Below are 222963 nucleotides of genomic sequence, written 5' to 3' on the forward strand. Positions count from 1 at the left end.
GCCGGCGCTCAGAAGGCCGATGCCCGCACGGAGGAATTCTTCGCCCAGCACCTGGGCTGACCGGAATGTGGCGTTACACCACACCGCTGCTCCTGGTGGTCCTGTGCGCGCTCTTCGCATGGGTTTGGCCCTGGGCGCTGATCCTCGTTGCGCCGGCAGCGGTGATCGCGATATGGGATTTCTTTCAGAACAATCATACACTTAGGCGGAACTATCCGCTGGTGTCGAGAATCCGCTGGATCATGGAGGACCTGCGGCCCTTCGCCCGCGCCTATATCGTCGAGGACGAGATGGAGGGCCGGCCCTTCTCCCACCAGGAACGCGGGCTGGTCTATGCCCGCGCGAAGGGCGATCTCGACGATCATCCCTTCGGCACCGAGCTGGACGTCTATTCCGAAGAATACGAGTGGATGAGCCACTCCATCGTGCCCCGCAGCGAACTGCCGGAATTCTGGCGGCTCGATATCGGCGGGCCGCAATGCGACAAGCCCTACAATTCCGCGCTGCTCAATATCTCCGCCATGAGCTTCGGCTCGCTGTCCGCCAATGCGATCGAGGCGCTCAACCTCGGCGCAAAGCAGGGCGATTTCGCGCACGACACCGGGGAAGGCTCGATCAGCCGCTATCACCGCAAGCATGGGGGCGACCTGATCTGGGAGCTGGGCAGCGGCTATTTCGGCTGCCGCCGCGAAGATGGCGGGTTCGACCCGGATCGCTTCGCCGAGCAGGCGAATACCGATCAGGTCAAGATGATCGAGATCAAACTGAGCCAGGGAGCCAAGCCCGGGCACGGCGGCGTGTTGCCGGGCGAAAAGGTGACCGAGGAAATCGCCGAGGCGCGGGGCGTGAAGGTCGGGGAAACCTGTGTCTCGCCCGCCGCGCATTCGACCTTCTCCACCCCGATCGAGATGCTCGAATGGGCTGCATCGCTGCGCGAGATGTCGGGCGGAAAGCCGGTGGGAATCAAGCTGTGTGTAGGCCAGCCGCACGAGGTGCTGGCAATCGCCAAGGCGATGCTGGAAACCGGCATCCTGCTCGACTTCATTAATGTCGATGGAGCGGAAGGTGGGACCGGGGCGGCACCGCTGGAGCTATCCAACAGCGTCGGCATGCCGCTGCGCGAAGGGCAGATCCTGGTGCGCAACGCGCTGGTCGGGACCGGCCTGAAGGACAAGATCAAGATCGCCAATGCGGGCAAGATCCACTCGGGCGCGCAGATGGCGAAATCCTTCGCGCTGGGCGCCGATTACTGCAACGCCGCCCGCCCCTTCATGTTTGCGCTCGGCTGCGTCCAGTCGCTGCGGTGCCATACGGGCCAGTGTCCGACCGGCGTCGCGACACAGGAGGAATGGCGCCAGCAAGGGCTGGTCATTTCCGACAAGGCACCGCGCGTGGCGCGCTTCCAGCGCGCCACGGTGAAGTCGCTGCGCGAGATCGTGGTTGCGATGGGGCTGGAATCCCCGTGGGACATCAACCAGTGCGACCTGCGCGAACGCCTCAACGCCGCCCGATCCGACGCGGTCGACCATATCTACGAGTTCGTCGAGGAAGGCGCGCTGATCGAGAACCCGCGCGCGACGACGCTCAACCGGATGTGGGAACTGGCGCGGGCCGACAGCTTCCGACGGGCGAGCTAGCCGCCCGCCATCGTCAAGAGAAAGTCGGCTCGCCCGGCGATATCGGTCAGTGGAAGATCGACAAGTTCGTAGCCGTACTCGCGCCATGCCGCACAGACGGCTGCATCGCTTGCGACCGCTTCGTCCCACGATTGAATGCGCTGATCGTCGCGCGTGTAGATATCGCGCCAGGGAGGGGCACGGAAAATAGGCCCCGAATAGCGAGAGTTCCTGGCAGCGCGAATTATCTCGTCGCCGACCTGACACCCTTCCAGCCGCAGGAAGCCGACGATATCGGCAAATCCGCGATCAAAGATGGTCGGGCTGTATTTCGCGGCAGCATGCGATGCGAGATCGGCCTCGAGCATTGCGTGGGCGAAGCCTTGCGGCTCCTTTTCCCTTAGCGCCATACCCGCCGGTTGTTGCAGGATGACCCGCGCGGCCTCCGGGACGGTCGCATAGCCCCGCCCCGCCAATTCTGTAAGGAGAGCCGATTTGCCCGCGCCCGGTGCGCCGGTAATGACCACGCGCACCGGTTCGGGCATCTCGGACATCCTACTGATTCATCGTCGCGAAGAAGTCTTCGTTGCTCTTGGAATCCTTCATCTTGTCGAGGAGGAATTCCATCGAGTCGATCGTGCCCATCTGCATCAGGATCCGGCGCAGGACCCACATCTTGGACAGGTTGTCCTTGTCGACCAGCAGCTCTTCCTTGCGGGTACCGGACTTGCCGACATCGAGCGCCGGGAAGATGCGCTTGTCCGCGACCTTGCGATCGAGCACGATTTCGCTGTTACCGGTGCCCTTGAACTCTTCGAAGATCACCTCGTCCATGCGGCTGCCGGTATCGATCAGCGCGGTGGCGATGATGGAGAGCGAGCCGCCCTCCTCGATATTGCGCGCGGCACCGAAGAAGCGCTTCGGCCGCTGGAGCGCATTGGCGTCGACACCGCCGGTCAGCACCTTGCCCGAGCTGGGCACCACGGTGTTGTAGGCCCGGCCGAGGCGGGTGATGGAGTCGAGAAGGATCACAACATCCTTCTTGTGTTCCACCAGCCGCTTCGCCTTCTCGATCACCATCTCGGCGACCTGGACATGCCGCTGCGCCGGTTCGTCGAAGGTCGAGGAAATGACCTCGCCATTGACCGAACGCTGCATGTCGGTGACTTCCTCGGGCCGCTCGTCGACCAGCAGCACCAGCAGGAACACTTCCGGATGGTTGTCGGTGATCGCCTTGGCGATATTCTGCAACAGCACGGTCTTACCGGTCCGCGGCGGCGCGACGATCAGCGCGCGCTGACCCTTGCCCTGGGGGCTGATGATGTCGATCACCCGTGCGCTCTTGTCCTTCACCGTCGGATCGACATTGTCGAGCGTCAGCTTTTCTTCGGGATAGAGCGGCGTGAGATTGTCGAAATTGGTCCGCATGCGCACCGCCTCAGGATCGTCGAAATTGACGCTCTTGAGGCTCGTGAGAGCGAAATAGCGCTCTCCCTCGCGCGGGGCGCGGATTTCGCCCTCGACCGTGTCGCCCGTGCGCAGGCCCCATTTGCGGACCTGATTGGGGGAGACGTAGATGTCGTCGGGACCGGCGAGATAGTTCGCCTCGGGGCTGCGGAGGAAGCCGAAGCCGTCCTGCAGCACCTCGATCGTGCCCACGCCCATGATCTTTTCGTCGTATTCCTCGTCCTCCGCCAGTTCGCGCAGGATGCAGAACATGAGGTCCTGCCGGCGCATGGTGGAGGCACCTTCGACGCCCAGTTCCTCGGCCATCGAGACGAGGTCGGCCGGGGCCTTCGCTTTGAGTTCCTTGAGATGCATTGTCTTTTAATTCCAGTAAGGGGAGGCCGACCGATCCGTTCGGGCCCCGCGAGAATTCGTAGGGCAGGCTTGGGGAAAGCTGGACCGCGCCGCGACCGGGAAGGGCGGCAAGGCCGGTTGGTAGGAGGTAAAATAGGCGCGAGCGCGAGGCCCGTCAATTCACCTCACATGCTTTTCGCAGGATCGTCAGAACGGTTTGACGACGACCAGGATCACCACCAGCGCCAGGATCACCGCGGGCACTTCGCCCCACAGGCGCAACGCGCGTTCGGTCAACGGACGCGCACCCTTCGCCATCTTCTTCGCATTCGCGCTCATCCAGCCATGATAGCCGGACAGGAGGACGACGAGCGCCAGCTTGCCATGGAACCAGCCCTGATCCCACGCCCCGATTGTCTGCGCGAGCAACAGGCCGAGCACCCACACGACAATGATCGAAGGGATCAGGATCACCTTGGACAGCATCCGCGTGCGCTTCGCCCACAGCGCCTCTTCCGCCGAACCGGGGGGCGCGGCGTGCATGTACAGCATCTGGCGCGGCAGGATGAACAATCCCGCCATCCAGAACACGATGAAGATGATGTGGCCGGCCTTGAGCCAGAGATACAGCAAGCCGAGAGTCTCCTGCATGAGCACAGCCCTTACCCGTTCAGATCAGCCCTGCCAATCGCGAACCGTCGCAACCAGCCGCTCGACATGCGCGATCGGCGTGCGCCGGTCGATCCCGTGGCCCAGATTGAACACATGCGGACGGTCGGCGAAGGCAGAGAGGATTTCCCGCGTCCGCTCCACCATGGCATCGCCGCCGGCGAGAATCAGCAGCGGATCGAGATTGCCCTGAACCGGCAGCTCGCGCGGCAGATTGGCCGCCGCCCAGTGCGGATCGATCGTCTCGTCCAGCCCCAGCGCATCGACCCCGGTTTCACGCGCATACAGCGGCAGTTTCTCGCCCGCGCCCTTCGGAAAGCCGATGATCGGGACACCGGGCCGCGTCGCACGCAATTGCTCGACGATCCAGGCATTGGGCGCGACCACCCAGCGTTCGAACTGATCGGGCGCGAGGCTGCCGGCCCAGCTGTCGAACAGTTGCACCCCTTCCGCCCCGGCATCGATCTGGCCGATCAGATATTCCACCGTCAGCCGTGCGATGGCATCGATGATCTCGCCAAGGCGCTCCGCATCACGATAGGCCATGGCGCGGGCGGCATGCTGGTCGCGGCTGCCCTCGCCCGCGATCATGTAGGTCGCGACGGTCCACGGGCTGCCCGCGAAGCCCAGCAGGGTCGTCCGGTCGTCCAGCGCGGCGCGTACCTGGCGCACGGTATCATAGATCGCGTCCAGCCGGGTGCGGTCGCCCGTCAGGGTATCGAGTGCGGTGTCCTCCAGCGGCGGCGAAAGCTGCGGGCCCTCGCCTGCCAGGAAGCGCAGGTCCTGTCCCATCGCGTAGGGCACGATCAGGATATCGGAAAACAGGATCGCCCCGTCGAAGCCGAAGCGCCGGATCGGCTGCAGCGTCACCTCGCACGCCGCCTCGCTGTCGTAGACGAGGTCGAGAAAACCACCCTTCTCAGCCCGCAGCTCGCGATATTCTGGCAGGTACCGACCGGCCTGCCGCATGAGCCAGAGCGGAACGGTGGAACCGCGCGTGCCGCGCAGCGTGTCGAGGAGAGGTCCGGGCATCGGGTCGGGAATCCAATAATATACTTATTTATAGATAGGATGATGGAGTCTGTTGGCCCTGTGGAAAGCGGGGATGGCGCATCCCTGCCCGAATTCTCCCGCACGAGCCACCCCTTTGCCACCATCCGACTCGCCCGCCGACGTGAGTCAAAGACTCGTTTTCCCGCTTATCCAGAGCCTGTCGATTATCGCGCGGCACGCGGACAAGCCCGCGGGCGAAACCCGGCATAGCGGGGGGTGGAATCGGTCCACCGCCTCATCCCCAGGCCTGTCCGCACGTTTATGCCTTGCGTTCTCCACACCCCCGCGTGCAGGCTCGCGCGCATCATGAGCCGCATGCATCTGCACCTCCTTTCGGATTCCACCGGCGAGACACTCGAAATGGTGGCGAAGGCCGCGCTGGCCCAGTTCGAGAATATCGACGTGATACGGCATTTCTGGCCGATGGTGCGATCGCGCCAGCATCTCGACCGGATCGCGCCCGAACTCGCCGAGAGCCCGGGGCTGGTGCTCTATACGCTGGTCAATCCCGATACCCGCGCCGCGTTGGAACATCATTGCCGGGAATTGTCGCTTCCTTCCGTGGATGCGCTCGAAAACGTTGTCGATTCGCTCGAACGGCAATTGGGGCAGGAGGCGCATGGCCGGCCCGGTCGCCAGCACCGCATGGACGAGGCGTACTTCGACCGTGTCGATGCGATCCAGTACACCATCGCGCACGACGACGGGGTGGGCTGGGAGGAGTGGGAGGAGGCGGATATCGTGCTCGCCGGCGTTTCGCGCAGTTCGAAGACGCCGACCAGCATCTATCTCGCCAATCGCGGCTTTAAGGTGGCGAATATTCCATTGGTGATGGAAAGCCCGCCTCCGCCCGCGCTGTTCGGATTGCGCCATCCGCTGGTCGTCGGCCTCACCACCGCACCCGACCGGCTGGTCCAGATCAGACGTAACCGGCTGCTTTCGCTGAACGAAGCGACTGAGACCGCCTATGTGGAGAAGGAGCGGGTGTCGGAAGAGGTGCGCTTCGCGCGGCGCCTGTTCGCGGACAACAACTGGCCGGTGATCGACGTCACGCGTCGGTCGATCGAGGAAACCGCGGCGGCGGTGATCAGTATCTTCACCGAACGCAAGGAACGCGTGAAGCCCGGGGAGAAGCCGATCTGACCGAATATCCCGCCCTGCTGCTCGCTTCGAAGAGCGAATCGCGCCGGGCCATGCTGGGCGCGGCGGGCATCCCGTTCGAATCATGGCCCGCCGATGTGGACGAGCGGGCACTCGAGGCGGCGATGGAGGATGCCGAACCGGCCGAAGTGGCGCAGGCGCTTGCTGCGGCCAAGGCGGCGGCGATCTCGCGCGATCATCCCGGACGGCTGGTGCTGGGCAGCGACAGCCTGGTCGAGGTCGACGGGCGTCGCTTCGACAAGCCCGCTTCGCGCATCGAGGCCGCGGAGCATCTGCGCTTCTTCTCCGGCAAGACGATGCGGCTGCACAGTGCCGCTGCGCTGGCGGTCGATGGCCGGATCGAATGGATCGGCGGTGATATGGCGAGCTTGCGGGTGCGTGCGCTGTCCGACGAATTCATCGAAGGCTATCTGCGTGCCGAATGGCCGGCGGTCGCCGGATGCGTCGGCGTGTTTCGGATCGAGGGGCGCGGGGTGCAATTGTTCGATGCGATCATCGGCGACCAGTTCACCGTGCTCGGAATGCCGTTGCTGCAAGTGCTGGCCGCGCTGCGCGATCGCGAGGCGATTGCTGCATGAGCGTTCCCTATGCCGAGGTTATCGGCGATCCCATCGCGCAGTCCAAGAGCCCGGCGATCCACGGCTTCTGGCTCGCCAAGCTCGGGATCGAGGCGGAATATCGGGCCACGCGCGTAACGCCCGACGACATCGGTGACTTTCTCGCCGAGCGCCGCGCGGATCCTGACTGGCGTGGCTGCAATGTCACCATGCCGCTCAAGCAAATGGTCCAGCCGAATCTCCATTCGATCGAGGAACCGGCCGCGTCGATCGGGGCGGTAAACACGATTTGTCCCGTCTCCGACCGGCTGCTGGCCGGGTACAATACCGATGCGCCGGGTTTCCTGGAGCCGCTCCGCGACAGGCTGGGCGAGACGCATTATTTCCGCATGGCGCGCATCCTTGGCACCGGGGGTGCGGCGCGTGCGATCGTTTCGGCGCTGGCGGCCGAGGGCTTCGTCATCGTCCTGGCGGGCCGCGATCCGGCCAAGGCGCGCGCGCTTCTCGACGAACTCGCTCCCGAAGGCGAGCACCACGCCGTCGATCTGGCGCATTTTGCAGACCCGACCGACTTCGCCTTCGATGATCGCGAGGGCTGCTGCGATCTCATCGTCAATGCCTCCCCTCTCGGTATGCGCGGACAGCCTCCGCTCGCCTTCGACTGGAGCCACGCCCCGCCCGGCGCGATCGCGTACGATATCGTGACCGACCCGGTCGACACCCCGTTCCTGCAGGGCGCGCGCGAAGCCGGGTTCGCCACGATCGATGGGCTTTCGATGTTGATCGGCCAAGCGGCCTTCGCCTTCGAACGGTTCTTCGGCGCAAAGCCACCGCGCGAACAAGACGCCGAACTGCGTGCGCTGCTCGTTCGATGACGGAGCCGATGATCGTCGGCCTCACCGGCTCGATCGGAATGGGCAAATCGACCGTCGCCGCCATGTTCGAGGCGGCCGGGGTGCCAGTGTTCGATGCAGATGCGGTGGTGCGGGCGCTGCAAGGGCCGGACGGCGAACTGGTTGCCGCGATCGAGGCTGTCTTCCCGGGATCGACCGGCGATGGGGGCGTTTCACGTGAAGCACTTGGCGCGCTGGTTTTCTCCAATCCGGTAGCGCTTCAGGAATTGGAGGGGATCGTCCACCCGGCCGTGGGCAAGAAGAGGGCGGAATTTCTCGCGCGCCATCGCGATGCGCCGCTGATCGTGTTCGATATTCCGCTATTGTTCGAAAAGCGCGGGCATGAGGCGGTCGATCGCGTGGTGGTGGTTTCCGCGCCGGAAGAGATACAACGCTGCCGAGTACTGGCCCGGCCGGGCATGACCGAGACGAAGTTTGCGCACATTCTGGCCCTTCAGGTGCCCGATGCCGAGAAACGCAAACGGGCGGATCACGTGATCGATACCGGCGTCTCCCTCGCACAGACCGAGGCGGCGATACGTGATCTGGTGGAGGAATTGCGCGCAATCCACGCCGCCGGGGACTGAGACCGCCCCACCCCCTTGCCCGACGCCGTTCGCAGTCCGATAATCACCCGCATGCGCGAAATCGTATTCGATACCGAAACCACCGGCCTCGATCCCCGAACCGGCGACCGCCTGGTCGAGATCGGCTGCGTCGAGCTGGTCAACCGCGTCGCCACCGGCGAAGTGTTCCACGCCTATTTCAATCCCGAACGCGACATGCCGGCGGAAGCGGAAGCGGTGCACGGCCTGTCGGCGATCTTCCTGTCGGACAAGCCGCTGTTTCGCGATGGCGTAACGGCGCTGCTCGACTTCATCGGCGAGGACCCCCTCGTCGCCCACAATGCGGGGTTCGATTTCGGTTTTCTGAATGCCGAACTGGCGCTGTGCGAATTGCCTGCCGTATCGATGGGGCGGATGGTCGACACGGTCGCGCTCGCACGGCGCAAGCATCCTGGCGCGAAGCTGTCGCTCGATGCGCTGTGCACCCGCTACGGGATCGATCGTAGCCACCGCGTGAAGCACGGGGCGTTGCTCGATGCCGAACTGCTCGCCCAGCTTTACGTGGAGCTGACCGGTGGGCGGCAGATCGGCCTGGGGCTCGACGCCGAACTGGAAAGCGAGGCCAGCACGATCGCGGTCGCCAGCGCGCGGGTCGAGCGCGGGCCACGACGCGAACCCCGCCCCCATGTAGCAAGCGAGGCGGAACTGGCCGCACACCGCGCATTTCTCGCTCGTCTCACCGATCCGTTGTGGAGCCGCTAGGCGGTTCGCGCGTTACAGGAGAGACCCGCCGGTAAACGGCCAACAACATTGAAGGAGTGACGATGGATATTCGCGTTTCGGGCCACCAGATCGATACCGGTTCAGCGCTTCAGGATCATGCGACGGATCGCCTGAACGCCATCGTCGAGAAATATTTCACCCAGGCGCTGTCGTCCCATGTCACTTTCGGCAAGGCTGGCAGCGCAATTTCCTGCGACATCGTGGCGCATGTGATGCACGGTCTCGTGATCAAGGCGCATGGCGAGGCCCATGACGCGCATCAGGCGCTGGATCAGGCCACGGCGAAGCTCGACAAGCAGCTACGCCGCTACAAGCGCCGGTTGCAGGACCGCCACACACAGGCATCGCATACCCAGGCGGAAGAGGAAGCGGCCTATCGCATCTTCGCGGCCAACGAAGCCGAGAATGACGACGAGGATGAAGCCGCCGATGCGCCGCTGGTGGTTGCGGAGACCAAGACCGACGTGCCCGAAGCGAGCGTTGCCGACGCGGTCATGATGCTGGACCTGCGCGACACGGCTGCGCTGTTTTTCAAAAATGCTGGCACCGGGCGACACAATATGGTCTATCGCCGCCGCGACGGTACGATCGGTTGGGTCGAACCGCACTAGGGCGGCCCGCGAACGTGCCGGTTGCCTCTTGTCCCGATGCCGCCCGAGAGCGAGGCGATCGGCGGACACTGTGAAACACCGAAGGAACTCGAGCAGAAATGTACCCCTCCGTGCGTTTCCATCCGGATGCCGTTATCGAAGCTGCTGCCGGGGACAAGCCTGCTGTCCTTGCGGCGGTCGCCGATGCTATGGCGGGCGTCTACGGGCTCGACCGGGAAGCCGTACTGGACTCCCTGGTCGAGCGCGAAGCATTGGGCAGCACCGGGTTCGGGAACGGGATTGCGATACCCCATTCGCGGATGGAAGGGCTAGAGCGCCCCCTCGCCGCCGTGATCCGGCTGGATGGCGCGGTGGATTTCGCGGCGGCCGACGCGATGCCGGTCGATCTCGTCTTCGGGCTGCTTTCTCCGGCGCAGGCGGGTGCGGAGCACCTGCACGCGCTTGCCGCCATTTCGCGCATGGTGCGGGGCGAGGATATGCGTCGCGCGCTGATCGAGGCACCCAGCACCGAGGCACTCTATGCCCTCATCACCAACGCCACGGACCGTGACGCCGCCTGACCCTTCCGCGGGCGCGGACGGCCACCATCGCGCGCTGGAGCGCCTCTATGCGGCTGCGCCGGTCAATGCGCTGTTCCCCTCATCGATAACCATCCCCGCCGCGGGGGAGGCCAGGCTTACCTTCTCCGTCGATGAAAGCGTGTATCATGCGGCGGGCGCGGCGCACGGCACGGTCTATTTCAAGATGCTGGACGATGCGGCCTTCTATGCCGCGAACACCCTGGTGACCGATCGTTTTCTGCTGACCACGTCCTTCAACCTGCATTTTACCAAGCCCGTTCGGGCCGGAGAAGTGGTGGCGGAAGGGCGCTGGATCAGCGGGCACAAGCGGATTCTCGTGGCGGAATCGCGACTGGTCGACGCCGATGGCGATGAGATCGGGAGGGGGACGGGTACCTTCATGAAATCGCGCATCCCGCTCTCCTCGCTGCCGGGCTATGCGACAAGCGCGAATTAGCCCGGACGCAGCCACGTGCTGCGCCGCCCGAATCGAGGTCGATCATGGATAGTCGCCTTCCCACTCACCTGGAGGTTGCCGCTATTCGGCGGCTGGCGGAGGCGCACGGCGGGACCGCAATGGTTATTGCCAAAGGTGACCGGGACGCCGGATCGATCCTTATATTAACCGTAAATCGTGGTGCCGATCCGCAATATCTGGAAAGGATGCCGCAGCTCGACGGAGGCCGGACCTGGACCGTAATTCCCGAGCAAACGATTGAAAAATATAATGATTATGGGTTGGAGCGGCATGCCCAGGACCCTGATCTCTGGGTAATCGAAGTGGATGTCGCAGACGGGCCACAGTTCGCCGCAATTCTGCCGCATTAAGTTGACTTGAAAGCCGTGGCGCCTATTTGGCCGCCCATCTTCCGAACGCGCAGGCTTATCCGCAACGGCAATACGGCCGTGGGCTGAGCACGCAGACGGGGGGCGGCCGGCAGGCCTGCAACGAACCCAACTCTACAATGCCAATAACGCAATCGGGTTCCAGCCTGTGTCTGGGCGTTCACCGCCGTGATCCGTGGGACAAATGGGTCAGAAGAAATTGAAGTTTGGCACCGCGGCGATCATCGCCACAGGTGTCGTCGGATTTTTCGGTGCCGAGGCAACCGGCGCCTTCGCCCAAGAGGGCGTACTGCAGACCGAAACTCTCTCGCTCGACACGGCGCAGGAACCCGCGCTGGTGGACGAGACCATGCCGGTCATGGTCTCGGAGCCCGTCGTGCAACCGCTGCCAGAGCCGGTGGCGACACCCAAGGCCGATGAGGACTCCGCATCCTCGCTGCGCGAGCTCGTATCCGACATGGATACGCCCAAGCGCCTGTCGCGGGAGATGGAGTGCCTGGCCGGGGCGATCTATTTCGAATCGCGCGGCGAACCGCTCGAAGGGCAGCTCGCCGTGGCGCGGGTAATCGTCAATCGAGCCGAATCGCATGTATTCCCCTCCGATTACTGCGGCGTCGTCTACCAGCGGTCCCAGTTCAGCTTCGTGCGGGGCGGCCGCATGCCGTCCATCCGCCGCGCTTCGGGCGCGTGGCAACGGGCGCGCAAGATCGCGCGCATCGCGCATGAGGACCTGTGGGACAGCAAGGCGCGCGATTCGCTCTATTTCCATGCCACGCGCGTCCGGCCGAGCTGGAGCAACCGCAAGATCGCGCGCGCCACGATCAGCAGCCACGTCTTCTATCGTTGATATGGGGCCGGGCGCGTCCGTGCCGGGCCGCCCGACGCTTCCCGCTCAGGTTCGATCGGCGATCTCGACCCACACGGGGGTGTGATCGCTGGCTTTCTCGCGCCCGCGATATTCCTTGTCCACGCCGGCCGCGACCAGCCGGTCGGCGAGTTCTGGCGAGAGCAGGCAATGGTCGATGCGAAAGCCATGATCGCGCTGCCAGGCACCGGCTTGGTAGTCCCAGAACGTCCAGATACCGCCCCGCGGATTGAGCGTTGCGATCGCATCGGTCCAGCCATCCGCCAACAGGCGCGCATAGGCATCGCGTGAGGCGGGCTGCATCAGCGCGTCGCTGGCCATGGCCCCGGGCGACCACACATCCTTGTCCTGCGGGATAACGTTGAAGTCGCCCAGTACGATCGCCGGGACCTCGCGCGCCCACAGCTGGGCCATGTGCGCGCGCAATCGCTCCATCCAGGCGAGCTTGTAGTCGAATTTCGGCCCCGGCTGCGGATTGCCGTTCGGCAGATAGAGGTTGCACACCGTCACCCCGCCAATCTCGGCCTCCAGATAGCGGGCCTGATCGTCGTTGGGATCACCGGGAAGGCCGCGCCGGGTTTCGACCGGCTTCTCGCCGTCCGCAAGGATCGCCACGCCGTTGAAGCTCTTCTGGCCGTGCCAGATGGCGTGATACCCGATCTTCTCGAATTCGTCGGCTGGGAAGCCCTCGTCCTGGCTCTTGATCTCTTGCAGACAGGCGACGGCTGGCCGTGTCTCTTCGAGCCATTCCAGCAAGCGGGGCAGGCGCGCCTTGACGCCGTTGATGTTGAAGGTCGCGATACGCATGGGCCGCTTCATGCCGCAGCCCAACGCGCGCGTCTAACTCAAATGCCGAAGCTGGAGCCGCAGCCGCAGCCTGCCGCCGCCTGCGGGTTTTCGACCCGGAATGCCGCGCCGCCGAGCGATTCGACGAAATCGATGCGGCTGCCGGCGACGAGGTCGAGGCTGACCGCATCGACCACCAGCTTCGCCGGACCGGTCTCGCTGACGCTGTCGTCCTCCTCGATACCCTCGGCCAGGCCGAACTTGTATTGGAAGCCGGAGCAGCCGCCACCTTCTACCGACAGGCGCAGCAGTGCGGGTGCGCCCTGTTTCGTCGCTATCGCGGCGACGCGCGCGGCGGCGGCCTCGGTCAGTTCGGGCACCTTGTGGGCGGTCAGCGTGGTTTCATCGGCCATGGGGGCAATGTAGGGTCACGCGCCCGCCTCCTCAAGCGCTCTGGATATAGACGCGCAACTGCTCCGCTTCTTCCTGGACGCGATCGAAGCGGGATTTGACGAGGTCGCCGATCGACACGAAGCCGACCATCTTGCCATTGTCGAGCGCGGGCAGGTGGCGGATCCGTCGCTTGGTCATCAACGCCAGCGCTTCGTCCACGCGCGTGGATGGCGCGACGGTTATGGCAGGCGAAGTCATCACTTCGGACACCTTGCGATCGAGACACAATGCCCCTTCGTTGGCGAGGCGATAGACCACGTCGCGTTCGGAAAAGATGCCCGTCACTTCGCCGTCCTGTACGATCGGCAGCGCGCCGATCCGCTTGCCCGCCAGCAGGCCGACCGCGTCGCGCACGGCCATGGCGCCGTCGCAGGTGAGGATGTCGGATGGGTCGCGTTCGGCGATGATTGCGGCTATGTCCATTGAGTCTCTCCCTTCCCATGCCCGAGCGGTCGCGACCCATGATGCCACGGCGCGACCGCGATGGCGAATCGCGAGCGAGGAAGCACGCGCGACCATGCAATCGAAGTCACCCCTCGACGATCCCGAGAACGCCGCTTTCGCCTGGGCGCGCTATCGCAGGCTGCTCCGCTTCATGTTCGCGGTGACGGTGGCGGTCGTCGGGATCGCGATGACCCTGATCTATCTGCGGGTGGAGAACCTCTCGATCCACCTGTTCATCGCGGTGGGCCTGGGCATCACCGCTTCGATGATGCTGACGGGCGCGCTGATGGGCCTGGTCTTTCTTTCCAACGGCACCGGACACGACGCATCGATCGACGACCGGCTGGAAGAAGAGCGCACCCGAGGCGACTAGGGGCCGGGCGCGTCAGTCGGTCGGAGCGCGGAGGCGAAATTCCTCGACCGGTTCGCCACCGATCAGGTGTTGCTGGATGATCGCCTCCAGCACCGGTTCGGTGCAGGAATGATACCAGACATTGCCGGGATGGACGACCGCGATCGGCCCCATGGCACAGACTTGCAGGCAGTCCGCCTTGGTCCGCTGCACCCCGCCGGTCCCATCGGCACGCTTAGGCCCGGCCAGGCCCAGCTCCTTCAGCCGCCCCTTCAGGTAGCACCACGCCGCCTTGCCGGTGTCGCGATCGCAACATTTCTGCTTCTCGGAAATCGAGCACAGGAAGATGTGCCGTTCGATCGCGTCCCCGCCGATCTTGGCAAAGGCGCGCTGCGCCTTGCGCATCTTCTTGTCGCTGCTCATTACCAGGGCAATGTAGGGCAGGGCATCGCACCCGCAAGCGCCGGGATCAATCTTCCTTGCGCGCAATCCGCGCGATTTCCTCGCGCACCAGCCGTTCGACCATCGGGGGCAAGTTCTCGTCCAGCCAATGCGCCAGCATCGGGCGCAGCATTTCGCGCGCGAGACCTTCAAGCGAGGTTTCGCCTGAGCGCACGATCTGCGGCTTCGCCCCCGGCTCTGCCAGCATGGCGAGTGCCGCCAGATTGTCGCGCATCGCATGGCGCGCCGATTCCGTGGTCAGGGGCGGCTCTTCCTCGTTGTCCGCGCCCGCGCCGATCTCTTCGTCCAGGACATCGCTCGCGCCGAGGTCGAGAACATCTTCCGCCTCTTCCTCGCCCGCGGGTTCGGGTGTCTCGGAGGCGGGGCGAGCCCCGCGGACCGGCGGGGCATCGCGCGCGATCACCCGCTTGATCGATTCGAGAATTTCCTCGACCGAGGCCTCTGAATGGTGAGGCATGCTCTAATCCCCCTGGACTGGGGCGGACTCCATCTCGGCCGCCGCATCCTCGGGAATTTCCGCAGTCTGCGCGGGAATGTCAACCGTTCGCGTCGACTGGGTCTGCGGATCGGAATCCCGGCTCCAGTCCCACCATTTGCCCTGGACCCGGTCGTAGTTCGTCACCGGGTCGTAAAGCACACCACCGTCGAGCCCGAGGTCGCGCGCCTCAGCCCGGCCCATCGCCGCCAGCAGCGAGAACCCGGCGACATAGGCGTTGCGCCGGGCGGTCACCAGCTGGGCGCGCGCGTTCAGCAATTCCTGCTCCGCATTGAGCACCTCCAGCACGGTACGGTTGCCGATGGAATTTTCCGCCCGCACCCCCTCCAGGCTCAAGTCGGCGGCATCGACCGCGACTTGCGAGCTTTCTATGATCTGTAGCGCCGCGCGATAGCTGGACCATGCCGCGCGCACCTGGCTGATGATGTCGCGTTCGGTCGCGACCACCTGTTCCAATGCCGCTCCGGCACGCGCCTGCGCCTGTCGCTGGCGCGCGGCGGGCAGCCCGCCCTGGAAGATCGGAATGGTGAACTGGACCCCGGCGGAGGCGGTGGTCTGCGCCTGGGTCACCACGGGAATGACCGGGCTTCCCGCGCTACCGAGATAGTTCGCATATCCGCCGCTGGTGAACACCGAAAGGCGCGGATAGCGGCCGGCCCCGGCGACATCGATATCGTAATCGGCGGCATCGGCGCGCTCGCGTGCGGCGATTAGGTCGGGATTGCTTTCGAGCGCGACGTCCACCGCTGTCTCGACCGAATCGGGCAGGTTGGGAAGAGGGGGCGGAGGCTGGAGATCGGTCGGTGCTTCGCCGACCAGCTGGATGTAGGTTTCGCGCGCGGCGATCAGATTGGCCTGGGCGTTGCGCAGATCCCCCTGCGCCAGCGCGAGGCGGGCTTGTGACTGCGCCACGTCGGTGCGCGTCAGCTCGCCGATTTCGAAACGGTCGCTGGTCGCCTGCAGATTGACGCTCAGCACCTCGACCTGATTGGTATTGAGCCCAACCAGCGCCTGGGCCCGCAACACGTCCATGTAAGCTGCCACGACCTGGCTGAAGATCGCGCTCTCCGTCGCGCGCAGGTCGGCGCGGCCCGCCTGCACGCGGGTTTCCGCCGCGCGGACCGAATTCTTCACCGCCCCGCCCGAATAGATCGGCACGGCCAGATCGACATTGGCGCCGAAGCTGCGGCTGGGAGAATTGAAGCTGTTGCTGCTCGTCTTGACGTATTCGACATATTGCCCGGTGCCCGACACGTTGGGCCGACCTTGCGCCTTCTGGATGGGCACGTTCTCGTCCTCGGCGCGTTGCTGCGCCCGCGCCGCTTCCAGCGTCGGATTGTCGAGATAGGCGGAAAGCAGCGCCTCGCGCAGCGTGTCGGCGTGCGCCGGGGTCGCCCAGATGGCGGCCCCCGCCAGCAACACGGCAATCCCCCTCCCACGCGACATGTTCAGAAGCTCCAGCCCTTCGGTTTGTCGAACGCCGGAAGCCGGGGCAGCGCGATGTCCTGGATCGGCAGCAGGGCCAGTTCCTTGCCGCTGCGGCGACCCAGCGCCAGGCGGGGAAGGCCGCGATCGACCAGGCCGGTCACGAGCCGTCCATCCTCCGCCACCAGCTTCGCCAGCGCGGCGGGCGCATGTTCGATCGCGCCGTCCACCAGCACCAGATCGAAGCTTTTGCGGCCCTTGTATTCGAAGGCCTCAGCTGCGGACATCGTCTCGACCGAGGCAACCAGTGGGCGCAGCAGGGCGGCGAGATAGGCGCTGCCATTGGTTACGACCAGGACGCTGTCGGTCTTCTTCGGCCGCGCTTCCTCCAGCATCATTCCATGGGCCGGAGGGGGGGCGAGCATCCCGCCGTCCTCGAGCGGAATGGCGCGGTCCATGTAGCAATAGCCGCGCGCGGCGGGCGGCACGAAATCCTCGCGCGGGACGGTGCCCATGCGGTCCAGCACGGCGGGATCGTTGATGCCGCTGGTGCGCAGCTGGCTATCGATCATCGCTCGGCGGGCGGCGGCGAAATCAAGGGTGCGGGCGGCGGAATCGATCATCTGGGTCTCTGACAGCGTGTGTTACACGTGCAATACAGCACGTCAATGGTCTCTAGCTTGCGGCGCATGGCAGGCCAAGCGAATTGGCCCGTCCGGGCCTCTTTGCCGCTGCTGGTGTAGCCGCTAAGGCACCCAGCATGATCACCATCACCGAAGAGCATCTAATCGAAAGCGTGGCCGACGCGCTCCAGTTCATCTCCTACTACCACCCGATGGATTACATCCGCGCGCTGGGCGATGCCTACGAGGCGGAGAAGGGCGAGGCGGCGAAGGACGCGATCGCCCAGATTCTGACCAACAGCCGCATGTGTGCCGAGGGGCACCGGCCGATCTGCCAGGATACCGGCATCGTCAACGTGTTCGTCAAATGGGGCCAGAACTGCCGCCTCGAATCGGATCGTTCCTTGCAGGAGGTGGTCGATGAGGGGGTGCGGCAGGCCTACACCCACCCCGACAACAAGCTGCGCGCCTCGATCCTGGCCGATCCGGCCTTCACCCGGCGCAATACGCGCGACAACACGCCGTGCGTGCTGTCGGTCGAGATGGTGCCGGGCGACACGGTTTCGATCGACGTCGCGGCAAAGGGCGGGGGCAGCGAGAACAAGTCCAAGTTCAAGATGATGAACCCCAGCGACAACATCGTCGACTGGGTGGTCGAACAGCTCCCCAGCATGGGCGCGGGGTGGTGTCCGCCGGGAATGCTGGGAATCGGCATCGGCGGCACGGCGGAGCATTGCGTGCGCCTCGCCAAGGAAAGCCTGATGGAGCCGATCGACATGGCCCAGCTGAAGGCGCGCGGGGCGCAAAGCGAGCTGGAGCAGCTGCGAATCGATATCTTCGATGCGGTCAACGCGGAAGGGATCGGCGCGCAGGGGCTGGGCGGCCTCGCTACGGTGCTCGACGTGAAGATCAGGGACTGGCCCTGCCACGCCGCGGGCAAGCCGGTGGCGATGATCCCCAATTGCGCCGCCACCCGTCATGCGCATTTCACGCTCGACGGTTCGGGGCCGAGCTTTCTCGAGAAGCCCGATCTGGCTGCCTGGCCCAAAGTGCAGTGGGCACCGGACTCCTCGGCGAAGCGAGTCGATCTCGACAATCTGACGAAGGAAGAGGTCGAGAGCTGGAACCATGGCGACCGCTTGCTGCTGTCGGGCAGGATGCTGACCGGGCGCGACGCGGCGCACAAACGGATCAAGGACATGCTCGACCGCGGTGAGGCGCTGCCGGTCGAATTCGCTGGCCGCGCGATCTATTACGTCGGCCCGGTCGATCCGGTGATGGGCGAGGTGGTCGGCCCGGCTGGCCCCACCACCGCCACCCGCATGGACAAGTTCACCGAAACCATGCTCGATCTCGGGCTCCTCGCCATGATCGGCAAGGCGGAGCGCGGGGCCGACGCGGTGGAGGTCATCAGCCGGTTCAAGGTCGCCTACCTGATGGCGACCGGCGGTGCGGCCTATCTCGTCGCCCGCGCGATCAAGGAAGCGAAGGTCGTCGCGTTCGAGGATCTGGGCATGGAGGCGATCTACGAATTCACCGTGCAGGACATGCCGGTGACGGTCGCGGTCGATGCAGCGGGGAACAACGTCCACAAGCTGGCACCGGCCCGGTGGAAGGAGAAGATCGCGCGAGAGAAGCTGCTCGCCTGATCGATCCAGCCGGGTGCTCTCGGCGTCGCGGCGGAACCTTTCCGGTCGGCGGCCATATCGATCTATCATGGCGATCGTCGCTATCTTCCTGCTCGGCATCGGAAATTTCGCGATGCACAAGGCGGTGCTGGAAAGCGGGCACCGCATGCTCAGCCAGGTTCCGGACTATGTCCACATGGTCGGCGGGAAGGCCACGCTGCTGACCGAATTCCTTGTCCTGCTCGCCGCCATGCTGCTGGCGAGTACCGGCTGGACATGGGTATTGTGGGCCTATTGCGCCTATTCGGCGCTGAACGGGTTCGCCGCATGGCTCATTCTGACGGATCGCTTATGATGGAAGAGATGCATTACACCGCGACGGGGCCTGCGAAGGTGCCGCGCAAACTTTGCCTGATCATCAACGACGCCAGCGGCAGCTACAGCGAAGATGCGGTGGACGCGCTGCGATCGGACCTAGCGGATGCCGGGCTTACCGTCGCGCGCTGCATCACCTGTCCGGACCAGGACCTGCCGGAGCCCGCCGAGCTCGATGCCGACGGTATCGATTGCGTCGCCGTGTTCGCAGGCGACGGCACGATCAGCGGCACGGTAAAGGCACTATCGGGCTGGGCTGGGGCGGTCCTGCCATTGCCGGGCGGGACGATGAACCTGCTGTGCCATCGCCTGCATGGCGAGGCGGAAGCCGGTGACATCGTCCGCACGCTGGCCGATGGAAAGGCCAAGCTGGTCTGTCCGCCGATTATTCGCTCGGACGAGGGGCAGTCCCTCGTCAGCATTTCGGCAGGACCTGGGGTCCAATGGTATCATGTCCGCGAAACCATGCGCGATGGCTCGCTGGGCGAACTGCTCAACGAATCGAGCGATGCGGTGGATCACACGCTGAACGGCCCGCAAGTGCTGTGCCGCGAGCCGCGTCTGGGGCGAAGCGAGGGGTATCCGCTGATCGAGCTCGTCCCGCTGGACCGGGAGGATGGCATCCGCATCGTCGGCTACACCGCCGACACGATCGGGGGCTACATCCGGCAGGGCTTCGCCATCGCCACGCGGCATTTCCGCGACGGGCCGCACGAAGTCCTCGGCCATGCCGAGCGGATCGTGCTGGCGAATGCGCAAGGCGAGCAATTGCAGCTTTCCTTCGATGGCGAACCCACCTGCGGGGCCGCCGAAGTCGAATTCGCGGTGGATCGCTGTCCGGTAAAGCTGATAGCGGTCAAGGCATGAGTCAAACACTGCTGTTTCACATTTCCGACATCCATTTCGGTTTGGAGGACAATCGCGCGCTCGACTGGCTGAAGGACGAGATCGCAGCGCAGCGGCCCAATGCGATCGCCATCACCGGCGACCTCACCATGCGGGCCCGCCACCACGAATTCGATGCCGCATGCGCCTGGATCCGCGGGCTGGACGTTCCGGTGACGGTGGAGATAGGCAATCACGACCTGCCCTATTTCAACCCGATCGAGCGCTTCCTTACCCCCTACAAGCGGTTCCGCGGAATCGAGGACAAGGTGGAGCAGGAACTCGACCTGCCCGGCATTGCGATCGTGCCGCTGAAGACGGTCCGCCGCTGGCAGCCGCGGTTCAACTGGTCGAAGGGCTGGATTACGCGCCCCGCACTGGAAAAATGCCTGCGCGCGATCGACACCCTGCCGAAGGGGATGCGCGCGATCGTCGCCTGCCATCACCCCTTGCGCGAAGTCGGGACCACGGGAACCGCGCTGACGAAGAACGGCGAAGAGGCCCTGCGCGAACTGGCGAAGCGCGACGTTGTCGGCGTGCTGTCCGGCCACGTCCACGACGCGTTCGACATCGTCGAGCAGACCAAAGCCGGTCCGGTCCGAATGATCGGCGCGGGCACGCTGTCGAAACGCACCCGCTCGACGCCCCCCGGCTTCAACGAACTGCATTGGGACGGGGAGCGGCTGGAGGTGATCGTCCGCAATCTGGAAGCGCTACCCACTCCGGACATGCAGATCGACGACGTTCCCGAAGACGCGATGCCGCCACGCGAGCCCGGCGAACCGGTGGCCCCGGCGGGACGGGTGCCGCTTACCGACCCGCCGGTTCACTAAGCCTTCGTCCTCGAAGTCAGTCGATCCCCAGCGCCGCGCGGATCGCGTCCCACCGTACCAGTTTGAAGTTCTGCGCCGCGGGTGCGTTATCGCCGTCCTGCGCCACGAACAGGCCGTCGGGATATTTCGGTCCGAAGCTGCCAGGCATCAGGCCGATGCCATCGGTTTCTTCGGTCGAACCGAAAGCGCCCGCGCCGATGCGGAAGCGACCCACCGGTTCCATGCCGGGCAGGGCGAAAACCGCATAGGCATTGTCGCCCTGGCTGGAGGCGACGAGCCAGCCACCATCCTCGCCCTCGGGGATCATGGCGAGTCCCTCGACATCGGCGACCAGCATGCGGTTGTCGGCCGGAGCGACCAGCGTACCTTCACGTGCGCCTCTGTCGAAACGCCAGATGCCGGCGTTCTCCTCGCCGACATACAGGGTGCCGTCGCGCGGGTCGTACACGCAACCTTCGGCCTGGGTCGGCACCTTGCGATCGATCGATTGCGTGCCGATGGGGGCGATGTTGCCTTTAAGGAAGCCGGTTTCCCGCTCCACAATGCGGCCATCCTTGATGATGGAGGCGACGCGCAACCGATCGCCCGCGCGCATCGCGCAGATGCCGTAGGCTTCGCCCGCACCGACTGCGCTGGAGCCGATCGGCGTCAGCGCGGCGGTCGCGGGGTCGAGCCGCCACATGCGGAATACCGCGTTCGCCGGGTCGGTGCGGTCGCTGGCCACGACCACGATGCCTGCGACCTCGCCCATATCGACCACATCGACATTGTTGACGCGCCCGGCGTCGGTGAAGCTGCGACGCTTGCCGTCGAGTTCGTAGACGTAGAGCCCGGCCTTCTTGTCGGTGGCGACGATCAGGCTGGCGGCCGGGTCGGCCGGATTGCGCCAGATCGCCGGATCGTCGGCCGCGTCCTCGTCGGCCGTGCCGACCGGCTCGGTCTCGCCGATCGCCTGCACCGTCACCGCAGGGTCGCCGGTGACGGGGTTCGTCGCGCAGCCCGCCAACGCGAATGCGCACGATGCCGCCAGATATATCGCCTTGCGCATCAGAAGTTCACCCTCACGCCGCCTTTCATGGTCCAGCCATACTGCTCGTACTGGTAGAGGTTCTGCGCGCCCCCCAGCCGGTTGTAGGCGAAATATTTCGCGTTGTTGATGTTCACCCATTCGTAGAACAGCTGGATGCCCTTGGTCACCCGCAGCTTGGCGCTGAGGTCGAGCTGGAAGTGATCGTCGACATAGCGATCGTAGTCCGGGCCATCGCCATTGATCTCGTCGAGATATTTGCTGCGATAGGTTCCGGCGAGCCGCACGCTGACCGGCCCCTTCTCGTAACCGAGCACCGCATTGAAGGTGTGCTTGGACGTCGTGGGCAGCGGGATGTCGCGATAGTTCGTGACCGAGCCGACATCGCTGATGTCGCCATCAACAATCGATCCGGTCGCGTCGGTGTAAGTGTAGTTCGCCTGGACGAGGAAGCCGGAGAGCAGGCCGGGCAGAAAATCGAGGCTCTGATAAAGGCCGAGTTCGAGGCCGTAGACCTCCGCGCTCGGCCCGTTGACCGTGTATTCGGCTTCCTCGAAGTTGATCCCCTGCAGCGTGCCCGGGCTGTCGATCACGACATCGACGGCGTAATCCTTGATATCCTTGTAGAACACCGCGGCGGTCAGCGCGCCGTTGGAGTTCATGTAGTATTCGAAACTCGCGTCGAAATTCCACGCCTTGTACGGCAGCAGGTCGGGATTGCCGATCACCGCCTCGTCGTCCTCGTCGATCTCGAACCGCGGGGCGAGGCGCGACAGCTTGGGCCGCACCAGGCTGCGATAGGCGGCCAGTCGAGTGACGAAATTGTCCGCCGCCTCGAACCGCAACGTGGCGCTGGGCAGCCATTGCCCGTAATCGCGATCAATGCGGCGCGGCGTTATGATGACCGTGTCGTCGGTCGCGGTGGTTCCATCCGGCAGGGTCTGGCCGTCCTCGAACAGGTTGACCTGATTGCCGTAGAGCTCGTTCGCCGTGTGCTCGTAGCGCACGCCGCCGATCAGCAGCAGACGATCGTTTTCGTAACGGGCGAGAGCGTAGCCCGCCTGGATCTCCTCGTCTGCGCGATAATCCTCGACCGCCGAATCATACTGCGAATCAATCGCCTGGAATTCGAAGTCGGAGAGATTGCCTTCGAAGAAATCGCGCGGCGCGTCGAAACCGGCGACCGGTTCGATGTTGGTGATGCGGTAGGTCTGGCTGCCCAGCACATCGGCCAGGGTGAAATCGCCCGGGCCGTCATACTCCCAGAAATTCACCTGCTTGTCGTAGGTCTTCTTGCGCCAGCGTCCCTTGTATCCGGCCTGGATCGTGAAGGTGCCGCTGGCGGTATAGAAATCCTGCCCGAGGTCGAACTTCGCCGCCCATTCCCGGTCCTGCGAATCGGACAGGGCGGTCTGTTCGATATCCTTCAGGCTGTATTCCGCAGGATCGGTCGCCAGCGCAGCACCACTCGTGAAGCTGTAGAGCGGTATGCGCGGATTGCTATAGTCGAAGGCGACGGTCACCCCGTCGCCATCGAAGTCGCGGTCGAACTGGACCGGATCGAGCGACCCCGTCTCCCGCTCCGACGATTTGGAATAGCTGACCGAGTAATTGCTGAACAACCCTTCCCAGCGGCTCTTGCCCCCCAGCACGACCGAGAGGATGCGCTGGCGTTCGAAGCGGTCCTTCAGGTCGCGCTCGATCGTGAACTCTTCGTCGTCGTCGCTGAAGGTCGCGCCGGTCGCGGTCTGGCTCGACGGGCCGCCGTCGAAATCGCCCAGGTCGAAGGTGGTGCGGCGGCGATATTCCTGGTCGTCGAACTGGCTGAAGGTGCCGCGGACATAGAGCTCGGTCGAATCGCCGAGCCGTCCGTCCGCGCCCAGCGTGCCGCTGATACGGGTGCGCTCGACATCGTAGTCGCGATACTGGACCTCGGTCGGGAACGGGCCGTCGCCTGCATCCTCCCAGTTATCGGCCTCGATATTGTCGGTCTCGAACTTGCGCCTGTAATACGAAATGCCGCCGGTGATCCCGAAATCGTCGCCGATCCGGGTGGAGAAGTCGACGCTGCCCTTGGGCGACAGGTAATCGGCGTAATCGTTGTAGCTGCCTTCGATCTTGGCCGTCAGGAGCCGCTTCTTGCGGTCGAAAGCGCTAGTGGTGTTGATCTCGATCGAGGCGCCGATGGTGTCGGCATCCATGTCGGGAGTGAGGGACTTCTTCACCTCGATCGATTCGATGATGTCGCTCGAAACTACGTCGAGCGCGACCGATCGGACATCCGATTCAGGCGAAGGAACCCGCACCCCGTTGAGCGAAGTCGCGTTCAAATCCGGGTCCAGACCCCGAATCGATACGAAGCGCCCTTCGCCCTGATCGTTGAGGACGTTGATGCCGGGCAGACGGCGCAGCGATTCGGCGACATTCTGATCGGGGAAGTTACCGATGGCGTCGCGCGTGAGGACATCGCTGACGCCGTCTGCCGCGCGTTTCCGGCTGAGGGCGCTAGCGAGGTTGGCGCTCTGTCCGATGACGAGAATTTCGTGATCGTCGGCCCCGAGGAGGACGTCGATCCGCACCGTGCCGGTTGCGGGCACGCTTACCGTGCGCTGCACCGCGGGTGCGCCGATATAGCTGATTTCCAGCGTATATTCGCCCGCCGGGACATCGGCGAAATAGAAGCTGCCGTCGCGCTGTGTGACCGCCGCCCGATCGAGCTCCAGCAGATGGACCTGCGCCGCCTGCAGCGCGACCGTTTCGCCTGCGTCATAGACGCTGCCGGCAATGTCGCCGGCAATCGCCGGCGAGGCGCAGGCGGCGAATGCCAGAGCGGCGGTGGAAGCGAGAAAGCGAGTGCGATATCCCATCGAGTGGCCCCTGTTTCTTGATTTCGGGGCCCGGCTACGACCGGCATATTACCGGTTTCCGGCGCTATCGTGACACTGTCGTGACGCGGTATTGCTATGGCTTTTTGGCAACAGGGCCAGAGACGTGAGGGCGTGTGACGAAGAGCGCGCACAAAAGAAAAGGGCGGCCCCGAAGGACCGCCCTCTCTTGGTGATAGGGTTGAGAAGCCTTTAGCGCTTCGAGAACTGGAAGCTGCGGCGCGCCTTGGCGCGGCCGTACTTCTTGCGCTCGACGACGCGGCTGTCGCGGGTGAGGAAGCCGGCGGCCTTCACCGTGCTGCGCAGCGCGGGCTCGTACTTCGCCAGCGCCTGGCTGATCCCGTGCTTCACCGCTCCGGCCTGGCCCGAAAGGCCACCGCCCTTGACGGTCGCGACGACATCGTACTGGCCCTGGCGATCGGTGATCGCGAAGGGCTGGTCGATGATCAGACGCAGCGTCGGACGCGCGAAATACGCTTCCTGGTCCTTGCCGTTGACGATGATCTGGCCCTTGCCCGGCTTCAGCCAGACACGCGCGGTCGCATCCTTGCGGCGGCCGGTCGCGTAGGCGCGGCCTTGCTTGTCGAGCTCCTGCTCGCGCAGCGGCGCGGTGCTCTGCGCAACCGCGGCGGCGTCGGCATCGGGGGTATCGCCGGCAATGTCCTTGAGGTCCGACAGGTCGCCGACGCTCTTCTTGGCGTTCGCACCTTCGTTGTCGGCGGAAGCGCCCTGCGTCGCCACCGTCTCGGCATTGTCCTCGACCGCGCTCTGCTCGACGGCCTGGTTCTTGTTTTCGGTCTGACCCTCGGTCTGCGGGGTCTCGTCCGTGTTCTTTTCGTCAGCCATTACGCGGAAACCTTGTTCTTGCGATTCATCGAAGCGACGTCGAGCACCTCGGGCTGCTGCCCGTCATGCGGATGCTCGGTGCCGGCATAAAGGTGCAGCGCCTTCATCTGCGCGCGGCCCAGCGGCCCCCGCGGGATCATGCGCTCGACCGCCTTTTCCAGCACGCGCTCGGGGAAACGGCCTTCCAGCACCTTGGCCGGGGTCGTTTCCTTGATGCCGCCGGCATAGCCGGTGTGCTTGTAATACTTCTTGTCGGTCAGCTTGTTGCCGGTGAACCGCACCTTGTCGGCGTTGAGCACGATCACGTGATCGCCGCAGTCGACATGGGGGGTGTAGCTCGGCTTGTGCTTGCCGCGCAGGATGTTGGCGACGATCGCGGCGAGGCGGCCGACGACCAGTCCCTCGGCATCCACGATGTGCCATTTCTTCTCGACTTCGGCCGGCTTGATCGACCGGGTCGTCTTGGTCAGTGCCTTCATGGCGATACTCTCGTCTTCGAATCGGAAACAGGGCCGAACCCGAAAGGGTCGGCAAGGCGGCGCATTTGTCGTGCCAAGGCCTGCAAGTCAAGCAAATCCGCACCTTAGCGGAGAGGTAAAATAATACCTCCAAGGTCGTTCCGCGTTATTGCGGCGGCATCTTCCCGATCGGCAGCGGCGTCATCGCAGCCAGCGTTCGCGCCCCTTGGCGTGCGCCGCCCAGGCGAAGGTCGCGACGAGCAGAGCGCCCACCAGCTGGTGCAGGACCGCTATCCATAGCGACACGCCGCTCACGACGGTCAGGATCCCGAGCACCACCTGCGTGCCCACCACGCCATTGAGCGCCGCCGCGGGCAGGCGCGCGAAGCCGCGGATCGAGCGCGCGAACCAGATCATCGCCATTAGCACCGCGATCGCCCACCAGCGATGCAGGAAATGCAGCAGGAACGGATCGTGCGTCAGCGTATAGAGCGTACCGTGCCCGCCGCTGTCGACTTCCGGGACCAGCCGGCCGTCCATCAGCGGCCAGCTTCGCGTCACATGGCCCGCATTGAGCCCCGCGACCCAGGCACCCAGCACCAGCTGGACCAGCAGCATCGCCCCCAGCAGCAGTGCGTCGAGCCTGAGATGGCGCGGCCGCGACGCAGGGTGCCGGTGGAGCGCGATCAGGTCGAGCGCAGTCCAGACGAGCCCCGCCAGCGTGAACAGCGCGGTGGTGAGATGGATAGAGAGCCAGAAATGGCTCACATCGGTCATCTGACCGGAAAGGCCCGAACGCACCATCAACCAGCCGAACGTGCCTTGCAGCCCGCCCAGCGCCAGCAGTGCGACCAGGCGCGGCTTGTAGCCCGTCGGAATCTGCCCCTTCACCCAGAACCAGGCCAGTGGCAGCGCGAAGGCCAGTCCGATCAGCCGCCCGATCAGGCGGTGGAACCACTCCCAGAAGAAGATGAACTTGAAATGCTCCAGCGTCATGCCGGCCGGCCCGGCCTCGAAGCGAAATTCGGGCGTGGCGCGATAGCGGGCGTATTCGGCCTGCCACTGCGCATCGGTCAATGGCGGCAGCGCGCCTGTGACCGGGTTCCACTGGGTGATCGACAGGCCGGATTCGGTCAGCCGCGTGATGCCGCCCACGACCAGAATCAGGACCACCATACCAGCGACCACCAACAGCCAGTTGGCGATCGCGCGTGGGCGTTTTGCCGTCAGTTGTGAGGATGCGACCATTGCGGCGGCGTGATGCGCGTTTGTGCGCTTTTGCGCAAGGCCGGCTGCCGCGGATCAGCGTCGGGCGGTGGCCAAAGCGGGAGGAAGTCCTTGCCTAATGTAACAACATTACATATCTGGTGCGCCATGCCATCGCGACTCAGCCCGGCCCGCAATCGCCTCGACAAGTTCGGGATCGTCTTGTCGAGCCTGTGCGCGGTGCATTGCGTTGCCAGCATCGTGGTCGTTTCCGCGCTAGGGATCGGGGGCGAATGGCTCCTTTCCCCGGCGATCCATCGCTGGGGCCTGGCCGTTGCGGTGGTCATCGCTGGGGCGGCCATCGGGTGGGGCGCACTACGCCATCGCCGCCGCGCACCTTTCGTAGTCGCCATGACCGGGCTCACCTTCATGGGCGGCGCGCTGGCCGCGCCGCACGGGATGGAGGAAGCGATACTGACCATCATCGGGGTGGCGCTGGTGTCGCTCGGCCACATCCTCAACTTGCGTCACGCGCATGGGGCTCTATCTCGCTCTTCATGAGCGAGACCGATACCCGCACCACCCGTTCCCTGACCGTCAATGGCGAGGTCCGGCGCACCGGCGCGCCGACGCTGGGCGCGTTCTTGACCGAAATCGAGCTCGATCCGGCGAAGGTCGCGGTGGAGCGCAACGGCGCGATCGTTGAGCGTTCCGGGCTGGCCGACGTCGCGCTGCACGATGGCGACACGCTGGAAATCGTGCATTTCGTCGGCGGCGGAGAAGCCGTGCCGCCGGCCGGACAGGACGACAGCTGGTCGGTCGCCGGCCATACCTTCCGTTCGCGCCTGATCGTGGGGACGGGCAAGTACAAGGATTTCGCGCAGAACGCCGCCGCGCTGGAGGCATCGGGGGCAGAAATCGTGACCGTCGCCGTTCGCCGCGTGAACGTGAGCGATCCCAAGGCACCGATGCTGACCGATTTCATCGATCCGAAGAAGGTCACCTACCTCCCCAACACCGCCGGCTGCTTCACCGCGGACGAGGCGATCCGCACGCTGCGCCTGGCGCGCGAGGCGGGGGGCTGGGATCTCGTCAAGCTGGAGGTGCTGGGCGAGGCGAAGACGCTTTATCCCGACATGCGCGAGACGCTGAAGGCGACCGAGGTGCTGGCCAGGGACGGCTTCCACCCGATGGTCTATTGCGCCGACGATCCGATCGCGGCGAAACAGCTCGAGGAAGCGGGCGCGGTGGCGATCATGCCGCTGGGCGCCCCGATCGGCAGCGGGCTGGGCATCCAGAACCGCGTGACCATTCGCCTGATCGTGGAAGGCGCGAGCGTGCCCGTCCTGGTCGATGCCGGCGTCGGCACCGCGTCGGATGCTGCGGTCGGGATGGAGCTCGGGTGCGATGGCATCCTGATGAACACTGCGATTGCGGAGGCAAAGGATCCGATCCGCATGGCCCGCGCGATGAAGTTGGCGGTGGAGGCGGGCCGCGAAGCCTATCGCGCAGGCCGCATGGCGACGCGCAAATATGCCGACCCTTCCAGCCCGCTTGCCGGGCTAATCTGAGCTCACCGATATCCGGACCGGCGATTTTCACCGTCATGCTTACCCCGTCTTAACCAAGTTCCGCGATAGCTCGCTGCCGCAACAAGAGCAGGGGCCACTCATGACGGTCAGCGGCACGACATCGCTGCTCATCAGCGAAATGCGCGAATTCGCGAGTTTCAAGCCGTGCACGCAGCGGTTCATCCGCCGCAGCCTGGACGTCGGGTTGGGGCGCTCGGACGCTTTCCGGCTATGGGCGCGCGACGCGGCGGAAAGCGCGGCGATCCGGCGGCAATACATCGCCTATCAGCCGCTGAAGAAGGTGCGTGGCACGGTGCCGGACCCGTGTGAGACGGCGGTGCCGACGGCATTTCTTGGCACCCTCGTGGGCATCGCGGCGGGCGATCTGGCGGAAGAGCGGATCGACGGCTTCCCCCCGTTCCGCTTCCTCTACGAAAGACTGCTTGGTGCCGAGGTCCGGCCATGGCTGCCCGGTATCTTCTGCGCCGCGGCGGCGCTGCCGCAGATCGACCCGCAGCAACGCAAGCGCCTGCTGCAAAGCCTGAGCGAAGCCGCCGCAACCGCGCCCGCGTGGTCTATCGCGCAGCCGGGCTTCTATCCCGAATTCATTAAGGACGCGGCCGCCTGAGCCGAGCCGCGGGATCGCGCTTGCCACACACGGCCCATCCGCTAGCCATAGCGCGATGACCACGCCGCGACCGCTCAACCTCTACACGCTGCCCAGCTGGTCGGTGGCCGCGCCCATCCTGGCGCTGGCAGGGCTGCTGCTCGGCAAGCCGTCCGGCATCGCGCTGGCGATCCCGATCGGCTTGCTGCTCGCCGCCGCGATCATGGCGGCGGTCTATCATGCCGAGGTACTGGCTCACTATGTCGGCGAGCCGTTCGGCACGCTGCTCCTCGCGCTTGCCGTTACGATCATCGAAGCGTCGCTGATCGTGTCGATCATGCTGGGCGAAGGGGCGGGATCGCAGACGCTGGCGCGCGATACGCTGATGGCGGCGCTGATGATCACGATCAACGGGATTATCGGCATCTGCCTGCTGGCGGGTGGCCAGCGGCATCACGAACAGAACTACACCCAGGCGGGCGTCAGTGCCGGGCTGGCGATGCTGGCGACCCTGTCGGTGCTGGTGCTGGTCCTGCCCAATTTCACCACCGCCGCGAGCGGCGCGTTCTACAGTCCTAAGCAGCTGGTGTTCGTGGCGGTGATCTCGCTGCTGGTCTACGCCACTTTCGTGGTCGCGCAGACGATCCGGCACAAGGATCACTTCGTCCACCATATCGAGGAAGCGGACGATCACGCGCATGAGGCCCCGGTGCCGCGGGCGAAGGCGATCGCCGCGTCCGGCATGCTGCTGGTCGCGCTGGTGGCGGTCGTGCTGCTGGCGAAGCTGCTGTCGCCCGTGATCGAGAGCGGAGTGCGTTCGGTCGGCGCGCCGCAGGCGCTGGTGGGGATCATCATCGCTGCCCTCGTCCTCGCCCCCGAAGGTTTCGCCGCCTATCGGGCGGCGCGTGCGGACCGGGTTCAGACCAGCCTCAATCTCGCGATCGGTTCCGCCCTGGCTGCCATCGGCCTCACCATCCCCGCCGTGGCGGGGGTGGCGCTGGTCTTCGGCCTCGATCTGGAGCTGGGCCTGTCGATGCGCTCGATCGTGTTGCTGGCGCTGACCCTGCTCGTCGCCACGCTGACGCTCAGTGGCGGTCGCACGACGATCGTGCAGGGCATCGTCCACCTCGTCATCTTCGCGACCTATCTGTTCACGACGATCGTGCCCTGACCATCCGTCAACTGCGATAGAGCCCCTCCAGACGGGGTCCGTACACCTCGCGGATCTTGTGGCGGCGGATTTTCATGCTGGGGGTCATCTGCTCGTTCTCGATCGAGAACGGCTCGTCGGCGAAGGTGAACTGGCGCACCTTTTCGATCACCGACAGGTCCTTGTTAACGCGGTCCACCGCGGCGCGGATCGCCTGGCGGAATTCGGGATCTTCCTGCAGCGCCGCCATTTCGAATTTGCGGTCGTGCGCCTTCGCCCATTCGGCCGCCCATTCGGGATCGGGGACGATCAGCCCCACGACGTAGGGGTGGCGGTCGCCGTGGACCATCGCCTGGCCGATCTCGCGCTGCAGGGTCAGCATCCCTTCGACCTTCTGCGGTGCGACGTTGTCGCCCTTGTCGTTGACGATCATGTCCTTCTTGCGATCGGTGATCTTGATCCGCCCGCGCTCGTCGAGATGACCGATATCGCCGGTGTGGAGCCAGCCGTCCTGCAATGCGCGGTTCGTTTCCGTCGCGTTCTGCCAGTATCCCTGCATCACCAGCTCGCCACGGCAGAGAATTTCGCCGTCGTCGGCGATGCGGATTTCGACCCCGTCCATCGGCGGGCCGACCGTGTCCATCGCGATGCCCGCGCGCGGTCGGTTGCAGGCGATCACCGGACCCGCCTCGGTCTGACCGTAGCCCTGCAGCATGGTCAGCCCCATCGCCTGGAAGAACACGCCGACATCGGGATTGAGCGGCGCTCCGCCCGAAACCATGGCCTTGATCCGCCCTCCGAACTTGGCGCGGATCTTGGGCCGCAGCAACCTTTCGAGCAGCAGGTTCAGTGTTTTGTCGCCCAGGCGATAGCGGCCATGCGCGCGCCGTTCACCCAAGCCGATCGCCATGTCCATCAGGCGCTGCGGCGCACCGCCCTGCTTTTCGACCTGGCGCATGATGCGGGTGCGCAGCACCTCGAACAGGCGCGGGACGACGACCATGATCGTCGGGCGCGTTTCCTCGATATTGCTCGCCAGCTTGTCGAGCCCCTCGGCGTAGTAGATCTGCGCGCCGACCCCGATCGGCAGGAATTGCCCGCCGGTATGTTCATAGGCGTGGCTGAGCGGCAGGAACGACAGGAACCGCTCGTCTTCATTGAGGCCGAAATCCTCCATCAGAATGCGCGCCGCGCCGGAAACATTGCACAGGATCGCGCCATGGTGCTGGATCACCCCGCGCGGCGCGCCGCCGGTGCCGCTGGTGTAGATCAGGCAGGCGGTATCCTCGCGCTGGATATGCGCGATCCGCTCGTCCACCGCCGCGCGCGCCGCCTTGGCGTTGCCGGCGGTGAGCGTGCTCCAGCCATGACAGGTCAGCTGGCCCGACTGGTAGGAACGCACGGTATCGATCGGGATGATATGTTCGGCGAGGCCGGTGCGCATGATGGCGGGAATCAGCGGCTGGGACAGCTTCTCGTTCGAGACGATGACGGCGCGCGCGCCCGAATCGGACAGGATGTGGACATGGTCGCGCTGGGTATTGGTGGTGTAGGCGGGCACGGTGATGCAGCCCGCGGCCATGATGCCGAGATCGGCGATGCACCATTCCGGGCGGTTTTCCGACACCAGCAGCACCCGGTCGCCCGTCGTGAGGCCCATTGCGCGCAGGTTTTCCGCGAGCAGACAAACCCGCTCCGCCGCCTCGCGCCAGCTGATCGTCTGCCATTCGCCGTCGCGCTTGGTCCCCAGGAACGGCTTGTCGCCCAGCACGTCCGCCCGGTGCAGGAACAGCTGGACCAGATTGTTGGCGGAATCGACCTCGTTCAGCTGCATGCCGGAAGGCTCCTGTCCCATGATCGTCTTGTCTGTCGTTATCCTTGCGCCCGATACGGTCCCCGCGCCGTAGCGGCAAGCGGCGGGCAAGCAGCTGTCGGTAGGGCGATCAGGGAAGGGACAGCTTGTCCTCGACCCGGGGATCGCGCGCGCCTTCCCATCCCTCGGGCGTGCGCAGGACCGCATTGGCCTTTACCGGCGCCGCGCGTGCCATGATATTTTCATGGCCGAGCGCGCGGAAGCGATCCATCGCCCGTTCCATCCAGGTGCCCTGTTCGACCATCACCGCGTCGTCATATTGCATGATGAAGGGCATGCCGAGCGCATCGTGCGCCGACAGGCCGAAATCGATCACGCCGATGATGCTGCGCGCGGTCTGCACCGGAATGGTCGCACCCCCCGCCGCGCCTATGGCCAGGAAGGGCCGGCCCTGCGGATCGTAGACCACTACGGGTGCCATGGAGCTGCGCGGGCGCTTGTTGCCTTCCACCCGGTTGGCGACCGGTCGGCCGTCCACGGTGGGCGAACGGCTGAAATCGGTCATTTCGTTGTTGAGGAAGAAACCGCCCGTCATCAGGCCAGAGCCGAAGGCGCTTTCGATGGTCGAGGTATAGCTGACCATCGTGTCCGACCCGTCGACCACCGCGAAATGCGACGTGCCGTGCTCCTCGGGCTCGTCGCCATCGGCGAGCGCGGTGTCGGCCCCGACCGGCGTTCCCGCGCGCACCGTCGCCATCGTGGAATTCGGCTGGATCAGCGCGCTGCGGCGGGCGAGGTAGGCCGGATCGATCAGCCCCGCGACCGGCACGCGCACGAAATCGCTGTCGGCCGCGTAAAGCTCGCGGTCGGCATAGGCGAGCCGCTGCGCCTCTAGGAAAAGATGCCAGGTTTCCGGGTTCTGGACGCCCAGCTTGGCAAGGTCGAACCGTTCCAGCTCGCCGAGGATTTGCAGGACCGCGATCCCGCCGGAGGTCGGCGGGCCCATGCCGCACACGCGGTATTTGCGGTAGGTGCCGCAGACGGCGTTGCGCTCCTTTGCCTCGTAATCGGCGAGATCGGCGGGGGTCATTGCCCCGGCATGGGGCGTGTGCGCATCGACCGTCTCGGCCAGCGCCGTGGCGCGCGGGCCGGTGTAGAACGCCTTCGGCCCCTGCGCCGCGATCGCTTCGAAGGTGCGCGCCAGCTCCTCGTTCACGATGGTATCGCCCACGGGGCGCGGCTGACCTTCGGCGGTGAAGTAGAGCGCGCGTCCTTCCGCGGTCCAGCCCGCACGGTCGGCGGTCTCGGCGATCGACTGGTTGAGGCGCGGATTGATCTCGAACCCGTCGCGGGCGAGCGCGATGGCCGGCGCGAACAGCTTCGCCCAGGGGAGCTTGCCGTGCTCCCTGTGTGCCAGCGCGGCGAGGGCGAGGTTGCCCGGCACACCGACGCTGAGGCCGCTCTTCCGCGATGCCTCGAACGGGGGCAGCTGGCCGTCGGGGGTCAGGAACCAATCGGGCGTCGCGCCCGCCGGGGCCTTCTCGCGCCCGTCATAGGTTTCGACCGTGCCATCCGCCGCGCCGCGCACGATGAAGCCGCCACCGCCGATGCCCGAGCTCTGTGGCTCCACCACGTTGAGCGCCAGCATGGTCGCGATCGCGGCGTCGGTGGCGTTGCCGCCTTCGCGCAGGATCGCCATCCCGGCGGCCTGGGCGCGGGGATCGGCGGCGCTGACGGTGCCGACACCGGCGGATTGCGCGGTTGGTGCATCGTTAGCGACGGTGGCGCAGGCGCCAAGAGTGGAAGCGAGGGCGAGGGGCGCGGCGAGCGCCAGCAGGGAACGGTTCAGCATGGCGCGCGACGCTATGCGGTGCCGACCGCCTCGGCAATCGAAGAAAAGCCCTCGGCCCGCATTCTCGCCTCCAGACCGTGTACGATGCGCCGTGCGAGACCCGGCCCATGATAGACCAGCGCGCTGTAGAGCTGGACCAGGCTCGCCCCGGCGCGGATACGCTCCCACGCCTCGTCGGCGCTGGCGATGCCGCCGACGCCGACCAGGGGGATCGCGCCCCCGGTCGCGCGGCGGAAATCGCGCAGCCGGGCGATTGCCAGGTCCTTCAGCGGCGCGCCCGACAGCCCGCCGGTCTCGTCGGCATGCGCCGATCGCAGGGCGGGACGGGCGATGGTGGTGTTGGAAACGATGAGCGCGCCCAGCTTCCGGTCCAGCGCGATCCGGGCGATCGCGTCCACGTCGGCGGGCTGGAGGTCGGGCGCGACTTTCAGGAACACGGGCGGCGCATGTTGCGGGCAGGCCTCGTCCCGCGCGGCGATCACCGCATCGAGCAGGGCACCCAGCGCGCCCTCGTCCTGCAAGGCGCGCAGGCCGGGCGTGTTGGGGCTGGAGACGTTGACCGCCAGATAGCTTGCCACCGGGGCCATCGCCCGCGCCATCAGGGCGTAGTCGGCCACGCGGTCGTCCGAATCCTTGTTCGCGCCGATGTTCACCCCGACGATGCCGGGCCGTCCCTGCCGCCGCGCGAGTCGTTCGCGGACGGCCAGCGCGCCGCCATTGTTGAACCCCATCCGGTTGATCACCGCCGCGTCCTCCACCAGCCGGAACAGGCGCGGCTTCGGGTTGCCGCCTTGCGGGAAGGGCGTGATGGAGCCCACCTCGGCGAACCCGAAGCCGAGTGACAGCAGCGCATCGGGCACCTGCGCATCCTTGTCGTATCCCGCGGCCAGCCCGACCGGGTTGGGGAAGGTGAGCCCTGCTACCTGCGTCGCCAGCGGCCAAGCGCTTTCGGCGCGCGCCCCGCGCCCGGGCAGCGCTTTCAGCGCGGCGATGGAAAGCCCGTGCGCGCGTTCGGGATCGAGCGCGAAGAGAGCGGGGCGAATCATCCGGAAAGCGTCCATGCCCGCTCGCTGCACGCCATTCGCATCGTCTGGCAAGCATGGCCGCGTGAATGCTAACGACTCGCAACAGGTGGTTTCGCGTTGAAACCGGTGCGCATGGTGCATAGGTGAAATCGGAACGAAACGCTCCGATTAGGATATCGCCCGCCTCATGCGCCTTTCCAACCTCGCCGACTATGCCGTCGTCACCATGGGCGCCGCCGCGCGCCATTGCGGTGCCGGGCGGGTGAGCGCGGCGGAGCTGGCGGCGGAAACCGGACTGCCTGCGCCCACCGTGCAGAAGATCGTCAGCAAGCTCGCCGCGGCGGGCCTGCTGCGCTCGATTCGCGGGGCGGGCGGCGGGCTGCAACTGGCGCGCCCGGCGGCGGCGATCACGCTGGCCGACATCGTGGAGGCGGTGGAGGGGCCGATCGCGCTGACCGCCTGCGTCGAAGGCATTGACTGCGCGATCGACCACGATTGCTCCGTCCGCCCGCACTGGCCGGTGGTGAACGAGGCGCTGCGCGGCGCGCTCGCAGGAATTTCGCTGACGCAGCTTTCGGCAAGAGCCGATGCGTCGGCTCACAGGGAAATGGCATGACCGATACCATCGACACTCTGGACCATGGGCACCCGGCGCTCGAGAAGCCGGAAATGGATCGCCCCGAAATGGATAGGGACGCCAAGGAGGCCGCGGCAAGGGCCGCCGAGTACGAATTCGGCTGGCATTCGGAAATCGACACGGAGTTCGCGCCCAAGGGCCTGAACGAAGACACCGTCCGCTTCATCTCGGCCAAGAAGAAAGAGCCCGAATGGATGCTCGACTGGCGGCTGAAGGCGTTCCGCCTGTGGCAGGACATGGAGGAGCCCGACTGGGCGAAGCTCGGCTATCCCGAGATCGATTACCAGGACGCGTATTACTACGCTGCGCCGAAGAAGAAGACCGAGCTGGAATCGCTCGACGAGCTCGATCCGGAGATCAAGTCGACCTACGACAAGCTCGGCATCCCGATCGCGGAGCAGGAAGTGCTCGCCGGGGTGAAGGGCGCGCGCAAGGTCGCGGTCGATGCGGTGTTCGATAGCGTCAGCGTCGCCACCACGTTCCGCGAGGAGCTGAAGAAGGCGGGCGTGATCTTCCTTTCCATTTCGGAGGCCATCCGCGAGCACCCCGAACTGGTGAAGAAATGGCTCGGCAAGGTGGTGCCGCAGCGCGACAACTATTTCGCCACGCTCAACTGCGCGGTCTTTTCGGACGGCACCTTCGTCTATGTGCCCGAGGGCGTACGCTGCCCGATGGAGCTCAGCACCTATTTCCGTATCAATGCGGAGAATACCGGCCAGTTCGAACGCACGCTGATCGTCGCCGAGAAGGGCAGCTATGTCAGCTATCTCGAAGGCTGCACCGCGCCGATGCGCGACGAGAACCAGCTCCACGCCGCGGTGGTGGAACTGGTCGCGATGGAAGACGCCGAGATCAAGTATTCGACCGTGCAGAACTGGTACCCCGGCAATGCCGAGGGCAAGGGCGGGATCTACAATTTCGTCACCAAGCGTGGCCTGTGCCAGGGCGACCGCTCGAAGATCGCGTGGACCCAGGTCGAAACCGGCAGCGCAGTGACGTGGAAATACCCCTCCTGCGTGCTCAACGGGAAGGATTCGGTCGGCGAATTCTACTCGGTTGCGGTGACCAACAATTACCAGCAGGCCGACACCGGCACCAAGATGGTGCACAACGGCGCGGGCAGCCGCTCGACCATCATCTCGAAGGGGATTTCGGCGGGCAAATCGAACAACACCTATCGCGGTCTGGTCCGCGTCGCCGCCAATGCCGACGGCGTGCGCAATTTCACCCAGTGCGATTCGCTGCTGCTGGGCGACCGCTGCGGCGCGCATACCGTGCCCTATATCGAGGTGAAGAACCCCTCTGCGCAGATCGAGCACGAGGCGACCACCAGCAAGATTTCCGACGACCAGCTGTTCTACGCCATGCAGCGCGGCCTGGGCGAGGAAGAGGCGGTGGCGCTGATCGTCAACGGCTTCGCGAAAGAGGTGCTGAAGGAGCTGCCGATGGAATTCGCGGTCGAGGCGCAGAAGCTGCTGGCGATTTCGCTCGAGGGGAGTGTGGGGTGAGCCGGTTTGGACTCCAAACTGGGTCTACAAGCGTGGCCGCGATGGTCATGTGTGGCTTCGGCCTCAGTGCCTGTTCCAGCGAGGCTTCTGCTCAGCCGAGCTTGATCGGCGCCCTTCAAGATACGCGCCCGGTTGTTCTCTGCCTTGAAGAGGCCTCGAACGACGATGCCATCAGGACATGTGGCGAGGCGTTGGGCATCGGAAGTGATTTCGAGTGGTCTCAACGGCCAAGAACGCTTGAAGAATTCACGCAGATTGCGGTCCTCGGTTGGTTCACTTTTACCCGCGGCGCGCCTACGTCGATCACCGATAATCAGTTCCAGAACGCGATCGATTACGCGAAGTGCGTCGAGCGTGAAACGCTGGCTCTTGGACGAATCGAGCCTACGGCCGATCCTCAGAACGCTATCGGCTTTGCGAAAGCAAACGTCGACAAAGCCTGTGCTGACCATCCCATGTCTCAAATGTCGTTTGCAGCGCGCAATCCTGGCGTTCTTACGGGCGACTTCGACCAGGTCGACGAGGCAGAATTCAGCCCTTACTTCCTAGCCGCATCGTTCGCGAGCGCGGCTTTCAACCATGCGATTGAGAGCGAAGGCTGGGTCAGTGAGGACATGCGACCGTGCTTCGTCACCGCCAAGGGCCAGTACTCGTCTGACTATTGCGCCAAAAAAGCGCGCAATTCGCCGCGTCCCGCCCCTCCGCCTCCGTCACTACAAGCACGAAAACCCAATGAACGACCGTAAAACCCTCCAACTTCGCGATCCCTCCGAGACCGCTGACACTGCCCCCGCGCTCAAGAAGAAGGGGCGCGGCTGGGAAATCTCGGACAAGCGGCTCGACGCGCTGCACGAGCGGGCGCGGCATTTGCGGCGGCATTCGTCGGAGGCGCACAAGGCGCTCGCGGCGCGTTTCGCCACGGCCGATCTCGGGCGCTACAAGTTCACCCGCCACGCGGTGGTCGGCAGCGCCATCGTGGATTTCAACTGCCACAATCTCGGCATGGCGATCCAGATCGACGAGCCGGACCAGGACGAGATGCTGGCCAAGCGCCGCGACAAGAGCCTCGAATCGGTCGGCATCCGCGTGATGCGCATCGCCGCGAGCGACATCCTCGAGAACATGGACGCCGTGCTCCAGCGCATCACCGCCGGGATGCGCATGCGCATCGCCGACAAGGGCGAGGCCCGCCGCCGCCACAATGCGGAGAATCCTCGGCAGTCCAAGCCGCGCTACGACCGCGACGGGAATGGCCCGGCGAGAGGGCATCGGGGAGGACGCAACTGATGAAGGAGCAACTTCCGGGAAGCGAAACGGACGATGGTCTTCTCATAGGCGCAATGGTGCTATGGGCCTTCGTCGCCGTACCATGGTTCTTGCTCGTTCTGGCTTGGAGCGGCCGAATTTTCCCGCGTGCTCGGGATTTTTCTGAGGTACCTGTTTATTCCCTTGCATTCGTCGCCGTCGTCTACGGCATTCCTGTGGGCTTTATGCTCTGGAAGATGCTCGTAGCAGGCTTTGGCCGCCGCGCCGCTCGCGTAACGCGCGACTCCCGCCGTTCCCCTCCCACGTCATCCCGGACCTGATCCGGGATGGTGCTTTTCTTCCTCGGCGCTGCATCGAAGGCAGCACCGGCCCCGGGTCAGGCCCGGGACGACGATCAAAGAGACGACTGAGAACATGCTGAAAATCGACAATCTTCACGCCGAAATCGACGGCAAGCCGATCCTCAAGGGCCTTTCGCTCGAAGTGAACGCGGGCGAGGTCCATGCGATCATGGGCCCCAACGGCGCGGGCAAGTCCACGCTGGCCTACGTGCTGGGCGGTCGCCCCGGCTACGAGGTGACACAAGGCAGCGTCAGCTTCCTGGGCCGGGACATGCTGGACATGGAACCGCACGAGCGCGCCGCGGCGGGGCTGTTCCTCGGCTTCCAGTACCCGGTCGAGATTCCCGGCGTCTCCAACGTGCAGTTCCTGCGCGAGGCGCTGAACGCGCAGCGCACCGCGCGCGGGGAAGAAGCGCTGACCGGCGGCGATTTCCTGAAGGTCGCAAAGGAAAAGGCCGCGCTGCTCAAGCTCGACATGGATATGCTGAAACGCAACGTGAATGTCGGCTTCTCCGGCGGCGAGAAGAAGCGCGCCGAGATGGTGCAGATGGGTATCCTCGATCCCAAGCTGGCGGTTCTGGACGAGACGGACTCCGGCCTCGACATCGATGCGCTGCGCGTGGTGGGCGACGGGATCAACGCGATCATGCGCGCACCCGACAAGGGGGTGCTGCTGATCACGCACTACCAGCGGCTGCTCGACGTGGTGAAGCCCGATTTCGTGCACATCCTGTCGAATGGCCGGATCGTGAAGACCGGCGGTCCCGATCTCGCCCTCCAGCTGGAGCAGGAGGGATATGACGAGGTGATGGCGGCATGAGCGTTCTCGCAGCTATCCTCCTCGCCCAGGCACCCGCCGCCGTACCTCAGCCCACGCAGCCGACCGAGATCACCGTCATCGGCAAGAAGCTCGCCAACTGGAAAGGCGGCGTGTTCAAGCGCGGCGGCAAGCTGATGTGCCGCACCGAAAGAAGCACCGGCGATACACAGCTCGACGCGATCCGCTGCGGCGCGATGCTCGCCTGCGTGCGCCCGGTGGAGGGGCATATCGACGCGATCATGGGATCGGACCTGAACAAGGCGACCAAGCGCAAGCGTTTCGACGCGCTGCTCGACGGCACCAAGCCGTGCCTGGAATCATACGAGGACGCGGCGGTGGCGAAAATGCTGGCGCGGCGCGCGGAAGGACCGGCGAGCCGATGAGCGAATCGATTCTTCTCCCCACCCGCAAGGACGAGGCGTGGCGCTATTCGGATGTCGAGGCGCTGCAGGGCATGGACCTCGCCCGGTTCGACGACTGGCGCGATATCGACGTGCCCGCCGGCGAGCGCTTCCATGACGTGCTGGTGATCGAGCCCGGCCCCGGTGCGAACGATGATACCGAACTGCGCCGCCTGCGCGTGAAGGTCGGCGCGGGCGCGCGGTGCGAGCTGTTCGGTGTGATCGCGGGCGGTCGGCTCGGGCGGATCGAGATCGTCGTGACGCTGGGCGAGGGGGCGCATTTCGAACTCGGCGGCGTGACGCTGGGCGGGCGCGAGACGACCCGCGAATTCGTTACCCGCGTCGCGCACGAGGCTCCCCATGCGACCAGCAACCAGGTCGTGCGCAGCGTTCATTGGGGCAAGGGCACGGGCAATTTCCTCGGCCGGATCGACGTGGTGCGCGACGCGCAGAAGACCGACGCGGCGCAAAGCTTTAAGGGTCTGCTGCTCGAACGCGGGGCCAGTGTGAATGCGGTGCCGCAGCTCGAAATCTTCGCCGACGACGTGAAGTGCGAACACGGCGCCAGCGTCGGGCAATTGGACGATGCGGCGCGCTATTACATGGCGACGCGCGGCCTCTCGCCCGAACAATCGCGCAAGCTGCTGGTCCAGGCCTTCATCGGCGATGCCTTCGTCGCGCTGGCGGACGAGGACGAGCGCGAGCGGCTGATGGCCCTGGCGCTCTCGCGGCTGGAACAGCAATTGTGAGCGACACCGCGCTCCTGACCCGCAAGGCGGATTTCCCCGGTATGGTGACCGCCGACGGCGCGCCGTGGCACTATCTCGACACCGCCGCGACGGCGCAGAAGCCAAGCGCGGTGATCGACGCGATGGCGCGCGCACTGGGGGAGGATTACGCGACCGTCCATCGCGGGGTCTATTCGCGCTCCGCCAACATGACGCTCGGCTACGAGGCCGCGCGGCGGCGCGTGGCGGAATTCATCGGCGCGAAGAGCGAGGACGAGGTCGTTTTCGTGCGCGGCGCGACCGAAGGGATCAACCTCGTCGCGCAAAGCTGGGGCGGGGCGAACATCGGCGCTGGCGACCGCATCATGCTGTCGATGCTGGAGCATCATTCCAACATCGTGCCCTGGCAACTGCTGGCCGAGCGGACCGGGGCGCAGATCGATGTCTGCCCGCTGACCGAAGACGGCCGGATCGATCTCGACGCGCTGGCCGACATGCTGACGGAGCGGCACAAGCTGGTCGCGCTGGCGCATGTCTCCAACGTGCTCGGCTCGAAACTCGACGCGCGCCGCGCTGCGGAGCTCGCGCATGGCGTGGGCGCGAAGCTGCTGCTCGACGGATGCCAGGCCGCGCCGCGCATGTCATTGGACTTGTCCGCACTTGGTTGCGACTTCTACGTCTTTTCGGGACACAAGCTCTACGGCCCGACGGGGATCGGCGTGCTGTGGGCGCGGGACGAAATTCTCGACGGCATGCCCCCGTGGCAGGGCGGCGGCGCGATGATCGATGCCGTCACTTTCGAAGGTTCTACCTATGCGAAGCCGCCGCAGCGCTTCGAGGCCGGGACCCCCATGATCACCGAAGCGATCGCGCTCCACGCCGCGATCGACTACATCGCGGCGGCCGATATCGCCGCGCTCGAACGCCATGAAACGGCGCTGGTGGCCGAGGCGCGCGATGCGCTGTCGCGGTTCAATTCGGTCCGCCTGTTCGGGCCGGAGGACAGCGCCGGGATCGTCTCCTTCGTGATGGAGGGGGTTCACCCGCACGATCTGGGCACCATATTGGACGAAGAGAATGTGGCGATCCGCGCGGGGCATCACTGCGCGCAGCCGCTGATGGCGCATCTGGGCGTACCGGCAACGGCGCGGGCCAGCTTCGGCCTCTACAGCGATGCCGACGACATCGTCGCGCTGGTGCGCGGGATCGAGCGCACGCAGAAGATTTTCGCCTAGGAAGGCACGGATATGAGCGAAGACCAGGACAGCAAGGATTTCATCGCCGCCCCCGCTCCCAACGAGCAGGTGCTGACGGATACGCCGCCCAAGCCGCCCCGCGCGCGGGTGCAGGACGCGGTCGAGCCAGAAGGCGAAACCCCGCGCGAGACTATGGAGCGCAAGCGCGACTATCTCGAGGGGTTCCTGCAGAAGAAGCCTGCCGAAGCGAAGGCGGGCGAGCCCGGCGGCCAGCTGTACGAGGCGGTGGTCGAGGCGCTGAAGGAAATCTACGACCCGGAGATACCGGTCAATATCTACGACCTCGGCCTGATCTACGGCGTCGAAGTGTCGGACGAGGCGGACGTGGTCGTGACCATGACGCTGACGACGCCGCACTGCCCCGTTGCCGAGACCATGCCGGGCGAGGTTGAACTGCGCGCCGCGTCCGTACCCGGCGTACGCGATGCCGAGGTCAACCTGGTCTGGGACCCGCCCTGGGGGCCCAACAAGATGACCGACGAGGCGCGCCTCGAATTGGGGATGCTGTGATGGCCGAGACAAAACTCCGCGAACGCCCCGCTGCGGTCACGCTGACCAAGGCTGCCGAGCAGCGCGTCGCCGATCTGATGGCGAAGGCACCCGAAGATGCGATCGGGGTCAAGCTGTCGACCCCCCGGCGCGGCTGCTCCGGTCTGGCCTACTCGGTCGATTACGTCACTGAAGAGGCGAAGTTCGACGAGAAGATCGAGACGCCCGGCGGCACCTTCTACATCGACGGTGCCAGCGTGCTGTACCTCGTCGGTAGCGTGATGGACTGGCAGGAAGACGATTTCACTGCCGGCTTCGTATTCGAGAACCCGAACGCCAAGGGCGCGTGCGGGTGCGGCGAAAGCTTCATGGTATGACGACCGCGATGCTGCGCACCGTGGGTCGCATCGCACTTGCGATCGCGCTGTTTCTGGCGATCGCCTGGCTCGCCGAGGTCCTGGGCTGGTTCGATCTGTTCGACGCACCGCTCAGCGGCGTGGTCGGGTTCGGCCTTGCCGGAATTGCCTGCCTCGTCATCGCCCGCCGTGCCGCGCGCGAGGGCGGAGAGGACCGGCCCTAGCGCCTGAGCGCCGCGACGCAGCTGGCGCGGTCGACGTCCAGCCCATCGCTCGCCCGGCGGGCATCGACATAGGTCGCGGTCGGCTCCGCCCCAGGGGAGAGCGGGTAAAGATAGATGTCGAGCACGCATGGTTCGCCCACGAATTGCAGCTTGCGCACGTCGCCTTCTATCACGTTGAGCCGCGCGGGGCCGAAGATGTTCTGCAATTGCGCGGACGTTTGCCCAATCACGCCCTCCAGTCCCGGCGCGCGCATGATACGCGGCGCACGAAACCCGTCCGGCGACGGGGGCGGTGGCTTGCTGGGGGGAACGGCCGTCGGTCGGCTCGGCCGGGTACCGCTGGTGGAGGAAGGCGAGGTCCCCTCGCTCCGCCCCGGAGGGATCGTGGCGCATCCGGCCAGCGCGAGGGAAGCGGCGGTGGCGAGAGCCCAGTTGCGTTTCATCTCGATCGTCCATGTACCAGGTGGGTGGCTGCGGCCGCGCCGATAACCGGTGCGAGCAGGTTGAGGAAGGGGACCGCGAGCAACGCCGCGATGGCGCCGCCCAGCAGGAAACGCGTAACAGCATCGACCGGTGCTGGATCTTCCCGGCTCGCCCGATGGGGCAACCAGGCGAGATCGAGCAGTTCACGGCCCAGCAGCCAGGCGTTGACGACCCAGAACAGCAGGATTGTGCCCACGCCGGTGACCAGCAGCACCAGCGCGACGGGGGCGATCAACAGATTGACCAGCACGGTGCGCCCCGCCCCCTTCGCGCCTTCCGCCAGCGATTCTGCGAAGGGAAGTTCGCGCGCCGACGCGGCCGCCTGCGGATAATGGCGCCGCTCCACCGCGCGCACCACGTCGTCGGCGAAGAACTGGATCACCGCCAGCGCGATGACGCGAAAAAGCAGCCACCCGCCCAGCGCCACCGCCAGCAGGGTCAGCACGCCCGCCAGCGTTTCGTCGTAGCTCGCGATCCATTGCGACAGCACGTGTTGCAACAGAGCATAGAGCCCCGCGCCCGCGAGGGCGAAGATACCCAGCGTCGCCAGAATCGACTTTCCCAGCACCCGGAGAATGCCCGGATCGCCGAGTTGCGCGACGGCGCGTGCGAGGGATGCGGGAAGCGACAGCATTGTGCGACTGGAGTTTTCCGGCCCGTCCGGGCGCAAGTCAATCGCATCGTCGCGCACGCGGACTTGGCCCTTGCCCGCTTTGTCGCTAGGCGCGGCCCTTTCCCACCAGATACGATCTTCAGCAAAGGCCGCCCATGACCAAGCCCACCCACGACGTGATCGCCATCGGCAACGCCATCGTCGACGTTCTCGCCCCGTGCGAGGATGCCGATATCGAACGGCTGGGGCTGGCAAAGGGCGGGATGTCGCTGGTGGATACCGACCGGGCGGAGGAGCTCTACAAAGCGATGGGCCCGGCGCGCGAGATTTCGGGCGGGTCGGCGGCGAACACGCTGGCAGGCTGCGCCGCGCTTGGCCTCAAATGCCAGTTCATCGGACAGGTCGCCGACGATCAGCTGGGCAAGGTCTTCCGCCACGATATCGAGGCGGTCGGCGTCACCTTCGCCACTCCGGCGCGCGACGCCGAGCCGCCGACCGCGCGCTGCCTGATCTTCGTGACGCCCGACGGCGAGCGCACGATGAACACCTTCCTCGGCGCGAGTCAGTTCCTGCCCGCCGCCGCGCTGGACGAAAGCGCGATCGCGGACGCCGCGATCCTTTATCTGGAAGGCTATCTGTGGGACCCCGAGGAACCGCGCAGCGCGATGCGCCGGGCGATCGAGGTCGCGCGCAACGCCGGGCGCAAGGTGGCCTTTACCGCCAGCGAGAGCTTCGTGATCGAGCGCCATGGCAACGATTTCCGGCAGCTTATGGCCGAAGGGCTGATCGACATCCTGTTCGTGAACGAGCACGAATTGGCGACGCTCACCGGAGAGAGCGATTTCGAAGCAGGTATTGCCGCCGTGAAGGACAAGCTGCAGGTGCTTGTCGCCACGCGCAGCGCGGCAGGAGCGGTGGCGGTCGCCGGCGACGAACGCGCTGAAGTGCCCGCCGAACCGGTCGAAAAGGTGGTCGATACCACCGGCGCGGGCGACCTGTTTGCCGCGGGCTTCCTCTCCGGCCACGCGCGCGGCGCCGGGCTGGAGGAATGCCTCACTCGTGGTGCCGTCGCCGCGGCAGAGATCATCAGCCACTGGGGCCCCCGGCCCGAGGCGGATCTGAAGAAGCTGGTGGCCGCGCGGCTGGGCTGAATCAGCCGCCCTTCTCCCGCGCCACTTCGCGCCAGCCGATGTCGCGGCGGCAGAAGCCCGAAGGGAAATCGATCGCATCGATCGCGGCGTAGGCGGCGGCCTGGGCTTCGGACACGCTGCCGCCCGTAGCGGTGACGTTGAGCACGCGGCCACCGCTCGCGACCAGCGCACCTTCGGCATCGCGCCGCGTCCCGGCGTGGAAGACCTTTGCCCCCTCGGCCTCCGCATTGCCCAGATCGATCGCGCCACCCTTTTCCGGCGTGCCGGGATAGCCCTTCGCCGCCATCACCACGGTCAGCGCGGTTTCGTCCGACAGCTTCGCTTCTTGGTGGTCGCCCAGCGTGCCGTTGGCGCAGGCGAGCATCAGTTCGCCGAGATCCTCCTCCAGCCGCATCATCAGCACCTGGCATTCGGGATCGCCGAAGCGGCAGTTGTACTCGATCAGCTGCGGGCCGTCGGCGGTGAGCATCAATCCGGCATAGAGCACGCCCGAATAGGGCATGCCCTCGGCGCGCAGCGTGTCGACCGTCGGGCGAAGGATCCGCTCCATCGCTTCGGCCTGCAAGCCCGGGGTCAGCACCGGAGCGGGGCTGTAGGCCCCCATGCCGCCGGTATTGGGCCCGGTGTCGCCCTCGCCCACCCGCTTGTGGTCCTGCGCGGTGCCGATCGGGAGGATCGCGGTGCCATCGGTCAGAGCGAAGAAGCTCGCCTCCTCGCCCGCGAGGAATTGCTCGATCACAACCTCGCTGCCGGCATCCCCGAACTTCCCGTCGAACATGGAGCGCAGCGCTTCCTGCGCCTCGGCCCGCGTTTCGGCGATCACCACGCCCTTGCCAGCGGCCAGCCCGTCGGCCTTGAGCACGAATGGCGCGTCGTATTGCTTCAGCGCGCCCCACGCCTCTTCCAGAGAGACGGCGCGGGTATAGCGCGCGGTGGGTATTCCGGCGCGTTCGCACAGGGCCTTGGTGAAACTCTTGCTGCCCTCAAGCTGTGCGGCGGCTTGCGAGGGGCCGAAAACGGCAACCCCAGCCGCGCGCAGATCGTCGGCCAGCCCCGCTACCAGCGGCGCTTCCGGGCCGACGACCACCAGTCCGATCGCGTTCTCGCGGCAGAAGGCCAGCACGGCGGGATGATCGCCAACGGCAAGCTCGACGCAGGCGGCGTGGTCTGCAATGCCCGGATTGCCCGGCGCGGCGTAGAGCGTATCGCCCTCGCCCGACAGCAGCCGGGATTGCGCCAGCTTCCACGCCAGCGCATGTTCGCGCCCGCCCGACCCGATCAGCAGGATATTCATGGCAGACCCCTACAACGATACCGAAGACTCCGGCCTCGTAGCGAAGGCGCGCGCGGGCGACAACGCCGAGCCGCTGACGGTGAGCGCGCTGTCCGCCGCCCTGAAGCGCACGGTGGAGGACCGCTTCGGCCATGTCCGCCTGCGCGGCGAGCTGTCGGGGGTGAAGCGCGCCGCATCGGGCCATCTCTATTGCTGCCTGAAGGACGAGAAGGCGGTGATCGACGGCGTCATGTGGCGCGGCAACGCTGCGGGCCTCGCCTTCCTGCCGGAGGACGGCCTGGAAGTCGTCGCGAGCGGCAAACTGACCACCTATCCCGGCCGTTCCAAATACCAGATCGTGGTCGACCGACTGGAGCTGGCGGGCGAGGGCGCTTTGCTGGCGCTGCTCGAGAAAACCAAGGCGCGGCTGGAGGCGGAGGGGCTGTTCGCGCCCGAGAAGAAACGCCCGCTGCCGTTCCTGCCGCGCACCATCGGCGTCGTCACCAGCCCTACCGGGGCGGTGATTCGCGATATACTCCACCGCTTGGCCGATCGCTTCCCCAGCCATGTCGTCGTCTGGCCGGTGCTCGTGCAGGGCCATGGCGCGGCGCAGCAGGTGGCGAGCGCGGTGCGCGGCTTCGGCGCGATCGAGCCGGGCGGCGGCGTGCCCCGGCCCGATCTGCTGATCGTCGCGCGCGGGGGCGGTTCGATTGAAGATTTGTGGAGCTTCAACGAGGAAGCGGTGGTGCGCGCGATCGCCGAATCGCCGATTCCCGTGATCAGCGCGGTCGGGCATGAGACCGACACCACGCTTTCCGATTACGCAGCCGACCGGCGCGCGCCGACGCCGACCGCCGCCGCCGAGATCGCGGTGCCGGTCCGCGCCGAGCTGGCCGCGACGCTGGCCGACTTCGGCGCGCGGAAGAAACGCGCGATCCTGCGCCCGGTCCAGTTGGGGCGTGAACGGCTGGCGGCGCGGGCGGATCGCCTGCCGAAGATCGAGGCGTTGCTTCAGCCGCAGGCGCAGCGGCTCGACGACGGGGCGGAGCGCTTGCGGCGCGCGCTTCGCGACCGTGCGCAGGGTGCGCGCGAGGCGTTACTGGCGGACAGCGTGCGGCTTTCCCCGGCCACCTTGCGCCACCGGATCGACCGCGCGCGCGACCGGCTCGGCGCGGCGCGGCTTTCGCCTGCGCTGCTGGCGGACCGGCTGGCGCGTGCGGGGGAGCGGCTCGAGGCGCGGGGCCGGGTGCTTGCCTCCCTTGATCCGCGTGCGCCGCTCTCGCGCGGTTATGCGCTGGTCTACGATGGCGAGGGCATGCTGGTGAAGTCGGCGAAGACCGCGGGTACCGCGACGTCGCTGGCGCTCGAATTCGCCGATGGACGGGTCGATGCGGTTCCCAATACAAGGTCCGCACCGCGGCAATCGAGAAAGCGCGGCACATCGGGACCTTCGGCGACACAGGATGATTTGTTCGACTGACTCGAGACTGGTAAGGGCCCGCCCATGCTGATGAACTCTTCCGACCAGCCCGCGCGGCTGCATTACGGCCCCAACGGATTTCGCGTCCTGCGCGCGGGCCGCTTCGTCAATTGCGCCGTGACCGGCGAGCCGATCGCGCTGGAGGACCTGCGCTATTGGAGCGTCGAGCGGCAGGAGCCCTATGCCCGCTGCGAAATCGCCACCCGCCGGATGACGGAGGGCGGTTGATGCGTAGTGCGGGCCTGACCGCTGCCGCGCTTGCGGCGGCGCTGGCGATTCTATGCGGCTGCAGCGGCGCTGACCGTGAGGAGACGGGCCCGGTCGAAACGGTGCAGCCACTCCGCGCGCCCGCGCCTTCGCCCACTCCTGTCCCCGCGCCAGCTGCGTCGGGCCCCTCGACCTTCGTTTACGAGGGCGAGCTGGAGCAGGGCGGCTGGATCATCGGGCAGGTCCCGGCCGGCACGGTTTCCGCTCGCCTCGACCTGCGCGACCTGACGCTAACGCAGGATGGACGGTTCTTGGCCGGCTTCGACCGCGATGCCCCGGGCGATGCGGTGCTGGTCGCAAAGCTGCGCGACGGACGCACGGTCACCAGCCCGCTGACGATTGAGCCACGCGCCTGGCGCATCGAGAACATCAATATTGCGCGCAATCCGACCGGGCCGAGCGAAGCCTTCATGAAGATTCGCCGCCCCGAGCTCGCCCGAATCAACGCGGCGCGGAGCCAGGACGCGCATAGCGATGGCTGGAGCCAGTCCTTCATCTGGCCGGTCAAGGGGCGCATTTCCGGCCTGTTCGGCTCGCAGCGCGTCTATCGCGGCGTGCCAGCCAGCTATCACACCGGTCTCGACATCGCACCGGGCGGCGGGGTCCCCTATGTCGCGCCCGCGGACGGCGTGGTGACGCTGGCGGCGAACGATCCCTTCAGCCTGGAGGGCAAGCTGCTCATCATCGATCACGGCATGGGCCTCAACAGCGCCTTCCTGCATTCGTCCTCGCTTGCGGTGAAGGAAGGGGACGTGGTCCGGCAGGGGCAGGTGCTCGGCACCGTAGGCATGACCGGGCGCGCGACCGGCCCGCACCTGCATTGGAGCATCAAGTGGCGCGATACGCGGCTCGACCCCTTGCTGTTCCTCCCGCCGCAATGAGGTGCCGTGGGGGCGGCGCATGATCGGTCGTCTCGCCCTCCTCGCACTGATCGCCATCGGGCTTTCGCCCGGCCTGTTCTGGCGCGACGATCCCCCGCCATACGACCAGACCTCTGGCGTGGTGGCAAAGCGGATCGCAGCCGGTATGCAGCGGCTTGGACCGTTCGCGGTGGAGGGGGTATGGCAGCTTCTCAGCGAGAACGACCGCTTCGGCGGTTATTCGGGGCTGGTAGCGCTGTCGCCGAACCGGCTGCTGTCGGTGAGCGATGCCGGCCGCATGATGACGATCACGCTGGAAGATGGCGCGCCAAAGCAATTCGCCATGACGAGCTTCGTGCGCGAAACGGAGGATTCGGCGAAGAACACCCGCGATGTGGAGGCGATCACGCGCGATCCCGCCAGCGGGAGGTTATGGGCCGCGTACGAGGATTCGAACGCGATCGAGCGGCGTTCACGCACCCTTGCTCCCGAGCGCAAGGTCCGCCCGCCGGAAATGCGCGGGTGGGGCAAGAATACGGGGCCGGAGGCATTCACCCGGTTGGCCGATGGCCGCTTTTTGGTCCTGTCCGAAGGGTCGCGCAGGATGTTCGGGGCGGTGCATCCCGCAGTGCTCTATCCCGATGACCCTACGACGGGCGTCGCGGGCCTGCGTTTCTCAATCCGCATGCCCGAAGGTTACGACCCGTCGGACATGGCGGCATTGCCCGATGGCCGGGTGTTGATCCTGGGGCGGAAGGTCAGGTTGATCCCGCCCGGCTTCCGAACCATGGTGATGGTGGCCGATCCGGCGGGGATCAGACGGGGCGCGGAATGGCGCGGCACCGTGTTGGCCCGCATCGATCCGCCGTTTCCGAGCGACAATTACGAAGGGCTGGCCGTCGTTCCGGCGGCCGATGGCGGCTATCCGGTCACGCTCTGGCTGATTTCCGATGACAACCGGATGCAAATCCAGCGCACGCTTCTTGCGAAGCTGCGCTGGGACGGCTCGTCGATGTAGCAAACCGGCGCGCGCGGCGCGCCGGGGAGAATCAGGCGGCTTCGGCCTGCTTCTCGGCTTTCTTCAGCTCGCGCTTCACCTTCAGCGCACGGGCCGAAAGCTTCTCGTTGCGAGTCTTGAGCAGCCAGTTGTCGAGACCGCCATTGTGCTCGACCGAGCGCAGGCCCTGCGTCGACACGCGGAACTTGAAGCTGCGATCCAGCTTCTCGCTCATCAGCGTGACGTTCTGCAGGTTAGGCAGGAAGACCTTCTTGGTCTTGTTGTTGGCGTGGCTCACATTGTGGCCGACCTGGCGGCCCTTGCCCGTCAGTTCGCAGATGCGCGACATGGTAGTTCTCTCGTTCCAAATGGAGCCGCGGGCGCATGCCCTGCGGCGTCAAAACACGACCGGTGGTATTCCGGGAAGCGGCGCGCTTAGCGGGCGAGGGGCGAATCGTCAAGTCGCAGCCGGACACAGCCGTGAGACCATGCGGGTCGGAACACCAGGCCTCGCGGTTCATTCCCCCCGTATCCGTAAAACGCAATATGGGGGAATTTCCATGCGCAATATCATCGCCACCGCCATCCTCGGCACCGCGGCCCTGGGCCTTGCAGCCTGCGACGTAGAGCAGACCGAGGAAGCCGAACTGCCGGAAATCGAGGCGTCCGGTGGGAACATGCCGGAATACGACGTCGATGCCGCCGAGGTCGATGTCGATGCCGGAACAGAAACCAAGGAAGTCGAAGTCCCGACCCTGGATGTGGACGTCGATCCGGCCGATGCGGACAGCGAATCGGCTGAACAATAACGGGCTGCACCGCTAGGGGGGGGCCGATGGCCGGCTTCCCCTCACCCTTCATGATTCGCGCGCTCGAACTCGCACGCGAAGCGAGCGCCGAGGGTGAGGTGCCGGTGGGCGCGGTCGTCGTTCGCGATGGAAAGATCGTAGGCGAGGGCCGCAATGCCCCCCGGCGCGATCACGATCCCACCGCCCATGCCGAGATGCTCGCCCTGCGCCAGGCGGCGCGGACCGTGGGCAGCGAACGTCTGAGCGGATGCGACCTGTGGGTGACGCTGGAACCGTGCGCCATGTGTGCGGGGGCGATAGTCCATGCGCGCATCCGCCGGCTCTATTACGCCGCCAGCGATCCGAAAGGCGGCGCGGTGGAGCATGGTGCCCGCGTGTTCGATCATCCGCAGGCTCACCATCGACCCGAGATATATGCAGGGCTGGGAGAGCGCGAAGCAGCTGCTCTGTTGCAGGACTTCTTCCGCGACCGCCGCTAGCGGCTACAGCCCCCGCCAGATTTTGATCGGTTCGGTATCCGGTGGGCCGAAGCGGCGGCTATCGCAGGGTTCGGGCCGGAAGTGCCTATCATAGCACAGCTGAAGTTCTTCCAGCCAACCGCTCTTGCTGGTGCGGATGCCCACCATGTTCGGCTCCCATCCGCCGTTCGGGTCGGCGAAGGCGCGGCGTACGTCGCCGACCGTCAGGCCGTCCTGCCGCGAAAGACGATCGAGATCGGGCAGGCGGTAGGAGTTCCACAGGATGCGAACCACCTTGTAATAGGTCTCGGGACGCCGCGTCATGCACGCGCCATGCTTCGCCCATTGCCGCGCCACCATGGCGGCGGAGGGGCTGAGGCAGAGCTGACGAGCGATCTCCAGACCTGTCGGGCGGATGTCGGTGGGGCACCATTGCGGCCAGGTGCGCCCGCTTTCGGGCCAGAAACCATGGACCACCAGGCCGAAGCGCCCGTTGCGCCCGCTGCATTGCAGCGCCCGTCCGCGCGCCCCCGTGCGGGGTGCGTGGCAGAATTCCGGGCTCCAGCTCAGCGCCATGATATAGCCGGTTATCGGCAAGCGGCGCACCGGCCCGTCGCGGGGCACCACCGGCGCAACCACTGCGCGCGGCATCCGGCACTGATAGGACTGCGCGGTAGCCGGTCCGGCAGTCAGCGTCGCGACCAGCGCGGCCCCGACAGCCAGAGCGCGTCTGTCAGCTACCCCGTTTCTCCGCGAACCACGCCTTCGCATCCGGCTTGAAGAGGAAAAAGATCGCGACGCCCTGAAGTATATAGGTGACGATGGTCAGCACGACCATCAGTCCGAAATCGCCCTGCAGCATGGTTGGAAGCGATACGAGGCCCCAGAGGAAGAACAGGATCAGGATCCACTTCACCAGTTCGATCCGCAGGCGTGAAATCAGCGCCCACAATCCGATGCTGATCGCCATTCCCACGACGAAGCTGCCGATAAGGAATGTGCCGGCATTCGCCATGTCGAGGCCGTTGGCGGCCATCTGCGCTTCCGCCTGTGCCGTCATCTCCCCGTAGCCGAGGAAGAAATTCACGATCGCGACCACGATCGAGGCCAGATAAAGCATGTCGAATTTACGAATGGATTCAGGCCGCATGGCGCGAATATCTCCCTCTCCCCGGCCCGCTCTCCTGGCCGCGAACCGGTGGATGCCGCAATTCTACAGCGCGGTAAAGTCGAGACCGATATCGGCGGCGGGCGCGCTCTGGGTCAGGCGACCGACCGAAACGTAATCGACGCCGGTCGCCGCCTTGGCGGCGATGGTCTCAAGCGTGATGCCGCCGCTGGCCTCGGTCGGTACCCGGCCGGCGACGAGCGCCACCGCCTCGCGCAGCGTCGGCGGCTCCATATTGTCGAGCAAGAGCCGGGTCGCGCCGGCAGCGAGGGCGGGCTCGATCTGGTCGATCCGGTCCACTTCGCAAATTATCTCGCGCACCCCGGCATCGACCGCCCGGCGCACCGCCTCGGCGACACTGCCCGCGACGAGGACGTGGTTGTCCTTGATCATCGCGGCATCCCACAGCCCCATGCGATGGTTGCTACCGCCGCCCATGCGCACGGCGTATTTCTCCAGCATGCGCAGGCCGGGGATGGTCTTGCGGGTGTCGAGCAGGGTGCAGGCGGAATTGTCCATCGCCCGGACATAGCTGCGCACCAGCGTCGCGATGCCAGAGAGGTGCTGCACGGTGTTGAGCGCTGCACGCTCTGCGGTCAGCATGGCGCGCGCATTACCCTCGATCCGCATCAGATCGGTTCCGGGTGCGACCTCGTCGCCGTCCTCGACCAGCCTCTCCAGCGCAATATCCGCATCGAGCGCGCGAAAGAACGCCTCCGCCACCGGGAGGCCCGCGACCACGATCGCATCGCGGCTGTCCATCACGCCGGAGAAGCGTGCGTCTGTGGGGATCACGCTCTCGCTGGTGACGTCGCGCCCACCGCCCGGTAGCCCCTCGCCCAGATCCTCCGCGAGAGTGTCGCGCACGAAGCGGTCGAGGTCGAAGCCGGGAAGTTCAAATACCATTTCCCGGTCCTAGCGGAAAAACGGGCTGCGACCAGTAGTCAGCAAGGCCGAACGGCTGCCCGCAGGCGGCGCGAAGCGAAGCGGAGCGAACAGCACCGAGGACGAGCGCACGGAGACGCGCTCGCAAAACCTCAATGCACGAAGCGCGCGACCACGTCGCGATAGGACCGGCTCACCTTCACCTCGGCCCCGGAATCGAGCACCAGGAAGCACTCGCCATTGGTGTGCGGCTTCACCTGCCGGACCTGGTCGAGATTGACGATGGTGGAGCGGTGCACGCGCTGGAACTTGCGCGGATCGAGCCGGCGTTCGAGATCCTTCATCGTTTCGCGCAGGATCAGCGAATTGTCGCCGGTGTAGATGCACATGTAGTCGCCGGCGGCCTCGATATGCTCGATCGAACCGACCTCGACGCGGAAGATCTGCCCCCGGTCCTTCACGTTGATCAGCTTCTCGAAGCGCTCGCTCGCCTCGCCTTCGCCTTCGGAGAATTCCTCCGCCGCTTCGGGCGCGACCTCGCTCAGGACGTTGAGCAGCTTCTCCGCCTCGTCGGCCGATTTCTTTTCGGCGAGGCGCAGGCGCACCCGTTCGATCGTGTCCGCCAGCGCATCCTCGTCCACCGGCTTCATCAGGTAATGCACCGCATTGGCTTCGAATGCCCGGACCGCATGCTCCTGATAGGCGGTGACGAACACGAACAGCGGCGGCTCGATCTCCATGACCCCCTTCACCACGGAGAACCCGTCGAACCCCGGCATCTGGATGTCGAGGAAGACGAGATCGGGTTTCTCCGTCTTGATCTTGCGGATCGCCTCACGCCCGTTGGAGCAGGTATCGATCACTTCCACGTCGTCGAACGGTTCGAGGCGGAGCTGGAGCCCCTGGATGGCGAGCTTCTCGTCGTCGACGAGGATGGTGCGGATAGTCATGGTCAAGTGGTTCCGGTTGCAGGACGGGTGAATGCCGGGTCAACGGCTGGGGGATCGGCGGGTTTCTGGGCGGGCGCGGCTTCCTGGCGCGCGGCTGGGCCGGCGGAAACGGGTCGGCTTTGGCCCGCCTCCTCGGCAGCGGTGCTGGTCTCGTAGGGGATTTCGATGATCACCGTGAACCCACCCCCGGCGGGCGCGCGGATTTCGAACAGGTGCTCGTCGCTATAGGCCTGGGCCAGCCGGTCGCGAATATTGGCGAGGCCAACCCCGGTCGATACGGTGTCGCCGGTCATCGCCGCGGGCAGCGTGCTGCGCGATTGGGGGTTCTGGATGCCCGGCCCCGTATCCGCCACCGCCACCCGCAGGCGCGGGCCGACGACATGGGCGGTGAGGGAGATGCGCGCGCCCTCCTCCTGCGCGGAGACAGCATATTTTATCGCATTCTCGACCAGCGGCTGGAGCAGCATGGAAGGAAGGCACGCCTTGGCGGCATCGTCGGTGATGTCGAATTCGGTCCGCAGCCGCTCCTCGAACCGCATCCGCTCGATTGCGAGATAGAGCTTCAGGGTCTCTACCTCCTGCGCCAGAGTAACCTTCGCGCCGGGCTGGGTCACCAGCGTGTGGCGCAGGAAGCCCGACAGGCGGGTCAGCATCGCGTTGGCAGGTTCGGTCTGTTTCAGCAGCACCAGTGTGCTGATCGAATTGAGCGTGTTGAACAGGAAATGCGGATTGAGCTGATACCGCAGCATGGCGAGCTGCGCGCTGGTCGCCTGCGCTTCCAGCCGTTCCAGCCGGTCGGCCTGCTCCTCCACCTGGAGGAAGAAATTGATCGCGTAGTAGAGACCGGTCCACGCGCCCAGCAGCAGGAAATCGAAGAACAGGTAGAGGAAGATGAGCTGTGCCAGCGTGGTGTCGCGGTCGGAATAGTACAGGCCGCCCACCCATGCCTCGACCAGCGCGTAGAGGATGACTCCGACGCCCAGCGAGAGCGCGGTCAGCCCCCAGGTGACGATCGGCCGCCGGTTGATGAGGCCGCGATAGATCACGGACAGGACGAGGCTGATCGAAAAGCCGGTGATCGCCACCACCAGCATAAGGACCATGTAACTGGCGTTCTGCCCGTTGGAGAGGCCCTGGATCGTGCGCAGGAGCAACGCGCCGATCCAGCCGGCGATCTGGAGATTCCAGAAGGCGCGGTTCTTGTTCTCGAAGAACGGCGTCGGGCGGATCGGCAGGACGGGCATGCGCGTGCGAACCTATCCTATTGCCGCGGCCATGTCAGATATTTTGCGCCCCTGCGTGCCGGTGCTACGGTTGCTCGCAAGAGGAGAAGGCCGATGACTGGCGAAGCCGATGTAGTGCACGCGATGGCCGAGCGCGCGGCCTTCCGCGAGATGAAGGACGGGACGGCGGAGGACTGGCAGATCATCGGGTCCGAATATCGTGCCTATGCCCGGGGACTGCCCGACCGCGTGCTGGATCATCTGCGGTTGCTCGACGGCGATTTCGGCGGCTTTCCAGTATGCCGTTTGGAGCATTCGCTGCAGACCGCGACCCGCGCCCACCGCGACGGGCGGGACGAGCCCTATGTGGTGATGGCGCTGCTGCACGATATCGGAGACACGCTGGGCAGCTACAACCATCCCGATGTCGCCGCCGCGATCATCAAGCCGTTCGTCAGCGAGGAGTTGCACTGGATTTGCAAGAACCACGGTGCGTTCCAGGGCTATTACTACTTCCATTTCCTCGGTCTCGATCGCGATGCCCGCGATGCCTTCGCCGATAGCGAGCATTTCGAAGCGTGCCGGGCGTTCTGCGAGAAATACGATCAGAAGGCGTTCGATCCCGACTATGACAGCAAGCCGTTGTCCTTCTTCGAACCGATGGTGCGCCGCGTGCTCGCCCGGCCGCTGAACTCGCTTTACGCCAAGGCGGCAACGGACGCTTAGCCGCCGTCGGCTGCCTCCGCCGGGGGCAAAGCGGTTGCTCGCGCCAGCTCTGCGGAGAAGCGGATGCGCCAGTCGGCCGCTCCGGTAATCTGCCAGGTCTGTGTGACCAGTTGCGCCTCGATCGCGAGATCGCGCGCGCGGTCTTTCCACCCGTCATGCGAACCGTCGCGAAAGATACCGCCGTCGTGGACCGGGCCGAACCGCTGCATGAAGCGCGCCGCGGCCATCGGATCGTACCCCCCATTGGCGAGCAGCCATGGCATCATCCGGTCCGCCTCTCGCTCGGTTTCGCGTTCATTGCGCATGCTGCGCCCTTCCCGCTCGAGCAGCGCCCGGTGGCGCAGGATGTTGTGCGCCAGTTCGTGCGCCAGCACGGCGGCGAATTCCTCCTCGGGATAGGCGAACCCGGCAAATTTCGGGCCGATCACGACGCGCGTACCCTCCGCCGCCGCCTTGCTACCGACCGGTGCGACTTCGAACCGCGTGGCACAGGCGGGCAAGGCACCGAGCTCGACCGTGCGGCGCTCTCCGTTCCGCGAAAGCGTGAGGCGCGCGACCCCATCCGCGCGCAACGCCGTCTCCAGCGCCGCCTCGATCGATTGCAGCCGGGCCCAGCTGCGGCGGGCGTCTAACGGAAAATCGCCGATCGATCTGTTTCCTATCGCCAGCACCGTATCGTCGAGCGCGATGCCTGCGCGCGCGGCGGGCGAACCGGGCACCACGCTCTCCACCCCGATCGGGCCGGCAAGGGCAAGTCCCGCTTGCAGCGCTCGCGCATCCTCTTCGCCGTAGGTGGCCAGATCGTGCAGGAGCAGCCCGGTTGCGGGCGCGGTTTGCGGGCACAGGGCGCCGTTCCCGTCGGCCAGGCGATAGCCCACCCGCTGTACCAGTGCGTCCTGCGCGCGAAGCTTCGCGAAGCCACGGGGCAAATCGGCGGCGCGAGCGGGTGTGGCGACGATCGCCAGCAAGGCGAACGCAGCGTATAGGGCGCGGGCTCTCATTCCCGGTCGGGGGCCAGCGCCTTGGCCAGCGCTTCCTGCCCCTGAGCGCCTTCCAGAATGGTGCCGTTCGCCACCCAGCTCGGCGTGCCGGAGAAGGCGAGCCGCTGCGCCAGTTCCCCGTTGCGCTCGATCTCTGCGGTGATGTCCGCGTCCACCGCATCCTTGCGCGCGCGCGCCAGGTCGAGACCGGACGCCTGCGCCGCCTTGGCTATCGCATCGGCGTCGCCCTGATGATCGAACAGCGCGCGGTGGAACGCGGCGAACTTGCCCTGCTTGGCGGCAGCGAGCGCGAGCCGCGCCAGTTCCTCGCTGCCGTCGAAGATCGGCCATTCGCGCACGACCACGCGGACCTGCGGGTCGGACCGGATCAGCGCCTCAACCTCCCGACTCGAGAGGCGGCAATAGCCGCAGTGATAGTCGGAGAATTCGACCAGCGTCTTGCTGCCTTGCGGGTTGCCCAGCACCGCGCCGGGAAAGGCGCGCGTGACGTCGGCTTCCACTCCGGACAACCGCCCTTCCGCCTGGCGTCGCTGGAGCTCCGCCACCATGCGTTCCAGGATCTGGGGGTGTTCTACGAGGTAGCTCTCGGTCCGCCGGTCGGCGAGTCCGCTTAGCGAGAACAGCCACGCGCCCAGAAATCCAGCGGCGAGCGCGGACAGGCCGAGTACGGCGATGAGCAACCAACGTTTCATGCGAAGCAGCGGCTATCGGCGGTCGCGGCTGCGTTCAAGCTCTGCCTCGGCCTGCATGCGGATATCCTGTGCGCGCAGCCAGTCGGGCGTATCCTTGGGCAGCGCGCTCTCGGCGGCGCGGGCACTCATCAGGGCGCGGGCGTATTCGCGCGACAATATCTGCTGTTCCGCGCTGGCGAGGCGGGCGCGCGGCTCGTCGCCCTGCGCCGCATAGACGACGCCGAGCTGATACCAGGCGAACGGATTGTCCCGGTCGCGCGCGACCGCAGCGCGCAGCACTTGCCGCGCCTCGTCGTAATGCGCCGGGTCCTCGGTCGCGATCAGGGCATGGCCGAAGATCGCCGCGATCAGCGGGCTGTTGCGCGTGAGCTCGTTGGCGCGGCGGAGCGATTCCAGCGCCTCGTCCGGGCGGCCCGACTCCAGCAGCACCTGGCCTTTCAGCTCCAGGAAATAGGGATTGTCCGGCTCGCGCGACAGAAGCGCGTCGGTTTCGGCGATCGCCTGATCCATACGCGCGTCCTTGTGATAGGCATAGGCGCGCGCGTAGAGCGCCGCCTCGTCGTCGCGCGACAGGGGGTAGTCGCGCAATGTCGCTTCCGGGGTGGCGAGATAGCCCTCCAGCTTCGCCTTCATCAGCACGAAGCGGGACTGCAATTGCGGGTCGACCGGCGTGTTCCAGGCCGGGTCCTTCGAATAGACGTCGCGTAGCCGCGACATCCGGTCGCCGGTCATGGGGTGGGTGCGCACGAACTGCTCGTCATCGTCCTGGCTGATGCCATGACGGATTTCCTCCCCCATCAGCTTGTCGAAAAACGCGAGCGAACCGCGCCCGGAAATCCCCGCATCGGACAGAAATTTCGCGCCGGCGGCATCGGCGCTGCTTTCCTGTACGCGGGTGAAGGCGAGAAACTTCCCCAGCGCCGCGCGCTGACCCGCCATGATCGCGCCCATTCCGGCCTCGGCCGATCCGGCGGCCACCGCCACCGCGCCCAGCAGCAATGACAGGATCGAGATGCGCGAGGCATCCGCCATGCCTTCGGAGGACCGGATCACGTGCCCGCCTGTGATGTGGCCCATTTCGTGCGCGATCACGCCCTGCACTTCGTTGGCGTTGTCGGCCGTTTCGATCAGGCCCGAATGAATATAGATCGCCTGTCCCCCGGCGACGAATGCATTGATCGACGGATCGTTGAGCAGGACGATATCGATCGCCCCCGGCTGGAAACCCGCGGCCTTTACGATCGGGGCCGCCATGTCCTGCAACAGCGCTTCGCTCTCGGTATCGCGCAGAATCTCCTGCGCCATGGTTGGGCGGGCCGCGAACGCGCAGACGGCAAGAGCGAGCAGGGCGTTGCGGAGGAAACGCATCGAGCGCGCTTAGCCTTCCCGGCGCTGAACCGCCGCTGAAGCGGCAACTGGCGGGGACGCACGCCTGGCGATAGCGACACCCAGCCTGCGGCGAGCCGGTATGCTAGGTTTCCTGACGTGATCCCTGTTCATAACTGCCCTCTTCGATCATCTTGACGATGTTCGCGGTCTCGTCGTCGACCGCCAGCCCCGCGGTGCGCAGGAAGGCGTTACCGGTGTCGTAATCGCTTCCCAGCCACAGCGGCACGCCGGCACCTTCGATCGTCGTCTTGGCTTCGATTTCCTCCGCCGACAAGGGCTGTCCTAGGCATCGGATGAACACCGCTGCGATCCGGCCGGGCGCGCGCTCGACCGTCTGGGCGAAGGCGGCGAGGTCCCCTTGCGTGTCGTCGCCGATCAGCGCGAAGCGCAAGTCCGGATAGAGGTCCAGAATCTTCGCGATCGAGCGGCTCTTGTGCGCGGCGTGGCCCGCGCTGCCCAGTGTCGCCCGGTCGAAGCTCCAGTCGCGCAGCATCATCGGGCCGAGCGGGAGCTCGCGACCCCGAAGGAAGGCCACCAGATAGGGAAAGAGGTTCCACGGACTGGACGAAACATAGAAGAACGGGCGGCGCGAAACGGTCAGGCGCGAGCCGATGGCCGCACCCTCCTGCCCGGGCTGTCGCCCCCCGCCGAGCTCCCCGTAGAAGCCGCCTGCACCCGCCACCTGCTTACGATCGTGGGGCAGCTGGATCAGCATCCGGCGCCAGTTGCGCACGACATTGCGCAGGCCGCCCGTTATGCCGGTTTCGATGATGGTATCGTCGATGTCGGAGATCACCGCCAGCCGGATATCCTGGCCCGGCACCATCACGTGGCCTTCGACCGATTGCGGACCTTTCGCGTTCTCCCAGCCCAGCTCGACCACTTCCCAGCCGGTGCGCGCGGGACGGGCCCAGTCGCCATCCAGGGCAATATCGAACCAGGCATAGCCTTCGCGATCGCTGGTCGCGCCATACCGGCGCTCGACCCCGTCCGGGCGGCGGACGGTCAGGGATACCCGCACCCCGGCGGCTTCGGCGCTGGCGAACTGGCCCCACATCGTGCGCAGGGCGCGCCACTGGCTCATGCGTTCGAACGCCACCGGATCGGAGCGCAGAGCCCGCGCCCCGATCAGCAGGCGCTCGGTGTTGCGATAGCCGAAAAACGGCTGGATGCGAACGGGCGACCGGGAGAAGAGGGACATGATCCGTCCCTAGCGTTCGTATGCCGGGGCCGAAACCCACAGCGACACATTATTTCCCGAACACGCGATAAAGTTTCCCTCTGATTAACCTTGATTAGTGATTCGCCGTGCTGCGCGTTCGATCATGGCGTGATCGGACGTAACCTCGCCCAACAACACGATCTCTCCAGTGGCCAGACGCCGGATCATCACCAGCCCGAACTCGTCCCCCTCTGTCGGGAGCGAAGTCAACGGGCGGCCCGGGTTCGACCGCAGGCTTCGGGGCAGACGTGGACGCGCATTCTCAGCTTTCGAGGCCGCCCCGCTCTCCAGCCTTCGCAGGCGGCGTTCTTCCTGTACCACAGCCTTCAACCCGCCGTCGACAGTGCGCAGATGGCGCGCCAGCATGCCCGGTGCCATCTCCTGGCGGTGGGCGAAGGACAGGGCGGCGGCATATTCGGTGAGCCGCGTCTTGTCGTAGCCCGAACCGAAAACCAGTTTCACGACCGGGGTCATCGGGGCGCGGGCCTGCACTTTCAGGCCATATTCGGTCAGCAGTCCGGCGAATGCATCGGGCTCCTGCGCCGCCGCCAGGCTGACGTCGTAGGCGCGACCGATCGCGTTGTAGAGCGCCAGTCGGCTGCGATCCTCGCAGCTTTCCGCGTGCGCCGCGAGCGCGCGAGCGGCGACGAGACAATCGTGCAGGCCGCCCGACAGCGCCTCGTCCGAATTGGCCGCCTCGGTATTGGGTCCGTCGGCCCATCGGCCCACCGGGGTTTGCGCACGGAGTGCGGGCCCGAGGGAATGGCCGGACAGCGCCTCGCGAACTTCCTGTTCCAGCGCCCGCGCGCGATCGGCGTCGAGCGCTTCCTTCCAGTTGATTACGCCGAGTATCGAATCGATTTCCTCGTCGTCGCGCGAAAACGGCATCAGGATGCCGCGATACATGATCTGTTCGCCCCGCGCGTTCACGAATTCCGCCTCGAAACCGATTGGCGCGCGGTTCGCCAGGATTTCCATGTAATGCCCGGTGATACGGCTGAGCAGCGAGCGGGCGGGTACGTCGTCCACCGTTTCGATTCGTGCGTCCGCACCGCATTCCTCGGCCAGCGCAGTACCGATATGGCGGATCGCCGGCTGGAGCGGATCGCCGGTGAAATCGAGGAGGACGCTGTTGGTGGCGAAATCCGCGACCGCGTTCAGATCGAGATCGTCGGTCGAAGGCAGCGAGCGCGAGCCCAGCAGGCTGGCCCAGTAGCTATAGGCGCGCACCTGCAACCGCCGGTCGTCCTGCCCCACGGGGGAAGGCGGCGGCTCGGGCGCGTAATCCGCCTCTGTCAGCGTCAGCTCGTCTTCTTCCGGGAGAGCATCCCAGTCGAAAGAATCGTAGTCGGGCGAGAGCCTGTCCATGATTGCGAAGTCCCCACTCGTGTTGCGTGGGCTCCTTCTGGCGCGACATGGTAAACAATCCCTTAAGTCGCGCCGACTAATCTGGCGCGACGTCCCGCTGGGTCAGAAGATGTATCGCATCCTGATCGTATGCTTCACAAGTGGGCCGTCCACCGCGAAGGCGGCGGAAGAGAACGACGGCGGGCCGAGCCGGAGCTTCGCATTGCGCGAGAAGCCGAAGCCTTCCTTGGGCACCATCAGGGCCTTGTCCGCCTTCCCGTTCGCGTTCTCGTCATGCAGCAGCGCGATCGCGTATTCGCCCTGCGGCACGTCGGAGAAGGTGAACTGCATGCCATCCTGCGCGGGTATCGCTCGCCTGCGCGCGGCGGGATCCTTGCTGCAGTCGGGAAAATCCTTCGCGTCGGCGGTCAGGCAGGCAAGCACCTGGCCATGGTCCGACCGCAGGCCGGTGACGGTAACCCGGACATCGCCCCTCGGCAGCGCGGCATTTCCGGCCAGAGCCAGACCGGCCATGCAGATTCCTATCGCCGAAAGGCGGCGGACAGTCCTCGGTCGGTTTTGCATAGTCGATCCCAAAATCTGAAATAGAGCCCGTAATTGCAGGCATAGCGCTCATGATGAAGCTGGTGGTGGCTGGCCGTTATCAGCCAGTTCCCTGCCCGAGAATGAACCAGCCGCCCCGGGAATATCTCCCAACCCATATGGTTGGTGACGCCCATCACGGTCATCACCAGCAAGACGCAGCCCAGCATCGCCACGTGGATCGGGACGAGGAACACCAGCGCGGGAATGACCACCGCACCGCTCAGCGCCTCGATCGGGTGGAAGCTCATGGCCGCCCACGCCGTCGGCGGCCGGCTGGCATGATGCACGGCATGCGCTACGCGGAAGATCCGCGGGCGATGCATCAGGCGGTGCGTCCAGTAGAACCAGGTATCGTGCGCGAAGAGATAGAGCAGGACCGACAGCGGCAGATACCACAGCGGATAGTCGGTCCACCCGCTGTAGATCTGTGTCAAACCATGCTCGCGCCAGCCCCATGCCGCGATCCCGGCCGGAATGCCGTAGATCGCCGCGGACGCCAGCGACCAGCGAATCTCGCGCCCGATCTGCGGCTTCAGCGGCGCGTGATAGCCGGGCCGCACGCGCCCGGTGAGCCAGGCGAAGAAGCCGCTGGTTGCGAGATAGCGCAGCGCGACGATCGCGGTCATGGCGAGGGCGGAAAGGGCGACGGCGACAAGCATCGCCCACCCCCTTACAGATATTCGCCCGAAGCGGGGAGGGGCAAGATTGCGGCGGGGCGGGGCGCCCCGTGCTAGATGCCCGAGCCGGCGCCCCACGGCGCGCATTCGGGATCGACCGCCACGCTCAACCGCCGCATCGCCGCCCGCGCGAGCTTCTCGATCTCGACCTTGCGCCGCGCGGCCGACAGCGGATGCGATGGGGCTGGGCGGACGATCTCCGCATCGTAACCGTCGGCCACGATCACGCCGCAGCAATCCGGGCGATAGCCCTCACTTTCGAGCGGAGAGCGATCGAGACCCGGTGGCAGGCCCCAGTAGAACCGGTCGCAATGATCCAGATAATCGGGCCATTTCGCATCGCCGAGCAAGTCCCCGCGCGCGACCTTGATTTCCACGATCACCACTCGACCCTTCGCATCGACCCCCATCAGGTCGGCACGCCGCCCGTTGCGCAGCGGCATCTCGGTGACGCACCAGATATCGTTGCGCGCGAACAGCCGCACGATCCCGCGCGCGACCGCTGCGGCATCGGTGGCAAGCGGATCGACGGCGGAGCGAAGGGGAGCGGTGGCGGGCATGGCCTTTCACTGGAACAGACCGGGAACCTCGTCAACCCGTCCGGTAACGCAAACCGATACATTTGCGGGTGGCGCAGGCCCCCACCCTTTGCTAATGCCCCGCGACGCCCACGCGGCGGCCCATATCGGCACCCGTAGCTCAGCTGGATAGAGCGCTGCCCTCCGAAGGCAGAGGCCACAGGTTCGAATCCTGTCGGGTGCGCCAGCTTTTCCGCCATTTTCTCATGCCGGCAGTTCGCGACCTCCGGCGAAAGTCCGGCTAATTTAATGAGAACGCGCCTGGTGCGGCGGCTTCGATGCGGTCGATGAGCTCCTCGATGAGTCGAAGTGCATCGACGAGATAAGCCTCATGATAAGGCGTTGCATATTTGTCTGAGACGTTTGGTCGGATGTGGCCAAGCATAAGCCGACCTTGTGGGTCCCAACTCTTCTCCTTTTCGAGTAAAGGCCGCAGTATATTAGAAACGCTGCGCCGGATAAGTTTCTCGCCACTTTGTCCATCACCCTCGATCGGAAAATCGAGTGTCTTGGCCATCTGGCGAAAAGCGGTCCTGATTGAGGCTGCCTTGACGAACTTGCCTTCATTGGCTTCGAGAAGCGCCACCATTTGTCTGGGCGCTCGGACAAGCGGCCGGTATTTGTTAGTCTGAGCTCGGCCTGCGGGATTGAGATTGATATAAGCGATGGCAGGATTCCACTGGCCTAGCTCCAGTTGGGTTGAAAAATCCATGAGAGCATCCGGCCGCGCCCACGTTGCCACTCCCAAGCGCATATATTGAAGCAGGTTGCGGCGTTCGCGCTTCCACTTTGCGATCTGCTTCTCGCTCGCTTCCGGCGGATTGATAACGAGCGCATATCGGAACATTTCAATTAGCTCTTCTTCGGAAACTCGAAACCACGGTGTGTTGCTGACCTCTTCGGCGGGTTTCACTTTGAAGGTTGCGCGATGAGGCAGCTTCCTCGCAATGAAGGCGCTGTTGATTGCAGTCCGTAGCATCGAAACGCTAGCCTCGATGGTTCCGGTCGATCGTTTTCTCTCTTTCCCGGCCGGCGAGATGATGGGGGCCTTTGCAGCCCACTTCCTAAATTTGCCAACCCATGCATCTCCGAGTTCGTCGCAACGCACATCCTCGAGGCCCTGGTTTTCGATATAGGACACCACATGGCCGAGACGCGCTCCGGCAGCTGCGTAGTCCGTCTCTTCGAGATATTCGGCAATCGCGGTTGCGACTAGCGGCAATGGTTCGCCGCTAAAGGCTTGGCCACAAGTGGGGCAGAACTTCAGCCCTCTTTCTCGCTCATCGTAGAATCGATCTAGCTCTTCCTTTGCGAGTTCAAGATCCGACGTGCCCGTTGAATGGCTGCGACCCCTTCCTCCTTCGCGGTCGTAATAGAAGATGTAGAGGTTTTTGGAGCGGGCCGTTCCATCTGGGTTCGTGTCGAATGCGAGGTAGTAGTCGCCGCGTTCGTAAATCTTCTTCTTTCGCATTCTTTTTTCCTTTCGGCTGCAATCTCCTCATCCAGCCTCGTTAGAAATCCGATTTCTACGAATACGAGCAGGTCGTCAGGCTGCAGTCGCAGCCCGTGTCCTCCATCGAATTTCTTGGTGAACCTCGAGCGCAAGTGCTCAAGTGCGGCGAGTTTCTGGGAATCATCGGAGGGAGGCATGGCGCCATCCTTCCCAGCTACGAATTGCGAGGCGACTTCGCTGCCCGTCCCCGTGGCATGCAATGGTCCACCGCGGGCTCAGCGCTTTTCTGTCGCTCGAGAAGATCTGGATCTGCATCTTTGAGCTTAAAGGATGCGGTTTCAGATTTCCCAAGCCTTTTTTGTGTTGGCTGAGATTTTTCTCGCGAGATTGCTCAAGTCGCACGTAAAAATGACCTGCCGACTTGTCGAACCAGCTTCTAGATTTCTCGACGCGAGCATCTCGGATGTGAGAACGACTAGCGGGGCCAGTCCCCAATAATCCCGAGCGGCATTATGTTCGGTCAGCGGCGGCCGGGGGCACTATCGCAAGTCGTCCCGGCGATCGATGCCCCACCTACTTGGCTGTTGAATCAGATCAGATTGGACAGGTGAAGCCTTCGGTTTCTTCTTCAGGGAACGGGACGTTCACACCACCTGTGCGAGCAATACTATTCGCGTCGGCGCGGGCGGCAGATATGCGCTCGCGTCTCTCGGTCGACAGGGCTTGGGGCCCTTCCTCACAAGCGTTGATAAGTAGGATCTCCGCCCGCATCACCGCACGCTCAAGATCGATAGCCGCCACCCTGCCGTCAGCCGCCGCTTCGCGCTCCTCCCTTACCATCGACTGCGTCGCACTAACGAGCTGGAAGGTCGCGATGAAAACGGCAACAAGACCTATGACGAGGACGACCAAAGCCACGCCCCCCACGTTTCTAAGCCTTTCGGCGGCGCCTCTCGCCTGCTCTGCAGCCGTTTTGGCTGCCGCTGCGTCCGTGCTCGCCTGTTCCGCGGCCGTCTGCGAAATGGCCATTCTCTCCGGGATCGAGTTAGCCGGAAAATCCGCGTCTTTGCCACCTGGCTGCGCCGACTTGGTCGCTTTGTTAATATACCAGGACATCTCATGGTCGGACTTCGCCTTGTCGAACGCGACGTAGTCGGAAAGTGGAGCAGACTCCCTGCTGACACCCTTCGGACCGGTCCATGCGGGCATCATCGAGGTCTTCGTGAACTCCGCCCAGATGAGGTCTTGGCCCGCTTCCATAGTGTAGGTGTTTCGAGTGAGGTTGTGCAGCGGAACGACCAAGTGTCCGATGAAACCGGGGTCGACGACCGGTCCGGTGCCGAGGAGTAGCCCTTTGTGGACGAGATCGATGTGGAGGTTGAATCGCGCCGCTAGATAGTCGGGAAGTTGAAAGCGCTCGAGAGTCTTGACGTATACCAATGAGTTGGGCGGAAGCTCGAAGGTCTCTCCTTCGTTGAGGGAGCGGTATGGATCGGCAGCTGTGTTTGCGGGATCATGGTATGCGATGTGGTGTCCGACCCGCATTGCGTAGGAAGCCGCCTTACGACGGGTCAGATCGTATGGCCACACCATCGCCACGGTCCGCAGGTAGTCCCCTACATGTGCAGAATTTAGCAGCGCCGACGGAACATGGGGAAGCGGGTCGCTGGACTTGAACTGCCTGAAGAGTTCCTCCGCGGCCTCGTCTGTCAATGCTTGAGAATCGGTGCCGATGTCCATCTTTCGCATCGATGCGCCAACCTTCCTCTTGCAGAGCCTAGAGATTGCCATCCCCACCTCGATTCCCTATTGCTGTTTAAGACAACCCGCCCGGTTTAGTCCCGTCACCGCGTGGACGTTAGTAGGAGGAGACCCAGCATGCCAGTGTCAATAGTGGTCGGCGGGCAATTCGGTTCTGAAGGTAAGGGAAAGATCGCCCTCGAGGTCGCGCGACGTTCACGGGAACCGGTGACTGCGGTGAGGGTCGGGGGATCCAACTCGGGCCACACGGCCTTCGACTCCCAAGGTCGACGTAGAGTTCTTAGACAAATACCGGCTGCGGCCATAGACGGCGCGAGAATCGTGCTCCCCGCAGCCTCCTATATCGATGCTGAGGTCTTGCTCGAAGAGATTGACCTTCTCGGCCTGGGTCCCGACCGGCTCACTATAGACAGGCGCGCGAAGCTCATCTGCAGGACCCATCGCGCCTGGGAGAACGACGCGGGCCTCTGCGCCGCCATCGGTTCCACGGGATCGGGAACCGGCGGGGCCGTCATGGCAAACGTCGCCCGATCAACCGATGCTTTGGATCTGCCGAGCCCGAGGGTCGACATCGTGCCCGAACTCGCATCGTTCATCGGCTCGGCCGACGAGGTCCTGACAAGCAGGCTAGCACGTCGCGAACGTGTCGTCGTGGAAGGGACACAGGGCTTCGGGCTATCACTCAACTTCGGCGACTGGCCGTTCGTGACGAGCCGTGACACGACAGCCGCCGCGTTCGCGACGGAGGCCGGGACGCCCGTAACCGAGGTCGACGACGTCACCATGGTCATACGCTGCCACCCCATCAGGGTCGGTGGTCGGTCAGGCGAACTGCCCAACGAGATCGACTGGTCTACCATCACCCGGGATAGTGGATCCGATAGAGAACTGTCGGAACGCACCACGGTGACGGGGAAGATACGCAGGGTCGGCGAATTTGACTCCGATATCGTCAGAAGGGCTATCGCGGCGAATGGTCCGACCCGCATCGTGCTGAACCATCTCGACTACGTGGACTGGACGGTCAGGTCAGGCGAACTCAGCGACGAAGCCCTGAGATTTGTGTCCGATCTAGAGCGCTCCATAGGTCGGAGAGTCGATTGGATCGGGACCGATGAGCGGACGGTTGTCGACCGACCCGCGACCGACAACGTGCACTTCCTGGCGACGAGCTGAGCCGAACGCTCGGGCGGGCAGGTGTCCGCAGCGGCGCGCATCGCCGTGCCAAAAGCTATTTTGACCCTTCCTCCCCGATGATCTCATCGACAAGCGCCGCGAGCCGGTCGGTCGTCTCGCCGGAATTCTCGAACAGGATGTCCGCATGGCCGGCGAGCGCGTTGACCTCGCTCTCGACTTCGTCGGCTTCCGCCTCGTCGAAGTCGCCGCCGCTCTCGCGACCCTCGAACCTCTGGCGGCGTAGGTCCGTTGGAGCGGTCAGATGCACGTGGACCATACGGGGCCCGAATCTCCTCCTGAAGAAAGCGACGTCCTCGTGCCATCTGGCGCCTTCGACGACGAAGCCCGCCTCGTGGTCGTCGACGAGCCGCAGGGTCTCCTCGCAAAGGACTTCCTGTCCGACCTCACGATGGAGCTTCAATCCCATCTCCCGATACCAATCTCGTGTCGGTCGCCCTCCTTCCGTCGATCCCCATCGTCTGCCGATGGCCTGGCTGACCCTGGCATACTGGAGTCCGCGCGCACGCAGCATCTCGCCCAAGGTCGTCTTCCCGGCGGCGACCTGGCCGCTGACCACGATTACCGGTTCGCGTCTCACAAGGTCGGGACCATCATTGGCTGCTCCCCGGGACCACAAAGGGCCTCGGTGCGACCAGCGATGTGGAACAGACCGACGAGGGAACAGGTGATGGCGTCGAGTTCGTCATGGGTCGGCAACACGTCGACGAACTGGCCTCGGACCCCGAACTCGGACAGGCCGAGTTGCAACCACTCGTGCCCGGCACCTTTGCGAGGAATCCCCATGATGTCCTGGGCAGCACCCGGATAGCATTCGATGACCGGGACGCCTCGTCGCCTGATGCGATCGGCCAGTGCGATCCCCCTCTCGGTCAACTTCTGCATGCTGGGGATCAGGCAGGGATACACGTTGATGCCGCGCTTCTTCAGTATCCGCTCGCTGATCCGCATGATGCCGGCCTCGATCCGCCTCGGGTCGTCGTCGGATACTCGCGTACGCCCGACGGGCAGGCACAACGGTGAATCAATCGAGACGAGGTCCGGCTCGGCCGCGAGGACGGCATCGACTATCGCGTCGTCGTCCGAAATCGTCCGCGTCTCGGCATCGCGGCCCCGCAGGACGCAGTATCCCGACGGACGCTCCGCCGAGCCGGTCAGGTCTAGGCCGACGACCGTTGCATCCTCGGCATTTGTGCCGGCGAAGAGGTCGGCGAAACCCACCGATGGGCGGAGGTGGACGGGTGGGGACGGTAAAATGGAGTCCTCGCAAGCGAGTCCGGTCTTGCGGAAGGATCGTCTGCAAAGTTCACGAAGACCGTCGGCCTTGCGGAAGAGGTCGGGAGACGCGTGCCAGGAGACGAGATGGTCGAGGATCCGACCCATCGCCTCGACGTCAGCGCGGTTGTATTCGATCAACTCCCTGAGCGCCGGGAAGTCCCCTCGCATGTAGCGATGCCAGAGCACGACTGCAGCGGCCCCGTCGACACCATCCAGGCCCTGCCGACAGTCGATCCCAAGGATCCTCTCGATTTCCTTCTGACCACCCGAAAGGCCGGCGGCGCGGCACGCGAAGCGCAGATCGACATGATGACGAGGCCAGGCCACATCGCCCAGCATATCCTCAAGGAAGGCAAGGTCGAATCCGGAGCCGTTGAAAGTGATCAGGCTGCGGGCACGTCCCAAGGCGTCTAGGAACGGCTTAGGATCTTGTCCGGCGAGGACGACCCCATACTCCCCGCCGATCGCGTATCCAATGAGCGTCACGTGATCGTAGTAGCGGCTCAGACCGGTCGTCTCGATGTCGAGGAAGAGGATGTCCGTTGGATGTTCGAAGAGTCGGCTTAGGTCGCGGCTGGAAGACGGGCGCGTCCTTTTTCGCGCGGGCTCTTCCATTATCACGGGAAGGTCTAAGTCGCATCCATCTGGAATTTTCAATTCTGGGAAGAGATCAAAAGACATCGTGCAGCTTCGCCGACGCGGTTCGGGCCGCAGCCGAAAAAATAAAGGATCACCGAGTCCAGATAGTAGCCGACGCGAACGTGGAGGCAAGTTAGGGCCGTGAGTTTTATGGGCATATCGACCCGTTTAGCCCTGTAGGCGAAGGAAGATGTCGATGTCTTTCGTCACGTAGGTATTTCTGCATGGGGGGCCCTGTCGAAGACGGTCGACAGTCTTCATCGAGCACCTCCCTCACATCTCAGCGATGAAGCCGCACCTTGTGATCTCGCCAATCATGGCAAAACCGCTCCGCTCGATCGCGGATGGTCGCGGTCGGGTTGACCACGAAGAAAGTGCGGCAGCTGTAGGCGTTCGCCCGCACCGCCATTGTCCCGGCGCCGAGATGTTCCGCCCAATGGTCGACCTCGAGATCGTGCCCGCCTTTGAAACGACTATTGTGATGATACACTACTGCGGTCCGACCTTCCGCCAAGGCGAGCGCCTCACCCAGCGGCAGGCGCTTCCCGAAGGAATATTGACGACGGCGCACGGGTTCGTCGTCGGTCAGCCCGTTGTCGGGGTCGGCGAAAACTAAGTCGCAACCGTCGAGCGCGCCCAGCACGTTCTCGAACCACCTGCCGCGCTCTTGTGATCGCCCGGCCGCCGGGGTCCGTCGCAAGTCGAGGTCCTCGTCCGAGAATACGGCGTCGAGCAGCCCCGTTTCCTGAATGGCGCGGACGCTGCGCCGCTTCGCGACCATGGCCCGGAGCCCGTCGAAGAGCGGGGCGTCCAAGTGTCGCCAGCGATCAGGATCCTGTAGATAGGCAACATGCCTCCCGTCGTCATTGTGACCCTCGTCCGGATATCGATACCAAGCCACTCCTAGACGTAGTCCGGGGGAGAGCGCACGGAGCAGCCCGATCTTCACGAAATCCCCGACGTCTCCCGCATACCGATCTTGCATAGTTCCTCTCGACATAACTATGTGACGGTATCGCTCAAGCCTAATCCTTCGACTCGAGCAACATCGCTCGGATTGCGCACCGAGCCGACCGGACCGAAGGAGTCGCGCGAGATCCCCCATACTAGTCGACTGTCACGCTCCGCCGCCCGACTTCGGGCTATGACGCCGGTCCAACCAGTCATGCGAGATTTCGTATGATCTACGTTGTCTGTTGCAGCTTCCTTGTCCAACCTGTCGCAGGCCCTATCGCTGCTGGCGCAGCGCGGTCGTAGTTCCGGATAATCGTTGATTGAAAGAAGGGTAGGAGCTGACAAAGTCTTCGTGATATTAGACGCTGATGCACGCCCTTCCGGCCCAGTTCTCGGACATTGATGATCTCTTGCGAGAGGCAGCGCATGGAAGGTTGCGGGGCCACGGTTCTATCCTGATTGAGAACTCGGGGCGCATCGGCCCACTCATTGAGTTGCTGGCAGGTGCTCGGCAATTCCCGAGTGAGTACGAATCTATTTCGTTCGCGGGGGCGTTCGCTTCCCAAGTTCGTGAGGCATGGGCGACGGGTAAGCCATTCGGCGGTGGCTTTAACGATCAGGCCGGAGCCTTCCCACTTCCTTTTCAAAACCCTGTAGAGACCGGTGATCCAGTCTGGCAGCAATGGCTGCTCCATGCGGAGAACACCGCGAAGTCTCGTGGTTTTCCCGCTGGGCTCGTTGCGTCGCTCATAGGGGCGATGGGAGAGATGCAGGACAATATCTACGAGCATAGCGGCGCGGCCCACACAGGGCTTGTTGCCTATGCAGTCACGGATCGCTCCTTCGAGTTTGTAGTGGCGGATCGGGGCATGGGTGTGCTGGAGACGCTACGGCAAAATCCCGATTACGCGCATCTGCCAGATGCGGGGGCGGCACTGGCCGAGGCCATCAAAACCGGTGTGTCGCGCTTCCCTTCGGCAAGTGGTCGTGGGCAGGGCTTCGTCCAGCTCTGCCGATCCATGGTGACTGACCGAGCGGAGCTTCGCTTCCGCTCCGGCGATCACGCGCTTATGCTTTGTCCGACGTATGATCCCCTCAATGGTGATCAGAGACTTAGTCATACGTCAGATCTTGCGGGCATGACGATCAGCGCAATCTGGCGCGCGAAAGCCCTCTGACATCGCTTCGCGCCGTTTCTCGGCGTGGCTGCGCGCCATGATAATATGGCTACTTTGAAGCGTCGCGACATTCTGCTGCAGCAACGCATCGATTGGCGCGCCAGGTGGGGTCGGATGCTTGCGCCAGACCAACTTCCCATCGGGACGGAAGTGGGCGGCCTGCCGATAGCATGTTTTGGCGAATGCATCGGTATCGATCATCGTCACCGATGCGAAGACTGCCCGCAGCGGTTCAAGCGCGCGGATGCCGCCGCGAACCACTAAACCCAGCGGTTGCGGGGCGCGCGCGGCAAGCGCAGTCAGCTGCGCCACATGCCAATCCAACCGTTCGCCACGGCCTGCGCCGGTCGCAAACTCGAAGGCTAAGTACTGGATCTCCGGGCGCTCGGCGATCAAGTCGCCCCAGCGCTCATAATCGCGTTCCGTGCGCGCGTTGGGATGCAAGGCAGTCGGCAGCCCCGCCTGCATCATCTCGACCGTCGCAATCAAGATGCGCTTCATAGCATGCAGGTTATCGGTGCGGGGCACATCGGTCAGCACGCTAAAATTGGGAGGTGTGATCAGCGCGATGTCGAGGGCTGCCAGCGCCTGAAGCATAGCGGGCCTGTTTTTTGCCGACCAGTAGCGCTCGATTTTCCTGTCCCGCGCCACCCCGGAAACCACCAGTCGGGCATTCGGGTCGATGCCGAACTTCTTGCTCAGCGCTGCGCGGTCGGAATAGCGTAGCGTGCCCGTTTCGATGTCCAAAAGCGCATAGAGCGGCAGCGCGACAATCGGAGAATTTAGCCTACCGACGCGCGCGGTAGCATGTTCGATCAACGGGACCATGGGCGGCAGTGCCGCGATGGGCACGACTTGAGCGCGGGGCACGTTCGCCAACTCCAGCCCATCAACTTCCCTCAGGCGAGCCACGAACTGCTTCGGCTTGCCCCGGCAGACGAGGTCACAGGTGGCCTTGTCCTCGCAGCGGCAGTAATCACTGCAATCGAAGACGCTGGCACCGTTATGAGCACCACCACAGATGGCGCGGTCAATACAGGTTACACAGCCCAGCGAACAGGACATGGTCGTAGCATCGTCCCACAGACTTTGCGCATTGCTCACGAGGCGGGGCAGCGAACGGTTGTTGACATTCTTCATTGCAACCGAAGCTCCGCGCTGTTGCCGAACAAACTGACCCGTTCAACGATCCCAAGGGCGACACCGCCGCATTCAACAATGGATGTGTGCATATCGGATGGCAGGCCGTTGACGGCACCGATGCGGCTTTGCCCCCGGCACACCATTGCGTTGCCGGACCCGCACTGCACCACGAGCTCGTCGCCAGCCTGCACGCTCATGCCTGGGTCTATGTCAGCCGTGATGGTGCGCTGTCGCGCCCCAAACCGCACATCGAAAAGACCCGGCTCCTTGAGCCTGTCCACACCATTCTTCCAGCGCTTACGCCAAGGCTGGCCGGACTGTTCGCGGATAAAATCGGCGCCCATCAGTTCGCCTCCATTACAGGGCTGAACAGCTTGGTCTTACCGTGTCGTATTTCCTTCAGCATGCCCTTGGCGGACAGTGTTGCCAGTCGGTTATTCCATGCGGTCGTGCCGATTTTGTCGTCGGGGCGGAGCTTGGCGAGGTCTGGCGCGGAAATCGGATAATGCGCGGCGATAAGTTGAATGGTGTTCATCTGCCCGGAATCCAGTTCGCCAAGGATGTGCGGGTCGTTGGTCGTGCCGTCCGTGTCGAGCGTGCATGCCCAAATGGCGTCGTTGCGACCGCGAAGGTAGGTCGCAAGCTCTTCCTCAATGGTCGCATTAGCATTGGCAACCACTGGGTAAATCATGCCCGCTGCGTTGCGGCAGAAATCGCGGAAGCCCATGACAGCCTCGCGGAGAAACGACCCCGTCGCAATGTCCACCTTAGCAAAATCGAGGAAGGCGAGGGTGGGTTCTGCCACCGGCGCCGTCTTCTCGATTAGCTGAGCAAGCATCTGCCGTCCCATGGCGCTGCCGGCCAGTGTTGTGCTGCCTGCTGGGTTAGCCAGCATCTGATGTCGAATCATTTCACAATCCTCACTAATAGAAGTGAGATAAGTGAGTGTGGGCTATCCGTCAAGAGTGTATCGGTTCGTTTACTCAGGCCGCCTCGCCCAATCTTATCAGTTCGACGCAGACACCATTGACCCTGCGCTTGATCGCTTTTCGCAATGATGCGAGCCGGGCTCGGTCTGTATTGGCGAATTCGGCGAGCGCACTTCCGCACAGGCCTTGGTCAATGCCGTCGACCACCCTTTCGATCTCCGGCGAACCTGCGACGACGTCGTCGAGAGCTTTCCGCCATGCATCGGAGCGTTCGGCGATTTCGCAGGCTTCGTCTGGTGCCAAAGGCGACACCACCATGTGGAGTTCGTTACAATACCAGGCCTCGTCCCTGTAGCGCTTCGCAATGATCGCGCTGGCGATCGAACGCATGACCCCCATCAAGAAATACTCCATCTTGAGTCCGGCAGGGCATCTGCGTGAGGTTAGCGTCCGTAGGATCGCTTCCTGCAGGATGTCTTCCGCGTCGATGCCGGCGGTGAGAGCGCGAAAGCGCGCCATTCGCATGAGCTTTGAATTTGCCCGAAAGTCGATCGTCGCAATTGCTGCGCGAACCTGCGGCTTCGTGAGATAAGAGCGTGTCGCGCTATTCGTTGATGTATGCGCGGCGCTGCCCGAATTCGGACAGGCGCTCCGCGATGTTTTGTTTTTATTGCTGTTGCCAGCAGTTGCCTTCGCCATGGTTTCCTCGCTGGGCGAGCGAGACCACGGTTGTGGACAGCAGTGTCGAACATGTCGTTTCGCGACCTCGAGCGCCAATCGAACGCGCACGGGTTTCATGCGGTTCACAGGGTTAGCGCGACTCGAATTAAGGTCTCCGGCTCGGGGTTCTGTCCCGGCACGCTGCATCGCGACACTGCTTTGCCATGGGACGGTTTAAGAAATGGTTACCGGCACCTGTGCGCATCAGCGGAAACTGGTTGCTCTTTGCGCCGGACCGGAGATGTCCGAATTTCTCCGGTCCGGCGCATATGTAGGGTGATGGCTCAAGCCGCATCGTCGAAAGCCTCGGCGATCTTGCTGTGCAGGCCAGCAACGAACGCCCGCAATTCGCCAGCCAGCCCGTGGTTTGGACGTCGTCGCAAGAACCCCTCGACCAGCGTCACGATGGCAGGTTCTAGCCGTAGGCCATTCGTGCCTTGGGCAACCAACCATCCGATCTTCGCGATGGCCAGCAGAAGACAGTCCAGCTCGACGTGATCGCGCAGGTTCCGCCATGCTCCATCGCTGACCGGCCGCGGAACGCTGGACTTCGCTGCGACAAGGTCGAAAGGCACGCCCATGCGAAGCAAAAGTTGGCTGAGGTGGGTCCACGTTTTACCGCCACCTTTCATCATCAAGCCGAGGTCGAGATGAGGGCGCTGACCTTTTCGCCCAGGCTGGTCGATGAGCTGCGGCGGCAGCCGCAGACCATGCGCTATGCTAGCGTGCAGCAGGATCGGCACGTCGGTCGCCAGTCCCCCATAGGTGATGACGGGCTTGTCGTCGTTCGCACGCAGATAATCGAAGACCTTGGTGACCACGCCAGCCTCGTCAACCCAGTCCCGTTCGCACCAGCTGCCAACTTCGCCTGTACTCACCCGACCTTCTTCGTCGATGGTAAACTGGAACGCAGCTGCAGCCATGACACGCTTCACCGCGACCGCGTGACGATTGGAATCAGGATCCATGGCCTGATGTAATTTGTAGAGGTGCTTGTCCCAGTAAAATTCCGCGTCGAGCGCGATATACGTTTTTGCCATTCTGCTTTTCCTTTCGCTTGGTGTTGGCATCCTCACGCTTCGTCAGAAGGGGAGTGGGCGCGCTCGCTCGATTGCTCGCCATGCCTGCCAGGCGGCAGCGAGCGATGTCCGCTGGTGCGGCGAACATTGCGACCACAAAAACGCTGTCCACAGGCACTGCGCTTCGTCCGGTGCCCTGCGCGATCGTGACAGGACATTCGAACCGGGGCCGGCGCGCTCAATCCGATATGCGGCAGCAATCTCTTCCAGCACGCTGTTCGCGCATTCGAGCGGGAGGATATCGAGGTCCGGGCGGTTCCGTTGCAGCAGTTGCAAGTCTGCTGGCGGCAACGGTCCACCAGCGGCGAATGCATGCCGCAGGTAATGCTGCGACGTGCGGGAAGCCCGCGCGATCAATGTCGCATTGGTCGGAATGCGTTTTGCCAGCCCTGCGAGAATATCGGCTCGGTTCTCTGTTCGATCGAACGCACGGTGATCGACAGCGAACCTTGCGCCACTCTTTCGTTCGCGGCGGACGGTAAAGATGGCGGTCGAACGAATAGCGGATCGCGGGCTGCTTTCGCCGGGATCGCGGATGATCGCGAGCGAGCACACCCGCCGGACTGCCTCTCCTTCTGGCGCTGTGCGCGGCCAGTCGTTCCGGTCACGGATTGGGCGAAGGATACGCTCATCTGCCGGGCATGCTTCGGTGCTGCCGGATACTTCCGGCTGCTGTTCGGAACTTTTCATGGACTTACCTCGTGTCGCGAAGCCGACCGAGGGAATTTTCCCCTCTCCAACCGACCTCGGACAGCCACGCTGGCCGGATGGAGTTTTCCCAGTGTGGTGGCACGAGGAAGCAAAGAAGGGGACAGTAGAAAACGGCGTCCGTTGCAGATGCAGATCCAAAAATCAGCTGGGCCTCGCTATAGATCCCGCCCTTGCTCGAACGGATTGAATGGTTCGCGATATGGCTTGCGCAATGGCGGATTGGCGTCAGCCGGAGTTGTCGATGTAGGTTTCTCAGCCGCATCGGCCGCATTAGCGCCTTCGCCAACCGGAGCCGCCGGCGCTATCGCAGCATCGTTGTGGGGCCCGGCGCAGTTATTGGAACTGATTTCATTGATTTGTTTGGCGCCAGACGATGCCGTCCGATTGGCTAATCGGTCGAGCAGGCTTCCGGCTTCCGGATCCCTGAACATGAGCATGAAAAACGCCTTTTTGTGTTCGTCGCGAGCCTGAGCATCCGTTTCGTCCAAGACCGGCAGCATCTTCACTTTGTCTACTGCTCGACGGAAGTCGGCATTCTCAGACCAGCGATCGAAGATCTCGCCCATTTCCATTCCGGTCTCGGATTTGGGCAGCGCCTCTCTCCATCTTTCCACGGAGAGCTGGGCTGAGTTGCGGGCGATGAAATTAGCCATTCGCTGCATCTCGAGCTCTTGTGTGTCGGCGAGCACCAGTAGGTCAGCTGCAAGCTTGGCGGAAAGCCCCGCCAGAGCGATCGTGCGCGTGTCGGAATCCGGTCCACAGACAAGCACCTTTTCGTCCGACATTGGGCAAATGACGGTTTTTCGAAGCTTGCCATTTGCGATGAGATCGAGAGCCCAGGCTTCGTCTTCCGTGCCCTTGGGCTTCGGAGACTCTTTGGTCGTGTTAGCAGCGGCGATCGGCGTGTCGCCACGCTGAGGCTGAATGGTCTTGCTCCGTGTGCCTTCGACTATTGAAGTCGGCGCCGCATCCCCCTCGACCGCAGCGTGCTCATCGGCACCTCCATTGGCACGAGGCGGCATCCCCAAAAGATTAGACGTAGGCTTATCTCGGAGGTCATGAGGAAACACCGCATCGAAAGAGAATGGTTGGGTGTCGGAAAGCTGGCGCGAGTCCGGCGCCGAGCCGCGTTGCTCTCGCTGTGGCCTGCCAGGATGCTCAACGGGAGCCTTTGCCCTGAAGCGTGACACCAATGCCGATACCTACAAGTATTTCGGTGAGCCCGTTTATACTTATGCGCTGAGAGAGGGCATAGGCGACGGCTTCCTGACGCCTTTCAAGGTGCGCCAGATGGCGAGCACTATGGACACCTACACCTTCAGCGACGAGGACGAGGTGATCGCGGGCGAGATCGACCCGGACAAGGAATACAAGGAAGCCGATTTCAACACCAAGCTCATCATCGACGAGCGCGAGATGAGCCGCGTGCAGGAGTTCATGGACCAGATCGACCAGCGCCAGAAGACGCTGGTCTTCTGCGCCACGCAGGACCACGCCGCGCGCGTCCGCAACTTCATCAACCAGATCAAGGACAATCCGGACCCGCACTATTGCGAGCGGGTGACGGCAGACGACGGCAAGCTGGGCGAGCAGCACCTGCGGGAATTCCAGGACAACGAGAAGACGCTGCCGACCATCCTGACAACGTCGCAGAAGCTGTCGACCGGGGTGGATGCGCGCAACGTGCGCAACATCGTGCTGCTGCGGCCGATCAACTCGATGATCGAGTTCAAGCAGATCATCGGCCGCGGGACTCGCACGTTTGACGGGAAGGACTTCTTCACGATCTACGATTTCGTGAAAGCCTATGAGCACTTCAACGACCCTGAGTGGGACGGCGAACCGGAAGACCCTGCGGATCCCCGACCTCCGCTTCCCGGTCCTGGCGGTCCCGATGGGCCGAACGATGCGGAGGATCCCGAAGAGCCGAAGGAGCCGACCGAGAAGGTCATCGTGAAGTTGGCCGACGGCAAGGAGCGCAAGATCCGCTACGTCGCCGCGACGACATACATGTTCAACGGCCGGCCCATTACGGCCCAGGAGTTCATGGACCATCTGTTCGGCGATCTGGGCACGCTGGTTACAAGCGAAGACGAACTGCGCGAGATATGGAGTGATCCCGATCGCCGTAACGCTTTTCTCCAGCGCCTGACTGAAATGGGCTACGACCGCGAGCGCCTCGCGGACATGCGCCGCCTGATCGACGCGCCGAACTCAGATATCTTCGACGTGCTCGGCTACATCCGCTTCACCCTGGCACCTCTAGCCCGGGCCGAACGCGTCGAAACGGCGAAGGCAACGGGTATGGATGGCTACGAGGAAGAGATGCGCGAGTTTCTCGACTACGTCCTCGGCTCCTACGCCAAGGACGGCATCCGCGAACTCGACACGCAGCGCCTAAGCCACTTCATACGCAGCCGGTATGGCAGCATGAATGATGCAAAGAGGAAGCTCGGATCGACCGGCGACATCCGCTCTGCCTTTTTGAATATTCAGAGGCATCTGTTTTCGGAGGGCCAATCGGCTGCGCGCTGAGCTCCGGCGAAACTCCGGCGAAAACAATCGCTATTCTTGCTTTGTTCGTCCATTGTTCCGCAGATTCTAGCCGTGAAAACGTCGGTTTTCCGCCATTTTCGGCACTAGGTGCTGCCCTCCGAAGGCAGAGGTCACAGGTTCGAATCCTGTCGGGTGCGCCAGCGGCTCGGGACGAATTCGGTTCGCCGCCCGCGCTCAGGCCGTCTTTTCGATCCGGACGGGCACGCCCTTGCTGGCCGGGGTTTTCGACAGCTGGTCGTGATACCACAGCGGCACCAGCGGGTTGAGCTCGGGAAAATAGCCCGCCAGCGTGCCGGTGGGCAGGTCGTAGGGCACGACCGTCAGCCCCTCCACCGCGCGGGTCGGTTCGGCGTCGCGGCCGGTGTCGGTGATCAGCGAGACGCGGTCGCCTTCCGCAAGGTTCGCGGCGACCATGTCCTCAGGCCGCATCAGCACGATCATGCGGTCGCCCTCCAGCCCCCGCAGTCGATCCGAATGGCCGTAGATCGTGGTGTTGAACTGATCGTTGGAGCGCAGGGTGACGAGGTGATAGCGGCCCTGCGCGTCGCCCACGCCGCAGGCGTTCAGCACGGTTGGGTCGGTGAACTCCGCCTTCCCGCTTTCGGTCTTCCAGATGCGCTCGTGTGCGGGATTGCCGCGGTAGAAGCCGCCCGGCTGGATCATCCGCGCGCTCATGTCGTGGAACTGGTCGGGCCAGGTGCGCGCGATCAGGTCGCGGATGAGCGAATAGTCGTCGGCCCATTCGCGCCAGCGCAGCTTGGGGTTGCCCGAGATGGTCGCGGCGGCGATCCCGGCGACGATGGCGGTTTCGCTCAGCAGATGTTCGCTCGCGGGGTTCCGCTTGCCCATGGAGCCGTGAATATGGCTGAAGCTGTCCTCTATGCTCACCCACTGGTTGCCGGTGGCCCGCAGGTCCTCCTCGGCCCGCACGAGGCAGGGCAGCAGCCAGCTTTCCTTACCCGGAATCAGATGCGTGCGGTTGAGCTTGGTCGCGACGTGGACGGTCAGCTCCATCCGCTGCCACGCTTCGTGGACCGCCGCGTGATCGGGCACCGCCATGGCGAGGTTGCCGCCGAGCCCGATATAGCCCTTGTTCTCCCCCGCCAGCAGCGCTTCTAGGAATTCGACCGTGGTGTGCCCGTCCTCCTCCGGCGTTTCGAGGTCGAGCAGTTCGCGGTATTTCTCCACCGGGGCGAGCTTCACCTTCTCGGTGATGCCGACCGTGCGCTGCCCCTGCACGTTGGAATGGCCGCGGATCGGGCTGCACCCGGCGCCCTGCCGCCCGATATTGCCGCCCAGCAGCAGCAGGTTGACCAGCATCCCGATGCCCTGCGCGCCGTGAACATGCTGGGTCAGCCCCATGCCGTAGATGCCGATGACGTTCTTCGCGTTGCAATAGACGTCGCCCGCCGCCTCCATCTCGGCGCGGGTGACGCCGGAGGCACGCTCCAGCTCGGGCCAGCTCGTGTCCTTCAGCGTCGCGAGAAATTCGTCGAGCCCGGTGGTGTGCTGATCGATGAAGGCTTCGTCGAGGATCCTTTCGCGGCCCTTCGCCTCCGCCTCGGCGTCGCGTTCCAGCACCCGCTTGATGACCCCCATCAGCGCGGCGATGTCGCCGCCGGGGCGCACCTGCAGGTACTGGTGGTGCATCTTGGTCGGCTTGCCGACGGTCATCTGGACCGGGTGCTGCGGATCGACGAATTCGACCAGACCCTTCTCGCGCAAGGGATTGAAGACCACGATCTTGCACCCGCGCTGTACCGCTTCCTGCAGCGGGCGCAGGATGCGCGGCGAATTGGTGCCGGGGTTCTGGCCGAGATAGAAGATCGCGTCGCAATGCTCGAGATCTTCCAGCGTGCAGGTGCCGACCGGCGATCCGATGACCTTCTTGAGGCCGACCGAGGTCGTCTCGTGGCACATGTTGGAACTGTCGGGTAGGTTGTTGTGACCATAGGCGCGGGCGAAGATCGCGTAGAGATAGCTGGGCTCCAGCGCCGCCTTGCCGCTGGCGTAGAACGTCACCGATTTGGGATCGAGCGCCTTCAGCTTCGCCCCGATCGCGGCAAACGCCTCGTCCCAGCTCGCCTCGACATATTTGTCGGTTTCCGGATCGTAGCGCAGGGGATGGGTCAGGCGACCTTCCATCTCCAACTCGTAGCCCGACCATTCGCGCAATTCGGTGACGGTGTGGTTCGCGAAGAATTCGGGGGTGCAGCGCGCGCTCGTCAGGTCCCACAGCGTCGCCTTCGCGCCGTTTTCGCAGAATTCGAAGGTATGGGGGGTGGGCGGTTTGACCCAGGCGCAGGAGCTGCACATGTACCCGCCCGGCTTGTTCTGGCGGCGCAGCGTTTCGAGCGCGCCCGGCCCCGCGCGATCGCGCAGCTCGCTCTTGATCAGGCTCTTGACCGATCCCCACCCGCCCGCGGGCCGGTCGTATTCCTTCGCCTCGGGTGCCTTGTCGCTCATGCCTGTGCCCTCGTCTGCCTGCCCAGTAGCAGGAATGGTCGGTTCGGTCTGCCGTTCCGCCTCGCCGTCTTGCCCCGGAACCGTGCGCACTGTAGCGCGGTTTGACGATGATGCGAAAGCCGCCAGAGCCGCGACTGCGATCCGCCGTGGCCGGCAGGCTTTCTTCGCTTACCTTGCTTATCGCGCTAACCGGCTGCGCCCAGGTGCATTCGGGCGGCATGCTCGATCCCGCCGGCCCGGTGGCGCAGGTCCAGCGCGACCATTTCATGATCGTCGTCGCGCTGGTCGCGATCGTGATCGTCCCGGTATTCTTGGCTCTGCCGTGGATCCTGTGGCGCTATCGCCTCTCGCGCAACAGCACCGACTATAAACCCGACTGGGATTTCGACCGGCGGATCGAATGGGTGATCTGGGGCGTGCCGGTGCTGGTGGTGGCGGTGCTGGCGGCGGTGTTGTGGATCAATGTGCACCAGATCGATCCCTATCGTCCGTTGGCGCTGCAGGGGGTGCCCCAAGGCGCGCCGCCGCTGCCGGTGCAGGCGGTCGGGCTCGACTGGAAATGGCTGTTCATTTACCCGGAACAGGGCATCGCGACGGTCGACGAACTGGTGGTGCCCGCCGGGCGCGACATCGGTTTCGACCTGACGGCGGATGGCCCAATGATGAGTTTCTACGTTCCCCGGCTGGGTGGGCAGATCTACGCCATGGCGGGGATGCGCACGCAACTGCATCTGGCGGCGGACGCGCCGGGCGATTTTCGCGGGCTCAACACGCAATATAACGGCGTCGACTTCCACCGGCAGAGCTTTCGCGTGCGCGCCCTGCCGCCGCGCGAATTCGCCGCGTGGGCGGCGCGGGCGCGGTCCGCTCCGCCGCTCGATGTGGCGCGCTATGCCAAACTCGCGGAGCCGTCCGTTACCACGCGTCCGCTCGTGTTCGGGCGAGTCGAGCCGGACCTGTTCGCGAAAGTGATCGGCAAGTACGAATGCGGGTCCGCCCCGCACCACATGGCAAAGGCCGTGCGATGAGCTCGGGCCTCTCCTACTGGATCTTCGGGCGGCTCGAATGGAGCGACCTGCTGATCAAGTCGAACGCGATCGCCACCGGTGCCTCGTGCATGGTGGTGATCGTCGCGATCGCGATCGTCGCCCTGCTGACCTGGACCGGGCGCTGGGGCTGGCTGTGGCGCGAATGGCTGACCAGCCTCGATCACAAGCGGATCGGGATCATGTATATCGTGATCAGCTTCATCATGATGGCGCGGGCCATCGCCGAGGCGATGGTGATGCGCACCCAGCAGGCGATGGCCGCGGGCGGCGGGACCGATCTGGTCGGTGCGCAGCATTTCGGGCAATTGTTTACCACCCACGGCACGGTGATGATCTTCTTCGTGGCGATGCCGTTCCTGTCGGGCCTGATTAATTACCTCCTGCCGCTCCAGATCGGGGCGCGCGACCTCAGCTTCCCCTTCATGAATGCGGTCGGCCTGGCTCTGACCTGGGCCGGTGCGGTCCTGATCATGGTCAGCCTGACGGTAGGCGATTTCTCGACCGGGGGGTGGAGCGCCTATCCGCCGTTCACCGAACTCGCGTTCTCTCCTGGCGAAGGGGTCGATTACTGGATCTGGTCGGTCATGCTGACAGGCATCGGCACCACGCTGACCGGCATCAATTTCGCGGTCACGATCTACAAGGAACGCTGCCCGGGAATGCATCTGATGCGCATGCCGCTGTTCTGCTGGACAGCGCTGTGCACCGCCATCCTGATGGTCTTCGCGCTGCCGCCGCTGACCGTGGCGAGCAGCCTGCTGGCGCTCGACCGCTATCTCGACTTCCATTTCTTCACCAACGGGTCGGGCGGCAACATGATGAACTATGCCAACCTGTTCTGGCTGTTCGGCCATCCGGAAGTCTACATCCTGATCCTGCCCGCGTTCGGGGTCTGGTCCGAAGTCATCTCCACCTTTTCCGGCAAGCGGCTGTACGGGTATCGTTCGCTGGTGCTGGCGACCATGTGCATCGCGGTGCTCAGCTTCACGGTGTGGATGCACCACTTCTTCACCATGGGGCAGAGCGCGAACGTCAACGCCGCCTTCGGCTTCGCCACCATGCTGATCGGCATTCCTACCGGGGTGAAGGTCTATGACTGGATCCTCACCATGTATCGCGGGCGTATCCGCTTTTCCGCCCCGATGCTGTTCGCGATCACGTTCCTGTTCTCCTTCGTGGTCGGCGGGCTCAGCGGCATCCTGCTCTCCAACGCGCCGACCGATTTCGCGATGCACAACTCGCTGTTCCTGGTCGCGCATTTCCATAACATGCTGATCCCCGGCACGCTGTTCGGCTTTATCGCGGGCTATATGTACTGGTTTCCCAAGGCGTTCGGTTTCCGGCTGGACGAACGCTGGGGGCGGATCGCCTGGGGGCTCTGGACCGCGGGGTTCTTCGCCGCCTTCGCTCCGCTCTATTCGCTCGGCCTGATGGGCGCGATGCGGCGCACCTCGCAAACCTACGATCCGGCCTACGAGCCCTTCCTCTATGTCGCGCTGGTCGGTGCCGCGCTGCTGTTCGCGGGCTTCGTAGCGCTGGTGGTGCAGCTGGTCGTCAGCACCCGCCACCGCGACCGGCTGGCGGTGCCGATCGGCGATCCGTGGGACGGCCGTGCGCTCGAATGGTTCACGCCCTCGCCGCCGCCGGAATGGAACTTCGCCCGGCTGCCGCAGGTCGAATGCATCGATGCCTTCGCCCGCGAGAAACGCGAGGGCGACCCCTATGCGCCGCAGGATGGCGACTACGCGGATATCGAGATGCCGCGCAATACCGGCCTGCCCACGCTGATTGGGATGGCCGGGATCGCCTGCGCCTTCGGCCTCGTCTGGCACATCTGGTGGATGGCGATCGTCGGCTTCGTCGCGATGTGGGGCTTCCTCGTCGCGCGCAGTTTCGAGAGCCGGACGACCCGGACCATTCCCGCGGCCACGGTTCGCGAAGCGAACGAGGCATGGCTCAGCCGGGCGCGAATGGCGCGGGCGGTGCCGCGCGAGATCGAGTTCACGGCGGCGAACACCGGCCGGGCGGAGCCACTGGCATGAGCGCGGGCAAGAACCTCCATCCCGGTATCAATATCGGCCATGTCGACCCCGGCGCACACCGCGCGGCGGAGCCGGTGATCTTCGGCTTCTGGGTCTTCCTGATGAGCGACTTGGTGATCTTCGCCCTGCTGCTGGCGACCTATGCCGCGATGAGCGTGCACGGGATCGCGGGCGGACCCACGCCAGCGCGGGTGGCCGATCTGCCCAGCGCCGCGATCGAGACCGGGCTGTTGCTGCTTTCCAGTTTCACCATGTCGCTCGCCACCGTGGCGCTGAAATATCGACCGGGGCGCGCGCATCTGCGCCGCTGGCTGGCAGTTACCGCCGTGCTCGGCCTCGCCTTCGTCGGGATGGAAGCGTGGGATTTCGCGAAGCTCGCGGCCCAGGGTGCGGTGCCGCAGCGCAGCGGGTTCCTGTCGGCGCATTTCACGCTGCTCGGCACCCACGCGCTGCATGTTTCGGCGGGGCTGGTGTGGATGGCGGTGCTCGCGTTCCAGCTGGGGCGCGAGGCGCTGGAGGACCTCGTGCGGCTCAGGATCATGCGGCTCGCGCTGTTCTGGCACCTGCTCGACGTGGTGTGGATCGCGATTCTTACCTTCGTCTTCCTGTTCGGGGCAGTTGGATGAGCGAACGCGACGACGAACGGCGCGAATTGCGCGACAGCTGGCTGGCGCTGGCAGGCGCGGTGGTGCTGACCGCCGCCAGCTTTGCGCTGGTGGTGTTGCTGCACCTGCCGCGCGGCTGGACGCTGGGCGGGCTGGCGCTGCTCGCGCTGGCGCAAATCGCGTGGCATTTCAGGTACTTCTTGCACATCGACCTCGACCGGTCGCACCGGCACGACCTCCAGCTCATACTCTTCACAAGCCTGATAATAGTGATGATGGTCGGCGGCACGATCTGGATCCTGTTCGACCTCCACGCCCGCATGATGTGATCCCCCACCGTTCCGCGATGTGGAAAAGGAGCGGGGCTCGACTGTCGGAGTGCGCCTCGCCTCGCTAGGGCATTCGGTCATATCCCGCTTCACCGGTGCGCGAGTATATGACCCGACCGCTGATCTCTCCCTCGATACTGTCCGCCGACTTCGCGGCATTGGGAGAGGAAGTACGCGCGATCGACGCAGCCGGTGCCGACTGGATCCACATCGACGTGATGGACGGGCATTACGTGCCCAACCTCACCATCGGCCCCGCCGTGGTGAAGGCGCTGCGCCCGCACACGGACAAGCCGTTCGACGTGCATCTGATGATCTCCCCCGTCGATCCGTATCTCGAAGCCTTTGCCGAGGCGGGTGCGGACGTCATCACCGTCCATCCTGAGGCCGGCCCGCATGTCCATCGCACGGTGCAGGCGATCAAGGCGCTGGGAAAGAAGGCGGGCGTTTCCCTCAATCCCGGTACCCCGGCGAAGATGCTGGACTACCTGATCGGCGAGATCGACCTCGTGCTGGTGATGAGCGTCAATCCCGGCTTCGGCGGGCAGAGCTTCATCGTCAGCCAGCTCAAGAAGATCGAGGCGGTGCGCAAGATGATCGAGCGCGAGGGGCGCGACATCCGGCTGGAGGTCGATGGCGGGGTCAATGGCGACACCGCGCGCCAGTGCGTCGATGCGGGGGCAGACGTGCTGGTGGCTGGCTCCGCCGCTTTCGCCGGTGGGCCCGACCGCTACGCCGCGAACATTGCGGCGCTGCGGGGGGATGCGCGTTGAGCGAGGTGGCCGATCCGATGACCGCCCCGCGCCACGCGGACGTGTCGCGCGATCGCCCTCGCGAGGAACAGTCGGCCCTGCCGCTCGGCGACGATCCTGCGCCCACCACCCATCTGCTGGCCGAGCGCGTGCTGGAGCCGTCGCGGGCGCTGGTCGCCACCGATCTCGCCCCCCCTGCGCTGGGTGCGGTGGAGCGGCTGATCCAGTTCGCCTACCGGCTCGGCGTGCCTGCCAGCGCGCTGACCCTGCCGATGGGCCGGACGGAGAGCATGCGCATTCTCGCCACGGTCGACAGCCCGCTGTCGGGCGATCGTGCAGCGGGCGTGGCCCTGCGCGCCGGGCACTTCCTCGTCCACGGAGTGAAGGCCCCGATCGGGCAGATGGACTTCGCCTCCAACACCCGCCTTACCGCGCCGTTCGAGCGGGTCGTGCACGGTTACGCCTGGCTGCGCGACCTCGCGGGCTGCACCACTCGCGATCAGGCCGCACCGGTCGCCAACCGAATCCACGCCGCATGGCTCGATGCCAATCCGCGCCCGGGCAAGGGGCGCGCGTGGGAAGTCGAACTGGTCGGCCACCGCCTGCTGGCGTGGCTGGTCCATGCCCCGCTCATCATGGGAAGCGAACCGTTGCGCGGTCGCACCCTGACCGCGATCGAGGACGGCGCGCGCTGGCTCGACCGCCATGTCGGCCAGGCGCAGGACCGGCTCGGCGAGGTCGCGGGATGGGTCGGCATCGTCGCCGCAGGGCTGCTGCTGCCCGGCGGAAAGCCGCGCCGGATATTCGGGGAAAGCGGGCTCGCCCGCGCGCTGGGCGAGCTGACCGCAGAGGATGGCGGGGTGCTGTCGCGCAGCCCCATCGCCCAGATGGAGGCGATCGCGCTGCTGGTCGATCTGGTGGCATGCTATGCCGCCCTCGATCGCGATCCGCCGCAGGCGCTGACCGCGATGAAGGCACTGCTGGTGCCGCCGCTGCTTTCGCTGCTGCACGGGGAAGGCGGGCTGGGCAGCTGGCAGGGAGCCAATGCGGTGCCGACCGAACGCGTCGCCGCGCTGGTCGCCGCGAGCGGGGTGCGGACCCGGCCGCTGAAGGACGTGCGGCACTGGGGTTACCAACGCGTCGCCACTCGCGACGCCGTGCTCCATTTCGACGCCGCGCCGCCGCCGCTGCCGCGCCATGCCCGCGCCGGCTGCGCCTCTACCCTCGCGTTCGAGTTCTCGTCACGCGGGGAGCGGCTGATCGTCAATTGCGGCGGCGCAGCAACGGCCGGTGGGCAGGTGCCGGTGCGGATCGAACAGGGGCTGCGCGGAACGGCCGCCCACTCGACGCTGGTGCTGGACGAATCGAATTCCACCGCCGTCCTGCTCAAGGGGCAGATCGGGATGGGCGTGAAGGAGGTCGAGATCGACCGCCGCCAGATCGAGACCGGGCGCGGGACCGCGACGCGGCTGGACGCGACGCATGACGGTTACGCCTCGCGCTACGGCTTGCTCCACCGGCGTATCCTGGTGCTGCGGGACGACGGAACCGAGCTGCTGGGCGAAGATATCCTGACGCCGCAGGGCAAGCGCGGGAAGCGCGGCAAGATCGCCTTCGCCATCCGCTTCCACTGCGGACGCGGGGTCGAGCTGCGCCTGGGTGAGGATGGCCGAGGGGCGACGATGCTGTTGCCCGGCGGTCAGCACTGGCAGTTCCGGCTGGGCCACGAATGCGATGGCGAACTCGCCATCGACGAAAGTATCTGGGTCGACGGGCAAGGACGCCCGCAACCGATCCAGCAGCTTGTCATTCAGGGAATGACCTCACGCAGCGGGGGAAGTTTCTCCTGGCTGCTCAAACAGATGGGATGAATACGGCCATGGCCGAACCGAAGATCACGCGGGCGCTGCTGTCCGTGTCCGACAAGAGCGGCCTCGTCGAGCTGGGCCGCGCACTGGCGGAACGCGGCGTCGAACTCGTTTCCACCGGCGGCACGGCGAAGACGCTGCGCGATGCGGGCCTGGACGTGCGCGACGTTTCCGACCTGACGGGCTTTCCCGAAATGATGGATGGCCGGGTCAAGACGCTGCACCCGATGGTGCATGGCGGGCTGCTCGCAGTGCGCGACGACCCGGCGCATGCGGCGGCGATGGAAGAGCACGCGATCTGGCCGATCGATCTCGTCGTCGTCAATCTCTATCCCTTCGCCCAGACGGTCGCGAAGGGAGCGGACCGGCCCGAGATCATCGAGAACATCGATATCGGCGGGCCCAGCATGGTTCGCTCGGCAGCGAAAAATCACCAATTCGTCACTATCGTAACCGATCCTGCCGATTACGACACGCTGGTCGCGGAATTGGGCGAGGGCGATGGCGCCACCTCCCTGTCCTTCCGCCGCGAGATGGCGGCCAAGGCGTTCTCAGCTACCGCCTCCTACGATTCGATGATCTCGCAATGGTTCGCCTTTGCCGATCAGGGCGAGAAATTCCCCCGGCAGGTCAGCATGACGCGCGTGCTCTCGGGTTCGCTGCGCTATGGCGAGAACCCGCATCAGGAAGCGGCGCTCTACCTGCCCGGCGGGCCCCATGTGCGCGGATTGCCGCAGGCGGAAAAAGTTCAGGGCAAGGCGCTCAGCTACAACAATTACAATGATGCCAATGCCGCGCTGGAGCTGGCGGCGGAATTCCGTGGCCAGGATCCGGCGGTGGTGATCGTGAAGCACGCCAATCCGTGCGGCGTGGCACAGCGCGGCACGTTGCTGGATGCGTGGCAAGATGCGCTGGCCTGCGACAGCGTCTCGGCCTTTGGCGGCATTGTCGCGACGAACGTTCCGCTCGACGGGCCGACGGCCGAGGCGATCTGCGAGATCTTTACCGAGGTCGTCGTCGCCCCGGCGGCGGACGAGGCGGCCCGCGCTGCCTTCGCGAAGAAGAAGAACTTGCGCTTGCTTGTCACCGGCGACCTGCCCGACCCGCGCCGCCCGGGGCAGACGCTGGCGATCATCGCCGGCGGCATCCTGGTGCAGGACCGCGACAATGCCGCGATCGACGCGGCGGCGCTGAAAACGGTGACGAAGCGCGAGCCGAGCGAGCGGGAGCTGAAGGATTGCCTGTTCGCCTGGACGGTCGCGCGACACGTCAAATCCAATGCCATCGTCTATGCGAAAGACGGTGCCACCGCCGGGATCGGCGCGGGGCAGATGAACCGCCGCGATTCGAGCCGGATCGCCGCGATGAAGGCGGCCGAGGCAGCGGAGAAATACGGCTGGGATAGGCCGCGCACGGTCGGCAGCGCGGTTGCCTCCGACGCCTTCTTCCCCTTCGCCGACGGTCTGCTGGCGGCGGCGGAGGCCGGTGCCACCGCCGTGATCCAGCCCGGTGGCTCAATCCGCGACGATAAAGTGATCGCGGCGGCGGACGAAGCCGGACTGGCGATGGTCTTTACCGGGATGCGCCACTTCCGGCACTGACCGCATCAGGCCAACATTTCGGCGCGCCCGAATACCTATTCAGCCTTGAGAAACGCTCGCGCATGCACAGATAGGTTGCAAGCAAGGACGTGATATCATGAAATTCATCAAATCGGATCTCTTTCGCTCGCTCGCCATCGGTTTCCTGATCGGCACCGCGATGGTCGGCATCAGCGCGGGCCCCGATGCGCTCGCGGTCGCGGCGCCCGCCGCTATCGCGCCGGTGGCTCAGGCGATCGTCCGATGAAAGCACGCCGTCCGCTTCTCGCGCTGGCCGGGGGCCTCGGGCTGGCGCTGGCCGCGTGCCAGCAGCCTGCCTTCGCTGCGGAAGAATTCGTCCACGCGCCTGCCGCAAAGGCGGAGGCGCACGAGAGTGGAGGGCTCAAAACCGCTATCTTCGCCGGTGGCTGCTTCTGGGGTATCGAGGCCGTCTTCAGCCACGTGAAGGGCGTGAAAAGCGCCGTTAGCGGCTATCATGGCGGTACTGAGAAGACCGCTAACTACGCCACGGTTTCCACCGGGCGGACTGGCCATGCGGAAGCCGTCAAGATCACCTATGACCCCAAGGTCGTGCGCTACGATCAGCTGATGCGCATCTTCTTCTCGGTGGGTGCCGATCCGACGCAGAAGAACCGGCAGGGTCCGGATGTCGGCACGCAATACCGCACCGCGATCGTGCCCCTTAGCGCGGAGCAGAACCGGGTGGCGAAGGCGTATCTGGCTCAGATGAAGGGCGGCAACAGCTGGGGTCGTCCCATCGTGGCGACGATCGAACGCGGTCAGGCCTTTTATCCCGCCGACGCGCATCATCAGGATTTCGCCGCGAAGAACCCGAATCATCCCTATATCCGGCGCTGGGATGCGCCCAAGGTCGCCGCGCTGTCGAAATACTACCCGCAGTTCTACTCCCGCAGTTTCCAGCGCAATTGAGCCGGTGGCGCGGACCCGCGCAAAGGCTTATATCCATCCCCATGGCTAGCGCACACAAGCACCACGAACACGAAGGCGCCGATCTGATCGCGGCGGCGCGAAGGACGCTCGAGGATCACGGCGAACGCTGGACCGGCATGCGCAGCGAGGTGTTCGAGGAACTGGCCCGGCACGATCGCCCCGCCAGCGCTTACGACATTGCCGACAATCTGAGCGCGCGCCGCGGTAGCCGGGTCGCGCCCAACAGTGTCTATCGCATTCTCGACATCTTCGTTCGCAACAATCTCGCCAACCGGATCGAGAGCGCGAACGCGTTCCTGGTGAACACCCATCCGGGGTGCCGCCACGATTGCGTGTTCCTGATCTGCGACGATTGCGGCGCGGCGACCCATTTCGACGACGACCGCCTGACGAAGTCGCTTCGCCAGGCGGGGCGGGACCACGGGTTCAGCGATGTCCGTCCCGTCGTGGAGTTGCGCGGGTTGTGCAGCGCCTGCGCCTGAGTTCGCGCGCCTGAGCAATATATTGCTCGCCCTCTCGCGAATCGACAGCCTGCAAATCGCGGTGTAAGCCTGCGGGTTATGAGTTCCAGACCCGATACCCCGCTGCTCGATACCGTCGACACTCCCAAGGATTTGCGCAAGCTCGAGGCGAGCCAGTTGCGGCAACTTTCCGACGAACTGCGCGAGGAAATGATTTCCGCCGTCGGCAGCACCGGCGGCCACCTCGGCTCCGGGCTCGGCGTGGTCGAGCTGAGCGTTGCGCTCCACTACGTGTTCGACACGCCGGAGGACAAGCTGATCTGGGACGTGGGCCATCAGGCCTACCCGCACAAAATCCTGACCGGACGGCGCGACCGCATCCGCACGCTGCGCCAGGGCGGCGGGTTGTCGGGCTTCACCAAGCGGACCGAAAGCGAATACGATCCGTTCGGCGCGGCGCATTCCAGCACCTCGATCTCGGCCGCGCTCGGCTTCGCCATCGCCAACAAGCTGAACGACCGCCCGGGCCGGGGGATCGCGGTGATCGGCGACGGCGCGATGAGCGCAGGCATGGCCTACGAGGCGATGAACAACGCGGAAGCGGCGGGCAATCGCCTGATCGTGATCCTGAACGACAACGACATGTCGATCGCCCCGCCGGTGGGCGGCCTTTCAGCCTATCTCGCCCGGATGGTCTCCTCAAGCGAGTATCTCGGCCTGCGCACCCTCGCCAGCAAGGTCGCGCGCAAGTTCAGCCGCAAGGTTCATCAGGGGCTGGAAAAGGCCGAGGAATATGCTCGCGGCATGGCGACCGGGGGCACCTTGTTCGAAGAGCTGGGCTTCTATTACGTCGGCCCGATCGACGGGCATAATCTCGATCACCTGATCCCGGTGCTCGAAAATGTGCGCGATAGCGGGCAGGGTCCGATCCTGGTCCATGTCGTGACCAAGAAGGGCAAGGGCTACGCCCCGGCGGAGAACAGCGCCGACAAGTATCACGGCGTCGCCAAGTTCGACGTCGTCACCGGCGAGCAGAAGAAGTCGAAGGGCGGCCCGCCGAACTACCAGAACGTGTTCGGGGAAACGCTGGCCAAGCTTGCCGAGACGGACGACCGCATCTGCGCGATCACCGCCGCCATGCCCAGCGGCACCGGGGTGGACAGGTTCGCGCAGGCGCATCCGACCCGCGCCTTCGACGTCGGCATCGCGGAGCAGCATGGCGTAACCTTCGCCGCCGGGCTCGCGGCGCAGGGCATGCGGCCCTTCGCTGCAATCTATTCGACCTTCCTCCAGCGCGCCTACGACCAGGTCGTGCACGACGTCGCGATCCAGAACCTGCCGGTCCGCTTCGCGATCGACCGCGCCGGGCTGGTCGGGGCGGACGGCGCGACCCATGCAGGGAGCTTCGACGTGACCTATCTGGCCACCCTGCCAAATTTCGTGGTGATGGCGGCGGCGGACGAGGCGGAACTGGTCCACATGACCTATACTGCGGCGGAGCACGACAGCGGCCCGATCGCGCTGCGCTATCCGCGCGGCAGCGGCACCGGGGTGGCGATGCCCGAAACGCCCGAACTGCTGGAAATCGGCAAGGGCCGGATCGTGCGCGAGGGGACGAAGGTCGCGATCCTGTCGCTCGGCACCCGTCTGGCGGAAGCGCACAAGGCGGCCGATCAGCTGGAGGCGAAGGGGCTGTCGACCACCATCGCCGACATGCGTTTCGCCAAGCCGCTCGATACCGCGCTGATCGAGAAGATCATGCGCAGCCACGAGGTCGTGGTGACGATCGAGGAAGCCGCGATCGGCGGCCTGGGCGCGCATGTCCTGACCTACGCCAGCGACGCTGGGCTGCTGGATGCCGGCCTGAAGATCCGCACCATGCGACTGCCCGATATCTTCCAGGACCAGGACGCGCCCGAGAAGCAGTACGACGAGGCCGGGCTCAACGCGCCCGACATTGTCGAGACGGTGCTGAAGGCGCTGCGCCACAACAGCGCAGGGGTGGAGGAAGCGCGGGCCTGATCGGTCTGCTGATCGCCGGCGTTGGGCAGAAGGCGCGGGACCGGCGGCGATACAAGACTCGCCGGAAGAAGGCTGGAAGGCCGGCTACTTACCTTTCGGTATCTCGTGATCCGGATACTCCCCGACAAAGAGCTATCGCGCAGCTGCGCGGCCATGGCGTTCGATCCAATGCGACACGACTGATCCGTCCGACCAGGATGGCCGGGCGGGGCGATCGAGCGATGTTGCTGAAAACCTCCGCAGCCGCGGTTATCCTGCCAGTGGAATAGACATGTGCCGGTCGATCATCACGACATTGTGCTCGCTGGCCGGGATGTCGGCACAATGGGCCTTCGACACGAGACCGAGACGTTGCGAATTCATGCCGGATATATCGCTTGCCAGATAGATGGGCACACCATCCTGGACGAGGTAACGTCGCCGCCGCCCCCGCGAAGATGGGGCGTGAACCGTGCGGTGCGCGCCCCCCTCAATTCAATCGTCAGCCCTGCGGACGTGTCGTCGGATGCAGTCCGCCTTCTTGGTTTTCCATGCCCGCGCCGGCCTGACCCTCCAGATCGTCGCCGACATCGTCATCCTTGAGCGTGTCGAGATGCATCAGCCTCTTCACGAGCGGATTGAGCAACACCACCACCGCGCCGATCCCGATCGCGGTGAGGCCCATGGTCCAGTAGAGACCCAGCGCGCCTTCACGCGTGATCTCGCCGCCTTCGCCCTCGCCCATGATGGAGCCGAGGAAGCCCGCGACGTAGTTGCCGCCCGCGGTGCCGAAGAAGAAGGCCGCCATCATCAGGCTGGCCATGTGGCGCACCGAAAGCCGGTTCATCGCCGACAGGCCGACCGGGCTGAGGCTCAGTTCGCCGGTGGTCGACAGCAGGTAGAACAGGAAGATGAAGAGAACCGGGACCAGCGCGGAACCGGCGGCGTTCGCACCCAGCACCAGCACCACGAAGGCAAGGCCCATCTGCATAATGCCAAGGCCCATCTTGGCCGGCGTCGCAGGCTCCCACCCGCGCTTGCCCAGCCATTGCCACAGCGCGGCGAAAACCGGGCCGAGCAGGATGATGTATATCGGGTTGATCGACTGGAACAGGGATGTCGGCACACCCTGTCGATCGACATAGCGATCGGTAAACAGGTTCACCGAACCGCCCGCCTGTTCGAACAGGCCCCAGAACACCGGCATCAGCAGGATGAAGAAGATCATCGCGAACACGCGGTCGCGCGAATGGTGGTCGAGCTTGAAAGCTTCCCGAAGCACATACAGCAGCAGGAGCGCGCCCGACGCCAGCAGGATCCAGCCGACCGCGTCCTGGAACTGGATCAGGGCCCAGATCACCGCCACGCCGACGAAGCCGGTCAGGTAGAGGAACCATTCGCGGTTTATACCTGCGACCTTCTCCTTCAAGCGCGAAGGCACCGGCGGTTCGCCCTGGCCCATGAGCAGCGGCTTGCCGAGCACGAACACGACGAGACCGAGCAGCATGCCGACACCCGCTGCGCCGAAGCCGTAGGACCAGCCGATCGTCTCGCCCAGATAGCCGGCGATGATCGTTCCGATCGCGGCGCCCACATTGATGCCCATGTAGAAGATCGTGTAGGCACCGTCGCGGCGGATATCGGTACGCGGATAGAGCTGACCCACGATCACCGAGATGTTGGCCTTCAGGAAGCCCGAGCCGACGATGATGAAGGCGAGCGCGAGCCAGAAGATGTTGATCGCCGGGTTGTTCTGATAACCCGCGCCGGCATCGCCTTCGAACGCCATGAAGAAGTGGCCGAATGTCAGCAGCACCGCGCCGAACAGCACCGCCTTGCGCTGGCCCAGATAGCGGTCTGCGAGCCACCCGCCGAGCACGGGGGTGATATAGACGAGGCTGGTATAGGCCCCGTAGATGATCGTCGCCTGCCCGTCGGAATAAAGCCAGTGCTTGACGAGATAGAGCGTCAGCAGCGCGCGCATGCCGTAATAGGAGAAACGCTCCCACATCTCGGCGAAGAAGAGGACGAACAGGCCCTTGGGGTGGCCGACGAATTCCGGTTCCTTGCGCAACACCGCATAGGCACCGATCGCCAGGAACACGATCAGCGCGACAGAGCCGATCGCGGCGATCCAGTCGGCCTCGTTCCAGAGCGCCATATCCTTCATCCGAACCCCTCCACCTGCGTCGTAATCAAAAGCAAAGCGCGCACCCTAGCGGCTTTGTCTCTCGTGTGAAGAGCAAGTTACGCATGAAACCGGGGTGAACGGAGGGTTTGGCGCGCCATTCCGGGGCATCGATCGGCTTGACCCGCCCCGCTGTATTATGGCACTACAGCACTATGCCGCCCGCCGCCGTGTCCCGCCCCGTCTATCTGCGCCTGCGCGATCTGATTGCCGCCGCGATCATCGAGGGGCGGTATCGAGCGGGCGACATGCTGCCCAGCGTGCGCGCCTTTGCCGCCGAACAGGGTGCCAATCCGCTGACCGTCGCCAAGGCCTATCAGCAGTTTCAGGCGGACGGGCTGGTCGAGGTCCAGCGCGGTGTCGGCATGTTCGTCGCCGCCGGCGCGGCGGAGAAGCTGCGGCGGACCGAGCGGGAAACCTTCCTCGAGGTGGACTGGCCGGAAATCCGCGCGCGGATAGAACGGCTCGAGATCGATCCCGAGCGTCTGTTCCCCGCTATCGTCTCCGAATAGGACAGGCAGGAATGGCCAAAGCGGCCGAAACGCTCGTGCCATTGCCTTGCAGGCGTATTTCTGCCACGAAAACGCGCATTGTCCAGGCTGCGGGGCCGGCATCGTATTCCTGCACCGCGCATCGCTGTCCAACCGTACCGAAAGGTCGTCGATGATCCGTTCCGAACTCCTCCAGGCCCTGGGTAAGGATAATCCCGAACTGCGTCCGGAAGAGATCGAGCAGGTCGTGGAGATTTTCTTCGACGAAATCGCCGGCCGGCTGGCCGAAGGCGGACGGGTGGAATTGCGGGGCTTTGGCGCGTTTTCGACGCGGGAACGCGATGCACGCACCGGTCGCAATCCGCGCACCGGCGAAGCGGTCGAGGTTCCGGCGAAGCGCGTTCCCTATTTCAAGGCAGGCAAGGAAATGCGCGAGGCGTTGAACGAAAACGGCTGAACGCCTTCGTTTGCCCTGCCTGGTAATTCCCCGAACGCGCCAGCCTCTTCCCAATCCCCCTCTTCCCGGTCTAGGCGCGATTTCTGCTCTGCGGGTGTGGCGGAATGGTAGACGCCGGGGACTTAAAATCCCCTGATCCTTGATCGTGCGGGTTCGAGTCCCGCCACCCGCACCACTTTTGCTCTCGCACCGGCCGGTATCGGTAAAGAAGTGTTAACGCCGCGCCTTTATCCCCTGACAGACCACCAATAAACGCAGGGGCAGTTTTGGGCATGTTGGCGCCAGACCGACAGGCAATCGCGACGGAAGCAGGCGAGGGCGAACAGCAGCGCGCCGCGCCGCGCTTCCAATTGATGCTCCGCCCGGCACGGCTGATTTGTCGCGAAGCCGAGTATCTGGGCCTGATTCGCGATATTTCAGCCAACGGCGCGAAGATCCAGTTTTTCCATCCAGTACCGGAAGCGTGCAGGATGGCGATGGAACTCCGCGAGGACATGGTGGTCGAGATGGAGCGCCGCTGGGCCACCGAATCGAGCGCCGGCTACGAGTTCGCGTCTCCGATCGATGTCGAACGCGTGCTTCAGCCCGACCCTTCGCACCCCAGGCGCAAACCGCGCCTGTGCCTGCCACGCCCGATGATACTGACTGTCGACGGACACGACGTGCCGGCCCGGCTGCATAATATTTCCCAGCAGGGCGCATGCATCGAATGCGATTACGGTCTTGCGCGCTACCAGCTGATCCGGATCCATATCGACGGGATCGGGCAACGCCATGCCAAGGTTCTCTGGCACAAGCAGGGGCGCTACGGCTTGGTGCTGGAGGAGACCTTCGAACTGCGCGAATTCGCCTGCCTGCTGGCGGCGCTTTCCGTCGAATCCTGACCGCGTTTTCGCTCGCTGCGCGGGTTCAGCCCGCGCGGAAATCCAGCGCGACGCCGTTGATGCAGTGCCGCTTGCCGGTGGGCTTGGGCCCATCGGTGAAGACATGGCCGAGATGCCCGCCGCAGCGCGCACAATGGACTTCGGTGCGGGCGTAGCCCAGCTTGCGGTCGGTGCGGGTTCCCACCGAACCCGACTTCGCCGCCCAGAAACTGGGCCAGCCGGTGCCGCTGTCGTATTTGGTCTTCGACGAATAGACCGGGTTGTCGCATCCGGCGCACACGAAGGTGCCGGCGCGCTTTTCCTTCAGCAGGGGTGAGGAATAGGGCCGCTCGGTCGCCTCCTCCCGCAACACGTCGAATTCTCGTGCGGACAGCTTTTTGCGCCATTGCGCTTCGCTCATCGAGACGGGAAAGCTCTGGGCGCGGGCCTCAGAACCGCCGCAGGCGGCGAGAACCCCGGCGGAGGCACCGAGGCCCAGCCAGGACAGGAGTGTGCGGCGGTCGGCGTGGCTAATCATGGTCGATGGTCCTGCGGTCATGGTGGGAGAATGGCACAGCCTTCCTGAACCAATGCTTGGCGCGGCTAAGCTGTCAGAACCGCGTGATCTCGACCTCCAGCCGGCGGAAGCCCTCGACGAAATTCGCGCGGACCCGCTCGACTTCGCCCGCGACGCTTACCCGCATGCGCCGGGCGTGCATTTCCTCCATCAGCACCCGCAGCTGAAGCTCCGCGAGCCGCGCGCCGACGCAGCGGTGGATGCCGTAGCCGAAGGAAAGATGCCGCCGCGCATTCTCCCGCGTGATGTCGAGGGCATCGGCGTTCTCGAACACATCCTCGTCGCGATTGGCCGAATTGTACCACAGCAGCACCTTGTCGCCCGCTGCGATATTCTGCCCGAACAGCTCGGTGTCCTGCGTGCACGTCCGGCGCATGTGCTTGAGCGGGGTCTGGTAGCGGATGCATTCCTGCACCGCGTTGGGGATGGTCGCCGCGTCGCTTTCGAACAGCGCGCGCTGGTCGGGGAACCGGTCCAGTTCGTGGACGATGCCGCTCATCGTGTTGCGCGTGGTATCGTTGCCGCCGACGATGAGCAGCACCAGATTGCCCATGAATTCCTGAGGATCCATCTGGTTCATGGCCTCCGAATGGATCATCATCGAAATGAGGTCGGGCGTGGGTTCGGCCTGCATCCGCTCGACCCACAACTGGCCAAAATAGGCCCCCATTTCCCGCAGGATGTCCATCCGCTGATCGTCCAACGCGCGCACCGTGGCGATCTCGGTATCGCCCGCCCAGTCGGACCAGAAGGTCAGCAGGTGCCGGTCCTCCCACGGAAAGCCGAACAGGATCGCCAGCATGCCGGTGGTGAGGGGAATAGAAACCTCGGACACCCAGTCGAACGTCTCGCCGTGCGGCAACCGGTCGAGCAGTTGCCCGGTGCGAGTTCGGACGTCGTGCTCCAGCCGCTTCATTTCCGCCGGGGTGAAGGCGGGCGCGACCGTCCGGCGCTGGCCGGTATGCTTGGGCCGGTCCATCGCGATGAACATGGGCAGTTCGAACCGCTCGCGTCCCTCGGCCGCCAGCGTCTCGTCGCTCATCGGGTTGAGGATGGTGATCCCCCCATGCTCCCAGCTGGAGGAGAACAGTTCGGGCAGCGCCTCGGTGTGCTGGATCGCCTTGTGCGAAACGACGCTCCAATAGGGGCCATAGGGGCTCTCGGGAATATAGTGCACCGGCCCCGCGGCGCGCATCTCGGCGAAGATCGGTTGCCAGCGGTTCTCGACATAGATGTCGCTGCGGCTGGTATCCCAGGGGTGCGGGTGACGCAGCGCATCCTCGGGATGTTCGGCGATATGGGCGCGCAGCGCCTCGTGTGCGATGGGGGCGCTGCGGAACTGCTGCGCGGGCTGGGCCTGCGTGGCCATGATCACTCTCCTGGGCGGGGGCGACTCATGAACCGGCCGCCCTCTCGACGGAGGGTATCCTGCGCTCGCTTACATCGATGTCAATATGCCCGTTGCCATTTGCGACGGGTCAATTCCGTCGCGAGGATACCAGCCCCGCGATACCGGCCAGCAGCCCTGTCGATTTCGTCTTCGCACGCCCGGCACCGCCCGATTTGAGAACCTTGCGCCGGAACAGCGTGGCCCCGAATTTCACGAACAGCACCACCCACAGCCCTTGCCAGGCGAGGGCGGCGAAGTGCCACCAGACCACCGGCTCCTGCGCCGCGCGGGCCAGCATCACGTAGGGCGAGCTGAGCGGGAAGGCGATCGCCGCCAGCTCTATCGGAGAGCCGGTGGAGCTGACCGCAAAGGTGGCGAGGAAGAACACGCCGAGCTGCAGCATGGTGGCCGGCATCGACATCGTCTGCACGTCGCGCACCGTCGGTGCCATCGCGCCGATCGCCAGGAAGACCGATCCGATCAGCAGATAGGCCATGGCGAAATAGAGCAGGAACAGCGTCGCGAACAGCGGCCAGCCGATCGCGGGCGCGGGCAGCGGGGGAATGGCGCTCGCCCCCAGCACGAGGATCACCCCGGCGACCGAGCCCCATACCGCGATCCCGACGAAGCTGACCGCCAGCATGGCGAACAGCTTGCCCAGGAAAACCGCGTCCATCGGCACCGCGGCGGCGAGGATTTCGACGATCTTGTTCGCCTTCTCCTCCACCATGTTGGACATCACCATGCCGGCCAGCAGCATGGTCAGGAGGAACAGCAGCGTGATTGCCGCGGTTGCCGTGCCCGCCCGGGCGGAGCGTTCGCTCGCCCGACTGGTCGCGGCGGGGAACAGCGTGACCTCGGGATAGGAGGCGGTGTCACCCCGCGCGGTCGCGGCGAGGAGGGAGACATCTCCCTTCCACCGGTCGATCCGGTCTTCCGTCCCGTGCAGAGCGGGTGCCGACAGGCTGCCGCTCACCACCGCCGCGAGATTGCGATCCTTGTCCGCCAGCAGCGCGGGAATGTCGGCGGCCTCACCGCCGGAAACGGCCTCCACCGGCGGCAGGTCGATCAGATCCTCCAGCGACTCGTGCGCGCGCACCATCGCGGCGTTGTCGGCGGGCGACATGACGATGCCGAGCCCGGGGGGAGGGCCGGAATCGGCCGCGCTCGCCCCGATATAGCCCGCGGCGCCGCTGATCCCGACGAATATCAGCGGCCCGATCAGGAAGAAGAAGAACGCCTTGCTGAACAGGATCGCGGTGAAATCGCGCCGCGCCACGACGAAGGCGGCGCGCGCCACCGACAGCCGGCTGGTTCTGTTCTCGCCACTCATCGTGCGCTCTCCGCCTGTTTCTGTGCGCTTGCTTCCAACTCGCGGGCCGCCGCCTCGCCGGCGATTTCGACGAAGGCATCGTGCAGCCCCGCGCGCTCGATCGACAGCGACTGGATGCCCGCTTCGCCTTCGATCAGCGCGCGCAACAGCGGCTCTATCCCGCTGTCCGGGAGGGGGAAGTACCAGAAATCCCGCTCGCGCCGCGCGCTCTCGGGCAGGGCGCCACGCCATGCGCCTTCGCGTGCCTTGGTTTCCAGTCGGACCTGCGCCGGAATGCGGTCGCGCGCGGCATCGACCGGACCGGCATAGGGCACCTTGCCCCCGGCGATGATCGCGACGCTGTCGCACAGCCGCTCCGCATGGTGGATGACGTGGGTGGAAAAGATCACCGTGGTGCCCTCTTCCGCCCATTCGCGGATCAGCTTCTCCAGCTTGCCCTGATTGAGCGCGTCGAGCCCGGAAAACGGTTCATCGAGGACCACCAGTTTGGGCCGGTGCACGAAGGTGCCGAGCAGCTGCACGGTCTGCGCCATGCCTTTCGACAATTGGCGGATGGTGCGTTCCGCGGCGTAGCCCATGCCGTAATCTTCCAGCAGCTCGCGTCCGCGGGCCTTCGCCTCGTTCAGGTCCATACCGCGCAGGGCACCCATGAAGCCGATCGCCTCGTACGCCTTCATCGAGGGGTAGAGGCCGCGCTCCTCCGGCAGATACCCGATCAGCCGGCTGATCTCGTGCGGGCGATCATGGCCGAGCACGCGGCGCACGCCCTCGTCCGGGTCGATGATGCCCAGCAGCATGCGCAGCGTGGTCGTCTTGCCCGCGCCGTTCGGGCCGAGGATGCCGTAGATCGCGCCTTCCGGCACCGCGATGTCGACCCCGTCGACCGCCAGGGTGCCGTCGAACCGTTTGACCAGCCCGCGGGCCTCGATCGCCAGATGCGGGGAAGGGGATGGATTGCCCGTCGCCGGAGCTTCGCTTAGCGCTGTTGCCATGGTCATGCTGATTGCCTTGCCCTTCCGCGCGATACAAGGGCGTTAAAGCGGGTGGACGATCTGCAAACGCGGCTGGTGGCGGAAGCGCGGCGGCTGGGCTTCGCCGCGATCGGCTTCGCGCGCGCGGATGCGGGGGAGGAGCGCGCCGACCGGCTGCGGCAATGGCTCGGCGAGGGAATGCACGGCACCATGAAATGGATGGAGCGCGAGCCCGCTGTGCGCGCGGGGGCGCGGGGCATGTGGCCGGCCGCGCGCAGCGTCATCGCGCTGGGCATGGCCTACACGCCCGACCGCGATCCGCTGGCAATGGCGAGCGAGGGGGAGGTGGGGCGCGTTTCCGTCTATGCGCAGGGGCGCGATTATCACGATACGGTGAAGAAGGCGCTGAAGGCGCTTGCCCGCTGGCTGGTGGCACAAGCGCCGGAGAGCGAGCTGAAAGTGTTCGTCGATACCGCGCCGGTGATGGAAAAGCCGCTGGGCGAGGCGGCGGGGATCGGGTGGCAGGGCAAGCATACCAACCTCGTCAGCAAGACCCATGGCAGCTGGCTGTTCCTGGGGGCGATCTATTCAACGCTGGAATTCGCGCCGGACGAACCTCATGCCGACCGCTGCGGATCGTGCCGGGCGTGCCAGGACGCGTGCCCGACCGACGCCTTCCCCGCGCCGTATCGCCTCGATGCGCGCCGCTGCATCTCGTACCTCACGATCGAGCATGCGGGCCCGATCCCGGAGGAATTTCGCGCCGCGATCGGCAACCGCATCTATGGCTGCGACGATTGCCTGGCGGTGTGTCCGTGGAACAAGTTCGCCGAAAGCGCGGCGCGGCACCGGGCCTTCCTGCCGCGCGCGGAACTGGTCGCGCCGCGGCTGGGGGAGCTGCTGGCGCTCGACGACGCAGGCTTCCGCCGATTGTTCTCCGGCAGCCCGATAAAGCGGATCGGGCGCAACCGCTTCGTGCGCAACTGCCTGATCGCGGCGGGCAATTCGGGCAAGGTTGCTCTGCTGCCCCGGGTCGAGGCGCTGCGTGGCGATGGCGATCCGGTGGTGGCGGAGGCAGCCGACTGGGCCGCCGCCCGGCTTAAAGCAGGTCCTTGAGCGCGGTTTCGGTATCGGCGAGCCGCTCGGGCTCGGCCACCAGCCGCGCCTCCACCAGCTTGCGCCCCTGCACGTAATCCTTCGTCCGGTTGACACAGTCGAGCGCGATCACCCGCCCCTCGCGCAGGTAGATCACGGAAAAGCTGCGCTCCGCCGGATCGCCGCGCAGCACGGCGCGGTCGAAATCGGTCGAGAAGCCGACGGTTTGCAGCCGCAGATCGTACTGGTTGGACCAGAACCACGGCACCGCGTCGTAGGCCTGGTGGTCGCCCGTGATCGCCAGCGCGACGGTGGTCGCCATGTCGTGCGCGTTCTGTACGGATTCCAGCCGGATCACGGCCCCGTCGGCATAGGGGTTAGCATGCGCGGCGCAGTCGCCGATGGCATAGACGTCCTCCAGCGAGGTGCGGCAGAACTCGTCGACATCGACGCCGTTCGCCCCCGCCGCTCCCGCCGCGATCAGCGGGCCGATCGCGGGCACGATGCCGATCCCCACGATCACGATTTCGGCGGGAATCGTCTCGCCGCTCGCCAGCGTGACGCCGGTCGCCTGCCCGTCCCGCCCCTCGATGCCGGATACCGTCACGCCGGTGCGCAGGTCCACGCCATGCCGGCGGTGTTCGGCCTCGTAGAATCGCGACAGCTCCTCGCCCGCGACCCGGTTCAGCACCCGGTCCTGCGATTCGAGCACCGCGACCTCGCAGCCCAGTTTGCGCAGGACCGCCGCCGCCTCCAGCCCGATATAGCCGCCGCCGATCACCACTGCGCGCCGCGCTCCGCCCGCCAGTTCCGCCTTCAGCCGGTCGACATCGGCGCGGTTGCGGATCGCATGCACCCCGGCGTTGTCGGCACCCGGACAGCTCAGCCGCCGCGGGTCGCCGCCGGTCGCCCAAACCAAGCTGCCGTAGCGAAGGCGGGTGCCGTCGTAGAGCGCGATCTCGCGCCGCAGCGGGTCGATATCGGTCACGGCCTCGCCCAGCCGCAGGGCGATGTCCTTGTCCGCCCAGAAGCTTTCGGGGCGAAGCAGGATGCGTTCGAACGGCTTGTCGCCCGCCAGATAGTCCTTCGACAGCGGCGGGCGCTCGTAGGGCGGCAGGTTCTCGCGCGTGATCAGCGCGATCGATCCCGCGAAGCCTTTCTGCCGCAAGGCGATGGCGGTCGCGGCGCCGCCATGCCCGGCGCCCACGATGATGACATCCCAGCTCTCCATGCGCGAAGTGATGGCCAGTCCCGCACCGGCGCGTCAAGCCCGCGCGGCACGAGCGGAGCCTGTCACCGGGCGAGCAGGTTGCGCGCCTGGCTGGCGATCTGGGCCAGGATCGCGGGTGCCACGGGGCTGTGCGCCTGCGCCCGCTTCACCATGCCACGGAACTGGCGGATCGCGGTCTCGTTCTCCTGCGCCCAGGTGCCGACGACCGCCGCGGGGTCTTCCTTCGCCCCCTTGCGCCGCGCCAGGCGCTGGAGGAAATCGAGCCGCATCTGCTGGAAATCGCGGGCCAGCCCGGCGACCAGCAGCCGCTCCCAGATGTCGGAAGGATCCATCAGCGCGGCGATACCCTGCGCCCAGTCGAGGCCCAGTTGCGCGCCGAGTTCGGTGAAGGCAGCGGCGAGCGCCCGCGTCTCGATCTCCGCCTTGCGCGACAAATGGGCAAGACCCACCGCCCCGTCGAGATCGAACAGGTGCGCCACCCGCGCGGCGATCGGATCGGGTGCCCCGGCGCGGGAGAATTCCGCCCGCATCCGGGCGGAACGCTGGCGCGTTTCCGCCCCGAGCAGGTTCTGGGTGCCGGTCGACAATTCGCCGATCCCCTGCGCCAGCTCGTCCACGGCCACGCTCGGGGTGGTGAACCCGCCATAGACCCGCAGGATGTCCGCCATGTGGATGCGCATCGCCGCGGCGGTGCGGTCGAACAATTCGAGCCGGGTCTGCTCGGGCATGTCGGCGGCGTCGATCTCTGCCCACAGCCGCTCGGCACCGAACAGGTTTTCCGCCGCGACGAAAGCGGCGGCGACCTCGTCCAGCCCGACGCCTTCCTCCTCCACCAATTCGAATGGCAGGACCAGACCCAGACGGTTGATGATCCGGTTGGCGAGTTCGGTCGCGATGATCTCGCGCCGCAGCCGGTGGTCGTCGATCTCTTCGCGATAGCTTTCGCGCATGGGCTCGGGGAAATATTCCAGCAGCCCGCGTTCCAGGATGGGGTCGTCGGGCACGACGCTGGCCTCCAGCGCGCCCTGCAATCTCAGCTTGGTGCTCGATAGCAGCACTGCCAGTTCGGGGCGGACGAGGCCGGTTTCCTCGCTCGCGCGGCGGACATAGGTCTCGCTGTCGGCCAGCCCCTCGGTCCGGCGGTCGAGCCCGCCATCCTGCTCCAGCAATTCGATCAGCCGCAGGTGCGAACCCATTGCCCGCGCGCCGCCATGTTCGGCGATGGAGAGGGCCAGCGCCTGGAGTCGGTTGTCCTCCAGCACGATCTTGCCCACTTCCTCAGTCATGCTGGCGAGCAGGGCGTTGCGCTTGTCCTCGGTCAGCTCGCCGCTGCGACAGGCGGCGGCGAGGGCGATCTTGATGTTGACCTCGTTGTCGGAGCAGTCGACCCCCGCGCTGTTGTCGATGAAGTCGGTGTTGATCCGCCCACCATGGAGCGCGAACTCGATCCGGCCCGCCTGTGTCACGCCCAGGTTCGCGCCCTCGCCGATCACGCGCACGCGCAGGTCGCGCCCGTCGACGCGCAGCACGTCGTTGGCGGGATCGCCCACCGCGACGTTGTTTTCTCCCGACGATTTCACATAGGTGCCGATACCGCCGAACCACAGCAGGTCGGCCTCGGTCCGCAGGATCGCGGTGATCAGCGCTTCGGGCTCTATCTCGCGCGTGTCGAGGCCGAGCGCGCGGGCCGCCTCCTGCGACAGCTTCACCTTCTTCGAATCGCGCGAGAACACGGCCCCGCCCGCCGACAGCACGCTCTTGTCGTAATCGTCCCAGCTGGAGCGCGGCAGGTCGAACATGCGCTTGCGCTCGGCCCAGCTCGCGGCCGGATCGGGATCGGGATCGATGAAGATATGGCGGTGGTCGAACGCGGCAATCAGCTTGATCGCCTTCGACAGCAGCATGCCGTTGCCGAACACATCGCCCGACATGTCGCCGCAGCCGACCACGCGGATCGGCTGGCTCTGTACGTCGATGCCCATTTCGGCGAAGTGGCGCTGGACCGAAACCCACGCGCCGCGCGCGGTGATGCCCATCGCCTTGTGATCGTAGCCGTTGGAACCGCCGCTGGCGAAGGCGTCGCCCAGCCAGAAGCCGCGATCCTGCGCAATGGCATTGGCAACGTCGGAGAAACGGGCGGTGCCCTTGTCCGCCGCGACCACGAAATAGGGATCGTTCCCGTCGTGCACCACCACGCCTTCTGGGTGGACGATCCGGTCGTCCACAATGTTGTCGGTCACCGACAGCAGGGTGCGGATGAAGATCTCGTAGCTGGCCTGCCCCTCGGCCGCCCAGGCGTCGCGGTCGCGCGCCGGGTCGGGCAATTGCTTGGGATAGAAGCCGCCCTTGGCCCCGGTCGGCACGATCACCGCGTTCTTGACCCGCTGCGCCTTCATCAGGCCCAGAATCTCGGTGCGGAAATCGTCGCGCCGGTCGGACCATCTCAGGCCCCCGCGCGCGACCGGCCCGGCGCGCAGGTGAATGCCCTCCACCCGCGGGGAATAGACGAAGATTTCCCGCCATGGCACGGGCTTGGGCAGGCTGGGCACCTTTGTCGAATCGAGCTTGAACGCCAGCGCCTCGGCAGCCGCCGGGGAGAAGGCGTTGGTGCGCAGCATCGCGTCGATCACCGCCTGGTACAGGCGCAGCAGGCGATCGTCGTTGATCGCCGCGACCTTGGCCAGCGCGGTACGGATCGCGCCGCGCGCCTTGTCTGCCGCATCGTCGCGGTCACCCGCGAAATCGGGATCGTGCTGGCCCCGGAACAGCTCGACCAGCGCGGTGGTGACGGACGGCGCGCGCGCGAGCGCGTCGACCACGGTGTAGATCGTGAAGCCCGCCCCGGCCTGGCGCAGATAGCGATAGATCGCCCGCAGCCATTCAGCCTCTTCCGCGGCCAGCCCGGTCTGCACCACCAGCCGGTTGAACGGGTCGTTCTCCGCCGTGTCGTTCAGCACGCCCGCCACGGCGCGCTCGATCGCGTCGCTGCGGGTGATGATGGCGCCGGCATCGGCACCCGGTGCCAGGCCAAGCAGGAAATCGTGCACCGTGCCAAGATCGCCCCCATCGATGGAGGTGGGTATCTCGGTCAGCACATCGAACCCGAAATTCTCCAGCGCGGGCACGGTATCGGACAGCGGCAGCGCGCCTTCGTTCTGGTAGATCTTCAGCCGCAGGCGGTGCGGATCGTCGCCCTCTCGGCGATAGAAGCGGGCGTCGCGGCGGCGACCGCCGTCCGGCTCCGACCCGCCGGGTCGGGCAAGCTGGCGCAACCGGTCGATGTCGAGCGCGGCCTCGTGGGCCCCGTATTCCGCACGGTATCCGGTCGGGAAGCCATCGGCATAGGTCCGCGCCAGCGCGGCGGCCCGGCCGGGCTCCGTCAGCGCCGCCAGCTCCTTCTCGACCGCTTCGGGCCAGCCGCGCAGCATGTCCTGCAACCGCTGCTCGACCGCGTCCTCGTCGACCGAGTCCGCGCCTTCGCGGAAATCGAGCACCAGCCGGATCAGCGCCAGCGGACCGCCCTCGATCTCCAGACTCCAGTCGATCATGCGGCTGCCCGTGACATCCTCGATCATCGCCTGGATGCGGCGACGCACATCGGTCGACATCAGGTCGCGGGGCAGCCAGACGAAGGCGAACAGGTGGCGCGCCAGCGGGGCTTCGACGATCGTCACCCGCGGGCGCGGCCGGTCGACCAGGCTCATCATGGTGGTCGCCACGCGGCGAATGTCGTCGTCGGAAAAGCCGATCAGCAGATCGTGCGGCAGGGTGGTGAGCGCATGCACCAGGGCCTTGCCCGCGTGGCCGGAGGGATCGAACCGCAATTCGTCCATCAGCGCGCCGAGCTGGGTACGCAGGCGCGGCACCTGCCCCGGCTTGGCCGCCATCGCGGCGCTGGTCCAGATTCCGGCATGGACCGACAGGCCGACCAGGTCCTCGCCTTCGCATTGCGGCAGGACGAACAGGTCCAGCGGCACGCGTCGGTGGACCTTGGAAATGCGGTTGGCCTTCACGATCAGCGGCACATGATGTTCGCGATTGGCGGCATCGTCGTACCAGGCGAAGGCGCGGTCCCACGATGCCTCGGTAAAGATGTCGCGCGCGCTCTTGCGACAGATGCCCAGCTCTTCCGAATGGGTGCCGTCGCGCATGCGCGTGACATGGCCGAGCTGGGTCAGCATCCCATCGTTGAGCCAGCGCAGCAGGGCCGCGCCTTCGTTGTCGGACAGGTCGTCGGCCTCTTGTGCCATCAGCTGCTGCATGCGGGGCCAGTCGGTCACCGCTGCGCGCACGTCCGCCAGCGTTTCGTACAGCGCCGCCTCCAGCTCCCGCCGGTCCTTGGCGTCGGCCCGCTCGGTCTCGAGATAGATCATCGATTCCTGCGCGGCCCGCGGATCGTCTTCCGGCAATCCCGCCAGCTGCCCGCGCTCGTCGCGTGTCACCGCCAGGACGGGGTGCACCAGCCGGTCGATGGACAGCCCGTGCGCCGCGATCGCCGCCGCGACCGAATCGACCAGGAACGGCATGTCGTCGTTGATGATGGCGACCCGCAGATAGCGCCGCTCGGCATTGACGCTTTCGATATGGATGGACGCTTCGCCCGGCCCGCGCCGCTGGGCCGCCTGGAGCAGGAACACGGTCGCTTCCTCCAGCCGTTCGCCCAGGAAGGGGGTATCGCCGGGCAGCAGGGATGTTCGCAAGATCGCGTTCAGGCGGTCGTACAGGGCGGTCTTTGCGGCTTTGCTGCCCATCGGGGCGCTCCCATCTTTATGGCGGGGCGTGCGGGCCTCCGCATTTTCATTGCCGTTGCAGGCAGCAATATTTCGCGCCTTAGGCTTCGCTGGATGCGGCGACAAGTATGCCGCCGCGCGTCACGATCTCAACAGGCGGAGCGCGAAAGCGATCCGGGAAAGGGCGTGCGTCGGTCTCAACCGGCGTTCAGCGCGTCCATCGTCAGCCGCAGCGACCGCTCGCGCGCTTCCGGGTCGTAGGTGGAGGCGGCGCAGATGATCTCGTCGGCCTGGGTCCGCTCGATGAACGACCCGATCCGTTCGCGAACGGTGGCGGGCGATCCGACCGCGCTCGCCTGGCCCAGATGGGTGAGCATGGCCTGCGCCTGCGGGGGCAGGCTGTCGCGATAGCCCCGCACCGGCGGGGGCAGCTTGCCCGGCGACCCGGTGCGCAGCCGCACGAAGGACTGTGCCTGGCTCGACGCGAGATACTCCGCCTCCTCGTCGGTGTCGGCGCACACGACCTGCATCGCGGCCATGGCGTGCGGGCGATCGAGCGTCTCGGAAGGCTGGAAGTCGCGGCGATAGACCGCCAGCGCGGCATCGAGATGGTCGGGCGCGAAATGGCTGGCGAAGGCGTAGGGCAGGCCCAGCTTCGCGGCGAGCTGCGCACCGAACAGGCTCGATCCCAGCATCCACATCTCGACCTGTGCGCCGTAACCCGGCGTCGCCTTGACGCCCAGGTCGGGCTTGCCGGTGAACAGCGCGCGCAGCTCGGCCACGTCCTGCGGGAAATATTCCGACGCGGCGCGCAAATCCTTGCGCAGCGCCCGTTGCAGTTCCGGCCCGGCCCCCGGCGCGCGGCCCAGCCCTAGGTCGATCCGGCCCGGGAACAGCGCGTCGAGCGTGCCGAACTGTTCGGCGATGGTGAAGGGCGTATGATTGGGCAGCATGATGCCGCCCGCACCGATCCTGATCGTGCTGGTCGCTTGTCCGACATGGCCGATCACGACCGCGGCGGCCGCGCCGCCGATCCCCTCCATCGCGTGGTGCTCGGCGACCCAGAACCGTTTGTAGCCCGCCTCCTCCGCCACGCGGGCGAGCGAGGCGGCGGCGCGATAGGCTTCCGCCAGCGATCCGCCTTCGCGGACGGGGACGAGGTCGAGCACGGAAAATTCGGTCATGGCAGGGTCTCCACGGTTCCAATCAGGCGGGCGATGTCGGCGTCGCGGGACAGGCGGTGGTCGCCGTCCTTCACCAGGGTCACGACGACATCGGGACTCTCGAGCCGCTCGGCGAGGCGGAGGCTGGTGTCCCACGGCACGTCGCGATCGGCCTGGCCATGCAGCAGGCGCACGGGGCAGCGGACCGCGATCGGCGCGTCCAGCAGGCGGTTGGCCTGTCCGTCGCGCCAGAACGCGGGGAATGTCGGTGTCGGGTCGGGGCCGTACGGGTTGTCCTCGAACACCGGCTCGCCCCTGGCCAGGGTCGCGCGCTGCGCCGCGTCGAAACCCCATTGCGTGAAGTCGGGCGCGGCGGCGATGCCGACCATGCCCGCCAGCCGCTCGCCCAGCGCGAGGCCGACGAGCAGCATCAGCCATCCACCCATGCTCGATCCGACGAGGACCACCTCGCCCTCTACCTGTGCCTCGATCAGCGCCATCACCTCGTCGCGCCAGCGCGAGAGCGTGCCGTCGGCGAAATCGCCATCGCTGGCCCCGCACCCCGAATAGTCGAGCAGCAGGCACGCCCGGCCCGCGCCGCCTGCCCAGTCGAACAGCGCGGTCGCCTTCCCCCCGGCCATGTCGGACATGTAGCCGGGCAGGAAGACGATCGTCGGGCCGCTGCCGGCACGGTGCCGAAAGGCGATGCGCCGCCCGTCGGGCATGGAATGGAAATCGATCACCTCCACAGAGTCGGGAGTGCCGACCCGCTTTGCAAGGCCGCCGCGCATCCGGATCGGCGCGCGGCGGCCCGCCGGTCATTCGCCGTCGCTGCCCTCCAGCGCTTTCTCCAGAGCCGCCGTAAAGGCATCCTCGCGATCCCACATCACGAAGTGATAGCTGTCGCCGATGGGAGTGAATTGTGCGTCGGGCAGATCGGCATAGGCGGTCTCGTACAGCGCCTTCATCCGCTCCGGTGGGGCGTAAGCGTTGGTCGCGTAGATCACGCTGACAGGCGTCGCGATACGGCCGAGATCGGGGCGCAGGTCGGTCGTCATCAGCGCCTGGACGGCGTCGGCCATGGTCGCGCGGTCGGTGGCGAGCGACCAGGCGACGATGCGTTCCTGCCCCTCCTCCGACTGAGTCAGCGAACGCGCGCCGTTCGCCTGGGTCGCGGCGAAGGTCGCATCGTCCATGCTACGCAGCGTCTCGGTAATCGCCTCTGCGCGGGGCATTACCGCCTCCACCGTCGCGCCGGGGGCGAAGACGAGCGGGTAGAACGGCAGCGAATCGACCACCACCACCCGCGAGAACCGGTCGGGATGCTCGCGCGCCGCCAGCAGGCCGGTGAAGCCGCCCATGCTGTGCCCGACGATGGCGGGGTGGTCGAGCTTGCGACAGGCGGCGTAGTCGGCGATCCGCTGCGCCAGCGCCTCGGGCACGGAACCCTCGCGTTCCGCCACCGGCGTTCCCGCGAAGCCCGGCACGCTGACGAGGTGGAAGCGATAGCGATCCGCCAGCGCCGCGACGGTCCCGTCCCACACCTGCGGGGAGGAGGCGAGGCCGGGCACCAGCAGGACGTCCGGACCCTCTCCCTCGACCTCGAAGGTGGGGCAGTCGCCGCCCGCCTGCGCCTCCGCGTGCGCGGCAAGGGGGGTCAGCAACAGGGCGGCGGCAAACAGGGATTTCAGCATCGGCTCAGTCCTTGGAAAAGATGGATTCGATCGGCATCGCGAACAGCTCGGCAATGCGGAAGGCAAGGGGGAGGGAGGGGTCGTAGCGCCCCTTCTCGATGGCGTTCACGCTCTGGCGACTGACCTCCAGCCGGTCGGCGAGATCCTGTTGGCTCCAGTCGCGCTCGGCCCGCAGCACCTTGAGGCGATTCTTCACGCCTCGTCTCCGGAGCTGCGGTCGGACAGCGCCATCCAGCACTGGCCCACCCCCATGCCCATCGCCCAGACGGGGAAGACCCACCATGCATCAACATGCGGCACCACTTCGAAGCTTTCGAGGAAACCCCAGAAGGTGCCGAGCGTCAGCACCAGCCCCAGGCCAATCAGGCTGGCCATGATGGCACGGTGGCGCAGGAACTCGTCGTCCTCCTCCACCAGATAGCGGCCCATGGTCCAGATCATGCCGAAGATGGGCAGGACCGGCAGCAGCGCGATGAGGAAACTTTCCGCCCGGCTGAGATCGACGCGGTCGGCGATCGTCACGGCCAGCCCCAGGCCGAGCATGTAGCCCAAGCTCGCGATCACGAATCGCCGCGTATAGCGGGTGATCGCGGGGCTCATGTAGCCGCGGGCACGCTGGCGCGCCATGCTGGCCCGCACCAGCGGGATGATCTGGATCATCGCGATCGCCATCAGGATGAAGCCCGTGGTCGGTCCGATGGCGCCGGTGATCCTGAGCACGGAAATGATCGCGAAGGACGCGAACAGCGACACGCCCCACAGCGCGGGTTTGGACAGCGCGGCCATCTCAGGCGGCCTTGCGCGAGCGCCGGCAGCTGCCGCCGTAGATCGATATCACCGCAAGGGCGGGCAGAATCGCGAACATGGTCCGGGCCGGCTGCGATGCGATCAGGCCGAAATGCTCGCCAAGCGCGATCATGATCATGGCGAAGGCCCAGGGCAGGGCGGGTCGAATGTTGTTCACGGCAAGCTCCTTTGTCTCTATGGAAAGGATACTTGCCATATGTAGTTGGCTTTGTCAAGCGTGCTTGTCAAAATGACAACCTCGTTCCCTGTTGCGATTTTTCCTACTGCGCGGGGATGCGCTATCGCCCACGCATCCGATCCACCGTCCACGCATGGCTTGTAGGAAAGCGAAAGTTGACTGCGATACCCGCCATTTCCGCCGCAACCCCTCGGGAGACCGACGGAATTCGTCGATTTCGAGTTTTGCAAAAGGGCCGGATCGGTGTTCCATCCGGTCCGCAAGGCCGTGGGTTCCGCCGCGCGCCCGCTTGTGCCATGGCCCGTGCGACCTACTTCCCCTCAGCGACCTACCTCGACCGACGGATATCATGACCGAATTGCTCAAGATCAGCCTGCCCGACGGATCCGTGCGCGAGATGCAGCCGGGCGCGACCCCGGCGGATGTCGCCGCCGCGATCGGCCCCGGCCTGGCCAAGGCCGCGCTCGCCGCGCGCGTCGATGGCGAAGTGCGCGATCTCAATCGCCCGTTCGACTGCGATTCGGAACTGTCGCTGATCACCGCGCGCGACGAGGCGGAGGCGCTGGAGCTGGTGCGGCACGACTATGCCCACGTCCTGGCCGAGGCGATCCAGGCGCTCCACCCCGGTACGCAGATTACCTTCGGCCCGGCGACCGATGACGGGTTCTATTACGACGTGAAGGCCCCGGAGGGCCGCGAGCCGTTCAGCATGGACGATCTCCCCGCGATCGAGGAGAAGATGCGCGAGATCATCCGCGCAGACAAGCCGTTGAAGCGCGAGGTGTGGAGCCGCGAGGCGCTGATCGAGCGCTGGGAATCCGAAGGCGAGACGTTCAAGGCCGAATGGGCGAAGGAACTGCCCGAGGACGAGGAACTGACCGTGTACTGGTCGGGTGGCGACTGGCTCGACATGTGTCGCGGCCCGCATCTTCCCAGTACCGGCAAGCTGGACCCGGCGGCGTTCAAGCTGATGCGCGTCGCGGGCGCCTATTGGCGCGGCGATCAGAAGAACGCGCAGCTCACGCGAATCTACGGCACCGGCTGGCTCAACAAGAAGCAGCTGGACGCGCATCTCCACCGGCTGGAGGAAGCCGCCAAGCGCGACCACCGCAAGCTGGGCCGCGAGATGGACCTGTTCCACCTTCAGGAAGAGGCGCATGGCAGCGTCTTCTGGCACCCCAAGGGCTATCGCATCTGGCGCGAGCTGGAAGCCTATATGCGCCGCAAGATGGACGGCGGCGGCTATCGCGAGATCAAGACGCCGCAGGTGATGGACGCGCGCCAGTGGGAACAGTCCGGCCACTGGGGCAAGTATCGCGAGAACATGTTCGTCATCCCGGACGAGGTGCCCAACACCGCCGATGAGGGCGCGCTCGTTTCCGACGAGGCCGAATGGATGGCGCTGAAGCCGATGAACTGCCCGGCGCACGTCCTCGTCTTCAAACAGGGCATCACCAGCTATCGCGACCTGCCGATCCGGCTGGGCGAGATGGGCTGCTGCCACCGCAACGAACCGCATGGCGCGCTCCACGGCCTGATGCGCGTGCGCCAGTTCACGCAGGACGACGCGCATATCTTCTGCACCGAGGCCCAGGTGGTCGAGGAAGTGCGCAAGTTCTGCGAACTGGCCGACACGGTCTACAAGGATTTCGGCTTTACCTACGAGATCAAGCTGGCGACCCGGCCCGAACAGCGCTTCGGCTCCGACGCGGACTGGGACAAGGCGGAACAGGAACTGCGCGACGCGGTCGCGAACGCCGGAATGGCGACTGACGAGTTCGGGTGGGAAGAGCTGCCGGGCGAAGGCGCGTTCTATGCGCCGAAGCTCGAATGGCACCTGACCGATGCGATCGGCCGGACCTGGCAGGTGGGCACGATCCAGTCGGACCGCGTGCTGCCAGAACGGCTCGATGCGAGCTATGTCGGGGAGGACGGCGACAAGCACCGCCCGGTGATGCTCCACCGCGCGATTTTCGGTTCGTACGAACGCTTCATCGGCATCCTGATCGAACATTATGCCGGTCGCCTGCCGTCCTGGCTCGCGCCGGTGCAGGCGGTGGTCGCGACGATCGTTTCCGATGCGGACGACTATGCGGGCGAGGCGGTGGCGAAGCTCCAGGCCGCGGGCATCCGGGTGGAGGCCGACCTGCGCAACGAGAAGATCAACTACAAGGTGCGCGAGCACTCGCTGGCCAAGGTCCCGCATCTGCTGGTGGTCGGCAAGCGCGAGGCGGAGGAAGGCACCGTCGCCGTCCGTACGCTGGGCGAAAAGGAGCAGCGGGTGATGCCGCTGGACGAAGCGATCGCGATGTTGACGGCAGGTGCGACGCCGCCCGATCTGGGGTAGTCGGCGCGCCGGATGGGCCGGCGTTTAGAAGGGTAGCGGGTTACCCGCCAGCACCAGCGCCAACGCGCAACCGGCAACGATCGCGACGCGCGCGATCTCTCGGGTGTGCGCTTCGATCCGGCGGGTGAGGGTGCGGGCCTTGCTCATGGTGCGCGAGTATCGCAGTCCGGTCCTAAGAAGGGGTTAAGCCCGCGCCAGCACCGGCATCTGCTGGCTGGCGCAATGGAAACCGCCGCCGCCCGCCAGCACCGCGTCGGCCGGCACACCCACGGTCGCCCGATCGGGAAACAGCGCGGCGATGGCGGCGACGCCCTCGGCATCGTGGACCGATCCGAAGGTCGGCACCACGACCAGATGCGTGGTGATCGCGAAGTTGACGTAGCTCGCGGGCTCGACGAAATCGCCCCGCGTGATCCGCCCGGGTGAGGGGATCTCGACCACCTCGACCCCGAACGCCTCAGCTCGGCGCTTCGCGTCGGCATAGATGTCCACGTTCGGATCGTCCGGCCCCGTGGCGCGCGGGATCACCAGCCGGCCCGGCGCGACGAACCGCGCGAGATTGTCGACATGGCCGTCGGTGTGGTCGTTCAGCAATCCCTCGCCCAACCATAGGACGCGGTCGAAGCCGAGGTCGCCCTGCAACCGGGCCTCGATATCGGCGCGGGTCAGCTCCGGATTGCGATTGGGGTTGAGCAGGCATTGCTCGGTCGTCGCGACCAGCCCGGTCCCGTCGCCATCGATCGCCCCGCCTTCGAGGATCCAGTCGGGTTCGGTCAGCGCCAGCCCCTCGTCGCCGGCCAGCTGCGCGCCGATCCTCTGGTCTCCCTCCATCAGGTACTTGCCGCCCCACCCGTTGAAGCGCGGGCGCACCGCCACCCCGTCGCCGCGCACCAGCGGCCCGGTATCGCGCAGCCAGACATCGCCATATTCACGTCGTTCCAGATCGACCGAAGCCGACACCAGCGCCTTCGCCCGCGCCTCGTTCGCGGCGTCGCGCACCAGCAGGCGTACCGCCTGTCCGCTCTCGGCAACCGCGTTGGCGAAACCCGCGATCTGCTCCTGCGCGCGCTCAAGATAGCCGGGCCACTCCTCCGCATCGTGCGGGAAGCCGATCCAGAGCCAATCCTGCGGCGCCCATTCGGGCGGCATCGTTGCGGTCATACTGCGAACGTCACTCGCCGCATGGCGCGCCGGGCCTCGCGCAATCGGCGTCGCGGATCGCGCGGAATTCGTCGCCGGCGCGCCAGTTCGGCCAGCTATCGCCATCCGCGAGCATCCGACCGAGGCGGTAATACAGCGCGAGATCCTGCGTCAGTCCCGCCCAGTTCCAGTCGTCCGACCATTCGTCGCTGGGTGCGTGATAGCGGTTCTCGACATAGTCCTTTGCCGCGGCCTCTCCCGCTGCAGTCCCGCCCTGCACCCAGTCGGTGCCGCGCCCGATATCGAACATCGGCACGCCCAGCTTGGCGTAGCTGAAATGGTCGGAGCGGTAATAATGCCCCTTCTCCGGGCTATCCTCCGGTGCGTCACGCAACCCCTGCTCGCGCAGCGCGGTGCGGAACAGGTCGTTGAGGTCGGACTTGTCGCCGCCCGTCATGGAATAGTCTCGCACCCGGCCACCGGGCAGCAGAGCGTCGATGTTCACCCCGCCGACAGTCGCGTTGAGCGGATAGATCGGGTTCTGCGCGTAGTACTCGCTCCCCAGCAGGCCCGATTCCTCAAGCGTAAGCGCGATGAACACCTGGCTGCGCTGGGCCCCACCATGGCGGCGGTTGGCGTCGGCGAGCGCGGTAATCGCCCCCACGCCGGTCGCGTTGTCCACCGCACCGTTGCAGATATCGTCACCGGTCGCATCGGGCGTACAGTGGCCAAGGTGATCCCAGTGCGCGGAATACAGCACGTATTCGTAAGGCCGCGCGGTGCCGGGGAGGATGCCGACCACGTTGTGCGAGGTCGACCGGCGGATCGCGTTGCGAAAGCCGAAACTGGCCGTCATTCCCAGCGGCACGGGTTTGAACCCGCTGGCCTGTGCGGCCTTAGTCAGGCTGGCGAGATCGTGGCCCGAAGCCTTCAGGATCGCTTCCGCCACCGGCTTCTGTACCCAGCCGTTCGCCTTCGTGGCGTCGGTGTTGTCGTTCGGGCTCTGGACGTAATATTGCGCGCCGGTCCAGCTCGAATTGACGACGTTCCAGCCATAGGCGGCAGGGAATGTGTCATGGATGATCAAGGCGGCGTCGGCCCCCTGCCGTGCGGCTTCCTCGAACTTGTAGGTCCAGCGGCCGTAATAGGTCATCCGACGGCCCTTGAAGAGGCCGTCCTGGGTCTCGCTGGCATAGTCCGGGTCGTTGACTAGGATCACCGCGGTTTTGCCGTGCATGTCGATCCCGGCATAGTCGTTCCAGCCGAGTTCGGGTGCGACGATGCCGTAGCCCACGAAGACCAGCGGGCTGTCCTTCACCTGCGTTTTCGGGACCGCGCGGTAGCTGGTGGCAACATACTGCTCACCGAAAGCGTAGCTTTGCGTCCCACCGGCGCCCTTGACGGTCAGCGGGGTGAAGTCGTCTCCGGTGATCTCGACCGTCGGCACTTCCTGCAGCCATTTGCCCTGGTTGCCCGGCTGCAGGCCCGCCTTCCTGAACTCGCCGATGATATAATCGGTGACCTTGGGCTCGACCGCCGTGCTGGGCGCTCGGCCTTCGAAATCGTCGGCAGATAGCCGCTTGGTTACCTCCTTCATTAGGGGAACCGAAGGCGCGACCGCCGCCTCGGCTTCGCTTGCACTCAGCGCGCCGGGCTGCCTTGTTCCACCATTATCCATCGTGGAGCAGGCGGAAACGGCAACCGCCCCGATGAGGGCAGCGATACAGATCGAAAAGCGGGCCATGATATCTCCCCTGAGTTGCGGTGGGTCTTGTGACACAGGCGGATGATGCCGCCAAGGTACCGCACTGCTTGCCAAGGTCGGTCTCGAACGTGCAGGGCCGACACGATGACGGCGGACTGGCAATCGGCACTCGAACGCGCGCGGGCGCATGCCCCGTTTCTCCGGCGGGCGCTGGAACGCCAGCCCGAGTTGGCCGAATTGCTGGCGCGGGGCGCGGGGGAGGAAGCGCTGGCCTTCGCTCGGCAGGTGAGCGATAGCGCTGCGGCCGCGACCGCGTTGCGGCGCGAGAAGCTGGCGCTGGCGACGGCTCTCGCGATCGGCGATCTCGCCGGAGCGTTTCCGCTTCTGCGCGTCACCGGCGAGCTGTCCGATTTCGCCGACCGCGCGCTAGACCGGGCGATGGCGACGGCGGTCGAGCGGCGCGTGGGGGAAGGTTCGACCGCCGGGTTCATCGGGCTGGCGCTTGGCAAGCATGGCGCGCGCGAGCTCAATTACAGCTCCGACATCGATCCGATCCTGTTGTTCGATCCCGATCGCCTGCCCCGCCGCGACCGAGATGAGCCGGGCGAAGCCGCCCAGCGCTACGCCCGCGAAGTGGTACGGCTCCTCTCCGACGCGACGGCGGAGGGGTACGTCTTTCGCGTCGACCTGCGGTTGCGCCCGGCGTCGGAAGTCAGTCCGCTCGCCATCCCGCTGGGCGCAGCGTTGACCCATTACGAAAGCCTGGCCCTGACGTGGGAGCGCGCGGCGTTCATCCGCGCACGGGCGGCAGCGGGGGACATCGCTGCGGGCGAGGACTTCCTCGCCGCTATCCGCGCGTTCGTGTGGCGGCGCAGCCTCGATTTCGGAGCGATAGAGGAAATCTCGCGCCTGACCGCGCGCATCCGCGAGGCGAACGAAGGCCCGACCGCGCCCGGACCCGGCTTCGATCTGAAGAAGGGGCGCGGCGGCATTCGCGAAATCGAATTCTTCGTCCAGACGCACCAGCTGGTGCATGGTGGGCGCCAGCCGTCTCTGCGCGTGCGTGGAACGCGGGCCGGGCTGGATGCGCTGGCGCAGGCCGACCTGATCGCGGGGGAGGATGCGCGCTTGCTGGGCGACGCCTACGACCGGCTGCGCACGGTGGAACACCGCGTGCAGATGATCGACGATCGTCAGACCCACGTCCTGCCAGACGGGGCCGCGCTGGACGGTGTCGCGCGGCTCGACGGGATGGCGGACGCCGGGGCGTTGCTGCGCGATCTGTCCCATCATTGCGCGATCGTCGGTGAACGTTTCGACCGACTGCTGGAGACGACGACCAGCCCAGCCGATGCCCAGACGGCGGGGAATATCGCCAAGCTGGTTACCGATGCCGGGATCAACGAAGCGGGCCGGGTGGCGGACCGTATCGAGGGCTGGCTGGACGGCCGGTATCGCGCCTTGCGCAGCACCGGGGCGAAGGACGCCTTCCGCGCGATCGTGCCGCATCTCGTCGAGGCGCTGGGCGAAGCGTCCGATCCAGATCAGGCGCTGCTGCGCTGGGAGCGGTTACTGGCCAATCTGCCTAGCGCGATAAACCTGTTCCGCCTCCTCGATGCGCGGCCGGGGCTGTTCGATCAGCTGTCGCGCATCCTGTCGCTTGCGCCTCCGCTGGCCGATGCCTTGGGTCGCCGCCCCGCCTTGCTCGACTCCCTGATCGACCGCACTGCCAGCGACCTGCCACCCTCGGTGGACGACATCGCGGGGCGCATGCGCCCGGTGGAGGCTGATGCCTCCTACGAAGTGAGGCTCGATCGCATCCGGGTCGTGACCGGCGACTATCGCTTCGCGCTGGGTACACAGCTGATCGAGGCTACGCAGGATCCGCTTGCCATCGCGGCGGGGCTCGGCCGAGTGGCAGAGGCCGCGCTGGTGGTGGCCTGTTCGGCAGCCGAAGAAGAGTTCGCGCAGGCGCATGGCCGGATCGAAGGCGGAGAGCTGGTGGTGCTGGGCCTCGGCCGGTTCGGAGGGAAAGCGCTGACCCACGCCTCGGACCTCGATCTGGTGTATCTGTTCACCGGTGACCATGGCGCCGAAAGCGATGGCGAGCGCCCCTTGGGTGCCACGCTCTACTTCAATCGGCTGGCCCAGCGGGTAACCGCCGCGCTGAGCGTGCCGACCGCGCAAGGGGCACTGTACGAGATCGACACGCGGCTGCGACCGCAGAGCAATCAGGGTCCGCTCGCCGCCAGCCTCGACGCCTTTGCCCGTTACCAGGGCGAAGACGCGTGGACCTGGGAGCACATGGCCCTGACGCGCGCCCGGGCGGTGGCGGGCTCCCCGGCGGCCCGCGCGGCGGTGGAGACGGTGATCGACCGCGCCCTGCGGCAGGAGCGTGCGCCGGAGGAATTGCGCGACCGGGTGCTGCGAATGCGGGACGAGATGGCCCGCCACAAGCCGGCTGGCGGGCCGCTGGATGCGAAGCTGGCGCGCGGCGGACTGGTCGATCTGGAGTTCCTGATCCATTATCTGCAATTGCGCGATCACGTCGCTTTCGACCCGCATCTCGGAACGGCGTGCGGAATGCTGGCAGAGCAAGGATTGGTGCCCCGCGACCTGTGCGAGGCACATGATTTTCTCACGCGCCTGCTGGTGGCCGCGCGGCTGCTCGCGCCCGATCTCACGATCCCGACCGGACCGGGCGGCGCGGTGCTGGCACGGGCCTGCGGTTGCGAATCGCCGACCGCGCTGCTCGACAGGCTGGCGAATGCGCGCAGGACGGTGGCTGCCGCGTGGTGCGAGACCTTCGGACGCGAACTGGAACAGGAGGAGCGATGATGGACACGATGCTGCAGCCGGGAGACACGATCCCCGATATAGCCATGGAAACGCCCGATGGCGGTAGCGTGAAGCCATCCGACTATCTTGGCCGCAGGCTGGTGCTGTTCTTCTATCCCAAGGACAATACGCCGGGTTGCACGACGGAGGCGAAGGACTTCACCGGGATGAAGTTGGAGTTCGATAACGCCGGGGCGGCGATCCTTGGTATCAGCAAGGATTCCCCGCAGAAGCATCGCAATTTCATCGCCAAGCACGAGCTCACCGTTGATCTTGCCACCGATGCCGAAGAAGGGGGCCTGTCCGACGCGCTCGGCATCTGGACCGAGAAGAAGATGTACGGAAAGACCTTCATGGGGATGGTTCGCACCACCATCCTGCTCGACAAGAGCGGCAGGGTGTTGCGCGTCTGGCCCAAGGTAAAGGTCAAAGGACACGCGCAGGAGGTGCTGGAGGCGGTACGCGCGGCGTGACCGAGCGGCCGCTGCCCTCTCTCGGCCACGCGATCCGCGATGCGCTGTTGACCGGCGAGCCGGAAGCCAAGGTCATGGCGGCGCGCAAGGTCGCGCGCGACTGGCGGCTGGGGCGGCTGGATTGGCGGTTCGACGCCGCCATGCCTGACAAGCCGGCGCGACCGGTCTCGCCCGAACTGCTGGCTCCTGCCCAGATGCCCAAGCGGCGTGGTGGTTCGGCACACGGGCGAATCGCGCTATGGCATGCGCTGGCGCATATCGAGTTCGTGGCGATCGACCTCGCGCTCGACATGGTCGGGCGCTTCGGCGGGGAGCGGCCGCGTGGTTTCACCGACGATTTCCTCTCGGTCGCGGCGGACGAGGCGATGCATTTCGCGCTGCTGGCGCGCAAGCTCGTCTCGCTCGGCAGCCATTACGGTGCCTTGCCGGCGCATGGCGGTCTGTGGGAGGCGGCCCGATCGACCAGCGACGATGTCGCAGCCAGGCTGGCAATCGTGCCGATGGTGCTGGAAGCGCGGGGTCTGGACGTAACGCCGGCTACGCTTGCGCGGGTGCGCGCGGCAGGCGACGAACATGGAGCGCGCATCCTTCAGCGCATCCTCGACGACGAGATACGCCATGTCGCTTTCGGAACGAGGCACTTCGAAGAAATCGCTCGAGAGCGAGGCGAACTGCCCGAAACGCTGTGGCAAGACTATGTGAAAACGCGGTTTTCAGGACGTTTGAAAGCACCGCTCAACGATTCGGCGCGCCTTTCAGCCGGTCTATCGCGTAGCTATTACGCAGCTATTGTATCTTAAACGATCCGCCGGTTAACCCCCTTAACACGCAAGGCGGGATCGGGTTCCCGCTTCAGTTTGGGGTCTCGGCGGCCTGGTCTCTGGATCGACCGGTTGCCGGTTACGGCATGGCAAAAACCTCGTTCATGCCGGGACGAAAAAGGGACGGGTCTTACATGCAGAGCAAACTCCTTCTCGCGAAGAGCGTGGCAAGTGCGTGCATTGCCGCTGCGGCAATTGTCGCCACACCGGCAGCCGCCAACAGCAGTGCCGCAGCCGTGGATTTCTCCGAAAGCGTGAAGGATGCGGGCTCCCCGCTCGGCAATGGCGACCAGCAGTTCCAGGAACTGTTCGCTTCGTGGAAGTCGCAGGACGCGTCGAATGGCGGGGTGGTCGTCGAGCCGGCCGTTTCTGTGCCGTCGCGCATGCCGCTCGCCGATGCGCGCCTCACCAGCTCCTTCGGTATGCGCAACCACCCGGTCCTGGGCCGGATGCGGCAGCACAAGGGTATCGATCTCGCGGCCCCCAGCGGTACGCCGGTTTACGCAACGGCTGACGGGATCGTCGAACGGGCCGACCGCTTCTCCAGCTACGGCAATTATATCGCCATCGATCACGGCGGCTCGCTCGAAACGCGCTTCGCCCACCTGTCGGGCTTCGCGGTCACCGCCGGCGAGCATGTGACCAAGGGGCAGTTGATCGGCTATGTCGGCAGCACCGGTCGTTCCACCGGGCCTCATCTGCATTACGAAATCCGCGTGGCCGGCCAAGCGGTCAATCCCATTCCCTACATGGTCGAAACCGATGCGCAGACGGCCTTTGCGCTGGTCGAGACCCCCGGGGCGCAGGGTGGCGGCGAAGAGGACTGACCTGCTTTAGCTAGCACCAGAATTTTCAAGAGGCGGCGCGGGGCAACCCGGCCGCCTTTTTTCTTGCCCGTCATCCGTTGCCGCGCAACACTGATCGCGGGAGAAACGGATGCATCCGATCACGCACGCGGCCGAGCGGCCCGACCACCCGGCGATCATCATGGCCGCAAGCGGCGAGACCGTGACATTCGGCGAGCTCGACACGCGCGCCAACCGCTGGGCGCGGCTGTTCCGCCACAGAGGCCTTGGATCGGAAGACCGGGTCGCGGTGCTGATGGAGAACCGGCGCGAATATCTCGAAATACTATGGGGCGCGCAGCGTTCGGGAATCATGCTGGTGCCGCTCTCCACCCGCCTCGCGCGGCCCGAGGTCGAATATATCCTGCGCGACGCCGATGCGAAGCTGCTGCTCATCTCACAGCATTACGCCACTCGCATGGGCGATCTGGCGAATGTCTGTCCCGTGCTGGGCCTCGAAGGCGATGATGTGGACGCGCAACTGGCCACGTTCGACGACGGGCCGATCGCGGATCCGGCTCCAGGCCAGGTCATGCTCTACAGTTCGGGCACGACCGGGCGGCCCAAGGGCATCGTCCCGCCCCCGCCGCCGAGCGACGACGTGCAGGCGACCAATCCGCTGGTGGCTCTCGCCGTCCATGGCGTGGGCATGCCGACCGATGGCAGCATCGTCTATCTCTCGCCCGCGCCGCACTATCATGCCGCTCCGCTCGGCTGGTGCGCGACCGTGCACCGGCTGGGCGGTACGATCGTCGTAATGGAGAGCTTCGATCCCGCAGAAGCGCTGGCCGCGATCGAGCGCTATCGCGTCACCGACAGCCAATGGGTGCCGACCCATTTCGTGCGCATGCTCAAGCTGCCCGAGTCCGAGCGGACCGCACACGACCTGTCCAGCCACCGCCGGGCGATCCACGCGGCGGCACCGTGCCCGGAAGTGATCAAGCGCGCGATGATTGACTGGTGGGGGCCGATCCTGGTCGAATATTATGCCGGTTCGGAAAGCGTCGGCATGACCATGATCGGCAGCGCCGACTGGCTCGATCATCCCGGCAGCGTCGGGCGGGCGCTCTACGGCCGGGTCCATGTCTGCGGGCCGGACGACGCTGACCTGCCGCCGGGCGAGAACGGTCTCGTCTATTTCGAGAACGACCGCATTCCCAGCTATCATAACGATGCGGAGAAGACCGCCTCCGCCCTCAATCGCCACGGCTGGATGACGCTGGGGGATATCGGCCATCTCGACGCGGATGGATTTCTCTACCTAACCGACCGGGCGAGCCACATGATCATCTCTGGCGGGGTCAACATCTACCCGCAGGAGGTCGAGAACCTGCTGGTCGGCCATCCGGCGGTGGCGGACGCGGCGGTGATCGGCGTGCCGGACCTCGACCTGGGCGAGACGGTGCTGGCGGTGGTGCAGCCGCTCTCGATGGACGATGCGGGACCCGCCCTGGCTCAGGAACTGCTTGCCTTCCTCGAACCGCGGATCGCGCGGATGAAGCTACCGCGCCGGATCGAATTTCGCGCCGATCTGCCGCGAGAAGCGAACGGCAAGCTCTACAAGCGCGAATTGCGCGACGAGTATGCCGCACGCGCCGCCGCCGGTTGATCAGGCTTCGGCGAGCAGACGCTGCGCGATGGCGCGCACTTGCGCGCCCATGTCCTCGCGCTCCAGCGCCAGCGCCAGCGTCGCCTCGACGAAGCCGGTCTTGCTGCCGCAATCGTAGCGCGCGCCGTCGAAGGTGACGGCGTGGAACGGCTGGTTGCCGATCATCTTGGCCATCGCATCGGTCAGCTGAATCTCGCCGCCCGCACCCTTCTCCTGATCTTCCAGCACGCGCATGACCTCCGGCTGGAGGATGTAGCGGCCCGAGATGATCTTGTTCGACGGCGCTTCGGCCACCGGCGGTTTCTCGACCAGTCCGGTCACCTCGGTCAGGTCGCCATCGACCTTGCCCGGTGCGATCACACCATAGCTCGATACGGTTTCCTCAGGCACTTCTAGCACGCTGATCAGGTTTCCGCCGACCTTTTCATAAGCATCGACCATCTGCTTCATGCAGCCGCCGCGACCCTGCTTGTGCGCGATCATCAGCTCGTCGGGCAGGAAGATCGCGAACGGCTCTTCGCCCACAATCGCGCGGGCGCACCAGATCGCGTGGCCGAGGCCCAGCGGCACTTGTTGGCGCACGGTGATGATATCGCCCGGCGTGGCGCGGGTCGAATCGAGGATCGAGAGATCCTTGCCCCGCTCGCTCATGGTCGATTCGAGTTCGTAGGCGATGTCGAAATGCTCGACGATCGCGGTCTTGCCGCGCCCGGTGACGAAGATCATCTGTTCGATCCCCGCCTCGCGCGCCTCGTCCACCGCGTACTGGATCAGCGGTCGATCGACGATCGCGAGCATTTCCTTCGGAATGGCCTTGGTCGCGGGGAGGAACCGGGTGCCGAGCCCGGCGACGGGAAACACCGCCTTGCGGATGGGTTTGTGCGCGTTCATGGCGCCAATCGATAAGGCCAGACGCGCCCTGCGGTCAATCGATCGCTGCCGCGCGACCGGGGTCCCGCTTGTTTTGCGCGTGCAGGTCGGTAAACCGCCGCGATGGACAAGCTACGCATCATCGGCGGCCACCGCCTTTCCGGCACGATCCCGATTTCCGGGGCGAAGAACGCCGCCCTGACCCTGATCCCCTGCGCCCTGCTGACGGACGAGCCGCTCACGCTGCGCAATCTGCCACGGCTCGCCGATATCGACGGCTTCCAGCACCTGATGACGCAGTTCGGCGTATCGGTGAACATCGCCGGCAAGCGGCCGGAGGATTTCGGTCGCGTGGTAACGTTCGAGGCGACGCGGCTGACCAACACCGTCGCGCCCTACGATCTGGTGCGCAAGATGCGCGCCTCGATCCTGGTGCTCGGCCCGATGCTGGCGCGCGCGGGCGAGGCTACCGTGTCGCTGCCCGGCGGCTGCGCGATCGGCAACCGCCCGATCGACCTTCACCTGAAGGCGATGGAGGCGCTGGGTGCCGAGATCGAGCTGGCTCAGGGCTATGTCCGTGCGCATTGCCCCGACGGCGGACTGCCCGGCGGCGACTTCACGTTCCCCGTGGTGTCGGTGGGCGCGACCGAAAACGCGCTGATGGCGGCGGTGCTGGCCAAGGGCCCGACGCGCCTTTCCAACGCGGCGCGCGAACCGGAAATCGTCGATCTGTGCAACCTCCTGACCGCGATGGGGGCGGAGATCGAGGGCGTGGGCGGCTCCGACCTCACGATTCACGGCGTCGACCGATTGAACGGCGCCACCTACAAGGTGATGCCCGACCGGATCGAAGCCGGCTCCTACGCCTGCGCCGCCGCGATCACGGGTGGCGAAGTGCGGCTGGAAGGTGCCGATGGGGAAGAGATGGGCGCGACCAACCATGCCTTGCGAAATATCGGCGTCGAGGTGGAGGCCGACAAACGCGGGGTTACCGTGCGCGCGGATGGGCGGCTGAAGGCGGTCAAGCTGTCGACCGCGCCCTATCCCGGCCTCGCCACCGACATGCAGGCGCAGCTGATGGCCCTGCTGTGCCGGGCGGAAGGCACCAGCGTGCTGAACGAGACGATTTTCGAGAACCGCTACATGCATGTGCCCGAACTGAACCGCATGGGCGCGCATATCGAGACCAACGGTCGCACCGCGATCGTCCACGGCGTCGATCAGTTGACCGGGGCCGAGGTGATGGCGACCGACCTGCGCGCCTCTATGAGCCTGGTGATCGCCGCCCTCGCCGCGCAGGGCGAGACGCTGGTCCGCCGCATCTATCACCTCGACCGGGGGTACGAGCGGCTGGAGGAGAAGCTGCAGCTCGTCGGTGCGGAGATCGAACGGATCGGCGACGACTGAATTTCGATCGGGTCGGACCCATTGCGGCCTCTCGCTCGTTCGGGAGGAAACACTTGCAATGGAGGCATTTATGGGCCTGATCAGGACGGCACTCATCGGTACCCTCGGCTATCTCGGCTACAAGGCGTACAAGAAGAACCAGGAAAGCGGCGGCGTCGCCTTTGCCAGCGGGCAGACCGGCAATCACCGTGATGCGGGGCCGGAGGCAATGGGCGACAAGCCGGTCCGCAGCTGGAACAAGGCGGACGAGGAAAGCGACGAGAGCTTCCCCGCCAGCGATCCGCCCGCCAATTACTGACCATCGGTTTTGGCGCGCAGCGCGCCGACCAGCCAGATTCGGATCGCGCCGGCAAGCCCAGGTGGGTTGTCGGCGCGAATTCGTTCCGCATCGATGCGCGCGACCAGCGCATTAAGCGGCATCTCCTCATGGGTCGCTGCGTCGCGCAGCATGTCCCAGAACACGGGCTCCAGGCTGATAGAGGTCTTGTGCCCTGCGATCTCGACCGAGCGCTTGACCGGGGGATGGTAGGGCGAAGGCTCCGCCATCACTCGCGGTCCGGCCCCAGCATCGCTTCGGGCCGTACGATGCGATCGTAGTCCACGTCGCTGACCTTGCCGCTGGCGATCGCCGCCTCGCGCAGCGTGATGTCCTGCTCGTGAGCGGTCTTCGCAATCTTAGCCGCGGCATCGTAGCCGATCTCGGGCGCGAGCGCAGTCACCAGCATCAGCGAATTGTCGACCCCGCGCCGGATGTTGTCCCGCCGCGGCTCCAGCCCGGCGAGCAGGTGCTGCGTGAAGCTGTCGCTGGCATCGGCGAGCAGGCGCGCGCTTTGCAGGAAAACATGCGCCATTAGCGGGCGATAGGTGTTCAGTTCGAACTGCCCCTGGCTGTCGGCGAAGCCCAGCGTCGCCTGGTTGCCGTGCACCTGCGCGCACACCTGCGTCAACGCCTCGACCTGCGTCGGATTGACCTTGCCCGGCATGATCGAACTGCCCGGTTCGTTCGCAGGCAGCGACAGTTCGCCCAGGCCCGAGCGTGGCCCGGAGCCGAGCAGGCGGATGTCGTTGGCGATCTTGTAAAGGCTCGCCGCGACCGCCGCGATCGCGCCGTGGAGGAACAACAGCGCGTCCTGCCCGGCCAGCATCGCGAACTTGTTGGGCGCGGTGCGGAACGGCAGACCCGTCGTCTCTGCGATCCGCTCCGCCACGCTTTCCGCAAAGCCCTTCGGCGCGTTGAGTCCGGTGCCGACCGCCGTGCCGCCCTGCGCCAGCGCGTAGATGCCTGGCAAGGCCAGTTCGATCCGCTCGATCCCCTCGCCCACCTGGGCGGCGTAGCCGGAGAATTCCTGCCCCAGCGTCAGCGGGGTTGCATCCTGCGTATGCGTGCGACCGATCTTCACGATGTCGTCCCATTGCTCGGCCTTGCTCGCCAGATCGTCGCGCAGCCGGGCGAGCGCGGGGATCAGCTGCCCGGTGACCTCCAGCGCCGCAGCGATGTGAAGCGCGGTGGGGAAGGTATCGTTCGACGACTGGCTCATATTGACGTGATCGTTGGGGTGCACCGGGTCCTTCGCCCCGCGCGTGCCGCCCAACGCCTCGCTGGCGCGATTGGCGATCACCTCGTTCGCGTTCATGTTGGTCTGCGTACCCGACCCGGTCTGATAGACGACCAGCGGGAATTCATCGTCCAGCTCCCCCTCTGCCACCGCGCGCGCCGCCTCGGCGATGGCATCGGCGCGCCGGCTGTCGAGCCCGCCCAGCGACTCGTTGGCACGCGCCGCCGCCTCCTTGATGATGCCCAGTGCGTGGATCAGCGGGGGCGGGATGCGATCCGCCCCGATGCGGAAATTCTCCTTCGACCGTTGCGTCTGCGCGCCCCACAGCCGGCCTGCGGGCACCTCGATCGCGCCCATCGAATCGGTTTCGCTGCGGGTATCTGTCATGGTCGGGGCTCCTCGGGCGATTGCGGGTTCACAAGGCTCAACGCGAGGGGGGCGGGGTAAGGTCCGGGAGCGCGGATGGAACGCCGACCGGGCCGCTTTGCAAAACTTTTCGGCGGGTATGTTCCGGCGAATTTTCAATCGCTTGCGCGCCAATCCCGGGTGTTCGACTGTCACCTTGGGCTAGGGCCGGTGGCCGCGCATGATTGTTCGACGTGAAACGCTCCGGTCATGCGGTCAGTCTATGCGGACGGCGTGAAGTAGGAAACGCTCGCAGCCGGCGGCGAAAGAGTATGGCTGGAACGTTCAGTCGCGCCTGACGGTGGCGGTGGCTTTGTCGAGCATGGCGCCGACGGAAAAGGGCGCGCGCAGATATTCGCGGCGCCAGCCGGGCCGGAAACGATCGAGCATTTCCCCCTCGATCGCGCCATAGACGTAAAGGGCGCTGCGTTTCCACATCGCGATGCCGGTCCGGTCGATCGAGCGCAGGCTGACGGCCAGGCCGTTCTGCCGTTCACTCGCGATGTGGGCGACCGCGGGATCGGACGCGGCCGCAAGCCACACGAGCTGGATTTCCGACCAGCGCGCGATCCCCTCCTGCCCGATCTGGAACTCGAAATAGAGCGCCTGCTTCGGGTCGAGCACCCCCTTGAATGCCTTGCGCGCCTGCACATAGGCGACGAACGCCCGCGCCGCCTCGTCGTCGGACGCGGCGGTAAGAAAGCGCTCCCCCGCCGCGTTCATTCCTGCCAGCCGCTCCGCCACGCGCGGATCGTCGTAGGGGAACGGGTAGTCCAGCATCCACTGCGCGCCGGTCTCGCCCATCGCATCGGTTACCGCGGCGACGGCATCGGCATAGCCGGGCAGACTCCATTGATACTGGTGGAATGCTTCGTGCAGGAAAGACACCTTCCATTCCGCATCGTCGATCCCGATCGCTTCCGGTGTGCCGACCTCGATGACGCTTCGCCCGTCCAGGTCGCTGGCCGCCAGAAGATCGAGCGGCAGGGTGCGGGGCCGCCCCTGCATCGCGCAGCGCGTGATGGAATCGAAGCCGAGGGGCGCGAACCCCTCGACCGGCGGGCTGCAGAACAGCGTTTCGGTGTCGTCCTCGACCAAGAGGACCGGCAGGGGCGCTTGCGAGAAGCCGTCCCAGATTGCCTCGCCGTGCTGCCGCACTGCTGCCTGCCCGTCGCGGATCAGGCGGCGTTCGGCCTCCACCGGTAGATGCGCCGTGGCAAGAGCCACGGACGCCGCTAGCAAACCGAGCATCACGTTCCCCTCGATGCATGCCCATCAATGCAGGGTCGGGGGTGAAGTTAGCTTGCGTCCCGCCGCCCGGGAAGCGGCAATGCGCCCACCATCAATACATGTGCTGTCCGCCATTGATGCTCATGGTGGAGCCGGTGACGAAAGCCGCGTCCTCGGAGCACAGGAAGGAGACGCCGCGCGCGATTTCCTCCGCCTTCCCGAGGCGGCCGACGGGGATCTTGGCGACGATCTTCTCCAGCACCTCGTCCGGCACGGCGGCGACCATGTCGGTGTCGATATAGCCCGGCGCGATCGCGTTGACGGTGATCTTGAACCGGGCGCCTTCCTGCGCCAGCGCCTTGGTGAAGCCGTGGATGCCCGATTTCGCGGCGGCGTAGTTGACCTGACCGTACTGGCCCGCCTGCCCGTTGATGGAGCCGATATTGACGATCCGGCCCCAGCCGCGCTCCTTCATGCCGGGGAAGCACGCCTTGGCCATGTTGAAGCAACCGCCGAGATTGATCCGCATGACTTCGTTCCAGTCGTCGAAGCCCATCCGCATCAAGGTGCCGTCGCGCGTGATGCCGGCGTTGTTGACCACGACATCGACGGGGCCGACTTCCTCGGCCACCGTCGCGCAGCCGGCCTGCGTCGCCTCGTGGTCGCCGACGTCCCATTTATACGTCGCGATGCCGGTCTCGTCGGTGAACTTGCGCGCCGCCTCGTCATTGCCGGCGTAATTGGCGACGACGGTGAAGCCGTCCGCCTGCAGTTTCTCGCAAATCGCGCGGCCGATGCCCCGCGTGCCGCCGGTGACGATCGCTACCTTGCCCATGCACTATCCTTTCCCGATTGCGGCCCCCGTCTGCTGGCGGAGTGCCTTCCGGGTGGGATGGTAAACGCTACGCAAAGCGCGCGATAGGGGCTAAAACCGGGAAATCGCGCGGGTCTTGCCGCGCGGCGCGATCAGAAACGCAGCTGCGTTCCGACATAGACCGACTGGTTGTCGGCGGCCCCGTCGGTCAGCGGGGTCAGGCGATCGCGTTCCTGAGACAGGCGCACGCCAGCGGTCACGTTAAGATTGCCGACGATGCGATAGGAACCGCCCAGATCGACGCTTTGTTCGGCCATCCCCTCGATCGTGCGCGGCGCGCGCCCGGCGGGACGTTCCTGTTCCAGCGAGATGCGCGGCTGGAACCGGCTCGGCTTGTCCGCGTGGCCGGTATCGGGCCGGTAGAGCGACAGGTCGGGCATCTGGATGCTGGACACGCCCGGCGGCAGCTTGCTGGCCGGCTTGGCGAAACTCTGATACCCGCGTGCGATCCCCATGTCGTATTCGCTCGCCGCCACTTCGACGGACCGCTTGCCGGGCTTCGCCGCGGAATCGATGGCATTGCGAACCGAAATGGCGCGGGCGGTCTTGTCATCCAGCCGCACCGCGACGTTCACCCGGCGCTCCACCGCGTCGTCGCCCCCCGCCGGGGTGAAGCGCATGGTTTCGCGCGAGGCGGTGAACCGCTGGGTCGCCTTGGACGCGAGGGACGGATCGACATTGGCGGCGGCGAAGCCGCTCGTCTTTTCAGCCATCGGGGCCAGCACCACGCTGGACACGGCGAGCGCGGTGCCGGGCAGCGCCAGAGCGGCCGCGCCCAGCGCCAGCGCCGGAAAGGCGCGCTTGCGTAGCTGCGATAGTCGATCGGCACGCATGGCTAAAACGAACATCCCCTGTAGGCCTACGCTCAACCTGACGCTTCCCGCGATGAACGGTTCCTGAGCATCGGGCGGGCAGATCCTGTTGCTGGTCGAAAAGGTAGGGCGCGCCGGGATGCGTTGCCAGTGCTTTTCCACAGGGGGCGACCGAATCCCGGTGCAGGTGTGGCGATTCGCCCACAAGACGGATCGTGCGGAGGATATTCACGCCTGGTAAAGCCGCCGGAGCCGCAGGAAGGCGTGCTCTTGCCTTGCCGCGCGATACGATGCGGTTATAGAGGCGGGACGACCGGTTACACTTATGACAGCGGACATCGCCCGAAGCATGACATTTTTCCTCTCCCCCCGCCGTACCCCGATTCGCATCGTCGTCGCGGGGGCGCTGCTCGCAGGATTGGCCGCATGCGGCGGCGGGCGCGATCTGCCGCGCGGCGACCTCGCCGCCAGCCAGGTGACCACCATCGGCGTGAATTCCTATCTCTGGCGCGCCGCGCTGGAGACGGTGAGCTTCGCCCCGCTGCTGCAGACCGACAGCGCGGGCGGGGTGATCGTGACCGACTGGTACGCCAATCCGCAGAATCCGGGCGAGCGGGTCAAGCTGACCGTCTCGATCCTCGATTCCGATCTGCGCGCCGATGCGGTGCGGGTCGCCGCCAGCCGCCAGGTGGCGCAGGGCGGTGCCTGGGTCGATGCCCCGGTGCAGGCGGCCACGGTGCAGAAGCTGGAAGACATCATCCTGACCCGCGCGCGCGACCTGCGGCGCGAGGCCATCGCCGGCTAATCCGCCACCACTTTTAATACCGTCCAACCGGGGGCAGCATGACCGAACAGCGTTTCGACCCGTCCGTGGCCGACGGGCGCTGGCAGCGTGCGTGGGAGGAGGCCGACTGCTTCCGCGCCGATTCGGCCAGCGACGCGCCGAAATCCTATATCCTGGAGATGTTCCCCTATCCCAGCGGGCGCATCCATATCGGCCATGTGCGCAATTATACGATGGGCGACGTGCTGGCGCGCTACAAGCGGATGCGCGGGCACGCAGTGCTGCACCCGATGGGCTGGGACGCCTTCGGCATGCCGGCGGAGAACGCGGCGATGGAGCGCGGCGTACATCCGGGCGGGTGGACGCGCGACAACATCGCCAACATGAAGGCACAGCTGAAGCGGATCGGCTTCGCGATCGACTGGAGCCGCGAGTTCGCCACCTGCGACCCGGAATATTACGGCCACGAGCAGGCGCTGTTCCTGGCGCTGTACGAAGCCGGGCTGGTCTATCGCAAGGAAAGCACGGTCAACTGGGACCCGGTCGACATGACCGTGCTGGCGAACGAGCAGGTGATCGACGGCAAGGGCTGGCGTAGCGGTGCGGAGGTCGAGAAGCGCAAGCTGGCGCAGTGGTTCCTGAAGATCACCGACTTCGCCGACGAGTTGCTCGAGGGTCTCCAAACCCTCGACAAATGGCCCGACAAGGTCCGGCTGATGCAGGAAAACTGGATCGGCAAGTCGACCGGGCTGCAGTTCCGCTTCGCGCTGTCGAACGGGGATGATGTCGCGGTCTATTCGACCCGGCCCGACACGATCTTCGGCGCGAGCTTCGTCGCGGTCGCGCCCGACCATCCGATCGCGCAAGGGGTGGCGGCGAACGATGCGGAGGCCGCCGCCTTCGTTGCGGAATGCAAGCGTGGCGGCACCACCGCGGCGGCGCTGGAGACGATGGAGAAGAAGGGCTATCGCACCGCCATCACCGCGGTGCACCCGATCACCGGCGCGGACCTGCCGGTCTTCATCGCGAACTTCGTGCTGATGGATTACGGCACCGGTGCGGTGATGGGCGTGCCGGGGCACGACCAGCGCGATTTCGACTTCGCCAGCAAATACGGCCTGCCGATCCTGCGCGTGGTCGCGGGCAAGGACACCGCCGCCGACGCCCCGCTGACCGAGGCTGAGGCGGGCGAGGGCGTACTGGTGAACTCCGCCTTCCTGAACGGCATGGCGGTCGAGGACGCGAAGGCGAAGATCGTCGCGCGCGCCGAGGACGATGGGTGGGGCGAAGGCCAGACCGTCTGGCGCCTGCGCGACTGGGGCGTCTCGCGCCAGCGTTACTGGGGCACGCCGATCCCCTTCATCCATTGCGAGAAGTGCGGCGTGGTGCCGGTGCCCGCCGATCAGCTGCCGGTCGAACTGCCCGAGGATGTCGATTTCCAGACGCCGGGCAACCCGCTCGAACGCCATCCGACCTGGAAGCATGTCGCCTGCCCCGAATGCGGCGGCGAGGCGGTGCGGGAGACCGACACGCTCGATACCTTCGTCGATTCGAGCTGGTATTTCCTGCGCTTTGCCAGCCAGCCCGCCGACAAGCCGTTCGACCGGGAAGAGGTCGAGAAGTGGCTGCCGGTCGAACAATATATCGGCGGCATCGAACACGCGATCCTGCACCTGCTCTACGCCCGGTTCTGGACCCGCGCGCTCAGGCACATCGGCATGATCGATTTCGCCGAGCCCTTTGCCAGCCTGTTTACGCAAGGCATGGTGACGCACGAGACCTATTCGCGCGAAGAGGGCGGGCGCACGGTCTATTACGCGCCCGACGAGATCAGCCGCGAGGCGGAGCGCGCGCTGCTGAAGGACGATGGCGGCGAGGTCGAGATCGGTCGCGTGATCAAGATGTCGAAGTCGAAGAAGAACACGGTCGACCCCGACGCGATCATCGCCCGCTACGGCGCGGACGCGGTGCGCTGGTTCATGCTGTCCGACAGCCCGCCGGAACGCGACCTGCCGTGGTCAGAAGCCGGGATCGAAGGGTGCGCGCGCTTCGTCCAGCGTGTCTGGCGGCTGCTCGATACGGTCGATGCGGGCGCGTCGGGCGAGGACATCGCCCTGCGCCGCAAGCTGCACCAGACCGTTGCCGCCGTGGCGGAGGATGTGGAGGCCTTGTCCTTCAACAAGGCGGTTGCGCGGATCTACGAACTGGTCTCCGCGGTCGAAAAGGCGCAGCCGAGCGCGGATCGGGCGACCGCATTGCGCGATCTGCTGCTGCTGGTCGCGCCGATGATGCCGCATCTGGCAGAGGAAGGGTGGGATCGCCTTGCCGCGACCGAGGGGCTGATCGCGCAGGCGCGCTGGCCTGAGGTCGACCCGGCAATGCTGGTCGAAGACGAGGTGACCATCGCCGTCCAGCACAAGGGCAAGCTGCGCGATACCATCACGGTGTCCAAGGGCCTGCCGAAGGAAGAGTTGGAGGCGCTTGCGCTCGCCAGCGAGAAGGTCCAGCGTTCGATCGATGGTGCCCCCTTGCGCAAGGTGATCGTCGTGCCCGACCGGTTGGTGAATATCGTCACGTGAAGCGCTCGCTCGCCCTCAACGGCGCGCTGCTGCCCGTCACCCTGGTGCTGGCGGGCTGCGGATTGCAGCCGCTCTATGGCGGCGGGGCAGGCAGTGTCGCCGCGCGCGGCTTGTCGCAGATCGAGGTCGGGCCGATCGCGGGCGAGGCGGGCTGGCTGGTTGCCAATTCGCTGCGCGACCGCCTTGGCGCGGGCGGCACGGCTGCCAGTCCGCGCTATCGCCTCGACGTGCGGCTCGACGATCAGCTGGAGGGGCTGGGCCTGCTGGGCGACGATTCGATCGGGCGCGAACGGCGGACCTTGCGGGCGCGCTATCAGCTGGTCGATCTCGCTTCGGACGAGATCGTGATCGACGCCACCGCGGGATCCGATGCGGGGATCGACGTGGTGTCGAGCGAATATGCCGTCATCGCTGCGGAGCGCACCGCACTGGAGCGCCTGTCGACGGAGGTCGCCGACCAGATCGTCACCCGGGTCGCGCTGACCCTGCGCGAAGGGCGATGAAGGCCACGCAGAAGGATTTCGCCGCCACCGCGAGGAAAGCGGCGAGCCAGTGCTCCGTCTTCTTCTTCTGCGGCCCCGACGAAGCGGGCGCGAGTAGCGCCGCCGACACCATCCATGCGCTGTTGAGCGAGCCCGGCGAGCGAGTCGAGCTGAGCGGTGGCGAGATCAAGCGCGATCCGGTGCTGCTGGGCGACGAGGCACGCTCCACCTCGTTGTTCGGCGACAGGCGGCACATCCTGGTGCGCGCCAATGGCGACGAGGCGCATGATGCCCTCGACAATCTGCTGAAGGGCGAGGGCGAGACGTGCCCGGTGCTGGTCGTCGCCACCGGGGCCACCGACAAGTCGCGCACGGCGAAGCTGCTGGCCAATCGCCCCGATGCGCTGGTCGCGATGTTCTATCCGCCCGAGCTGCGCGACTTCGTGGGCACGGTGCGCGACATCGCCGATGCGGCGGGACTGCGGCTGGCGGGCGATCTAGCCGAGCGGGTTGCGCGCGCCGCGGGGATGGACCGTCGACTGGCGCAGACGGAGCTCGACAAGCTGGCGCTCTATCTCGATGCCTCGCCCGCCACGCCGCGCGACGTGCAGCCTGTCGACTGGGACGCGATCGGCGCGAAGACCGAGGAGGAGGGCTTCATGCCGCTCGTCAACGCCGCGCTCTCTGGCCAGGTCAAGCGCCTGCCGGGCGAGCTGGCGCGGATGCGCGAGGTCGGGCTCAACGCGGTGGCGGTGGCGCTCGCCTGCGAACGGCGCGCGGCGCAGCTGGCGCAGCTGGCGGCGCGGTTGGGGGGGGAGCGGGACATCCCTGGCTTCATCCAGGGGGAGAAACGGGCGCGCCGCGTGTTCTGGAAGGACGAGCGCGACCTGATCCAGCAATTGCGCATCTGGCGGGGCAAGCGGCTGGAGCGGCTGGTCGAGCGGCTGACCGCGCTGCACCGCAACCTGCTGTCCAACAGCCAGTCGGCGGAGCTGCTGCTGGCGCAGGAGCTGACCGAGATCGCCCGCTTCGCCGCGCCCCGGCCCTGAACCCGCCTAGTTCCTGTCGGGCACCGAGAAGCTGCCCGTCACCCGCCCGTTCGACCGGCTGACGCCCGGCTCGTCGCCCACCGGCGAGGTGCCCTGCGCGCTGCCATCGACGCTCGACAAGCCGCTGTCGAGATCGATCGTCAGCCGCCCGCCGTTCAACGTGTCGCCGCCGCGGTTCAGGCGCACATTGCCCGCCATGGTGATGATGTTGCGATTGAAGTCGTAGATCGCGAGATCGCCGCGCGCACGCTCGTTGCCGCGCTCCACCGTTACGCCGCCGGTGGCGGTGATGCGCTGGATGCGCAGCCCCCCGGCATCGGAGTAGTTCACGATGGTGCGCGCCGCGCGCAGTTCCAGTCCGGCCTGGTCGATCACCACATTGCCTGACAGGACCACGCGGTTCTGGCGATCCTGCAGCTCGATCCGATTGGCGGCGTAGTTCACCGGCGCGTTGGAATTATGGCCCGCGATCGCCTGCGCCTTCAGCGCGATCCCGCCCGCCAGCGCGCAGGTGGCGAGGAAGCCGAGCGCGAAAGAGCGCATCGCGGTCCGGTGCAGGGCGATGTTGTTCACGGAGTAGGGGCGGGTCATGGCATCCTCATCTTGCCCGGCACCATGCGCAGCCGCGCGTGCCCGTCAAGCGCGACGGTGCGCGCATCCAGATCGGCCTCCAGCCGGTCGGCGGAAAACGTCCCCGCCGGAACCGAACCTTCGACCCCGTCGCTGCCGGTGACCGTCTTGTCCCCGACATCGATCGAAACCCCGCGCGCGACGAAGCGGTAGCCGTCGGCCGCCGTCACGTTCAGCGCGCCCGCGACGTTCAGCACCTGCTGCGACAGATCGTAGGCCCCACCCGGTGCGAGCAGCCGCGCGGGACCGCCCGACAGCAGGATGCGCCCGACCACGGTGTCGAGCCGCACGATCCCCTCCGCGCTCGATCGCTGGTTCGCGTCCTTCGCCATCAGCGAGAAGGGCCGCCCTTTATCGTCCGCCCCGCGATACAGCGCGTTCTGGACATCCAGGCGGTCGTTGATCTTCGCCACCTTGTCGCGGTCGAGGAGGAAGGACACCTCCCCGCGCGGGGTCAGCGGGCTCATCACCATCAGCGCGGCGACGACGCCCACGCCCATCGGCAGCGCGATGGCCAGCACGCGCACGAGCTTGTCGTGGAAGCCCCCGGGCGTGGCGAAACGCTGGCGCCCGCGGCGCAGCTTCTTGGCGTCCTCGGTCTCGATCCGGCGTTGGGTGTGCGTGGGGCTCATCGGGCCGGGCTACTCACTCGTGGCTGAATATGTCCTTGTCCTCCCACCCGGCGATGTCGAGGCGTGCGCGGGTGGGAAGGAAATCGAAACAGGCCTGCGCGGTTCCGGTGCGGCCCTCGCGCTCCAGCCGCTCCGCAAAGATATTTCGCAGCCGGTGGAGATAGCGCACGTCGGAGGCGGCGTAGTCGCGCTGCGCATCGGTGATTACCGGCGCGCCCCAGTCGGAACTCTGCTGCTGCTTGGAAATGTTCTCGCCCAGCAATTCCTCGACCAGCATCTTGAGCCCGTGGCGGTCGGTATAGGTGCGGGTCAGCTTGCTCGCGATCTTGGTGCAGAACACCGGCGCGGCGGTGACGCCGAGATAATATTCGATCGCGGCGAGATCGAAGCGCGCGAAGTGATACAGCTTCACCCGCTCGGGGTCGGCCAGCACCGATTTAAGGTTCGGGGCGGCATAATCGCTGTCGACCGCGAAGCGCACCAGATGCTCGTCCCCGCCGCCGTCGCTGATCTGGACCAGACACAGCCGGTCGCGCCGCGTGATCAGGCCCATCGTCTCGGTATCGACCGCGACCGGCCCGTCGCCCAGCGCATCGGCGGGCAAGTCTTCTTCGTGGAAATATACTGCCATGGGGCCGAGCCCTAGGACCAATGGGGAAAGAGGGGAAGGGGCGATGGTGCGCCTGCGAAACGCGCGCTAGCACCTGCGGCATGGCCGACACGCTCCCCGAAAGCTGGCGCGATGCGCTCGCCCCCGCGCTCGATACGCCGGAGGCGCGGCGGCTGGGCGGCTGGCTGCGGGCGGAGGAGGAGGCGGGCAAGGCGATCTACCCGCCGCGCGGGCAAAGGCTGCGCGCGCTGGAGCTGACCCCACTCGATGCGGTGAAGGTCGTGATCCTGGGGCAGGATCCCTATCATGGGCCGGGGCAGGCGATGGGGCTGTCCTTCTCCGTGCCCGAGGGGGTGCGCGTGCCGCCGAGCCTCACCAACATCTACAAGGAGCTGGCGAGCGATTGCGGCATCGCCCCGCCCGCCGGGGGTGACCTGACCCACTGGGCGCGGCAGGGGGTGCTGCTGCTCAACAACACGCTGACGGTGGAGGCGGGGCAGGCGGGCAGCCATGCCGGGCGCGGCTGGGATGCTATCACCGACGCCGCCGTGCGCGCCGTGGCACAGCGCGATGTGCCCAGCGTCTTCATCCTGTGGGGCAGCCACGCGCAGAAGAAGGCGGGCCGGATTGACGGTTTGCGTGGGGGGCGCGAAGGGTGCCGGCATCTGGTGCTGGCCAGCCCGCACCCCAGCCCCCTGTCCGCCCATCGCGGCTTCTTCGGCAGCCGCCCGTTCAGCCGTGCGAACGCGTTCCTGGAGGAGCGCGGGCGCGGCGCGATCGACTGGGGTGGAACACCAACCGGGGGTGTTTGAAAAACTTTCGACGGCGTATTTAGGTATGTTTTTGAAAGTCTTGGCCGAGAATTCCGGTGTGGGCGAGTCAACTTCGCCGGTCGGCTCATGATGGCTGCGATATAGGGCGGTGAAGGCGAGGTCCGACATGGGCTTATCCTCTCACGCCGGATGCCCTGTAGGACAGCTGCCAAGTGGAATGCCCTCACACCCGTCGCCCCGGACCTGATCCGGGGCCGGTGCTTCTAAGAGAGCAAGGTCGGACGGCGATCCGCCGCGTCAGCCGAACGCAGCACCGGCCCCGGGTCCAGCCCGGGGCGACGATGATTTATCGGCTGTGCAATACAGCGCGCCCTAGCGCGGCAGGTCGGTGTGCCCCATTAGCGCCTCGTCCACGGCGGCGGCGCATTGGCGGCCTTCGCGGATGGCCCAGACGACCAGCGATTGCCCGCGGCGCATGTCTCCGCAGGCGAAGATGCCGGGCTCGCTGGCGGCGTAGCCTTTCTCGTCCGCGTGGACGTTGCCGCGTTCGCTCAGCGCGACGCCCGCGCGGTCGAGCAGGCCGCGCTTCTTCGGCCCGGTGAAACCCATCGCGAGCAGGATGAGGTCTGCGGGCAGGGTGAATTCGCTGCCCTCGACCTCCTGCATCTCGCGGTCCTTCCACTCGACCCGCACGCATTCGAGGCCGGTAACCGTGCCGTTCTCGGCGACCACCCGCTTGGTCAGGACGGCCCAGTCGCGGTCGGCCCCTTCCTCGTGGCTGCTGGAGGTGCGCAGCTTCAGCGGCCAGTGCGGCCAGGTGGTGGCCTTGTCTTCCTTCTCCGGCGGCTTGGGCATGATCTCCAGCTGGGTGACGCTCTTCGCGCCCTGCCGGTTGCTGGTGCCCACGCAGTCGGAGCCGGTGTCGCCGCCGCCGATCACGATCACGTGCTTGCCGGTCGCGGTCAGGCTGCCGCGCGGGGCGGCGCGAACCTCGTCATCGCCCGCATTGCGCTTGTTCTGCTGAGTCAGGAATTCCATCGCCAGCCGCACGCCGGGCAGTTCCGCGCCGGGAATGTCGAGCCTGCGCGCTTCCTCCGCGCCGCCCGCCATCACGATGGCGTCGAAATTCTCGCGCAGGGCGGAAAAGCTGACGTCGACGCCGACCTCGGCGCTCGTCTTGAACACGACCCCTTCGGCTTCCATCTGCACGGCGCGCCGGTTGATCAGGTGCTTTTCCATCTTGAAGTCGGGAATGCCGTAGCGCAGCAGCCCGCCGACGCGGTCGTTCTTCTCGAACACGGTCACCGCGTGGCCGGCGCGCGCTAGCTGCTGCGCGCAGGCGAGGCCGGCAGGGCCGCTGCCGATCACCGCGACCGACTTGCCGGTCTGCGTTTTCGGCAGCTGCGGGCGGATCCAGCCCTCTTCCCACCCGCGATCGACGATGGCGCATTCGATCGCCTTGATCGCCACCGGCTGGTCCACGATGTTGAGCGTGCACGCCGCCTCGCACGGGGCGGGGCAGATGCGGCCGGTGAATTCGGGGAAATTGTTGGTCGAATGGAGGACCGTCAGCGCGTTCTTCCAGTCGTCCTCGTAGACCAGGTGGTTCCAGTCCGGGATGATGTTGTTCACCGGGCAGCCGTTGTGACAATACGGGATGCCGCAATTCATGCAGCGGCTGGCCTGCCCGCGCAGCGTGTCGTCGTCGAACGGGACGGTGAATTCCTTGTAGGTCTTCAGCCGCTCCTCGGGCGGGATCGACGTGCGCTCCTGCCGGTCGAGTTCGAGAAATCCGGTTTCCTTGCCCATGTCCTGACCCTTATTCCGCCGCCTCGGTCGCGGCTTCCTCGCGCTCGTCCTCGAGCTGGCGCAGCGCGCGTTCGTAATCGGTCGGCATCACCTTCACGAACCGCCCGAGCGCATTGTCCCAATCGTCGAGCAGCGCCGCCGCCCTGGCCGAGCCGGTGTGCAGCTTGTGCCGTTCGAGCAGGATGCGCAGCCGCTCCGCATCGTGGCGCAGCATGTCGCCCATGCCGAAATCGAGCACGCTGTGCGGGCGCTGGCTCGGGCGGCCGGTGCCGTCCTCGCTGTCGCGCGCCGGATCGATCCGCCGCAGTTCGACCTGCGCCGGGTTGACCCGGTCGGCGAACTGGCCGTCCTCGTCCAGCACATAGGCGATGCCGCCCGACATGCCCGCCGCGAAGTTGCGCCCCGTGCGGCCCAGCACGACCGCGACGCCGCCGGTCATGTATTCGCAGGCATGGTCGCCCGCGCCCTCGACCACCGCGATCGCGCCCGAATTCCTGACCGCGAAGCGTTCGCCCGCGACGCCTTCGAAATAGGCCTCGCCCGCGATCGCGCCATAGAGCACGGTGTTGCCGACGATGATGTTCTCGCCCGGCTCGCGATCGACGCCGCGCGGCTGGCGGACCACGATGCGCCCGCCCGACAGCCCCTTGCCGACATAGTCGTTGGCATCGCCGGTCAGTTCCAGCACCACGCCGTGCGCAAGCCATGCGCCCAGGCTCTGCCCGGCCACGCCGTTCAGATTGATGCGGATCGTCTCGGGCGGCAGGCCGGCAAGGCCGCGCGCCTCGGCGATCCGGCCCGACAGCATCGCGCCGACGGTGCGGTTCACGTTGCGGATCTCGCGCTCCAGCACCACCGGCTCGCCGGTCTCGATCGCGCCCTGGCACGCCTCGATCAGCTCGTTGTCCATCGCCCCGGCGAGGCCATGATCCTGTACCTCGGTCTGGCGCAGGCTACGGCCCGCGGGGACCGAGACGCGGTGGAGGATCCGCGACAGGTCGACGCCGTCCGCCTTCCAGTGGCGGTGGACGCGCGCCATGTCGAGCCGGTCGACCCGCCCGACCATCTCGTCCACGGTGCGGAAACCCATCTCGGCCATGATCTGGCGCAGTTCCTCGGCAACGAAGAAGAAGTAGTTGATGACGTGCTCGGGTGTGCCGGTGAAGCGCGCGCGCAGCACCGGGTCCTGCGTCGCCACGCCCACCGGGCAGGTGTTGAGGTGGCACTTCCTCATCATGATGCAGCCCGCCGCGATCAGCGGCGCGGTGGCGAAGCCGAACTCGTCCGCGCCCAGCAGCGCCCCGATGGCGACGTCGCGGCCGGTGCGCAGGCCGCCATCGACCTGCACGTTGATGCGGCTGCGCAGATCGTTGAGCAGCAGCGTCTGCTGCGTTTCCGCAAGGCCGATTTCCCACGGGGAGCCGGCATGGGTCAGGCTCGTCAGCGGCGAAGCGCCGGTGCCGCCCTCGTAGCCCGAAATGGTGACGTGATCCGCGCGCGCCTTCGACACACCGGCGGCGACCGTGCCGACGCCGACTTCGGAGACGAGCTTCACCGAAATGCGCGCCGCCGGGTTCACGTTCTTCAGGTCGTGGATCAGCTGCGCCAGATCCTCGATCGAGTAGATGTCGTGATGCGGCGGCGGGCTGATGAGGCCCACGCCGGGCGTCGAATGGCGCACTGCGGCGATCGCCTTGTCGACCTTGTGCCCGGGCAGCTGGCCGCCCTCGCCAGGCTTCGCGCCTTGCGCCATCTTGATCTGGATGTCGTCGGCATTGACCAGATATTCGGTCGTCACGCCAAAGCGGCCCGATGCCACCTGCTTGATCCGGCTGCGCATCGAATCGCCATTGTCGAGCGTGGCGAAGCGATCGACCTCCTCGCCCCCTTCGCCGGTGTTGGAGCGCGCGCCGATGCGGTTCATCGCCAGCGCCAGCGTCGTATGCGCCTCGCGGCTGATCGAACCGAAGCTCATCGCCCCGGTGGAGAAACGCTTCACGATCTCGGCCGCGGGTTCGACCTCCTCGACCGGGATCGGGTGCTTGGCCCGCTTGAATTCCATCAAACCGCGAATGGTCAGCAGCCGCTCGGACTGCTCGTTCATCACCTTCGCGAATTCGGCGTAGTTCTTCGGATCGTTGCCGCGCACCGCGTGCTGGAGGTTTGCGACCGAAGTCGGGGTCCAGGCATGGTCCTCGCCCCGCAAGCGGTACTGGTAGATGCCGCCGACATCGAGCATTTCGGCATGGATCGGATCGTCGCCATAGGCGACCTCGTGGCGGCGCATCGCCTCCGTGGCGACCTCGTTCAGGCCGATCCCCTCGATCGTGGTCGCGGTGCCGGTGAAGAAACGCTCCACGAAATCGCTCGACAGGCCGACCGCGTCGAAGATCTGCGCGCCGCAGTATGACTGGTAGGTCGATATGCCCATCTTGGACATGACCTTGCGGATGCCCTTGCCGATCGCCTTGATATAGTTTTGCTGCACGTTTTCGGGCGACTGGTCGGGATGGCGGCGCGCGCGCAGCTCGTCCAGCGTGTCGAAGGCGAGCCAGGGATTGACCGCTTCCGCGCCATATCCCGCGAGCACGCAATAATGGTGCACCTCGCGCGCCTCGCCGGTTTCGACCACCAGCCCGGTCTGCATGCGCAGCCCCTGTCGCACCAGATGGTGGTGCACCGCGGCGGTGGCAAGCGCGGCGGGCAGCGGCACGCGGCCCTCGCACGTCGCGCGGTCGGACAGGACCAGGATGTTCGCATCCTGCAGCACCGCCTCGGTCGCGGCCCAGCACATCTCCTTGATCGCGAGCTCGATCCCCTCGACCCCGACATCGGCGTCCCAGGTCATGTCGACCGTGGCGGTGCGGAATGCCCCGTCGAGCGTGCTTTCGACCGAGCGGATCTTGGCCAGATCCTCGCTGGTCAGGATCGGTTGCGCGACCTCGAGCCGCTTATGCGTACCGGCATCGAAACCGAGCAGGTTGGGGCGCGGGCCGATCATCGACAGCAGGCCCATCACCAGCTCCTCGCGGATCGGGTCGATCGGCGGGTTGGTGACCTGGGCGAAGTTCTGCTTGAAATAGTCGTAAAGCAGGCGGCTCTTGTTGGAGAGCACCGCGATCGGGGTATCGGTGCCCATCGACCCGATCGGATCGTCGCCGTTCACCCCCATCGGCTCCAGGAAGCGGGAGATGTCTTCCTGCGTATAGCCGAACGCCTGCTGCCGCTTGAGCAGGCTCGGTTCGCCGGTCTCGACCTCGGCCAGTTCGGCGTCGATCGTTTCCAGATCGGCCAGCTTGTACTGCGTGCGGTCGAGCCATTCGGCGTAAGGGTGCGCCTCCGCCAGCCCGGCCTTTAATTCGTCGTCCTCGACGATGCGGCCTTCCTCCAGGTCGATCAGCAGCATCTTGCCGGGCTGCAACCGCCATTTGCGCACGATGTCCTCTTCGGCGAAGGGCAGCACGCCGCTTTCCGAGGCGAGGCAGACGAGGTCGTCCTTCGTCACGCAATAGCGCGCCGGGCGCAGGCCGTTGCGATCCAGCGTCGCACCGATCTGCCGCCCGTCGGTAAAGGCGACCGCGGCCGGGCCGTCCCACGGCTCCATCAGCGCGGCGTGGTATTCGTAGAATGCGCGGCGGCCGTCATCCATCAGCGGGTTCTTCGCCCACGCCTCCGGGATCAGCATCATCATCGCGTGGGCGAGCGAGTATCCGCCCGTGATCAGCAGCTCCAGCGCGTTGTCGAGGCAGGCGGTATCGGACTGACCGTGCGGGATCAGCGGCCACATCTTGTCGAGATCGGGGCCGAGCAGGTCGCTTTCCATCGCCCGCCGCCGCGCCTCCATCCAGTTCACGTTGCCGCGCACCGTGTTGATCTCGCCATTATGGGCGATCAGGCGATAGGGGTGGGCGAGCCGCCAACTGGGGAAGGTGTTGGTGGAGAAGCGCTGGTGCACCAGACCGAGCGCGGAAACGCAGGCCGGATCGCGCAGATCGTCGTAGAAGCTGCCGACCTGGTTTGCGAGCAGCAGCCCCTTGTAAACGATGGTGCGGCTGGAGAAGCTTGGAATATAGGCCTGTGTCAGGCCGGGCAGATCGTGCTTCTGCGCCAGCTTCGCCAACGGGTTCAACGTTTGCTTGCGGATCACCACCAGCTTGCGCTCGAACGCGTCCTGGTCCGCGCAGTTCTCGCCGCAGGCGATGATGCACTGGCGGATGACCGGCATCGCGTCGATCACCGCCTTGCCCAGCCCATCCATGGTCAGCGGCACGTCGCGCCACCCGACGACGCGCTGGCCTTCCTTCTCGGCGAACTTCTCGAACTGCGCGATCACGAAGTCGCGCGGTTCCTCGTCCTGCGGCAGGAAGCACATCGCGACGGCGTACTTTCCCGGCTCGGGCAGGTCGTGGCCGTTTTCGTCCGCCCAGCGGCGGATCAGCGGGTCGGGAATCTGCAGCAGGATGCCCGCGCCGTCGCCCAGCAGCGGATCGGCCCCGACCGCGCCGCGATGGTCGAGATTGGCGAGGATCTCCAGCGCCCGCGTGACGATGTCGTGGCTCCGCTCGCCCTTGATATGCGCGACGAAGCCGACGCCGCATGCGTCATGTTCGTTGCGCGGATCGTAGAGGCCCTGCGGAGCCGGATATGCCATCGTCCAAAACCCTGTCTGCGGCCGCTTGGCACCACGGCGGGCGCGGGGCGCGGCAATGAAGCACGCGTCTCGTCGGGCAAAGCCGCTCCGAAACTTTCGCGAAAGCTTCTATTGAAGACAGGAAGTGTTTTTTGCAAGCGGGGACCGGCCAAGAAGAACTTGCCCCCGGTGCAGTTCGAGGCGGATCGGGCGCGGGCTCAGGCCGCTCCGCTCAGCCGCCCCAGCCGCTCGATCGCGCGGCGCAGGGCGCGTTCCGTTTCGGCCGGATCGGACGGGATCTCGTCCGAGTTTTCAAGCGCATCCAGGGGCACGGATCGGCGGGGCGGCCACGCGCCGATGGCGTTGCCCGCGCGCGCCAGCTCGGCCCGAAGTCGCTCGTCCGTGCGCGGCTGGGGCCGCTCGCCGGCGCCCGAGAGCGCCTGTGCGAACCGCTCCAGCATCGCGGGCCATCCCAGGTCTTCGAGAGGCACCTGCGCCAGCGGCGGCTCGACCTCGGGCAAGGAGTGCCGCGCGGGCTCTTCGGCCGCGCGATCCATGGCGGGTGCCGGGGCGGGCGTGTCGGTGACCGGTCGCCACAGTCCCGTCTGCGCCAGCTCGAAGCTGGTATCGGGATCGAAAGGCGCGAATTCGGGATCGAGCGACAGCGGCGCGCGCAGGAAGGACGGGATGGCAAGTTCGCCGCGACCCGAGGCCGGGAGAGGTTCGAAATCGCCGGCGTCATCGGTGGCCGTCTGCCGCTCCGCCGGCCTCTCGTGCCGGGCGGGTACGATGTCGCGGACGGGGCCCAGCCCTTCCTCGCCCAGCTCCTCGATCGCGGAGATCGGGCGCTTCACCGGCGCGTCGCGATGGCGATCCGCGGCTTTGCGGGGGTGGGGTGCGGGTGCCCGGGCGGGCTCCTGCGAAGCGACCATGCGGGCGAGAACCAGGCCGAGCAGCGCGCCCACCGCAGCGAAAGCGAGGGCGAGCAGGAGGTGCGCGGTATCGCTCAGCGGCGGTGCGGCGGCGGGGATCACCGAATCGATCCCCAGCCGGACGACCAGCGCTTCCAGGAGCGCGATGGGCAGCAGCATGACGCCGATCCCGAACAGGGCGGCAAACCAGATGGCGACGAAGGCGGAGAACAGCGGATGGGCGGGGATGGTGGCAGAGGCGGCGGTCCGGCGCCGCGCGCCGATCTTGCCGAAACGCAGGCGATCGAGCAGGCTCGGTCCGGTATGGGCGAAGGATGGTGCGGTGTCTTGCTGTGCCGTCACGGCGCGAAATCCCCTGAACTTCCCCCGGGGGACCGTGCGCCCCGCCCGTCGGGCGGCGGCGAAGACGATCCCAGTGCCCATCCGGGCTATCAGGTGATGGTAAACAGAAAGATAACGCCTCGTGTTGCGGTCCCAGTCGTGCCGTGCCGTCCAGGTCGTCCAGCCTCTCGTGCCGCAGGCAGGTGAGGCCGCGCCCATCACACCTTCCTCATGATGCCGATCGGGCTGCAGATCGCGCTCGACTCCTATTGCAAGCGCCTCGATTCGCCGTCGCGGCGCGGGATCGGCGCGCGGCTGGGGCGGCCCGGCGCTGGCGGAGGCCAGCAGGCCGTAGCGGCAGGGGCCCGCACGTTGCGCTAGCCGGTTCGATCGGTCATGAGGGCGCCTGAATGGACGCAACAAGGAGAGGCCCCATGACCCCCCAGGAAATCGCCGAAAAGACCGGCGAGCAGATCGGCACCAGCGAATGGGTCGAGATCAGCCAGGAGCGGATCAACCAGTTCGCCGAGGCGACCGGCGACCACCAGTTCATCCATGTGAACGAGGAAGCGGCCAAGATGACGCCGTTCGGCGGCACCATCGCCCACGGCTTCCTGACCCTCTCGATGATCCCCTATCTGTCGCAGAACAGCGATCTGCCGCGCCCCGACGGGATCAAGATGGGGATCAATTACGGCGGCAACAAAACCCGTTTCATCAACCCGGTGAAGTCGGGCAAGCGCATCCGCGGCATCTGGAAGCTCGTCGAAATGGTCGAGAAGAAGCCGGGCCAGTGGCAACAGACGGTCGAGATCACGATCGAGATCGAGGGCGAGGAGAAACCCGCCCTGATCTGCGAGTGGATCACCCAGTTCTTCGTATAAGACCGGACACAAGAGAGGTAGTATCATGCGCGACGCAGTCATCGTCTCCACCGCCCGCACCGCCATCGGGCGCGCCTACAAGGGCGGGTTCAACGACACCAAGGGCGCCACTCTGGGTAGCTATTCCCTCGCCCCCGCGATGGAACGCGCGAAGATCGATCCGGGCGAGGTCAAGGACGTGGTATGGGGCTCCGCCCTGCAGCAGGGTGCGCAGGCGGGTAATCTGGGCCGCCAGGTCGCGCTGCGCGCCGGATGCCCGATCGGCGTGTCCGGCATGACCATCGACCGCCAGTGCTCGTCCGGCCTGATGAGCATCGCCACCGCGGCGAAGCAGATCATCATCGACCGGATGGACGTGGTCGCCGCGGGCGGCCAGGAATCGATCAGCCTGGTCCAGACGCCCGAAATGCGGGTGATGCCCGATCCCGAACTGATGGCGATGCACGGCGCGATCTACATGCCGATGCTGCAGACCGCCGAAACGGTCGCGCAGCGCTACGGCATCAGCCGCGAGGCGCAGGACGAATACGCCCTCGCCAGCCAGCAGCGCACCGCCAAGGCGCAGGCCGAAGGCAAGTTCGACGACGAAATCGTGCCCGTCACCACCACCCACAAGGTGAAGGACAAGGAAACGGGCGAGGTCTCCGACGTCGAGATCACCATCGACAAGGACGAGGGCAATCGCCCGGAAACCACGCTGGAGGGGCTTTCCAGCCTCAAGCCGGTGATGGGCGAAGGCACCACGATAACCGCCGGCAATGCCAGCCAGCTGTCCGACGGTTCCAGCGCCAGCGTGCTGATGGAAGCGAAAGAAGCCGAGAAGCGCGGGCTCGAACCGCTCGGCCGCTATGTCGGTATGGCCGTCGCGGGCACGGAGCCCGACGAGATGGGCATCGGCCCGGTTTTCGCGATCCCCGCCCTCCTCGACCGGTTCGACCTGAAGGTCGACGATATCGGGCTGTGGGAGCTGAACGAGGCGTTCGCCGTGCAGGTGCTCTATTGCCGCGACAAGTTGGGCATCGACAACGACATCCTGAACGTCAACGGCGGCTCGATCTCGATCGGCCACCCCTACGGCATGACCGGCGCGCGCTGCGCCGGTCACGCGCTGATAGAGGGCAAGCGTCGTGGCGCGAAATACGTCGTCGTCACCATGTGCGTTGGCGGCGGCATGGGTGCCGCCGGACTGTTCGAAGTCTTCTAGACCTTTCGCGCGTCACCGGCCGTGAGGTCTGGCGGCGCGCATTACCACATACCCTTGGACGGGTACGGGGCGGCATGCGGGAAACCGTGTGCCGCCCCTTCGCGTTCGGGGAGAGGGACATGTGTCCCCCGGGAGAATGACGATGCGCCGCCCCGCCCCGATCGCCCTGATTGCCCTGCCACTCCTCGCGCTTACCGCCTGTGGCGGCGGCGGCGGCGGTGCGGGCGAGCAGGAGACACCGTCGCCGCGGCCTAATGCTGGCACGTCGCCGGTTGCCCGGACCGGCACCGCAACGCCGGAGCCCGCGGACGCGATCACTTCGGCCTATACGCAGCTCGACCTCGACAAGTGCACGGTCACCGACACGTCGGAGGAAGGGGCGAGCACCGACTGGCGCTGCCCGGGGCTCGGCGACGTGCCGCTGTTCGTTTACGAGGGAGACGGGCGCTTCGACCTCGATGCCGGGGTCGAGAACGCGAAATTCCAGAGCATCGGCGCGTTCAACAGCATCGGCGACCGGATCGAATGGCGGCTGCGCGGCGGCGTGCCCTATGCCGCGATCTTCCGCTATCACGACGTGACGCGGCAGGACGACCCGCGCAGCGTCCTCGCGATCGAGAAGGTGGGCAGCGGCGACATGCCGGGTTGCCGGGTGGCGCAGATCGCGGGCGATACCCCCGATGCCAATGGCCGGGCGCGCGAACTGGCGGACAGTCTCGCGCCCGGCTTCGACTGCGCGAACGACGCGATGCGCGTCATCGGCGACGCGCGCTAGCGCGCCGCCCGAGCGTTTTCCCTCAGCCGTTCGCGGCGATGAAATCCTCTACCACCGGCGCGATCTTCGTGCGCCATTTGCTGCCGTTGAAGATGCCGTAATGGCCGACATTGGGGGCCATGTGGTACTTCTTTTTCGCGTCCGGCAGGTTGGGCGTCAGCTTCAGCGCGGCCTTGGTTTGGCCCAGCCCCGAAATATCGTCGCGCTCGCCCTCGATCGCCAGGATCGCGGTGTCGGTGATGTCGCCCAGATCGATCCGCTTGCCCCGGTGCATGAACTCGCCTTCGGGCAGGGAGTGCTTCTGGAACACCTCCTCCACCGTCTGGAGATAGAATTCCGCGGTCATGTCGCAGACCGAGCGATATTCGTCGTAGAAATCCTTGGTCGCCTGCGCGCTCTCGTCGTCGCCTTCGCGGATGTGCTTGTACATCTCGTAATGCGACTGGATGTGGCTGCCCAGATTCATGCTGAGGAAGCCGGCGAGCTGGAGGAAGCCGGGATAGACCTTGCGCCCCGCGCCGGCATAGTTTGAAGGCACGGTGGCGATCACGGTGCGGCGGAACCAGGACAGCGGGCGATCCATAGCGAGATCGTTGACCGTCGTCGGGCTTTCGCGCGTGTCGATCGGCCCGCCCATCATGGTCAGCGAGGCGGGCCGCGCCGGATGATCGTCGCGGTTCATGATCGCGGTCGCGGCCAGCGCGGGCACGCTCGGCTGGCACACGGCCAGCATATGCGTGCCGGGGCCGATATGATCCAGGAAGGCGACGAGGTAATCGATGTAATCGTCGAGGTCGAAACTGCCATCGGTCAGCGGTACGTCGCGCGCGTCGAGCCAGTCGGTGACGTACACCTCGCAGCTTTCCACCATGCGTTCCACCGTGCCGCGCAGCAGCGTGGCGTGGTGGCCGCTCATGGGCGCGACGATCAGCAGCTTGGGCGCGCCTTCGGGCAGGTTATCGCGCTTGAAATATTTGAGATTGCCGAACGGGCGGAACAGCACGGTCGCCTCGCACACCGGGTCGGCCTTGCCATCCACGGTCACGCTTTCGATGCCGAACGCAGGCTTGCCATGACCGGCGGACGCGTGGGCGAACACTTCCAGCGCGCTGCCCGCCATCGATCCCCAGCCGGTATAGGACAGAGGATTGGCGGGATTGGTGGCCATCTCGGAGCCGATGGAGGCCCAGGCACTGGCCCCTTCGAGCCAGCTGCGCTGCAATTCGTAGGCGTGGTAGAGCACTGAAATTCCTCGCTTGCGAGTGCCGTGGTGCCGCTGCCGGGTACCTGTCGGCGATTGTGCGGTGCAACATAGGGATTGCGTGCGGTTTGGCAACGTACCGTATGGGCGAGCGTCCCGAAATGCGCCTGCCCGACTGATTGCCCGGTGGATTTGGCGGCGCTCACTCGCTAACTGACAGCGCGATGGCATCCGATCCCTCAGAACATCCCGGAGAAGACGCGCCACGGCGTGGCCTGTTCGCCCGGCGCCGGGCCCGCAGGGAAGACGGGGAGGAAAAGCAGCCGCGTTCGCTCCGTCCGCTGGGAATGATCCTGCGCGAGCTGAAGAAATATCCGCTGCAGCTGACCTTCGCCCTCGTGGCGCTCACGATCACCGCGACGATCACCTCGCTCGCCCTGCCGTCCGCGCTGAAGCTGATCATCGATCGCGGCTTCGGCGGCGTGTCGCAGGAAGTGGGGCGCTGGTTCCGCTATCTGCTGCTGCTGGTCTTCGTGCTGGGCATCGGCACCGCGGTGCGGTTCTATTTCGTCAGCTGGCTGGGCGAGCGTGTGGTCGCCGATATCCGCCGCAAGGTGCAGGCGAACCTGATGCGGCTGTCGCCCAGCTTTTTTGAACATAACAGTCCGAAGGAGATCTCCTCGCGCATGGTATCCGACACGGCCATCGTGGAGCAGGTGGTCGGGACGACGGTCTCGATCGCGCTGCGCAACCTGGTGATGGCGGTGCTGGGAACGGCCTATCTGTTCTGGCTCGCCCCCTCGCTCGCCGTCTATCTGTTCCTCGCCATCCCGCTGGTGATCGTCCCGATCGTCCTGTTCGCCTCGCGCCTGCGCGCCATCAGCCGCACCAGCCAGGACCGGGTGGCCGATGTCGGCGCAATGGTGACCGAAGTGCTGTCGGCGATGAAGGTGGTGCAGGCCTTCAACCAGCAGAACCGGGAGCAGGAACGCTTTGGATCGGCGGTGGAGGGCGCGTTCGACATCGCCCGGCGCCGCATCATGATCCGCGCGATCATGACATCCGTGCTCACGATCCTCGTCTTCGGCGCGATCACGATCCTGCTTTGGCGCGGCGCGGTGATGGTGACGGAAGGGCTGATTACCGGCGGGACCATCGGCGCCTTCGTGTTTGCCGCGATGATCGTCGCCGCCGCCTTCGGCGCGCTGACCGAGGTGTTCGGCGATCTGCTGCGCGGGGCGGGCGCGGCCAGCAGGCTCAACGAATTGATGCTGGAGCGGCCGGACATCGCCGTGCCCGCTAGGCCGGAGCGCTTGCCCGAACCGGCGCGGGGCAGCCTGTCGTTCCGCAACGTCACCTTCCGCTATCCCACCCGGCCCGACCTGCCCGCGATCAGCGATTTCAGCCTGGAGATCGAGCCGGGCGAGACGGTCGCGCTGGTCGGCCCCTCCGGCGCGGGGAAGTCTACCATTTTCCAGCTGGCCGAGCGTTTCTACGACCCGCAGGCGGGTACGATCCGCGTCGACGGGGTGCCGCTGACCGCGCTCGATCCCGCCGATCTGCGCGAGCGTTTCGCCCTCGTTCCCCAAGACGGGGTCCTGTTTTCCGCCAATGCGCGCGACAATCTGCGCTATGGCAACTGGGACGCGGGCGACGAGGAAATCTGGAACGCCGCCCGCGCCGCGCATGCGGACGAGTTCCTGCGCCTGCTGCCCGAGGGGCTCGACACGTTCCTGGGCGAGAACGGCACGCGGTTGTCGGGCGGGCAGCAACAGCGCCTCGCCATCGCCCGCGCGATCCTGCGCGATGCGCCGATCCTGCTGCTGGACGAGGCGACCAGCGCGCTCGACGCGCAGGCGGAGCGGCTGGTGCAGGACGCGCTGGACGAGCTGATGCGCGACCGCACCACGCTGGTGATCGCGCATCGCCTCGCGACCGTTCGCGCCGCGGACCGGATCGTGGTGATGGAGGATGGCCGCATCGTGGAGCAGGGTTCGCACGATCGGCTGGCCAGCGCTGGCGGCCTGTACGAACGGCTCGCCCGGCTGCAATTCGACATGCAGAGCGCCTCGTGAAGCTTGCCGGTCGTTCAGGCCCGTGTAAGTTACATGTGCAACAATGAGATAACTTCACGTTTCGCGGTTGCTCTCCGGCATGGCCGCGATCTTCCGTAGAATTGTTTTTGGACAGGGGATGCCAGACTTATGATCCGTACCGTATTCGCGACCACCGCCAGCGCCTTGGCGCTCGGCCTAACATTGCCCGCCGCGGCGCACGACTTGTCCCTCGCGGAGCAGGAGAGCGCGATCGAGATGCTCGCGCCGGCCGGTGACGAGGCGAGCGACGTCGATACGCCGACGATGAGCTTCGGTACCTGGGGCGTGGATCCGACCTCGATCGACAAGTCGGTCGACCCGGGTGACGATTTCTTCGACTACGTCAACGACAAGTGGCTGGCGGCGAACCCGCTGCCGCCCGAATATTCGCGCTTCGGTGCCTTCAACCTGCTGGGCGAGAAGTCCACCGCCGACGTCAAGACGCTGGTCGACGACATGGTCGCGCAGAAGGGCGCGATGTCGGCGGACGACAAGCGGATCGCGGATGCCTACAAGGCGTTCTACGACGAAGATGCGATCGATGCAGCGGGCCTCGCCCCGGCGCAGCCCTATCTCGACAAGATCGAGAACGCGGGGACCCTCGCCGACCTCGCCACGCTGTGGGCGACGCCCGGCTACGCCTCGCCGGTCGGCGGCTTCGTGACCGTCGATGCGAAGGAGCCCACGCGCTATTCCGTCTATGTCGGATCGGGTGGGCTCGGCTTGCCGGACCGCGATTACTATCTGGACGACAGCGAGAAGGGCAAGGAGATCCAGTCGAAGTATCGCGACTATCTCGCCTTCATGTTCGGCCAGGCCGGTTACAGCGACCCGCAGGCGACCGCCCAGAAGGTCTATGATTTCGAGGACCAGATCGCGCGCAAGGTGAGCTGGGACCGCGCGACCAGCCGCAACCGCGACCTGACCTACACCGCGCTGACGCCCGACCAGCTGGTCGCCCTCAACCAGGGCTTTCCGATGGCGGCCCTGCTGAAGACCAGCGGTTTCGGCGACACCGACAAGTTCGTGGTGGGCGACATGCCGCCCAGCGCGGAGCGTGCGGAGCAGCTCGGCTTGGACGAGGCGACGCTGGCGAAGATCGGCGGCGGAACGCCGGCGATGCTCGACCTGCTGGTGAATACGCCGGTCGAGGTGCTGCAGGCCTGGACGGCCAAGCAGTTCCTGCGCAGCAATGCCTCGGTCCTGCCGAGCAAGATCGACGATGCAAATTTTGCCTTCTACGGCACCACGCTGAACGGCACCCCGGAGCAGCGCCCGCGGTGGAAGCGTGCGATCGGCGAGACCGAAGGCCTGCTGGGCGAACTGGTCGGCAAGCAGTATGTCGCAAAGTACTTTCCGCCAGAGAACAAGGCGGCGATGGAGGACCTGGTCGCGAACCTGCGGGTGGCCCTGCGCCAGTCGATCCAGGACAATGACTGGATGGGGGCCGAAACCAAGCAGGAGGCCCTCGCCAAGCTCGACGCGTTCGATCCTAAGATCGGCTATCGCGACAATCTGGAAACCTACCCCGGGCTCCAGATCAGCGCGACCGATCCGATCGCCAACCGCATGGCCTCGTCCAAGTGGGAATGGAGCGACATGCTGTCCAAGCTGGGCGGCCCGATCGACCGCACCGAATGGGGCATGCTGCCGCAGACGGTGAACGCCTATTACAATCCGACCAAGAACGAGATCGTCTTCCCCGCCGCCATCCTGCAACAGCCGTTCTTCGCGCTGTCGAACGATATCGCGGTGAATTACGGCGGCATCGGCGGCGTAATCGGGCACGAGATGAGCCACGGGTTCGACGACCAGGGCGCGAAATCCGACGGTACCGGCCTGCTGCGCAACTGGTGGACCGACGCCGACAAGGCGGCGTTCGACAAGCTGGGTGACGAGGTGGTGGCGCAGTACAACCAGTTCTGCCCGCTCGACGACGGCGAAACCTGCGTCAACGGCCGCCTGACGCTGGGCGAAAATATCGGCGATCTCGGTGGGCTGAGCCTCGCCTACCGCGCCTACAAGATCGCGACCAAGGGCAAGGACGTGCCGGTGATCGACGGGCTGACCGGCGATCAGCGCTTCTTCATCGCCTGGGCGCAGGTGTGGCGTTCCAAGCAGCGCGAGGAATCGGAGCGCCAGCGTCTGCGCACCGATCCGCACAGCCCGGAGCAGTTCCGCGTCAACGGCGTCGTCCGCAACATGGATGCCTGGTACAAGGCGTTCAACGTGACGCCGCAGGATGCCCTTTATCTGCCGCCCGAAAAGCGCGTACATATCTGGTAATCGCGTCGATCGAACGCGTTTCCGCAATCGGGGGCGGGGCAGGTCGCTTGACTTGCCCCGCCCTTTCTTCATGGGGGCCGCATGAACGAGACCATCACCGCCATCCTGCTCGGCATCGTCGAGGGACTGACCGAATTCGTTCCCGTATCCTCGACCGGGCACCTAATCCTCGCGACCGAGCTGTTCGGTTACGACGCCGCGCAATGGGCGATGTTCAACGTCGTCATCCAGCTGGGCGCGATCCTGGCCGTGGTGTACCAGTATTGGGGCACTTTCTGGGGGGCGCTGGTCGACCTGCTCCAGTGGAAGCAGCACGGCGTGCGGTTCGCGCGCAACATCCTGGTCGCCTTCCTCCCCAGCGCGGTGCTGGGCCTCGCACTCAAGGACTATATCGACATCCTGCTGGGCAGCCCGTCCGTGGTCGGCTGGGCCCTGATCGTCGGCGGCATCGCCATCCTGGCGATCGAGCGCGTCGCGAACCCGAAGGGTGAGGAAAGCGTCGCCGACCTCCCGCTGGCGAAGGTGCTGGGCGTCGGCCTGGCACAATGCCTCGCCATGGTGCCCGGGGTCAGCCGGTCCGGCGCGACCATCATGGGGGCACTGGCCATGGGCGTTAACCGCAAGACTGCCGCCGAATTCTCCTTCTTCCTCGCGGTGCCGACGATGGTAGGCGCGACCACGCTGGAGCTGCTGACCAAGAGCGACCAGCTATCGGGGGGCAGCAGTGTGGGCTGGGGCGAGATCGCGATCGGCTTCGTCGTCAGCTTCTTCGTGGCTCTCGGCGTGATCCGCGCGTTCGTCGCCTATGTCAGCCGCCACGGCTTCGCGCCGTTCGCCTGGTACCGCATCGTGATCGGCGGCGCGGCCGTCGCCTGGCTCGCGCTGCGTTAACGCTTCCAGGGAACCATAGTGTGGCTCGCGTTTTCGGTATCGTACCAATTCGCGGGGAAGTTCACATGGGACTGATCGTCCTGGTTGCCATCGGCGGTATTCTCGGTTGGCTCGCCAGTATCATTTGCGAGACCGAGGACGGGCAGGATATCCTGCTCAATATCGCAGTCGCCCTGGTCGGGGCGCTGGGCTGCGGTGGGCTGACCAATCCCGGTCCGTTGCAGGTCGGGGTTTCCCCCTGGGCGCTCCTGGCGGCCCTGATCGGCGGAATGGCGCTATTGACCGGCCTTGCCATTCTGCGCCGCACCGTGCTGCGTTAATCTTACCGACATTTCCTCTTACGCGGGGGCGATAGCGTTGCTATGCCCCGCTCTCCCAAGCAACAAAGGGGTGAGAACACCATGAAATTTTCCGCAAAGACCGCCATGTTCGCTTCCGTAGCCGCGCTGGGCCTCGGCCTCGCCGCCTGCGACGGACCGCGTGAAGAAGCCGCCGAAGACAAGGGCGAAGCGATGGAAGCGCAGGTCGACCAGACCGCCGACGCCATGGAAGATTCGGGCCAGATTTCCGACGCGCAGGAAGATGCGATGAAGGACGCGGCCGACGACAAGGCCGACGCGATGGAAGAGCAGGGCGAAGCTGCCGACGAAGCCGCCGGTCAGTAAGCACCTGCCATCATCGATGGTTACGAAAAACCGGCCCGGGAGCCATCCCTGGCCGGTTTTTTGTTGTTCGGACCGGGCCGCCCTTCGGCGCTAGACCGGCTTCGCCCCGCTGCCGCGGCCGCCGCGCAGCAGATATTCCTGCGTGCCCCGGTGCACCACGTTGTCGACGTCGATCACCGCCGAATTGGCATAGGTGAAGGCGGGCGAGAGATTGCGATAGAGCCGGTCGAAATCGCGTTCGACCGTCTGGCGGTAGAGATCCTCGAAGCTCTCGATCACGAAATAGGTCGGCTGCAGGTCGCTGATGACGTAGTCCGTCCGCATGACCCGATCGACATTCAGCATGATGCGGTTGGGGCTTTGCGCTTCCACCGCGAACACCGCCTCGGTCGGCCCGGACAGAATCCCGGCGCCATAGGCGCGCAGTCCCTCTTCCTCTCGCAGCAGGCCGAATTCGACCGTGTACCAGTAGAGCGCGCCGAGCGCCTTCAACCGGTTGTGGTGCATCGCCTTCCACCCGGCCTTGCCGTATTCCTGCATGTAGTCCGCATAAACCGGGTCGGTCAGCATCGGGACATGGCCGAACACATCGTGGAACACGTCGGGTTCCTGGATGTAGTCGAAGGTCTCACGCGTGCGGATGAAATTACCCGCGGGAAACCGCCGGTTGGCGAGGTGCCAGAAGAACACGTGGTCGGGGATCAGCATGGGCACCGGCACCACGCTCCACCCGGTGAGCTTGCCCAGTTCCTCCGACAGGTCGCCGAAATCGGGTACACCGCCCCGGCCCAGGTCGAGTTTCTCGAGCCCGGCCAGAAACGCGCTGGCGGCGCGGCCGAGCAGGACCTCCATCTGCCGGGCGAAGAGGTCGTTCCAGACCGCGTCGTCTTCCGAATCATACCGCGTCTGCGCGGGCTCAAGCCAGTCGTCGCCGACATGTTCGGGCCGCTTGAGCGGCGCGGTGAAGACATCCTCCGGCAAGTCGGGAATGGTCGAGAAATCGGGTTCGGTACGGGCAGGCGTGGCCATCGGCGCTCCCTCCTTCTGTGTGGTTCGCGCAGGGACCGGAGCGGTCGCAGGCGCATGAATAGGCTCTACGAAAATGGGGCCTCGGACACGCTAGCGCAAGCAAGCGTCGCTGGTGTCGTTACGCACACGTCAATCGCCCGGCGTGTTGCCGTCCCTTGAGAGGGGGGATGCGGCTGGTCTATCGCCGGGCGAGGATTCGTTCAGCGCCGCCGGGGGAAGGCGCTCGTCCTCTATCCGGGCGGTCGCCGCGTTCAGGCGGCGTGCCTTGCCCATGGTGACCTCGCCGGTGCCCGGATCGTTCCCGCCCGGACCGCAGGCCGAATACCAGCGTGCAGCCGAGCATGATGGCGGGGCCGGGGCGCAGACCGCCCCGTTGCGTGCAAGGGCGCAGGGACCCGTCCGCCTCCGCCATCATGCCCGAAAGGCTGCGGGCCGTGCTCAGTTGGTCTTCTGTTCGGCCTGGGCGGCGGCTTCTTCCGCCGCGGCCTGCACATCGGCGGCGGCAGCAGCGGCCGCTTCGCCTGCGTTCTGCGCGCTTTGCTGGGCTTCCTCGGCCTTGTCCTGCGCCTCTTCAAGCCGATTGCGCGTCGCGGGGGCGAGAGTTGCGGTCGTCCCCTGCTCGTCCATCACCGGAGTCTCGGTCACGTCGGCCATCGCGTCCTCGGCCGGCATTTCGACCGAATCCGCCTGCGCGTCGTCCGATGCGTTGTCCGAGCTGCCGCAGGCGGCCAGCGCCAGCGCGCCGGTAAGTGCGAGACCGAAACGGAAAGTGGTTTTCATCTGGAAATTCTCCCTCGAATGGATCGCGACCGGGCCGGAGGGCCCATGATCGCTCGCAAGCGTGATAGCCGCCGTGCCGGGCTGCGGCCAAGGGGAAAAGCGTGTCGCCCCGCTTGCAAGGCGGCACCCGCTCTGCACAAGGGGCGCGGCATGTCCGAACCAGCCGCATACCCCGTTCCTCAGCGCGCCCGCACCGCCTTGCGCGAGGTGTTCGGGTTCGACGATTTTCGCGGGCGGCAGGCGGAGGTCGTGGGCCGGGTGCTGGCCGGGCGATCCACGCTGGCGGTGATGCCGACCGGCGCAGGCAAGTCGCTGACCTACCAGCTGCCGGCCACCGTGATGGAAGGGTGCTGCGTCGTGGTCTCCCCGCTGATCGCGCTGATGCACGACCAGTTGCGCAGCGCGCGGGCCAACGGCATCCGCGCGGCTACGCTGACAAGCGCGGACGCCGACTGGCGCGAGACGCAGGACGCGTTCCGCGCAGGCGAGCTCGATCTGCTCTACGTCGCGCCCGAACGCGCCAGCCAGCCCCATTTCCGGGATCTGCTAAGCGCGGCGCGCATCGCCCTGTTCGCGATCGACGAGGCGCATTGCGTGTCCGAATGGGGCCATGATTTCCGCCCCGACTACCGCCAGCTGCGCCCCATGATGGATGCGTTCGGGGACGTGCCGCGCCTCGCATTGACCGCGACGGCGGATGCGCACACCCGCACCGACATCCTCGCCCAGCTCGGCATTCCGGAAGAGGGGCTGATCGTTGCCGGGTTCGATCGCCCCAATATCCGCTACGCCATCCGTCCGCGCGACAACCCCGTGCGCCAGCTGGTCAAGATGATGGAGGAGGAGCCGGGACCGGGCATCGTCTACGCGCCGACCCGGCGCAAGGTGGAGGAGCTGGCCGAGAAGCTGGGCGGGGCGACGGGGCGCGAGGTGCGCGCCTATCACGCGGGGTTGGACGCGGACACGCGCGCCGCCAACCAGGCCGCCTTCGTCGCCAGCGAGGATATGGTGATCGTCGCCACCATCGCTTTCGGCATGGGCATCGACAAGCCCGACGTGCGCTTCGTCGCCCATGCCGCGCTGCCCAAATCGATCGAGGCCTATTACCAGGAAACCGGCCGTGCCGGGCGCGACGGCGACCCGGCACGCGCGGTGATGCTATGGGATGCGGGCGATTTCGCGCGGGCGCGCCAGCGGCTGGGGGAGCTGGCACCGGACCGCCGCCACGGCGAGAACGCCCGGCTCGATGCGCTGGCGGGCCTGGTGGAAACCGCCGGATGCCGCCGCGCCGTGCTGTTGCGCCATTTCGGGGAGGACCCACCGCAGACCTGTGGCAATTGCGACAACTGCTTGAACCCGCCCGGCGTGGTCGACGCGACGCAGATCGCGCGCAAGCTGCTGTCGGCGGTGTATCGCACGGGGCAGAGCTTCGGCCTGGGTCATCTGGAAAAGGTGCTGACCGGATCGCAGGACGAGCGGGTCTTGGCCAAAGGCCATGATCGCCTGTCCGTCCACGGTATCGTCGAAGGCGAGGAGGCCGGATTGATCCGCCCGGTCGCGCGGGCGCTCCAGGCGCGCGGCGCCCTCGTTTCGACCGAGCATGGCGGGCTGGCGCTGGGGGAGGGATCGCGCGCCATCCTGAAGGACGAGGCGGAGGTCGCCATCGTTCTGCCGCCACGGCGCAGCCGGACCCGGCGCCGGTCGGGCAGCGACGCCAATCCGGTCAACGATCCGCTGTTCGACGCGCTCCGCGCGCTCCGCCGTGAACTGGCGGAGGAGGCGCTGGTGCCGCCCTACGTCATCTTCCACGACGCCACCTTGCGCGAGATGACCGAGCGCCGCCCCGGAACTGCCGCGGAAATGGGCCGCATCGCCGGAATTGGGGCGCGCAAGTTGGAAACTTATGGCGAGCGGTTTCTGAAGGCGATCCGCGAACACTGACAGCGCTTGCGTCTGACGCATGCCCGCACATGCTATTTAGACCGGCGATATCGGGCAGCTGCGGGTGACCCGCAGTCAGATCGAGCGCGGCACTGTGGGGCCAATACGCCAAATCGCGGGCCACGCGGGTCGACATTGCAGCTTCGGACTTCGATGATCCGCAATGGCGCGGGATCAACTGCATGATCGACCACTCGCAAGGCGCGGTGGGCCGGATGACCGACATCCGGTCGGTTGGGACCGCAATCTGGCAGGATCGCGAACCCGTTCCTATATCGGACGGATGAAAGGAGGCCGGCTATGGCAGGCGGATGGTCCCGCGACGGAGCGGTACAGGATCAGATCGACGATACGATAAGCGACGCGGTGAGCGCCGCGAGGTCCCGCATGACGACGGGCGAGGCAGCTGAATATTGCGACGAATGCGGCGAACCCATTCCCGAGAAGCGCCGCGCAGCCTTGCCGGGCGTGCGCACCTGCGTCGAATGTCAGGGCGCGCGTGACAGTGCGGTGCGCCACTCCACGATCAACCGCCGTGGTTCGAAAGACAGCCAGCTACGGTGACTCGAGAAATCCGGGGCTAAGCCGGATCGCGCCCGATGGCGCCCCACCTTCGAGCGGCAGTGCCAGCAGCCATTCTGTCGGCGCACCCTGCAGCGTAAGATCGGGGACAGGCTGGAAGCCGAAGCGGGAATAATAGGCCGGATCGCCCATCACCACGATGCCCCGCGCGCCGGCCGCACGCATTTCGGCGACCCCCCGCACGATCAGGCTGCCGCCGATGCCGGTGCGTTGCCGGGTCACCATGACCGAAAGGGGGGCCAGATCGAACCAGCCCGTCGTCCCGTCCGAAACGGTGATCGGCGAAAAGGCGATATGGCCGATGACGGCCTCGTCCATGTTCAGCGCGACGAGCGAAAGGGCAAGAGACCCTGCCAGGCGCATTCGATCCAGGGCGTTGGCCGCATCGTCCCAGCCATAGTTGGCCTCATGGAAGGAAGCTTGTGTCAGCGCGCGGATAGCCGGAAAATCCTCGGCAGTTTCCGGTCGTACTCGCATCCACAATTTCCCACCTGTTCGCTCGCGCCCCGCCTGGGCCGCTAGCGGTCCATTAGCTAACGAAAACTTACTGAGTTAATATTTTCTCACAGCAGGTGGCCGGACCGGTCCCGCTTGGTATCGAGATAGCGCGCATTGTGCGGATTGGCCGGCAGGCGGTGCGGCACGCGTTCGGCGATTACCACACCGGCAGCCTGCAATGCGGTCACCTTCGCCGGATTGTTGGTCATCAGCCGGATGCGCTCGATCCGCAGCAGCTCCAGCATCCGCGCGGCGGTCGGGAAATCGCGCGCTTCCTCCGGCAGGCCGAGTCGCCGGTTCGCCTCCAGCGTGTCGAAGCCCTGATCCTGCAGGCGATAGGCGCGCAGCTTGTTGACAAGGCCGATGCCCCGCCCCTCCTGCCGCATGTAGAGCAGCACCCCCCAGCCGCCATCGCCTGACTCTTCCGCCATGGCGGCGAGCCCGGCGTCGAGCTGCGGCCCGCAATCGCATTTTAGGCTGCCGAGCACATCCCCGGTCAGGCACTCCGAATGCAGCCGCACCAGGGGAACACGCTGGGTTGAGCGCTGGCCGATGACGAGGGCGACATGTTCGCGCAGATCGTCGGGCGCGCGGAAGGCGACGATCTCGGCATCGATCGCCGCGGCCACGGGGAGCGCGGCGCGCGTCGCGACGACGAGGTTCGCTGGATCGCTCCAGGCGGCAAGATCGCCGGCCTCCAGCGCGACCGGTTCGCCCGGCGGGTCGGGATCGACGAGGAAGGCTGGCAGGATGCCTGCCAGTCGCGCCAGTTCCATCGCCGCCTCGGCCTCGCCCGCGAAACCGATCGGATCGGCGCGGAACGGGCCCTTCAGAGGCGCGGCGAGATCGAGCGAGGGATCGGCGACGGGCAAAGCCGATCGCAGGTCGAACGGCGCGGCCCCGCGCATCAGCACAGGCGCGTGACCGTGGGCCGCCTCGCGCTGGTTGGTCAGCTTCAGGGTTTCGGCCCGCGCGTTCGAGATCAGCAGTTGCGCGGCGTGCGCGCCCGGCGAAATCGCGGTTTCGACCGGCAGCAACACCGGCGCCCCGCCGATCCGCACCGGCCAGCCATGCCGCAATGCGTCGATCGCCTGCGCCACGCGCCTGCCCGGCGAAGGCGCGTTGCCGCTCAGAGACTGAACTCCGTCGTCAGCGGCACATGGTCGCTCGGCTTCTCCCAGTCGCGCGCTTCCTCCAGCACGCGGTGCCCGGTCGCCTGCTTCGCGAGGTCGGGGCTGGCCCACATATGATCTAGCCGCCGCCCGCGGTCGCCCGTCTTCCAGTCCTTCGCGCGGTAGCTCCACCAGCTGTAGTAGCGGTCGGGCGCGCGGATATGCTCGCGCCCGATATCGACCCAGCCATGCGCGTCCATGAAGCGTTGCAGCGTCTCGACCTCGATCGGCGTGTGGCTGACCACCTTGAGCAATTGCTTGTGGCTCCACACATCGCTTTCGAGCGGGGCGACATTGAAATCGCCCACGATCAGCGTGGGTCGGTCGATCGCGTCGGCCCAGCGCGTCATGCGGCCGAGGAAGTCGAGCTTCTGCCCGAATTTCAGGTTCAGCTCGCGATCGGGAATGTCGCCGCCCGCGGGGACATAGACGTTCTCGACGATCATCCCCTTGCCCTCGCCCAGCAGTTCGACACCGACATGGCGCGCCTCGCCATTGTCCTGCCAGTCGTGCTTCGAGAAATCGCGGAACGGAATGCGGCTGACAGTGGCGACACCGTGATAGCCCTTCTGCCCGTGGATCGCGATATGCTCGTAACCGAGCCTGCGGAACGCCTCGTGCGGGAACTGGTGTTCCTGGCACTTGATCTCCTGCAGGCACAGGACATCGGGCGATTGTTCGGTGAGGAAACGCTCCACCAGCGGCAGACGCAGGCGGACCGAATTGATGTTCCAGGTGGTGACAGAAACCATGGGGGCGAGCCTTAGGATGCGGCGCGCGCCACCGCAACACGGCTCGCTTTCGCCTTGCTGTCACATACCGGTTCGATAGAGCGGGGCGAAATTCACGCTGGAGATTTCCCACCATGCCATCGCTTCGCTTTCCCGCTCTCGCGCTCGGCGCGCTCGCCCTGACCCTGGGGGCCTGCACCACGGATACCGGTGGCGATGCGCGCGTGGCGAGCGCCTCGCAAGCTGCGCCGATGGCCCCCACCGGCCAGGCGAAAAACGTCATCCTGTTCATCGGCGACGGCATGGGCATCTCGGTCATCACCGCGACCCGCATTCTGGCGGGGCAGCGGCAGGGGCAGACGGGCGAGGAATACGCGCTCCCGTTCGAGAAATTCCCGCACGTCGCGCTGGTCAAGACCTACAACACCGATGCGCAGGTCCCCGACAGCGCGGGAACGGCAACCGCGATGAACTCGGGCGAGAAAACTCGGATGGGCATGCTGGGCGTCGGACCGGGGGCGGCGCGCGGCGACTGTGCCGCCTCGCTGGACAATCGCCTCCCGCATATCGCGGACCTTGCTAGGAAAAGCGAGCGCGCGGTCGGCATCGTCACCACGACGCGGCTGACCCATGCCACCCCGGCCGCGGTCTTTGCCCATGCGCCAGAGCGCGACTGGGAAGCGGACGGCGACATGCCCGCCTCGGCGCTGGCCGAAGGGTGCACGGACATCGCAAGCCAGCTGGTCGCCTATCCGTTCGATGTGGCGCTGGGCGGCGGAGTCGAGAAATTCGTCGGCAAGACGGCGGGCGGCGACCGCGCCGACGGTACCGACCTGGCGAAGGACTGGGCCGCCCGCACCGGCGGCAGCTACGTTACGAGCGAGACGCAGCTGGAGGCCGCCCCGCAGGGCAAGCCGGTGCTCGGCCTCTTCTCCCCCAGCCACATGACCTACATGCTCGATCGCAAGTCCGACAGCGCCGAACCGACGCTGACGCAGATGACCGCGCAGGCGGTCGACCGGCTCGGCCGCGACCCGCACGGTTATTTTCTGATGGTCGAGGGCGGGCGAATCGATCACGGATTGCACGCCGGGCAGGCGGGCTATGCGCTGGAGGAAGGGCTGGAGCTGGCGAAGGCGGTGCAATACGCCATCGATCATACCGATCCGGCGAACACGCTGATTCTCGTCACCGCGGACCATAGCCACGTGCTGTCGATCGCGGGCTATCCCAAGCGCGGCAATCCGATCCTCGGCCTGGTCCGTCCGCCGGAAGGGGGCGACGAGGAGCATCACGGCGGCACCGGAGACCAACCGGCGCTGGCCGGCGATGGCAAGCCCTACACTACGCTGGGTTTCGCCAACGGCCCCGGCGCGGTGCAGGGCACGCGTCCGGTTCCCGAAACCGGGCCGCGCGCGCGCCAGCAATCGCTCGTGCCGCTGGGCAGCGAGACGCATGGGGGCGAGGACGTGGCGCTTTTCGCGTCCGGGCCAGGCAGCGACGAGGCGCATGGGGTGATCGAACAGAACGTGATCTTCGACATCATGGCCGATGCGATGGGGGTGTCGGAGAAAAACTAGGCCCAGCGCGTCCGCGCGGGGCAACAAAAAACCCTCGTGCCGGGGGCATGGTGGCACGAGGGTTCCTTGTCAGCGTTCGTCACGCTTTACAGAAGGCCTTGTCGGAGCCTCAGGGCAACAGGGGGGAAACCCGATGCTCCAGCCGTTCTGTTCCTGAAGGTTTACGGCAGCGGGGCTTTCCCCCCTATGAACGAACCGCAACGATTGGTCGCTAATTCGCTTCGCTCCGCCTGCCAGCCGTTCAGCCCGGGCGACGGGTGGTGCGGCGCGGGTCGCGGTAGGTGAACGCGGAGTCATTTACCGCAACGCCGTAACGCTGATTGCTCAGCCGCACCGTGGTTCGATTGTTCTGCGCATCGAGCGCGACCCAGTTGGTCAGTTCCCAGCCCCCCGGCGCGGAACCGTCGCGCACGAATACCAGCGTGATGACGCCGAATTCGGGCTTCTTCGAATCGCGCACCTCGACGCTCATGACGTTGGGGTTGCTGGTCGGGCGCAGCGTGCCGTAGCGCTTCACGTCGCGCTTGGGATCGAGCAGCGCGCCCAGCGGCGAATTGCTGATCGGCCAGCGCTGGACCTGGTTCACCTCGTAATCGATCAGCGTCAGCGACTTGCCGTTCGATACGACCAGCATCGGCGCGCTCTTGCCGTAATCGAACCGGATCTTGCCCGGACGCTTCAGCGTCATTTCGCCGCGCACGGTCTGCCCGTTGCGGTCGGTCTGGGTGAAATTCGCCTTCATCGTGCTGATGCCGCGCAGCGCGGAGACCGCATCGTCCAGCGTACCGGTGGAGGCAGCCTCGACCGGGACCGGCGCGAGCAGCGCGGCAGTGGTGGACACGGCCATCACGGCCGCCAGAGCGGCACCGGTGGCGGAGCGAAAACGGGTGATCATTGCTGTCATGCCTCGATTGTTATCATCGTGGCACTGAACCGTCACTGACACGGCCGCGTTCCCGCCGTTCAGGAACGTGCGAGAGCCGCGGCGGGAAGCCTTACTTGATCTTGGCTTCCTTGAACTCGACGTGCTTGCGCGCGACGGGATCGTACTTGCGGAAGCTCATCTTCTCGGTCGTGTTGCGCGGGTTCTTGCGCGTGACGTAATAGAAGCCCGTGTCTGCGGTCGAGACGAGCTTGATCTTGACGGTTGCGGGCTTCGCCATGGTCCAAATTCCTGAAAAATCGAATACGGCCACCGACGAAGGAGGCCAAAACAAACAGGCGGCGCACACCGGCACCGCCTCGTCGGCGCGCACATGACGCGTAGGGCCAGCCAAGTCAAGCCTTTCGGCGGGGTGGCACACGGCCGGACCCTACAATTCGACCTTGCCGCGCTTCGCCTTCACCTCGCCCCGCGCCTTCTTGGTCGCGAGTCGCTTCTTCTTGTTGAGACGATTAAGCCGCGTCTTCGCGCGGCGCGGCGGGCGCCGGTGCGCCTCCTCCAGCAGCGATTCGAGCTTCTCGCGCGCCTCGGCCCGATTCGCCTCCTGCGTGCGGTGTTCGCGGGCAAGGATCAGAATGTCGCCCGATGCGGTCAGGCGGCTCCCGGCGATTTCGCGCAGCCGGCGGAATACCGTGGGCGGGAGGCGCAGCTTGTAGGCGTTGACGCGCAGTTGCACGTTGGTCGCGACCTTGTTGGCGTTCTGCCCGCCCGGCCCGCTTCCCGCGAGGAAGCTTTCCTGTGCCAGCGCGTGGGCGCGACCGAGCAGGTCCTCATCCACAGCGCGCCCCGAGCATGCAGAAATCGCGCGGGAGCGGCGCTTCGGCGCGGATATCGGGCTTGCCCTCGCGCGGCACGACAATCGCGGCGGCGTGCAGCATGGTGCGCGGGGCGGTGCCGCCTTGCCCGTAGACCGGGTCGCCCAGCAGGGGATGCCCCAGCCCGCTGGCCGCGTGCACGCGCAGCTGGTGCGTGCGGCCCGTCTCCGGCCGGAAGCAGATCAGCGCGCCGCGCTGGAGCGGCTGGACCATGCGCCAGTGGGTCAGCGAGGGCTTCCCCTTGCGCGCAGGAATCATGCGCCACCCCGCCTCCTTGCTACTGATCTTGGCGAGGGCGAGGTCGATCGTCCCCTCGGTCTCGACCGGCACGCCATCGACGATGCCGAGGTAATGCTTGGTTACGCCCCGTTCCTCGAACGTCGCCGCGAATCGCTTCAACGCCTTCGGATTGCGCGCCAGCAACAGGCAGCCGGAGGTGTCGGTATCGAGGCGGTGGACCGGCACCGGGGCGCGTTCGAAGCCGAGCTTCAACGCGTCGAGGTGATCTTCCAGCGATTCGCCGCCGCGGCGCGGGCGCGAGACCGGCAGGCCCGCCGGCTTGTCGATCACCAGCGCTTCGGCGTCTTCGTACAGTATGTCGATCATGTCATGAGCTCCGCGTGCATCGTGCCGCGCAGGGCGTTGCACAGGTGAAATCCGTTATCGAGATCGGTCAGCCGCACCGCGCCTTCGCGAGCGGCCCCCGACGCGATCAGCGCGCCGCGCTGAACGCCGGGGAGCAGGCCGAGGGCCGTGGACGGGGTTAGGTAATCGCCCTGAGGCCCGGCCAGGATCGAGGTAAAACTGCCCTCGGTCAGCAGGCCGTCGTCGGTGACGAACAGCGCCTCGTCGGCTCCCTCGGCGAGCGCCACCGCGCGGGCATCCGCGTAGAAGCCGCGATCGGATGTTTTGTGACGTAGCCGCCAGTCGCCGGGATCGACCGGCAGGGGCAGGACGATGCAGCGTACCGGATCGGGAAGGGCTGGTGGCAGCGGCGCGGCCTCCAGCGCGACCGCGCCCGACCGCGCGCAGGCAAGGCGCACGCGCGTGGGCGCGTCGAGGTCGAAGCACAGCGCCTGGATCTGGTTGCGCAGGGCATGCCGGTCGAAGGCGAAGCCGAGCTCTTCGGCACTGGCCTTCAACCGTGCCAGATGCGCCTCGAGCAAGGCGATCCCTTCCTCAGGGTCGAAGCGCATGGTCTCGATCAGGTCGAAACCGGGGGCGGTGCGATCGGGGCCGCTTGCCCGGGCGAAGCCGCCCTTCAGCACGGCCTCGCGCCATTCGGCATCCGCATCGCTATCGGCGACGATGGCCGAGCCGACGGCCAGCACCGCGTGCCCCTGTCCGTTCTCGACCGGAGTGAGGCGCAAGGTGCGGATTGCGACGTTGAACGCCGCGGTGCCGTCCGCGCCGATCCGCCCGATAGCGCCGCAATAGGGCCCGCGCGCATCGCGCTCGACCGCGTCGATCAGCTCCATGGCGCGGATTTTCGGCGCGCCGGTGACCGAACCGCAGGGGAAGAGCGCGCGGATCAGGTCAACGGCATCGCTTCCCTCGGCCAGCGTCGCGGTCACGGTGGTGACCATCTGGTGCACGGTGGGATAGCTTTCGACCGCGAAGGGGTGCGCGACCTTCACGCTGCCCGCCCGTGCGACGCGCGACAGGTCGTTGCGCATCAGGTCGACGATCATCAGGTTTTCCGCGCGCTCCTTGCCAGAAACCGCCAGCTCGTTCGCCATCGCGGCATCGCGCGCCGGATCGGCATCGCGCGGGCGCGTGCCCTTCATCGGGCGGGCGCGAGCGGTGCCGTCCTGCAGCGAGACGAACAATTCGGGCGAGAGGCTGAGGAGCCAGTGAGAACCGTCGAACACCACGCCGCCGCAGCCCGCCTGCGCGGCGGGCCGCAGTGCGGCGTAAAGCGCCAGCGGGTCGCCGCGATAGCTGCCCGCGAGCGGAAAGGTGAGATTGCCCTGATAGATGTCGCCGGCGCGAATTTTCTCGGCGACGGTCGCGAATGCATCCCGATAACCGCCGGGCGAGAGCGTGGGGTCGAGCGGACCGAGCGAGGCGGCACCCCCGGCCCGTGCGGCAAGCCAGCCCGGCACGTCCCCGGCGGGAAGGCGCGTCTCTTCGGCGAACAGGCCCAGCCACACCAGCGGCCCGGCCGCCCCGGTGCGTGCCGGTGCCCGGTCCCTCAGCCGCGGTTCCAGCGCCAGCCCAGCCTCGTAGGCGATGTGCCCGGCCAGCGTGCCGCCGTCTTCTGCCAACGCGGCCTGCGCGGCGGCCAGCACCGGTTCGACCTGCTCCGGTCGATGCGCGACGAAAACGCGCGCCGGGCGTTCGTACACCCGGGCATCGGCGGCCCCGTCGCCGCGCGCGTCGTCCAGCAACACGAAAGCTTCGCGCGAACCCATAGCCGACCAGCCATAGCGACCACGGGGCGAAATGGAACCGCACTTGACCGCGGCGGGGCCAGGGGGCTTATCGCGAGCGGGCGCGATAGAGAGACGGGATCGGCACATGGCGGAGATTTTCATCGGGCTGGCGGCGAACGGCGAGCGGCAGGCGCTCGATCTTACCCGCGCCAATCGGCACGGGTTGATCGCGGGCGCGACCGGCACCGGCAAGACGGTAACGCTGCAGGGCCTCGTAGAAAGCTTCTCCGCCCAAGGCGTCCCCGTTTTCGTCGCTGACGTGAAGGGCGACCTGTCGGGCCTCGCCATGCCCGGTTCGCCGACCTTCAAGCATGCCGATACGCTGGAAGCGCGTGCGCGCGAGCTCGGGATGGAAGATTACGCCTATTCCGACAATCCGGCGATCTTCTGGGATCTGTACGGGGAGCAGGGTCACCCGATCCGCACCACCATTTCGGAGATGGGGCCGCTGCTGCTCGCGCGGCTGCTCGACCTCAACGACACGCAGGAGGGCGTCCTCCAGATCGTCTTCCGCTATGCCGACGACAACGGGCTGCTGCTGCTCGACCTCGGCGACCTGCAATCGATCCTCGCCTTTGCCGCCGAGAATACGAGCGAATTTTCCGGCAAGTACGGCAATGTGACGAAGGCGAGCGTGGGCGCAATCCAGCGGCAATTGCTCGGCTTCGAATCGCAAGGGGCGGATCGTTTCTTCGGCGAGCCCGCGCTGGAGATCGACGATTTCATGAAAGTGGACGAGCGCGGGCGCGGCTATATCAACGTGCTCGCCGCCGACCGGCTGATGCGCAGCCCGAAGCTGTACGCGACCTTCCTGCTGTGGCTGCTGGCCGAACTGTTCGAGACGCTGCCCGAGGTCGGCGATCCGGAGAAGCCGCGCCTCGTGTTCTTCTTCGACGAGGCGCATCTCCTGTTCAACGATGCGCCTCGCGCGCTGGAGGACAAGATCGAACAGGTCGTCCGCCTGATCCGGTCGAAAGGGGTCGGCGTCTATTTCGTCACCCAGAACCCGATCGATATTCCCGAGGAGGTTGGGGGCCAGCTCGGCAATCGCGTTCAGCATGCGCTGCGCGCCTTCACCCCGCGCGACCAGAAGGCAATCCGCGCCGCTGCCGAGACCTTCCGTATCAATCCCGATCTCGACGTCGAAACCGCGATCACAGAGCTGCGGGTGGGCGAGGCGCTGGTGTCCACGCTGATGGCGGACGGCGCGCCGTCGGTGGTGCAGCGCACGCTGGTGAAGCCGCCGCGCAGCCGCCTCGGTCCGATCACGGCGCAGGAGCGCAGCGTTATCCAGGCGGCGAGCCCGGTCGCGGGCAAGTATGACGAGCCGGTCGACCGCGAGAGTGCGGAGGAAGTGCTGGCGGCCAAGGCGGTCGATGCCGCCGACACCGCGCGCGAGGTGGAGGAAAAGGGCGTCGAGGAAGTGCGCAAGCGCTCCCGCAAGACGACCGCCCTGTGGCAGAAGGCGAGCGAGGCCGCGGCGGGTGCCGCCGCCAGTTCCGCCGCGACGATCGTCGCGGCCAAGATGACCGGCCGGACCAGCAAGGCCGATCCCGCCAGAAGCGCCGCGACCAGCGCGGCCGGCACGATCGCCACCGCGCTGGGCGGGGCGATCGCGGGTCGCTTCGTGCGTAACCTGATCGGCGGGCTGATGCGCTAGGCACCGCCCGCCGCGACAAGCCTTACTGCGTCGCCAGCCAGCTCTTCACTTCGGCGATCTGGCGCGGTTTCACCGATTCGCGCTGGCGGTTGATCGCGATCGAGCGGTCGATCGGCTTCTGCAGGTCGGCGCTCAGCGTCTTCTTGAACGCTTCCAGCCGGGCGATCGATCTCTCGTCCTTCACGCCGCCCGCGAGCCGGGCGAGGAAGCGCGCCATGCCCGAATCGTCGACCAGCGAATTCACCTTCGCCTGGTTATCCAGCACGAAATTGAAGGCGAGGTCGCCATGGCCCGATGCCACCGCGCTGATGATCGCGGCGCTGTCCGTCATGCCGACCTCCCCCGACAGAGCGAGATCGAGCGCACGCTGCGCCAGCGTATCGTCGTCCGCCGCACCGAGCAGCGCGTAATAGGTGCTGCGCTGCACCGAGCTGTCGGAATTCTGCGCCAGCGACAGCAGCTGGTTCCACTGCGCATCGGTCGCGTTGGATGCCACGATCGCAAGCCAGGTGGTCTTCAGCGGCCCGTCGAGCGCGGCCGGGTTGGTCTTGAGCGCGTCGAATCGCTTCGCCGCCTCGGCCAGCACCTTCTCGTCGCCCATCGCGCCCAGCGCGCCCAGCAGGGAGGAACGCAGATTCTCTTCCGGCACCTGATCGCTTGGGCGCGGATCGTACCCCAGCGCCTGCAGGCGGGGGCCCCACGCCGCGGTCGCCATCTTCGCGACCTTGGCCTGCGCCGCGTCGTCATCCTCGAGCAGGGCGTAGAGCCCGGCCCAGCTGCCGATCGCGCTTTCCGCGACCAGCGGATTGGCGTTGCGCGGCACCGCGGCAAGGAGGTCGAGCGCGACACCCATCTTCTGGTATCCCGCGCTCGACAGCGCGCTCTGGTCGCGCAGCAGGCCGAGCTGGTCGATCGGCGCGAGCTTGCCCATGTCGGTGCGCAGCGCGGTCAGCATCTTCGCCGGATAGAGCGTGCGGTAATAGCCGAGCTGGCCCGCATTCACGAGCACCGTGCCGCACCCGTTCAGCGTCATGCTGGCCGACTTGCCATCCATCACGCTGCGCATCGGGGCACCGCCGCCCACCGACACCAGGAGCGGAATGCGCCACCCTTGCGGATTGGCGGCGACTGCGTCCTTTTGGTCCTGGCTGAACTGGCTCTGCGTCAGCGACAGGTTCGTCTTGCCGCCGCTGCAGGTGGCGGAGCCGACCTGGACCAGCGGCACACCTGGCTGGGTGGTGAAATCGCGCGCGATCCCGGTCAGCGAGGTGGCACCGGCCGCCTCGATCGCGGCCCACAGGTTCTCGGTCTTCGCGTTGTCGAACTTGTGCGCGGCCATGTAGCGGCGCAGTCCGTCGCGCCAAGTATCCTCGCCGGCATAGGCTTCCAGCATCGAGATCACCGCTTCACCCTTCTGATAGGTGATGGTGTCGAACGCCTGGTTGGTTTCCTCCACCGTATCGATGGTCTGCACGATCGGGTGCGTGCTGGCGTAGGAATCGAGGCCCATCGCCGCCTCGCGCCCGCCGACGCGGTCGAGCAGCGGGTACCATTCGGGGTGGAAGTGATCGGTCGCCTTGGTCGCCATCCAGCTGGCGAAGCCTTCGTTCAGCCACAGGTCGTCCCACCACGCCATGGTCACGAGATCGCCGAACCACTGGTGCGCGACCTCGTGCGCCTGCACTTCGTAGATCGACTGGCGCCCGCGTGCGCTGGTGATCTTGGGATCGTTCAGCAGGATGCGTTCGAAGGTGAAGACCGCGCCCCAGTTCTCCATCGCGCCGAAGAACTGCGACTGGCCGGGGCCGGCGATGTTGTCGATCTTGGGCAGTGGGAAGGGCTGGCCGAAGTACCCCTCGTAATAGGGGATCAGCCCGGCGAGGCCTTCCAGCGCGTAGCGGCCCTGCTCGCCGCTGCCGGCCGGTGCGACGATCCCGGCTTCCACCTTGGCGGTGGCGGGCATCGCAAGCCGCTCGAAATCGCCGAGGCCGAAGAACAGCAGATAGGTCGACATCTTCGGGGTGGTCATGAAGGTGACCCGCTTGGTCCCATCACCCAGATCGTCTTCGCTCGCGGCGGGGGTGTTGCTGACCGCCATCTGATCGGCCGGAACGATCGCCGACAGGTCGAAGGTCGCCTTGTAGGCCGGCTCGTCGAACATCGGGGCGAAGCGGCGCGCATCGGGCGCCTCGAACTGGGTGAACAGCGCGCGTACATCCTTGCCGGTGCGCTTGTCGGGATAGTTCAGCGCGAACAGCCCGTTCGCCTGCGTGTTGATCGTGCCGCTGTATTCGGTTTCCAGCCGGTAGGTGCCGGGCTGGATCGTCGTGGGCGCGGTGAAGGTCGCGGTCTGCGCCTGCGAGTCGGTCGTGACCTGCAGGTCCATCGCCGCACCGCCGCCGGCGGGAACGAGGCGGGCGGAAGCGATCGTCAACTCGTTTGCATTGAGCATCAGCGAAGGCGTCTCCTCGAACACCTTCATGTCGACCGCCGACTTGCCGGTGAAGGTCAGCGCCTGCGCGTCCGGCGTCACCTCGATCGTGTAGTGATAGGGGCGCGCGGTACGCGGCAGCGAGGAGGTGGTCGCATCGCTCAGCGGAGCGAGGCCCTGCGGCGCGGCGGGGATCGCCATGGCGGGCGTGTCCATGCCAGCGGTGCTCGCCATGTCGGGCGCGGGAACGGTGGCGCAACCGGCAAGCAGTAGGCCGGTGACGAGAGGCAGAGCGAGGCGTTTCATAAGGGGCAACTCCGAGCTGAAATCGATGCCCGGTTACCCGCTATCGGTGCGCCGGACTGCACGGCCACCGCCTAAGCGCGAACCCCCTCCATTGCCAGCCGAATTTCTGCGCGCAGGCCGCCCCCCGCCCGGTTGGCCAGCACCAGCGATCCGCCATGGTCTTCCGCTATGGCCCGCGCCAGCGTAAGCCCCAGCCCCGCCCCGCCGGTTGCGCGGTTGCGGCTCGCCTCGCCGCGCTGGAAGGGTTCGAGCATCGCGTCGATCCGGTCGGGCGGAATGCCCGGCCCCTCGTCGTCGACCCGCAGCACGATCGCCTCGCCCTCGCGGAGCAGCGAGACGCGCGCGACATCGCCATAACGCAGCGCGTTCTCGATCAGGTTGCGCAGCGCGCGGCGCAGCCAGGTTTCGTGCACGCGCGCGGTGATCCGCTCGGTCGCATCCAGCGAGACCGGGCGGCCCATGTCCTCGAATTCCTCGACCACCGAATCCACCAGCGCGTCGAGCCGCACCGCTTCGGGCGGCGATCCGGCGCGGCCGATGCGGGCGAGCGAGAGGATATCGTCGAGCGAGCGGGTGATGTCCTCGATCCCCTCCACCATGCGGGCGCGCTGGGCGCTGCTTTCCACGCTCTCTATCCGCACCCGCAGCGCGGCCAGCGGCGTCTTGAGGTCGTGCCCGATCGCTCCGAGCATGACGTCCTTCTCGTCCAGCAGCGCGGCGATGCGCTGCTCCATCGCGTTATGTGCTGCGATCAGGCGGCGCACGTCTTCCGGCCCAGCGGGCTGGAGCGGCGGTTGCCCCGGGGCCGCGCGCCCGAACTGCTCGACCCGGTGCGTCAGCTGCGCGAGCGGGCGCGTGGCGCGCCGCAGCAACAGCGCCAGACCGCCGACCAGCAGCAGGTAGATGATCGCCGTCTGCAACAGGATCGCGCTCAGCGCGCCGGGGGAGCGGCGGTATTCCGGCAGGCGGGTGACGACCCAGCCCGCACTCTCCGGATAGCGCACGGCGACGTAGAACCAGCGATCGGGCGCGGGAATGCCGAGCCCACGCCGGGCGCGGCTGCCGCCGTCCGCGCGATCGTCGCGCGAAAAGCCGATCCGCCGCGTGGAACTCGCCACGCGGATGGCAGAGACGGGGACGCCCTGATCGACCAGGATCGTCTTCAGCCGCTGGGCGCGTTCGTCGTCCTGACCATTCAGGAAAAGTGGGGGGAGTCGCCCCACCGCCTCCAGCCGCGCCCGGCGTTCGCGCCTGCCGCCACGCCGTGCGCCCGGCGGACGGTCACCTTGGACGCGCTCGTAGCCGGCGATGAAGCGAAACGCGGCGCTATTGAGCAGCGCCTCCTCGCGCATCTGCGCCCCGGCTCTGAGAGCGAGCGCAGCGGAGATCGCCTGCGCCACCAGCAGCGCCAGCGCCGCCGATACGAGCACCTGGCCGAGCAGGCTGCGGGGCCAGAACCGGCGCAGCATCAGCCCTGCGTACCCGGAACGCGGCGCACGTCGGCGGCGAAGCTGTACCCGCCACCGCGCACGGTCTGGATGAAGCGCGGGTTGCGGCTGTCCTCCTCCAGCTTGCGGCGCAGGCGGCTGACCTGATTGTCCACCGCGCGATCGAACAGATGTGCCTCGCGCCCCTGGACCATGTCGAGCAAGCGATCGCGGTCGAGCACCTGCCGCGCATGGTCCAGAAAGGCGTGGAGCATGCGGAACTCGGCGGTCGAGATCGGCACCAGCGTGCCATCGGGATCGGTCAGCCGCCGCTTCAGCGGATCGAGCCGCCAGCCTTCGAATTCGTAAAGCCAGTCGTCCTCGGCCGACTGCGGGGCGCGGCTGGCGCGGCGCAGGACCGAGCGGATGCGCGCGACCAGCTCGCGCGGTTCGAACGGCTTCGCGACATAGTCGTCGGCTCCGATCTCCAGGCCGACGATGCGGTCGGTCGCCTCGCCGCGCGCGGTCAGCAGGATGACCGGCAGATCGCGTGTCTCGACCAGATGGCGGGTCAGCGACAACCCATCTTCGCCCGGCATCATGATGTCGAGCAGGGCGATGTCGGGTCGCTCGTCGACCAGGCGGCTGCGCGCGGCGGCCGCGCTCTCCGCGGCGGACACGCGAAACCCCTGGCCGACGAGATACTCGGCCAAGGGTTCGCGTAGGCTCGCCTCGTCGTCCACGAGGAGGATCAGGGGGGCGCTATCGTCGCTCATGCGAAGCCCAACGCGCCGCCCTCGATCGCGGTTTCGCGTAGCTTAGCTGGCATCGCCGGCGGTACGGCGATCCTTGCGCATGGCGCGCATCTGTTCGAACGCAGTCTTGCGCTCGGCCGCGGTGACAGTGCCGTTGTTGTCGGCGTCCGCCGCATCGAACCGGGCAAGGGCGGCGGTGGTGAACTCGGCCTGGCTGATCGCGCCGTCTTTGTCGGTGTCGGCCGCCTTCATCATGGCCATGCCGCGCATGCCGTGATGGCCGCCGCGACGATGTCGACCCATGCGCTTGCCTTCGGCGTCACCGTTCTCTGCGCGCATCTTTCCGCGTCCTTCGCGCATCTTGCCCCGCGCGGCGTCGAATTCGGCGCGGCTGATCGAGCCGTTGCCATCAGCGTCGAGACGGTCGAACATCTTTGCGCGCATCGCTTCGCGGTCGGCCTGGTCGAGTGTGCCGTCGCCGTTCACGTCCATCTTCTGGAACATCTGCGCCGTCTTCGCCTGAACTTCGGCGCGGGTCTGATCCTTGGCCTGCCATTTGCCAGGCTGGGCCATGGCGATACCGGCGGTCCCGGTTAGCGCGAGCGCGGCGGCGATCGCGATGCTGCGTTTGGTGGTCGTCTTCATGAAGAAACTCCTCTGTGTGCCAGAGCGCAGCGTCGCGGCCGGGGGGAAGGAGGGGGAGGGTCGGCCACGACGCTGCCACTCACCATGCCCTTATAGAAGCCCCTTGTCGCAGGAGTTTGCCGAGGAAAGGCAAATCTGTCGCGGCTTGTATCGCGCCAACGGGTTCATTCATGCGGCGTATAAGCTGAACGACGACGCACCTAGCGGGGTCGGTGCCGCGTCCCTTCGCCCGCGGTGATGAACACGGCGGTGGCTCGCGCCTCGACATCGGCGGTGTGCCACACTCCGGGCGCATTGATGGCATATTCGCCCGGATGCAGGGTGTGGCGGGCATGCTGCCCATCGGCCCCTTCCTGGATCAACGTAATCGTCCCGTCCCCGCACAGCACGACCTCGCTGCCCGCCGGATGCATTTCCCAGCTCTCCCAGTTTTCGGAGAAGCTGTGCCACGAGACCAGCCGACCTTCGGCCCCGTCGCCCGAATGCCGCTCACCATAGGCTTCGTACCAAGCCGGGTCGCCGGTGAAGGGCGGCTGCGGCGAAGCGGTCGCGTTCAGACCGAGGTGGATCGGCCGTTCGGAAAGGTCGTAGCTACCCGAGCTCATTTCGCTACCGTCATCGCTCTACCTCTCGTGACGACCCGCGACACGGAATGTACATCGCGCGAACATAACGCCGCCTCACAAGAGCGGCCTGGTATGCCGCTCCAGCCAGTCCAGCGCCTCGCCATCCAGTTGCGGCGCGAGCAGGGCGCGGGTGTGGGCGTGATATTCGTCCAGCCAGGCGATCTCGGTCGGGCTTAGCAGCTTGGTCTCGATCAGCGCGCGGTCGATCGGGACCCAGGTCAGGTTCTCGAACCCCAGCCAGACACCCTCGTCGGCGCGCGGGATGTCGCGGCGTTCGGTCAGCACGAGGTTCTCGATCCGGATGCCGTATTCGCCGGCCTTGTAATAGCCGGGCTCGTTCGAAAGGATCATTCCCTCGCGCAGCGGTTCGCCCGTGCCCGGGAAGCCGCCCGCAGGCTTCGCGATGCGTTGGGGCCCCTCGTGTACGGCGAGGAAGCTGCCCACGCCATGGCCGGTGCCATGTGCGTAATCTACGCCGGCGGCCCACAGATATTGCCGCGCCAGTGCATCCAAGGCGCCGCCGGTGGTCCCGTCAGGGAAGACGGCGGTGGCGATCGCGATATGCCCCTTCAGCACGCGGGTGAAGCGATCCTTCTGCTCTGCGCTGGGCTCGCCCGGTCCGATCCAGATGGTGCGCGTGATGTCGGTCGTGCCGTCCTGATACTGGCCACCCGAATCGCACAGATAGATGCTGTTGGGCGGGATCGGGATATTGCTGTCCTCGTCCACCCGGTAATGCGGCAGGGCGGCAGGGCGGCATGGCCGGCGGCGGCGGAGATGGTGTCGAAGCTGGTATCGCGCAGCACACCCGTCTCTTCGCGGAAGGACAGCAGCCTGGCGACGGCCTGCAGCTCGTCGATTTCGCCCGATGGCGCGTTGGCCTCGATCCAGCAGAGGTAGCGCGAGACTGCCGCACCGTCGCGCGCCTGCGCGTCGCGATGGCCCTGCGCCTCGGCGGGGTTCTTGATCGCCTTGGCGAGGATCGCCGGGTCGCGTACGGAAACCGGGGCCGCGCCGCCATCCTCCAGCGCCTGGAAGATCGCGGCGACGCCGTATTCCGGATCGACCGCCACGCGCTTGCCACGCTGTTCGCCCAGCGCCGGCTCGAAATCGGTGCGGTCGCGGATCGTCACCGCATTGCCGAGATGGCGTTGCAGTTCAGGCGTGACCTTTTCGGGCGCGATGAACAGCTCCGCCGTGCCGTCCTGATGCGCGAGGAGATAGGACAGCGCGACCGGCGTATGGCTCACGTCCTCGCCCCGGATGTTGAGCACCCACGCGATCGAATCGAGCGCGGAGATGACGGCGGCGTCCAGCTTCTTATCCTTCAACCAGCGGGCGATCTCGCCGCGCTTGTCGGCGCTGGAGCGGCCGGCGCGCTCGTCCGACTGGATGCTCGCGGTGGCCGCGCTCGGCGCAGGGCGATCCTGCCACACCGCGTCGATCGGATTGCTCTCGACCGGGACAAGTGTCGCGCCGACTTCGGCGAGCTGCTCGGCGGCCGCTTTCGCCCAGCCATGGGTGTGGAGCCACGGGTCGTACCCGATGCGGTCGCCCTCGCCGACATGTTCGGCCAACCAGGCCACCGGGCTGGTGGCGGGGACCGACTGATAGTCGAACAAGCGCTCGTCGACCTGCTCGCGCACCTGCACGGTGTAGCGCCCATCCACGAAGATCGCGGCCTGATCGCGCAGCACCGCCGCGCTGCCGGCCGATCCGCCGAAGCCCGTCAGCCAGGCGAGCCGCTGCGCGTATTCGCCGACATATTCGCTCATGTGTTCGTCGCTGATCGGGACCACGAACCCGGCGAGGTCGCGGCGTTTCAGTTCCTCGCGCAGGGCGGAAAGGCGGGCTTCATGGGTCTGCATCAGCATGGGCGGTCCCTCTTGTCTTCGTTCGCGTGTCTGTCTGCCCGTTCATGTAGGTATTCGGGCGCGAAAGGGCCACCCACGCCGGGCGCGGCGGGCTATGTATCGGACGAGAGCGCTTGTGACCGCGCGGCAATGGCCTAAATCGCTGCGCACATGACCGACCGAACGCAGCTGCCGCCGCGGGCCGAGAAGAAGCCCGCCACCTTCACCCATCACGGGATCACCGTCAGCGACGATTACGCCTGGCTGCGCGATCCCGGCTATCCAGAGGTGAAGACACCTGCGATCCTCGACTATCTCAATGCCGAGAATGCGTGGTTCGAGGCGCAGATGGCGGGGCAGCAGGGGCGGATCGACGCGCTGTTCACGGAGATGCGCGGACGGATCAAGGAAGCCGACAGCTCGGTGCCGCAGAAGGACGGCGACTGGCTCTACTGGGTCGAATACGAGGAAGGCGCGCAGTACAAGAAATGGTGGCGCAAACCTGTCGGTGGCGGCGAGGCGCAGCTGATGCTGGACGAGCCCGCCCTGGCCGAGGGGAAGGAGTATTTCCGCCTCGGCGCGATCTCCGTCAGCAAGTCGGGCCACCTCCTCGCCTATGCCGTTGACGACAACGGGTCGGAGCGATTTACCGCGCGGATCAAGGACTTGGAGACCGGCGAGCATCTGCCCGACGAGATCCCCGGCACGCTCTCCTCGCTGGTCTGGTGCGCGAACGACACCGCGCTGGTCTACTCGCTGGCGAACGAAAACTGGCGCACCGACAACGCACGGCTCCATCGCCTCGGCACCGAGAAGTCCGAAGATGTGCAACTTTATTACGAGGAAGACCAAGGTTTCCGCGTCGGGAGCGGGCTGTCGTCCGACGAGAGCTGGATCATCGTCACGAGCTCCGATCACGAGACCAGCGAAGTCCGCCTGATTCCCGCCGCCGACCCGACCGCGGAACCGATTCTGGTCCGCGAGCGGCAGGAAGGGGTCGAGTACGATGTCGATGTGCTGCCCGGCGGCACCGGCCCGTGGGGCGAGGATCGCCTGTTCGTGCACACCAACGACGCGCACGAGAATTTCCGGCTCGCCACCGCGCCGCTCTCCGACCCGGGGGCGTGGGAGGAGCTGATCGCGGGGTCTGACGAGTTCTACCTGACCGATGTGGCGCTGTTCCGCGACTTCTACGTGATCGAGGGCCGCGTGGGCGGGCTCGACCGGATCGAGATCCGCGATTACGCCGATCCGGACCGCATTCGCCCGATCCATTTCCCCGAGGCGAGCTTCAGCGCCGGGCTCGGCAACAATCCCGAATTCGATCAGACCGTGCTGCGGCTGGGCTACGAAAGCATGGTCAGCCCGGCTACGACCTACGACTATCATGTGGGTGAGGAGCGGCTCGAAACGCTCAAGGTGCAGGAGATTCCGTCGGGCTACGACGCCGATCTTTATGCAACCGAGCGGGTGGAGATCGCCGCGCGCGACGGGACGCCGATCCCGGTCTCGATCCTCTATCGCAAGGACCGCGAGAGCCCCGGCCCGCTGCATCTCTACGGCTATGGGGCCTACGGTATCGCGATCCCGCCCGGCTTTTCCACCAGTCGGCTGAGCCTGGTCGATCGCGGTTTCGCCTACGCGATCGCGCATGTGCGCGGCGGGGACGATCTGGGCCGGGCATGGTACCGCGCCGGCAAGCGCGAGGCGCGCATCAACACCTTCACCGATTTCGTCGACGTGGCGAAGGGCCTGATCGCGCGCGGACTGACCGAGGCGGGCCGCATCTCGATTTCCGGCGGATCGGCCGGGGGCGAGCTGATGGGTGCGGTGGTCAATTCCGACCCCGATCTGTGGGGCGCGGTGGTGGCGCATGTGCCGTTCGTGGACGTGCTGGCGACCATGCTCGACGCTTCGCTGCCGCTGACGCCGGGCGAGTGGCCCGAATGGGGCAATCCGATCGAGGATGCCGCCGCGTTCGAGCTGATCCGCAGCTATTCCCCCTACGACAATGTCCGCGCGCAGGACTATCCGCCGATCATGGTCACCGCCGGGCTGAACGACCCGCGCGTGACCTATTGGGAGCCCGCCAAATGGGTCGCCCGCCTGCGCGACGTGAAGACCGGCGACAACGCGCTGATCCTGAAGACCAACATGGGCGCAGGGCACGGCGGCAAGTCGGGCCGGTTCGAATCCCTGCGCGAAACGGCGGAGGAGTTCGCCTTCATCCTGTGGCAGATGGGGGTGGAAGGGTGAGCGAACCGTTCGCCCGCACCTTTACCGCCACCCCGGACCACATCGACGAGCTGGGGCACGTCAACAACGCGGTCTGGGTGCAGTGGATTCAGGATGTCGCCGTCTCCCACTGGGACGCGGTGGCGCGGCCCGAAGATCGCGACGCCTACATCTGGGTCGTGCTGCGCCACGAGATCGACTATCGCGGCAATATCGGCGCGGGGGAGCGCGCGCACGGCACCACCTTCATTCCCGGCGAGCCGAGGGGCGCGCGGTTCGATCGGCGGGTCGAGTTCCACGACGATGGGGGAAAGCTGCTGGTTTCGGCGCTCACCACCTGGGCGATGCTCGACCGCGAAACGCTGCGCCCGCAGCGCGTGCGCGCCGAGATCGCGGCACCGTTCGTCTCCGATACGAAGAGCTAGCCGGTCGCGACCCGCCCTTGCGTGGGTAGCGCAAACAGAACCAGCTTCTCCGTTTCCGCGCGATTGCGCCCGTTCTCCTTCGCTTCGTAAAGCAGCGCGTCGGCGCGGGCGTAGAGTTCGTTGAAACCGACGGCGGTCATGCCGTCGCGCGGCATCTCGATCAGGCCCATGCTTGCGGTCACCGGCATGTCGAGGTCGCAGACATCGCGCGCCACCCGCACCGTGATCGCCTGACGCAGCGCTTCGGCCCGCCGAACCGCTTCGGGTCCGCGCAGCAGCAGCATGAATTCCTCACCGCCCATGCGCACGGCGATCACATTGCGGCCTTCCCCCACCGGCTGGAGGGCACGGGCGCAGGACACCAGCACGGCGTCGCCCGTCAGGTGGCCGAAACGGTCGTTCACCGTCTTGAACCGGTCGAGGTCGATCAGGGCCATCGTATCGAACCCTTCTTCGCGCAGATCGGCGAAGCGCGGTTCGATCCCGCGGCGGTTGAGCAGCCCGGTGAGGGGGTCGCTGACGGCGATTTCCTCCAGCGAGCGGGCATGGTCGAGCGCGCTGTCACGCTGGCGGCGCAGGGTGATCATCCGGTCCGCCACCGCAAGACCGGTGCCCAGAACTTCCAGCGCGCAGCCGAGATAGAACAGGCTCGGGATCTCGATCGGCGAAACGCCACCGATGAGAAAGCTCGACTGCCGTGCGATTGCGACGGCCAGGAGCGGAAACCAGCCAATCGCCTGAAACATGGCGGCACGGCTGCGCCGCCACAACGCGTTGCACAGCAGCACGATGATGAAGCCGAGCGCGGGCAGCATCGCCAAGCGATAGACATCCATCTGGAGCGTGCGATACGCCCCCGGGAACAGCGCATGGAGCAGCCCGATCGCGCCGATCGAGACCGCGACGGCGGGAATCGCGGCGCAGATCCGGGGGTGCAGCTTGCCCGGTTCGATGAAATTGCGGGCGAACATCAGCGCGCACACCCCGACCAATTCGAAACCGATCGCCGCGCCGAAGGTCACCTGCTTCACGGTCAGCGGCAGCAGGAGCAGCGCGATGTTCGAGGCGCAGGAAACCGCCATCAGCATCGCGACCGCCAGCGCCGAATGCCACACGAGGAAGCGTTCACGCAGGACACGGTAGAACATGACATTGAACATCAGCGGCAGCACCAGCATGCCGCAGATCAGGGCTGCGAGGGCATAGGAGCGCATGTCCGCTCCGCCCGGCTCCTCCTGCGCGACGAAGGCGGATGGCACGGTGCGCGGATTGGCCGCACCGTCGACGATGGCGACGATCGCGACCGGCCGGCGCGCTGTCTGCGGCAAGGCGAGGCGCATCATCCCCGCTATGCCCGCAGGCTCCTGATCGTTCATGGTGTAACGCTGGCGGACCGCGGTGCCGGTATCGCCGACCACTGCGATCTCGACGCCCGATAGCGCGCCGCGGCGCAGATAGAGGCTATCCGGCACCGCGCCCGTGGCTGGGACCGCGAACCGGACGAAGGACCGCTCCGCATCGGAGCGCCCGGCGTCGGGCGAACAATCCCACCGGTGTGCCTCTTTCCAGACGTGCGTCAGGGCCTCGCCCGGTGCGCCGGGAGCGATGCACCGCTCCTGGACGGCGGACACGGGTCCGGCGGCCGCGGTTTGCGGCATGGCGAGGCCGATGGCGAACGCCAGCAATGCGAACAGAAACCTGACCACCCGTCTCCACTTGTTCCCCCGGGCGGCCCATTAGCGCAACAGGCTTGCCACTCCGTAAAGGAGCATAAAGGGAAATTGCGGAGTCGAGGTGTCAGGCCGTGCCGAGAATATCGCCGACGCTGCGGTATTCGTAGCCCAGTTCCTTCGCCACCGCCTCGTAGGTCACTTCGCCGGCGTGGACGTTCAGCCCCTCGGCCAGATGCGGGCTGGCCTGCATCGCGCCCTTCCAGCCCTTGTCGGCGATTTCCAGCGCGTGCGGCAGGGTCACGTTGTTGAGCGCATAGGTGCTGGTGCGAGCGACCGCTCCGGGCATGTTGGCGACGCAATAATGGACGATGCCGTCGACGATATAGGTCGGGTCGTCATGCGTGGTCGGCTTGCTCGTCTCGAAGCAGCCGCCCTGGTCGATCGCAACATCGACGAGCACCGCGCCGGCCAGCATGTCGCCCAGCAGCTCGCGCGTGATCAGCTTGGGCGCGGCGGCCCCCGGGATCAGTACCGCGCCGATGACCAGGTCGGCCTCGCACACCGCGGCGTGCAGGTTCGCCTCGTTCGAAAAACGCGTCTTGGCGCGCGATTCGAAATGGGTGCCGACCCGCTCCAGCACTTCGGGATCGCGGTCGAGGATGGTGACATCGGCGCCCAGGCCGGCGGCCATCTGCGCCGCGTTGAAGCCGACCACGCCGCCGCCGATCACCACGACCTTGGCCGGCATGACGCCCGGCACGCCGCCCAGCAGCACGCCGCGTCCGCCATGCCCCTTCTCCAGCGCGGTCGCGCCCGCCTGCACGCTCATGCGGCCGGCCACCTGGCTCATCGGCTTCAGGAGCGGCAGGGTGCGGCCGGGACCCGTCACCGTCTCGTAAGCGATCGCGGTGACGCCGGACTTGACCAGATCGTGGGTCTGTTCGGGATCGGGCGCGAGATGCAGATAGGTGTAGAGGATCTGCCCCTCGCGCAGCTTCTTGCGCTCGTCCGCCTGCGGTTCCTTGACCTTCACCACCATTTCGCATTCGGCGAAGATCGGATCGGGGCCGTCGACGATCTGCGCCCCGGCGGCCTGGTATTGCGCGTCCGTCGCGTCGATGCCGAGCCCCGCGCCGCCTTCGATCCAGACCTCGTGGCCGTGGCGCACCAGCTCGCGCGCGCTCTCGGGCGTCAGGCCGACGCGGTATTCGTGGTTCTTGATTTCGCGGGGGCAACCGATGCGCATTGGGGCAGTCCTTTCGTGTTGCGTGCGCCGTTACAAGTGAAACCGCCGGGCGGCAACGGGGGTGCGTGGATCGACGATGGTCATAACTGACGGGAATGTCAGGAATGTCGTAATAGCGTCATACGAGGGCCATAAGGGCGGTTTCCGAACCCGGACATGGGGCGGAGCACGAGTCGATGAAGCAGAAAGCGGTTCAGGCTGGTCTCGCGCTGGCGGCGGCCGCATGGGTGGTGCCGGCCCCCGCTCATGCACAGGCGCAAGCTGCCGACGACGCAGCGGTGCGCGAGCAGATCGCGCAGTTGCGGGCCGAGATGGCGCAAATGGCGCAGCGCCTCGAAGCGCTGGAAGGCCAGCTCGCCCCGGCCGCGCCAACGGCGGGCGAGGCTGTTCCCATGCAGACCATGGCAGCCGCCCCTGCCCCGACACCTGTCGAGCCCGCGTCGCCCTCCTCCACCATTGCGTGGAAGGGCGCGCCGGTCATCACGGGGCCGGACGGCTGGAGCTTCAAGCCGCGCGGACGCCTGCAATTCGACGCGGGCACAGTTTCGGCGCCCGACGCGACCGGCGTCGATGACGGCTATGGCGGGGAGGTGCGCCGCGCCCGGCTGGGCGTCCAGGGCGATATGCCCGGCGGCTTCGGCTATAAGCTGGAGATCGATGTCGCGCACGACACCACCGAGGTCACCGACGCGCTGATCACCTGGGAACGCGACGGCGCGACGGTGACGGTGGGACAGCAAAATCCGTTCCAGGGGCTGGAGGAACTGACCAGCAGCCTGTTCATCTCCCACCTGGAGCGCGCGGCGTTCACCGATGCTTTCGGCTTCGAACGGCGGCTGGGCGTCAGCCTGCAATACGCGCGCGGCGACGTGCTGGTGCAGGGCGGCATCTTCAACGACAATATCGACGACCTGCCCGACCGCAACTGGAGCGTGGACGGGCGCGTGGTCTACCTGCCCCGGCTGGGCGAGACGCAACTGCATCTCGGCGCGTCGATCCACCATGCGGGGCTGGAGGACGGGTCGCAGCTTCGCTATCGGCAGAGGCCACTGGTCCACTTCATCGACCAGCGTTTCATCGATACGCGCGCAATGCTCGCCAGCGCCGAAACCGGAGTGGGGCTGGAGGCGGCGGCGATCGCCGGGCGCTTCCACGTCACCGGCGAGACCTACTGGCAGCGGGTGGATCGACCTGCGGACCTGGCCGATCCGACCTTCTTCGGCGGCTATGCGGAAGTCGGCTATTTCCTCACCCGTGGCGATCACCGCGGGTACAAGGCAGGGATTTTCGATCGCGTGAAACCGGCGCGTCCGGTCGGCGAAGGCGGCATCGGCGCGGTCCAGGCGACCCTGCGCTATGACCGGCTCGATCTCAGCGATGCGGAGGCCGGGATCGCCGGCGGCACGCAGGACGGCTACATCGCCTCTTTGATCTGGACCCCGACCGACTACACCCGCCTGATGCTCACCTATGCCCGGCTGCAATACGACGATGCCGCCGTACCGCTGGCGGATGGGGGGCGCAGCTACGGCGTCGACAGCGTCGGCGTGCGGGGGCAGATCGATTTCTGAACCGGCGGGTCTGCCCGCCCCGTCACCCGGCCATTGTCACACCAGCGTCAAAAACAGCGCCGATAGGCGCTCTTATCAATCAGGGAACATGCACATGAAGAAGATCGCGTCTCTCGGCCTCGTCGCCGCTTCCGCTCTGGCTCTCGCCGCCTGCGGCGGTGCCGGCGGCGCGGGCGCAACGCGCGACACTATCCGCGCGGTGGGCTCCTCGACCGTCTATCCCTTCGCCAAGAAGGTGGCGGAAACCTTCGCCCGGTCGAACCCGAACTACGGTTCGCCGCTGATCGAATCGACCGGCACGGGCGGCGGCATCGCGCTGTTCTGTCAGGGCGTGGGGGCGGACACGCCGGATCTCGCCAATGCCTCGCGCCGGATGAAGCCGAGCGAGTTCGACACCTGCGCCGCGAACGGGGTGAAGGACATCGTGGAGGTCCAGGTCGGACTCGACGGGATCGCCTTTGCCGCGACCAAGGGCGGCATCGAGATGAACCTGACGCCCGAGATCGTTTACCGCGCGCTGGCGGCGAAGCCTTATGGCAAGGAGCAGACCGCGCAGACCTGGAAGGATGTCGATCCCTCGCTGCCCGACCTGCCGATCCTGGTTTACGGCCCGCCCTCGACCAGCGGCACGCGCGACGCGCTGAAGGAGCTGATCCTGGAAAAGGGTTGCGAAGGCAATGCGGAGATGGAAGCGCTGAAGGAAAGCGACAAGGACGCCTTCACCCGCACCTGCACCGAGGTTCGCACCGACGGTAAGTATGTCGAGCAGGGCGAGCAGGACAATCTGATCGTGCAGAAGATCGAGGCGAACAAGAACGCCGTTGGCATCTTCGGCTATTCCTACCTCGAAGAGAATGCGAGCCGGCTGAACGGGCTGAAGATGAACGGGGTCGAACCGACCTACGAGAACATCTCCAGCTTCAGCTATCCCGGCGCGCGGCCGCTGTTCGTTTATGTGAAGAAGGCGCATGCGAACGCCATTCCGGGCCTGAAGGAATATCTCGCCCAGTGGCCGCAGATGTGGGGCAAGGGCGGCCCGCTGGCCAAGATCGGCCTGGTCGCCTCGCCCGAAGGCGCAATGAGCGCCAATGCGCAGAAGGCGACCACGCTGGCCCCAGTGGTGACCAAGGCCGAGCTGGAAGCGCCGCTTACCGCCCGGTAAGCGGGCGCTTCCCGGCGCAGCGCGTCGTTCGTCCGATCAGGGAACGACGCGCTCGCCGCCGCGGGCCTCCACCTTGTCCTGCGTGTTGAGGTCGAAATCGCGGGCGTCGTGGCGCTCGTGTAACTGGCGTTCGGCGGGGCCGCGGATATTGTTGACCATCTCGCCGCGCCGGACGGCGGGCCGGTTGCCGACCTCTTCGGCATAGCGCTGCAGATTGGCGTATTGCTCGACCTGCAGGAATTCCTGCGCGTCGTAGGCCGATTTCATCACGCCGCCGTACCAAGGGTAGATCGCCATGTCGGCGATGGAGAAATCCTCGCCCGCGATGAAGCGCCGGTCGGCGAGCACGCTGTCGAGCAGGTCGAGCTGCCGCTTCACCTCCATCGCGAAGCGGTCGATCGCGTATTCGATCTTGATCGGTGCGTAGGCGTAGAAATGGCCGAACCCGCCGCCCAGGAACGGGCCGGCCCCCATCTGCCACATCAGCCAGTTGAGCGTTTCGGTCCGCTTCGGCCCGGAAGCGGGCAGGAACGCGCCGAATTTCTCCGCCAGATGGAGGAGGATCGATCCCGATTCGAACACGCGCACCGGTTCGCTGCCCGAACGGTCGAGCAGAGCGGGGATCTTGGAATTGGGGTTCACGTCGACGAAGCCGCTCGAAAACTGGTCGCCATCCATGATGTTGATCAGCCAGGCATCGTATTCCGCCTCCGCGTGACCGGCAGCGAGCAGCTCCTCGAACATGATCGCCGCCTTCTGCCCGTTGGGTGTGGCGAGCGAATAGAGCTGGAACGGGTGGTCGCCCACGGGGAGGTCGCGGTCGTATCGCGCGCCGGCGGTCGGCCGGTTGATACCCGCGAACTGCCCCCCGCTTTCGGTTTCGGCATTCCAGACCTTCGGTGGTTCGTAGCCTGCGGGCAGATTGTCGGCGGGTTCGTGATCGGCCATCGGATTCTCCTGCGTTGGTTCTTGCTCTCTCAACGTCGAACGCCCGGATCGGTCCCGCCTTGACGCTGGGCAAGGGGTGCGCCAGCACGGTGATAACCGGTTGCAAACCGAAATGGGAGAGAGACATGAGCGAGACTGTCCACACCGAAACGCGCGGAAACGTGCTGGTCATCACCATCGACCGCCCCGAAGCGAAGAACGCCATCAACCGCGAGGCTGCGGAGGGGATCGCCGCAGCGCTCGACCGGCTCGACGCCGAGGACGAACTGCGGGTCGGTATCCTGACGGGCGCGGGCGGCACCTTCTGTTCGGGGATGGATCTCAAGGGATTCCTGCGCGGCGAATCCCCCTTCGTCGAAGGGCGGGGCTTCGGCGGCCTGACCGAGCGCAAGCCGGCGAAACCTCTGATCGCCGCGGTAGAGGGCTATGCGCTGGCAGGCGGGCTCGAACTGATGATCGCCTGCGACATGGTCGTCGCGCATAGCGGAGCGAAGCTGGGAATTCCCGAAGCGAAGCGCGGCCTTGCCGCGGCGGCGGGTGGCCTGATGCTGCTGCCCGACCAGATCCCACACAAGGTCGCGATGGAACTGGCGCTGACGGGCGATTTCATCGACGCCGCGCGCGGCTACGAACTCGGGCTTATCAACCGCGTAACCGACGGGTCCGCGCTGGACGGCGCGATGGAGCTGGCCCAGGCGATCGCCGCGAACGGGCCGCTGGCGGTGCGTATCTCGAAGCAGATCATCGAAGAATCGCGCGGCTGGTCGCCCGACGAGCGGTGGGAGCGGCAGGGCCAGCTTACGCCCCAGGTTTTCGCCAGCGAAGACGCGCGCGAAGGGGCCGCGGCCTTCGCCGAGAAGCGCCAGCCGGAGTGGAAGGGCCGATAGTGCCGGGCGCTCGCGGCGGCCCGCTCTCGGGGCTGACCATCGTGGAGTTCGCCGGGATCGGGCCGGGGCCGTTTTGCGGCATGATGCTGGCCGACCACGGCGCGGACGTGATCCGGATCGACCGCGCCAATGGTTCGCGCGGCGGCTCGCAGCCGGTTTCGAGCAGAGACGTGCTGGCGCGCGGGCGGCGCTCGATCGCGCTCGACCTGAAGAGCGAGCAGGGGGTCGCGCTGGCGCGCCGGCTGTGCACACGGGCGGACGGGCTCATCGAGGGGTTCCGCCCCGGGGTGATGGAACGGCTCGGCCTCGGCCCGGAAGAGCTGCTGCGCGACAATCCGAAGCTGGTCTATGGGCGCATGACCGGCTGGGGCCAGACCGGCCCCTACGCGCACGCCGCCGGGCACGACATCAACTATATTGCGCTGAGCGGCGCGCTCGCGCATTTCGGCCGGGCGGGCGAGAAGCCGACCCCGCCGATCAATCTCGTCGGCGATTTCGGTGGCGGCGGCATGATGCTGGCCTTCGGCATGGTGGCGGCCCTGCTCAACGTCGCGCGCGGCGGGGAAGGCCAGGTGATCGACGCCGCCATGACCGATGGCAGCGCGGTGCTGATGGCCATGCTCCACGGGATGCGCAGCATGGGCGCGTGGTCGGACGAGCGCGGGGCCAACATCATCGATACCGGCGCGCCGTTCTACGACACCTACCAGACCGCCGATGGCAGGTATGTCGCGATCGGCAGCATCGAGCCGCAATTCTACGCGGAACTGCGGCGGCTGGCGGGACTCGCCGACGATCCCGCTTTCGACGCGCAGCACGACCGTGCGAACTGGCCTGCGCTCAAGGAGAAGCTGGCAGGCGTTTTCGCGACGAAGACCCGCGCCGAGTGGGACGCGCTGATGGAGCATACCGACGTCTGCTACGCGCCCGTCCTGACCATGGGCGAAGCGCCGCAGCATCCGCACAACCGCGCCCGCGAAACCTTCGTCACCGTGGGCGGCGACATCCAGCCCGCGCCCGCGCCGCGCTATTCCGCCACCGCCACGACCACGCCCGAACCGGCCCCTTTGCCCGGCACCGATACCGATGCGATCCTTGCCGGACTGAGGGTTGCCGAGGGCGAACGGGAGGCTTTGCGCGCCGCCGGCACGATCGGCTGAGACGAGACCAAGACGAGAGAGGACCGTCACCATGCCCGTGATCGATGTGCCCAAGCCCGAATTCATGGAAGACGAGGAGATCGCGATCTTCTCCGACGCGGTCGGCAAGTTCCTGGAGCGGGCCGCGCCCGAGAAGCGCGTCGCCGGCTGGCGCGAGGCGGGGCAGGTCGAACGCGCGTTCTGGGGCGAGGCGGGCGAGGCCGGGCTGCTGGGCGTCTCCGTGCCGGAGGAATATGGCGGCCATGGCGGCGATTTCCGACACGATCTGGTGGTGGTGGACCAGGTGTCGAAGCACGGCGTCGAAGGCTTCGCCGCGAGCCTGCACAACGTCATCATCCTGCCCTATCTCGTGCGCCACGGGACCGAGGAGCAGAAGAGGAAATATCTGCCGCGCCTCGTTTCGGGCGAGCTGGTCAGCGCCATCGCGATGACCGAGCCGGGCGTCGGCTCCGACCTGCAGAGCATCACAACCACCGCCACCAAGGACGGGAATGGCTACCGCCTCAACGGCTCCAAGACCTACATCTCCAACGGCCAGATCGCCGATTTCGTGATCGTGGTGGCGAAGACCGACCCGAACGAGCGCGCCAAGGGCATCTCGCTCGTGCTGCTGGAAACCGAGGGGGCGGAAGGATTCCAGCGCGGCAGGAAGCTCGACAAGATCGGACTCGACGCGCAGGACACCAGCGAGCTGTTCTTCGACGATGTGTTCGTGCCGGGCGACGCGATCCTGGGCGGGGTCGAGGGGAAGGGCTTCTACCAGCTGATGGGCGAGCTGCCGCAGGAGCGGCTGATCATCGCGGTCCAGGCGATGGACGGGATCGAACGCGCGCTCGACGTGACGGTCGATTTCGTGAAAAGCCGCAAGGCTTTCGGCCAGACCGTGTGGGATTTCCAGAACACCCAGTTCGTGCTCGCCGACCTGAAGGCGAAGGGAACCGCGGCGCGCGTGTTCGTGAATGACTGCATCGGGCGGCTGCTGAAGGGCGAGCTCGACGTCGCGACCGCCAGCATGGCGAAATACTGGGTCACCGAACTGCAGAGCGAGGTGGTCGACAAATGCCTGCAACTGCACGGCGGCTCTGGCTACATAAACGACTATCCGATCGCGCGGATGTACCGCGACAGCCGTATCGCGCGCATCTTCGGCGGATCGAACGAGATCATGCGGATGCTGATCGCCAGATCGATATGATTCACGGGAAGAATCGGGTATAGGCGTCAACTTGCCATTCACTTGCCTGCGCCTACATTGCGAAGGTGAAAGGAACCGCGCCCGATGAGCGATAACCAGAATCAGCAAGATCCCGAATCCGGGGGGCCGAATCCCTGGATCAAGAGCATGATGATCTGGGGCGGGGTGTTCCTCGCGCTGCTGCTGGTCGTCTCCATGTTCTCCAACGGGTCCAGCACGCCGGGCACGCAGATCGGCTATTCCGATTTCCGCAACCAGGTGGAAGCGGGCATGGTGAAGAGCGTGGAGATCGCGCCGGACCAGATTACCGGCACGCTCAAGAACGACAAGGCGTTCACCACCGTTCCGGTCCAGGGCGACACGAACCTGACGCAGCTGCTCGACGCCAACGACGTCACCTATTCGGGTGCCAAGGCGGACCAGCCCAATGTCTTCCTCTACATCCTGCTGCAATCGCTCCCGTTCCTGCTGATCCTGGGCATCGCCTTCTTCGCGCTGCGCCAAGTGCAGAAGGGCGGCGGTGCCGGCGGTGCCATGGGCTTCGGCAAGTCGAAGGCCAAGATGCTGACCGAGAAGCAGGGCCGCGTGACGTTCGACGACGTCGCCGGGATCGACGAGGCGCGCGAGGAGCTGCAGGAGGTCGTGGAGTTCCTGAAGGACCCGAGCCGCTTCTCCAAGCTGGGCGGACAGATTCCAAAGGGTGCGCTGCTGGTCGGCTCGCCCGGCACCGGCAAGACCTTGCTCGCCCGCGCCATCGCGGGTGAGGCGGGCGTGCCGTTCTTCACCATTTCCGGCTCCGACTTCGTCGAGATGTTCGTCGGCGTGGGCGCGAGCCGCGTGCGCGACATGTTCGAACAGGCGAAGAAGAATGCGCCGTGCATCCTCTTCATCGACGAAATCGACGCAGTCGGCCGTTCGCGCGGCCACGGCCTCGGCAATTCCAACGACGAACGCGAGCAGACGCTGAACCAGCTGTTGGTCGAGATGGACGGGTTCGAGGCGAACGAGGGCATCATCATCGTCGCCGCGACCAACCGGCCCGACGTGCTCGACCCCGCGCTGCTGCGCCCGGGCCGCTTCGACCGCCAGGTGGTGGTGCCGGTGCCCGACATCGACGGGCGCGAGAAGATTCTCCAGGTCCACATGAAGAAGGTGCCGCTGGCGCCGGACGTGAACAGCCGCACCATCGCGCGTGGCACGCCCGGCTTCTCGGGCGCGGACCTCGCCAACCTCGTCAACGAGGCGGCGCTGCTTGCTGCGCGCCGCAACAAGCGCCTTGTCGCGATGCAGGAGTTCGAGGACGCGAAGGACAAGGTCATGATGGGCAGCGAACGCCGCTCCATGGTCATGACCGACGACGAGAAGAAGATGACCGCCTATCACGAGGCGGGCCATGCCCTGGTCAGCCTGAACGAGCCGGCGTCGGACCCGATACACAAGGCGACGATCATCCCGCGCGGCCGCGCGCTGGGCATGGTGATGCGTCTGCCCGAACGCGACAACTACTCCTACCATCGCGACAAGATGCTCGCCGACCTCGCGGTCAGCATGGGCGGGCGCGTGGCGGAAGAGATCATCTTTGGCCACGACAAGGTGTCGAGCGGCGCTTCGTCCGACATCCAGTACGCGACCAAGCTGGCGCGCAACATGGTCACCAAATGGGGCATGAGCGACAAGCTCGGTCCGCTCCAGTACGAGGAAAGCCAGGAAGGCTATCTCGGCATGGGGCAGACCGCGCGCACCATGGGCTCGGACGAAACCAACAAGCTGATCGACGCCGAGATCAAGACGCTGGTCGAAACCGCGCTCAAGCGCGCGACCGAGATCCTGACCGACCAGGAGGACAAGCTCCATCTCCTCGCGCAGGCGATGCTCGAGTTCGAGACGCTGACCGGCGACGAGATCGTCCAGCTGTTGCAGGACGGCAAGCTGGAGCGACCCGACGAGCCGAAGGGCCCGAGCAATATTCGCCCCGTGACCGGCTCCGCCATCCCCAAGTCGGGCAGGCGCTTCGGCGGAGAAGGCGCTCCGCAGCCGGGCTGATCCCGATCGGCCAAGCGCCAAACCAACACGAGCTCGCGAAACCAACATCCAGCCCCGGCAGGTCATTCACCTGTCGGGGCTGTCGTTTACATCACCCCGAGCGCCGCGATCACCAGCAGGAACACGAACAGCGCGACGAAAGTGACCAGATAGAGCGCCGGCAGGCGGAGGATGAAGCCCAGCGTGCTTTGCCGGTAGGTGCCCCAGAAATGCACCGCCATGTGGATCGGCATCGCGAGTGCCGGAATGGCGGTCCAGCTCTCCAGCCCCAGCTTTCCCAAGACCGACGCGAAGAGGACCAGGAACAGGCTCACGCTTATCGAATAGGTCACGAACACCGTGTGATCGTACATCGGGTAGCGCCGCGACCCGAAGACGAACAGCAGCCACACCAGCGGTGCGCTGATCGGAATCAGCAGCCAGCCGAACTTGTAGGCCGTGTTCTTGAGCTTGTAGGCAAGCAGGTTCGGGTTCGCCTTCGCCTTCTTCCACGCATGATCCATGAACCCGTCGCCCCCACCGGCGGCCTGGATCGGCCCGAAAGTGCCATCGTTCTCCAGCCGGACGGCGCGCGCTTCCGAAAACTCGGCCTCCACCACGCCGCCCTTCCGCATCGCCTCCAGCGTCGCGATATCTTCCTGCTGGATCGCAATCGCCCGGTCGAGCGCGTCGAGCGCCTGCCGACGATAGGTCTCGACGTTGGCATCGTCGATCGCAACGTCGCGCGCCTCGTACATTTCCCGCACGGCGGTGAGGCGCGCAGGGCCCGCATCCTGCGTCAGGCTTTCGCGCCGATCGCGCAGGCTGCCGAGCAGCTCGCGATTGCTCTGCAGCTGCGCCCCGACCTCGCCCCGGTTCTCGAGCCCGCCCAGATCGATCGCGTTGCCCATCATCGAGAAAGCGGCGAAGGTGACGAACACCACGAAGAGGTAGAGCGCGATCGGCGAGACGTAGCGCGCCCGCTGGCCCTCGATGTAGGCGCGGGTCATGCGCCCCGGGCGCAGCGCGATCGCCGGCAGCGTGCGCCACAGCTTGCCTTCGAAATGAAACACGCCGTGGACCAGGTCGTGGAAGAACGCGCCCAGCGTGCGGTGGACATGCGCGCGTTGCCCGCATTCGTTGCAATAGGGACCGATGAGCGGGGTGCCGCAATTGAGGCAGCGATTCTCGTGCGTATGGCCGTCCTTCGCCTCGCCCGCCTCCGGCTCGACCGCGCGCGCGATCAGGCCGCCCTCCACCGCTCCGCCAAGATCCTCGATTCCGTTCATCGGCGCATACCCCCCAGGCGCGTCCACCGTGCCGATCCATCCGGCAATTGCAAGGTGCCAGCTTGTGCAAGCCCCATCTACCAGCGGACGACGCTATCGCGCTGGAATGCGGTTCCCTCCTGTAAGAAGCCGTTCATGCGCGAGAGAGGAAATCTCGGGAATCGCAAATTCGATGGGAGGGAAACCATTGCGTATCACGATCCTGACCGCAGCCGCTTTGGCTCTGGTGCCTGCCATGGCGCTTGCCCGCCCCGCCGATATCAACGCGGACACGTTCTATGTCGCCTCCGTCGAGCTTCTGGGCAAAGGAATGGGAGCCCTGCTCGACAAGCGAACCAAGCCCATGATGGCCGCCATGAAAGATGCCGGGGCGGCGGTAAAGGCGGAGAACGATGCAGCGGCGAAAGCGGGCAGGCCGCTCTATTGCGTACCGGAGAGCGCGAAAAAGAAGGGTGTCGGGCCGCGCTTTGTGGTCGATCGCCTGGGTGCCATCCCGCAACAGCGTCGCCGCGCCTTGACCCTGCGCCAAGCGTGGCGTGAAATCCTGGTCCGCGAATATCCGTGCAGTTGAAAGCTGCGCGGACAGCGCGTGTCCGCAGGCCGGTCAGGCTATCGCAAGCGCGATCGCACCCGAGACGATCAGGGCCAGCGCGATTGCCGCACACACCGCGAGCACGCCCGCGCGCCACGCCGCGCCTGTGAGCCCGACTCCATAGGCTCCGCGCAACTGCAAGGCCGCATGGAACAGCCAGCCGATGAGGAAGAGCGAAATAGTCAGGGTCGCCCCGACACCGGTGGCGGAAAGGAGGGCCATGGCGGTCGCCAGCAGCGACGCGAAGGCAAGCGAGTAGGTCACGAAGCTGGCGTGATGGAACAGGCTGAACTGCCTCCGCCGGTGAACGAACAGCAACCCGACGAACGGCGTCAGCAACACGATCAGCACCCAGCCGAACTTGTAGCCGATCGAACCGACCTGGCTGAGGAACAGCGCCGGATCGGTGAGCTGGCGGCGCAGATCGGAACGGGTCTGGCGGCGCATCTGCGCCTCCACGTCCAGCGGATCGTCCTGGGCGTCCCAGGCGGTGCGGGCCTGGTCGAGGAAGAAGAGCGCGCTGCGCCCCCGCTCTATCGTGGCGAGTCGCTCGCGCTCCGTTGCCGTGCCGCCGCCTTGCGCGGCTCGGTCCGGGGCGGACCGCTCGGCCTTGTCGACTTCTGCGCGCAGGTCGTTCTCGGCTCGGCCCAGCGACAGCGCCGGGTACCCGCTGCCGAGCGTACGCGTATCGCCATCGCTCAGCGACATGGCGGCGAACAGCAGCACGAAGCCGAACAGGAACAGCGCCAGCGGGCTCGCAAAGCGGGTCCTCTGGCCCGCGACATACCGCCGCGTAAGTTCGCCGGGGGACACGACCAGGGCGCGCACGCTCGCGAGGAAAGTGCCGTCGCCGGGTGCCAGCCAGCGCCGCATGCTGTTGCGGAACAGAGCGGGGAGCGTTACCGGCGCATGCGCCTGCTGCCCGCAACGATGACAGTGCGGCCCGATCAGCGCGGTGCCGCAATCGAGGCAGGCTTCCTCGGCGAAACGTCCGTCGGCCACCGCGTGCGCCCCGGCGTCCCCCGGTTGGACCGGATCGGTAGTCAGCGATGGTCCTTCGTCACTCACGACCAACAGCCTTAGCTGCGCCACCGCTTTCGATAAAGCTGGAACAAAATGGGAACTCTAGGGGTTGGGCTTTCAAAGGAGTAAATCGCATGACCGCCACGCAACCGCATGAGCATCCCAAGGCCGAGCCCGTTTCCAATGCCGAGAAGGAGCCGGACAACTGGACCACCGGCGACGAGCGCATGACCGGGGCGCAGGCCAGCTATCTGAAGACATTGTGCGAAGAGGCCGGTTGCCCCGAACGCTACGATACCGAACTGACCAAGGCCGACGCGTCGAAGATGATCGACGAATTGCAGGAAACGACCGGCCGCGGGCAATAGGTCGCTGTTGCAAGTGGATCCAAAAAAGGGGCCGCGATCCTTTCGGATGCGGCCCCTTCGCAATTCTGTCCCAGGACGAATCAGCCTTCGTAATCGCTTCCGATCGAAGTCGAGCGGGTCGGGGCGGACGCAGTGATGCGCAGCGCCTCGGCCGACTGGCTGAGCGACCCGATCTCGTCGATATCGTCGTCGTCGTCCGGCAGGATCTTCTGCAGGTTCGTGGTGAGCGCTTCCTTCAAGTCCTTCGGGCGAATCGTCTGTTCGGCGATTTCACGCAGGGCGACCACCGGATTCTTGTCCCGGTCGCGTTCGATCGTCAGCTCGCCGCCGCCCGAAATCTCGCGCGCGCGCTGCGCGGAAAGCAGCACGAGGTCGAAACGGTTGGGGATCTTGTCGACGCAATCTTCGACGGTAACGCGCGCCATGGGCACTCCGGTTCTGGCTGGAATGAAGGGAATTCGAACCGCGCACCTAGGCGCGCGGCTGCGAAAAGTCAAGAATTCCGGGTGGCTTGCCTGCCGCCGCCGTGCGGACTAGGCCCGATGGATGGGGCAACCGCCAACGGGCACACAATATCGCGACCCGCCTCCCTTCTCGGCCGAGGTGGAAGGGGCGGCCCTGACGCTCTATCCGGCGGGCGCGGACCGCCTGAAGGCGCTGCTCGAAATGATCGGGAACGCGCGCGATACGCTGAAGCTGGTCTTCTATATCTTCGCCTGCGACGGCACCGGAGTAAAGGTGCGCGACGCGCTGACCGCGGCGGCGCGGCGCGGAGTAAAGGTCACGTTGATCGTCGACAGCTTCGGCGCGGATGCCGACGACAAATTCTTCGCCGATTTCTGCCAGGCGGGCGGTGAATTCCGCTGTTTTTCCGCGCGGCGCACGATGCGCTATCTCATCCGCAACCACCAGAAGATGGTGATCGCCGATCGCGACCGGGCGATGATCGGCGGTTTCAATATCGCCGACGACTATTTCGCCCCGCCGCAGCAGAACGGCTGGAACGACCTGGCGATTGCGCTGCGCGGCAATGCGGTCGGCCCGCTGCACCAGTGGTTCGGCCACCTGCTCGACTGGACTGACGAAGACGGCGCCGAATGGCGCCACGTGCGCGACGCCGTGCGCAAGTGGGACGAGCGGGTCGGGGCCTGCCGCTGGCTGGTCGGCGGACCCAGCCGCCATCTGTCGACCTGGGCGCATTGCGTGAAGCGCGATCTGGACAAGGCCTCCCGCCTCGACCTGATCATGGCTTATTTCTCCCCCCCGGGCGCGTTGCTGCGGCGGATTCGCCGGATCGCCCGGCGCGGCTCCGCGCGCCTGATTACCGCCGGAAAGTCCGACAATGGCGCGACCATCGGTGCGTCGCGGGCGCTCTATTCCGATCTGCTGAAATCGGGCGTCGAGATCCATGAATTCGTCGCGTGCAAGATGCACACGAAGCTCCTGGTGATCGACGATGCGGTCTATCTCGGCAGCGCCAATTTCGACATGCGCAGCCTCTATATCAATCTGGAGATCATGCTGCGGGTGGAAGATGCGGCATTCGCGGCGCGGGTCCGCGAATTCGTGGCGCAGCATCTGGACGGCACGAACGAGATCACGCGGGAGGGGCACCGCGAACGCAACACATTGATGAACCGGCTACGCTGGAATGTCAGCTGGCTGCTGGTCTCCGCGATCGATTACACCGTAAGCCGGCGCCTCAACCTCGGGCTGTAAACGCCGGGCGGATCAGCTTGCCAGCGTGCGACGGGGGATCACCAGACGCACGACCAGCCCGCCATCGTTCCATTCGCGATTGATCGATCCGTCCAACTGCGATTCCACGCTCATGCGCAGCAACCGGGTGCCGAAGCCTTCGCTCTCGGGCGGGGTGACCTGCGGGCCGCCGGTCTCGTGCCAGACGATCTCGATCGTATCGTCGCCCTCTCGCAGCGCGATCTCCACCTCGCCCCCTTCCGCCGACAGGGCACCGTATTTGGCCGAGTTCGTCGCCAGTTCGTGGAAGATCAGCGCGATCGGGGTCGCCGCGCGCATTCCGATCGGTGCGGTCACCCCTTCGATCCTGACCTGGTGTTTGCCCGCGTCCCCATAAGGCGCCATCAGCACGTCGAGCAGGCCGCGCAGATCCTCGCCCTTCTCCTCCGTCAGCGGGCGGACGAAATCCTGCGCCCGGCCCAGCGAATGGATCGTCTCGATCAGCTGTTCGGCGAATTCCTTCACGTCGCTCTTGCCCCGGGCGCGCAACGAGACGAGGCCGGTGATCACGGCGAAGATATTCTTGATCCGGTGCGCCAGTTCGCGTGCCATCAGCTCGCGGCTTTCGGACAGGCGATGCCCTTCGTCGATGTCGGTCGCCGTGGCGAACCATTGTTCGACCTCGCCATCCGCATCGAGCAGCGGCAGCACCTGCATCAGCACCCAGCGATAGACACCGTCCCGCCGCCGCACGCGCAGCTCGTCGCTCCACGCTTCGCCGGTTTCGAGACACCGCGCGCGCGCGGAACCGAATTTCTCCGCATCGTCCGGGTGGGCGGTGAAGCGGGTATCGGTCTCGCCATCCTTTCCGGCAAATTCATGGAAGGCGCGGTTGCCGTAAAGATAGCTCCCTTCGGCATCGGTCGACCATGCCATGACCGGCATGAACTCGGCCATCCGCATCAGCTGCAAGCGCTGGCTTTCGATCAACCGTTCGCTTGCCAGGTTCATGCGCCGACAGTGGAACCGGTTCATGACCCCCTGCGCCAGCACGATCAGACCTTCCTGCTGAAGCTCGGTCAGGCCATCGGGACGCGGCTCGGTATCGATCACGCACAGCGAACCCATGGGCGTGCCGTCCGCCGCGACCAGCGGTGCCCCGGCATAGAAGCGGATATGCGGCTCACCCGTGACCAGTGCGTTGTCGGCGAAGCGTTCGTCCTCGCGCGCGTCGGGCACTATCATCAGCTCGCGCTCCAGCATGGCGTGGGCGCAGAAACTGACCGAGCGCGGCGTCTCCGTCATATCGGTGCCCGCGGAACCCAGAAAGCGTTGCCGCTCCTTCTCCACGATGGTCACAAAGGCAAGCGGGGTCGCGCACAGCCGCGCGGCGAACTGGGCTTCGCGCTGCAATTCCTCGTCACCGTCGAGTGCATCCAGTCCGAACGAGGCGATCACCCCCAGGCGATCGTCTTCCGTTCGGTCCGCAGCATGCCCTGCGTCCTGCGTGTCGCCTGCCTTCGAAATCTGCCGAGCCCTCCTGCTTCGCTGATCGAAATTAGGATCGCCGCGCGTATTATCAACTTGTTTTCGTTGGCCCCCCTGCAAGCCGCGCTACGCCCATCGCGGGTTTGCCCGCCCAGCCGCCCTCCGCTATGCGCGACAGCAATCCGATTGACTGCATAACTCCAGGAGTTCCGATGCGCGCGACCCCCGATTTCGATTTCCAGCTCGGCGAGACGGCGGACATGATCCGCGAAAGCACCGCGCGCTTTGCAGACGAGCAGATCGCGCCGCTGGCCGAAAAGGTCGATCGGGAGGACTGGTTCCCCCGCGATCTCTGGCCGCAAATGGGTGAGCTGGGCCTGCACGGCATCACCGTGCCGGAGGCGGATGGCGGACTGGGCCTCGGCTATCTCGAACATGTCGTTGCGGTCGAGGAGGTCAGCCGCGCCAGCGCCTCGGTCGGCCTTTCCTACGGCGCGCATTCGAACCTGTGCATCAACCAGATCGCGCGCTGGGGCAATGACGAGCAGAAGGCGAAGTACCTGCCCGGGCTGGTCAGCGGCGAGCATGTCGGCAGCCTGGCGATGAGCGAGGCGAATGCAGGCTCGGACGTCGTTTCGATGAAGACCAGGGCCGAGAAAGTCGAGGGCGGCTACCGCCTCAACGGCACCAAGTTCTGGATCACCAACGCGCCCTATGCCGACACGCTGGTGGTCTATGCCAAGACCGACAGCGACGCAGGTTCGCGCGGCATCACCGCGTTCCTGGTCGAGAAGGACGACGAAGGCTTCTCGATCGGGCAGAAGATCGAGAAGGTCGGCATGCGCGGCTCGCCCACGGCGGAGCTGGTCTTCGACGACTGCTTCCTGCCCGAGGACCGCGTGATGGGGCCGGTCAATGGCGGCGTGGGCGTGCTGATGAGCGGTCTCGATTACGAGCGCGTGGTGCTTGCCGGGCTGCAACTGGGCGTGATGCAGGCCTGCCTCGACACCGTGATCCCCTATCTGCGCGAGCGTACCCAGTTCGGCAAAGCCATCGGTTCCTTCCAGCTGATGCAGGCCAAGGTCGCCGACATGTATGTCGCGCTGCAATCAGCGCGCGCCTACACCTACGCGGTGGCCAAGGCGTGCGATGCCGACCGGACCACGCGGTTCGATGCGGCGGGTGCGATCCTGCTCGCGAGCGAGAACGCCTTCCGCGTCGCGGCGGAAAGCGTGCAGGCGCTGGGCGGCGCGGGCTACACCCTGGACTGGCCGGTGGAGCGCTACATGCGCGATGCCAAGCTGCTCGATATCGGCGCGGGCACGAACGAGATCAGGCGGATGCTGATCGGGCGCGAGCTGATCGGTGCGGCGGGATGAGCGGCGACGAGGATTACGTCTACGACGAGGACAGCGGCGAATGGATGCCCGCGTCCGAACTCGCCGCGAAGCAGGCTGCGGCGAACACTGTCGAAGTGCGTGACGCGGTGGGCAACATCCTCGAGAATGGCGATCAGGTAACTCTGGTAAAGGACCTCGATGTGAAGGGTGCGGGCCAGACGCTGAAGCAGGGTACGCTGATCAAGTCGATCCGCCTGACCGGCGATGCGCAGGAGATCGACTGCAAATACCCCGGCATCAAGGGTCTCGTCCTGCGCGCCGAGTTCGTGCGGAAACGCTGAGCGACCGGCCTTATGGTGCGGCAGCCTCGATTGCTTCGTCCAGCCACTCGATCCGCATCCGCAACAGGCGGATATTGAGTTCGATCCGAATCGCTTCGACCGCGTCTTCGCTCTTCTGATCTTCTATCTCGGCGGCAAGGCGTTCCTCCAGCGCCGCGCGCAAGCGTGCGATGAAGGACTCGTCCCGCAGGTCGCCCGAGTTCAGCCAGATACCGGAGCGCAAGCGAAACGGGTCGATACCGACACTGACCGAGCGCAGGCAGTCGCGCGACCAGGCTTTCAACGCGGCGCGCCCTCGCGGTGTCAGGAACAGATGCTTGGTCGCCCGCTTGTCGTCCTGCGCCACGGCGTCGAGCAGCCCCGCCGCGACCAGACGCCTGACCGCGGGATAGACGGCACCGGCACTGCCGCTCCATTCGATCGAGGGCGAGTTCTGGAACGCCTTGCGTACCTGGAACGCGGTTTTCTGCCCGCGATCCGCGATCTCGGACATGATCGCCCCTTCGATTTCGGTCAACTCGCTTGCCAGTATCGATACCTACACTATGTTTAGTACGAATCGTACTAATTGGAGAAATGCCGATGCGGCAATCCTATCTTATCCAGATGGCGCTGGCGGCGTCCATCGCGTTCGGCGGACTTTCTCCCGCGAATGCCGAGGAGCCCGTATGTGGAGAAGGCAGCGGCGGCATGGTCGAACCTTCCCCCAACGATCGCGATATCCCGATCTTCGCGTCGGCCACAACGCCGCTGGTGATGGTCCAGATCGGCGAACATCCACTGGCACCATTCGTGCTGGACTTCGGATCGGGGGGAAACCTGGTATCCTATGACCTCGCGGATCGGCTCGACCTGCCGAACCTCGGTCCCTCTCCTTCAGTCGATGGAGCTGGCATGCCGGTCCCCGGCCACGACAGCTGCTTTCGCAACGTCATGGTCGGGCCGGTTCGCATTCCCGATCGGCGCGGGACGGTCTTTCCTTACGACCCGGGCAATGCAGAGGGAATTATCGGTCCTTCCAGTTTCGACGGCGCGCTCGTGAAGTTCGACGGGCCGGGATCGAAGCTGACCGTGCTGGCTTCCGACAAGGTCCCTGGCGAATGGGGCGAGCCGGTCCGCTGGCACGGGGAGAAGGGCGATACGGTCCCGCTCATCGAACTGTCGATCGGGGGCGTGAAGATCGATGCGATCGTCGACACGGGCAGCACCAGCAACACCATCCTGCCGCTATCCTATCGCGACAGGTTCGCTTTTCTGTCGCCGCCGAAGCAGGTCGGTGAGTTGGGCTTTGCGGCGAACTCGAAGACCATTCCCGTTTTTGAAGCGCAAATCTACGGCACCATCTCGGCCGGTTCGTGGTCGGTCGAGAACCCGGTCGTCAGCTTCGCCGACATCGAACACCCGCTGATCGGCTGGCCGTGGATCAGGCAAATGACGTTCGTGATGGACCCGGCCAGGCAGCTCACATGGTTCCCTCCCGCGAGGTGACCGGCAACAGATGGTCCGGGCGAGACTTGGCCCAAAATAAGTCTCTGATCGGACATGGAAACAACGGGCCGTGCATCCGTTGCTCCGATTGCGTGGCGGAACCCCGCCGCGCAGCTGCGAAAGGCCGACCCGATGAGCGAGACGACCCTGAACATCCTGCAATATTACGGCGCCGGCGCGGGTCTGCTCGCTGCATTCATCGTGTCGCTCAATCTCGGCACACGACCGACCGGGTGGGGCTTCGTCATCTTCGTCACCAGCTCCTCCGCGCTGATCGCCTGGGGTTTCCTCAACGACGAAGGGGAAGGGATCGGCTGGCAGAACATCGGTCTGCTGCTGATCAATCTGGTCGGGGTCTATCGCTACCTCTTCGCTGCGGACCCGGCGGAACAGGTCGATGGGCAGGCGGAGCCGCAAGAGGCGTAGCGGCAATCCTGCGACGGCCGCTACGCTCCTGTCTGTCTTACCAGACCTGTACGCGATCTTCCGGCGCGAGGTAGAGCTTCGCCCCTGGCTTCACGTCGAACGCCTTGTACCAGGCATCCATGTTGCGCACGGTCAGCGCGCGGTAGTTGCCCGGTGCGTGGCCGTCGGTCGCGATGCGCTGGCGCAGCGCCGCCTCGCGCATCTTGGTCGCCCAGGTCTGGCCGAACGCGATGAAGAAACGCTGGTCGCCGGTGAAACCGCCGATCACCGGCGCTTCCTTGCCGTTCAGCGAAGCGCGGTAGGCGTCGTAGGCGGCCTGTAGCCCGGCGATGTCGGCGATGTTCTCGCCCAGCGTCAGCTCGCCCTTCACGTTCAGGCCGGGGAAGGGCTCGTACTGGTCGTACTGGTCGGCCAGCGCCTTGCCCGCTTCCTCGAACTTCTTCTTGTCCGCGTCGGTCCACCAGTTGCGCATCGCGCCGGTCGAATCGAACGCCGCGCCGTTGTTGTCGAAGCTGTGGCTGATCTCGTGCCCGATCACCGCGCCGATCGCGCCGTAGTTGAAGGCTGGGTCGGCCTTCGGATCGAAGAAGGGCGGCTGGAGAATCGCGGCGGGGAAGTTGAGCGCGTTCTGCACCGGCAGGTTGACCGCGTTGACGAGCTGCGCGTTCATCCACCACTCGCGCTTGTCCTGCGGCTTGCCGATCTTGGCCAGCTGCTGGCGGTAGCGCAGCTTCTCCGCCGCCTGCATATCGGCGTAGGGCGCGCCCGGTTTCAGGTCGAGATCGTCGTAGCTGGTCCAGCTGTCGGGATAGCCGACGCCGACTTCCATCGTCTCGACCTTCTTCTTGGCTTCCGCCTTGGTTTCGGGGGCCATCCAGTCGACCCGGTCGATCCGGTTGGCGAATGCGGTCTTGATGTTGTCGACCATCCCCTGAATCTCGGCCTTGGCTGAGGCGGGGAAGTATTTCTCGACATAGAGCTGGCCCAGCGCGTCGCCCATGTTCGCGTTCAGCGCCGCCAGCGCGCGCTTGTCGCGCGGTCGCGGCTGCTCCGTGCCCGACAGCGCCTTGCCGTAGAAGGCGAAGTGCAGATCGTCGAGCTTGGTGGGCAGCACATCGGCATTGGCATTGATCTGGTGGAAAGTGAGCCAGTCCTTCCAAGCGTCCAGCGGTTGCGATTCCACCAGCGCGGAAAGCTGCGTGATCGCGGCAGGGTGATAGGCATCGAAGGTCTTGAACGGCGACAGCTGCGAACCGGCGAAGAACGCGTTCCAGTCCAGCCCCGGGGCCTTCTGCGCGAAGTCGTCCTGCGACCACAGGCTGCTGGCGGTGGCCCAGTCGTCGCTTTCCTCGCGGCTGACATGCGCCCGCGCGATCTTCATTTCCAGGTCGAAGACGCGCTTCGCCTTGGCTTCGGCATCGGCGATCCCCGCGGCCTTCAGCAAATTGCCGATATAGCTGCGATACTGGTCGCGCAGCGACGCCATCTTCGGATCGTCGGACAGGTAGTATTCGCGCTCCGGCATGCCCAGCCCGCCTTGCAGGATATAGGGCACGACTTCGCCGCCCTTCAGCGCCTGCGTCACGAACACGCCGAACAGATTCTCGGTCGCAAAATCGGTGGCGTTGAGAGGATCGACGTCGGCGCGGACCTGGCTGCCCAGGACATAGGCCAAGTCGCGCTTGTCGGTGATCGCCTGGAAGCGCTGGAGATCGGGCTGGATCGGCGTCATGCCCGCCGCGTCGATCGCCTTGGTGTCGAGATAGGCATCGTAGAAAGTCTTGACCCGCGCGGCATTGGTGCCGGGCTCGGGATCGGATTTCTCGATCTCGGCGATCAGAGCGGCGAGGTTCTTCTCGGTCTGCTGATCGGCGATGAAGAACCCGCCGACGCCGGACCGGTCGGCAGGAATCTCGGTCTTCTTCATCCAGCCGCCGTCGACATATTCGTACCAGTCGTCGCCTGGGTTGGCGGAGATGTCCATCCAGTCGGTGCGGATGCCGAGTTCGGTGCCCTGCGGCGCTGCCTGCTCCATCGCCTGGTCGGGAACCTGGCAGGCGGTGAGCGTGCCGAGTGCAGCGGTGGAAGCCAGGAGGGCGGCGAGAAGCGGCGTTTTCATCGGTGCGGACGACCTTGTCTGTGAATGCGGTGCATTCGCATACGCCCGGCCACCGGTACTGGCAATGAACGCGCATGGCGGTTGGCGATTGCCGCGCCACGCGCTAGGCGCATTGCCCATGACCGCACCTGTGCTGACTTCGACGCTCGACCGCGAAAGCCCCGAAGCGAAGGCCCGTTCCGAACACAACCGCGCGCTGGCCGCCGAATTGCGTGCCCGCGTAGCCGAAGCGGCGCTTGGCGGGCCGGAGCGGCATCGCGACAAGCATGTCGAACGGGGCAAGCTTCTGCCGCGCGAGCGGGTCGAGCGGCTGCTCGATCCAGGAAGTCCCTTTCTCGAGATCGGGCAGCTGGCCGCGAACGGCATGTACGGCGGTGACGTCAACGGCGCATCGATCATCGCCGGGATCGGGCGCGTGGCCGGGCGGCAGGTGATGATCGCCGCCAACGACGCCACGGTGAAAGGCGGCAGCTACTACCCGATGACGGTCAAGAAGCATCTGCGCGCGCAGGAAATCGCGCAGGAGAACCGCCTGCCGTGCATCTATCTGGTCGACAGCGGCGGCGCGAACCTGCCCTATCAGGCGGAGGTCTTCCCGGACCGCGATCATTTCGGGCGCATCTTCTTCAACCAGGCGCAGATGAGCAGCCTCGGCATTCCGCAGATCGCTTGCGTGATGGGTAGCTGCACCGCAGGCGGTGCCTATGTCCCGGCGATGAGCGACGAGACCGTGATCGTGCGCAACCAGGGCACCATCTTCCTCGCCGGCCCGCCGCTGGTGAAGGCGGCGACGGGCGAGGAAATCAGCGCCGAGGATCTGGGCGGCGGCGATCTCCACGCGAAAAAGAGCGGCGTGGTCGATCATTTGGCCGAGAACGACGAGCACGCGCTCACCATCGTGCGCGACATCGTGAGCCATCTGGGCGCGAACACTGGCGAGGCGGCGGATCTTGCGGTCAAGGACCCGCGCCCGCCGAAATTCGACGCGGACGATCTCTATGCCCTGATCCCCGAGGACGTGCGCGCGCCCTACGACGTGCACGAGGTGATCGCGCGGCTGGTGGACGGCTCCGAGTTCCACGAGTTCAAGAAGGATTACGGCGGCACTCTGGTGTGCGGCTTCGCGCATATCTGGGGCATGCCGATCGCGATCCTCGCCAATAACGGCGTGCTGTTTTCGGAAAGCGCGATGAAGGGGGCGCATTTCATCGAGCTTGCCTGCCAGAGGCGCATCCCGTTGCTGTTCCTCCAGAACATCTCCGGCTTCATGGTCGGAGGGAAATACGAGGCGGAAGGCATCGCCAAGCACGGGGCGAAGCTCGTCACGGCGGTTGCCACCGCCAACGTGCCCAAGATCACGGTGGTAATCGGCGGCAGCTTCGGCGCGGGCAATTACGGCATGGCGGGCCGGGCCTATTCACCGCGCTTCCTGTTCACCTGGCCCAATGCGCGCATTTCGGTGATGGGCGGCGAACAGGCGGCGAGCGTGCTCGCCACCGTCCACCGCGATGCCGACAACTGGACCGAGGAACAGGCCGAGGAATTCAAGGCCCCGATCCGCGAGAAGTACGAGAGCGAGGGCAATCCCTATTACGCCACCGCGCGGATGTGGGACGACGGGGTGATCGACCCGGCGCAGACCCGCGATGTGCTGGGCCTGGCGTTCGCCGCCACGCTCGAAGCCCCGATCCCCGAGCGTCCGCGCTTCGGCGTGTTCAGGATGTAGGCAAACGAAACGGCTCAGGCGTAGGAAACGCTGGCCGTTGTGCGCCGCTTGCGCATCGCCCCGCCGACCGCGCCGAAGCCGAGGATCATCAGCATCCACAGCGCCGGTTCCGGAACCGCGCCGTAAGACAGTGTGTAGCTCCCACCCTGGGTCGTCTCGAAGGAGAATTCGAATTCGCAGCAGCTGTCGAATTCGTCGTAGCCGGTCTCGAAACCGCCTCCGCCGAAATACACCGTTTGCGGTGCATCCACGGTCAGCGTCGCCAGATATCGCGACGGATTGACCTGCGTGAACGAAGCGTAGGTCGGGACATCGTCGCCGCCGCAGGCGAATTCGCCATCGCCCTCGTCGCAATAGAAATTGGTGGTGGTCTGCTTGATCGCGTCACCGAAAAATCCATCGACCGGCACCGAGGTTTGCACCACGAAGCGGTAGCGGCCCGGACCCAGCGTCGTGCTGGGCGACTCGTATACGAAATCGTCCGCGTCGAACGTCCCGGAATCGATCACCGTCGCGGCCTGCGCCGGACCGGCGCCCGCCAGCACGATCGCCGCAATTCCCATACCCCAACGATACATGGTCGAACTCCCCCTGCCGACTCGGGGCGAGGCCCCTGATATAAACATGGTAAATTCACTTTTAGCGTTATGGCAAGTCGAAGGACGCAGGCGCCCTCGCGGATGGGGCGCAGCACGGGCGCGCCCCATCCGAGCGTGCGTGAAACTTCCATAGCCCTTCATTCGTAGATCGGGGGCATCAGTCTTCGAAGGAGTTCACATGCGCATCCTCGCCAAAATCGCACTCGCCGGTTCGCTCGCGCTCGGCCTCGCCGCTTGCGGAGAGCCTGCGCAGGACGAGCAGGACAGCACCACCGACCTTGTCGGCGCGACCGCCGCGCCCGAAACCGGCGTGCCGGTCGATCTGCCGGAAGAGCCGGTGGAAACGGTCACCGTTCCGGAAACCACCACCGGTGCGGCAACGTCCGATACCGCCCCTCCGGTCATTTCCGACCTGCCGGGATCGCCCACGCCCGGCACCAGGAGCCCCGCTCCGGCACCCACCCCGACCCCCTAGGCAAATCGGGCGAGGCGGATCGCTCGGTCCTAGAGTGCCTGCCCGCAGGCGTAACCGCTCGCCCATGCCCACTGGAAGTTATAGCCGCCGAGCCATCCGGTAACGTCCACCGCTTCCCCGATCGCGTAAAGGCCGGGCACGCGTTTCGCCCCCAGAGTCTGCGATGACAGGTCGGTGGTAGCGATGCCCCCGGCGGTGACCTCGGCTTTGGCGAAGCCCTCGCTTCCCGACGGGGTAAAGCGCCAGTTGGCGAGCCGCGTCTCCGCCGCACGCAATACCTTGTCTGTGGTTTCGCCGAGGGGACGATCCAGCCCCAGCCGGTCGGCCAGAGTTTCCGCGAGACGTTGGGGCAAATGTTCTGCGAGGAGCGCCGCGGCTGTCTTGCGCGGAGCCTGCGCCTTTGCCGCGATCAACCAGCCATCCGGGGCGTCCGGCACGAAATCCACGTCCACCGGCTCGCCCGGTCGCCAGTAGGAACTCGCCTGCAATATCGCCGGGCCGGACAGTCCGCGATGCGTGAATAGCGCCGCCTCGCGGAAAGTGCCGCGCCCTTTTTTGGGGCCAGAGCGGGTTTCGACCGGGGCGGAGACGCCCGACAGCTCGCGGAACAGGACTTCCTCACCGCCGAGCACCAGTGGTACCAGCGCCGGGCGCGGTTCGACGATCTTGAGGCCGAATTGCCGCGCGAGCCGGTAGGCAAAATCGCTCGCGCCCATCTTGGGGATGGATGGGCCACCGGTGGCGATGACGAGTTGCGCGCCCCTGTAGGATGCATCGTGGGAAGAGACATGGTAGCCATCTTCTATCGCCTCGACCAACGAGACTTCCGCGCCGGTTACAATCTCTACCCCGCCCTTGTCGCATTCGGCCACCAGCATGTCGACGATCTGCCGGGCGCTGCCGTCGCAAAACAGCTGACCCAGTGTCTTCTCGTGCCAGGCGATGCCGTATCGCTCGATCAGATCGAGGAAATCGCGCGGCGTATAACGGGCGAGCGCGCTCTTGGCGAAATGCGGATTGGCCGAGAGATAATTCTCCGGCCCGGTACCGAGATTGGTGAAATTGCACCGCCCTCCGCCGGAAATCAGAATCTTTCTGCCGACCGTCTCCGACCGCTCCAAGACCAGCACGCGCCGCCCGCGCTGCCCCGCTATGGCGGCGCAGAACAGGCCGGCCGCTCCGCCGCCCAGGATAATCGCATCGTAATCCATCGCAGGCCGGCTGTGACGGGCCGCACGTCGCTTGTCGAGCCGGGCCGTCCCCGCAGGAGACTCGGCCATCGGCGTCAGCGATCCGTTCTAATCGTCGGCCTGAGCGGGGTCAGATATCGAGGTTCGCGACGTTCAGGGCGTTGACCTGGATGAACTCGCGGCGCGGCTCGACCACGTCGCCCATCAGGCGGGTGAAGATCTCGTCGGTCACGTCGGCATCTTCGACCTTTACCTGCAGCAGCGAGCGGTTTTCGGGGTCGAGCGTGGTCTCCCACAATTGTTCCGCGTTCATCTCGCCCAGCCCCTTGTAACGCTGGACCGACAGGCCCTTGCGCCCCGCCGCCAGCACCGCGTCGAGCAATTGCGTCGGGCGCGTGATCGCGTTGTCGTCCGTCAGCGCGGGCGAATCGGAATCGGTTTCGTCGTCGCCTTCCCCTTCGGGGGAGACCGGCTCCTGCGTACCACCCTTCACCAGCAGGGCGGGCGCGGCGTAGGTTTCCGCCTCCAGCGCCAGCACGGAATGGAGCTTCCTCGCCTCCGCGCTTTCGAGGAACTTGGCATCGACGAGGTGGACGTCGGTCACGCCGCGCCACACCCGTTCGAGCCGGACGTTGCCGTCTTCGCCCCGGCGGCCCGACCACTCGGCCTCGCTATCGCCCATCTGCAACCGTGCCGCGGCGGCATCCAGCGCGGCTGCCGAACCCGGATCGGCCGGATCGAACGCACCGCCCATGGCCAGCGCTTCGATGATGAAGGGGTCGTAGCGGCGCGGCGCAAAGCCGATCAGATTGCGCACGCGCATCGCGTGGTCGACCAGCGCAGCAAGATCGGCATCCGCCCGCGCGCCGCCTGCGGTTTGCAGGACGCGTCCGTCGAGCCCGGTGCTGGTGAGGTAGCGGTCGAGCTCGCGATCGTCCTTGAGATACACTTCGGACCGGCCTTTGCTCACCTTGTAGAGCGGCGGCTGGGCGATGAAGAGGTGGCCAGCCTTCACGATCTCGGGCAGCTGGCGGTGGAAGAAAGTGAGCAGGAGCGTGCGGATATGCGCGCCGTCGACGTCGGCGTCGGTCATGATCACGATCTTGTGATAGCGCAGCTTATCGAGGTTGAATTCGTCGCGCAGGCCGGTGCCCATCGCCTGGATCAGCGTGCCGACTTCCTTCGACGAAATGATCCGGTCGAAGCGCGCGCGCTCGACGTTCAGGATCTTGCCCTTGAGCGGCAGGATCGCCTGCGTCTTTCGATCGCGGCCCTGCTTGGCGGAGCCACCAGCCGAATCACCCTCGACCAGGAACAGCTCTGCCTTCGTCGCGTCGCGTTCCTGGCAATCGGCGAGCTTGCCGGGGAGCGAGGCGATGCTCATCGCGCCCTTGCGGCTCATTTCGCGTGCGCGTCGCGCGGCCTCGCGCGCGGCGGCGGCGTCGATGATCTTCTGGATGATCGCCTTCGCGTCGGCGGGGTTTTCCTCCAGCCACTCGGTCATCTTCTCGCCCATCAGCGATTCCAGAGGCTGGCGTACTTCGGAGCTGACGAGCTTGTCCTTCGTTTGCGAACCGAACTTGGGATCGGGCAGCTTGACCGAGACGATCGCGGTAAGACCTTCGCGCATGTCCTCGCCCGAGAGGCTGACCTTCTCCTTCTTCATCAGCCCGCTGGCCGATGCGTAGTTGTTGAGCGTGCGGGTCAGCGCGGCGCGGAAGGCGGCGAGGTGCGTGCCGCCGTCGCGCTGCGGGATGTTGTTGGTGAAGGTGAGGACGTTCTCGTAATACGAGTCGTTCCATTCCAGCGCGACGTCGATCCCGATGCCGTCCTTCTCCGCGCTCACCGAGATCGGCTCGGCGATCAGCGCTTCCTTGTTGCGGTCGAGATATTTGACGAAGGCCGCGATCCCGCCTTCGTAGAACAGGTCGTGCTCCGCGGTTTCCTCGCCCCGCCGGTCGTGCAGTTTGATGCGCACGCCGGAATTGAGGAAGGCGAGTTCGCGATAGCGGTGCTCGAGCTTGTCGAAATCGAATTCGGTGACGTTCTTGAACGTGTCGGTGCTGGGCAGGAAGGTGACGCGCGTACCCTTCTTCAAACCGTCCTCGTTGCCATTGCTCTCGACCGGCGGGGCGTCGCCCGTAACTTCGAGCGACTTCACGGCGTCACCATGCTCGAAGCGCATCCAGTGCTCCTTGCCGTCGCGCCAGACCTTGAGTTCGAGCCATTCGCTGAGCGCGTTGACGACCGAGACGCCAACGCCGTGGAGGCCGCCCGACACCTTGTAGGCATTGTCGTCGCTCGTGTTCTCGAACTTTCCGCCCGCGTGCAGCTGGGTCATGATGACCTCTGCCGCCGACACGCCTTCTTCCTTGTGCATGTCCACCGGAATGCCGCGGCCATTGTCCTCGACCGAGACCGAGCCGTCAGGGTTGAGTTCGATCAGTACGAGGTCGCAATGCCCGGCCAGCGCTTCGTCGATGGCGTTGTCCGACACCTCGAACACCATGTGGTGCAGGCCCGACCCGTCGTCGGTATCGCCGATATACATGCCGGGCCGTTTGCGGACCGCGTCGAGGCCTTTCAGGACCTTGATCGAGTCCGCGCCATAGCCGTTCTTTTTGGGGGTGTTTCCGGTGTTCTCGTCCATGCCGATTATATAGGCGCGGCCGCAGGAAAACCCAAGTTTCGTGCGCTGTCTCGGTCGCTATTGTCCACGGCTTGGAAAGCGGGCAAAATCCATCGCGTGCCTCGCGCGCGAAGCGACGTGATGATCGAGGTGCTCGAATGTGTGGGGAGGTAGAGGACCGGACGGCGAGGCTTTGGGGGGAGGGGGGAGAGAGGCACTCGCCGCCCGGCTCTGAGGGGCAAATAGGCGCGTCTCGCGCTAGCCAAAAGTGAGAAAATCCGCAGGTGAGTTGCATTAGGCGCAACATGAACGGGAGATTACGTGAAAAGCGCGCAAACTTGCGCAACGTTGTTGCTTGAAAGGGAAGCATTTTTCCGCGGGGGTACCCCGCCGATCCGCTTTACCGCTCCTACTGGAGGGCGTAGCGGCAGAACCATGATCATGACGCTTATCGTAGTTGCGGTCGTATCAGGAGCGCTTGTACTCGGCGCGGCCTGGGGCATTTATGGAAAGCTGGGAAAGCGTACCGAGGGGTTCATCGTCGCGCTGGCAGGCGGTGCGCTGCTGCTTTCGGTGGTCAGCGAACTGATCGAGCCGTCGATCGACAAGAGCTCGATCTTTCACGCCATGGCGGGTGTCGGGGCTGGCGCGGTGGTATTCGCTGTGCTCGATTATCTGGTCGACGAGAAATGGGGCTCGAACTCGGGCGGCGGATTGCTGGCGGCGATCACGCTTGATGGGATACCCGAGAACCTCGCGCTCGGCGTCGCGTTGATCGGTGCCGGTCCGAAGGAAGTCGCGGCGCTGGCGGGTTCGATCCTGCTTTCCAACCTGCCGGAGGCGGCGGGCGGGGCCAAGAGCATGGCAGGTGGACGGCACTCCAAAACAAAGGCGCTGTGGCTGTGGGTCGCGACCGCCGCCTTGCTGTCTGCCGCGGCGATCGCGGGCAACCTGTTGCTGGAAGGTGCGCCCGAGGAAGTGCTGGCGGTGATCCGCTGCTTCGCGGCTGGGGCCGTGGTCGCGAGCCTCGCGACGGAAGTTTTCCCACAGGCGTTCAAGGAGGATCGCCACTGGGCCGGGGTCGCCACCGCGCTCGGCGTGATACTCGCCTTCGTGCTCGGTTCGCTGAGCGGCGGATAGCCGCGCGCCGTACGCTGGACTTGCCTCGCGCGCGTGGCCTAGGTGCGCGCATGGACCAAGAGCACCTTCCCGATTCCATCCTGATCGTCGATTTCGGCAGCCAGGTGACGCAACTGATCGCGCGCCGCATTCGCGAGGCGGGCGTCTATTCCGAGATCGCTCCCTTCACCCAGGCCGAGGAGGCGTTCGAGCGGCTCAAACCGAAGGGCATCATTCTGTCCGGCTCGCCCGCCAGCGTGCCTGAGGACGGCAGCCCCCGCGCGCCGCAGGTGCTGTTCGACAGTGGCCTGCCGATCCTGGGCATCTGCTACGGCCAGCAGGTCATGACGCACCAGCTCGGCGGCGAGGTCCGGCCGGGGCACGAGACGGGCGAAGGGGGAGAGTTCGGGCGCGCCTATCTCACCGTCACACAGGAATGCGCCTTGTTCGACGGGCTGTGGCAGGTCGGCGAGCGGCACCAAGTGTGGATGAGCCATGGCGACAAGGTCACCCAGTTCGCCGACGGGTTCGAGATCGTGGCGACCAGCGACGGCGCGCCCTTCGCCGTGATCGCCGACGAGTCGCGCAAGCTCTACGGGACGCAGTTCCACCCCGAGGTTGTGCACACCCCCGACGGCGCGAAGCTGCTCGCCAATTTCGCGCGCCATGTCTGCGGGCTCGCGGGCGACTGGACCATGGCCGAATTTCGCGCGACCAAGATCGAGGAAATCCGCACGCAGGTCGGCGACAAGCGGGTGATCTGCGGCCTTTCTGGCGGCGTCGATAGCGCGGTCGCCGCGGTCTTGATCCACGAGGCGATCGGCGAGCAGCTGACCTGCGTGTTCGTCGACCATGGGCTGCTCCGCACCAACGAGCGCGAGCAGGTCGAATCGCTGTTTCGCGGATCGTACAATATCCCACTGGTGGTGGTGGACGCGGAGGAGCGCTTCCTCACCGGCCTCGCGAGCGAGACCGACCCCGAAAAGAAGCGCAAGTTCATCGGCAAGACCTTCATCGACGTGTTCGAGGAAGAGGCGAAGGCGATCGGCGGGGCCGATTTCCTCGCGCAGGGCACGCTCTATCCCGACGTGATCGAGAGCGTCAGCTTTACCGGCGGGCCGAGCGTGACGATCAAGAGCCATCACAATGTCGGCGGGTTGCCGGAGCGGATGGACATGGCGCTCGTCGAGCCCTTGCGCGAACTGTTCAAGGACGAGGTGCGCGATCTGGGCCGCGAGCTGGGCCTGCCAGAGGCCTTCGTCGGCCGTCACCCCTTTCCCGGCCCTGGCCTCGCCATCCGCATTCCCGGCGAGGTGACGAAGGAGCGCTGCGACATCCTGCGCAAGGCCGACGCGATCTATCTGGAGGAGATTCGCAACGCCGGGCTCTACGACGCGATCTGGCAGGCCTTTGCCGTGCTGTTGCCGGTCAAGACCGTGGGCGTGATGGGTGACGGGCGCACCTATGACAGCGTCTGCGGTTTGCGCGCCGTGACCAGCACCGACGGCATGACCGCCGACGTCTATCCCTTCGATGCGGCCTTCCTGACCCAGTGCGCCACCCGCATCGTCAACGAGGTGCAGGGCATCAACCGCGTGGTCTACGATTACACCAGCAAGCCGCCGGGCACGATCGAGTGGGAGTGATCCGCCTGAAAGCAAACGGCCTTCGATGAGCGATTTCGCGATCCGGGATGGCCGCGCGGCGGATTGCGAAGCGATTTCGCGCCTGTTCGGATCAATCCGTTTCGATCTCTCGCCCACACTGATTGCGGATCGGTTGGCCGCCATGCAGGATCGCGGCGACGACCTGTTGGTGGCGGTGACTACTGATGACACGCCTGTAGGCTGCATCGCAACTAGCCGGATGGTGACTCCGCACCGCCCCGCACCGGTCGGCCGGATTTCGGTCTTGGTCGTGGAAGAGGCTTGGCGAGGCTGCGGGATTGGCAGCGCGCTGGTGCGTGCCGCACAGGGGCGACTATCGAGCCACGGGTGCACGCTGATCGAGGTGACCAGCCGGCTCGAACTGGAAGCCGCGCATCGTTTCTATGAGCGGCTCGGCTACATGCGAACCAGTCTGCGGTTCGCGCGCGAGCTATAAACGATCCGCAACCATCAGAGGCAGCGCCATGAACTCCATTTGCATCCCTGTGGCCATCCCGCCCGCACTCAACGCGATCGACGACGAACTGAAGGCGATCTACCACGGGCCGGACAGCGTATGCGTGTGGGTGTTCTCGACCCGCGCTGATCGCAATCGCTTCATGGATGAAACCGCCGGAATGAAGAAGGCCGAGCGCGAGGCCGTGTTCGCCGCACGCTACGCGGCCTCGTAGACCCGGCAGCCGGAACGCAGCGCAGGCCATTCGCGTTGCAAACACGAACCGAGCGGTCGTCTGCCGCCCGCATTGTCCTCAGCACCGGAGCCCCCATGACCGACACCCAGCACAGCGCGCTGTTCGACGCGCTCGACCTTCCCGCGTTCACCGTCCCCAACCGCGTCTGGATGGCGCCGCTTACCCGTAGCCGCTCGACCGCCGAGGAATGCGAGCAGACCCCGCTTCACGCGCTCTATTACAGCCAGCGTGCGTCCGCCGGCCTGATCGTCTCAGAAGCGACGCAGATCAGCCATGAGGGTCAGGGCTATGCCTGGACGCCGGGCATCTTCACCGAGGGTCAGGTCGAAAGCTGGAAGCTGGTGACCGACGCAGTCCATAATGCGGGTGGACGCATCTTCTGCCAGCTGTGGCATGTCGGCGCGATCAGTCATCCGGTGTTCCAGCCCGATGGCAAGGCACCGGTATCGGCCAGCGCCTGGACGCCCGAGGGCGAGGCGTTCGTGGGCGACCGGCACGAGGAAGGGCCGACCGTCGCGTTTGGGGAATCGCGTGCGCTACCGCTCGACCAAATTCCGCGCCTGCTGGACGATTATCGCCATGCCGCACGCTGCGCGGCGAAAGCGGGCTTCGATGGCGTCGAGATCCACGCGGCGAACAACTACCTGATCGACCAGTTCATCCGCAGCGAGACGAATACGCGCGACGACGACTATGGCGGCAACCTCGACAATCGGTTGCGCCTGCTGGACGAGGTGGTCGCCGCGGTTACCGAGGTCCTGCCCGCGGGCCGCGTCGGCGTGCGCCTGTCGCCGATGGGCGGGCCGGGCGGGACATCCGACGAGAAGCCGGAGGAGACCTACCCGGCAGCGGCTGCGAAGCTCGCCGGACGCGGCCTCGCCTATCTCCATGTTGTGCGCCCCAACGGCCAGACCGGCAGCGGCGGATCGGAAGAGGGCGACAGCATCGTTGGCGCGATGCGCGAGGCGTTCGACGGGGTGTTCGTCGCCAATGGCGATTTCGAACCGGAGGAGGCGGCCGCGTGGGTCGGCGACGGTCGTGCCGACGCGGTTACGTTCGGGCGGGAGTTCATCGCCAATCCCGATCTGCCCGCGCGGATCGCCGCGGACGGCCCCTATAACGAGCCCGATGCCGATACCTTCTACGGTGGTGGGGCGGAGGGGTATGTCGACTACCCCGCACTGAATAAGATCGACGATCCGCTGCCGCTGGAGTGAGCGATCGCCTACCCTTTGGCGACGATCCTCGCACCGAAATCCTGCGCCGAACGCAGGCCGCGCTGATCGACGCCTTCGGGCGCATCGTCCGACCGATCGACAAGCGCCGGTCACCCGAATGGGTGCTGGTGCATGGCGTGATCGGCGCGCGCAGCAAGACTGCGGTGTCGAACGCGTCCACCGACGCGCTGCTGTCGACCTACGGCAGCTGGGAAGCGGTAGCGAGAGCGCCGGTCGCGGAGCTGTCCGACCGTCTCGCGCGTCAGACGTTTCCCGAGCAATCCGCCCGGCGGTTGAAGGCCTGCCTGGAACAGGTCGTTGCCTTGCGCGGCAGCGTCGACCTGCGGCACCTCTCCAACCTGCCGACCGCGGAGGCGATGGTATGGCTGGAGGCGCTGCCCGGCGTGGGGCGCAAGATCGCCGCCGGCGTAATGAATACCAGCGGCTTCGCCAGGTCGGTCATGGTGATCGATTCGCACCATCGGCGAATCATGCAACGCATGGGGTTCGTGCCGGCCAAGGCCGATACGGCACGCGCTTATGACGCACTCATGCCGCTATTGCCGCCGGAATGGCATGCGGCCGACATGGACGAGCACCACCTGCTGCTGAAAAAACTCGGCCAGACGTTCTGCCGCCCGCGCGAGCCCCGATGCAAAAACTGCCCCGTGCGCGCGGATTGCGCGACGGGGCAGCGGAAACCGTCTTCGCCATATCAGCCCTTGTCAGGCAGGCGGTAGGGCACGAATTCGCCGAGGAACACCGGGCCGGAATAGAACCCGCCGGTGCGATCGATCATGTAGGTATGATCCAGGCGGCAGAAATTCCCGCCGAACCGTTCCGTCACGAGGATATCGCTATCGTCGAGATTTTCGGGATGCTCCGGCCGGTTGACCCAGATCGTGCTGCCCTGGCGATAGACGATCGCGGTCTTGTCGATGATCGTCATCTGCGGGCTGGTGCCGCTCACGAAGATACAGTCCTCGGCCTCGCCAGCGACGCGACCTTCGAGCATCTTGGCCAGCTTCTGCTCGCCCTTGCTGGGCGCGTCCTGGGCCGAAGCTGCAGGAACGACCGCCATCGCGGAGGCGGCCAATGCGGTTGCAATCAGCTTTTTCATGGTTGGTGTACTCCTTTGCCGTCAGGCAATAGCGGATATACACTGAACCGAAGCTGAGTGTGGCCGGTTCCGGCGGCGCGACGGTTTCAGCGGTGGCCCGGGTCGGCCCCTTCCGAAATGTCGCGCAATGCCGCTTGGTCGACCCCGTCGGCGGGTCCGCCTTCCAGCACGAAGCGGCGGTCGCAGTAACCGCAATCGACGTAGCCGTGCTCGTCGATTTCCAAATAGACCTTGGGGTGGCCCAGCGCGGCGGGGCGATAGTTCGCGCCGCTGCGGATATCGGTCGCGCCGTCGCACCATACGCGGCGCGTCAGGACCTTCACGGTTTCGGGAGGCGGTGTCATCATAGTGGGTGATGCGATAAGGCTCCGTCGCGCGGCTGGCAACGGGCAAGGCGCGCCGCTCTAGCCAAAGACATCGCGCGGTCCTAAGCGCACGGGCCATGACCCAGCCTCCCGCCATCCGGATCGACAATCTCGTGAAGCGCTATGCCGGGGAGAAGGGCGGCGAGGGCAAGCTCGCGCTAAAAGGCGTCAGCTTCGACGTGCCGCAGGGTGGTATTTTCGGCCTCCTCGGCCCCAACGGCGCGGGCAAGTCGACCCTGATCAACATCCTGGCGGGGCTGGTGACCAAGACCTCAGGCCAGGCATCGATCTGGGGCTTCGACATCGACGATAATCCGCGCAATGCGAAGCGGTCGATCGGGATCGTGCCGCAGGAAATCGTGTTCGATCCGTTCTTCACCCCGTTCGAAGTGCTGGAGAACCAAGGCGGCTTCTACGGCATTCCCAAGGCCGAGCGGCGCAGCGAGGAACTGCTCGCGGCGGTCCACCTCTCGGACAAGCGCGATGCCTATGCCCGCACGCTGTCCGGGGGAATGAAGCGGCGGCTGCTGATCGCGAAGGCGATGGTCCATTCCCCGCCGATCCTGGTGTTGGACGAGCCGACCGCAGGCGTCGATGTCGAACTGCGCCGCCAGCTCTGGGAACTCGTCACCGACCTTAACCGGCAAGGCGTGACGATCGTGCTGACGACGCATTATCTCGAAGAGGCGGAGCAGCTGTGCGACCGGATCGCCATCATCAACCATGGTGAGCTTATCGCTAACAAGCCGACCCGCGATCTCGTCAGCATGGCGCGCGAGAAGATCGTGTCGATCACCGTCGACAAGGACATCGCCGGCCCGCCGATGGAACAGGCGTTCGTGAAGGCGGAAGTGGTGGAGCTGCGCCGGCTCGACATCACCTACGATCGCGACACGACCACGGCGGGGCAGGTCCTGGCGCTGGTGCAGGGCCACGGCTACGCGATCGAGGATGTGACCACGCGCGAGGCGGATCTGGAGGACGTGTTCGTCCAGCTGACGGGCGCGGGCTAGCCCTTCCGGCTTTCAGCCAGAATACCTGCACGACCCATCGGATCGGAGACCCAATCGTTCCGGTCGCGCCGCACGATGTTCGCCCCGCAGGCACGGCAGATGCCGAAGAACCCGTCGCTTTCCACGAACACCCGCATCCGGTCGGGCTCGTGCTTGCCCAAGAGGCATCTCAGTTTCGTCTTGACCACCCTGCGTTCCCATCGCCAGCGATCGTTCCATTGGATCGCCACGCGTAGCCAGTTCCCATCCTACGCTCTGCGCTTGCCGTCAACCTCCCGGCTCGCCATGGGGGAGCCATGTCACATTCCGATCACGACGTACTGGTTATCGGCTCGGGCGCTGCCGGGCTCACCGCCGCGCTGGCGCTGGCGCAGCAGAGGAAAGTGCTGGTTCTGGCGAAGGGCTCGCTCGATGGCGGTTCCACCGCGTGGGCACAGGGCGGCATCGCCGCGGTGCTCGATGCTGGCGACACGTTCGACGATCATATTCGTGATACGATGGTCGCCGGCGCCGGGCTCAACGACCGGGAGACGGTCGAATTCGTGATCGAGCGCGCGCCGCTGGCGATCGACCGGCTGATCGAGCTCGGCGTGCCGTTCAATCGCGAAAGCGGCGACCTGCACCTCACCCGCGAGGGCGGTCATTCCCACCGCCGCATCGTCCATGTCGCCGACGCGACAGGCTGGGCGGTGCAGGAGGCGCTGCTGAAAGCTGCCCAGGCCAATCCCAACATCACCCTGTTGCCGGGGCGCAGCTGTATCGACCTGATCACCGGCCACCATGCGGAACGGTTTTCGGGTTCGGGCCGGGTGTGGGGTGCCTATGCGCTGGACGAGGCGACGGGCGAGGTCGAGTGCCACGTCGCACGCGCTACGGTGCTGGCAGCGGGCGGTGCGGGCCGCGTCTATCTGTTCTCCACCGCGCCGCGCGGCGCGACTGGTGACGGCATCGCCATGGCGTGGCGCGCAGGCGCGCGCGTCTCCAACATGGAGATGATGCAGTTCCACCCGACCTGCCTCTACAATCTAGAGGTCAAGAACTTCCTCATTACCGAGGCGGTGCGCGGCGAGGGCGGACGGCTGATCAACCCGCAGACCGGCGAGCGCTATATGGCGAAATACGATGCCGAACGCATGGAACTCGCCCCGCGCGACATCGTCGCCCGCGCCAATGACGACCAGATCAAACGCTACGGCCTCGACTATGTCCATCTCGACATCAGCCATCAGCCCGCCGATTTCGTGAAGGGACACTTCCCGACGATCTACGAGAAGCTGATGGGCCTCGGCATCGACATGACGAAGGAGCCGATCCCCGTCGTACCGGCCCAGCATTATACCTGCGGCGGCGTGCTGGTCGACCTCGACGCGCGGACCGATCTGCCCGGCCTGTGGGCGGCGGGCGAATGCACCGAAAGCGGGCTGCACGGCGCGAACCGGCTTGCTTCCAACAGCCTCCTCGAATGCTTCGTGTTCGGGGAGGCGGCGGCGCGCGATATCCTAGACCGGTGGGACGATCTGGAAGGGCCGCCGGCGATCAAGCCGTGGGATGCCAGCCGCGTCACTGATTCGGACGAAGAGGTCGTGATCAAGCAGAACTGGACCGAAATTCGCCGGTTCATGTGGAACTATGTCGGCATCGTGCGCACGACCAAGCGGCTGGAGCGCGCGGCGCACCGCATCGCCACGCTGGGGCGCGAAATCGAGGATTATTACGGCGCTTTCCGCGTCACCACCGACCTCATCGAACTGCGCAACCTCCATCAGGCCGCCGACCTGATCGTGAAGAGCGCGCTGAAGCGGCACGAGAGCCGTGGTCTGCATTTCACGCTCGACTGGCCGGAGACCGATCCGGTGGCCAAGGATACGGTGCTGGTGCCGTAGGGATACGTCGGACAAGGCGAAACAGAAGCGGGAGGGACGCACGAATGCCCCAGATCAACGCAAACGGGGTCACGCTCGAATATGAAGATCGCGGGACCCGCGATGCGCCGGTGATCCTGCTGATCATGGGGCTGGGCGCGCAGATGACGCTGTGGCCCGACGAGCTGGTCGATGCGTTAGTGGCCGAGGGTTTCCGTGTGATCCGCTACGACAATCGCGACATCGGCCTGTCGCAGAAGATGGAAGGGGCGAAGTTCCCTGGCCCGGCGAAACAGATCCTGCTGGGCAAGATCGGGCTGAAGCCCGCGGTTCCCTACACCCTGGCTGACATGGCGGACGATGCCGCCGCCTTGCTCGACGCGTTGGCGATCGACCGGGCGCATATCGTGGGCGCGAGTATGGGTGGCATGATCGCGCAACTCGTCGCCGCGAACCATTCTGGTAAGACCATCACCCTCACCTCCATCATGTCGACCACCGGCAATCCGAAGCTGCCCGCTGCGAAGAAGGAGGCGATGGACGTGCTGACCAAGCGGCCCGATTCGGCGGACGAGGCTGTGCTGGTGGCACACGGAATGAAGATCGCGCGTGTTATCGGCAGCCCGGGCTATCCGGTGGACGAGGAGGCTTTGCGTGACCGGGTGACGAAGACCGTCCGCCGCAGCGTCTATCCCGCCGGGATGCAGCGCCAGCTCGCCGCGATCCTGCACGATGGGGACCGCCGCGCGCGCCTCGCCGGGGTCGAGGCCCCGACGCTGGTGATCCATGGCGAGGACGATCCGCTGGTCCCGAGCGCGGGCGGGCGCGATACCGCCGCGAGCATCGCCGGCGCGCGGATCGAGACCTTCCCCGGGATGGGTCACGACCTGCCATTGCCGCTGGTCGATCGCTTCGCTGCGCTGATCGCGGAGCACGCGCGCGGCGCAGCATAATTGCGCCCTCCGATTCGATTGATTTAAAGCCCCGCTCGACCGCTTTTCCGGCGATAAATTTTTTCACGGATTCGTTTTCCGGCTTGCCTTGGCGAGAGGCCAGCTTGGTCCACGCGTCGCGGTGTATTGTCATCATGAAACACCTGTGATCGGGACGGGTGCTCACGGCAAATCGCCCTTTCGCCCTATTGCGCATTCCGCCGCTCTGATTCAGTATCTAGTGGTTCGCTTCGCAGACGAGCCCCAAGACCTAGCGGTGCCGGGACAAACCGGTGGGCAGACTGTGGACGGCCTGGGGACTGACGGGGGACGGGA

Annotated in this window: 216 protein-coding genes, 2 tRNA genes and 2 pseudogenes (1 of these 220 running past the window's edge); 111 read left to right on the plus strand and 109 right to left on the minus strand. The window is 65.9% G+C overall.

The genetic code is table 11. The features are described 5' to 3' along the window. Together MKP08_RS03635 and MKP08_RS03640 are read left to right on the plus strand one after the other, a co-directional pair. Positions 1–60 carry the final stretch of a dienelactone hydrolase family protein gene (locus MKP08_RS03635; protein WP_241554926.1) on the plus strand. It extends 639 nt beyond the left edge of the window, so 60 of the gene's 699 nt are visible here — the last part of the coding sequence; the start codon falls outside the window, past its left edge; the stop codon is at positions 58–60. 5 nt (positions 61–65) lie between these two features. Beyond that, the gene (locus MKP08_RS03640) at positions 66–1637 is read left to right on the plus strand and encodes an FMN-binding glutamate synthase family protein (RefSeq protein ID WP_241554927.1); all 1572 of its coding nucleotides are present in this window, start codon (positions 66–68) and stop codon (positions 1635–1637) included. Here MKP08_RS03640 and MKP08_RS03645 read toward each other — a convergent pair. From MKP08_RS03645 to hemE, 4 genes are all read right to left on the minus strand, one after another. Next, a complete protein-coding gene (locus MKP08_RS03645; protein ID WP_241554928.1) occupies positions 1634–2170 on the minus strand; it encodes an AAA family ATPase in 537 nt (178 codons plus the stop codon). The genes MKP08_RS03640 and MKP08_RS03645 overlap by 4 nt on opposite strands. A gap of 1 nt (position 2171) precedes the next feature. Then, on the minus strand, positions 2172–3437 hold the full coding sequence (gene rho / locus MKP08_RS03650; RefSeq protein WP_215229394.1) for a transcription termination factor Rho: 1266 nt from the start codon (positions 3435–3437) through the stop codon (positions 2172–2174). A 186-nt stretch (positions 3438–3623) separates the two neighbouring features. After that, entirely contained in the window at positions 3624–4067 is a 444-nt protein-coding gene (locus MKP08_RS03655) for a CopD family protein (protein ID WP_215229393.1), read from the minus strand. Between the two features lie 24 nt (positions 4068–4091). Next, positions 4092–5117 carry a uroporphyrinogen decarboxylase gene (gene hemE / locus MKP08_RS03660; protein ID WP_241554929.1) on the minus strand — a complete coding sequence of 342 codons (1026 nt, stop codon included), beginning with the start codon at positions 5115–5117 and terminating at the stop codon, positions 4092–4094. A 327-nt stretch (positions 5118–5444) separates the two neighbouring features. On the opposite strand from hemE, the gene MKP08_RS03665 reads away from it, so the two are divergent. From MKP08_RS03665 to MKP08_RS03710, 10 genes are all read left to right on the plus strand, one after another. Continuing rightward, positions 5445–6281 carry a pyruvate, water dikinase regulatory protein gene (locus MKP08_RS03665; protein WP_215229391.1) on the plus strand — a complete coding sequence of 279 codons (837 nt, stop codon included), beginning with the start codon at positions 5445–5447 and terminating at the stop codon, positions 6279–6281. After that, the gene (locus tag MKP08_RS03670) at positions 6278–6877 is read left to right on the plus strand and encodes a nucleoside triphosphate pyrophosphatase (protein WP_373418095.1); all 600 of its coding nucleotides are present in this window, start codon (positions 6278–6280) and stop codon (positions 6875–6877) included. The genes MKP08_RS03665 and MKP08_RS03670 overlap by 4 nt, the downstream gene beginning before the upstream one ends. Then, the gene (locus MKP08_RS03675; RefSeq protein ID WP_241554931.1) at positions 6874–7731 is read left to right on the plus strand and encodes a shikimate dehydrogenase; all 858 of its coding nucleotides are present in this window, start codon (positions 6874–6876) and stop codon (positions 7729–7731) included. The genes MKP08_RS03670 and MKP08_RS03675 overlap by 4 nt, the downstream gene beginning before the upstream one ends. Next, positions 7728–8336 (plus strand): dephospho-CoA kinase, encoded by a 609-nt coding sequence (coaE, locus tag MKP08_RS03680; RefSeq protein WP_241554932.1) that lies wholly within the window; start codon positions 7728–7730, stop codon positions 8334–8336. The genes MKP08_RS03675 and coaE overlap by 4 nt, the downstream gene beginning before the upstream one ends. A 51-nt stretch (positions 8337–8387) precedes the next feature. Further along, a complete protein-coding gene (dnaQ, locus tag MKP08_RS03685; RefSeq protein ID WP_241554933.1) occupies positions 8388–9077 on the plus strand; it encodes a DNA polymerase III subunit epsilon in 690 nt (229 codons plus the stop codon). Positions 9078–9139: 62 nt separating this feature from the next. After that, positions 9140–9709: a ribosome hibernation-promoting factor, HPF/YfiA family gene (gene hpf, locus MKP08_RS03690; protein WP_215229386.1), complete on the plus strand. Its 570-nt coding sequence runs from the start codon at positions 9140–9142 to the stop codon at positions 9707–9709. Between the two features lie 98 nt (positions 9710–9807). Beyond that, positions 9808–10269, plus strand: a complete 462-nt coding sequence (locus tag MKP08_RS03695) for a PTS sugar transporter subunit IIA (RefSeq protein ID WP_241554934.1) — start codon at positions 9808–9810, stop codon at positions 10267–10269. Next, complete coding sequence (locus MKP08_RS03700) at positions 10229–10726, plus strand: PaaI family thioesterase (RefSeq protein WP_306300117.1); 498 nt, start codon at positions 10229–10231, stop codon at positions 10724–10726. The genes MKP08_RS03695 and MKP08_RS03700 overlap by 41 nt, the downstream gene beginning before the upstream one ends. A gap of 44 nt (positions 10727–10770) precedes the next feature. Continuing rightward, entirely contained in the window at positions 10771–11097 is a 327-nt protein-coding gene (locus MKP08_RS03705; protein WP_241554936.1) for a DUF1491 family protein, read from the plus strand. Positions 11098–11314: 217 nt separating this feature from the next. Continuing rightward, positions 11315–11962 (plus strand): cell wall hydrolase, encoded by a 648-nt coding sequence (locus MKP08_RS03710; RefSeq protein ID WP_241554937.1) that lies wholly within the window; start codon positions 11315–11317, stop codon positions 11960–11962. 45 nt (positions 11963–12007) lie between these two features. On the opposite strand, the gene xth is transcribed toward MKP08_RS03710, so the two are convergent. Genes xth through MKP08_RS03725 form a run of 3 tightly spaced genes read right to left on the minus strand, consistent with a single transcriptional unit; the run spans position 12008 to position 13642 of the window. Beyond that, a complete protein-coding gene (gene xth / locus MKP08_RS03715) occupies positions 12008–12787 on the minus strand; it encodes an exodeoxyribonuclease III (protein WP_241554938.1) in 780 nt (259 codons plus the stop codon). A 38-nt stretch (positions 12788–12825) separates the two neighbouring features. After that, positions 12826–13179, minus strand: coding sequence for an iron-sulfur cluster assembly accessory protein (locus MKP08_RS03720; protein ID WP_241554939.1), 354 nt, complete (start codon positions 13177–13179; stop codon positions 12826–12828). A gap of 31 nt (positions 13180–13210) precedes the next feature. Further along, complete coding sequence (locus MKP08_RS03725; protein WP_241554940.1) at positions 13211–13642, minus strand: CBS domain-containing protein; 432 nt, start codon at positions 13640–13642, stop codon at positions 13211–13213. A gap of 94 nt (positions 13643–13736) precedes the next feature. On the opposite strand from MKP08_RS03725, the gene MKP08_RS03730 reads away from it, so the two are divergent. After that, positions 13737–14036 (plus strand): hypothetical protein, encoded by a 300-nt coding sequence (locus MKP08_RS03730; protein ID WP_215229378.1) that lies wholly within the window; start codon positions 13737–13739, stop codon positions 14034–14036. A 12-nt stretch (positions 14037–14048) separates the two neighbouring features. Here MKP08_RS03730 and MKP08_RS03735 read toward each other — a convergent pair whose 3' ends face one another. From MKP08_RS03735 to MKP08_RS03750, 4 genes are read right to left on the minus strand one after another with little or no spacing between them, the layout of a single operon-like run. Next, positions 14049–14438 carry a ferredoxin gene (locus MKP08_RS03735; RefSeq protein WP_241554941.1) on the minus strand — a complete coding sequence of 130 codons (390 nt, stop codon included), beginning with the start codon at positions 14436–14438 and terminating at the stop codon, positions 14049–14051. Between the two features lie 46 nt (positions 14439–14484). After that, complete coding sequence (locus MKP08_RS03740; protein ID WP_255750424.1) at positions 14485–14934, minus strand: DUF2497 domain-containing protein; 450 nt, start codon at positions 14932–14934, stop codon at positions 14485–14487. Between the two features lie 3 nt (positions 14935–14937). Then, entirely contained in the window at positions 14938–16419 is a 1482-nt protein-coding gene (locus MKP08_RS03745; RefSeq protein ID WP_241554942.1) for a TolC family outer membrane protein, read from the minus strand. A gap of 2 nt (positions 16420–16421) precedes the next feature. After that, positions 16422–17021, minus strand: a complete 600-nt coding sequence (locus MKP08_RS03750) for a protein-L-isoaspartate O-methyltransferase (protein ID WP_241554943.1) — start codon at positions 17019–17021, stop codon at positions 16422–16424. Between the two features lie 137 nt (positions 17022–17158). Between MKP08_RS03750 and MKP08_RS03755 the strand changes: the two genes are divergently transcribed. The 4 genes from MKP08_RS03755 to MKP08_RS03770 all read left to right on the plus strand — a co-directional run bounded on the left by MKP08_RS03755 (position 17159) and on the right by MKP08_RS03770 (position 20742). Continuing rightward, entirely contained in the window at positions 17159–18670 is a 1512-nt protein-coding gene (locus MKP08_RS03755) for a fumarate hydratase (protein WP_241554944.1), read from the plus strand. 67 nt (positions 18671–18737) lie between these two features. Further along, positions 18738–19004 (plus strand): hypothetical protein, encoded by a 267-nt coding sequence (locus tag MKP08_RS03760; RefSeq protein ID WP_241554945.1) that lies wholly within the window; start codon positions 18738–18740, stop codon positions 19002–19004. Then, positions 18977–19891 carry a diacylglycerol kinase family protein gene (locus MKP08_RS03765; protein ID WP_241554946.1) on the plus strand — a complete coding sequence of 305 codons (915 nt, stop codon included), beginning with the start codon at positions 18977–18979 and terminating at the stop codon, positions 19889–19891. Before MKP08_RS03760 ends, MKP08_RS03765 begins: the two co-directional genes overlap by 28 nt. Further along, a complete protein-coding gene (locus tag MKP08_RS03770; RefSeq protein WP_241554947.1) occupies positions 19888–20742 on the plus strand; it encodes a metallophosphoesterase in 855 nt (284 codons plus the stop codon). The genes MKP08_RS03765 and MKP08_RS03770 overlap by 4 nt, the downstream gene beginning before the upstream one ends. A 16-nt stretch (positions 20743–20758) precedes the next feature. Here MKP08_RS03770 and MKP08_RS03775 read toward each other — a convergent pair whose 3' ends face one another. The 5 genes from MKP08_RS03775 to MKP08_RS03795 all read right to left on the minus strand — a co-directional run bounded on the left by MKP08_RS03775 (position 20759) and on the right by MKP08_RS03795 (position 27206). Beyond that, the gene (locus tag MKP08_RS03775) at positions 20759–21790 is read right to left on the minus strand and encodes a phytase (RefSeq protein WP_241554948.1); all 1032 of its coding nucleotides are present in this window, start codon (positions 21788–21790) and stop codon (positions 20759–20761) included. Beyond that, positions 21790–24636 (minus strand): TonB-dependent receptor, encoded by a 2847-nt coding sequence (locus MKP08_RS03780; RefSeq protein ID WP_241554949.1) that lies wholly within the window; start codon positions 24634–24636, stop codon positions 21790–21792. The genes MKP08_RS03775 and MKP08_RS03780 overlap by 1 nt, the downstream gene beginning before the upstream one ends. A gap of 210 nt (positions 24637–24846) precedes the next feature. Beyond that, positions 24847–25314 (minus strand): 30S ribosomal protein S9, encoded by a 468-nt coding sequence (gene rpsI, locus MKP08_RS03785; protein ID WP_215229701.1) that lies wholly within the window; start codon positions 25312–25314, stop codon positions 24847–24849. A 185-nt stretch (positions 25315–25499) separates the two neighbouring features. Continuing rightward, positions 25500–25979, minus strand: a complete 480-nt coding sequence (gene rplM / locus MKP08_RS03790; protein WP_215229367.1) for a 50S ribosomal protein L13 — start codon at positions 25977–25979, stop codon at positions 25500–25502. A 180-nt stretch (positions 25980–26159) separates the two neighbouring features. Beyond that, complete coding sequence (locus tag MKP08_RS03795; protein WP_241554950.1) at positions 26160–27206, minus strand: COX15/CtaA family protein; 1047 nt, start codon at positions 27204–27206, stop codon at positions 26160–26162. Between the two features lie 126 nt (positions 27207–27332). Here MKP08_RS03795 and MKP08_RS03800 point away from each other — a divergent pair, with 126 nt between their 5' ends. From MKP08_RS03800 to MKP08_RS03820, 4 genes are all read left to right on the plus strand, one after another. Next, on the plus strand, positions 27333–27725 hold the full coding sequence (locus tag MKP08_RS03800; protein WP_215229365.1) for a MerC domain-containing protein: 393 nt from the start codon (positions 27333–27335) through the stop codon (positions 27723–27725). Further along, complete coding sequence (thiS, locus tag MKP08_RS03810; RefSeq protein WP_306300118.1) at positions 27722–28735, plus strand: sulfur carrier protein ThiS; 1014 nt, start codon at positions 27722–27724, stop codon at positions 28733–28735. Before MKP08_RS03800 ends, thiS begins: the two co-directional genes overlap by 4 nt. Before the next feature lie 100 nt (positions 28736–28835). Continuing rightward, positions 28836–29363 carry a hypothetical protein gene (locus tag MKP08_RS03815; RefSeq protein WP_241554951.1) on the plus strand — a complete coding sequence of 176 codons (528 nt, stop codon included), beginning with the start codon at positions 28836–28838 and terminating at the stop codon, positions 29361–29363. Between the two features lie 55 nt (positions 29364–29418). Beyond that, positions 29419–30513 (plus strand): calcium:proton antiporter, encoded by a 1095-nt coding sequence (locus MKP08_RS03820; protein WP_241554952.1) that lies wholly within the window; start codon positions 29419–29421, stop codon positions 30511–30513. Positions 30514–30520: 7 nt separating this feature from the next. Here MKP08_RS03820 and MKP08_RS03825 read toward each other — a convergent pair whose 3' ends face one another. From MKP08_RS03825 to MKP08_RS03835, 3 genes are all read right to left on the minus strand, one after another. Further along, entirely contained in the window at positions 30521–32326 is a 1806-nt protein-coding gene (locus MKP08_RS03825; RefSeq protein WP_241554953.1) for a long-chain fatty acid--CoA ligase, read from the minus strand. 109 nt (positions 32327–32435) lie between these two features. After that, positions 32436–34157: a gamma-glutamyltransferase gene (ggt, locus tag MKP08_RS03830; RefSeq protein ID WP_241554954.1), complete on the minus strand. Its 1722-nt coding sequence runs from the start codon at positions 34155–34157 to the stop codon at positions 32436–32438. An 11-nt stretch (positions 34158–34168) separates the two neighbouring features. Beyond that, positions 34169–35218 carry a quinone-dependent dihydroorotate dehydrogenase gene (locus MKP08_RS03835; RefSeq protein ID WP_241554955.1) on the minus strand — a complete coding sequence of 350 codons (1050 nt, stop codon included), beginning with the start codon at positions 35216–35218 and terminating at the stop codon, positions 34169–34171. Positions 35219–35369: 151 nt separating this feature from the next. Between MKP08_RS03835 and MKP08_RS03840 the strand changes: the two genes are divergently transcribed. The 11 genes from MKP08_RS03840 (at position 35370) to MKP08_RS03890 (ending at position 43208) form a co-directional block, all read left to right on the plus strand. Continuing rightward, positions 35370–35798, plus strand: a complete 429-nt coding sequence (locus tag MKP08_RS03840; protein ID WP_241554956.1) for an SUF system Fe-S cluster assembly regulator — start codon at positions 35370–35372, stop codon at positions 35796–35798. A gap of 53 nt (positions 35799–35851) precedes the next feature. Then, positions 35852–37327: a Fe-S cluster assembly protein SufB gene (gene sufB / locus MKP08_RS03845; RefSeq protein ID WP_241555527.1), complete on the plus strand. Its 1476-nt coding sequence runs from the start codon at positions 35852–35854 to the stop codon at positions 37325–37327. Between the two features lie 32 nt (positions 37328–37359). After that, a complete protein-coding gene (locus tag MKP08_RS03850) occupies positions 37360–38073 on the plus strand; it encodes a hypothetical protein (protein WP_241554957.1) in 714 nt (237 codons plus the stop codon). Further along, on the plus strand, positions 38060–38614 hold the full coding sequence (locus MKP08_RS03855; protein ID WP_241554958.1) for an endonuclease domain-containing protein: 555 nt from the start codon (positions 38060–38062) through the stop codon (positions 38612–38614). Before MKP08_RS03850 ends, MKP08_RS03855 begins: the two co-directional genes overlap by 14 nt. Positions 38615–39007: 393 nt before the next feature. Next, on the plus strand, positions 39008–39754 hold the full coding sequence (gene sufC, locus MKP08_RS03860) for a Fe-S cluster assembly ATPase SufC (protein ID WP_241554959.1): 747 nt from the start codon (positions 39008–39010) through the stop codon (positions 39752–39754). Next, positions 39751–40137 (plus strand): hypothetical protein, encoded by a 387-nt coding sequence (locus MKP08_RS03865; protein WP_241554960.1) that lies wholly within the window; start codon positions 39751–39753, stop codon positions 40135–40137. The genes sufC and MKP08_RS03865 overlap by 4 nt, the downstream gene beginning before the upstream one ends. Continuing rightward, the gene (locus MKP08_RS03870) at positions 40134–40904 is read left to right on the plus strand and encodes a SufD family Fe-S cluster assembly protein (RefSeq protein ID WP_241554961.1); all 771 of its coding nucleotides are present in this window, start codon (positions 40134–40136) and stop codon (positions 40902–40904) included. Before MKP08_RS03865 ends, MKP08_RS03870 begins: the two co-directional genes overlap by 4 nt. Continuing rightward, the gene (locus MKP08_RS03875) at positions 40901–42118 is read left to right on the plus strand and encodes a SufS family cysteine desulfurase (RefSeq protein WP_255750427.1); all 1218 of its coding nucleotides are present in this window, start codon (positions 40901–40903) and stop codon (positions 42116–42118) included. Before MKP08_RS03870 ends, MKP08_RS03875 begins: the two co-directional genes overlap by 4 nt. 12 nt (positions 42119–42130) lie before the next feature. Then, positions 42131–42649, plus strand: a complete 519-nt coding sequence (locus MKP08_RS03880; protein WP_241554962.1) for an SUF system Fe-S cluster assembly protein — start codon at positions 42131–42133, stop codon at positions 42647–42649. Then, positions 42649–43005, plus strand: coding sequence for an iron-sulfur cluster assembly accessory protein (locus MKP08_RS03885; protein WP_241554963.1), 357 nt, complete (start codon positions 42649–42651; stop codon positions 43003–43005). Before MKP08_RS03880 ends, MKP08_RS03885 begins: the two co-directional genes overlap by 1 nt. Beyond that, positions 43002–43208, plus strand: a complete 207-nt coding sequence (locus MKP08_RS03890) for a hypothetical protein (protein ID WP_241554964.1) — start codon at positions 43002–43004, stop codon at positions 43206–43208. The genes MKP08_RS03885 and MKP08_RS03890 overlap by 4 nt, the downstream gene beginning before the upstream one ends. On the opposite strand, the gene MKP08_RS03895 is transcribed toward MKP08_RS03890, so the two are convergent. After that, positions 43205–43651 (minus strand): hypothetical protein, encoded by a 447-nt coding sequence (locus tag MKP08_RS03895; protein WP_215229349.1) that lies wholly within the window; start codon positions 43649–43651, stop codon positions 43205–43207. The genes MKP08_RS03890 and MKP08_RS03895 overlap by 4 nt on opposite strands. After that, positions 43648–44382 (minus strand): EI24 domain-containing protein, encoded by a 735-nt coding sequence (locus tag MKP08_RS03900; protein WP_241554965.1) that lies wholly within the window; start codon positions 44380–44382, stop codon positions 43648–43650. Before MKP08_RS03900 ends, MKP08_RS03895 begins: the two co-directional genes overlap by 4 nt. Before the next feature lie 77 nt (positions 44383–44459). On the opposite strand from MKP08_RS03900, the gene MKP08_RS03905 reads away from it, so the two are divergent. After that, positions 44460–45455, plus strand: a complete 996-nt coding sequence (locus MKP08_RS03905; RefSeq protein WP_241554966.1) for an adenosine kinase — start codon at positions 44460–44462, stop codon at positions 45453–45455. Between the two features lies 1 nt (position 45456). Here the strand turns inward: MKP08_RS03905 and purD are convergent, their stop codons facing one another. Next, positions 45457–46749 carry a phosphoribosylamine--glycine ligase gene (gene purD / locus MKP08_RS03910; protein WP_241554967.1) on the minus strand — a complete coding sequence of 431 codons (1293 nt, stop codon included), beginning with the start codon at positions 46747–46749 and terminating at the stop codon, positions 45457–45459. On the opposite strand from purD, the gene xseA reads away from it, so the two are divergent. Genes xseA through MKP08_RS03930 form a run of 4 tightly spaced genes read left to right on the plus strand, consistent with a single transcriptional unit; the run spans position 46748 to position 50353 of the window. After that, positions 46748–48208 (plus strand): exodeoxyribonuclease VII large subunit, encoded by a 1461-nt coding sequence (gene xseA, locus MKP08_RS03915; RefSeq protein ID WP_241554968.1) that lies wholly within the window; start codon positions 46748–46750, stop codon positions 48206–48208. The genes purD and xseA overlap by 2 nt on opposite strands. A 24-nt stretch (positions 48209–48232) precedes the next feature. Then, positions 48233–48436, plus strand: coding sequence for a DUF2093 domain-containing protein (locus MKP08_RS03920; RefSeq protein ID WP_241554969.1), 204 nt, complete (start codon positions 48233–48235; stop codon positions 48434–48436). Beyond that, positions 48436–49356, plus strand: coding sequence for a M23 family metallopeptidase (locus MKP08_RS03925; RefSeq protein ID WP_241554970.1), 921 nt, complete (start codon positions 48436–48438; stop codon positions 49354–49356). Before MKP08_RS03920 ends, MKP08_RS03925 begins: the two co-directional genes overlap by 1 nt. A gap of 19 nt (positions 49357–49375) precedes the next feature. After that, the gene (locus MKP08_RS03930; protein ID WP_241554971.1) at positions 49376–50353 is read left to right on the plus strand and encodes an esterase-like activity of phytase family protein; all 978 of its coding nucleotides are present in this window, start codon (positions 49376–49378) and stop codon (positions 50351–50353) included. A gap of 31 nt (positions 50354–50384) precedes the next feature. Here the strand turns inward: MKP08_RS03930 and rpmB are convergent, their stop codons facing one another. Continuing rightward, on the minus strand, positions 50385–50681 hold the full coding sequence (gene rpmB, locus MKP08_RS03935; RefSeq protein ID WP_241554972.1) for a 50S ribosomal protein L28: 297 nt from the start codon (positions 50679–50681) through the stop codon (positions 50385–50387). A gap of 211 nt (positions 50682–50892) precedes the next feature. Between rpmB and MKP08_RS03940 the strand changes: the two genes are divergently transcribed. Together MKP08_RS03940 and tadA are read left to right on the plus strand one after the other, a co-directional pair. Continuing rightward, on the plus strand, positions 50893–51141 hold the full coding sequence (locus MKP08_RS03940) for a hypothetical protein (RefSeq protein WP_215229340.1): 249 nt from the start codon (positions 50893–50895) through the stop codon (positions 51139–51141). A gap of 26 nt (positions 51142–51167) precedes the next feature. Further along, complete coding sequence (gene tadA / locus MKP08_RS03945) at positions 51168–51620, plus strand: tRNA adenosine(34) deaminase TadA (protein ID WP_241554973.1); 453 nt, start codon at positions 51168–51170, stop codon at positions 51618–51620. A 3-nt stretch (positions 51621–51623) separates the two neighbouring features. On the opposite strand, the gene MKP08_RS03950 is transcribed toward tadA, so the two are convergent. The 5 genes from MKP08_RS03950 to MKP08_RS03970 all read right to left on the minus strand — a co-directional run bounded on the left by MKP08_RS03950 (position 51624) and on the right by MKP08_RS03970 (position 55846). After that, positions 51624–52250: a ribonuclease T gene (locus tag MKP08_RS03950; protein ID WP_241554974.1), complete on the minus strand. Its 627-nt coding sequence runs from the start codon at positions 52248–52250 to the stop codon at positions 51624–51626. A gap of 82 nt (positions 52251–52332) precedes the next feature. Next, positions 52333–52749 (minus strand): hypothetical protein, encoded by a 417-nt coding sequence (locus MKP08_RS03955; RefSeq protein ID WP_241554975.1) that lies wholly within the window; start codon positions 52747–52749, stop codon positions 52333–52335. A 63-nt stretch (positions 52750–52812) separates the two neighbouring features. Next, positions 52813–53673, minus strand: coding sequence for a carboxylating nicotinate-nucleotide diphosphorylase (gene nadC / locus MKP08_RS03960; protein WP_241554976.1), 861 nt, complete (start codon positions 53671–53673; stop codon positions 52813–52815). 131 nt (positions 53674–53804) lie between these two features. Beyond that, positions 53805–54602, minus strand: a complete 798-nt coding sequence (locus MKP08_RS03965) for a LytTR family DNA-binding domain-containing protein (protein ID WP_241554977.1) — start codon at positions 54600–54602, stop codon at positions 53805–53807. 2 nt (positions 54603–54604) lie between these two features. Beyond that, a complete protein-coding gene (locus tag MKP08_RS03970) occupies positions 54605–55846 on the minus strand; it encodes a sensor histidine kinase (protein WP_215229334.1) in 1242 nt (413 codons plus the stop codon). 93 nt (positions 55847–55939) lie between these two features. Between MKP08_RS03970 and MKP08_RS03975 the strand changes: the two genes are divergently transcribed. Beyond that, positions 55940–56551 carry an HD domain-containing protein gene (locus tag MKP08_RS03975; protein ID WP_241554978.1) on the plus strand — a complete coding sequence of 204 codons (612 nt, stop codon included), beginning with the start codon at positions 55940–55942 and terminating at the stop codon, positions 56549–56551. Here the strand turns inward: MKP08_RS03975 and MKP08_RS03980 are convergent. The 8 genes from MKP08_RS03980 to MKP08_RS04015 all read right to left on the minus strand — a co-directional run bounded on the left by MKP08_RS03980 (position 56548) and on the right by MKP08_RS04015 (position 64045). Continuing rightward, the gene (locus MKP08_RS03980; RefSeq protein WP_241554979.1) at positions 56548–57552 is read right to left on the minus strand and encodes a M48 family metallopeptidase; all 1005 of its coding nucleotides are present in this window, start codon (positions 57550–57552) and stop codon (positions 56548–56550) included. The two genes, MKP08_RS03975 and MKP08_RS03980, sit on opposite strands and share 4 nt — an antisense overlap. Then, on the minus strand, positions 57549–58244 hold the full coding sequence (locus MKP08_RS03985; RefSeq protein WP_241554980.1) for a DsbA family protein: 696 nt from the start codon (positions 58242–58244) through the stop codon (positions 57549–57551). The genes MKP08_RS03980 and MKP08_RS03985 overlap by 4 nt, the downstream gene beginning before the upstream one ends. 12 nt (positions 58245–58256) lie before the next feature. Further along, positions 58257–59612 (minus strand): M48 family metalloprotease, encoded by a 1356-nt coding sequence (locus MKP08_RS03990; RefSeq protein WP_241554981.1) that lies wholly within the window; start codon positions 59610–59612, stop codon positions 58257–58259. A 103-nt stretch (positions 59613–59715) separates the two neighbouring features. Next, entirely contained in the window at positions 59716–60834 is a 1119-nt protein-coding gene (locus MKP08_RS03995) for a phosphatase domain-containing protein (RefSeq protein ID WP_241554982.1), read from the minus strand. A gap of 84 nt (positions 60835–60918) precedes the next feature. Continuing rightward, a complete protein-coding gene (locus tag MKP08_RS04000; RefSeq protein WP_241554983.1) occupies positions 60919–62223 on the minus strand; it encodes a PAS domain-containing protein in 1305 nt (434 codons plus the stop codon). Positions 62224–62325: 102 nt separating this feature from the next. After that, entirely contained in the window at positions 62326–62736 is a 411-nt protein-coding gene (locus MKP08_RS04005; protein WP_241554984.1) for a DUF2141 domain-containing protein, read from the minus strand. Between the two features lie 8 nt (positions 62737–62744). Next, entirely contained in the window at positions 62745–63467 is a 723-nt protein-coding gene (locus MKP08_RS04010) for a sterol desaturase family protein (protein WP_241554985.1), read from the minus strand. A gap of 71 nt (positions 63468–63538) precedes the next feature. Then, positions 63539–64045, minus strand: coding sequence for an MmcB family DNA repair protein (locus tag MKP08_RS04015; RefSeq protein ID WP_241554986.1), 507 nt, complete (start codon positions 64043–64045; stop codon positions 63539–63541). A gap of 128 nt (positions 64046–64173) precedes the next feature. On the opposite strand from MKP08_RS04015, the gene MKP08_RS04020 reads away from it, so the two are divergent. Further along, positions 64174–64250: transfer RNA gene (locus MKP08_RS04020), tRNA-Arg, on the plus strand. A 54-nt stretch (positions 64251–64304) separates the two neighbouring features. Here MKP08_RS04020 and MKP08_RS04025 read toward each other — a convergent pair. After that, positions 64305–65534: a hypothetical protein gene (locus tag MKP08_RS04025; RefSeq protein WP_241554987.1), complete on the minus strand. Its 1230-nt coding sequence runs from the start codon at positions 65532–65534 to the stop codon at positions 64305–64307. A gap of 576 nt (positions 65535–66110) precedes the next feature. Then, entirely contained in the window at positions 66111–67307 is a 1197-nt protein-coding gene (locus MKP08_RS04030) for a hypothetical protein (protein ID WP_241555529.1), read from the minus strand. Positions 67308–67394: 87 nt separating this feature from the next. Between MKP08_RS04030 and MKP08_RS04035 the strand changes: the two genes are divergently transcribed. Beyond that, positions 67395–68453, plus strand: coding sequence for an adenylosuccinate synthetase (locus tag MKP08_RS04035; RefSeq protein ID WP_241554988.1), 1059 nt, complete (start codon positions 67395–67397; stop codon positions 68451–68453). A 55-nt stretch (positions 68454–68508) separates the two neighbouring features. Here MKP08_RS04035 and MKP08_RS04040 read toward each other — a convergent pair whose 3' ends face one another. The 3 genes from MKP08_RS04040 to MKP08_RS04050 form a co-directional block, all read right to left on the minus strand. After that, positions 68509–69051 carry an AAA family ATPase gene (locus MKP08_RS04040; protein ID WP_373418066.1) on the minus strand — a complete coding sequence of 181 codons (543 nt, stop codon included), beginning with the start codon at positions 69049–69051 and terminating at the stop codon, positions 68509–68511. Further along, positions 69048–70430 carry a ribonuclease H-like domain-containing protein gene (locus MKP08_RS04045; RefSeq protein WP_241554989.1) on the minus strand — a complete coding sequence of 461 codons (1383 nt, stop codon included), beginning with the start codon at positions 70428–70430 and terminating at the stop codon, positions 69048–69050. Before MKP08_RS04045 ends, MKP08_RS04040 begins: the two co-directional genes overlap by 4 nt. Before the next feature lie 238 nt (positions 70431–70668). After that, positions 70669–71337 (minus strand): hypothetical protein, encoded by a 669-nt coding sequence (locus tag MKP08_RS04050; protein WP_241554990.1) that lies wholly within the window; start codon positions 71335–71337, stop codon positions 70669–70671. A gap of 373 nt (positions 71338–71710) precedes the next feature. On the opposite strand from MKP08_RS04050, the gene MKP08_RS04055 reads away from it, so the two are divergent. Beyond that, positions 71711–72520: a hypothetical protein gene (locus MKP08_RS04055; RefSeq protein WP_241554991.1), complete on the plus strand. Its 810-nt coding sequence runs from the start codon at positions 71711–71713 to the stop codon at positions 72518–72520. Here the strand turns inward: MKP08_RS04055 and MKP08_RS04060 are convergent. The 7 genes from MKP08_RS04060 to MKP08_RS04090 all read right to left on the minus strand — a co-directional run bounded on the left by MKP08_RS04060 (position 72467) and on the right by MKP08_RS04090 (position 78292). Then, entirely contained in the window at positions 72467–73660 is a 1194-nt protein-coding gene (locus MKP08_RS04060; protein WP_241554992.1) for a DUF4417 domain-containing protein, read from the minus strand. The genes MKP08_RS04055 and MKP08_RS04060 overlap by 54 nt on opposite strands. After that, entirely contained in the window at positions 73657–74007 is a 351-nt protein-coding gene (locus MKP08_RS04065; protein ID WP_241554993.1) for a hypothetical protein, read from the minus strand. Before MKP08_RS04065 ends, MKP08_RS04060 begins: the two co-directional genes overlap by 4 nt. Next, entirely contained in the window at positions 74007–74573 is a 567-nt protein-coding gene (locus MKP08_RS04070; protein ID WP_241554994.1) for a hypothetical protein, read from the minus strand. Before MKP08_RS04070 ends, MKP08_RS04065 begins: the two co-directional genes overlap by 1 nt. A gap of 73 nt (positions 74574–74646) precedes the next feature. Next, positions 74647–75291, minus strand: coding sequence for a hypothetical protein (locus tag MKP08_RS04075; RefSeq protein ID WP_241554995.1), 645 nt, complete (start codon positions 75289–75291; stop codon positions 74647–74649). A gap of 305 nt (positions 75292–75596) precedes the next feature. Next, entirely contained in the window at positions 75597–76352 is a 756-nt protein-coding gene (locus tag MKP08_RS04080; protein WP_241554996.1) for a hypothetical protein, read from the minus strand. Between the two features lie 42 nt (positions 76353–76394). Next, positions 76395–77081, minus strand: coding sequence for a hypothetical protein (locus tag MKP08_RS04085; RefSeq protein ID WP_241554997.1), 687 nt, complete (start codon positions 77079–77081; stop codon positions 76395–76397). Between the two features lie 176 nt (positions 77082–77257). Then, positions 77258–78292 (minus strand): hypothetical protein, encoded by a 1035-nt coding sequence (locus tag MKP08_RS04090; protein WP_256969992.1) that lies wholly within the window; start codon positions 78290–78292, stop codon positions 77258–77260. On the opposite strand from MKP08_RS04090, the pseudogene MKP08_RS04095 reads away from it, so the two are divergent. After that, positions 78282–79637: pseudogene (locus MKP08_RS04095) on the plus strand (type I restriction-modification enzyme R subunit C-terminal domain-containing protein); the annotation flags it as partial. The gene MKP08_RS04090 and the pseudogene MKP08_RS04095 overlap by 11 nt on opposite strands. Positions 79638–79832: 195 nt before the next feature. Here MKP08_RS04095 and MKP08_RS04100 read toward each other — a convergent pair. Next, positions 79833–82124 carry an FdhF/YdeP family oxidoreductase gene (locus tag MKP08_RS04100; RefSeq protein ID WP_241555000.1) on the minus strand — a complete coding sequence of 764 codons (2292 nt, stop codon included), beginning with the start codon at positions 82122–82124 and terminating at the stop codon, positions 79833–79835. 173 nt (positions 82125–82297) lie between these two features. Here MKP08_RS04100 and MKP08_RS04105 point away from each other — a divergent pair, with 173 nt between their 5' ends. The 11 genes from MKP08_RS04105 to dxs all read left to right on the plus strand — a co-directional run bounded on the left by MKP08_RS04105 (position 82298) and on the right by dxs (position 93804). Further along, positions 82298–83152, plus strand: coding sequence for a COX aromatic rich motif-containing protein (locus MKP08_RS04105; protein WP_241555001.1), 855 nt, complete (start codon positions 82298–82300; stop codon positions 83150–83152). Then, the gene (locus tag MKP08_RS04110) at positions 83149–85215 is read left to right on the plus strand and encodes a cbb3-type cytochrome c oxidase subunit I (protein ID WP_241555002.1); all 2067 of its coding nucleotides are present in this window, start codon (positions 83149–83151) and stop codon (positions 85213–85215) included. Before MKP08_RS04105 ends, MKP08_RS04110 begins: the two co-directional genes overlap by 4 nt. Further along, positions 85212–85841 (plus strand): cytochrome c oxidase subunit 3, encoded by a 630-nt coding sequence (locus MKP08_RS04115; protein WP_241555003.1) that lies wholly within the window; start codon positions 85212–85214, stop codon positions 85839–85841. Before MKP08_RS04110 ends, MKP08_RS04115 begins: the two co-directional genes overlap by 4 nt. Continuing rightward, positions 85838–86149 carry a cytochrome o ubiquinol/quinol oxidase subunit IV gene (locus MKP08_RS04120; protein ID WP_241555004.1) on the plus strand — a complete coding sequence of 104 codons (312 nt, stop codon included), beginning with the start codon at positions 85838–85840 and terminating at the stop codon, positions 86147–86149. Before MKP08_RS04115 ends, MKP08_RS04120 begins: the two co-directional genes overlap by 4 nt. Positions 86150–86256: 107 nt before the next feature. Continuing rightward, positions 86257–86922: a ribulose-phosphate 3-epimerase gene (gene rpe / locus MKP08_RS04125; RefSeq protein WP_241555005.1), complete on the plus strand. Its 666-nt coding sequence runs from the start codon at positions 86257–86259 to the stop codon at positions 86920–86922. Positions 86923–86939: 17 nt separating this feature from the next. Then, positions 86940–88772 (plus strand): heparinase II/III family protein, encoded by a 1833-nt coding sequence (locus tag MKP08_RS04130; protein WP_241555531.1) that lies wholly within the window; start codon positions 86940–86942, stop codon positions 88770–88772. A gap of 8 nt (positions 88773–88780) precedes the next feature. Continuing rightward, positions 88781–90370: a bifunctional phosphoribosylaminoimidazolecarboxamide formyltransferase/IMP cyclohydrolase gene (gene purH / locus MKP08_RS04135; protein WP_241555006.1), complete on the plus strand. Its 1590-nt coding sequence runs from the start codon at positions 88781–88783 to the stop codon at positions 90368–90370. Positions 90371–90467: 97 nt separating this feature from the next. Beyond that, complete coding sequence (locus tag MKP08_RS04140; RefSeq protein ID WP_241555007.1) at positions 90468–90617, plus strand: hypothetical protein; 150 nt, start codon at positions 90468–90470, stop codon at positions 90615–90617. Further along, the gene (gene msrA, locus MKP08_RS04145; protein WP_241555008.1) at positions 90614–91300 is read left to right on the plus strand and encodes a peptide-methionine (S)-S-oxide reductase MsrA; all 687 of its coding nucleotides are present in this window, start codon (positions 90614–90616) and stop codon (positions 91298–91300) included. Before MKP08_RS04140 ends, msrA begins: the two co-directional genes overlap by 4 nt. Positions 91301–91341: 41 nt before the next feature. After that, the gene (locus MKP08_RS04150; RefSeq protein WP_241555009.1) at positions 91342–91803 is read left to right on the plus strand and encodes a Fur family transcriptional regulator; all 462 of its coding nucleotides are present in this window, start codon (positions 91342–91344) and stop codon (positions 91801–91803) included. Between the two features lie 78 nt (positions 91804–91881). Then, on the plus strand, positions 91882–93804 hold the full coding sequence (gene dxs, locus MKP08_RS04155; RefSeq protein ID WP_241555010.1) for a 1-deoxy-D-xylulose-5-phosphate synthase: 1923 nt from the start codon (positions 91882–91884) through the stop codon (positions 93802–93804). 481 nt (positions 93805–94285) lie between these two features. On the opposite strand, the gene MKP08_RS04160 is transcribed toward dxs, so the two are convergent. Next, positions 94286–95953: a peptide MFS transporter gene (locus MKP08_RS04160; RefSeq protein WP_241555011.1), complete on the minus strand. Its 1668-nt coding sequence runs from the start codon at positions 95951–95953 to the stop codon at positions 94286–94288. Between the two features lie 173 nt (positions 95954–96126). On the opposite strand from MKP08_RS04160, the gene MKP08_RS04165 reads away from it, so the two are divergent. From MKP08_RS04165 to MKP08_RS04180, 4 genes are all read left to right on the plus strand, one after another. Then, on the plus strand, positions 96127–96483 hold the full coding sequence (locus tag MKP08_RS04165; protein WP_215229303.1) for a GntR family transcriptional regulator: 357 nt from the start codon (positions 96127–96129) through the stop codon (positions 96481–96483). 151 nt (positions 96484–96634) lie between these two features. Next, entirely contained in the window at positions 96635–96919 is a 285-nt protein-coding gene (locus tag MKP08_RS04170; protein ID WP_241555012.1) for an integration host factor subunit beta, read from the plus strand. A 90-nt stretch (positions 96920–97009) separates the two neighbouring features. Continuing rightward, positions 97010–97094: transfer RNA gene (locus MKP08_RS04175), tRNA-Leu, on the plus strand. 295 nt (positions 97095–97389) lie between these two features. After that, positions 97390–97803: a PilZ domain-containing protein gene (locus MKP08_RS04180; RefSeq protein WP_241555013.1), complete on the plus strand. Its 414-nt coding sequence runs from the start codon at positions 97390–97392 to the stop codon at positions 97801–97803. 25 nt (positions 97804–97828) lie between these two features. Here the strand turns inward: MKP08_RS04180 and msrB are convergent, their stop codons facing one another. The 4 genes from msrB to MKP08_RS04200 form a co-directional block, all read right to left on the minus strand. Next, a complete protein-coding gene (gene msrB / locus MKP08_RS04185) occupies positions 97829–98320 on the minus strand; it encodes a peptide-methionine (R)-S-oxide reductase MsrB (RefSeq protein WP_241555014.1) in 492 nt (163 codons plus the stop codon). A gap of 73 nt (positions 98321–98393) precedes the next feature. Next, a complete protein-coding gene (locus tag MKP08_RS04190; protein ID WP_241555015.1) occupies positions 98394–99728 on the minus strand; it encodes a cytochrome P450 in 1335 nt (444 codons plus the stop codon). 109 nt (positions 99729–99837) lie between these two features. Continuing rightward, positions 99838–101082, minus strand: coding sequence for an ABC transporter permease (locus MKP08_RS04195; RefSeq protein ID WP_241555016.1), 1245 nt, complete (start codon positions 101080–101082; stop codon positions 99838–99840). After that, positions 101079–102074, minus strand: coding sequence for an ABC transporter ATP-binding protein (locus MKP08_RS04200; RefSeq protein WP_241555532.1), 996 nt, complete (start codon positions 102072–102074; stop codon positions 101079–101081). The genes MKP08_RS04195 and MKP08_RS04200 overlap by 4 nt, the downstream gene beginning before the upstream one ends. 51 nt (positions 102075–102125) lie before the next feature. On the opposite strand from MKP08_RS04200, the gene queG reads away from it, so the two are divergent. Continuing rightward, entirely contained in the window at positions 102126–103169 is a 1044-nt protein-coding gene (queG, locus tag MKP08_RS04205) for a tRNA epoxyqueuosine(34) reductase QueG (RefSeq protein ID WP_241555017.1), read from the plus strand. Here the strand turns inward: queG and MKP08_RS04210 are convergent. From MKP08_RS04210 to MKP08_RS04245, 8 genes are all read right to left on the minus strand, one after another. Then, positions 103153–104379, minus strand: coding sequence for an NAD(P)/FAD-dependent oxidoreductase (locus MKP08_RS04210; RefSeq protein ID WP_241555018.1), 1227 nt, complete (start codon positions 104377–104379; stop codon positions 103153–103155). The genes queG and MKP08_RS04210 overlap by 17 nt on opposite strands. A gap of 62 nt (positions 104380–104441) precedes the next feature. Further along, the gene (locus MKP08_RS04215) at positions 104442–109130 is read right to left on the minus strand and encodes an NAD-glutamate dehydrogenase domain-containing protein (RefSeq protein WP_241555019.1); all 4689 of its coding nucleotides are present in this window, start codon (positions 109128–109130) and stop codon (positions 104442–104444) included. Between the two features lie 176 nt (positions 109131–109306). Beyond that, the gene (locus MKP08_RS04220; protein WP_241555020.1) at positions 109307–110293 is read right to left on the minus strand and encodes an LLM class flavin-dependent oxidoreductase; all 987 of its coding nucleotides are present in this window, start codon (positions 110291–110293) and stop codon (positions 109307–109309) included. Then, positions 110290–111063, minus strand: a complete 774-nt coding sequence (locus tag MKP08_RS04225) for an alpha/beta fold hydrolase (protein WP_241555021.1) — start codon at positions 111061–111063, stop codon at positions 110290–110292. Before MKP08_RS04225 ends, MKP08_RS04220 begins: the two co-directional genes overlap by 4 nt. A gap of 27 nt (positions 111064–111090) precedes the next feature. Next, positions 111091–111966, minus strand: a complete 876-nt coding sequence (locus MKP08_RS04230; protein WP_241555022.1) for an alpha/beta fold hydrolase — start codon at positions 111964–111966, stop codon at positions 111091–111093. Between the two features lie 4 nt (positions 111967–111970). Then, positions 111971–112162 carry a helix-turn-helix transcriptional regulator gene (locus tag MKP08_RS04235; protein WP_241555023.1) on the minus strand — a complete coding sequence of 64 codons (192 nt, stop codon included), beginning with the start codon at positions 112160–112162 and terminating at the stop codon, positions 111971–111973. Beyond that, positions 112159–112752, minus strand: a complete 594-nt coding sequence (locus MKP08_RS04240; protein WP_241555024.1) for a hypothetical protein — start codon at positions 112750–112752, stop codon at positions 112159–112161. The genes MKP08_RS04235 and MKP08_RS04240 overlap by 4 nt, the downstream gene beginning before the upstream one ends. A 1-nt stretch (position 112753) precedes the next feature. After that, positions 112754–112930 (minus strand): hypothetical protein, encoded by a 177-nt coding sequence (locus MKP08_RS04245; protein ID WP_241555025.1) that lies wholly within the window; start codon positions 112928–112930, stop codon positions 112754–112756. 370 nt (positions 112931–113300) lie between these two features. Here MKP08_RS04245 and thrS point away from each other — a divergent pair, with 370 nt between their 5' ends. Then, positions 113301–115298 carry a threonine--tRNA ligase gene (gene thrS, locus MKP08_RS04250; RefSeq protein WP_241555026.1) on the plus strand — a complete coding sequence of 666 codons (1998 nt, stop codon included), beginning with the start codon at positions 113301–113303 and terminating at the stop codon, positions 115296–115298. Positions 115299–115322: 24 nt separating this feature from the next. On the opposite strand, the gene MKP08_RS04255 is transcribed toward thrS, so the two are convergent. From MKP08_RS04255 to MKP08_RS04265, 3 genes are read right to left on the minus strand one after another with little or no spacing between them, the layout of a single operon-like run. Continuing rightward, positions 115323–115445, minus strand: a complete 123-nt coding sequence (locus tag MKP08_RS04255) for a hypothetical protein (RefSeq protein WP_255750434.1) — start codon at positions 115443–115445, stop codon at positions 115323–115325. Positions 115446–115481: 36 nt separating this feature from the next. After that, positions 115482–116459 (minus strand): agmatine deiminase family protein, encoded by a 978-nt coding sequence (locus MKP08_RS04260; RefSeq protein ID WP_241555027.1) that lies wholly within the window; start codon positions 116457–116459, stop codon positions 115482–115484. 10 nt (positions 116460–116469) lie between these two features. Beyond that, entirely contained in the window at positions 116470–118182 is a 1713-nt protein-coding gene (locus tag MKP08_RS04265) for a M28 family metallopeptidase (protein WP_241555028.1), read from the minus strand. A gap of 105 nt (positions 118183–118287) precedes the next feature. Here MKP08_RS04265 and glnE point away from each other — a divergent pair, with 105 nt between their 5' ends. The 5 genes from glnE to MKP08_RS04290 all read left to right on the plus strand — a co-directional run bounded on the left by glnE (position 118288) and on the right by MKP08_RS04290 (position 124729). Beyond that, a complete protein-coding gene (gene glnE / locus MKP08_RS04270; protein ID WP_241555029.1) occupies positions 118288–120981 on the plus strand; it encodes a bifunctional [glutamate--ammonia ligase]-adenylyl-L-tyrosine phosphorylase/[glutamate--ammonia-ligase] adenylyltransferase in 2694 nt (897 codons plus the stop codon). After that, positions 120981–121454, plus strand: coding sequence for a peroxiredoxin (locus tag MKP08_RS04275; protein WP_241555533.1), 474 nt, complete (start codon positions 120981–120983; stop codon positions 121452–121454). The genes glnE and MKP08_RS04275 overlap by 1 nt, the downstream gene beginning before the upstream one ends. Then, complete coding sequence (locus tag MKP08_RS04280; RefSeq protein WP_241555030.1) at positions 121451–122254, plus strand: ferritin-like domain-containing protein; 804 nt, start codon at positions 121451–121453, stop codon at positions 122252–122254. Before MKP08_RS04275 ends, MKP08_RS04280 begins: the two co-directional genes overlap by 4 nt. Positions 122255–122409: 155 nt before the next feature. After that, a complete protein-coding gene (locus tag MKP08_RS04285) occupies positions 122410–123102 on the plus strand; it encodes a M23 family metallopeptidase (protein WP_241555031.1) in 693 nt (230 codons plus the stop codon). Between the two features lie 109 nt (positions 123103–123211). Continuing rightward, the gene (locus MKP08_RS04290; protein ID WP_241555032.1) at positions 123212–124729 is read left to right on the plus strand and encodes an acyl-CoA synthetase; all 1518 of its coding nucleotides are present in this window, start codon (positions 123212–123214) and stop codon (positions 124727–124729) included. On the opposite strand, the gene galU is transcribed toward MKP08_RS04290, so the two are convergent. Then, positions 124730–125620 carry a UTP--glucose-1-phosphate uridylyltransferase GalU gene (galU, locus tag MKP08_RS04295; protein WP_241555033.1) on the minus strand — a complete coding sequence of 297 codons (891 nt, stop codon included), beginning with the start codon at positions 125618–125620 and terminating at the stop codon, positions 124730–124732. 102 nt (positions 125621–125722) lie between these two features. Here galU and murA point away from each other — a divergent pair, with 102 nt between their 5' ends. Beyond that, a complete protein-coding gene (gene murA, locus MKP08_RS04300) occupies positions 125723–127006 on the plus strand; it encodes a UDP-N-acetylglucosamine 1-carboxyvinyltransferase (protein WP_241555034.1) in 1284 nt (427 codons plus the stop codon). A gap of 70 nt (positions 127007–127076) precedes the next feature. Beyond that, complete coding sequence (locus MKP08_RS04305; RefSeq protein WP_215229691.1) at positions 127077–127304, plus strand: hypothetical protein; 228 nt, start codon at positions 127077–127079, stop codon at positions 127302–127304. Here MKP08_RS04305 and MKP08_RS04310 read toward each other — a convergent pair. From MKP08_RS04310 to MKP08_RS04330, 5 genes are all read right to left on the minus strand, one after another. Then, on the minus strand, positions 127298–127552 hold the full coding sequence (locus MKP08_RS04310; protein WP_241555036.1) for a ribbon-helix-helix domain-containing protein: 255 nt from the start codon (positions 127550–127552) through the stop codon (positions 127298–127300). The genes MKP08_RS04305 and MKP08_RS04310 overlap by 7 nt on opposite strands. Further along, entirely contained in the window at positions 127552–128949 is a 1398-nt protein-coding gene (gene fumC, locus MKP08_RS04315) for a class II fumarate hydratase (RefSeq protein WP_241555037.1), read from the minus strand. Before fumC ends, MKP08_RS04310 begins: the two co-directional genes overlap by 1 nt. A gap of 303 nt (positions 128950–129252) precedes the next feature. After that, the gene (locus MKP08_RS04320; protein ID WP_241555038.1) at positions 129253–130218 is read right to left on the minus strand and encodes a hypothetical protein; all 966 of its coding nucleotides are present in this window, start codon (positions 130216–130218) and stop codon (positions 129253–129255) included. 91 nt (positions 130219–130309) lie between these two features. Then, positions 130310–131032 (minus strand): acetoacetyl-CoA reductase, encoded by a 723-nt coding sequence (phbB, locus tag MKP08_RS04325; RefSeq protein WP_241555039.1) that lies wholly within the window; start codon positions 131030–131032, stop codon positions 130310–130312. Positions 131033–131163: 131 nt separating this feature from the next. Beyond that, positions 131164–131904 (minus strand): hypothetical protein, encoded by a 741-nt coding sequence (locus tag MKP08_RS04330; RefSeq protein ID WP_241555040.1) that lies wholly within the window; start codon positions 131902–131904, stop codon positions 131164–131166. Between the two features lie 328 nt (positions 131905–132232). Between MKP08_RS04330 and MKP08_RS04335 the strand changes: the two genes are divergently transcribed. The 4 genes from MKP08_RS04335 to holA are packed head-to-tail and all read left to right on the plus strand — an operon-like array spanning position 132233 to position 136777. Then, positions 132233–132688, plus strand: a complete 456-nt coding sequence (locus tag MKP08_RS04335; RefSeq protein WP_241555041.1) for a DUF3576 domain-containing protein — start codon at positions 132233–132235, stop codon at positions 132686–132688. Positions 132689–132726: 38 nt separating this feature from the next. Beyond that, the gene (gene leuS, locus MKP08_RS04340) at positions 132727–135246 is read left to right on the plus strand and encodes a leucine--tRNA ligase (protein WP_241555042.1); all 2520 of its coding nucleotides are present in this window, start codon (positions 132727–132729) and stop codon (positions 135244–135246) included. After that, positions 135243–135749: an LPS assembly lipoprotein LptE gene (gene lptE, locus MKP08_RS04345; protein WP_241555043.1), complete on the plus strand. Its 507-nt coding sequence runs from the start codon at positions 135243–135245 to the stop codon at positions 135747–135749. Before leuS ends, lptE begins: the two co-directional genes overlap by 4 nt. Further along, entirely contained in the window at positions 135746–136777 is a 1032-nt protein-coding gene (holA, locus tag MKP08_RS04350; protein WP_241555044.1) for a DNA polymerase III subunit delta, read from the plus strand. The genes lptE and holA overlap by 4 nt, the downstream gene beginning before the upstream one ends. 6 nt (positions 136778–136783) lie before the next feature. Here the strand turns inward: holA and MKP08_RS04355 are convergent, their stop codons facing one another. The 3 genes from MKP08_RS04355 to MKP08_RS04365 are packed head-to-tail and all read right to left on the minus strand — an operon-like array spanning position 136784 to position 138670. Continuing rightward, positions 136784–137368: an LptA/OstA family protein gene (locus tag MKP08_RS04355; RefSeq protein WP_241555045.1), complete on the minus strand. Its 585-nt coding sequence runs from the start codon at positions 137366–137368 to the stop codon at positions 136784–136786. Next, positions 137365–138039, minus strand: a complete 675-nt coding sequence (locus MKP08_RS04360) for an LPS export ABC transporter periplasmic protein LptC (protein WP_241555046.1) — start codon at positions 138037–138039, stop codon at positions 137365–137367. The genes MKP08_RS04355 and MKP08_RS04360 overlap by 4 nt, the downstream gene beginning before the upstream one ends. A gap of 13 nt (positions 138040–138052) precedes the next feature. Continuing rightward, positions 138053–138670: a ribonuclease D gene (locus MKP08_RS04365; RefSeq protein WP_241555047.1), complete on the minus strand. Its 618-nt coding sequence runs from the start codon at positions 138668–138670 to the stop codon at positions 138053–138055. Between the two features lie 80 nt (positions 138671–138750). On the opposite strand from MKP08_RS04365, the gene MKP08_RS04370 reads away from it, so the two are divergent. Further along, positions 138751–139461, plus strand: a complete 711-nt coding sequence (locus MKP08_RS04370) for a uracil-DNA glycosylase (protein ID WP_241555048.1) — start codon at positions 138751–138753, stop codon at positions 139459–139461. 333 nt (positions 139462–139794) lie between these two features. On the opposite strand, the gene MKP08_RS04375 is transcribed toward MKP08_RS04370, so the two are convergent. The 3 genes from MKP08_RS04375 to MKP08_RS04385 all read right to left on the minus strand — a co-directional run bounded on the left by MKP08_RS04375 (position 139795) and on the right by MKP08_RS04385 (position 147135). Then, the gene (locus tag MKP08_RS04375) at positions 139795–141231 is read right to left on the minus strand and encodes a glutamate synthase subunit beta (protein ID WP_241555049.1); all 1437 of its coding nucleotides are present in this window, start codon (positions 141229–141231) and stop codon (positions 139795–139797) included. Positions 141232–141241: 10 nt separating this feature from the next. After that, on the minus strand, positions 141242–145882 hold the full coding sequence (gltB, locus tag MKP08_RS04380; RefSeq protein WP_241555050.1) for a glutamate synthase large subunit: 4641 nt from the start codon (positions 145880–145882) through the stop codon (positions 141242–141244). A gap of 197 nt (positions 145883–146079) precedes the next feature. Continuing rightward, entirely contained in the window at positions 146080–147135 is a 1056-nt protein-coding gene (locus MKP08_RS04385; RefSeq protein WP_241555051.1) for a hypothetical protein, read from the minus strand. A 413-nt stretch (positions 147136–147548) separates the two neighbouring features. On the opposite strand from MKP08_RS04385, the gene MKP08_RS04390 reads away from it, so the two are divergent. From MKP08_RS04390 to MKP08_RS04400, 3 genes are all read left to right on the plus strand, one after another. Next, positions 147549–147998, plus strand: a complete 450-nt coding sequence (locus MKP08_RS04390) for a MaoC family dehydratase (RefSeq protein ID WP_241555052.1) — start codon at positions 147549–147551, stop codon at positions 147996–147998. A 25-nt stretch (positions 147999–148023) separates the two neighbouring features. Further along, positions 148024–149202 (plus strand): acetyl-CoA C-acyltransferase, encoded by a 1179-nt coding sequence (locus MKP08_RS04395; protein WP_241555053.1) that lies wholly within the window; start codon positions 148024–148026, stop codon positions 149200–149202. Between the two features lie 142 nt (positions 149203–149344). Continuing rightward, complete coding sequence (locus MKP08_RS04400; RefSeq protein ID WP_241555054.1) at positions 149345–149977, plus strand: hypothetical protein; 633 nt, start codon at positions 149345–149347, stop codon at positions 149975–149977. A 22-nt stretch (positions 149978–149999) separates the two neighbouring features. Here MKP08_RS04400 and MKP08_RS04405 read toward each other — a convergent pair whose 3' ends face one another. Next, entirely contained in the window at positions 150000–151220 is a 1221-nt protein-coding gene (locus MKP08_RS04405) for a polyhydroxyalkanoate depolymerase (protein WP_241555055.1), read from the minus strand. Positions 151221–151525: 305 nt separating this feature from the next. On the opposite strand from MKP08_RS04405, the gene MKP08_RS04410 reads away from it, so the two are divergent. The 5 genes from MKP08_RS04410 to MKP08_RS04430 all read left to right on the plus strand — a co-directional run bounded on the left by MKP08_RS04410 (position 151526) and on the right by MKP08_RS04430 (position 157116). After that, positions 151526–153253, plus strand: coding sequence for an ABC transporter transmembrane domain-containing protein (locus MKP08_RS04410; RefSeq protein WP_241555534.1), 1728 nt, complete (start codon positions 151526–151528; stop codon positions 153251–153253). A 129-nt stretch (positions 153254–153382) separates the two neighbouring features. Further along, on the plus strand, positions 153383–155560 hold the full coding sequence (locus tag MKP08_RS04415) for a M13 family metallopeptidase (protein WP_241555056.1): 2178 nt from the start codon (positions 153383–153385) through the stop codon (positions 155558–155560). 81 nt (positions 155561–155641) lie between these two features. Continuing rightward, entirely contained in the window at positions 155642–156451 is an 810-nt protein-coding gene (locus MKP08_RS04420) for an undecaprenyl-diphosphate phosphatase (protein WP_241555057.1), read from the plus strand. Positions 156452–156516: 65 nt separating this feature from the next. Then, a complete protein-coding gene (locus tag MKP08_RS04425) occupies positions 156517–156771 on the plus strand; it encodes a GlsB/YeaQ/YmgE family stress response membrane protein (protein ID WP_241555058.1) in 255 nt (84 codons plus the stop codon). Between the two features lie 81 nt (positions 156772–156852). Further along, positions 156853–157116, plus strand: a complete 264-nt coding sequence (locus MKP08_RS04430) for a hypothetical protein (RefSeq protein ID WP_215229258.1) — start codon at positions 156853–156855, stop codon at positions 157114–157116. Positions 157117–157206: 90 nt separating this feature from the next. Here the strand turns inward: MKP08_RS04430 and phhA are convergent, their stop codons facing one another. Next, complete coding sequence (gene phhA, locus MKP08_RS04435; RefSeq protein ID WP_241555059.1) at positions 157207–158145, minus strand: phenylalanine 4-monooxygenase; 939 nt, start codon at positions 158143–158145, stop codon at positions 157207–157209. A gap of 438 nt (positions 158146–158583) precedes the next feature. Continuing rightward, positions 158584–158925 (minus strand): hypothetical protein, encoded by a 342-nt coding sequence (locus tag MKP08_RS04440; RefSeq protein ID WP_215229255.1) that lies wholly within the window; start codon positions 158923–158925, stop codon positions 158584–158586. A gap of 150 nt (positions 158926–159075) precedes the next feature. Here MKP08_RS04440 and recQ point away from each other — a divergent pair, with 150 nt between their 5' ends. Beyond that, on the plus strand, positions 159076–160866 hold the full coding sequence (recQ, locus tag MKP08_RS04445; RefSeq protein ID WP_241555060.1) for a DNA helicase RecQ: 1791 nt from the start codon (positions 159076–159078) through the stop codon (positions 160864–160866). Between the two features lie 300 nt (positions 160867–161166). Next, positions 161167–161430, plus strand: coding sequence for a DksA/TraR family C4-type zinc finger protein (locus tag MKP08_RS04450; protein ID WP_241555061.1), 264 nt, complete (start codon positions 161167–161169; stop codon positions 161428–161430). Here the strand turns inward: MKP08_RS04450 and MKP08_RS04455 are convergent. The 3 genes from MKP08_RS04455 to MKP08_RS04465 form a co-directional block, all read right to left on the minus strand. After that, positions 161422–161925 (minus strand): GNAT family N-acetyltransferase, encoded by a 504-nt coding sequence (locus MKP08_RS04455; RefSeq protein ID WP_241555062.1) that lies wholly within the window; start codon positions 161923–161925, stop codon positions 161422–161424. The two genes, MKP08_RS04450 and MKP08_RS04455, sit on opposite strands and share 9 nt — an antisense overlap. A gap of 86 nt (positions 161926–162011) precedes the next feature. Further along, entirely contained in the window at positions 162012–163046 is a 1035-nt protein-coding gene (gene ribA, locus MKP08_RS04460) for a GTP cyclohydrolase II (RefSeq protein ID WP_241555063.1), read from the minus strand. Between the two features lie 29 nt (positions 163047–163075). Continuing rightward, positions 163076–163870, minus strand: a complete 795-nt coding sequence (locus tag MKP08_RS04465; protein WP_241555064.1) for an exodeoxyribonuclease III — start codon at positions 163868–163870, stop codon at positions 163076–163078. A gap of 113 nt (positions 163871–163983) precedes the next feature. On the opposite strand from MKP08_RS04465, the gene MKP08_RS04470 reads away from it, so the two are divergent. Continuing rightward, complete coding sequence (locus tag MKP08_RS04470; protein ID WP_241555065.1) at positions 163984–165429, plus strand: alkaline phosphatase; 1446 nt, start codon at positions 163984–163986, stop codon at positions 165427–165429. A gap of 241 nt (positions 165430–165670) precedes the next feature. Here the strand turns inward: MKP08_RS04470 and MKP08_RS04475 are convergent, their stop codons facing one another. The 5 genes from MKP08_RS04475 to pabB all read right to left on the minus strand — a co-directional run bounded on the left by MKP08_RS04475 (position 165671) and on the right by pabB (position 169601). Beyond that, the gene (locus MKP08_RS04475; protein WP_241555066.1) at positions 165671–166333 is read right to left on the minus strand and encodes an outer membrane lipoprotein carrier protein LolA; all 663 of its coding nucleotides are present in this window, start codon (positions 166331–166333) and stop codon (positions 165671–165673) included. 91 nt (positions 166334–166424) lie between these two features. Further along, the gene (gene rpmG / locus MKP08_RS04480; RefSeq protein ID WP_215229248.1) at positions 166425–166592 is read right to left on the minus strand and encodes a 50S ribosomal protein L33; all 168 of its coding nucleotides are present in this window, start codon (positions 166590–166592) and stop codon (positions 166425–166427) included. Between the two features lie 150 nt (positions 166593–166742). Continuing rightward, complete coding sequence (gene arfB / locus MKP08_RS04485; protein WP_241555067.1) at positions 166743–167150, minus strand: alternative ribosome rescue aminoacyl-tRNA hydrolase ArfB; 408 nt, start codon at positions 167148–167150, stop codon at positions 166743–166745. Beyond that, positions 167143–167793, minus strand: a complete 651-nt coding sequence (locus MKP08_RS04490; RefSeq protein WP_215229246.1) for an RluA family pseudouridine synthase — start codon at positions 167791–167793, stop codon at positions 167143–167145. Before MKP08_RS04490 ends, arfB begins: the two co-directional genes overlap by 8 nt. Then, on the minus strand, positions 167790–169601 hold the full coding sequence (pabB, locus tag MKP08_RS04495; protein WP_241555068.1) for an aminodeoxychorismate synthase component I: 1812 nt from the start codon (positions 169599–169601) through the stop codon (positions 167790–167792). The genes MKP08_RS04490 and pabB overlap by 4 nt, the downstream gene beginning before the upstream one ends. A 106-nt stretch (positions 169602–169707) precedes the next feature. Here pabB and MKP08_RS04500 point away from each other — a divergent pair, with 106 nt between their 5' ends. After that, positions 169708–171282, plus strand: coding sequence for a helicase HerA-like domain-containing protein (locus MKP08_RS04500; RefSeq protein ID WP_241555069.1), 1575 nt, complete (start codon positions 169708–169710; stop codon positions 171280–171282). A 22-nt stretch (positions 171283–171304) separates the two neighbouring features. Here the strand turns inward: MKP08_RS04500 and MKP08_RS04505 are convergent, their stop codons facing one another. From MKP08_RS04505 to MKP08_RS04530, 6 genes and pseudogenes are all read right to left on the minus strand, one after another. Further along, positions 171305–174019 carry a M1 family metallopeptidase gene (locus MKP08_RS04505; protein ID WP_241555070.1) on the minus strand — a complete coding sequence of 905 codons (2715 nt, stop codon included), beginning with the start codon at positions 174017–174019 and terminating at the stop codon, positions 171305–171307. A 71-nt stretch (positions 174020–174090) separates the two neighbouring features. Then, positions 174091–175488 (minus strand): ATP-binding protein, encoded by a 1398-nt coding sequence (locus MKP08_RS04510; protein WP_241555071.1) that lies wholly within the window; start codon positions 175486–175488, stop codon positions 174091–174093. Beyond that, positions 175488–176222 (minus strand): response regulator, encoded by a 735-nt coding sequence (locus MKP08_RS04515; RefSeq protein WP_241555072.1) that lies wholly within the window; start codon positions 176220–176222, stop codon positions 175488–175490. The genes MKP08_RS04510 and MKP08_RS04515 overlap by 1 nt, the downstream gene beginning before the upstream one ends. Positions 176223–176264: 42 nt before the next feature. Then, on the minus strand, positions 176265–176846 hold the full coding sequence (locus tag MKP08_RS04520; RefSeq protein WP_241555073.1) for an EF-hand domain-containing protein: 582 nt from the start codon (positions 176844–176846) through the stop codon (positions 176265–176267). Between the two features lie 200 nt (positions 176847–177046). Further along, positions 177047–177451, minus strand: a complete 405-nt coding sequence (locus tag MKP08_RS04525) for a cupin (RefSeq protein ID WP_241555074.1) — start codon at positions 177449–177451, stop codon at positions 177047–177049. Positions 177452–177526: 75 nt separating this feature from the next. Continuing rightward, positions 177527–179346 (minus strand): annotated as a pseudogene (locus tag MKP08_RS04530) (aminopeptidase P family protein). A 150-nt stretch (positions 179347–179496) separates the two neighbouring features. Here MKP08_RS04530 and MKP08_RS04535 point away from each other — a divergent pair. Then, positions 179497–181581, plus strand: a complete 2085-nt coding sequence (locus MKP08_RS04535; protein WP_241555075.1) for a S9 family peptidase — start codon at positions 179497–179499, stop codon at positions 181579–181581. Continuing rightward, positions 181578–181985, plus strand: a complete 408-nt coding sequence (locus MKP08_RS04540; protein WP_241555076.1) for an acyl-CoA thioesterase — start codon at positions 181578–181580, stop codon at positions 181983–181985. The genes MKP08_RS04535 and MKP08_RS04540 overlap by 4 nt, the downstream gene beginning before the upstream one ends. On the opposite strand, the gene MKP08_RS04545 is transcribed toward MKP08_RS04540, so the two are convergent. Both MKP08_RS04545 and ald read right to left on the minus strand, forming a co-directional pair. Continuing rightward, on the minus strand, positions 181982–183691 hold the full coding sequence (locus MKP08_RS04545; RefSeq protein WP_241555077.1) for a diguanylate cyclase: 1710 nt from the start codon (positions 183689–183691) through the stop codon (positions 181982–181984). The genes MKP08_RS04540 and MKP08_RS04545 overlap by 4 nt on opposite strands. A 91-nt stretch (positions 183692–183782) precedes the next feature. Then, on the minus strand, positions 183783–184904 hold the full coding sequence (gene ald / locus MKP08_RS04550) for an alanine dehydrogenase (RefSeq protein ID WP_241555078.1): 1122 nt from the start codon (positions 184902–184904) through the stop codon (positions 183783–183785). 176 nt (positions 184905–185080) lie between these two features. On the opposite strand from ald, the gene MKP08_RS04555 reads away from it, so the two are divergent. Together MKP08_RS04555 and MKP08_RS04560 are read left to right on the plus strand one after the other, a co-directional pair. After that, positions 185081–186475 (plus strand): OprO/OprP family phosphate-selective porin, encoded by a 1395-nt coding sequence (locus MKP08_RS04555; RefSeq protein ID WP_241555079.1) that lies wholly within the window; start codon positions 185081–185083, stop codon positions 186473–186475. Positions 186476–186569: 94 nt separating this feature from the next. Further along, a complete protein-coding gene (locus MKP08_RS04560) occupies positions 186570–187637 on the plus strand; it encodes a substrate-binding domain-containing protein (RefSeq protein WP_241555080.1) in 1068 nt (355 codons plus the stop codon). Positions 187638–187673: 36 nt separating this feature from the next. Here the strand turns inward: MKP08_RS04560 and yghU are convergent, their stop codons facing one another. Then, positions 187674–188585 (minus strand): glutathione-dependent disulfide-bond oxidoreductase, encoded by a 912-nt coding sequence (gene yghU, locus MKP08_RS04565; RefSeq protein ID WP_241555081.1) that lies wholly within the window; start codon positions 188583–188585, stop codon positions 187674–187676. Between the two features lie 125 nt (positions 188586–188710). Between yghU and MKP08_RS04570 the strand changes: the two genes are divergently transcribed. The 4 genes from MKP08_RS04570 (at position 188711) to ftsH (ending at position 193870) form a co-directional block, all read left to right on the plus strand. Continuing rightward, positions 188711–189472, plus strand: a complete 762-nt coding sequence (locus MKP08_RS04570) for a crotonase/enoyl-CoA hydratase family protein (RefSeq protein ID WP_241555082.1) — start codon at positions 188711–188713, stop codon at positions 189470–189472. Then, positions 189457–190632, plus strand: coding sequence for a CaiB/BaiF CoA-transferase family protein (locus MKP08_RS04575; protein ID WP_241555083.1), 1176 nt, complete (start codon positions 189457–189459; stop codon positions 190630–190632). The genes MKP08_RS04570 and MKP08_RS04575 overlap by 16 nt, the downstream gene beginning before the upstream one ends. Before the next feature lie 31 nt (positions 190633–190663). Beyond that, complete coding sequence (locus MKP08_RS04580) at positions 190664–191827, plus strand: acyl-CoA dehydrogenase family protein (RefSeq protein WP_241555084.1); 1164 nt, start codon at positions 190664–190666, stop codon at positions 191825–191827. Positions 191828–191911: 84 nt separating this feature from the next. Continuing rightward, a complete protein-coding gene (gene ftsH / locus MKP08_RS04585) occupies positions 191912–193870 on the plus strand; it encodes an ATP-dependent zinc metalloprotease FtsH (protein ID WP_306300120.1) in 1959 nt (652 codons plus the stop codon). 86 nt (positions 193871–193956) lie between these two features. On the opposite strand, the gene MKP08_RS04590 is transcribed toward ftsH, so the two are convergent. Continuing rightward, positions 193957–195138 carry a DUF3667 domain-containing protein gene (locus MKP08_RS04590; RefSeq protein WP_241555085.1) on the minus strand — a complete coding sequence of 394 codons (1182 nt, stop codon included), beginning with the start codon at positions 195136–195138 and terminating at the stop codon, positions 193957–193959. A 187-nt stretch (positions 195139–195325) separates the two neighbouring features. Between MKP08_RS04590 and MKP08_RS04595 the strand changes: the two genes are divergently transcribed. Further along, positions 195326–195709: a hypothetical protein gene (locus MKP08_RS04595; RefSeq protein WP_241555086.1), complete on the plus strand. Its 384-nt coding sequence runs from the start codon at positions 195326–195328 to the stop codon at positions 195707–195709. Positions 195710–195742: 33 nt separating this feature from the next. Here MKP08_RS04595 and MKP08_RS04600 read toward each other — a convergent pair whose 3' ends face one another. Then, the gene (locus MKP08_RS04600) at positions 195743–196798 is read right to left on the minus strand and encodes a DUF3667 domain-containing protein (RefSeq protein ID WP_241555087.1); all 1056 of its coding nucleotides are present in this window, start codon (positions 196796–196798) and stop codon (positions 195743–195745) included. Positions 196799–196887: 89 nt separating this feature from the next. Here MKP08_RS04600 and MKP08_RS04605 point away from each other — a divergent pair, with 89 nt between their 5' ends. After that, positions 196888–197121 (plus strand): DUF3072 domain-containing protein, encoded by a 234-nt coding sequence (locus tag MKP08_RS04605; RefSeq protein WP_215229226.1) that lies wholly within the window; start codon positions 196888–196890, stop codon positions 197119–197121. Positions 197122–197201: 80 nt separating this feature from the next. Here MKP08_RS04605 and rpoZ read toward each other — a convergent pair whose 3' ends face one another. Further along, on the minus strand, positions 197202–197546 hold the full coding sequence (gene rpoZ, locus MKP08_RS04610; protein WP_215229225.1) for a DNA-directed RNA polymerase subunit omega: 345 nt from the start codon (positions 197544–197546) through the stop codon (positions 197202–197204). Positions 197547–197667: 121 nt separating this feature from the next. Here rpoZ and MKP08_RS04615 point away from each other — a divergent pair, with 121 nt between their 5' ends. Then, positions 197668–198840 carry a phosphatidylserine/phosphatidylglycerophosphate/cardiolipin synthase family protein gene (locus MKP08_RS04615; RefSeq protein ID WP_241555088.1) on the plus strand — a complete coding sequence of 391 codons (1173 nt, stop codon included), beginning with the start codon at positions 197668–197670 and terminating at the stop codon, positions 198838–198840. Between the two features lie 12 nt (positions 198841–198852). Here the strand turns inward: MKP08_RS04615 and MKP08_RS04620 are convergent, their stop codons facing one another. After that, the gene (locus MKP08_RS04620; RefSeq protein ID WP_241555089.1) at positions 198853–200277 is read right to left on the minus strand and encodes an HWE histidine kinase domain-containing protein; all 1425 of its coding nucleotides are present in this window, start codon (positions 200275–200277) and stop codon (positions 198853–198855) included. A gap of 242 nt (positions 200278–200519) precedes the next feature. Here MKP08_RS04620 and MKP08_RS04625 point away from each other — a divergent pair, with 242 nt between their 5' ends. Both MKP08_RS04625 and MKP08_RS04630 read left to right on the plus strand, forming a co-directional pair. Further along, positions 200520–201686, plus strand: coding sequence for an isovaleryl-CoA dehydrogenase (locus MKP08_RS04625; protein WP_241555090.1), 1167 nt, complete (start codon positions 200520–200522; stop codon positions 201684–201686). Further along, the gene (locus MKP08_RS04630; protein WP_241555091.1) at positions 201683–201988 is read left to right on the plus strand and encodes an alkylphosphonate utilization protein; all 306 of its coding nucleotides are present in this window, start codon (positions 201683–201685) and stop codon (positions 201986–201988) included. The genes MKP08_RS04625 and MKP08_RS04630 overlap by 4 nt, the downstream gene beginning before the upstream one ends. Before the next feature lie 10 nt (positions 201989–201998). Here MKP08_RS04630 and MKP08_RS04635 read toward each other — a convergent pair whose 3' ends face one another. Further along, positions 201999–202481 (minus strand): PadR family transcriptional regulator, encoded by a 483-nt coding sequence (locus tag MKP08_RS04635; protein ID WP_241555092.1) that lies wholly within the window; start codon positions 202479–202481, stop codon positions 201999–202001. An 89-nt stretch (positions 202482–202570) separates the two neighbouring features. Between MKP08_RS04635 and MKP08_RS04640 the strand changes: the two genes are divergently transcribed. Together MKP08_RS04640 and MKP08_RS04645 are read left to right on the plus strand one after the other, a co-directional pair. Next, positions 202571–203476 (plus strand): aspartyl protease family protein, encoded by a 906-nt coding sequence (locus MKP08_RS04640; protein WP_241555093.1) that lies wholly within the window; start codon positions 202571–202573, stop codon positions 203474–203476. Between the two features lie 132 nt (positions 203477–203608). Beyond that, entirely contained in the window at positions 203609–203902 is a 294-nt protein-coding gene (locus MKP08_RS04645) for a hypothetical protein (RefSeq protein ID WP_241555094.1), read from the plus strand. 37 nt (positions 203903–203939) lie between these two features. Here MKP08_RS04645 and MKP08_RS04650 read toward each other — a convergent pair whose 3' ends face one another. Then, positions 203940–206021 carry a M13 family metallopeptidase gene (locus MKP08_RS04650; RefSeq protein WP_241555095.1) on the minus strand — a complete coding sequence of 694 codons (2082 nt, stop codon included), beginning with the start codon at positions 206019–206021 and terminating at the stop codon, positions 203940–203942. A gap of 118 nt (positions 206022–206139) precedes the next feature. On the opposite strand from MKP08_RS04650, the gene MKP08_RS04655 reads away from it, so the two are divergent. Continuing rightward, the gene (locus MKP08_RS04655; RefSeq protein WP_241555096.1) at positions 206140–207747 is read left to right on the plus strand and encodes a carboxyl transferase domain-containing protein; all 1608 of its coding nucleotides are present in this window, start codon (positions 206140–206142) and stop codon (positions 207745–207747) included. A 14-nt stretch (positions 207748–207761) separates the two neighbouring features. Here MKP08_RS04655 and MKP08_RS04660 read toward each other — a convergent pair whose 3' ends face one another. Then, positions 207762–208325 carry a PEPxxWA-CTERM sorting domain-containing protein gene (locus MKP08_RS04660; protein WP_241555097.1) on the minus strand — a complete coding sequence of 188 codons (564 nt, stop codon included), beginning with the start codon at positions 208323–208325 and terminating at the stop codon, positions 207762–207764. A 199-nt stretch (positions 208326–208524) separates the two neighbouring features. Here MKP08_RS04660 and MKP08_RS04665 point away from each other — a divergent pair, with 199 nt between their 5' ends. Further along, positions 208525–208821, plus strand: a complete 297-nt coding sequence (locus MKP08_RS04665; protein ID WP_241555098.1) for a hypothetical protein — start codon at positions 208525–208527, stop codon at positions 208819–208821. Between the two features lie 29 nt (positions 208822–208850). On the opposite strand, the gene MKP08_RS04670 is transcribed toward MKP08_RS04665, so the two are convergent. Next, the gene (locus MKP08_RS04670) at positions 208851–210032 is read right to left on the minus strand and encodes an NAD(P)/FAD-dependent oxidoreductase (protein WP_241555535.1); all 1182 of its coding nucleotides are present in this window, start codon (positions 210030–210032) and stop codon (positions 208851–208853) included. A gap of 109 nt (positions 210033–210141) precedes the next feature. Then, positions 210142–212661 (minus strand): DNA topoisomerase (ATP-hydrolyzing) subunit B, encoded by a 2520-nt coding sequence (gyrB, locus tag MKP08_RS04675; protein WP_241555099.1) that lies wholly within the window; start codon positions 212659–212661, stop codon positions 210142–210144. A gap of 414 nt (positions 212662–213075) precedes the next feature. Here gyrB and MKP08_RS04680 point away from each other — a divergent pair, with 414 nt between their 5' ends. From MKP08_RS04680 to nth, 6 genes are all read left to right on the plus strand, one after another. Then, complete coding sequence (locus tag MKP08_RS04680; protein WP_241555100.1) at positions 213076–213780, plus strand: ZIP family metal transporter; 705 nt, start codon at positions 213076–213078, stop codon at positions 213778–213780. 50 nt (positions 213781–213830) lie between these two features. Then, entirely contained in the window at positions 213831–215405 is a 1575-nt protein-coding gene (gene guaA, locus MKP08_RS04685; RefSeq protein ID WP_241555101.1) for a glutamine-hydrolyzing GMP synthase, read from the plus strand. Between the two features lie 25 nt (positions 215406–215430). Further along, positions 215431–215862, plus strand: coding sequence for a GNAT family N-acetyltransferase (locus tag MKP08_RS04690; RefSeq protein WP_241555102.1), 432 nt, complete (start codon positions 215431–215433; stop codon positions 215860–215862). A 28-nt stretch (positions 215863–215890) separates the two neighbouring features. Continuing rightward, positions 215891–216097, plus strand: coding sequence for a hypothetical protein (locus MKP08_RS04695; RefSeq protein ID WP_241555103.1), 207 nt, complete (start codon positions 215891–215893; stop codon positions 216095–216097). A 95-nt stretch (positions 216098–216192) separates the two neighbouring features. After that, positions 216193–217335: an alkene reductase gene (locus tag MKP08_RS04700; RefSeq protein WP_241555104.1), complete on the plus strand. Its 1143-nt coding sequence runs from the start codon at positions 216193–216195 to the stop codon at positions 217333–217335. Then, entirely contained in the window at positions 217332–218075 is a 744-nt protein-coding gene (nth, locus tag MKP08_RS04705) for an endonuclease III (protein WP_241555105.1), read from the plus strand. Before MKP08_RS04700 ends, nth begins: the two co-directional genes overlap by 4 nt. Here the strand turns inward: nth and MKP08_RS04710 are convergent. Together MKP08_RS04710 and MKP08_RS04715 are read right to left on the minus strand one after the other, a co-directional pair. Beyond that, positions 218051–218455 carry a hypothetical protein gene (locus MKP08_RS04710; protein ID WP_241555106.1) on the minus strand — a complete coding sequence of 135 codons (405 nt, stop codon included), beginning with the start codon at positions 218453–218455 and terminating at the stop codon, positions 218051–218053. The two genes, nth and MKP08_RS04710, sit on opposite strands and share 25 nt — an antisense overlap. A gap of 86 nt (positions 218456–218541) precedes the next feature. Continuing rightward, complete coding sequence (locus MKP08_RS04715) at positions 218542–218799, minus strand: zinc-finger domain-containing protein (RefSeq protein ID WP_215229683.1); 258 nt, start codon at positions 218797–218799, stop codon at positions 218542–218544. A 98-nt stretch (positions 218800–218897) separates the two neighbouring features. Here MKP08_RS04715 and MKP08_RS04720 point away from each other — a divergent pair, with 98 nt between their 5' ends. Then, positions 218898–219833, plus strand: a complete 936-nt coding sequence (locus MKP08_RS04720) for an ABC transporter ATP-binding protein (RefSeq protein ID WP_241555107.1) — start codon at positions 218898–218900, stop codon at positions 219831–219833. On the opposite strand, the gene MKP08_RS04725 is transcribed toward MKP08_RS04720, so the two are convergent. Beyond that, on the minus strand, positions 219830–220063 hold the full coding sequence (locus MKP08_RS04725) for a hypothetical protein (protein WP_215229210.1): 234 nt from the start codon (positions 220061–220063) through the stop codon (positions 219830–219832). The genes MKP08_RS04720 and MKP08_RS04725 overlap by 4 nt on opposite strands. 66 nt (positions 220064–220129) lie before the next feature. Here MKP08_RS04725 and nadB point away from each other — a divergent pair, with 66 nt between their 5' ends. Then, a complete protein-coding gene (gene nadB, locus MKP08_RS04730; protein ID WP_241555109.1) occupies positions 220130–221716 on the plus strand; it encodes an L-aspartate oxidase in 1587 nt (528 codons plus the stop codon). Positions 221717–221760: 44 nt separating this feature from the next. Next, positions 221761–222648, plus strand: a complete 888-nt coding sequence (locus tag MKP08_RS04735) for an alpha/beta fold hydrolase (protein ID WP_241555110.1) — start codon at positions 221761–221763, stop codon at positions 222646–222648. Positions 222649–222963 lie beyond the last annotated feature (315 nt).

The organism is Erythrobacter sp. LQ02-29 (genome assembly GCF_022576075.2).
Classification (GTDB): Bacteria; Pseudomonadota; Alphaproteobacteria; order Sphingomonadales; family Sphingomonadaceae; genus Alteriqipengyuania.

Excerpts from the sequence above, each read along its gene's own strand:
- MKP08_RS03640 (WP_241554927.1), top strand. The coding sequence starts at position 66 with ATGTGGCGTTACACCACACCGCTGCTCCTGGTGGTCCTGTGCGCGCTC.
- MKP08_RS03645 (WP_241554928.1), bottom strand. The coding sequence starts at position 2,170 with ATGTCCGAGATGCCCGAACCGGTGCGCGTGGTCATTACCGGCGCACCG.
- rho (WP_215229394.1), bottom strand. The coding sequence starts at position 3,437 with ATGCATCTCAAGGAACTCAAAGCGAAGGCCCCGGCCGACCTCGTCTCG.
- MKP08_RS03655 (WP_215229393.1), bottom strand. The coding sequence starts at position 4,067 with ATGCAGGAGACTCTCGGCTTGCTGTATCTCTGGCTCAAGGCCGGCCAC.
- hemE (WP_241554929.1), bottom strand. The coding sequence starts at position 5,117 with ATGCCCGGACCTCTCCTCGACACGCTGCGCGGCACGCGCGGTTCCACC.
- MKP08_RS03665 (WP_215229391.1), top strand. The coding sequence starts at position 5,445 with ATGAGCCGCATGCATCTGCACCTCCTTTCGGATTCCACCGGCGAGACA.
- MKP08_RS03675 (WP_241554931.1), top strand. The coding sequence starts at position 6,874 with ATGAGCGTTCCCTATGCCGAGGTTATCGGCGATCCCATCGCGCAGTCC.
- coaE (WP_241554932.1), top strand. The coding sequence starts at position 7,728 with ATGACGGAGCCGATGATCGTCGGCCTCACCGGCTCGATCGGAATGGGC.
- dnaQ (WP_241554933.1), top strand. The coding sequence starts at position 8,388 with ATGCGCGAAATCGTATTCGATACCGAAACCACCGGCCTCGATCCCCGA.
- hpf (WP_215229386.1), top strand. The coding sequence starts at position 9,140 with ATGGATATTCGCGTTTCGGGCCACCAGATCGATACCGGTTCAGCGCTT.
- MKP08_RS03695 (WP_241554934.1), top strand. The coding sequence starts at position 9,808 with ATGTACCCCTCCGTGCGTTTCCATCCGGATGCCGTTATCGAAGCTGCT.
- MKP08_RS03700 (WP_306300117.1), top strand. The coding sequence starts at position 10,229 with ATGCCCTCATCACCAACGCCACGGACCGTGACGCCGCCTGACCCTTCC.
- MKP08_RS03705 (WP_241554936.1), top strand. The coding sequence starts at position 10,771 with ATGGATAGTCGCCTTCCCACTCACCTGGAGGTTGCCGCTATTCGGCGG.
- xth (WP_241554938.1), bottom strand. The coding sequence starts at position 12,787 with ATGCGTATCGCGACCTTCAACATCAACGGCGTCAAGGCGCGCCTGCCC.
- MKP08_RS03720 (WP_241554939.1), bottom strand. The coding sequence starts at position 13,179 with ATGGCCGATGAAACCACGCTGACCGCCCACAAGGTGCCCGAACTGACC.
- MKP08_RS03725 (WP_241554940.1), bottom strand. The coding sequence starts at position 13,642 with ATGGACATAGCCGCAATCATCGCCGAACGCGACCCATCCGACATCCTC.
- MKP08_RS03730 (WP_215229378.1), top strand. The coding sequence starts at position 13,737 with ATGCAATCGAAGTCACCCCTCGACGATCCCGAGAACGCCGCTTTCGCC.
- MKP08_RS03735 (WP_241554941.1), bottom strand. The coding sequence starts at position 14,438 with ATGAGCAGCGACAAGAAGATGCGCAAGGCGCAGCGCGCCTTTGCCAAG.
- MKP08_RS03740 (WP_255750424.1), bottom strand. The coding sequence starts at position 14,934 with ATGCCTCACCATTCAGAGGCCTCGGTCGAGGAAATTCTCGAATCGATC.
- MKP08_RS03745 (WP_241554942.1), bottom strand. The coding sequence starts at position 16,419 with ATGTCGCGTGGGAGGGGGATTGCCGTGTTGCTGGCGGGGGCCGCCATC.
- MKP08_RS03750 (WP_241554943.1), bottom strand. The coding sequence starts at position 17,021 with ATGATCGATTCCGCCGCCCGCACCCTTGATTTCGCCGCCGCCCGCCGA.
- MKP08_RS03755 (WP_241554944.1), top strand. The coding sequence starts at position 17,159 with ATGATCACCATCACCGAAGAGCATCTAATCGAAAGCGTGGCCGACGCG.
- MKP08_RS03760 (WP_241554945.1), top strand. The coding sequence starts at position 18,738 with ATGGCGATCGTCGCTATCTTCCTGCTCGGCATCGGAAATTTCGCGATG.
- MKP08_RS03765 (WP_241554946.1), top strand. The coding sequence starts at position 18,977 with ATGGCTCATTCTGACGGATCGCTTATGATGGAAGAGATGCATTACACC.
- MKP08_RS03770 (WP_241554947.1), top strand. The coding sequence starts at position 19,888 with ATGAGTCAAACACTGCTGTTTCACATTTCCGACATCCATTTCGGTTTG.
- MKP08_RS03775 (WP_241554948.1), bottom strand. The coding sequence starts at position 21,790 with ATGCGCAAGGCGATATATCTGGCGGCATCGTGCGCATTCGCGTTGGCG.
- MKP08_RS03780 (WP_241554949.1), bottom strand. The coding sequence starts at position 24,636 with ATGGGATATCGCACTCGCTTTCTCGCTTCCACCGCCGCTCTGGCATTC.
- rplM (WP_215229367.1), bottom strand. The coding sequence starts at position 25,979 with ATGAAGGCACTGACCAAGACGACCCGGTCGATCAAGCCGGCCGAAGTC.
- MKP08_RS03795 (WP_241554950.1), bottom strand. The coding sequence starts at position 27,206 with ATGGTCGCATCCTCACAACTGACGGCAAAACGCCCACGCGCGATCGCC.
- MKP08_RS03800 (WP_215229365.1), top strand. The coding sequence starts at position 27,333 with ATGCCATCGCGACTCAGCCCGGCCCGCAATCGCCTCGACAAGTTCGGG.
- thiS (WP_306300118.1), top strand. The coding sequence starts at position 27,722 with ATGAGCGAGACCGATACCCGCACCACCCGTTCCCTGACCGTCAATGGC.
- MKP08_RS03815 (WP_241554951.1), top strand. The coding sequence starts at position 28,836 with ATGACGGTCAGCGGCACGACATCGCTGCTCATCAGCGAAATGCGCGAA.
- MKP08_RS03820 (WP_241554952.1), top strand. The coding sequence starts at position 29,419 with ATGACCACGCCGCGACCGCTCAACCTCTACACGCTGCCCAGCTGGTCG.
- MKP08_RS03825 (WP_241554953.1), bottom strand. The coding sequence starts at position 32,326 with ATGCAGCTGAACGAGGTCGATTCCGCCAACAATCTGGTCCAGCTGTTC.
- ggt (WP_241554954.1), bottom strand. The coding sequence starts at position 34,157 with ATGCTGAACCGTTCCCTGCTGGCGCTCGCCGCGCCCCTCGCCCTCGCT.
- MKP08_RS03835 (WP_241554955.1), bottom strand. The coding sequence starts at position 35,218 with ATGGACGCTTTCCGGATGATTCGCCCCGCTCTCTTCGCGCTCGATCCC.
- MKP08_RS03840 (WP_241554956.1), top strand. The coding sequence starts at position 35,370 with ATGCGCCTTTCCAACCTCGCCGACTATGCCGTCGTCACCATGGGCGCC.
- sufB (WP_241555527.1), top strand. The coding sequence starts at position 35,852 with ATGGATCGCCCCGAAATGGATAGGGACGCCAAGGAGGCCGCGGCAAGG.
- MKP08_RS03855 (WP_241554958.1), top strand. The coding sequence starts at position 38,060 with ATGAACGACCGTAAAACCCTCCAACTTCGCGATCCCTCCGAGACCGCT.
- sufC (WP_241554959.1), top strand. The coding sequence starts at position 39,008 with ATGCTGAAAATCGACAATCTTCACGCCGAAATCGACGGCAAGCCGATC.
- MKP08_RS03865 (WP_241554960.1), top strand. The coding sequence starts at position 39,751 with ATGAGCGTTCTCGCAGCTATCCTCCTCGCCCAGGCACCCGCCGCCGTA.
- MKP08_RS03870 (WP_241554961.1), top strand. The coding sequence starts at position 40,134 with ATGAGCGAATCGATTCTTCTCCCCACCCGCAAGGACGAGGCGTGGCGC.
- MKP08_RS03880 (WP_241554962.1), top strand. The coding sequence starts at position 42,131 with ATGAGCGAAGACCAGGACAGCAAGGATTTCATCGCCGCCCCCGCTCCC.
- MKP08_RS03885 (WP_241554963.1), top strand. The coding sequence starts at position 42,649 with ATGGCCGAGACAAAACTCCGCGAACGCCCCGCTGCGGTCACGCTGACC.
- MKP08_RS03890 (WP_241554964.1), top strand. The coding sequence starts at position 43,002 with ATGACGACCGCGATGCTGCGCACCGTGGGTCGCATCGCACTTGCGATC.
- MKP08_RS03895 (WP_215229349.1), bottom strand. The coding sequence starts at position 43,651 with ATGAAACGCAACTGGGCTCTCGCCACCGCCGCTTCCCTCGCGCTGGCC.
- MKP08_RS03905 (WP_241554966.1), top strand. The coding sequence starts at position 44,460 with ATGACCAAGCCCACCCACGACGTGATCGCCATCGGCAACGCCATCGTC.
- xseA (WP_241554968.1), top strand. The coding sequence starts at position 46,748 with ATGGCAGACCCCTACAACGATACCGAAGACTCCGGCCTCGTAGCGAAG.
- purD (WP_241554967.1), bottom strand. The coding sequence starts at position 46,749 with ATGAATATCCTGCTGATCGGGTCGGGCGGGCGCGAACATGCGCTGGCG.
- MKP08_RS03920 (WP_241554969.1), top strand. The coding sequence starts at position 48,233 with ATGCTGATGAACTCTTCCGACCAGCCCGCGCGGCTGCATTACGGCCCC.
- MKP08_RS03925 (WP_241554970.1), top strand. The coding sequence starts at position 48,436 with ATGCGTAGTGCGGGCCTGACCGCTGCCGCGCTTGCGGCGGCGCTGGCG.
- MKP08_RS03930 (WP_241554971.1), top strand. The coding sequence starts at position 49,376 with ATGATCGGTCGTCTCGCCCTCCTCGCACTGATCGCCATCGGGCTTTCG.
- rpmB (WP_241554972.1), bottom strand. The coding sequence starts at position 50,681 with ATGTCGCGCATCTGCGAACTGACGGGCAAGGGCCGCCAGGTCGGCCAC.
- MKP08_RS03940 (WP_215229340.1), top strand. The coding sequence starts at position 50,893 with ATGCGCAATATCATCGCCACCGCCATCCTCGGCACCGCGGCCCTGGGC.
- tadA (WP_241554973.1), top strand. The coding sequence starts at position 51,168 with ATGGCCGGCTTCCCCTCACCCTTCATGATTCGCGCGCTCGAACTCGCA.
- MKP08_RS03950 (WP_241554974.1), bottom strand. The coding sequence starts at position 52,250 with ATGCCGCGCGCAGTGGTTGCGCCGGTGGTGCCCCGCGACGGGCCGGTG.
- MKP08_RS03955 (WP_241554975.1), bottom strand. The coding sequence starts at position 52,749 with ATGCGGCCTGAATCCATTCGTAAATTCGACATGCTTTATCTGGCCTCG.
- nadC (WP_241554976.1), bottom strand. The coding sequence starts at position 53,673 with ATGGTATTTGAACTTCCCGGCTTCGACCTCGACCGCTTCGTGCGCGAC.
- MKP08_RS03965 (WP_241554977.1), bottom strand. The coding sequence starts at position 54,602 with ATGACTATCCGCACCATCCTCGTCGACGACGAGAAGCTCGCCATCCAG.
- MKP08_RS03970 (WP_215229334.1), bottom strand. The coding sequence starts at position 55,846 with ATGCCCGTCCTGCCGATCCGCCCGACGCCGTTCTTCGAGAACAAGAAC.
- MKP08_RS03975 (WP_241554978.1), top strand. The coding sequence starts at position 55,940 with ATGACTGGCGAAGCCGATGTAGTGCACGCGATGGCCGAGCGCGCGGCC.
- MKP08_RS03980 (WP_241554979.1), bottom strand. The coding sequence starts at position 57,552 with ATGAGAGCCCGCGCCCTATACGCTGCGTTCGCCTTGCTGGCGATCGTC.
- MKP08_RS03985 (WP_241554980.1), bottom strand. The coding sequence starts at position 58,244 with ATGAAACGTTGGTTGCTCATCGCCGTACTCGGCCTGTCCGCGCTCGCC.
- MKP08_RS03990 (WP_241554981.1), bottom strand. The coding sequence starts at position 59,612 with ATGCGTTTCCTCCGCAACGCCCTGCTCGCTCTTGCCGTCTGCGCGTTC.
- MKP08_RS03995 (WP_241554982.1), bottom strand. The coding sequence starts at position 60,834 with ATGTCCCTCTTCTCCCGGTCGCCCGTTCGCATCCAGCCGTTTTTCGGC.
- MKP08_RS04000 (WP_241554983.1), bottom strand. The coding sequence starts at position 62,223 with ATGGACAGGCTCTCGCCCGACTACGATTCTTTCGACTGGGATGCTCTC.
- MKP08_RS04005 (WP_241554984.1), bottom strand. The coding sequence starts at position 62,736 with ATGGCCGGTCTGGCTCTGGCCGGAAATGCCGCGCTGCCGAGGGGCGAT.
- MKP08_RS04010 (WP_241554985.1), bottom strand. The coding sequence starts at position 63,467 with ATGCTTGTCGCCGTCGCCCTTTCCGCCCTCGCCATGACCGCGATCGTC.
- MKP08_RS04015 (WP_241554986.1), bottom strand. The coding sequence starts at position 64,045 with ATGCCCGCCACCGCTCCCCTTCGCTCCGCCGTCGATCCGCTTGCCACC.
- MKP08_RS04025 (WP_241554987.1), bottom strand. The coding sequence starts at position 65,534 with ATGCGAAAGAAGAAGATTTACGAACGCGGCGACTACTACCTCGCATTC.
- MKP08_RS04030 (WP_241555529.1), bottom strand. The coding sequence starts at position 67,307 with ATGGCAATCTCTAGGCTCTGCAAGAGGAAGGTTGGCGCATCGATGCGA.
- MKP08_RS04035 (WP_241554988.1), top strand. The coding sequence starts at position 67,395 with ATGCCAGTGTCAATAGTGGTCGGCGGGCAATTCGGTTCTGAAGGTAAG.
- MKP08_RS04045 (WP_241554989.1), bottom strand. The coding sequence starts at position 70,430 with ATGTCTTTTGATCTCTTCCCAGAATTGAAAATTCCAGATGGATGCGAC.
- MKP08_RS04055 (WP_241554991.1), top strand. The coding sequence starts at position 71,711 with ATGCACGCCCTTCCGGCCCAGTTCTCGGACATTGATGATCTCTTGCGA.
- MKP08_RS04060 (WP_241554992.1), bottom strand. The coding sequence starts at position 73,660 with ATGAAGAATGTCAACAACCGTTCGCTGCCCCGCCTCGTGAGCAATGCG.
- MKP08_RS04065 (WP_241554993.1), bottom strand. The coding sequence starts at position 74,007 with ATGGGCGCCGATTTTATCCGCGAACAGTCCGGCCAGCCTTGGCGTAAG.
- MKP08_RS04070 (WP_241554994.1), bottom strand. The coding sequence starts at position 74,573 with ATGATTCGACATCAGATGCTGGCTAACCCAGCAGGCAGCACAACACTG.
- MKP08_RS04075 (WP_241554995.1), bottom strand. The coding sequence starts at position 75,291 with ATGGCGAAGGCAACTGCTGGCAACAGCAATAAAAACAAAACATCGCGG.
- MKP08_RS04080 (WP_241554996.1), bottom strand. The coding sequence starts at position 76,352 with ATGGCAAAAACGTATATCGCGCTCGACGCGGAATTTTACTGGGACAAG.
- MKP08_RS04085 (WP_241554997.1), bottom strand. The coding sequence starts at position 77,081 with ATGAAAAGTTCCGAACAGCAGCCGGAAGTATCCGGCAGCACCGAAGCA.
- MKP08_RS04100 (WP_241555000.1), bottom strand. The coding sequence starts at position 82,124 with ATGAGCGACAAGGCACCCGAGGCGAAGGAATACGACCGGCCCGCGGGC.
- MKP08_RS04110 (WP_241555002.1), top strand. The coding sequence starts at position 83,149 with ATGAGCTCGGGCCTCTCCTACTGGATCTTCGGGCGGCTCGAATGGAGC.
- MKP08_RS04115 (WP_241555003.1), top strand. The coding sequence starts at position 85,212 with ATGAGCGCGGGCAAGAACCTCCATCCCGGTATCAATATCGGCCATGTC.
- MKP08_RS04120 (WP_241555004.1), top strand. The coding sequence starts at position 85,838 with ATGAGCGAACGCGACGACGAACGGCGCGAATTGCGCGACAGCTGGCTG.
- rpe (WP_241555005.1), top strand. The coding sequence starts at position 86,257 with ATGACCCGACCGCTGATCTCTCCCTCGATACTGTCCGCCGACTTCGCG.
- MKP08_RS04130 (WP_241555531.1), top strand. The coding sequence starts at position 86,940 with ATGACCGCCCCGCGCCACGCGGACGTGTCGCGCGATCGCCCTCGCGAG.
- purH (WP_241555006.1), top strand. The coding sequence starts at position 88,781 with ATGGCCGAACCGAAGATCACGCGGGCGCTGCTGTCCGTGTCCGACAAG.
- MKP08_RS04140 (WP_241555007.1), top strand. The coding sequence starts at position 90,468 with ATGAAATTCATCAAATCGGATCTCTTTCGCTCGCTCGCCATCGGTTTC.
- msrA (WP_241555008.1), top strand. The coding sequence starts at position 90,614 with ATGAAAGCACGCCGTCCGCTTCTCGCGCTGGCCGGGGGCCTCGGGCTG.
- MKP08_RS04150 (WP_241555009.1), top strand. The coding sequence starts at position 91,342 with ATGGCTAGCGCACACAAGCACCACGAACACGAAGGCGCCGATCTGATC.
- dxs (WP_241555010.1), top strand. The coding sequence starts at position 91,882 with ATGAGTTCCAGACCCGATACCCCGCTGCTCGATACCGTCGACACTCCC.
- MKP08_RS04160 (WP_241555011.1), bottom strand. The coding sequence starts at position 95,953 with ATGAAGGATATGGCGCTCTGGAACGAGGCCGACTGGATCGCCGCGATC.
- MKP08_RS04165 (WP_215229303.1), top strand. The coding sequence starts at position 96,127 with ATGCCGCCCGCCGCCGTGTCCCGCCCCGTCTATCTGCGCCTGCGCGAT.
- MKP08_RS04170 (WP_241555012.1), top strand. The coding sequence starts at position 96,635 with ATGATCCGTTCCGAACTCCTCCAGGCCCTGGGTAAGGATAATCCCGAA.
- MKP08_RS04180 (WP_241555013.1), top strand. The coding sequence starts at position 97,390 with ATGGCGATGGAACTCCGCGAGGACATGGTGGTCGAGATGGAGCGCCGC.
- msrB (WP_241555014.1), bottom strand. The coding sequence starts at position 98,320 with ATGATTAGCCACGCCGACCGCCGCACACTCCTGTCCTGGCTGGGCCTC.
- MKP08_RS04190 (WP_241555015.1), bottom strand. The coding sequence starts at position 99,728 with ATGGCCACGCAGGCCCAGCCCGCGCAGCAGTTCCGCAGCGCCCCCATC.
- MKP08_RS04195 (WP_241555016.1), bottom strand. The coding sequence starts at position 101,082 with ATGAGTGGCGAGAACAGAACCAGCCGGCTGTCGGTGGCGCGCGCCGCC.
- MKP08_RS04200 (WP_241555532.1), bottom strand. The coding sequence starts at position 102,074 with ATGGCAACAGCGCTAAGCGAAGCTCCGGCGACGGGCAATCCATCCCCT.
- MKP08_RS04210 (WP_241555018.1), bottom strand. The coding sequence starts at position 104,379 with ATGGAGAGCTGGGATGTCATCATCGTGGGCGCCGGGCATGGCGGCGCC.
- MKP08_RS04215 (WP_241555019.1), bottom strand. The coding sequence starts at position 109,130 with ATGGGCAGCAAAGCCGCAAAGACCGCCCTGTACGACCGCCTGAACGCG.
- MKP08_RS04220 (WP_241555020.1), bottom strand. The coding sequence starts at position 110,293 with ATGACCGAATTTTCCGTGCTCGACCTCGTCCCCGTCCGCGAAGGCGGA.
- MKP08_RS04225 (WP_241555021.1), bottom strand. The coding sequence starts at position 111,063 with ATGCGCGGCGGCCTTGCAAAGCGGGTCGGCACTCCCGACTCTGTGGAG.
- MKP08_RS04230 (WP_241555022.1), bottom strand. The coding sequence starts at position 111,966 with ATGCTGAAATCCCTGTTTGCCGCCGCCCTGTTGCTGACCCCCCTTGCC.
- MKP08_RS04240 (WP_241555024.1), bottom strand. The coding sequence starts at position 112,752 with ATGGCCGCGCTGTCCAAACCCGCGCTGTGGGGCGTGTCGCTGTTCGCG.
- thrS (WP_241555026.1), top strand. The coding sequence starts at position 113,301 with ATGACCGAATTGCTCAAGATCAGCCTGCCCGACGGATCCGTGCGCGAG.
- MKP08_RS04255 (WP_255750434.1), bottom strand. The coding sequence starts at position 115,445 with ATGAGCAAGGCCCGCACCCTCACCCGCCGGATCGAAGCGCACACCCGA.
- MKP08_RS04260 (WP_241555027.1), bottom strand. The coding sequence starts at position 116,459 with ATGACCGCAACGATGCCGCCCGAATGGGCGCCGCAGGATTGGCTCTGG.
- MKP08_RS04265 (WP_241555028.1), bottom strand. The coding sequence starts at position 118,182 with ATGGCCCGCTTTTCGATCTGTATCGCTGCCCTCATCGGGGCGGTTGCC.
- glnE (WP_241555029.1), top strand. The coding sequence starts at position 118,288 with ATGACGGCGGACTGGCAATCGGCACTCGAACGCGCGCGGGCGCATGCC.
- MKP08_RS04275 (WP_241555533.1), top strand. The coding sequence starts at position 120,981 with ATGGACACGATGCTGCAGCCGGGAGACACGATCCCCGATATAGCCATG.
- MKP08_RS04285 (WP_241555031.1), top strand. The coding sequence starts at position 122,410 with ATGCAGAGCAAACTCCTTCTCGCGAAGAGCGTGGCAAGTGCGTGCATT.
- MKP08_RS04290 (WP_241555032.1), top strand. The coding sequence starts at position 123,212 with ATGCATCCGATCACGCACGCGGCCGAGCGGCCCGACCACCCGGCGATC.
- galU (WP_241555033.1), bottom strand. The coding sequence starts at position 125,620 with ATGAACGCGCACAAACCCATCCGCAAGGCGGTGTTTCCCGTCGCCGGG.
- murA (WP_241555034.1), top strand. The coding sequence starts at position 125,723 with ATGGACAAGCTACGCATCATCGGCGGCCACCGCCTTTCCGGCACGATC.
- MKP08_RS04305 (WP_215229691.1), top strand. The coding sequence starts at position 127,077 with ATGGGCCTGATCAGGACGGCACTCATCGGTACCCTCGGCTATCTCGGC.
- MKP08_RS04310 (WP_241555036.1), bottom strand. The coding sequence starts at position 127,552 with ATGGCGGAGCCTTCGCCCTACCATCCCCCGGTCAAGCGCTCGGTCGAG.
- fumC (WP_241555037.1), bottom strand. The coding sequence starts at position 128,949 with ATGACAGATACCCGCAGCGAAACCGATTCGATGGGCGCGATCGAGGTG.
- MKP08_RS04320 (WP_241555038.1), bottom strand. The coding sequence starts at position 130,218 with ATGCTCGGTTTGCTAGCGGCGTCCGTGGCTCTTGCCACGGCGCATCTA.
- phbB (WP_241555039.1), bottom strand. The coding sequence starts at position 131,032 with ATGGGCAAGGTAGCGATCGTCACCGGCGGCACGCGGGGCATCGGCCGC.
- MKP08_RS04330 (WP_241555040.1), bottom strand. The coding sequence starts at position 131,904 with ATGCGTGCCGATCGACTATCGCAGCTACGCAAGCGCGCCTTTCCGGCG.
- MKP08_RS04335 (WP_241555041.1), top strand. The coding sequence starts at position 132,233 with ATGACATTTTTCCTCTCCCCCCGCCGTACCCCGATTCGCATCGTCGTC.
- leuS (WP_241555042.1), top strand. The coding sequence starts at position 132,727 with ATGACCGAACAGCGTTTCGACCCGTCCGTGGCCGACGGGCGCTGGCAG.
- holA (WP_241555044.1), top strand. The coding sequence starts at position 135,746 with ATGAAGGCCACGCAGAAGGATTTCGCCGCCACCGCGAGGAAAGCGGCG.
- MKP08_RS04355 (WP_241555045.1), bottom strand. The coding sequence starts at position 137,368 with ATGACCCGCCCCTACTCCGTGAACAACATCGCCCTGCACCGGACCGCG.
- MKP08_RS04360 (WP_241555046.1), bottom strand. The coding sequence starts at position 138,039 with ATGAGCCCCACGCACACCCAACGCCGGATCGAGACCGAGGACGCCAAG.
- MKP08_RS04365 (WP_241555047.1), bottom strand. The coding sequence starts at position 138,670 with ATGGCAGTATATTTCCACGAAGAAGACTTGCCCGCCGATGCGCTGGGC.
- MKP08_RS04370 (WP_241555048.1), top strand. The coding sequence starts at position 138,751 with ATGGCCGACACGCTCCCCGAAAGCTGGCGCGATGCGCTCGCCCCCGCG.
- MKP08_RS04375 (WP_241555049.1), bottom strand. The coding sequence starts at position 141,231 with ATGGGCAAGGAAACCGGATTTCTCGAACTCGACCGGCAGGAGCGCACG.
- gltB (WP_241555050.1), bottom strand. The coding sequence starts at position 145,882 with ATGGCATATCCGGCTCCGCAGGGCCTCTACGATCCGCGCAACGAACAT.
- MKP08_RS04390 (WP_241555052.1), top strand. The coding sequence starts at position 147,549 with ATGACCCCCCAGGAAATCGCCGAAAAGACCGGCGAGCAGATCGGCACC.
- MKP08_RS04395 (WP_241555053.1), top strand. The coding sequence starts at position 148,024 with ATGCGCGACGCAGTCATCGTCTCCACCGCCCGCACCGCCATCGGGCGC.
- MKP08_RS04400 (WP_241555054.1), top strand. The coding sequence starts at position 149,345 with ATGCGCCGCCCCGCCCCGATCGCCCTGATTGCCCTGCCACTCCTCGCG.
- MKP08_RS04410 (WP_241555534.1), top strand. The coding sequence starts at position 151,526 with ATGATCCTGCGCGAGCTGAAGAAATATCCGCTGCAGCTGACCTTCGCC.
- MKP08_RS04415 (WP_241555056.1), top strand. The coding sequence starts at position 153,383 with ATGATCCGTACCGTATTCGCGACCACCGCCAGCGCCTTGGCGCTCGGC.
- MKP08_RS04420 (WP_241555057.1), top strand. The coding sequence starts at position 155,642 with ATGAACGAGACCATCACCGCCATCCTGCTCGGCATCGTCGAGGGACTG.
- MKP08_RS04425 (WP_241555058.1), top strand. The coding sequence starts at position 156,517 with ATGGGACTGATCGTCCTGGTTGCCATCGGCGGTATTCTCGGTTGGCTC.
- MKP08_RS04430 (WP_215229258.1), top strand. The coding sequence starts at position 156,853 with ATGAAATTTTCCGCAAAGACCGCCATGTTCGCTTCCGTAGCCGCGCTG.
- phhA (WP_241555059.1), bottom strand. The coding sequence starts at position 158,145 with ATGGCCACGCCTGCCCGTACCGAACCCGATTTCTCGACCATTCCCGAC.
- MKP08_RS04440 (WP_215229255.1), bottom strand. The coding sequence starts at position 158,925 with ATGAAAACCACTTTCCGTTTCGGTCTCGCACTTACCGGCGCGCTGGCG.
- recQ (WP_241555060.1), top strand. The coding sequence starts at position 159,076 with ATGTCCGAACCAGCCGCATACCCCGTTCCTCAGCGCGCCCGCACCGCC.
- MKP08_RS04450 (WP_241555061.1), top strand. The coding sequence starts at position 161,167 with ATGGCAGGCGGATGGTCCCGCGACGGAGCGGTACAGGATCAGATCGAC.
- MKP08_RS04455 (WP_241555062.1), bottom strand. The coding sequence starts at position 161,925 with ATGCGAGTACGACCGGAAACTGCCGAGGATTTTCCGGCTATCCGCGCG.
- MKP08_RS04465 (WP_241555064.1), bottom strand. The coding sequence starts at position 163,870 with ATGGTTTCTGTCACCACCTGGAACATCAATTCGGTCCGCCTGCGTCTG.
- MKP08_RS04470 (WP_241555065.1), top strand. The coding sequence starts at position 163,984 with ATGCCATCGCTTCGCTTTCCCGCTCTCGCGCTCGGCGCGCTCGCCCTG.
- MKP08_RS04475 (WP_241555066.1), bottom strand. The coding sequence starts at position 166,333 with ATGACAGCAATGATCACCCGTTTTCGCTCCGCCACCGGTGCCGCTCTG.
- rpmG (WP_215229248.1), bottom strand. The coding sequence starts at position 166,592 with ATGGCGAAGCCCGCAACCGTCAAGATCAAGCTCGTCTCGACCGCAGAC.
- MKP08_RS04490 (WP_215229246.1), bottom strand. The coding sequence starts at position 167,793 with ATGATCGACATACTGTACGAAGACGCCGAAGCGCTGGTGATCGACAAG.
- pabB (WP_241555068.1), bottom strand. The coding sequence starts at position 169,601 with ATGGGTTCGCGCGAAGCTTTCGTGTTGCTGGACGACGCGCGCGGCGAC.
- MKP08_RS04500 (WP_241555069.1), top strand. The coding sequence starts at position 169,708 with ATGGCGGAGATTTTCATCGGGCTGGCGGCGAACGGCGAGCGGCAGGCG.
- MKP08_RS04505 (WP_241555070.1), bottom strand. The coding sequence starts at position 174,019 with ATGAAACGCCTCGCTCTGCCTCTCGTCACCGGCCTACTGCTTGCCGGT.
- MKP08_RS04510 (WP_241555071.1), bottom strand. The coding sequence starts at position 175,488 with ATGCTGCGCCGGTTCTGGCCCCGCAGCCTGCTCGGCCAGGTGCTCGTA.
- MKP08_RS04515 (WP_241555072.1), bottom strand. The coding sequence starts at position 176,222 with ATGAGCGACGATAGCGCCCCCCTGATCCTCCTCGTGGACGACGAGGCG.
- MKP08_RS04520 (WP_241555073.1), bottom strand. The coding sequence starts at position 176,846 with ATGAAGACGACCACCAAACGCAGCATCGCGATCGCCGCCGCGCTCGCG.
- MKP08_RS04525 (WP_241555074.1), bottom strand. The coding sequence starts at position 177,451 with ATGAGCTCGGGTAGCTACGACCTTTCCGAACGGCCGATCCACCTCGGT.
- MKP08_RS04535 (WP_241555075.1), top strand. The coding sequence starts at position 179,497 with ATGACCGACCGAACGCAGCTGCCGCCGCGGGCCGAGAAGAAGCCCGCC.
- ald (WP_241555078.1), bottom strand. The coding sequence starts at position 184,904 with ATGCGCATCGGTTGCCCCCGCGAAATCAAGAACCACGAATACCGCGTC.
- MKP08_RS04555 (WP_241555079.1), top strand. The coding sequence starts at position 185,081 with ATGAAGCAGAAAGCGGTTCAGGCTGGTCTCGCGCTGGCGGCGGCCGCA.
- MKP08_RS04560 (WP_241555080.1), top strand. The coding sequence starts at position 186,570 with ATGAAGAAGATCGCGTCTCTCGGCCTCGTCGCCGCTTCCGCTCTGGCT.
- yghU (WP_241555081.1), bottom strand. The coding sequence starts at position 188,585 with ATGGCCGATCACGAACCCGCCGACAATCTGCCCGCAGGCTACGAACCA.
- MKP08_RS04570 (WP_241555082.1), top strand. The coding sequence starts at position 188,711 with ATGAGCGAGACTGTCCACACCGAAACGCGCGGAAACGTGCTGGTCATC.
- MKP08_RS04580 (WP_241555084.1), top strand. The coding sequence starts at position 190,664 with ATGCCCGTGATCGATGTGCCCAAGCCCGAATTCATGGAAGACGAGGAG.
- ftsH (WP_306300120.1), top strand. The coding sequence starts at position 191,912 with ATGAGCGATAACCAGAATCAGCAAGATCCCGAATCCGGGGGGCCGAAT.
- MKP08_RS04590 (WP_241555085.1), bottom strand. The coding sequence starts at position 195,138 with ATGAACGGAATCGAGGATCTTGGCGGAGCGGTGGAGGGCGGCCTGATC.
- MKP08_RS04605 (WP_215229226.1), top strand. The coding sequence starts at position 196,888 with ATGACCGCCACGCAACCGCATGAGCATCCCAAGGCCGAGCCCGTTTCC.
- rpoZ (WP_215229225.1), bottom strand. The coding sequence starts at position 197,546 with ATGGCGCGCGTTACCGTCGAAGATTGCGTCGACAAGATCCCCAACCGT.
- MKP08_RS04615 (WP_241555088.1), top strand. The coding sequence starts at position 197,668 with ATGGGGCAACCGCCAACGGGCACACAATATCGCGACCCGCCTCCCTTC.
- MKP08_RS04625 (WP_241555090.1), top strand. The coding sequence starts at position 200,520 with ATGCGCGCGACCCCCGATTTCGATTTCCAGCTCGGCGAGACGGCGGAC.
- MKP08_RS04630 (WP_241555091.1), top strand. The coding sequence starts at position 201,683 with ATGAGCGGCGACGAGGATTACGTCTACGACGAGGACAGCGGCGAATGG.
- MKP08_RS04635 (WP_241555092.1), bottom strand. The coding sequence starts at position 202,481 with ATGTCCGAGATCGCGGATCGCGGGCAGAAAACCGCGTTCCAGGTACGC.
- MKP08_RS04640 (WP_241555093.1), top strand. The coding sequence starts at position 202,571 with ATGCGGCAATCCTATCTTATCCAGATGGCGCTGGCGGCGTCCATCGCG.
- MKP08_RS04645 (WP_241555094.1), top strand. The coding sequence starts at position 203,609 with ATGAGCGAGACGACCCTGAACATCCTGCAATATTACGGCGCCGGCGCG.
- MKP08_RS04650 (WP_241555095.1), bottom strand. The coding sequence starts at position 206,021 with ATGAAAACGCCGCTTCTCGCCGCCCTCCTGGCTTCCACCGCTGCACTC.
- MKP08_RS04655 (WP_241555096.1), top strand. The coding sequence starts at position 206,140 with ATGACCGCACCTGTGCTGACTTCGACGCTCGACCGCGAAAGCCCCGAA.
- MKP08_RS04660 (WP_241555097.1), bottom strand. The coding sequence starts at position 208,325 with ATGTATCGTTGGGGTATGGGAATTGCGGCGATCGTGCTGGCGGGCGCC.
- MKP08_RS04665 (WP_241555098.1), top strand. The coding sequence starts at position 208,525 with ATGCGCATCCTCGCCAAAATCGCACTCGCCGGTTCGCTCGCGCTCGGC.
- MKP08_RS04670 (WP_241555535.1), bottom strand. The coding sequence starts at position 210,032 with ATGGATTACGATGCGATTATCCTGGGCGGCGGAGCGGCCGGCCTGTTC.
- gyrB (WP_241555099.1), bottom strand. The coding sequence starts at position 212,661 with ATGGACGAGAACACCGGAAACACCCCCAAAAAGAACGGCTATGGCGCG.
- MKP08_RS04680 (WP_241555100.1), top strand. The coding sequence starts at position 213,076 with ATGATCATGACGCTTATCGTAGTTGCGGTCGTATCAGGAGCGCTTGTA.
- guaA (WP_241555101.1), top strand. The coding sequence starts at position 213,831 with ATGGACCAAGAGCACCTTCCCGATTCCATCCTGATCGTCGATTTCGGC.
- MKP08_RS04690 (WP_241555102.1), top strand. The coding sequence starts at position 215,431 with ATGAGCGATTTCGCGATCCGGGATGGCCGCGCGGCGGATTGCGAAGCG.
- MKP08_RS04695 (WP_241555103.1), top strand. The coding sequence starts at position 215,891 with ATGAACTCCATTTGCATCCCTGTGGCCATCCCGCCCGCACTCAACGCG.
- MKP08_RS04700 (WP_241555104.1), top strand. The coding sequence starts at position 216,193 with ATGACCGACACCCAGCACAGCGCGCTGTTCGACGCGCTCGACCTTCCC.
- MKP08_RS04710 (WP_241555106.1), bottom strand. The coding sequence starts at position 218,455 with ATGAAAAAGCTGATTGCAACCGCATTGGCCGCCTCCGCGATGGCGGTC.
- MKP08_RS04715 (WP_215229683.1), bottom strand. The coding sequence starts at position 218,799 with ATGACACCGCCTCCCGAAACCGTGAAGGTCCTGACGCGCCGCGTATGG.
- MKP08_RS04720 (WP_241555107.1), top strand. The coding sequence starts at position 218,898 with ATGACCCAGCCTCCCGCCATCCGGATCGACAATCTCGTGAAGCGCTAT.
- nadB (WP_241555109.1), top strand. The coding sequence starts at position 220,130 with ATGTCACATTCCGATCACGACGTACTGGTTATCGGCTCGGGCGCTGCC.
- MKP08_RS04735 (WP_241555110.1), top strand. The coding sequence starts at position 221,761 with ATGCCCCAGATCAACGCAAACGGGGTCACGCTCGAATATGAAGATCGC.